Below are 226,738 nucleotides of genomic sequence, written 5' to 3'. Positions count from 1 at the left end.
ACAAGCAAGCAATCCGATCGGCAGCAGAGATCAGTGCAACCGCGGCCGGTGCCCCCGCGGAAGTGCACAGCTTCCACGCATCTGCTTCCTACCAGCACGATGCCCACACTGTCTGGTCCCTCATACGGCCAGCTGAGAGCGCTGTGTTGTTATCGGATGCCAAGCACGGATTCACTGTTCCGGGAACGCCAAAAGGTGTCGGGGAACAGCAGTGCTTCATCGGGCAGGACGGATCCGCCTCAATCATTGAGGTTATCGGGGAAGAAAGCCCTTGGTGGGCAACGACCAGGCCAATTAACCAGGACAGGATAAATCAGCGCTTCACCTATCGCCTTGAGCCGACACCGTCGGGATGTATTCTCACCATGGGAGCTGTCCTTGAACTTCCTGGCGGCGCTGCATTCGCATCCAGCCCACACGAGTGGTGGGAAAGCTATTCGCGGCCTTACCTGAACCGGATTCAGGAAGTGCTTTCGATGCGGCAACGCTAGGCGGCGGCAGGCACCGCATCAAATCGCTATTGGGGGAAAAATGACGCAGGACGTGGCAACTGCCCAGCCAGAATTAACGGCGGCATGGGATAAGCGGTGCAGAAGACTGGCCGGCAAGTGCTGGCTCTTTATGGCCCTTGGCTTTCCCTTGCCGGCAGCGTTGGGCGGGACGGTTGTCTGGCTCAAAGAGCTTGTCATGCCACTGGTGACGGGCGATCTGGTGTACGGGCAGGCGGGCTACCTGGAATACCAGGAAGGCAAGGATGTCCTCGTGGTCATTGTGGCTGTACTGCTTGTGCTGAACGTTGCCTTCATGGGCTTGCTGCACGTTTGGTACAAGAAACGAATACGCGCCCTGGGCCCCAGGCCGGGCGGAATGCCCGGCAAATGGAGGCGCTGGGCGTTTTCCCTCTAGCAGGGATCCCGCGACGGCGGCACCCAACCCGGGTGCCGCCGTCGTCCGTCCTGTTTGGGTAGCCGGCCCGGGACTACCGCCGGGTGCCCGCCGCAGTGACCGCTTCCTCGCCTGCGTGCGCACCCTGGACCGCATGCCCACCGCGGGTTTTGGCCAGGCTGGCCGCCGTGGCCGCGAGGATGGTGGCGCCGATGAAGACCAGGGAGAACCAGATGGGGATCTCCGGGACCCACAGGAGCGGCTGGCCGCCGTTGACGAACGGGAGCTCGTTGACGTGCAGTGCGTGGAAGACCAGCTTGACGCCGATGAACGCAAGGATGACGGCCAGTCCCTGCGCCAGGTAGACCAGGCGTTCCAGCAGGCCGCCGATCAGGAAGAACAGCTGCCGGAGGCCCATCAGGGCAAAGGCGTTGGCGGTGAAGACGATGTAGGCCTCGCTGGTCAGGCCGTAGATCGCGGGGATCGAGTCGACGGCGAAGACCAGGTCCACGAACCCGATGGCGATGATGGTGAGCAGCATGGGCGTCACGAACCGCTTGCCGTCCAGCTTCACGGTGAGCTGGTCACGGTGGTACTCAGGGGTGACCGGAAGGACCCGGCGCACCAGCTTCATGAAACGGCCGTCAGCGGGGTTGGAGTCGTGGCCGCCGAACGCCTGCCGGTACGCGAGGAAAAGCAGCAGGGCGCCGAAGATGTAGAACACCCAGGAGAAGTTTTCGATCAGCGTGGCGCCGACGGCGATGAACCCGCCGCGCAGGATGAGGGCGATGATGATGCCCACCATCAGCACCTTCTGCTGGTACATCTTGGGGACGGCGAACCCAGTCATCACAATGAGGAAGACAAAGAGGTTGTCCACCGACAGGGCCTTTTCGGTGAGGTAGCCGGCGAAGTACTCGCCACCGTACGTCCAGCCCGAGACCGTCCCGATCCCGACGCCGAACACCAGCGCAAGCCCGATGTAGAACGCCGACCAGCGTGCCGACTCGCCAATGGACGGTTCGTGAGGTTTGCGGACGTGCGCAAAGAACTCGTAAACGAAGAACAGGACCGTCACGGCAATGGTAATGATCCAGATGAGCGGTGTGACCTGCATGGGGTACTCCAAGGGGTTGGCGCTGACAGTTACGCCAAGGTCTCCTCCGCCCGGTTCTACCGGAGCCGGTGGCCCGGGATGCTTCGCTGCATCCGTATTGAAGGGCCACTCACAGACGGGAGTACTCCCCTTGATGGGTTAAATGGTAGCTGATTAACGGCCGACGGCGGCACCCGGGGTGGGTGCCGCCGTCGCCTGCTTCGGCGTCAGGTCATCCGGCGGGCCGTACGACGATCGCCGTTCCGCACTGGTTGATCACCGTGCCGGAGCTTGACGATGCGGTTGCCACCTTGGCGCCGGTGGCGGACGTATCGGTCAGGGCCAGTGAGTCCACTTCCAGGGCCGCGTTCGACTTCGACGCGATGTTCGACGTCGAGTCGCCCTGTTCACCCATTCCCGCTGGCGGCGAGAAGGACGTGGTCGCCGAGTTCGTGCCGTTCCGCACGCCGTGGGCTGTCAGCAGCAGCGCGCCGGGGGTCACCGGCGTGATGGACGGTGCCCGTACGCCCGGGTAGGCCACCCCGCTGTTGGTGTCCGTGGCGGGGGTGACGTCCAGAGGCGTGGTGGTGTTGGCGCCCTGCACGGCAACGGTCGACCATGCATACCTGGAGGCGGGCTCCGCCACGCTCGGTGCGGTATCGCCGGACTGCATCACCCGGTACCAGACGGCCTGGTGGGCGGACGTGGAGCTTGCGCTCGTGAAGTCACCGACCGCCCGCGTCCACCCTGCCGGGGCAGTGGTGTTCGCCGACGCGGAGACGGTGACCTGCGAGAACAGGAAGACCGTGTCGCCCGGTTGCCAGCCCGCCGGCAGGCCCGGCGTGTACGAGCCCGCCGTGGTCAACTCCCCCGCTCCGCTGGCCGTGGACCGGACCGCGATGGCGGACGGGGCCGGCGTCGTGGTGGTGGGAGTCGGTGTAGGAGTGGGAGTCGGCGTTGGGGTCGGTGTGGGGGTTGGGGTCGGTGTGGGGGTTGGGGTCGGTGTGGGGGTTGGGGTCGGTGTGGGGGTTGGGGTTGGGGTCGGTGTGGGGGTTGGGGTCGGTGTGGGGGTCGGCGTCGGCGTGGGCGTGGGGAAGGGCCCGGACCTGGTGACAGTGAAGCTATCTGTGTAGGTCCCACCGGAGGCGCGGACGAATGAACCGGTCAGCGTGGTACTGGTCACCGATACCTTCAGGAAGCCATAGGTGGGGTTGTTGTTGCTGCCCATGAAGCTTTGGAAGTACGGCGCAGTGGTGGTGTTGTTCTCGCTGTTGATCGACCTGCCGCCCGAACCAACCGTGGCCAGGATCGTCCCGGTACCGGCCGCGAACTGGCCATTCGGATCAGTGGACGCCACGCAGTCAGGGTTGAAGCTGCTGACTGGGATGGCGGTGCAGCTGCCCTTGAGCGCGAGCGGATAGCTGCGCGCGTACGCGTGGTCGTGGGCCTGCAGGTACAGATCTACCTTTTTGGAGACCAGCATGTTCATCAGATCCGGGCTGGCGGCGCAGGGATAGTTGACCATGGACAGGCAATACATGTGCATGCCCACCACAATGAACGGGATCCCGGCAGCGCGCGCTGAATCAATTGCCGACGTCACGAACTTGTAGCCCTGGGTGCCAGACTTGTAGGACCAGTCGAGGCCCGAACCGCTGTAGGTCAGCTTCGGGGAAACCATGATCATCCGAACCAAGGGGCTGCTTGCGGGGTAATCCGTGTAGAACTGCTGGGCATAGTTCCCCACCGAGCCGAGCTGGTCCGGCAGGCACGATGCGAAGTTGGTCCACACTCCATCAGGTCCGTCGTCCTCGTGGTTTCCAGTTATGAATTCATAAGGCATCGTCCCGGCGTGCTGCTTGACGAACGAGCACCAGGCCGATTCCGGAGTGATCTGGGAGTAGGACAGGTCTCCAAGGTTGAACATGGCTGCGACGCCGCCGTTGTGCGCGGCATCGATGACCTTGCCGGTCACCGTGTTTCCCCCGGTGTCACCAGCGAATCCAAGGCTCACGGTGGTAGCGGCGCTGGCTTCCGAGTCTCTCGAACCTGACAGGTAGTAGAAGTTGGCAAGAATCAGCGCAATGCCCAGGAGGAGGGCCAGCACCCATCTCAGCGGGTGGCTCACAAGCCGGGCGGCGTTCACTTGCAGCTCCATTCAGTGGCGCGGCGCAGGCCGTTGTCGGCTGCTGAGTAACCGATGACAACGGTGTTCGCTCCCTGGCGGGACACCGAGCTCGCAGATCCGGACACGCCGGTGAACTGTCCATCAGAGCCTGGCGGCAGGATCCGTGCGCTCTTGCCGATCCAGATCACCGCCTGGGGCCGCTCCCCGCGGAAGGACGGCGAGCTTCCCGCTCCCACGGTGACGCCCGCAATGCCTGACGATGCGCTCGATTTGGGACCGGCAGCGGCTGCGCCCACATCGGCTACTGCACCGGCAGCAGCCCACGTCACGGCATGCGTTCCGTCGGCCACCGAACTCTGTCCCAGCGCCTGCCCGGTCGAATCGATCCCCAGGACGACGCCGCCCTTCCCGCTTAGGGTGGGGAGTGCTTTCGGAGCGCCGTTTGGCGACCACAGGACCGGAGTTGCGTCGTCGGCAAGGGCCACCCCGCCGGCGGTCCCGTCTGGCCCGATCGCGAAGGCGTGTCCGCCCCGCGCTCCGGCAGGCAACGCGAGTTCGTGCGGCGTCGTGGTCACGGAGGGCCAGACGGCGGGGCGTTCGTCCTCGTCGGCGCCGGGGCCGTCCGAATGCTCTTCATCGGCCACCAGGGCCCCGGCCACGATGCCGCTGTCCGATATTGCCGACGGTATTGCGATGTCGCCGGGCTTCACTGGCAGCGGATGGTACTGCCCGTCCTGCCACCACCATCCGACCAAGACCTCGTTTGCGGCGTCATATCCCGTACCGACAACAACTCCGGACGCATTCACCGCGGCCGGGGCTACGGCGTCGAGCGGGATTGTCAGCTGCGTGGGCTGGCCGCCCCGCCACAGCACTGGTGCGGACCCGCCCACGGCGGTGTCGGCGATGCCGATGACCAGGCCGTTGCTGCTGGACCCTATCGCATTGCTGCCGGGGCCGCCAAGGCCCGGGAAGATCCGCACCGAGCAGTTCGTGGCCTGGGGCAGGTCGGGGCCGGCCGCCGTCGCGGCAACGGGAAGCATCACCATGCCGCCTTCCAGCGCCAGGAGGGCTGCTGTCAGCAGCGCCTGGGGCCGGATGTCCCGGGGCCTGTCGTGATGACGGACCGCCGGGCCGCCACCGCCCGTGTCCCCACGCAGGAAAGTCTTTCGGTTGCCGCCGCGGCCGCCGCTGCCAAAAAATCCGATATTTCGCAATGTCGCTCCCTGGAGTTGAGACTCCATGCCCCAGCAGCACGCGCAGCGCACCCGGCCCCTGCATGACCGCGCTGTCCTCGAAGACTAGGGGTACCCCCGGGTACATGTCACGAGTACCCGGTACCTGCTTCCGGGTAGGCACCGTACTTCCCTAACACGGCCGATTGGGAGGTCCCTCAACTCCCCAGCGGCCGGCGCGACGGCCGCACCCACCCGGGTGCCGCCGTCGGCCGTCCTTCCGGGACAAGCCTTACTTGAGCTTTGGCACCAGCACCGGGGTGGTCTTCTTGTACTCCTCGTAGTCGGCCTGGCCGCCCCACTTCTTGTCCGCCTTCTTCTCCAGGGGCGGTACGCCGCTGCCCTTGGTCAGCAGCAGCGCCACGAACACCGGGGAGACCAGGGCCGCCCACTGCCAGCCCTGCAGGACGGGCAGCGCGATGATGGCCACGCCCACCCACAGCGTGATCTCGCCGAAGTAGTTGGGGTGGCGGGACCGGGACCACAGGCCGGTGCTGATGAAGCGGCCCTTGTTGGCGGGATCATCCTTGAACCGGTTTTTCTGGACATCGGCAGCCGTCTCGATACTGATGCCCGCGAGCCACACCAGCAGGCCCACCCAGAAGAACCAGTCCAGGCCCACCTTCTTGTCCGATGTGATGGCCACCCATGCGAGCGCAGCGGTGAGCACCACCCAGAGGCCCTGGATGGTCCAGGTGTTCAGGAAGCGGAAGAAGTCCGGCTTGAGCTCATCGAAGCGGTCGTCCTTGCCGTGCTTGCTGATCCGAAGGAAGAGGAAGCTGCCCAGGCGTGCAGCCCAGAGCACCACCATGGCCGCCAGCAGCATGCCGCGGGCATCCACGCCCGGGGACGCCAGGACCAGGAACACCGTGATGGAGATATACGTCAGGGCGCCGGTAAGGTCATAGAACTTCTCTGTCTGCGCCTTGTAGGACGGGATGAACACCAGCCACTGGATCACGAAGGCGATGGCCACCCCCAGCGCGAACACCGGGAAGCCGCCAATCCTGGACCCGCCCTGGCTTCCGGCAAGGGCGATCAGCACGGCCACCACCACGGCAATGACGGTGCTGATGAGCGCCTTGCGACTCTTTTGGTTCACAGACAGCTTCCTTTCCCCTGGCCCGCCGCGCGCTGCTGCACAGCCGGTCCCGTCCGCACCCTGCGGACACCGTTGCATCCAACAACAACTCAGCCGTGGTGGCCTTGTCCACTGTTTGTTCGGAGCGGGCGCGGGATTGTATGGGTGGAGGTGTACTGCTTTCGGGTTCAGGCAGTCCACCCCCGGCCGCGGCTGCGAACCACTCCCGAACCGCACCCGAACGGCAGCCGATGCAAGGAGTCCCCCATGAGCCCCCGAACCAAGAACTGGTTGACTGCGTACGTTGTCAGCGCCCTGATTTTCGCCGTCCTGGACGTGGCGTGGATCCTGCTGGTGGCCAACCCGCTGTACCAGAGCCAGATCGGCCACCTGCTGGCACCCAAGGCCAACCTGCCCGGCGCGGTGCTGTTCTACGCCGTGTTCGTGGCTGGCATGGTGCACTACGGCGTCCGGCCCAACAACTCCGGGGCCTCGCTGCGGCAGCGGGTCTCCGGGGCGGCCCTCTTCGGCTTCTTCACCTATGCCACCTGGGCGCTGACCGGGTTCGCGGTACTGAAGGACTTCACCGCGCTGGTGGCCGTGACGGACATCCTCTGGGGAGCCGCTGCCTGCAGCCTGGTGACGTGGGTGACCGCAACCGTCCTGCGCCGACGGCTCATGAAACCGGCCGTGGCCTGAATCTGCGTGGCGCCCGGCGCACAGAGTGGCCCGGTTTTCGGGGCGGACCGGCGAGAACCCCACGGTTTCGCGGGCGTTGGTGCCTGAAAACTGGGCCAGTGTGGCGCTCAAGCCAAAGGTTCAGGAAATCAACCGAACAGCGCCGCCACCTGGGTGAGGGTCTGGAAAACGCCGTAAGCCAGCGGGATTCCCACCAGGACCCAGGCCAGGACCAGCCTGCCGGTGGACTTGTTGACCGGCTCCTGCGCGCCGTGGGTGTTTGCAGTGCTGCTCATTTCAGGCCTCCTTCGTGGACATGTGCTGCTCGGGACGGGATTCGTGGAACCGTGGGTCCACGGGTTTGACCAGCAGGTTGGCCACGAAACCAATCACCAGCAGCCCCACCATGGTCAGCAGCGCGGGCTGATAGGACGCGGCGTTCAGCTGGCCCGGCTTGCCCTGCGCGTCCAGGATGCTGTTGACGATCAACGGCCCGGCCACACCGGCAGCGGACCAGGCGGTGAGGAGCCGGCCATGGATGGCGCCCACCTGGTAGGTCCCGAACAGGTCCCGCAGGTACGCCGGGACGGTGGCAAAGCCGCCCCCATAGAACGAGATGATGATGAAGGCGAGCACCACGTAGAGGGCCGTGGCGCTCGACCCGGCCAGCGCCAGCACCGTGTACAGCACGGCACCCACGCCCAGGTACACCATGTAGATCCGCTTCCGGCCGGTGACGTCGGAGGTGGCGGACCAGGCGAAGCGGCCGGACATGTTGCCGATGGAGAGCAGCCCCACGAAGCCGGCGGCGACGCCGGCACTGACCAGGGACTTTCCGTCGGCCTGCCGGAAGAAGTCCTGGATCATGGGCGCTGCCTGCTCCAGGATGCCGATGCCCGCCGTGACGTTGCAGAACAGCGCCACCCACACGAGCCAGAACTGCCGGGTCTTGATGGCGTTCTTCGCCGAGACGTTCTCGCTGGTCACCAGTTTGGCCGCCTTGACCTTGGAGGGGTCGAACCCGGCGGGCCGCCACCCGTCGGCGGGCACCCTGACAGTAAAGGCACCGAACAGCATGTAGGCGAGATAGACGACGGCGAGGGTCAGGAAGAGCTTGCCCACGGCATCGCCGCTGGCAACCCAGCCCTGCGCGCCGGAGTTGGGGTCGTACGCCTTGAGCAGGGCCTGGGACACGGGGCTGGCGATCAGCGCGCCGCCGCCGAAGCCCATGATCGCCATGCCGGTGGCCAGGCCCGGCCGGTCCGGGAACCACTTGATCAGCGTGGACACGGGCGAGATGTAGCCGATGCCCAGCCCGATGCCGCCCACCACGCCGTAGCCCAGGTAGACCAGCCAGAGCTGGCGGGTGAAGATGCCCACCGAGCCAATGAGGAAGCCGCCGGCCCAGAACATGGCGGACGTGAACATCGCCTTGCGCGGGCCGTTGGTGTCCACCCAGGTCCCCATGACCGCGGCGGAAAGGCCCAGCATCACGATGGCGATGGAAAAGATGACGCCTACCTCGGTCAGGCTGGCGCCGAAATGCTTGACCAGTGCGGTCTTGTACACGCTGGTGGCATAGGCCTGCCCGATGCACAGGTGGACGGCGAGCGCCGCCGGCGGGACCAGCCAGCGGTTGAAGCCCGGCGGGGCGATGGAGTGGTCACGGTCCAGGAAGCCCATGGTTGTTTCCCTTTGCTTGTCGAAGACGTCGATGTCTGATCGATCCAGAGGCGAAAGACCTGAGTGAGCCCGGCCCCTTGCCTTGGGCAATCATCATGCAGATCATCAGCAAACGTACTGTTGGCGCGCCGAACGGCGTGGATTTCACGACGAGTGGCGCTCCGGCTTCGGCCAGCGACCCGCCGGACGGCTTCGGGAACGTTCCGTGAACTCTCCGTGAACGGACCCCGGTTTCCTCCCGGTCCGTATCCTCTGCGTGATCTACTGGTGAACGCAAAAACCTTACCGACCAGTAACTTACGGTCCGGCGACCGGCCCAGGGTGGGGGCGTGCCCGCATCGCCGTCCATCTGACCTGCAAGGAATCAGACGTGAATCTTTCAAGACGCCACTTCCTGGGGGCCGCGGGAACGGCTGCCGCCACCACCCTGGCCGCCGGCAGCACCTTCCGGCCGGCCTCAGCCGCAGCCCCCGCGCTTCCCGCGCCCGGCGACTCCGGCATTGAACACATCATCGTGGTGATGATGGAGAACCGTTCCTTCGACCACTTCCTGGGCTGGATGCCGGGGGCGGACGGGAAGCAGTCCGGGCTCAGCTACACCGACCGATACGGCATCCCGCACTCCACCTACCACCTGGCCGACTTCCAAGGCTGCGGCCACCCGGACCCGGACCACTCCTACGAGGGCGGCCGGATCCAGTACAACAACGGCAAGAACGACGGCTGGCTGCGGGCCGGCGAAAACGACGAGTTCGCGGTGGGCTACTACGGCGAAGCCGATCTGGACTTCTGGCGCCAGGCCGGGCCTGACTGGACCGTATGCGACCGCTACTTCGCCGCCACCATGGCCGAAACCTACCCGAACCGCTTCTACCAGCACGCTGCGGCCACGGACCGGATCCATAACTCCTCTGCCACCTCTGCCCTGCCCACCATCTGGGACCGGCTGGCCGCGGCAGGCGTTCCGGGCAAGTACTACTACGGGGACATCCCGTTCACGGCACTGTGGGGCACCAAGTACCAGGGCATCTCCCGCCCGTACGCGGAGTTCCTTTCGGACTGCTCCGCCGGGGCCCTGCCTGCCGTTTCCTTCGTGGATCCGCGGTTCACCGATGAGGGCTCCGGAACGTCCGGGGACGATCATCCCCACGCCGACATCCGTTCCGGCGAAACGTTCCTCGCCGAGGTCTACAACGCCGTCACGTCCGGCCCGGGCTGGGCCAACACCATGCTGGTGGTCAACTACGACGAGTGGGGCGGTTTCTATGACCACGTGGCACCCGCCACGGCGCCGGACAGCAGCCCCGAAACAGCACTCCGCGGGTTCCGGGTGCCGTCCCTGGTGGTCTCGCCCCGGGCACGCCGCCGCTACGTGGCCCACGACGTCTACGACCACACCTCGGTTCTGAAGGCCATCGAGTGGCGCTGGAACCTTGCTCCCCTGACCCCCCGCGACCAGGCGGCCCGCAACATCGCCGAGGTCCTGGACTTCGGAACGCCAGCCAACCTTGCAGCACCCACCTATCTGGTCCCGCCCTTCGTGGCCGGTCCCGCCTGTACACCGGTGGGACCGCCGCCGGCCGAGGAATGGTCCGGATTGAAAGAAAAAGCCCTCGCCGACGGATGGAAGCTCCCGTGAGAATGAAACTCCGCACCGCCCTGGCCGCCATGGCGGTGCTTGCCGCCGCCATCGGCGGGACCGCGGCCACCCTCAACCCGGCCGCCGCCACCAGCGCAGCCCCCGCCTCGTCCCCAAGCCAGGGCTACCTTCCCGGCGCCAACCACGTCTTCGTGATCAACCTCGAAAACAAGGGCTACGACGAAACCTGGGGCCCGGCGTCGGCCGCTCCCTACCTCTCCAAGACCCTGCGCAGCCAGGGCGTCCTGCTGAACCAGTACTACGGCACCGCCCACAATTCCCAGCCCAACTATGTTGCCCAGATCTCCGGGCAGGGACCCAACGCGCAGATGCAGGCTGACTGCCAGACCTATTCCCCGTTCGTGGGCACCGGCATGGCGAGCCCCGGCCAGGCTGTGGGCGACGGGTGCGTCTTCCCCGACACCGTCCCCACGGTCGCCGGCCAGCTGAAAGAAGCCGGCAAAACCTGGAAGGGCTACATGGAGGACATGGGCACTCCGTGCCGGCACCCTGCCCCGGGCGCTGTTGACGACACGCAGAAGGCACGGGTTGGTGACCAATACGCGGCGCGGCACAACCCGTTCGTGTACTTCGCCGGGATCACCGGATCGCCCGACTGTGCAGCGAATGACGTGGACCTGTCCGCCCTGAAGACTGATCTCGGTTCGGCGGCCACCACCCCCAACCTGTCGATGATCACCCCCAACCTGTGCCACGACGGCCACGACTCCCCCTGCGTTGACGGCCAGCCGGGCGGCCTGGCGAGCGCCGACGAATGGCTCAAGCAGTGGGTGCCGGCCATTACGTCCTCGCCCGCGTTCAAGCAGGACGGCGTCCTGGTCATTACCTTCGACGAGTCCGGCGGGCCGCAGTCCGATGCCAGCGCCTGCTGCGGCGAAGGTCCCGGACCCAACGCTGCGCTGCCCGGCATCACCGGGATGGGCGGCGGCAGGGTGGGAGCCCTGGTGCTGTCCCCGTTCACCAAGGGCGGCACCTGGTCCACCACCCCCTACAACCACTACAGCCTGCTGGCCAGCATCGAGGACACGTTTGGCCTGCCGTACCTGGGTTACGCCGGGACGCCCGGGCTTAACCGGTTTGGACTGGACGTGTACAACGCCGGCGTCTGAGCCCGTCGATCGCGCTCAACCGACGTGGATGGACCCGGCACCGGACCGCATTGCACCGGCCGCCGGGCCCATTGCCCTTCTGCGGCTGATGCGCCAGGGCAACGTTAGGAAAGAGTGGCGGCCGGGCGCATAGTTAGGAGATGACAAGCCCTTACACCCGCGGCGACTCCTTCAGCAGCGAAGCTTCCCGGAAACACATCAGGCAGGCGCTCACGGACTACGGGGCAACGGACATCCTGTTCACACAGCGGGGGGAGCGGAGCGCCGTGGCCTTCAGGGGCGGCGGAAGGCAATTCAGGATTGTCATGCCGTTGCTGCAGTCGGATGGCGCCCTGGCCATACGCGGGGACATCGCGGACAGCCGGATCCAGGAAGCCAACGCGAAAGTCCTCGAACGGGCCAACCGCAAATCCTGGCGAGCCCTTGCCATGGCCATCGACGGCAAGCTCGGTGCGGCGGCCGCGGGAATTGCAACCCTTGAATCGGAGTTCCTGGCCCATGTGGTCCTCCCCGGAAACCAAACAGTGCTCGACGAAATCGAATCCGTCATTGATTCCGCCTACCGTTCCGGCCAGCGCACTCCCTTCGGCGATCCGGTTCCCGATCCGGGCCCTGCGGACCCGCTTGTGGGCGTAGACTCAAAGTATCTCGGGACATCGTGACAGGACATCCGTTGCCCCGGAAATGAGCCCGATTCTCCGGCAGCCTTCACCGGCCGCCGGCGCACGCCGTACCGAGCATGTTCGACGCCGGCGCGGCAAGGAATCGGTACAACGAGGGCGGCCGCAAGTGATTCACGGGCCAGACCGGCATAACCCGCTCCCCTCCCCTGCAGACGATCCGGCCCCGGGTCCCCTGCGCAGCCACTCCGGCCCGCGTCCCGGGACCCGGCAGTGCACCCTCAGAAGGCTGGTAGACCCCCATGACCACCATTCAAGACTCTGCCGTTCGCGCCGACTCGGCGCTATCGGTCAGCGGCGTCCTCGCATCCGCGTTGCCCCACGACCTGGGCACCGCCCAGGGCCCCACGCGGTACACCGTGCCGGCTGTCTTTTCCCGCCGGCCCCAGCCCCGTGAGGTCGACCTGCTGCACGGATCCGGTACCCGGCAGCGCCTGGCCGATGCCGGGTACAGCGACGTGGGGCTCCGCGTCTCCGACCGCCGCCTCCTGATCACCAACACCAATTTGGTGGACCTCAAGGCGGGGTTGGCCCGTCTCGTGGGCATGATCCTTCGTGATATCTCGAACCAGGCGGCCCTGGAACGAACTGACCGCAGCGACGAGCTGGATGCGTTGGGCCTGGTCGAGGAAGAGCGCCTCGAATCCCTTCGCAGGGCCGCCGCCGAGGTCCACTTCGACTAAGCCATTCCGCCCTGTGCCGGCTGCGTCCACCGTGGCCGGCACCATGGCATCCCGGGCGTGGCAGCGTCCTGCATTCACCACGAAAGGCACCCCATGACAGACATCCGAATTCGAGACCAGTGGAACCGGCTTCCCGGCCCGGTGACGCAGTGGTTGCTGGCCAACCCCGGCTGCATGATCCTTCCGCGGACAATTTCCGCGGAAATCAGCGCAGCCACAGGCCAAGGCACCAACGACGATGCCCACGGCGAGACCACGCTTTGCCAGCAGGACGTGGATTTTATTCGCATGAAATCCCATGAAGCCGAGCTCGGCCGGCCGGACCCGGAATACAGATTCTTCGACTCCGTGCAGCCCTAGCCACGCTCCAGAACGGTCGGGCTCGTCATCGCCGCATTCCGGCGGCTGTCCGGGCGGCCAGAGGTTTCAGACAGTGGCCAGGGCGCCCGGTGCACTTTCAACCAGGACATGGGTTCCCGCCTCAACGTAGACCACCTCACCGTCGATCTGGCAGGGAACAGCCTCCCGGGTTGAGAAGGCGTAACTGCTGACGCTCGGCTGATGTCCAAGCCCAAGGGTGACTGCGCGGAGCGTCATCAACGCCATTTTCACCAGCCCGGCGTGTGGCAGCGTCACCACCTCGAACCGGCCGTCGTCCGGATAGTGCGACTCACTGACGGTCCCATACTTTGCCATGCGCGAAATGTTGGCCAGGATCAGGCTGTCGAACCGCGCTGTGGCCCCGTCGTCCCGCACAAGCTCAAAGGGCCTCAGGCCCGAGAGGGTGCGGGCAACGGAGATGAGCTCCAGGATCTTCCCTTTGCCGCCCTGTTCGATTCCGATGGCCATCAAGGGAGTCAGCCCGAACCCGACGTATGAGTGTGCGTACCGGACTTGCTCCCCCACCGGGGTGCTGAACGTGACCCGCAACAGGTCGATCCGCCGGACCCGGCCCGCTGACACGGCTTCTCGGAGGGTCCGCACCGGCATGCTCCGGTAGTGGTCGTTGGCGTTTCCCGCAGGAAGGACGGTGCAGACTGCCGCGCTGGCGGGCACGTCCATCACGCCGTTTACCACCTCGTTGTACCCGCCGTCCCCGCTGACCGAAACGATGAGCGGCGTACCGCCGCCCGCTTCGATTCTCGCAAGCTCACGGGCGTGCCCGGCGAAGTCCGTCGGCAGCAGGTCGACGTTCAGGCCCGGCAGGTCGATAGCAAAATCCCGCTGCAATTCTTCGAGCCGCTGGCCCATTCCGGGCCGGCCGGGGTTGAAAATCAGGACGGCACGGTCAAAAGGTGCGGTGGGTGCTCCGTCATCAGCCATGGCGTACGTGTTCTCCAGGTTCCTGGTGCGGGTGGCTCCAGCTTAACCCCAGGCGACCTCCCGCCCAATCACCCCTGCAGCCGCTGCCGGTAGTTCCGGGGCGTCACACCGGCGTCGTTGAGGAAGTGCCGGTTGAAGTTGGACAGGTTGGAGAAGCCCACCTCATAGCAGATCTCGGACACGGGCTTGTCGCTGCGTTCGAGCAGGCGCCGTGCGTGGGCCAGCCGCAGCTTGCGGACCAGGTCACTGAAATTCTGCCCTGTGGCCTGCTTGAAGTACTTCGAAAAAGTGGGCTCCGGCATCCCTACCAGTGCAGCGGCCTCGGACATCCGGATGCTGCCGGCGTGGTTGCTGAACACGTACTCCAGGACAAGGTCGACGACGGCGGCAACCTGGCCGTCCAGTTGCGGCCTGAACCAGGCTTCGGCGAGGTAGCGGCGGTCGCCTTCCGGCGCCCCGGCACGGAGCGCGAACATATCAAACAGGTGCTCCAGCCGTTGCAGGCCGGTGGTTTGACCCATGTCTTCGATGGCCGCTGCTGCCGAGACGGCGGTGTGGCCCAGGAATTCGATGCCCCTCGCCGACTGCTCCAGCAGGGGCTTCACCTCGGCCAGTTCCGGGACCAGGGCCGAGGCCTGCTCCACCCGCTTGCCGTCGAACTGGATCACCGTGGTTTATCCGGGCCGCTGACTACGGCACCACATCCCCACCAGCACCCTGCAAGGAAGCAGCCAGGCCAACATCCATCACCGCAACGGATTTCGCGGCCGGCGGTCCCCTGGTCACCGTGATCGGCGAGTCACTGGTAGACATCATCGATGACCCGCGGCCGGGGCGCCGGCCGCCATGCCCATCCCGGCGGCAGCCCTCTGGACGTTGCAGTGGCAACTGCACGGCTGGGCCTTCCGACAAGCCTGGTGACGCATTACGACGACGACGCCTACGGGCTGCTGGTTGAGCAGCACTTCCAGTCCAACGGCGTTGCCCCGGTCCGGGGCGGCGCGGCACCCACCTCCACGGCGACGGCAACACTCGGCCCGGACGGCGCCGCAACGTATGCCTTCGATATCACCTGGGACATTAACGGCGCGTCACTTCCTGCCCTTGCCGCCGTCGAGGCCTCCACGCATGTGCACACCGGGTCCATCGCCACGGTCCTTCCGCCCGGCAACCACGCCACCCGGGCCCTAGTGGATGCGGCCCGGCACCGTGCGACCGTCAGCTACGACCCCAATTGCAGGCCCGGCATCAGTCCTGACGTTGCCGCCGCCCGCGCCCAGGTCGAGGATTTCGTCGCCGCGAGCGACGTCGTTAAGGCAAGTGATGAGGACCTGCTGTGGCTCTATCCCGACCTGGCGCCGGAGGACTCCCTTGCGGCCTGGCTGAAGCTCGGCCCGGCAGTGGTGGCCCTGACCCGGGGCGCGGACGGGCCGGTGGTCATGAACCGGCAGGGCCGCGTGGAACTGCCGGGCGAAACCATCGACGTGGCGGATACCGTCGGGGCGGGTGACTCGTTCATGGCCGCCCTCATCGCCGGCCTGTCCCAGCTGGACCTCCTCGGGGCGGCCGCCAGGCCACGCCTGGCGGCGCTCACCGCCGCCAGGCCACGCCTGGCGGCGCTCACCGCCGCCAAGCTGCGTGTGTTGGCCGCCTACGCCAACAGGGCGGCGGCCATGACCTGCTCCCGCCCGGGCGCCAATCCACCCACGTCCGCAGAACTGGGCGCCCTGGCACCTCCCCTTCCAGTCTGACCTGCCCTGCTTTCGGCGCGCCGCGGCGGGTGGCAGAGTGGGACGATGAGTGAGCAACCAGCCGGCCTGGTCCTGAACCTCGAGTGCACGGTGCCGTCCGCGCCGGAGGCAACGTTCCGGCTGCTGACGGAGCCGGCCGGGCTTGCGAAATGGTGGGGCCCGCACGGCTTCAGCATCCCGGAAGTGGACGTCAACCTGGTGGTGGGCGGCCGCTACCGGTTCCGCATGGCCCCGCCGGAGGGCGAGCCGTTCCACCTCTCGGGCGAGTTCCTGGAGATCGATCCGCCCTGGCGCCTGGTCTACACCTTCGCCTGGGAGGAACCGGCGCCGGACGACCGGGAGACCGTGGTGGACCTCTCCTTGGCGAGTACCGGAACCGGGACCCGGGTGGTGCTCTCGCAGGGACCGTTCCTGACCGAGGAGCGGCTTGCCCTGCACCGGAACGGGTGGAGCGACTCGTTCGACAAGCTGGGTATGGCCGCCCGGGGCGCTGGCGTGGAGCCGCGTCATGCAGAGCAGACTTTGAACCCGCCCACGGTGACGAACCCCCGGAAACCCAAGGCTCGCCGTCGTCCGCTGCCGTGAAAGCATGCCCAGCGTGACGTCAGGAGGACAGACTGGCCCAGTTTTCACAGCGAAAGCTCGAAAATCCGCGGTCCCCACCGCCGTTTCTCCCTGAAACCTGGGCCAGTGTGACACGCGGCCGGACGCCCCATGCCGTGGCGGCTACGCGGCGGACACGGAAAACCGGATCACAAGCACAGGCGTGCGATAGCTTGGCCAGTATTCACAGCAGATTTCGAACCCGGGGCAGGTACGGCATGGACGCGGACGTCATCATCATCGGCGGTGGCCTGGCCGGGCTGGTGGCCAGCAACGAACTGGTCCGCGCCGGAAAACGCGTAGCCATCGTGGACCAGGAGAACGCCGCCAACCTGGGCGGCCAAGCGTTCTGGTCGCTGGGCGGCCTGTTCCTGGTGGATACCCCGATGCAGCGGCGGCTGGGCGTCAAGGACTCCTTTGAACTGGCGTGGCAGGACTGGCAGGGCTCGGCGCAGTGGGACCGGCTCTCCGGCCCCCACCCGGATGACGAGTGGGCACAGCAGTGGGGGCGCGCCTACGTGGAGTTCGCCGCCGGCAAGAAGCGCTCCTGGCTGCATGCGCAGGGCATCCGGTTCACCCCGCTGGTGGGCTGGGCCGAGCGCGGCGACGGCAGGGCCGGCGGCCACGGCAACTCGGTCCCCCGCTTCCACGTCCCGTGGGGCACCGGCACCGGGGTGTCCGAACCGTTCGCGGACAAGGCCCGCGACGCTGCTGCTGCGGGCAGCGTCAGGTTCTACTTCAGGCACCGGGTGGACGGTCTAACGTACGACGGCGGCACGGTCACCGGGGTGCGGGGCGCGGTGCTGGCACCCGATGCTTCCCCGCGCGGCGTATCGTCAACCCGGGACACCGTTGGGGAGTTCGTACTGCGGGCACAGGCCGTGGTGGTCGCGTCCGGCGGGATCGGCGGCAACCATGAACAGGTGCGGCGCTGGTGGCCGGACCGGCTGGGGACGCCGCCGTCGAAGCTGGTTACCGGGGTGCCGCAGCATGTGGACGGCCGGATGCTGGACATCGCGGAGCAGTCCGGCGTGCGGCTGGTGAACCGGGACCGCATGTGGCACTACACCGAGGGCATCCAGAACTGGAACCCCATCTGGCCTGGCCACGCCATCCGCATCCTTCCCGGGCCGTCCTCCCTGTGGTTCGATGCGCTGGGAAGACGGCTCCCCTCCCCCGGCCTGCCCGGCTACGACACCCTGGGTACCCTCCGCCACCTGCGGACCACGCCGGACATTCAGCAGTTCAGTCACTCCTGGTTCATCCTCAACCAGCGGATCATCGAGAAGGAGTTCGCCCTCTCCGGATCGGAGCAGAACCCGGACATCACCAACCGGGACCTCAAGCTGCTCCTGAAGACCCGGCTGGGCCGCGGCGCGTCCGGCCCCATCGAGGCGTTCAAGGAGCACGGCTCGGACTTCGTGGTGGCGGACAGCCTGGCGGACCTGGTCCGCGGGATGAACGCCTTGACGGACCAGCCACTGCTGGACCACGGCCAACTGCTGCGGCAGATCGAGGAGCGGGACGCGGAAATACGGAACCCCTATTCCAAGGACGCCCAGGTGACGGGCATCCGCAACAGCCGCCGTTTCCTGGGCGACCGGCTGTTCCGCACGGTGAAGCCGCACCGGATCCTGGACCCCGCCGCCGGCCCGCTGATCGCGGTGCGGCTGCATGTGGTGACGCGCAAAACGCTGGGCGGCATCCAGACCAACCTCTCGGGCCAGGCCCTGGGGCACAGCGGCTCCCCCATCCCCGGCCTCTACGCCGCGGGCGAGGCGGCCGGGTTCGGCGGCGGCGGCGCGCACGGGTACAACGCGCTCGAAGGCACCTTCCTGGGTGGCTGCATCTTTACCGGCCTGACCGTGGGACGGTCCCTGGCGCGGGCGCTGTAAGCCGCGCCCGCACCAGCCGGAATTCGGGCAGCGTCTCCCACTCGGGCGGCAGGGTGTTGCGCTTTCCGTCCGGCAGGAAGCCCTGCTTCCGGTAGAAGGCCAGGGCGCGGGGATTGTTTTCCAGCACCCACAGGTAGGCCGGGCCGGAGCCGACGGCGGCGTTCACCAGGGGTGCCCCCAGCCCTGTCCCGTAGGTGCGCCGGAACGTGTAAATGGAGTAGAGCTCCAGCGCTTCGGGGGCGTCGTCCTCCCGGCCGGGGCCGGCGTCCGCGTAGCCAACCAGCTGGTTCTCGGCGTCGAAGGCGAGGATCCGCGGGTCGCTGGTGTCCAGGAACGCCCGCCGCCGCGCCACCCGTTCCGAGATGCCGGCCCTGCGCCGCTCGAAGAAGTCGGCCGAGAGCAGGTGCGGGTAGCACTCCTCGTGCGCGAGCGTCTGCATGAGCACCACTGCCTCGGCGTCCTCCGGCGTGGCCTGGCGAAGTCGAAAGTCCATGGCGCCAGCCTAGCCAGCAGGCCGGCATTCACATGCCATCCCCCGCACTTAAGATGAGGCATGGACTTCGAAGGCGTGCTTTTCACAGCGGTGGGCGCAGCGCTGATCCTGCTGATGATCGCCGACGTCTTCCTGACGCTGCTGTACCCGCATGGCTCGGGTCCAGTGGGCCGGACCATCATGCGGGCGTTCTGGCGGATATCGAGGAAAGTCCAGGGCGGGGCGTCCTCCGTCGCCGCGCCGCTGGCCATGGCTGCCGTCATCGCCGCGTGGGCTGCCCTGGCTGCCGTGGGTTGGGCCCTGCTGTACCTTCCGCACCTGCCGGGCGGCTTCTCCTACTCCAATGGCATCCCCCGCCAGGCCGACTTCGCGGAGGCGCTGTACATCTCCCTGGTGGCACTCTCCACCGCAGGGTTTGGCGAGATCGTCGCCGTCCATCCGGTGCTTCGGCTGGTGATGGCTTTCCAGGCGGTCGCCGGTTTTGGCCTGCTCACGGCCACGGTTTCCTGGATCTTGCAGACCTACCCGGCACTGAGCCGGCGCCGCGCCCTGGCCCACCAGCTGAACCTGTTCCGGGAAGCAGCCGGACCCGCCGGCATCGCCTCCCTCGAAGCCCGCCACGCGGCGGCGCTGCTGGAATCGATGGCCGAAAACGTGGCCTCCGTGAGCATCGACCTGTTGTCCTTCAACGAGACCTACTACTTCCATGAGGTGGAGCAGCGCGGATCGCTGCCGGCCACCCTCGCCTACGCCCACCAACTGGCGTCAGACGCCAAGGGCAGCGACAACGCCGAACTTCGGTTTGCCGGACGGATGCTCTACGCGGCACTGGAGGACCTGGCCGGCGTGCTGCGCGGGAAGTTTGGCCATGTGGGAAACACGTCCTCCGACGTGTTCGACCACTACGAGCTCCACCACCGGCACCGGCGCCCGCCGGAACCGCGGGGGTGAGCGCCAGAAGTTACAGCACTTTGGAAAGGAACTCCTGGGTCCGTTGGTGGCGGGGATTACTGAGAACCTCCCGCGGCGGCCCGGCCTCCACCACCACGCCTTCATCCATGAAGACCAGCGTGTCCGCGACCTCACGGGCGAACCCCATCTCGTGGGTCACCACCACCATGGTCATGCCGCTCCTGGCCAGTTCCTTCATGACCTCGAGCACCTCCCCCACCAGCTCCGGATCGAGGGCACTCGTGGGCTCGTCAAAGAGCATCAGCTTGGGGTCCATGGCAAGGGCACGGGCGATGGCCACCCGTTGCTGCTGCCCGCCGGACAGGTGGGCCGGGTAGGCGTCCCCCTTGTCCCCCAGCCCCACACGCTCCAGAAGCTCCTTTGCCCGGGCGGTGGCTTTGGCCTTGGAAAGGCCTCTCACCCGGATGGGGGCCAGGGTGATGTTCTCCAGGGCCGTCAGGTGCGGAAAGAGATTGAAGCGCTGGAACACCATCCCGATTTCCCTGCGCTGGAAGGCCGCTTCCGAGAGCTTGAGTTCATACAGCTTGCCGCCCTTTTGACGGTAACCCACCAGCTCGCCGTCGATCGAAAGGCGCCCGCCGTCCACCCTCTCCAGGTGATTGATGCAGCGTAGGAACGTCGACTTGCCCGATCCGCTGGGCCCCACGATGCACAGCACCTGGCCGCGGCCCACCTCCAGGCTGATCCCGCGCAGGACCCTGTTCGTACCGAAGTTCTTGGAAACCTTCTCGGCAAGCACCATCGGCACGCCCGTCATCCCTTACCTCCAAAATCGTTGCCCAGCGGAGCCCCTGGCTCTCCCGGAAGCACTGCCCCGGGGGCCGCCGGGCCTGCCGGCGCTGCCGTGTCCGGCGTCGGCGATTGCCTGCCCGAATCCGCACGGCCGGTGCCGCGGGAGAACCGCTTTTCAATGAAGTGCTGGCCCACCATCAGGACCGAGGTGAAGAGCAGGTACCACAGGGACGCCACGATCAGCAGCGGAACGGGAGTGAATGTCACCGCCGAAATGCCGCGGGACACGCCGTACAGGTCGATGCTCAACGGGATCGCCGCCACCAGCGAGGTGGTCTTCAGCATCGAGATCACCTCGTTGCCCGTGGGCGGAATGATGATCTTCATGGCCTGCGGCACCACCACGAACCGCATGGTCTGGCCCCAGGACAGGGCCAGTGCCGTGGCGGCCTCCTCCTGGCCCCGGTCCACGGAGAGCAGCCCGGCGCGTACGATCTCGGACATGTAGGCGGCCTCGTTCAGGCCCAGCCCGATCACGGCGGTGATAAAGAGGTTGGTGAAGATCGAATTGGGGATCGTCACCCACGGCTGCATGAACGGGATGCCCAGCGTGAACACCGGATAGATCAGGGACACCAGGCCCCAGAAGACCAGCTGCACGTACACGGGGGTTCCCCGGAAGATCCAGATGTACAGCCAGGCGATGTTCTTCAGCACCGGATTGGGCGACAGGCGCATAATGGCCAGCACCAGGCCGATGACGATCGCGCCGATCATGGCGTAGATGGTCAGCGACAATGTCACCCACGCAGCCTGGCTGATCCGGCGGTCAAAGATGTATTTGCCCACCTCCGGCCAGCCGTAGTCCGGGCGCTGTGCGGCGTCCAGCACAAACACCGCCAGCCCGAGCACCAGGACAACGGCAATCAAGATCCGCCAGGGGTGGCGGAGCGGAATCGCGACGATGGCCTCGGGCGGAGCATCGTCCGCGGCGCGCCCGCTGCCGCTGCGCGGGCCTCTGCCGTGGCCCGCCTCAATCATTCCGTCGGATTCCGCCCTGCTCATGTTCTGCTACCCCTTGGATGCCACGTTGAGTGCAGCCGTCTTTACTCCACCGGCTTCCACTCCCCACTTGGACAGGATCTTGGTGTAGGTGCCGTCGTCGATCAGCGACTGGAGCGCCTTCTGGAGGACCGGAGTGAAGTCGCTGCCCCTGGCGACGGGGATGCCGTAAGGAGCCACCTCAAATGCGTCGCCGGCAGTCTGCAGCTTGTCCTTGGTCTTGGAGATCGCGTACAGGGTGACGGGTGAATCAGCGCTCATGGCGTCCACCTGCCCCACGGCCAGGGCGTTGGTCGCCTGGTCCTGCGCGTCGAACTTGAAGATCTGGATTGCCGGCTTGCCCGCGTCCGTGCACGCCTTTGACTTCTTGGGCACTTCGTCGGTGTCCTCGTAAGTCGTTGCCTGGACAGCCACCTTGAGCCCGCAGGCGTTATTGGGGTCCACTGTCTTGCCCTTGGGAGCCGCCCACTGGATGCCCGCCGAGTAGTAATTGAGGAAGTCCACCTGCTTTTCGCGTTCCTTGGTGTCGGTGAACGAGGACATGCCCATGTCGTCCTTGCCGCCTCGCACCGCGGGCAGGATGTTATCGAAGGTGCCGATATCGAAGTTGACCTTCAGGCCCATCACCTTGCCCAGTGCGTTGGTGAGGTCCACGGACCAGCCCGCCGGCGCTCCGTTGTCGTCCTTGAACTCGTTCGGCGGGTAGTTGTTGGCCATACCGACGTTCAGCACGCCGGCGCTCTTGATTTTGTCCGGCAGCGACGCCGCGATCGAGTCGTTCTTTTTGACGTCGACGGCAGCTGCACTGCCGCTCGCCGACGCCGGTCCCGTGGCGGCCGGCTGGCTGTTGTCCACGCATCCGGAGAGCGCGAGCGCGGCTACTGTAAGGACTGGGAGTATGTATCTGGTGCGCATGGCTTCCTTAGCTTTCACGGATTTTCTTTAGTTGTTGCCTGACTTCGTTGTCTCAAGAATTTCGCCGGAAGAACGGAGGTCACGGAGGATCTCCGCACCCCTGGATTTCAGCTCAGGGACGCTGGAAACGCCTACCAGCGTCATGGTACGCCTGAGTTCGTCCCCGAGGATGTCTATGATGCGGCCTACGCCAGGAGATCCGGCAGCGACCAGACCGTAGAGGTAGGCCCGGCCGATGGAGCAGGCGTCTGCTCCGAGCGCCAGCGCCTTGAGGATGTCGCTGCCCCGCCGGATTCCGGAGTCCACGTAGATCTCCAGCGAGTCACCTACCCGCTGCCGCGATTCCTGGAGGACGTCCATGGGGCTCAGCATGTGGTCCAGCTGGCGACCGCCGTGGTTGCTCAACTGCACGGCGTCCAGCCCGATCCGGGCTGCCTTGTCGACATCGGATGGGTTGACGCAGCCTTTGAGTACGATCTTGCCCTGCCAGGCCTGACGCAGTGCTTCGAGTTCCTTCCAGCCGCTGGATGCGTCCGAATGGCCCAGGATGTGCTGCCACATGGAGGGGGTGACCATCGAGGTGGCAGCGGCATTGTGTGGATCCAGATTGGGGAAGCTGATGCCCTCCGACTTCAGGAAGTTGACCCACCATGATGGGCGGCGGGCAATGTCAGCGATAGTCGAAAGCGTCAAGGCGGGCGGAGCGGTAAAGCCGTTGTGGAGGTCGCGTTCCCTTGCACCGAGTGCACGGGTGTCGACGCCGACAATCAGTGTGGTGAACCCCGCAGCTTTGCAGCGCGCCAGCTTGTCCTTCGCGGCCTGCGGGTCCGAGCCGAGCCCGAAGTTGAACCAGCGGTCCAAGCCGGGGTGGCTCCGGGCAATGGTCTCCATAGCCACTGTGCTTAGCCCTGCAAGTCCATAAGGGATGCGGGCGCGGTCGGCTGCCGCCGCGACGGCTACCTCCCCCTCGGGGTGGAACAACCGGGTGGCGCCGGTAGGGGTCAGTGTCAATGGCAGGGCGCTGGTCCTGCCAAGCAGGACTGTGCTGGCATCAGGTCCCTCGACAGGCCCCCAGCTGGGCATGAGGGCCCAGGAGTCGAAGACAGCCCGATTGCGACGTAGCGTCACCTCGTCCTCTGACCCGCCGTCGAGGTAGTCGAAGATTCCTGCGGGCAGGACTTTGCGCGCGGACTTCCGGTATTCCTCCACGTTGTACGCGTTGGCCAGCACACGGCGCCGCCGGGAGAATACGGGTGCTTTGACCTGGATGAGCTCCTTGGCTTCGCTGATCTTCAATGACGGCCTTCCCCTGCATACTTTTGCTTCGTTGACTTCAGCGTAGGAAGCCGCGGGCTGTGCGACTATGGAGAAACCCACAAGTCAGGAGTTTCCGAATTAGCGAAAACTACCAAAGTGCCGGTTTCGGCACTTCCGGGGTGCCCGCCGTCGAGCCCCTCTCCCTGCCCACCCTCTTGGATGTGGCACGCTCCACGGGTTCGGAGATCGTGAGCCTGGTCGAGGTGCCTGCCAATGGCCAGCAGGCGGTGGCTGGCTCGGTCCTGTACGACTCCATGGCGCCGCCTGCCAAGTATCCCGGTGCCGTTGCCCTGGCCGTCGGCCTCTCCTTGTCCGGGAAGCGTCTGCGGGCCAAGGTCCAGGACCTCGCGGATGCCGGCTATGTGGGAATCGTCTACAAGACCAATGGAAAACCGGACACCGCGCTCCGGGCGGCCGCCCGCGAAACAGGAATGGCGCTCTTTCGCGCCTCGGACTCAGTGCCGTGGAACCAGTTGGCAGAGATCATGGATGCGGCCGTCATACCGCACCGCCAGTCGGGACGCACGCTGGTGGACATCCGCCCCGGCGACCTGTTCGACCTCGCCAACACAGTGGCCGCGCAGGCCGGGGGCGCCGTGGCGATTGTTGATCCCGATCAAACCATCCTTGCCTACTCAACGCTCCCGGACCAGCCCATTGATGAGACCCGGCGCAGTTCCATCCTGCGCCTGCAGGTACCGCGGTCGGCGGAGACAGACAAGGACTACCGGCGCGTCCATGCTGCAACCGATGTAGTGGACGTGAAGACGGAAGACCCGGGGCTGCGCCGCACCGCCACATCCATCCGCGCGGGAGCGGGGGTGCTGGGGTCTCTCTGGCTCCTGGAACGGGCCGGTCACCAGAATAAGGAGGCAGACCGGATCCTGCGGGAAGCGGCGAACGTCGCCGCACTCCACATCCTGCACAAGCGCACCACTTATGTTTCGAACCTCACGCGGCAGCTGGACATGGTCCAGCCGCTGCTGTTCGAACCGAAACGCGCCGAGCTGGCGGCTATCCGGCTCGGTATCTCCGCGGACGCCATCCGGGTGGCGGCGCTCACGGCGTGGCCACCGGACGCCGTGGCTGCCCAAACCCTGCAGTCACGCCTCCGCCTCTTCGACACCATCAGAACCGCCTGTGCGATACGGCTGCCCTCTGCGGTCTGCGGACTTTCAGACAACATTGTGTATGTCGTACTGCCACAGTCAAACGATTCGGACTGGCATTTCCAGCGCGGCGCCATCCTGGCAATTGTTAGGAATGCGCGACGGGCCCTCGGCCGCCCTGTCCTGGCCGCACTGGGCACCGCGGTTACTGTAAACCGGCTTGCAGAGTCCCGGATCAATGCCGAGACGGTCCTGTCCGAATTGATCCGCACCGTTGCGGAAGGACAGATCGACCAAGACTCGGACCAAGTGGTGGCTGACGATGAATCGCTGGGCTCGCGCCTGCAGCTGCGCCGAATTGTGTCGTCGTTGACCGCGGCCGGGCAACTCCCCGGATTGCACGCCACGAGGATCGCAGACTACGACGAACAGCACAAGAAATCCTTTGAGGAGACCATCCGGGCGTACCTGAACTGCGGCGGCAACGCCATGGAAACGGCCAGTGCACTGAAAGTGCATGTCAACACGGTCCGCTACCGGTTGTCCAGGGTGAAGACGCTCTTCGGCATTGACCTTGACGATCCCGAGACGCGGCTGCTCCTGTGGCTGCAGCTATGGGCGAGGCATAACTAGCGTGCAGGCTAGTCGGTCGCCTGCACGATGGCAGAGTCCCGACAATCACGACGGCGGGGGTGACGGTCCGCTTGCTAGGGTCTGCGTATGGCCTCCCACTCCCACTCCATGGACGACGTCATCAACGAGCCTGAGCGCGTCCAGTTCGAGTTCTTCCTGGACGAGCACCGGGCCGCGCTGGACGCGTGCCTTGACGGACTGACCGAGGAGCAGGCACGGCGCCGGCTGGTCCCGTCCCGCACCACCCTGTTGGGCCTGGTGAAGCACGCCACCTTCGTGGAAAAGGTCTGGTTCGATGAGGCCTTCACGGGACGCCCGCGCCGCGACATCGGCATTCCCGCCACGCCGGACGAGTCATTCATCCTGGACGACAGCGATACCATCGGCTCAGTCCGGACAGCCCACCGGGATGCCTGCGCCGCTTCCCGTGCCGCGGCCGCTCCCCTCGGCCTCGATGACGTGGTGACCGGGAACCGGCGCGGACCCGTCCCGCTGCGCTGGCTGTACCTGCACATGCTGCGCGAACTGGCGCAGCACTGTGGCCACGCGGACATCCTGCGCGAACAGATCCTGGCGGACTAACCGCCGGACCCTGGGCGATCACCAGTCGGTGGGCGCAGCACTGGCGATCTCCTTTGCCACCTCGAGGACCACGTCAACGCGGCGCGGACGGCGTCCACCGGGCGGGACGGCTGCCACCACACCGTTGGAGGGCACGTCGTCCGCTACCGGAACCACGGAAACGCCGAACTCCGGGTAGAGGTGTTCCATGCCAGGCCAGACGTTGCTGATGCTGTAGGCCTGCCCGCTTGCAACGATGCCGCGGATCGTCTCAGACACCGCGCTCCTCCACCGGACGCGCGGCTCGACACCGGCGGACTGGAACATTGCCATCAGGCGCTCGGCGCTGGGCGGCACATTCAACAGGACAGCGTCCTGGTCCGCGAGGTCGGCGAAGTGCAACGACTCGCGGGCCGCAAAGGGGTGGTTGGCGGCAAGCAGGAAATGCAACCGGGACTTGGCAATGGGTATGAGGTCCACGCCGGCAACAGCCTGGAGCGAGTAAACAAAAGCCGCGTCCAGGGAACCACCCGCCGCGGCCTGCTGCAGTTCTTCTGCGGCGCCTTCGGTGAAGTCCACTTCGATGTCGGGCCACCGCCGGCCCACTTCGGCCAGAAGCCGCGGCATCAGCCGGGGGCTGATTGCCACCATGCATCCAATCGACACCCGTCCACGGGGTTCCTCCCAGCCAGAACGGACGGCATCCGGAATTTCGGCCGCCTCCCCCAGGACCCGCCGGGCCCGGGCACCGAGCGCTTCGCCGGCAGCAGTTGGCACAACGCGCTTGGAGCGGGTCCTCAGCAGGAGTTCAACACCGAGGGCACGTTCCAACTGCGCGATGGCCATCGACGCTGCGGCCTGGGTGATGTTGCTGTTCCTGGCCGCGTCGGTAACGGATCCCGCATCGAGCACCGCAACGAAGTATTGGAGCTGGCGCAGCGTGAATTCGGCTGGCATAAGTTTTCCTGATCATAGTTCTCAAATTGATTGATTATACAAATGAAGTGTGCCAGACCACACTTGAAACCAGCCTCGAACCAAAGGAGATTCATATGGCAACCCCACCCTTTGTCATCACGCTCGGCACTGCCGGAGGTCCCCGTTGGTGGGCCGCGGCTGACTCCGGCGAACGGACAGGGATCGCCACCGCCGTCGTGGTCGGCGACGCGTTCTACCTTGTCGACTGCGGCCAGGGAGCGGGCAGGCGGCTCGCGCAGGCCGGCCTGGACCTGAAAGACCTGCGGGCCCTGTTTATCACCCACCTCCACTCCGACCATGTCTATGACCTCGCAGGCCTGGGCATCTTCGGCCTTTACGCCCTCCAGCACCGCACCAGTGACCCCGTGCGCATCATCGGCCCCGGAGACCGCGGCGCGCTGCCCCCGGTGTCCCCGCGTGCCGCCGTCGCCCCCGCGCCCCTCGCCCCCTCAAATCCCACCCCGGGCACCCGGGACATGTTCAAAATGCTGATGGCTGCACACGCAACGGACCTCAACGACCGCATCCTCGACAGCCTCAAGCCCAGCCCCCTCGACGTCTTCCAGGCCGAGGACATCCGTATCCCGGACGGGACCGGATACCACCCCAACACCAACCCGTGCCCGCAGATGGACCCCTTCGAGGTCTACCGCGACGAACTCGTGACCGTGACCGCCATCCTCGTGGAGCACCCACCCGTGGCTCCCGCGTTCGCGTTCCGGTTCGACACCGCAGAAGGTTCGGTGACCATTTCCGGCGATACATGTTTCACGCAGAATCTGGTCACCCTTGCACAGGACACCGATCTTCTGCTGCACGAGGCAATCGACTTCGACTGGGTCGAGCAACTGTACGGCGACAAGACAGACAGCGCCTCGCGTGCTGCCCGCGACCACCACTACAAATCACATACGAGCGTGCGTGACGCCGCCAAGGCCGCGGAGGCCGCCGGCGCCGGCCAACTTGCCCTGCACCACCTCGTCCCCGGCCACGCACCCGATCGGGTCTGGCTGGAGGCAGGCGAACACTTCTCCGGCCGCTTCATCCTGCCCACCGACCTCGACACCATCCCTCTCCGCCCCAGCGCTGAGAACTAGACGTCAGGAACAGACATGGCCTCAACAACCCCTCTCATCAACGGCACGCAGGACGTCTCGCTCAATACAAGGGACATGCGCCGCATCCTCGGATCGTCCTTCATCGGCAGCGCGATCGAGTACTACGACTTCATGCTCTATGCGACGGCAGCGTCGCTGGTGTTCGACAAGGTGTTCTTTGCTGACCTGGGCCCGGGCTTTGCGCTCTTCGCCTCGTTCGCAACGCTCGCGGTGGGTTACCTGGCGCGGCCACTCGGCGGCGTTGTATTCGGTCACTTCGGTGACCTGCTCGGGCGCAAGAAAATGCTGGTGATCTCGATGCTGATCATGGGCTTCGGCACCGTCGCGATCGGCCTCCTTCCCACGGCGGAGCAGGCCGGCCTGGCAGGCCCGGTCGCCCTGGTGCTCCTGCGCTTGATCCAGGGCATCGCTGTCGGCGGCGAATGGGGAGGTGCCGCCCTCATGGCGATTGAGCACGCCCCGGCCAAGCACCGGGGATTCGCGGCGGCATTCGCCAACGCCGGCGGCCCCGCCGGCGCGATTCTTGGCACGCTTGCACTCTCATTGTTTGCGGCCGTGTCCGGTAAGGACTTCCTCGTTTGGGGTTGGCGCATCCCGTTCCTGCTAAGTGCTGCGCTCATCGTCATCGGGCTCGTGATCCGGCTCAAGGTGTCCGAAACTCCCGCATTCCAACGGCTTCAGCTGGAGGGGGAACAGCGGAGGGTGCCGCTGTTCGATGTCCTGCGCAACAACTCCCGCGCGGTAGTCCTGGGCCTCGCTGCCGCCACGGCCTTCTATGTCTGCCAGGCGATGACCACAGTCTGGGGTGTATCCGTCGCCGTAGGGAACGGCGCGGACAAGAACGGCGTACTGAACATCAAAGCTGCCGCCGCAGTCCTGACCCTCATCATCTGTTTCTACTCTGCCCGAATGAGCGACCGGATCGGCCGGAACCGTGTTCTTATCGGCGCCTCCGTCCTCGGCATCATCCTCGCCTACCCCGTCCTGATCCTGATGACCAACGGGACGCTTTGGGGCTTTGGCGTGGCGATAATCCTCGGGAATGGACTTGTCCAAGGGTTCCTCTATGGACCAATCGCCGCCTACGTTGCCGAACAGTTCCCCACCCGTAACCGCTACACCGGAGCCTCACTCGCCTACCAGGGAGCCTCGATGCTGGGGGCAGGCTTTACGCCCATGATCGTCACGGGCCTGAGCCTGGCCGGCGGCGGAAGCATCTGGCTTATCGGGGTTTTCTGGATTGCCGTCTTGGCGGCGGCCGTGGCCGCAGTCCGCCTCACCCCGGAGGGCACGCGCCAATCGATTCAGTGAGCCGCCGGCCTGGAGTGCCTCCGCCAGGGCACTCCAGGCCGTTGAAGCCGTGCGGGGCCGGGCGTAAACTCAGCCCACATCCATGCGGAGGCGGCAAGCCATGAAGACCATCCGGACACGGGCCCTCGAAGCTGAACACCACGCCACGCTCACCCCTGGAGACGACGAGCGGTTCTCCGGATACGGCGTGATGGGCCTGACCTTTAGCACCGGCCACGTCCTGGCCATGCGGCGGTTCCCCGTGACCAGCGTGGGGCCCGGCTACACCTCTGTCTGGCTGCGCCGGCCCTCCGGTTCCTGGAGCATCTACGCAACAGCAGCACCCGACGTTTCCTGCGCCCGCTATTTCAGCGCCGGACTCACCGAAGCCGTCCAGTCCGACGTCAGCGTCGAATGGACCGGCGACACGTCCTTCACCGTGACCGTCGGCCAGGACCTGGACCTCGCCTGGGACGTGGAACTGGTGTCAACGCCGGTCACCGCGGCCATGAGCGCTGTCATGTCGGTCCTGCCCAACAAGCTCCTGTCCAGCGCGGCATTCCTGAAAACCATGGGCTCCGCCGCCGGCCCCATGCTCAGCGCCGGACGCCTCGGGCTGGCGGGCAGCGTACCCAACAAGCAGGGTTTCCGGGCCAAACCCCGGAGGATGTGGTTCATCTCCCGCAGCACGGCAACCCTCGGCGGCGAGGACCTCGGCACCCCGCAGCCACTCACCGTCCAGACCCGCCTCGGTGACTTCTGGATCCCCCAGCGCGGCATCTTTGTGATCGGTGCGTCGTCGTTCGACCGGTTCGATCCCGCCCTGCATCTCCCGGCCACCGCCCGCAGGACGGCGTAGGAAACTACGCCACCAGCCGTGCCACCAGCTCGCCCCGGCTGCCGACCCCCACCTTCCCGAAGACCGATTTGAGGTGGTCATGGACGGTGTGCGGTGAAATAAACAGGTGCCGGGCGATTTCCGCCGTCGAACTGCCCGTCAGCACCTCGAGGCACACGTCGCGTTCCCGCGCTGTGACGCCGTACGCCATCAGCAGCAGGCTGGCGAGTTCATGGGTAGTGGCCGGTTCCACGGTAACCACCATCTGCTCGGGGTCATCTCCGGTGATCAGCCTGCAGGCCTGCAGCACCACCCAGTTGTTCCCGGCGTCCCGCATCCTTGCCCGGGCGGTCCCGGACACTGCCGCGTGGGCCTGTGCCACCACAGCATAGAGCGTCTGGCTGAACCGGCCCGGCGCCGCGTCCTCCACCGCGGCGAGCCAGGAAGCGGCCGCGGGAGTAGCCGCGCGCAGGTCGCCGTGCAGGCCGGCCAGCACAATGACGGGCCCGACGGCGGCCGGTCCGGCGGCCCGCGCCACGCGGACCACGGCGCGGGTCGCCGCAGCCAGGGTGGCGGTGATGGCGGAGAGGAACTCCACCTCCCGGTCGGAAAAATCCCGGCCCGCCTCCCGGAAGATGCTGCCCACTCCCCAGCACGCCTCATCCACCCGGAACGCTGCGCGGAGCTCGTGTTCCAGGCCCAGCGGCCTGAGCAGGTCGTTGATCCGTACGCTGCCGGCCACCTCACGGTGCGGCGCGTCCGAGATCCTGGCCACTGGCCGTGGACGCCGCAGGAGCTCCACGAACGTGTTTGGCTCCCGGCCCGTGTACTCCGACTGGGCAAACCGCAGGAAATACTCCTCGAACTGGTGGCTGGCCACCGGCCACCGCTGCCAGTTGGAAATGGAGGTCATCGCCATCGAATCGGGGTCGACGCCGGCCCAGCAGCCCTGCTCGAACGGCACCTCCCGCTGCACGACGGCGAGCGCCGACGCGTAGAGGTCGGCCAGGTCCATCCCGGCGGCGGCCATGGCCGCGATCTCCCGCCGGGCACGCTCCGCGCGCTCCTCCCACATACCTCCAGTATGGTCCCGGCGGCCAGCGCGGCAATCCCCCAATTTGGGGGTTCCGGTGTGCCCCGAAACCCCCGGCGAGGGGATCGCAACGGTGCGTTCCGGCGTCGTACGTTCCTTCTATGACGCCGGGCACCCGGGCCCGGCGCCGGCACTCAGCGGAGGCTCACATGGGACAGGCACGCGACGCCATGGACCGCCTGATGGCGGCCATGGACGCAAAGGACAGGGACGCCCTGGCCGGCTGCTACGCCGGGGACGCGGTCATCCGGACTCCGGACCAGGCCCGCCTTAGCGGACGGACGGCGATCGCGCACTATTACGCACACTTCTGGGAGGCGATGCCTGACGTCAGGTACGAACGGACAGCCACGCATGAGGCCGGGGACGTGGCCATTGCCGAAGGCTTTGTGGTGGGGACCAACACCGGGCAGCTGGGCCTGCCTGCCGGCGGTACGCTGCCGCCCACCGGAAGGCAGGTCCGGGTCAGGAGCTGCGATGTCACTGCGGTGGAGGACGGCGTAATCACCTCGCACCGCGCCTACTTTGACCAACTGGAACTCCTGGGCCAGCTCGGGCTGCTGCCCGAACCGGCCCAAGGGTAAGTGGCTGGGCGCTATACGCCGGCAGCCGCGGCAACGTTCGGCGTTTCCTCCGACGCGCCGGCGAGCCGGAGCCAGGTGTCCACGACGGTGTCCGGGTTCAGGGAGACGGAGTTGACGCCCTCCTTCACCAGCCACTCGGCGAAGTCAGCGTGGTCGCTGGGGCCCTGGCCGCAGATGCCCACGTACTTTCCGCGGGCGCGGCAGGCCTTGATGGCCATGCTGAGCAGCTTCTTCACGGCGGCGTCCCGCTCGTCGAAGCTGTTGGCAACGATGGCCGAGTCGCGGTCCAGCCCCAGGGTCAGCTGGGTCATGTCGTTGGAGCCGATGGAGAAGCCGTCGAAGTGTTCCAGGAACTCATCGGCCAGGAGCGCGTTGGAGGGCAGCTCGCACATCATGATCACTTCAAGGCCGTTTTCGCCGCGGCGCAGGCCGTTCTCGGCGAGCAGTTCGATGACGCCCTGTGCCTCGTCCAGGGTCCGCACGAACGGGATCATCAGCTTGACGTTGGTCAGGCCCATTTCGTTGCGGACGAAGGACAGGGCCTCGCACTCAAGGTCGAAGCAGTCCCGGAAGGACGGCTCCAGGTAGCGGGACGCGCCGCGGAACCCGATCATCGGGTTCTCTTCGTGCGGCTCATACGCCGGTCCGCCGATGAGGTTGGCGTACTCGTTGGACTTGAAGTCGGACATGCGCACGATCACCGGCTCCGGCGCGAAGGCCGCGGCGATGGTGGCCACGCCTTCGGCAAGCCGCTTGATGTAGTACTCGCGGGGGCTGTCGTAGGCGCTGATCCGCTGCCGGATTTCGGCGGCCACGTCCTCGGGCTGGCTGTCCAGGTTCAGCAGGGCCTTGGGGTGGATGCCGATCTGCCGGTTGATGATGAACTCGAGCCGGGCCAGGCCCACGCCGTGGTTGGGCAGCTGCGCAAACGTGAACGCCTGCTCCGGCGTGCCCACGTTCATCATGACCTTCACCGGCGCCTCGGGCAGTTGGGTGATGCCGGTTTCCTCAACACTGAAGTCCAGCAGGCCCTGGTAGATGGTGCCGGTCTCGCCGTCGGCGCAGGACACGGTGACTTCCTGGCCGTCGGACAGGGTGTCCGTTGCGTTGCCGGTGCCGACGACGGCGGGGATCCCGAGTTCGCGGGCGATGATGGCTGCGTGGCAGGTGCGTCCGCCGCGGTTGGTGACGATCGCGGAGGCCCGCTTCATGATGGGTTCCCAGTCGGGATCGGTCATATCCGCCACCAGGACGTCGCCGGTCTGGAAGGAGGCCATCTGGTCGATGGAGGTGAGGATCCGGACCTTGCCGGCGCCGATCCGCTGGCCGATGGCACGGCCCTCAACCAGCACGGAGCCGCTTTCGTTCAGGCGGAACCGGCTCATGCTGCCGGGCGCGCGGCGTGACTGCACGGTTTCCGGGCGTGCCTGCAGGATGTAGAGGCCGCCGTCGGTCCCGTCCTTGCCCCACTCAATGTCCATGGGACGGCCGTAGTGCTTCTCAATGGCGACGGCGTGCCGTGCAAGCTGCTCCACGTCGTCGTCCGTCAGGCTGAAGCGCGCACGCAGGGAGTCCTCCACCGGCACGAAATCGATGGTGCGGCCGATCTCGCTGCTGTTGGTGTACGTCATCTGCAGGGCCTTCTCGCCCAGGCCGCGCTTGAGGATCGCCGGGCGGCCGGCCTCCAGGGCGGGCTTGTACACGTAGAACTCATCCGGGTTCACGGCACCCTGCACCACGGCTTCGCCCAGCCCGTAGGAGGAGGTAACGAACACGGCGTCCTGGAAGCCGGACTCGGTGTCCATGGTGAACATGACGCCGGAAGCGCCGACGTCGGAACGCACCATGCGCTGGATGCCGGCGGAGAGCGCCACCTCAGCGTGCTCGAACTTGTGGTGCACGCGGTAGGCGATGGCGCGGTCGTTGTAGAGCGAGGCGAAGACGTCCTTGATGGCCTGCAGGATGTTACCGATTCCGCGGACGTTCAGGAAGGTTTCCTGCTGCCCGGCGAAGGAGGCATCGGGGAGGTCCTCCGCGGTGGCGCTGGACCGGACGGCCCAGGACAGGTCGGCGGAGCCGGCGTGCTTGTCCACCAGCTGCTGGTAGGCCTCGCGGACCTGCGCCTCGAAGTCCGGCAGGAAGGGCGTGTCACGGACCAGTGAGCGGATTTCCTGGCCGGCCGCGGCCAGGGCGGTCACGTCATCGGTGTCCAGCCCCACCAGGCGGTCGGCAATCTTCTGGTCCAGGCCGGAATCGGAGAGGAACCTGCGGTACGCGTCCGCGGTGGTTGCGAACCCGTCCGGAACCTGGACGCCGGCGGAGGTCAGGTTCTGGACCATCTCGCCCAGGGAGGCGTTCTTGCCGCCCACCTTGTCCAGGTCCTTGAGTCCAAGTTCAGAGAACCACAGAACGTCTGTCGTCATGATTGCTGCTCCTTTGCAGTGGGGTGGCGTAGGCAGGGCCGGCCACCCACGGTAGTGCCGGCCGGAAGAAAAACCCTGTCCACAGTTTCAGGTCTGCCGCTTAGTTTCCACATGATGTGCGACACACCACGTTTGTGAATATTTTCGTCAGTGCTTCAGGTTCATCCGTTGCAGGATGGTGGCTGCCATTTCCTCGACGGATACGGTGGCGGAGTTGAGGTACGGAATCCGGTGGGAGACATACAGTTGCTCGGCGCTGCGCAGCTCAAAACCGCATTGCCGCAGCGATGCATAGGGCGAACTGGGCCGCCGCTCGGTCCGGATCTGGCTGAGCCTCAGCGGGTTGGAGGACAGGCCGAAACACTTCGACACGAACGGCTGCAGCGGCTTGGGCAGACCGTCGCGCTGGAAGTCTTCGTCCACCAGCGGGAAGTTCGCGGCGAAGATCCCGTGCTGCAGCGCCAGGTACATGGTGGTGGGCGTCTTTCCGCACCGGGACGGGGCCACCAAAATCACCTGGGCCTTTTCCAGCGCCCGCAGGCTCTGGCCGTCGTCGTGCTCCATGGCATACTCCACCGCCGCCATCCGGGACTGGTAGCGCGCGGCGTTCCCCAGGCCGTGCGCCCTGCCCGGCTCCCCGCTGGCCGGCGCACCCAGGGCCTCTTCCAGGACGCCCACATGCGTGCCGATCAGGTCCACGATCACACCCTTGCAGCCAGCCAGGATTTGCCTGATCTCGCTGCTGACGGCGGTGGAAAAGACCAGCGGCTGCGGCCCGCTGGCAGCCAGGCCGTCGATGGTCCGCACCACGGACCGCGCCTGTTCCTCGGTGGTGATGAAAGGGATAGTGACGCGGTCGAAATTGTCCACGGGAAACTGCGTCAGCAGCGTATTCCCCAAGGTTTCCGCGGTGATGCCGGTGCTGTCCGAAAGAAAGTAGACAGGCCGTAGAGCAGCAGTGGTCATGCCATGACTTTAGCGTCCGGCGGAGTCCGGGAACGAAAGGGCCGGACCGCCTCGGTTCACGGGGCCGCGGCGTTGATTGTCCGTGCGCTGGTCAGGCCGCTTTGACAGGCGACTTGCTGCCGGAGGACGCCGACTGGCTTTCGCGGGCCAGGAAGGCGGACAGTTCACCGATGGTGCTCATGAGCGGAGCGGGGAAGACCACCGTGGTGTTCTTGTCCACGCCGATCTCCACCAGGGACTGCAGGTTGCGGAGCTGCAGCGCCAACGGATGGGCCATCATCGTGTCCGAGGCGTCGCCCAGGGCCGTTGCGGCGATGGCCTCACCTTCGGCGGCAATGATCTTCGCCCTCTTTTCCCGTTCCGCCTCGGCCTGCCGGGCCATGGCGCGCTTCATGCTTTCGGGCAGTTGGATGTCCTTCAGTTCGACCAGCGTGACTTCGACGCCCCACTCGACCGTGAGCACATCGAGGATTTCCCGGATATCGGCGTTGATCCGTGCAGTTTCGGACAGGGTCTGGTCCAGCGTGTGCTGGCCCACCACTTTGCGCAGAGTGGTCTGGGCGATCTGGTCGATGGCCGCGGCCACGTTCTCGATCGCGATGACGGACTTTACGGCGTCCACGACGCGGTAGTAGGCCACCGCCGACACATCGACGCTCACGTTGTCCTGCGTGATGATGCCCTGGGACTGGATGGGCATGGTAACGATCCGCAGGCTCACCAGCGGCAGCCGGTCAACCACCGGGATAATCAGCCGCAGCCCGGGCTCCCGCACTCCCATGACCCGGCCGAGCCGGAAGAGCACGCCCTTCTCGAACTGGCGCACGATCCGCACGGACATCCTTGCCACAATGAGGAGCAGGACGACGAGGACAATGACAACGACTGTGGTGGGGTCCATCAGGATCCCCTCCTGTTTTGCTGGGCGGGACCTGCCGTTGCCGGGCCGGCGCCGTGACAAGTGCCCTGCCTCTATTTTCCCACCAAAGGATGAAAAGGAGCCCTGGGGCCGTCATTTCCGGGAAGACCAGGCAGGGCCGGAGGCTAGACTGGCGCAGGTAAGGACGGATTGGGGGATCCAGGGTGGCCATTGCCGCCGTTCCGCTGGTCGGTCACCGCCAGCGCACCCAAGGACCGCTGATGACCTTTTTCCAGGACTTTCCCGTCCCTCCCCTGCCGCCCCGGCCGCGGTCAACCAGGCACGTCCCGCCCCCTTGGGTGGCTGCACCCGCCTATGAACTGCCTGCCGTTGTCCATCTGGGCAGGTTCGTGAGCCGGACACCGGGAATGGTGGTGGCGGTCAAAGGCGCCGAAGTCTTCTCTACCGGGTGCCTGTTCAGTCTGTCCTGGCTCTTCCGCCGGACCGATCAATCCGATAGGGACTGGGACGATTTGCAGCCGCTGTTCTTCCAGCCCGGCAGGGGCTTTCGCGGGCGCAGCGAACGGCAGACCGGGCTGATGTTCGGCGTCGAATTCCCTGACGGTTCAAAAGCGAGCACCGGCAGCCAAATTCCCTACGGGCTGGTGGAACCGGGCACCAACCCGGAGCCTCCGGTCCTCGCCCTGAACGGCGGCGGTGGCGGCGGGGGCGATGAGGAGTTCTCCGGCAGCGGCACCCTCTGGCTGTGGCCGCTTCCGCCTGCCGGTGACGTCCGGCTGGTTTGCCAATGGACCGACTTCGGGTTGGAGGAAACGTCCCTGATGCTCGACGGCGGGGCGTTGCGTCAGGCGGCGGCGTCCGTTCAGCAGTACTGGCCGGAGGAGGACAGCGCTGTTGGTTAACGGGACTGAATTTATCCTGCTTGTCCTCGCCGGAGCAGTCTTCTTCTACCTCCTGTACGGCGTGATCCGCGCGGGCGTCCGCGACGGGATCGGCCAGGCAGACGAGCGGCGCGACAGGCGTCGCGAGCAACGGGACCGACCCGTCCCCTGAGTGGCCCGCTCCGCCGCTGCCACGACAGAAGCGGCGCATACTGGTCATATGAACGCGACTGGTGCCACTTTGCTGCTGCCTTGGCTGGCGCTCATTCCGTGCCTTGCCATCTGGGGCTACAGCCTGGTCGACTTCAGCCAGACCGACGAGCGGGACATCCGGACCTTCAGCAGGGACACCTGGCTGGTATTTCTCGTTTTAGGAAGCGTGCTGGGCGGAGTTGCCTGGCTCGTGGCCGGACGTCCCCGGCCGCCCGGCGTCGGACCTAAACCGCGCTGACGATGCTTCCATAGCCCTGCAGGAACATCCGGCGGCCCTGGCCTTGGTCCGTCCAGATCCAGATGACGGAGTAATCCGATGTCACAGCGTCCACCACGCCAGTGCCTGCTACGGTTCCTTCGGCGAACCGGACACGGTCGCCAACGGCCAACCGGGGATGCCGGGTCCGCTTCCGCCGGGGCTTGAGCGTGATGACTTCCCCTGCTGCGGCGGAAACTGGCGGGCAGGTACCGTTCTGGTTGCGGTGCATCGGCTTTTCCTTGGGCTCGCGGGCGGTGGCCAGCTCATTACGACCCTGCCCGCTGCTCCCAGGTCACGCTCCACGCGCGGTGAGGAAAGACTAGCGCGCGGCACACCCCGGACGCACCACCGGAGCCTACCGCACAGATTGTGACTGTCGCCGGCGGCTTACACTCAAGGCATGAAACCGGGGTGGGGGATCCTGAACATGGAGGTGCTGCTGGTGGGGGCGGTGCCTGCCGCAGGATGCAGCACAGTCTGCCCGGCCGTGGGATACGCCAGCATCATTACCGTCACCGTTGCCGGGGATAATTCGGCCGTCGACGAGGTCCAACTGTGCAGCAACCTGGGGTGTTCCGAACGGCAGGCGGACTACGGACTGCCGGTGCCTATAAAGACCGTGGCGCCCGACACCCCGACTCCCACCGAAACTGCTCCAGGTTCTACCCACACCCCTGCCCCGTTCCTCGGCACCAGGACGGCTCCCGACACGTGGGCTTTCACTGTCTCGTCGGCTCCGCTTCCGCAGCACGTGGCACTCCGGGCCCTCAGCGCCGGCCGCACCCTACTGGCCCAGCAGGAGACTGACCTGGTGTGGACCAGGGTGGGTGGTTCCGAACAGTGCGGCGGGCCTGTGACCACGCCCCCGATCATCCTGCGCGTTCCGTGATGCGGGCGGCCGCGGCCCAGGCAGGTCAGTCCAGCGCCGTCACGGAGCCCAGCGCGTCCCAGGCGAAGCTGGCCAGCCAGTGCGTGGACATGAAGTCGCCGCTCTCCAGCCCGCGGAGCCCGGCCTTCAACAGCGGGTCCAGGGCCTCGTTGAGCACAGCTGCCGAGGCGGAGGCCTCCGATGTGGAGGATTCGCGGAGCGTGGCGATGATCCGGGCCACCTGCCCGGCGCGGGTCAGGTTGAGCCCGTGGAGGTGCACCAGGTAGCCGTCGGTTTCGTCCGTGACGCTGACAGGCTGCAGGATCCGCGACTCCGCGGAAAGGCCGGGGAGGAACGCCGCGAACCAGGCGGCGAACTCGTCGGCGGACAGGACACGGCGCATCAGGTCCGCCTCGCTCAGCCCGGCGGAGAGGAAGTCCTGGCCGCTGAGCTCCCAGTCGCCCGGCCAGCCCCGGTCATTGGCGAACCAGGTGCGGGCCGCTTCCTCGCATGCCGCGGCAGCATCGGCCCGGCCGAGTGACCGGAAGGCATCCAGCATGTAGCCGACGCCGAACGCGGCGTTGGTGTGCAGCCCGTGCCGCACCGGGTACTGGGCCTTGGCCATCCACGCCACACTGAGCTCCGCCACGGCGTCCACCAGCGGCTCCAGGGCCGCGCCCCATTCCCGGAGCTGCGCATCGGAGGAGCCAGCACATGTGGCGGCCAGCCGCATCAGCCACGCCCACCCGTAGGGCCGCTCCCAGGACGGGTTGGCCACCAGGTAGTCCCGTTCCACCGCCAGCTTGGCCTGCGTCAGGTTGGCGCCCAGCGCTGCCCGGAGCGACGCCTCGGTGGAGCTGTCCACCCAGGCCGCCGTGCCGCCGTCGGACGCTCCTTCCGAAGCAGCCGCAACAGCAGGCGAGCCCAGGAGGCTGGCGCCCAGCCAGTGCATGTGCACGCAGGAGTGCCAGTCGAAGGAGGTGTAGAAGGCGGGGTGGATCTGCTCCGGGGTGGGCCGGTCGTCAGCAGACGCCTGGGTGTGGTGCGCGGAGTGCGGGTAGGGCTCGGCGAGGTTGCCCAGCACCACGGCCGCGTAATCCGGTGCCGCCTGTGCGCGAAGATCGTTGTCCATGGTGCTCCTTTGCGAAGGGGTTTAGTGGAAGGCCAGGAAGTACATCAGTCCGATGTTGACCGCCAGCAGCGGGATGGCCGTGCCCACCTGGGCCGTGATGACGCCGTACTTGTTCTTCATTTCCAGCAGCGCGGACGGCACCAGGTTGAAGTTGGCGGCCATGGGGGTGCAGAGCGTGCCGCAGAAGCCGGCGAGCATGCCGATGGCGAAGACGATGGCGGGGTCGCCGTGGAAGGTCTGCACCAGCACGGGCCAGCCGATGGCCGCCGTCATGATCGGGAACGCCGCGAAGCCGTTGCCCATCAGCACAGTGAAGAGGAACATGCCCACGCAGTAAACGATCACGCCGGCGATCAGCGAGCCTTTGGGCAGCAGGCCCGATGCCAGCGTGCCCACGGCGGTGCCCACCCCGGCCTTGGTGAAGAGGATGCCCAGCGTGGTGAGCATCTGCGGCAGCAGCGCTGCCCAGCCGATGGATTCGAGGATGCGGCGGCTTTCGAAGATGGGGGTCGCCGGGTTTTTCGGCTTGAGGATGACGAGGGCGACGACGACGGCGGCCACGGCGCCGATGGCCAGGGCTACCAGCGTGGTGTTCTTGGGGTCCAGCAGCGGGGTGCCGCCGATGTTCAGCACAGGCGCTGCAAGGACCAGGATGACGGTGACCAGGGGCAGCGTCAGGGCCGGGATGAAGAGCTTGTTGCCGAAGCGCTTCGCGAAGGCTTCACGCTCCGGGCCGCTGGAGGTGCGGTGCTTCCCGTGGCCCAGCAGGCCGGTGGAGGCGAGGACCACCAGGACCAGGACCGCGACGCCCAGGATCCAGCCGGGTGCGGTTCCGGCCTGGACCCAGGTGCTGTAGAAGAAGCACAGGCCCAGGATGCCCCAGAAGGCGGAGCTGCCCCAGCGGCGGGGGTGGTTGGTATCGGCGGCAATCAGCGATGCCCAGGCGACGAACAGCAGTCCGATCAGCCAGTAGACGGCTTCAACGTTGATCATTTGGCTTCTCCTGCGGTTTCCTTCTGGGCGGTGAGCTCAAATTCGCGGTATTCCTTGTCCAGCTGCTTGTCCAGGCGCAGGAGCCGGAAACCGTGGATGAGGAAGGCTGCGATGGCGGTGGGGATGGCCCAGAGGGCCAGCTGGAGCGGTTCCAGGTGCAGGTGGTACGTGGTGTCCACGAACGTGGTGATCAGGAGGATGGAGCCCACGGCCACGAACACGTCTTCACCGAAGAACACGCCCACGTTGTCGGCGCCGGCGGAGTGCCCCTTGATCTTCTCGCTGATCTTTTCCGGAACGTGCCCGTAGCGGCGCAGCGCGGCGCCTTCGGCCATGGGGAACACCAGCGGGCGGACGGTCTGGGCGTGGCCGCCGATGCTGTTCAGGCCCACGGCGGCGGTGATCTGGCGGACGGCCAGGTAGCCGATCAGGACGCGGCCCGCCGTCAGCTTGGCCAGCCGGCCGATGAGGACCTTGGCCTGCTCCTGCAGCCCGAAGTACTCGATAATGCCCACCACCGGCAGCACCGCCACGAAGATGGTGACCGAACGGCTGCTGGCGAAGCCGGTGCCGAACGAGTCGAGGATCTGCGCGGGGTTCATCCCGCCCAGCAGCGCGGTGACGATGCCGGCGACGGTGACGACGATCAGGGGGTTCAGGCGGATGGCGAAACCAACGATCACCAGCAGCACCCCGATGAGTACAAGCATGATTATCCCTTCCCAGGGGACCCGTGACGGGTCTGCGAAAAGTGGGGGCCGGCGCGTCCGTGCCCCCGGTTGAATGGTTGGGCGGCGCCGGGGGGCGGGAGCCCCGGTTACGTCAGAGCTGCAGGATTTTGTGAGCTGCAGGACAACGGTGTGATCCACAGCATATCGTTTTGTTCAACAATCCTGCAACCCTCCCCGGGAAGGGTTTTTGGGTTAGCGTTCGACGGCGGCGAGCAACTGGGCCTCGGCGCGGTCCAGGTAGGTGGAGAGGAAGTCCGCTGCCGCGGCCCGGTCCCCGGCCTCCAGGAGTTCCACGATCCTGGCGTTGTCCTGCACGTACGGCTCATGGAAGGCAGGGTTGGCGGCCATCGAGTGGAATACCAGGCGCATCTCGGCCAAAACCTGCTCCATGAGGCTGTTGAGCCGCTCACTGCCTGCACGGTTTACCAGGGCGCGGTGGAAGTCCTGGTTGGCGCCGGCCATGCCGGGAATGTCCCCGTCCGCGGCGGCGGCCCGGGCCGTTTTCACGATCGCCGCCAGGGGCTCCAGCGGGGCCGCTCCGGCCCAAAGCACGGCTGCGGGTTCCAGGAACCGCCGGACGCGGTAGATTTCGCGGATGTCGTCCGCGGTGGGGTGTGCGACGAACACGCCCCGGTTGGGGATGCGGGTGACGATGTGCTCGGCATGGAGCGCGGTGAACGCCTCCCGCAGGGTATTGCGGGACACACCCAGGGCCTCGCGGAGGGCTTCCTCCGCGAGCTTGGAACCGGGCTTGAGCTTGCCGGCCTCGATGCGGCTGCGCAGCTGGGCGGCCACCCAAAGGCCCGTTTCGGCGTGCTTAGTGGTCCTGGCCTGGGCCTGGAGATCGGCCAGCACCTCGTCAAACGTCATGGCACCACGATATCGGCCCCTGCCCGCGCCACTGCGCCGGCATCCCGCCTACCCGATACTGGTAAGCACCTGGCCGGGCGCGACGGCCTCCCCCGCCGCAGCGAACTGCTCGCCGAGCGTGCCGGTACGGTGGGCGGCGACGGCCGTTTCCATCTTCATGGCCTCGAGCACCAGCACCGTCTCACCCTCCTCGACGCTGGACCCGGGCTCAGCCAGCCACTTGACCACGGTGCCGGCCATGGTGGCCAGCAGGTCGCCGTCGTTCCTTTCCGCTTCTTCCCCTGCCTTCTGCTGCGGAGCGTCCGCGTCATCCCGGCCGGCGGCTCCCCGGCGGCCGCCGTCCAGCAGCGAATCCAGGAGCGCCTTGGGCAGCCCCAGTTCCATGCGCTTGCCGTCCACCTCGATGCCGATGGTGCGGCGGGGCTCCTCCGGGGCGGCGGGGCTGAAGGCAGGGTCCGCCGCCAGTGCCGCGGCGAATTCGCTCTCGATCCAGGTGGTGTAGATGTCCAGCCCACCGTCGCGGGTGAAATCAGGGGCCTCCACCACGGCCCGGTGGAACGGCAGCACGGTGGCCAGACCGCCGATGCGGAACTCGCGCAGGGCGCGGCGGGCGCGGCGCAGGGCCTGCTGCCGGTCCGCGCCGGTGACCACCAGCTTGGCCAGCAGGGAGTCGAACTGCCCCGGCACCACGGAGCCGGCGCGGACACCGGTGTCCACGCGGATCCCGGACCCGGTCGGCACTTCGAACTCCGTGACGGCACCCGGGGACGGCAGGAAGCCGCGGCCCGGATCCTCGGCATTGATCCGGAACTCGAACGCGTGGCCCCGCGCTTCCGGGTCCTCCAGGATGGGCAGCTTCTCCCCCGCCGCGATGGCCAGCTGGGCTGCCACCAGGTCCACGCCCGAGGTCTCCTCCGTGATGGGATGCTCCACCTGCAGCCGGGTGTTCACCTCCAGGAAGCTCAGGAAGCCGCTGCCGTCCAGCAGGTACTCCACAGTGCCGGCGCCCACATAGCCGGCCTCGCGGCAAATGGCCTTGGCCGAGGCGTGGATGGCCGCCCGCTGGTCGGGGGTGAGGAACGGCGCGGGAGCCTCCTCGACGAGTTTCTGGTGCCGGCGCTGGAGCGAGCAGTCGCGGGTGCCCACCACCACCACGTTGCCGTGGGTATCGGCGATGACCTGGGCTTCCACGTGGCGGGGCCGGTCCAGGAATTTCTCCACGTAGCACTCGCTGCGGCCGAAGGCGGCCAGGGATTCACGGACGGCGGAGTCGAAGCTTTCCTCGATATCGGCCTGGTTCCGGACCACCTTCAGGCCGCGGCCGCCGCCGCCGAAGGCAGCCTTGATGGCGACGGGGAGCCCGACCTGCTCGGCGAACGCGCGGACCTCGGCGGCGCTGGCCACCGGGCCGTCGCTTCCCGGGGCAAGGGGGGCGCCGGCGCGGACGGCCACTTCGCGGGCGCTGACCTTGTCGCCCAGGAGCCGGATGGTTTCCGGGGACGGGCCGATCCAGGTCAGGCCGGCGTCGATGACTGCCTGGGCGAAGCCGGCGTTTTCGGACAGGAAGCCGTAGCCGGGGTGGACGGCGTCGGCGCCGCTTTTCACCGCAATGGCGAGGATTTTTTCAATGTCCAGGTAGGTGTCCTGGGGCCTGGAGCCGGGCAGCGCGTACGCCTCGGTGGCGGCGGAAACGTGCAGTGCATCGGCGTCGGGATCGGCGTAGACGGCCACGCTTTCCAGGCCTGCATCGTCGCAGGCCCGGGCGATCCGGACGGCAATCTCGCCGCGGTTGGCAATGAGGACTTTACGCATGGGGGCTTTCCTTAGGTGTTTCGGGCAGTTCTGCCGGGAGCATGGCGGCGAACCGCACGGTGGTGCCCGGGGGAAGTTGGGCGGCTTTGTCCAGGTCTGCGTGGACGACGACGGCAATCACCGGATACCCGCCGGTCACCGGGTGGTCGGAGAGGAACAGGACGGGCTGGCCTTCCGGGGGTACCTGCACGGCGCCGCGGACGGTTCCTTCGCTGGCCAGTTCGCCGTCCCGGCTGCGGGTGAGGGCGTGGCCGTTCAGCCTGAGTCCGATCCGGTTCGACTGTGGCGTGACGGTCCACTCCCGTCGAAGGAACTCCTGCAGGGTTTCGCCGCTGAACCAGTCCTGCCGGGGTCCGGGGACCACGCGCAGCACGGTGGCTTTTTCCCGGTCCGGGAGGGGCGAGACCTCGGGGTGGCCCACGATGCTCCCGGGCTTGGGAGTCCGTACGGGCAGGACGGCGCCCGCCTGAAGCGGTTCAGGGCCGATGCCGGACATGGTGTCGGTGGAACGGCTGCCGAGGGCTGCGGGTCCGCCGAGTCCGCCCCGGACCCCTACGTAGGAGCGCAGCCCTGCCGTGGGGGTGCCGACGGTCAGTCGCTCCCCTGCCAGGAGGGCAAAGGGGGCGTCGCACGCGGGGTGGCGTACTACCGTCGTCCGCTTTTCTTCCCCAGCCCTCTGCTCGTCTGGGGGCGTGATCTCCAGCGGAACGGCTGCGCCGGTGACGGCAAGGACCTGGTCGCTGCGGGCCACGAGTTCCAGTCCGCCGAAGAGGAGTTCGATGCCGGCGTCACCTTCGCCGTTGCCCACGAGGCGATTGGCGCGGCGGAGGGCTCCACGGTCCATGGCGCCGGCGCTGCTGACGCCAAGGGACGCGTAGCCGGGGCGGCCGAGGTCCTGGATGGTGGACTGAAGGCCGGGTTTGCGGACGACGAGGCCTTCGGTGGCGTGTTCTTCTGTTGATGTCGCGCCGGTAATGGATTGTTGGTGGTTCGTCACGGTCGCCTGGGCACGGATCGCGTTGAACCGGACGGTGTCCCCGGGCCGGACCAGCGCGGGCCTTTCCCGGCCCAGGTCCCACATGGCTGCAGCGGTCCGGCCGATCAGTTGCCAGCCGCCCGGGGACTGCCGGGGGTAGACGGCCGAGTAGGCGCCGCCCAGGGCAACGGCTCCCGCGGGGACGGCAGTGCGCGGCGAGCGGCGGCGGGGAACCTCCAGGGTGGAATCCTGGCCGGTGAGGTAGGCGAATCCCGGGGCGAAGCCGGCGAAAGCCGCGGTCCACAGCTGGCCCGTGTGCGCTGCCACCACTCCCCCACGGTCGAGCCCGGTGAGGGCTGCCACCTCATCCAGGTCCTCGCCGTCGTACACCACATCGATGGTGACCAGCGTGCTCTCGGCCTCCGCGGGCGCCTCCAGGTCCAGGCCGCGGACGTGCACGGCCAGGGCCTGCGCCGCTTGCGGCGAATCAGCGGTGACCATCACAGTTCCTGCGGCGGCAATGACGTCGATCTGGCCCGGCTGCGGATGTGCGGTGAGCTGCGCCTGGAGGCTGAGGACAGCGTCCAGGGACGGCAGCTCCACCAGAATGGCCCGGTCCCCTGCGGGGCGGATCCCGGTCAGGCCGGCATGTGGGGTTGATTGAGCCTCGTGCTGCTGAGCGGTCATGGCTAAGCGAAGCTCTGGATCTGGATGCCGGCGTCCACCAGTGCGGCGCGGACGGCAGCGGCTATGGCCACGGACCCGGGAGTGTCACCGTGCAGGCAGATGCTGTCGGCCTTGACGGGGACGAGGGATCCGTCGATGGCACGGACCACGCCGTCGGTTGCCAGGCGCAGGACGTGCTCGACGACGTCCGCCACCTCGTGCAGCACGGCGCCTGGTTCACGGCGGGAGACCAGGGTGCCGTCCGGATTGTAGGCCCGGTCGGCGAAGGCCTCGGCCACGGTCCGCAGTCCGGCAGCTTCGGCCTGGCGCTGGATCTCGGAGTTCGGGAGCACCATCAGGGGCAGCGTGGGGTCCACGGCGAGGATCGCTGCGACCACGGCGCCGGCCTGCTTGGGGTGGTTCACGATGGTGTTGTAGAGGGCGCCGTGGGGCTTGACGTAGCGGACGGCGGTTCCTGCTGCGAGGGCTACTGCCTGGACCGCGCCAATCTGGTAGACGACGTCAGCAGTCAGCTCTTCCGGGGTCATGTCCACGAAGCGGCGGCCGAATCCCGCCAGATCGCGGTAACCGGGGTGGGCGCCAACGGTGACGCCGGCCTTCACAGCAGCCTGGCAGGTGGCCATGATGCCGACGGGATCGCCCGCGTGGAAGCCGCAGGCGACGTTGGCGCTGGATACACTTTCGAAAATGGCGGCGTCATCGCCGAACGACCAGTTCCCAAAGGACTCGCCGACGTCGCTGTTCAGGTCGATGCTGGGCATTGTGATCTCCGTCTCGGATGGGTGTCCTTCAAGAATGCCCTAAAAAGACGGATTGTTCAACAATCCGTCATCGTCGTTACGAAACTCTCCGCGACGCGGCATCATGTCCTGCCCCTTTTCCCCCAACGCGGTATCACATCCTGCCCCTTTTCCCCCAACGCGGTATCACATCCTGCCCCTTTTCCCCCAACGCGGTATCACATCCTGCCCCTTCTCCCCGAACAGCATCACATGCTGTCGGGTAGTGGGCGGGAAGTGATGGCGGGTCCGAGGAATCCGGGCAGGATGTGATGGCGCGTTGGGGCACTGGCCTGAGGGTTTCCCTGGGACGGGGTTCCGCTCGCTGCGGCGTGGGGAGGGGTTAAATGTCGAAGGGCCCTGACGTTCCTTGTCAGGGCCCTTCTGTAATGATGTTCCGGCGGTGACCTACTCTCCCACACCCTCCCGGGTGCAGTACCATCGGCGCTGTGGGTCTTAGCTTCCGGGTTCGGAATGGGACCGGGCGTTTCCCCCACGCTATGACCGCCGTAACCCTTGTACCCGAACCCCGCAGGGTTGGGAAATCTTGTGGTTACAACGTCCCTGCCTGTGGGCAGGGGGTGGTGTTGTATTTAGTTGTTGGTTCCTGCCGTGCCCCGTGTGTTGACGGGGTTGTTGGTTGGGAACCACATAGTGGACGCAAGCAGAATGTTTTTCTGTGTGGTGTAAGTTGTTGGCCTATTAGTACCGGTCAGCTTCACGAGTCGTTAGTCCTCGCTTCCACATCCGGCCTATCAACCCAGTGGTCTGGCTGGGGGCCTCTCACACATAAATGTGTATGGAAATCTCATCTTGAAGCGAGCTTCCCGCTTAGATGCTTTCAGCGGTTATCCCATCCGAACGTAGCTAATCAGCGGTGCACTTGGCAGTACAACTGACACACCAGAGGTTCGTCCGTCCCGGTCCTCTCGTACTAAGGACAGCCCTTCTCAAATTTCCTGCGCGCGCAGCGGATAGGGACCGAACTGTCTCACGACGTTCTAAACCCAGCTCGCGTACCGCTTTAATGGGCGAACAGCCCAACCCTTGGGACCTACTCCAGCCCCAGGATGCGACGAGCCGACATCGAGGTGCCAAACCATGCCGTCGATATGGACTCTTGGGCAAGATCAGCCTGTTATCCCCGAGGTACCTTTTATCCGTTGAGCGACGGCCATTCCACAATGTACCGCCGGATCACTAGTCCCGACTTTCGTCCCTGCTCGAGATGTCTCTCTCACAGTCAAGCTCCCTTGTGCACTTACACTCGACACCTGATTGCCAACCAGGCTGAGGGAACCTTTGGGCGCCTCCGTTACTTTTTAGGAGGCAACCGCCCCAGTTAAACTACCCATCAGGCACTGTCCCTGACCCGGATTACGGGCCGAAGTTAGATGTCCAAAGTGACCAGAGTGGTATTTCAACGATGACTCCACCCGAACTGGCGTCCGGGCTTCAACGTCTCCCACCTATCCTACACAAGCCACTCCGAACACCAATACCAAACTATAGTAAAGGTCTCGGGGTCTTTCCGTCCTGCTGCGCGTAACGAGCATCTTTACTCGTACTGCAATTTCGCCGAGTTTATGGTTGAGACAGCGGGGAAGTCGTTACTCCATTCGTGCAGGTCGGAACTTACCCGACAAGGAATTTCGCTACCTTAGGATGGTTATAGTTACCACCGCCGTTTACTGGGGCTTAAATTCTCAGCTTCGCCGTGAGGCTAACCGGTCCTCTTAACCTTCCAGCACCGGGCAGGAGTCAGTCCGTATACATCGTCTTGCGACTTCGCACGGACCTGTGTTTTTAGTAAACAGTCGCTTCCCCCTGGTCTCTGCGGCCCCGATCCCCTCCCGGACGCGTAGTCCGTTCAAGGTTGGGGCCCCCCTTCTCCCGAAGTTACGGGGGCATTTTGCCGAGTTCCTTAACCATAATTCTCTCGATCGCCTTAGTATTCTCTACCTGATCACCTGTGTCGGTTTGGGGTACGGGCGGCTAAAACCTCGCGTCGATGCTTTTCTCGGCAGCATAGGATCACCAAATCCCCCCAAACGGGGGTCCCATCAGATCTCAGGCACCATGAGTGGCGGATTTGCCTACCACTCGCCCTACATCCTTAGACCGGGACAACCATCGCCCGGCTCGGCTACCTTCCTGCGTCACACCTGTTAATACGCTTGCCTCCCAGGATCAGGTCCCGCGCTCCACCAAAACCCTTCACCCACAAGGGGTGTCGGGCAGGTCTCGGGCGGTTAGTATCCCCTGTTCAACATGGACGGTTTTTCGCCGGTACGGGAATATCAACCCGTTGTCCATCGACTACGCCTGTCGGCCTCGCCTTAGGTCCCGACTTACCCAGGGCAGATTAGCTTGACCCTGGAACCCTTGATCATTCGGCGGACGGGTTTCTCACCCGTCTTTCGCTACTCATGCCTGCATTCTCACTCGTGTAGGCTCCACCACTGGTTTACACCGCAGCTTCACTGCCCACACGACGCTCCCCTACCCATCCACACTCCTGAACCACGAAGGCTAGGAACATATGTGAATGCCACAACTTCGGCGGTGTACTTGAGCCCCGCTACATTGTCGGCGCGGAATCACTTGACCAGTGAGCTATTACGCACTCTTTTAAGGGTGGCTGCTTCTAAGCCAACCTCCTGGTTGTCTGGGCAACTCCACATCCTTTCCCACTTAGCACACGCTTAGGGGCCTTAGTTGGTGGTCTGGGCTGTTTCCCTCTCGACTATGAAGCTTATCCCCCACAGTCTCACTGCTGCGCTCTCACTTACCGGCATTCGGAGTTTGGCTGACGTCAGTAACCTTGTAGGGCCCATTAGCCATCCAGTAGCTCTACCTCCAGCAAGAAACACGCAACGCTGCACCTAAATGCATTTCGGGGAGAACCAGCTATCACGAAGTTTGATTGGCCTTTCACCCCTACCCACAGCTCATCCCCTCCATTTTCAACTGAAGTGGGTTCGGTCCTCCACGACGTCTTACCGTCGCTTCAACCTGGCCATGGGTAGATCACTTCGCTTCGGGTCTAGATCACGCCACTCACACGCCCTATTCAGACTCGCTTTCGCTACGGCTGCCCCACACGGGTTAACCTCGCGACGTAACACTAACTCGCAGGCTCATTCTTCAAAAGGCACGCCGTCACCAGAATCAGACTGGCTCCGACGGATTGTAAGCACACGGTTTCAGGTACTGTTTCACTCCCCTCCCGGGGTACTTTTCACCTTTCCCTCACGGTACTGGTCCGCTATCGGTCATTAGGGAGTATTTAGGCTTATCAGGTGGTCCTGACAGATTCGCACGGGATTTCTCGGGCCCCGTACTACTTGGGATACTCTCACAGGCGGTACAAACACATTACGGTTACGGGACTAACACCCTCTCTGGCCGGCCTTTCAAAACCGTTCACCTATGCGCGCACATCACACCCCACCAGCCCGGCAGAACTGGTATGGAAAGTCCCACAACCCCGACCATGCAACGCCCGCCGGCTATCACACATGGAACGGTTTAGCCTGATCCGCGTTCGCTCGCCACTACTAACGGAATCACTATTGTTTTCTCTTCCTGCGGGTACTGAGATGTTTCACTTCCCCGCGTTCCCCCCACGCACCCTATGTGTTCAGGTACGGGTCACCAAGTCACTCGCGCGCTTGGCGGGGTTTCCCCATTCGGACACCCTGGGATCACAGTCCGGTTATCGACTCCCCCAGGCTTATCGCAGATTCCTACGTCCTTCTTCGGCTCCTAATGCCAAGGCATCCACCGTGTGCTCTTAAAAACTTGACCACAAAGATCAAAAACAAAAAACACTCGAGAGAACCACAGAAACTGCCCCGCACACCCAAAAGGCACACGAACCAGATCCAGGTTCATATTCTTGGAAATTGCTTCTTATACAAGATGCTCGCGTCCACTATGTAGTTCTCAAACAACAACCCCACACCACACACCCCACACACAAAACGCGCGCAGACCGTCATGACAGGGAAACCAGAAACAAACAAACCCGGGACCTAAACCCCGGCCCTGTTGCCTCAGGACCCAACAGTGTGCCAAACACTACCCGGAACACCAGACCACACAACGTTCCTGAACCCCCGAAGGAATCCGTACTGATCAATGGTCCGTGCCACCAGGCACCTATTTGTTGATATTCCACCCATGAGCACCCGCCGCAGGACAATCGCCTGCGCAACGGGCTTGCTTCCTGACAACACCACCACACAAACCATGCGGCTTGGCGGGGTTGTTGTAGGTGCTCCTTAGAAAGGAGGTGATCCAGCCGCACCTTCCGGTACGGCTACCTTGTTACGACTTAGTCCCAATCGCCAGTCCCACCTTCGACAGCTCCCTCCCACAAGGGGTTAGGCCACCGGCTTCGGGTGTTACCAACTTTCGTGACTTGACGGGCGGTGTGTACAAGGCCCGGGAACGTATTCACCGCAGCGTTGCTGATCTGCGATTACTAGCGACTCCGACTTCATGGGGTCGAGTTGCAGACCCCAATCCGAACTGAGACCGGCTTTTTGGGATTAGCTCCACCTCACAGTATCGCAACCCTTTGTACCGGCCATTGTAGCATGCGTGAAGCCCAAGACATAAGGGGCATGATGATTTGACGTCGTCCCCACCTTCCTCCGAGTTGACCCCGGCAGTCTCCTATGAGTCCCCACCATCACGTGCTGGCAACATAGAACGAGGGTTGCGCTCGTTGCGGGACTTAACCCAACATCTCACGACACGAGCTGACGACAACCATGCACCACCTGTAAACCGACCACAAGGGGGGGACCTGTTTCCAGATCTTTCCGGTTCATGTCAAGCCTTGGTAAGGTTCTTCGCGTTGCATCGAATTAATCCGCATGCTCCGCCGCTTGTGCGGGCCCCCGTCAATTCCTTTGAGTTTTAGCCTTGCGGCCGTACTCCCCAGGCGGGGCACTTAATGCGTTAGCTACGGCGCGGAAAACGTGGAATGTCCCCCACACCTAGTGCCCAACGTTTACGGCATGGACTACCAGGGTATCTAATCCTGTTCGCTCCCCATGCTTTCGCTCCTCAGCGTCAGTTAATGCCCAGAGACCTGCCTTCGCCATCGGTGTTCCTCCTGATATCTGCGCATTTCACCGCTACACCAGGAATTCCAGTCTCCCCTACATCACTCTAGTCTGCCCGTACCCACCGCAGATCCGGAGTTGAGCCCCGGACTTTCACGGCAGACGCGACAAACCGCCTACGAGCTCTTTACGCCCAATAATTCCGGATAACGCTTGCGCCCTACGTATTACCGCGGCTGCTGGCACGTAGTTAGCCGGCGCTTCTTCTGCAGGTACCGTCACCTTGCGGCTTCTTCCCTACTGAAAGAGGTTTACAACCCGAAGGCCGTCATCCCTCACGCGGCGTCGCTGCATCAGGCTTGCGCCCATTGTGCAATATTCCCCACTGCTGCCTCCCGTAGGAGTCTGGGCCGTGTCTCAGTCCCAGTGTGGCCGGTCACCCTCTCAGGCCGGCTACCCGTCGTCGCCTTGGTAGGCCATTACCCCACCAACAAGCTGATAGGCCGCGAGTCCATCCAAAACCACAAAAGCTTTCCACCAACCACCATGCGATGGAAGGTCATATCCGGTATTAGACCCAGTTTCCCAGGCTTATCCCAGAGTCAAGGGCAGGTTACTCACGTGTTACTCACCCGTTCGCCACTAATCCACCCACAAGTGGGCATCATCGTTCGACTTGCATGTGTTAAGCACGCCGCCAGCGTTCATCCTGAGCCAGGATCAAACTCTCCGTTGAAGTAAAACAGACACAACCAAAACCACCGGAAATAACGGCGACAAAGGCTGCACAAAATTTGAAACCAGCTAAAAACACCAAACCACACCACAGGGGCGGCACGATTCGGCACAATCAACCAATTACATACATAATCGGTATCAACAAACTTGGCACACTATTGAGTTCTCAAACAACAGACACACCCGGCACCACCCAAACACTCACGTTCAGGATCGCTCCGGAGCAACTTTTCAAACCTACCCGATCCCGCCCGGCTTTGCAAACCACGTTTCCGTGTCTCAAAACCTCCAGGATCAGCCCCCACCCACCAACAGCACGCACAAAAGGCGAACCATTTTCCAGGCCGTTCAAAAGGGGGTTGGTCGCTATTTTTCCGCTTCAGCGGCGGCGACTCAGAAAACAATACCCGCACACAACCCCCACCGCAAATCGGGTGGAAGGAGGTGGGGAACCCGCGGAATTCCGGGGCAAAACCGGCGTTCCGGGCACCCAGGCAGCCTGTCGGCGCCGTAATTCCGCTGTGTGTGCTGCCGCACACTGCGCCGCCGCGGCCATGACTGTCGCCGTACCCACTAACCGAACGAGCTGTGGACGCCTCCGCAAACGGGAAGCGTCCACAGCTCGCCTTAGTCCTGCCCGCGCCGGCTAACGCTCGCAGGCAACACCGTCGCCATCACGGTCAAGAGAGGAACTGTATCCGGGCTGACCTCTGTACAGCGGGGCGGCGCCAGCATTCTTCGCTGCGGTGCAGTTGGCGTAGTAGGCAGTGGCAGGTGCCTGGGCTGGAGCCGGGGCCGGAGCCTTGGCTGCCTGCTGCGCTGCTTGCTGCTCGGCGGCGGCCTTGGCAGCTGCGTCCCGCGCGGCCTGGTCTGCTGCAGCTTTTGCTGCAGCAGCCTGGTCGGCGGCGGCCTTGTCAGCCGCGGCTTTTTCAGCAGCTGCCTTCGCGGCTGCAGCCTGTTCGGCGGCAGCCTTGTCAGCCGCGGCCTTCTCGGCAGCCGCCTTCTCCGCAGCAATTTTGTCGAGCGACTTCACGCCGAGGCGAACGGTGGAACCCTTGGCCGCTGTGGCGCCGCCGGCAGGATCCTGCGTCATCACCTGCCAGTTCTTCTCCATCATGATGCTCTTGCCGTCCACGATGTCCTTGGCCTCAACCTTGAAGCCGAGACCTTTGAGCTTCTCCGTGGCCTTGTCCAGGGTCAGGCCCACCACACCTGGAACGGAGACAGACGCCTCAGCGGTGGCGGTGGCGGTGGCGGTGGACGTGGCGGCGGATGCCGGTTCGACGGATGCCTGTTTGCCGCCGCAGCCGGTCAACAACAGGCCGGCCAGGACGGCCAGCGCCAACGATTTTTTCAGCCGTCCGGTGCCCGGGTGGTCGGCGTACAGGTTGTTGTTCATGATTCCCCCTAGGAATGCGATGTGGTGGTGATGCAGTTGGGCCGAGGCCCGAGGAAAGACCCGGCGGCTACTCGCAGGCGACGCCGTCGGAATCACGGTCCAGTGCGGGCCGGTAACCGGCTTGCCCGGCGTAAAGCGGCGCGGCTCCTGCAGCCCTCGCCGCCGCGCAGTTGGCGTAGTAGGCAGCAGCAGGTGCCGGAGCGGCAGGCGCAGGTGCCACGGGCGCCGGTGCAGCAGGAGCAGGGGCGACGGCAGCAGGTGCCGGTGCGGGTGCTGCCGGAGCCGGCGCAGGTGCCGGCGCAACGGCGGCCGGTGCCGGGGCAACCGCCACGGGAGCCGGCGCCTGCTGGTTGGTCGGTGCCAGCTGCCCGGCGCAGTCGCCCAGGATCCGGGCAATTGCATCGTGTTCCGCCTGGGTGACCCACAGCCCGTATGTCGCCTTCAAGGAAACCTGCCGGGCAACGTAGTCACAGCGGAAGCCCTTGTTCGGCGGCAACCAGGTGGCCGCATCGCCGTCGCCCTTTTGCTGGTTGGTGGGCCCGTCCGTGGCCTGCAGGTTCAGCGGATCGTTGGCGAACGCCGTCCGCTGCTCGGCGGTCAGCTGCTGCGCGCCCTTCTGCCAGGCGTCGCTCAAGGCCACCACGTGGTCGATCTGGACGGCACTGCTGGTGGCCGAACCCCTGACAAAGCTGATGGTCTTGCCCGTGTAGGGGTCGGCCAGGGATCCCGACTGCACCTTGCACGGCACACTGTTCGTGTACGAAACGCCGGTGAGGTCGCGTTTGAGGATGTCGTTGCGCGTATCGCACCCGTTCCGGTCCACGTCTGCCCACGCCTGGCCGAACTGTGCGCGGTCATACCCCGTCTTCGGCGCCCGGCCCTTGATCGGCAGGGTTGCCAGTACGTCCAGCGCCTTGCTTGCGTACGCCGGCTGCGCATTGGGCGCAGCCGCGGTCGCACCGGCGGCAAGAACGCTTGGATTCTCCGGGTCCAGCGGCTCCCCGGTGTCCGTCGTCGTGGCAGTTGGGGTGGCCGACGGCGATGCCTCGGCTGTCGCCGTCGGGCTCGCTTTCGCCGTCGTCGCTTTGGCAGTGCTTTCCGAGGAGGCTGCCTCCAGGTCCGCGCCGGCAACGCGCGGCAGCGCGACAGCGCCACCGATGAACAGCGCCAGAGCGGCGGCGATTGCGACGGCGCCGGCCTTGCGTTTCGCGGGCAGCCAGGCCCAGGAGCGCCGTCCGGTGAGAAGAACGTAGAGACCTGTAAGGGCAGTTGAAATGCCCAGGATAATAAGTGCTCCCCCAATGCCGCCGCTCAGCGCTCCCAACAGCATGAAAAGCCCGGTAATTACGGCCACAACGAAAGTGGAAAAGCGCGGTTTCCGTGGCGGCTTCGGCGCCGGCGCGGAAGGAACAAACCCCAAAAGGGTGTCGTAGTCGGACATTCATTTCCCCACATACAGGGGGCCAGAGAAGGATGCCCCCGCAATCCCGGGCCTGCTGCATAGCCCGATAAACTCGTCACCGCCGAGCTTATTTGCCCTGCAGAGCCGTTTACGCGACCTTTAGCGATCCTCAGCCAACATTCAGGCAGTCTTGAGGGAACCTTGAGGAAAGCCCGTCGCAATACGCCTGACCGGCTTAATAAATGCAGGGCACTCGAAAGTAGTAAATCGATCTGCAAATGCCGTTCCCTGGCGTCGTGCCCAAGGCTAGAGTGGCCTCCATGCAAATGCGCCTTGAGGTTGTACAGGTCCCGGTTTCCGACGTCGACAGATCAAAAGCGTTTTACACGGACAAGCTGGGATTCGTCCTTGACCACGATGTGGAACATATTCCGGGCATGCGCGTCGTCCAGCTGACGCCCCCTGGCTCTGCCGCGTCGGTGGTCATCGGCACCGGAATGACCTCCATGACCCCAGGCAGCCTCGAGGGCCTGCAGCTGGTTGTCCCGGACATCGCCGGGGTCCGTAGCGAGCTGGTGGACCGCGGCGCGGATATCAGCGAGATCCAGGACCTGGGCGGTGTCCTGTTCGCCTACTTCAGCGACCCCGACGGCAACCGCTGGGTCATGCAGGGCCAGACCCAGGCCCACGTCCGGGACGCACACAAGGCGTAGGAAGGGCTGGCCCGACGCGAACGGGTGTCCGCAGCGGGAAAGCCGCTACCCGGACGCGGGCGCCGCATCACCCGGAGGGAGCTCCAGCACATCCTGGACCACCTCGTTGTGCCGCAGGAACCAGGGTTTGAAGGGTGGATCAAAGCGGGCGAACCTCGGCGCTCCCACAGGCGACAGGCCGGCCAGGGTGAGCGCAGCCTGCAGCCCGTTGTTGCGCCGCTCAAAGGCCGATGCCGAACCGCTGCCCGAGAAGCCCAGCACCGCGGCGAGGGAACCGGGCACCGCCCGCACTGTGACCCTGGGATCGGTGGGCACGGGAGCGGTGTCGGCACTCACGCCGGCCGGCAGGACAAAGGCCACTGCGAATTCCGCCTGTTCCCCGGACCCAGGCAGCAGTCCGCTCTGGAGTACCGGTGCGGTCATGGCGAGCTTCTGGCCTCCCGCTTCCTGGATCACGGGGGCGGTCATCGCCAGTTTCTGCCGGGCAGTGTTGTTGCCGCTGATGTAGTTGAAGAGGTACCGGAAGGCGGCATTGCCTGCGCGGTCAAAATCGGCCGTCACCTTTACCTCGGCGACCACATAATCGGGATACCGGCGCAGCTCGAAGTGAGGATAGCGCCGGACCAACTTAAAGGGCTGCTGTTCAGTCATGGTGCGCACAGCCTACGCCCGTCATGCTGGAGCGGACAGGCCAGCGCTCCGGTGTGATAGCACCGCCCCGGCTAGACCACCTGCTGCGTTCGGCGCCGCCGCGACTTGGCCCGCAGAACAGCACTGCCCACCAGAATGACGAACAGGAGGCCCAGAACGCCGAAGATGACCGTGAGGACAACCCCGGCGCCGCGCAGCCAGACGCCGTCGCTCTCATAGCCGGGCACAATGGCCCGCCCAGGATCATTTTCCGCATAAACGACGGTAACGCTGCTGCCGACCTCGGGATACTGATCGTGGTCCACGGCGGCGAAGGTCCGGTGGACCGCTCCGTCCGCGGCAGGGAATTCCACCTGCATCCTGCGTTCGGACGCCTTGGTGACATCGTCGAAGTGGACGATCGTTCCGGTCGCCTGGACACCTGAACGGGCGAGCTCCTCGTCGGCGTTGATCATAAAGCTGCCCACGCCGATCATAATGGGCCCCAGGAAGAGCACCAGCACCGTCACCGCCAGGTTCAATCTCCCCTTCCACGACAGCGGGGGTTTAGGGTTTCCGTCTGTTCTGCGCCCAATCACGGCTCCCATTGTGCCGGAGCTGTCAGCAAAACCACACCTCGATCCATTGCCTGCAGCAACCAATGCGGGCATAATAGTTAGCAGAACTAATTAGCAGTGCTAACAAACGCCAGCAGGAGGCGCTTACCTTTACATGACCCCCACCCAGACGACGCACCAGGCAACCGCAGACCCCACGACCCCCGACACTCTCGCCATCGATCTCCGCACCGCCGTGATGCGCACCTCGCGCCGGCTCCGCGTTGAGGCCACCGGCGACGCCATCACCCCGGGCCAGTACACCGTCCTGGCCCTGCTGAACGGCAGCGGCCCCAGCACCCTGCGGGATCTGGCCAGGAGTGAGCATGTCCAGGCACCGTCCATGACCAGGATCGTCAACGCCCTTGCGGACCAGGCGTTCGTCACCAGGAGCGCCGATCCCGACGACGGCCGGCAGGTCCGCGTGGACATCACCGACGCCGGAAGGACAGTGTTGGCGGAAGCCCGGAGCCAGCGGACGGCCTGGCTGGCGCAGCGCGTGGCCGGACTCAGCGAGGAAGACCGGCTGATCCTCAGCCGTGCGGCCCGCATCATGCAGGAAATGAGCGGCAAATGAGTGCGATGTTCCGGGCCCTCGAAAACCCCAATTACCGCATTTGGGCCAGCGGCGCGATCGTCTCCAACATTGGCACCTGGATGCAGCGCGTGGCCCAGGACTGGCTGGTCCTGACCGTCCTCACCGACCATTCGGGTGCAGCCGTCGGACTCACCACGGGCCTGCAGTTCCTGCCGATGCTGCTCTTCGGCCCCTACGGCGGGGTCCTGGCGGACCGATACCGCAAGCGCATCATCCTCATGTGGACGCAGCTGGCCATGGGCTTCACCGGACTGGCCATCGGCCTGCTGGTGGTCACCGGCACCGCGCAACTCTGGCACGCCTACGTGGCTGCCTTCTGCTTGGGCGTGGCCAGCGCGGTGGACGCGCCGGCGCGCCAGGCCTTCGTCTCGGAGCTGGTAGGCCAGGAGAACATTTCCAATGCGGTGGCACTGAACTCCGCGAGCTTCAACACCGCACGGCTCACCGGCCCTGCCATCGCCGGCGTGCTCATCGCCTGGGTGGGTACCGGGCCGGTGTTCCTGCTCAACGCCGCAAGCTTCGCCGCCGTCCTGGTCTCGCTGTTCCGAATCCGCACCACCCAGCCTGCCCCGATGGCCAGGGGCGAGCGGAACAAGCACCAGGTGGCCGAGGGCATCCGTTACGTGCGGCGCCGGCCTGACCTGATGCTGATCATGGTCCTGGTGGGCATCCTGGGTGCGTTCGGAATGAACTTCCCGGTGATCAACTCGCTGATGGCCACCACCGAGTTCAGCATGGGGCCCAGTGAATTCGGGCTTCTCGGCTCCATCATGGCCGTGGGGACGCTGGCCGGCGCCCTCCTCGCGGCGCGACGCTCGGGGCCGCGGCTGCGGTTCCTGCTGGGCGGGGCACTGGGACTGGGGGTCTTCACCATACTGGGCAGCATCGCCCCGACGTTCTGGGTCTACGCGGCAATCCTGATTCCCGTGGGCCTGGCGTCCATCACTTTCCTTAACAGCTGCAACACCAGCATCCAGCTCTCCGTGGAGCCACAGTTCCGGGGCCGCGTACTGGCCCTCTACCTGGCTATACTCCAAGGCGGAACAGCAATAGGGTCGCCGCTGGTGGGCTGGATCGGCAGCGAGTTCGGCGCGCGCTGGTCCGTGGCGGTGGGCGGCATTGTGGTCCTGCTCGCCGGCGTCGCCGCCGTCGTCGCCGTCACCAGGCGGAACCGGCTCACCCTGCGCGGCGCGGTCAGGATGGCCCTCGGCTGGCGTGAGCCCGCAGTCTGAGCTTCACTGTGGCGGGGCGGCCACGATGTCCACGGAGATTTCCACGGCCGGGACCGTTCCGCGGTTTTCCAGCCAATGCAGCGTGTTCCGGTCCTCCGGCCAACCCACGCCCGGTCCGTAGTCAGTGGCCACGCCGTCCCGGTGGTCTGTGATGGTTCCCTGCAGGATGTAGACCGTGCCGGGCCGGCCTACGTGGTCATGGAGCGGGCCGAAAACACCGCCGGGATCGATGGTCACCATCCTCGTCCGCAGCTGCCGGCCCTCCATGCCCTCGATCTCCCCGGCAAGGTCAACCGTGGCCAGCAACTGCACCGAGACGCCCCGCGTCTCCGGCACCTGTTCCGCGCCCATTGCCATCCTTTCCTTCCGTACCGCTGACGATCCGTAGCGCTGACGACGGCGGCGCCGGCCCGCCGCTGCCACGCACCCGGGTGCGGGTGCTTCGGGCGGCACGTGCCGGCGTCGTACTTTCTATTGCGGAGCCTGCGTCTGCGGGCCCTGGCCGTCAGGAAGGAATCGAGGAGATGTTGAGGATGTTGCCCTCGCTGTCCAGGAACCAGGCCGCCTGGCCGTAGCCCTCCATCGATGCGATGCCGTTCTCGGTCTTGAGTCCGGGCATGTCGTAGTCTTCGAAAACGACGCCGCGGGCACGGAGTTCGTCCACGTCGCGCTGGACGTCATCAGTGGCCCAGCCGATTTGCGTGTTCTTAGCCGAACCCGCGTTGTCCGTCTGGTAGATCAGGAACGAGGTCCCCTTCCCGCACCGGTAGACAAGGCCGCCATCGGCCATAGTCCGCTCTGGTTCAAACCCCAGCTTGTCCCGATAAAATTCCTTGGCCCGGTCGATATCCTTCGCAGGCAGCACAGCCATGACTTCCATATCTTTGAGCATGACAAACAACTTCCCTTGCTGTTGTGATGGCGTCGCTCTCCCCCGAAAATGGTCCGGCCGTCCCCCACCGGGCCCTCGTGGCCGTCCTTCCCGCCGAATGCCGGGGCGGCCAACCGAGACCCCAACGGAGCGGTGGCAGCAGCCAGCGCCGCGGGGTCCCCGAAGTCTACGAGGCCATTATGGAACTGAAATTCCCGCGGGGAAATAGGGGATTTTTAAGGGGTACCTTGCCTCTGGAATTATTTGCGGGCCGCCCTGACAGCCTTGCGGACTGCAGCCCCCGTTGCCGTCACCAAAGGCACCAGGCAAACCCGGGCGGCGATGGCATTAGGGCGGAAGACGGTCCTGCCGTTGACCGTGCGGTAGACACCGAGCGGCACCACGACGCCGCCGCCTCCCCCGCCGGAGGCGCCGTCCCCGGATTCCGTGCCGCCGCCGAAGCCGAAGGACACCAGCGCCACGGGCACCATCTCCTCCCCGTTGAGGTTTACGGGGGCGCCGTATGCGCGGGCAACGCCCATGTTCTTGAACGAGTCCGCAAGCAACGCAAGAGTGTCAGCCATGGCATTAAATTAGGCACCCCTGGAGTGCATCCGGAAGGACCATAAGTCCTGCGGGACGGCAGGGCCCTGATAGCCAGGTGGCCGTCCGTTCCGGTGGCGTGACAGCAGGTGGTGCGTGCCGTCGTCGTCCGTTGTGCTATCCCCGGATCTCCGCCATGCGCAGCCGGACAATGTCCTGCACGACGTCGTCCGGCACGGGGTGGCCCGCGGTGAAGCGGATGGTCCCCTTGGACAGCGAGTACCCTTCCAGCCGGTCCGCGACTGCCGCGACGACCGCGCCGGAGAAGGGGAAGATCGAGAGGTGTTTGGCTGCCTGGACGGCGGCGAACAGCGGTTTGCCGTCAAGCTTCAGGGCAGGCATGCCGTAGCTCATGCCCTCCGTGGTGTCCGGGGCGATGGACCGGGCGAGCTCCACCACATGCTGCAGGCAGGTGCGGTCCGGTTCATCCAGCGCGGCCAGCGCATCATCCACGGCGCCCACCCCGTGCTCAGCTCTTCCTGGCCAGGACAGTGGAGGCGAGCGCGGCGAGCCCACGCTCGTAGTCGGCGCCCACCATCTTGTCCATGTCCATGAAAAGCGCGAACACGCGGCCTAGGCCCTTGTTCTCCCCGGTCATGGACCACGTCACCTCGGTGCCGCCCGGAGCCGGCATGAACGTAAACGACGTGGGGTTCAGCGCTTTGAAGGGCTTGGTGAACTGGAGCCGGATCCGGATGAGGCTGGACGGCACGGACTCCACGATTTCCATGGTGCCGCTGCCGGCTTTCCGGTTACCGCTCCATTCGTAGCCCGCCCCTGTGCCGGACGGGCTGCCGAAGTAGCGTCGGCTCATGCCGGGATCGATCGTCTCCCATGGGGACCATGCGGTCCACTCATGAAAGTTGTCGACCAGCGGAAAGATCTCTTCTGCGGAAGCGGGTATGACGGCGCTGCGGCGGACTTCGAAAGTGGACATGGCCCCAGCATAGGGGCGGGGCCGACGCGGGTTAAGGGCTGGGGCTAAGGAAGGACAACGTTGACCGGGTCCTTGCCCTCCAGCAAGAGCCCGATCTGCTTCCGGAGCAGCCGGACCATCCGGGGGAACATGGCCGAGCTGGCGCCGCCGACGTGCGGGGTGATGAGCACCCCCGGCGTGGTCCACAGCGGGTGGTCCGCGGGCAGCGGCTCCGGGTCGGTCACGTCCAGGGCCGCACGGAGACGGCCGCTTGACGCCTCGGCGAGCAGGGCGTTGGTGTCCGCCACGGGTCCGCGGGCCACATTGACCAGCAGGGCTCCGTCGGGCATGGCTGCCAGGAACTTGGCGTCCACCAGCTGCTGGGTCTGCTCACCCAGCGGAACACTGACCACCACGATCTCGTGCAGCGGCAACTGCTCATAGAGCGAGTCGATTCCGTGGATGGTCCCGCGCTCGTCCTCGCGGGCGCGGCTGGCCATCCGGGTGACTTCGGTTTCAAACGGCAGGAGCCGGGCCTCGATGGCCTTGCCCACTCCCCCGTAGCCCACCAGCAGCACCCGCCGGTCGGCCAGGCTGGGCCGCGGGCTGTTGTCCCACGTTCCGGTCTCCTGGTTGCGGACAAAGTCCGGGATGCCGCGCTGGGAGGCCACCATCATGCCCACGGCGAGCTCCGCCGTCGACGTCTCATGGACTCCGGCCGCGTTCGCGAAGGGGACGCCTGACGGCAGAACTGCGGAGACGCCGTCGTACCCGATGGACTGGCTCTGCACCAGGCCGACGTCGACACCCTCCAGGGCTGCGAGCGCGGTCGGTTTGCCCATATACGGCGGCACCAGAAGGTCCAGCCGGCCCTCCGGTGCGGGTCCGGTGAGGTCCCACAGGACAAACTCGACGCCGTCAATGGGCGTGAGTGCGTCCAGCAGGTTCTGGGCGGGCAGGCAGACGCGCAGCGGTGCCGTCACGCGGCCACCATCAGCTTGTGCAGTTGGGCAGGACAGTGGGTGCTCATGGGGGTCTCCAGGGTTCCGGGCCCGGCGCAGCTGCAGCGGGCGTTGAAGTTCCACAACCAACCTATCCCCCGGTACCGCCCACGCCGATTTCTCGCTCCGCAACACGGTGCCGCCGGACCTCTGTCACGTCCATGACAGGCCCTCCAATCCTGTAAATTTAAGGGAGGAATTGTCCGGCCAGCGAGCCGCGTTCCAACCCCACCCTTTGAATGGACGCTCCCCCATGTCTTCCGCGATTTCCGCGCCGTCCCCTGCCCGTTTTCCCTACGCCGCAATGGTGGTCCTGGCAACCATTGCGTTCACCGCCATTACCACCGAGCTCCTCCCGTCCGGGCTGCTGCCGCAGATCAGCACCGGCCTTGGCGTCTCCGAGCCGGTGGCTGGTTACCTTGCCGCCGCCTACGCCGCCGTCATTGTTGTCACGGTGGTCCCGGCGGCACGGCTGTTGGGGAAGATCCCGCGGCATGCCTTGCTGGTTGCGTTGGTGCTGACCTTCGCGCTCAGCAATGCATTGGTGGGACTGGCACCGGACTTCACCTCAGCGATGATCGCCCGCCTGGTGGGCGGCCTGGCGCACGGGCTGCTCTGGACCACCATGGCGCCGTTCGTATCCCGCGTGGTGCCGGCAGACAAGGTGGGCAAAGCCCTGGCAATTGTGTTCAGCGGCAACAGCCTGGGCCTGGCCATCGGCGCACCGGTGGGCACGGCCCTGGGCGGATTCCTGGGCTGGCGCGCCGCGTTCCTGGTACTCGCGGGCTTCGGCGTGGTCCTGACGGTCCTTGCGTTCTGGCTGCTGCCCCGCGTCCAGCGCATTTCCGACGCCGCCCGGCCGTCCCTGCGCAAGGCGATCGGCCAGCCGGGCGTGAAGTCCGTGGCCATCGCGTGGCCGCTGCTGGTCCTGGCGCACTTCGCCCTGTTCACGTACATAGCGCCCTTCATCCGGGAAGCCAACCTGCCTGACTACGCTACGAGCCTCTCGCTGACGGTGCTGGGCGGGTCCGGCCTGCTGGGCATTTGGATCGCGGGCCTCACCGTGGATTCACGGCCCCGCCGTTCGCTGCTGATCACGACGGCGGCCATCGCCGCATCGATGTTCCTCCTGCCGCTTGCCGTGGGGAACCTGCCCGTTGCCCTGGTGCTGATGACCATCTGGGGTGCGGGCCTGGGCGCCATCGGCATCTACAACCAGTCGGCGATCCTCCGGGCCGGCGGGGAGTACAGCGAGGCCGCCAACGGGCTCACGGTCCTGACCATCCAACTGGGCATCACCATCGGCGCACTCTACGGCTCGGCGGCCCTGGTGGTCGGTGGCCCGCTGCTGGTCCCGGCCGCGGCGGCGATCCCGGTGGTTGCCGCGTTCGTGATCACGCTCGCCGGCAAGCGGTACGCCTACCCGCCGGGCCCGCGCGAACGCATCTGGCTGGAACCCCGGCCGGTCACCGACAAGGTCAAGGACCCCGCCTGATCCCCGCATCGATTGCTCCGTAAGCGCCGTTTTGAGCCGCCAAAACGGCCGGTACGGAGCAATCGATGCGGGGGCAGGGCAGAACCTGGCGTTAACCTCCCCTCCAACTGCGTGAACCTCGGGCGCAACCTGGCTGGCCTAGCGTTGGCGGGTCACCCGGCACCGCCGGAACCCGTCACCCAGGAGGAACCATCCCCATGCGCACAGTCCTGACCGCTGCGGCTACCGCCGCACTGCTCGCCGCCGCCATCGCTTCGCCGGGCGCCGCCTTCGCCGCCGAAATCTCCGGGGCCGGCACGCCGTCGTCGAACGCTGCCGGCACCGCCACCTCAGCCATCAAGGCGAACGAGCGCAACGGTTCCTTCGATCTCCAGGCGCACCGCGGCGGCCGCGGCGAGTGGACCGAGGAGTCGCTGGCGGCGTTCGGCAACTCCCTGAAGCTCGGCGTCAGCACCTTGGAACTGGACACCCACCTCACCGAGGACGGGAAGATCATCGTCTGGCATGACGACACCATCCAGGCCAACAAGTGCATCGACACCGCCCCGGCCACCGCCGGCGACCCTGAGTTCCCGTACGTCGGCCGCCGCGTGGCCGAGCTGTCCCTGGCCCAGGTCAAGACCCTCAACTGCGGCTTCACCCAGCTGCCCGGCTTCCCGGAGCAGGACGTGATCGAAGGGAACCGCATCGCCGAGCTCAAGGACGTCTACCAGCTGGCGGAGCAGTACAACGCCAAAAAGGTCCGCTTCAACGTGGAGACCAAGGTGGAGGACGGCAAGGCGGGCGGCGAGGGCATGGTGGCGCTGACCAAGGCCGTGGTGGCAGAAGTGCAGGCGTCCGGGGCTGCGGACCGCACCACCATCCAGTCCTTCGACTGGTCCTCGCTGAACCTCACCAAGAAGCTGGCACCGGAACTGACGCTCGTTGCGCTTTCCAGCGGGGATAAGTGGATGCAGGTGGGCCAGCCCGGTGCCGCGCCCGAGCTGGGCGGCATCGACATCGACACCTACGGCGGCTCCCTTGCCAAGGCCGCAGCCGCCCAGGGGTACAACGTCATCTCCCCCACGTTCAGCTCCGTCACCCCGCAGATGATCGCCGACGCGCACCAGCTGGGCCTCGCCGTCATCCCGTGGACCGTCAACAATGCCACGGACATGGAGCGGCTGATGGACCAGGGGGTGGACGGCATCATCACCGACTACCCCACCCGCCTGCGCACCCTCATGGATGAGCGCGGCCTGAAGCTGCCCAAGGCCTACGCCCCGCAGGCATAGTTCCGAGGATCAGGGCCATCCATCAAGGCACGACGGCGGCTGCCGGACTTCCGCTGGGGGAAGCCCGGCAGCCGCCGTCGTCCGTCCAGGCCACAGGGCTCAATCCCGGTATTTGGCCACGGTAAACAGGAACGTTGAGTCCTCCTCGGCGTGCAGGCTGTGCAGGCCGGCCGGGACGATCAGCAGGTCGCCGGCTTTGCCCTGCCACGACTCGCCGCCGGCCTTGAGGATGACGCAGCCCTGGATCACGAAGACCGTGGCGTCCCCAGGGTTCTGGTGCTCACTCAACTGGGTTCCGGCCTTCATGGCCATGACCGTCTGCCGGAGGACCTTCTCGTGGCCGCCATAGACCGTGTCAGCAGCGCGCCCATTGCTGGAATTGACCGCCGCCTCGAGCTGCTGCCGGGCCAGCGCGTCGATCGATATCTTCTGCATGCGCCCTAGGCTACCCGCGTTCACGGCCCCTCGGGACCGGTTTCTTCCAGTCGGCGCAGGCTGGAAATCCCCTTGGGAGGGGATGGAGCACGGGTGGGGCCGGGCCTACCCTTCGAGCATGAACACCGTGTCGCAGATCTTCGCGGTGATGGCCGCGGTCATCTATATCTTCGTCTTTCCGGTGGAGAGCTTCCTCCTCCGCCGCAACAGGTGGGCGCAGAACTTCCTGAGCACGCCGCCGGAGAATGTCCCCGCCGTGATGATGTGGGCCATCCCCACCGGGTACCGGAACCTGCTGGTTGCGCTGGGGGTACTCGCGGGCGTGGTCGCGGCCAACTCCGGCCAGTTGGTGGTGGGCTACACGCTGGTGGTCTACTGCTGCGCCAACATGGTCCTCACTGCGCCCACCATGCTGCTCGCAGACCTCCAGGGGCACTATCCCATGAAATGGGACAGTGTGCCGGGGACCCTCGCGGCAACGGTGCCTGCCCTGGTGGCCCTGCTCCTGCTGCCCTTCGGTCCGTAGCTTCTGCGGGGCACGGTCCACAGCGGCCGCTGCAGCCTTACAGCGGGCACACCCCGGGGGTACCCGATTTCGGAGCCCGGCAAAGGCTTGATAGACGTTAAAGGATGCTCGATGTCCTGAATCCCGCCCTGCCCTTCATCGCCATGGCCCTGGCGGTGGTGGCCGGACTCACCCTGTCCTGGCTGCTCCGCAAGATCGTCCTGAAGCTGAACCGGAAACGGCCGGAGCTGCAGGCCACCTCCCGGGTGGCCCGCCAGCCGCTGCGGCTGGCACTGTGCCTGGTGGGCGTCCGCGCCGCGCTGGGGCTGACGGCTGCCGGCGAAAGCTGGCACGCCGGCGTCGACCATCTCTTGCTTCTTGCCTTGATCGGCGCGTTCGCGTGGCTTGCCATCGCGGTCCTGCTGATCGTGGAAGCTGTGGTGCTGAACCGGCACAGCGTGGACGTGGCGGACAACCGGCGCGCCCGGCGGCTTCGCACCCAGATGATCCTGGCCCGGAGGATCGCCGTGGCGCTGGTGGTGGTACTCGCCGTCGGTACGGCCATGCTGACATTCCCCGCGATCCAGGCGCTCGGGGCCGGGTTGCTGGCGTCCGCGGGCGTGATCTCGATCGTGGCCGGCCTCGCCGCGCAGACCTCGCTGGTGAACGTCTTCGCCGGGATGCAGCTGACGTTCACCGACGCCATCCGCGTTGACGACGTGGTGGTGGTCCAGAAGGAGTGGGGCCGGATCGAGGAGATCACCCTCACGTATGTGGTGGTCCATCTCTGGGACGACCGCCGGCTGATCCTGCCCTCCACCTACTTCACCACCACCCCGTTCGAGAACTGGACCCGCCGCCAGTCCGAGGTGATGGGCACCGTGGAGTTCGACCTCGACTGGCGCGCCCCCGTGGAGGACATGCGGACCGAACTGCGCCGGGTCCTGGCCGGCACCGAACTGTGGGACGAGCGCGTGGGCGTCCTGCAGATCACCGATGCCACCGGAGGCTTTGTCCGCGTCCGCATCCTGGTCAGCGCCGCGGACAGTGCCGCGCTGTTCGACCTGCGCTGCCTGGTCCGCGAAACCATGGTCACGTTCCTGCAGCAGAACCACCCGCAGGCGCTGCCGCACCAGCGCTGGGAGCAGGCAGCGGACGACGCCGGCACGGCCGCCCGGCGTAAGGCACCGTTGCGGGGGCTGGGTGGGTCCGGGGCGGCAGGGGCGCACGCGCCGGCGGACCCGCACGAATCGCAGCTGTTCACCGGATCGGTGGAAGCGGTGGAGCGGTCAAGGGCGTTTACCGGCCCCGGCGACGAGGTGTTCGAGGAACGCGACCGCAGCCTGGCATCCCACAACTAAAACCCTTGATAGGTGACCATATGGTCACCTATCATTGGAGCCATGGACGACGTGTTCAAAGCACTCTCCGACCCCACCCGCCGGGACCTGCTTGACGAGCTGTTCCGCGAGGACGGCCAGACCCTGAGTGCGCTTGAGGCACGGTTCAGCATGAGCCGGTTCGGGATCGCCAAGCACCTCCGCATCCTGGAGGACGCAGGCCTGGTGGTGGCCCGCCGTCGGGGCCGGGAAAAGCTTCATTTCCTCAATCCCGTCCCCATCCGCCTGGTCCACGACCGCTGGGTCAGCAAATACGCAGAACCATGGGCCGCTGCCCTCAGCGACCTCAAATCCAGATTGGAAAGTCCCATGGAAAAGATCTTCGAAACTTACATCAAGACCACCCCCGAACGGCTCTGGGAAGCCATCACGGACAGTGACATCCGCAGCAAGTACCAGTTCGGCAACACGCTGCAGTCTGACTGGACGCCCGGCGGCCGCTTCGAAATGGGCAATCCCAAGGCAGGGCAGATCCTCGGCGACGGCGAAAACCTGGAAGTCGACCCGCCGCGGAGGCTGGTGCAGACCATGCGGGCCCTCTGGGGCGAGGACGTCAAGGCCGAGGGCACATCGAAGATCACCTGGGAGATCGAACCGGTGGGCGATTCCTGCCACCTCACTGTCACGCACAGCGACCTGCGGGAGGGCGCCAACGAACAGCTCTACGGTGGCTGGCCCATGATCCTCTCCGGCCTGAAGACCTGGCTGGAAACCGGTGAGAAGCTCACCACGCCCGGCTCCCTGATGTACACCTGAGTGCCGCCGCCCGGGCCGGGTGGGCTAGGCCTTTTGCTGCCGCCAGAATACGGAAATCCCGAACGTCACCACGCACAGCACCAGCATGGCCAGGACCATCCGCATCCAGCTGTCCTGGTGCACGCCGCCGGACGCGAAAACCCCGATCATCACGGTGGCGGTGATGGCACCCACGTAGCGGCAGGTCTGGTAGATGCCGGCCGCGACGCCCCGGTCCTGCGGCCGGGTGGAGACGAACATGCCCTGGTTGGAGGCGATGCCCACGGTCCCGTAGGGAATGCCCATCAGGGCTGTGAGGACCACCACGAAGGGAATGGCCAGGGTGCCGGTCAGTACCCACATGAGGGCCGCCACCACCGTCAAGAGGACGACGCCGGCCAGCAGCACCCGCCGGACACCGAACCGTCCCATCGCCGCAACTGCCCATGGGGTGGCTACAACGGACATCCCGGCGAGGGGCAGCATCAGCAGGCCCACCACACCGGGATCGTAGCCCCCGGCCTCCTGGAGCAGCTGTGGGAGGCCGAAGAAGACGAAGTAGTAAACGCTGCTGAACACGGCGAAGGCCAGGTACACCAGCATCAGCGGCCGGTTCCGGCCCAGCAGCCGCAGGTCCAGGAAGGGCTTGGCGAAGCGCAGCTCGCGCCAGGCAAACAGCGCCGCGAGTAAGGTTCCGCCGGCCAGCATCAGCCAGCGGTAGTCCGGCGCCACGTTCAGCGCCGCCATCATGACCAGCAACAGCGCGCCAATGAACCCTGCGATGCCCGGGAGATCCGAGTCGCGCACCAGCTCCGCCACGCTGCCGCGTTCCCTGGCCTTGTCCGGCGGGGCCGCTTTCGCGACGATCAGCAGCGCCGCCAGGGCCAATGGCACGTTGACCAGGAACAGCGACTCCCAGCCCACAAAACCCACCAGCAAACCGCCCACCACGGGACCCACCGCGGCCGCCGACGTGTTGGCCATCTGCAGCCGCCCGAGGGGGCGCGCCGCGTCCACGTTGGCCTGGTGTGCCAGTGCACCCACCATCACCACCGCACTGGGATACGCGGTAGCCGTACCGAGGGCCATCACCGCGCGCGCGACGCAGAGGAGCGCGAAGTTGGGGGCCAGCGGAGCCAGCGCACACGTGATGGCCACCAGGCCCATGCCCAGCAGGAACATCCGGCGCGGGCCGAACCGGTCGGCCAGCCTGCCCATGACGGGCTGGCCGGCCGCAGAGGCCAGATAGAAGGATGTGACCACCCAGGTGACGGCCGCGACGTCCAGCCCAAAGTCGGCGCGCAGCACCACCAGGGCCACGGCGATCATGGAGGAGTTCAGCGGGTTCAGTGCCGTGCCCAGGCTGAGGCCGGCGACGGCCAGGGGAGTCCGGGGGTTGTTGCTCACGGTAACAGTCTGGCCCACCGCAGGCGCCGGGGACGACTTGGCGGACACCCAGCGTGGTGTGGCGTTGGCTACTTGGCCGTCAATCCCACCGGGAACAACGCGTCCTCCACTGCCCTGGTGAGGTCCCGGATCACCTCGGCCTGCCCGTCATCGGGCACGCCTTCCGGGTTCTCGGTGTAGATGACCAGCGCAAAGGTGGAGCCGCGGTAGCTCAGCAGGGCTGCATCGTGCAGTTCCCCGCCCACCTCCCCGTACTTGTGGTAGACGTCCACTCCGGAACGCGATCCCGCGGGAATGAGGTCCTCGTTGTTGGTGTCCTGCATGTAGCCGAGCAGCTGCTCCGTGTTGTCCTTGTCCAGGAGCTCCCCCGCATACAGCTTCTTGAGGATCAGGGCCATGTCCGCCGCGGTCAGCATGTTTTGTTCGGGGTCGTACGTGACCCCGATGGACGCCGCGTAGGCAGTGAGCTGCGGGTAGCCGACGGCATCCATCAGGAGCAGCCAGGAATCGTTGTTGCTGTCGTTGACCATGGCCTTGAGCTGGAACGCCGCGTCGTAGTCGCCCATGGGATCGTCCAGGCTCGCCTGGCCGTTTTCCACCAAGTGGTAGTAGGCGGCGGCGGTCAGGATTTTGGCCGTACTGGCCGCCGTGAATGTGTCCGCGTCGCCAAAGGTCCGTTCAGCCCCGCCGGACACGTCGGCGAGCGCCAGCCCGATCCGGTATTGGTCCGCTTCGCTAAGGATGTTGTCCACGCTGTCCTGCAGCGACGGCGGGGCGGCCGCCACTGGTGAGGCGGGAACCGCGGGCTGGGTGGGAGCCACGGCACCCGTCGGAGGCTCGGACCGGGCCACGGCCAGGGTCACGGTGCCGATGATCACCAGCACCACGGCAATAGCCAGGATGAGCAGCCTCTTGTGGCCCTGCCGCCTGCCGGCCGACGGCTTGCCCGGAGCCGGCGGGTTGCCCGGCACCGGCGGCGGAGCACCGCGGCCGGGTTTGGGCACCATGGGGTGCATGGACATACGAGGGCTCCTGGTCCGCTTCGGCAATCTCAAACAACGTCAGCGCGGGGGTGTGCCGCGCTGACAGATGCTGATTAAATCATCGGATTTTGGGAGCTTCCTGAAGACTTGCCGAACGTTCCGCCGGGGCCTCTTTGCGACCCGCCAAACCGTTGCCGACGCGCATTTTCCCTGGCGCGGCCCGAATGCCTGCAGCGCCAGGGAGCCTCCGCAGCGGGGAGTAATTTCCGGGTCGAAATTTTCGAGTACAGGGTACTCGTGCGCTTCAAATCGGCGTGACGTCTACTGGTACGTGTACCAGGGCGGTACCCGCACGCCGCTGCGGGAACCAAAGTGATCACGTGGATGGGGGAACCAAAGGTGGACCAGCAGGACGACTTGAAAGTGGACGGTCGGCATGAACCCGCGTGAAGCGCAGGCTCCCGGCTCCCGCATCGCGAACGATGTCCACGAGCCGACAAAGTACGAAGCTACAGGGCGGCTGAGGCCACGCCCATGGCCGGTTGGACCGCGTGAGGGTTACGGAAAAGTCGACTTTGACGATGGGGACGGAAAGACCGTCCTCACCCTCTTCATCCAGCGCGATGCCGAAGGAGGCTACGTCCTGCATGTGGAGCATTTGGCGGCAACGCTGCGGATTGACGGTACGCTTCTTCGCCTGAGCCCGACGCCGCATAGTGATAAAAGCGCAGCAGACTTCCGCCGGATCACCGTTGCCCGGACGGTTGCCGAGAGGGCGGAGGCCGAGCTGGCCGCGGCAGGCCTTTGCCTGCCGAAACCTAGCCCCGGGTGCGGGCCGCGATCGCGGTCTCCAGGAACTCCAGGTGGGCCGGGGCCACGGCCACCGCGCTGCCCAGGTATTCGGGATGCTTGGCCAGGAACTTCTTGATGAAGGGGCACACCGGGACGATGCCGATGCCGTCCTCCACCGTGCTGTCCAGGGCAGCCGTGGCCAGGCGGCCGGCCAGGCCCTGGCCGCCGTATTCCTCGTTGATCACGGTGTGGTAGAAAATCCGCTGCGGCGACTCCCCGCCGTCGTACTCCTTGTACGCCGCCTTGCCGATCACATTGCCGGCATCAAGAATCTCGAAGCGTTCGCGCCCAGGGGTGTGGCGGACGGTGATGTCGCTCAAGGGAACTCCTTCAGTTGCGGGTGTGCTGACCGTGCAAAGCCTAACCCGGCCCGGTCCGCTCTTATTTCCGCAAGTGAAGGTTCCTTGGCGACATCCCCGCCCGCCGTCGCGTCAGCTGAGGTAGCCGTTCGGGTTGAGGACGTACTTGGTGGCTGCGCCGGCGTCGAACTCCGCGTAGCCCTTTGGTGCCTCCTCCAGCGGAATTGCCTTTGCGTTGACGTTCTTGGCGATGTTGACCCGGTCATTCAGGATGGCCATCATCAGCTGCCGGTTGTACTTCATCACCGGGCACTGGCCCGTGGTGAAGCTCAGCGACTTGGCCCAGCCGGTGCCAAGGCTCAGCGACAGCGCACCCTTCTTGGCGGCCTCGTCGATGCCGCCCGGGTCGCCCGTGACATACAGGCCGGGAATGCCCAGGGCACCGCCGGCAGTCGTGAGCTCCATGAGGGAATTCAGGACCGTCGCGGGCGCCTCCTTGGCGTCGTGCCCGTGGCCCTTCGCCTCGAACCCTACGGCGTCGACGCCGCAGTCCACCTCGGGGACACCGAGGATCTGCTCGATCTGATCCTTCGGATCGCCCTTGGACAAGTCCACGGTCTCGCAGCCAAAGCTGCGTGCCTGCGCCAACCGGCCCTCGTTCATGTCGCCCACAATCACGACGGCGGCACCCAGCAGGTGCGCGCTGGTGGCCGCTGCGAGGCCAACAGGACCGGCCCCTGCCACATAGACGGTTGAGCCGACACCCACACCGGCTGTGACCGCACCGTGGAACCCTGTGGGGAAGATGTCCGAGAGCATGGCCAGGTCCAGGATCTTCTCCATGGCCTTGTCCTTGTCCGGGAACTTCAGCAGGTTCCAGTCCGCATACGGGACCAGCACGTAGTTGGCCTGGCCGCCCACCCAGCCGCCCATGTCCACGTATCCGTAGGCGCTGCCGGGACGGTCCGGGTTCACGTTCAGGCAGATGCCGGTCTTGCGCTCCTTGCAGTTCCGGCAGCGGCCGCAGGCGATGTTGAACGGCACTGAGCAGAGGTCGCCCACCTTGATGAACTCGACGTCACGGCCCACTTCCACCACTTCGCCGGTGATTTCATGGCCCAGGACCAGGTTGGGCGGGGCGGTGGTGCGGCCGCGGACCATGTGCTGGTCAGATCCGCAAATGTTGGTGGCCACGGTCTTGAGGATCACCCCATGGTTGACCGGGCGCCCTACGTTGGCCGGGTTGACCCCTGGCCCATCCTTGAGCTCGAACGTTGGGTAGTCAATGTCAATTACTTCCACCTTGCCGGCTTCTTTATAGGCAACGGCTTTGTTCCCTGTCATCTATCGCTCCTGTAGTCAGGCGTCCGGTGGGACGGCCGTGATCTGGGTAGGTGAGACATCCCGCATGGGGGAACAGTCCTGGCCGGTTGGTACGTCCTGATGTTTGGCGTGGTCAGGTACCGGTTCCCGGGGTGGGGATCCGCCCAGTCTAGGCACGGCCCCCAGAGCGGTCTAGGGGTAAGCGCCCCTTGTTTAGCGGGGGCGTCCCGTGGGGAACTGTTATCCGCGGCGTACGCTGTACCAACCGGCTCCGCATGAAGGATGGCCGGCCCCAGGCAAGTTCTACCGTTGAGGAGAACGGCATGAAAACGCGCACTATTGGACAACTGACAGTCTCCGCCCTTGGCCTTGGCTGCATGGGCATGAGCGAGTTCTACGGCAGCGGCGACGAACAGGAGTCGGTGGCAACGATCCACGAGTTCCTGGACGCCGGCGGATCGCTGCTGGACACCGCCGACATGTACGGCCCCTTCACGAACGAGAAGCTTGTAGGCAGCGCCATAGCAGGACGCCGCGGAGACGTTGTGCTCGCTACTAAGTTCGGCAATGAACGCCGCGAGGACGGTTCCTGGGTGGGCATCAACGGCCGGCCCGACTACGTCCGGTCCGCCTGCGACGCCAGCCTGCAGCGGCTGGGGGTGGACCACATCGACCTCTACTACCAGCACCGGGTGGACAAAACGGTTCCCATCGAGGACACAGTGGGCGCCATGGCGGAACTGGTCCAGGCCGGCAAGGTCCGCTACCTGGGCCTCTCCGAGGCGTCCGCGGAAACCATCCGGCGGGCCCACGCCGTGCACCCCATCACCGCGCTGCAGACTGAATATTCCCTGTGGGAGCGCGAGCCCGAGACCAAAGTGTTCCCCGTGCTCGCGGAGCTGGGCATCGGTTTCGTGCCGTACAGCCCATTGGGCCGTGGCTTCCTCACCGGCCAGATCCGCAGCGTGGACGACTTCGCGGAGGACGATTTCCGCAGGCACTCCCCCCGGTTCCAGGGCGAGAACTTCACACGCAACCTGGAACTGGTGGACCGGGTCAAGGAGCTGGCGGACCGGAAACAGTGCACTCCCGGGCAGCTGGCGCTCGCGTGGCTGCTGGCACAGGGTGAGCACATCGTTCCGATCCCGGGCACCAAGAAACGCGAACGCCTGCGCGAGAACCTTGGCGCCGTGGACGTGGAGCTGGCCCAGGACGAGCTTCAGCTGCTGGACGAGCTGGCACCGGCGGGGTCCACTGCCGGCGCCCGCTACCCCAACATGTCCACCATCGACACCTAGCTGTATTGACCTGAGAGGTTGGTGACGCGGCTGGCCGGTGGCTGACCTTTGAGTGAGGTGTGACCTCGATGATGATTGTAGTGATGGAGCCAGCCAGCGAAAGCGGCAACACGCTCGGCCTCTGATCTGTAAGGACGGGCGTAGGCCCATTCGTCGAGCAGGGTGCGGTTGTAGCGCTCGACTTTGCCGTTGGTCTGAGGCCTGTAGGGACGGGTGCGTTTGTGCTTGATGTCCGGGCCCAAGGCGTCTTTGAACGCGTAGGAGCGGTAGCAGGAACCGTTATCGGTCAGGACCCGTTTGACCGTGATCCCGTGGGACTCGAAGTAGGCGTTGGCACGTTCCCAGAATCCGGCCGCGGTGTCCTTTTTCTCATCGGTCAGGATCTCCGTGTAGGCGAGCCGGGAGTGGTCATCGACGGCGTTGTGCAAGAAAGCGTGGCCCGGTCTCCTGTTCGCCGCGGTGCCGGTCTTGTTCCGGTTTCCGGCGGCCCTGCCGACACTGCGGTGGCCCCCGCCGTCGGGGATCCGTCCAAGTTTCTTAATGTCGACGTGGACCAGGTCCCCGGGTCTGTGGTGCTCGTAGCGGCGGATCACCCGGCCCGTGGCCCGGTCCAGCCACGACAGCCTCGCCAGCCCGAATCGGGACAGGACCCGGTGCACCGTGGAGGGGTGGATGCCCAGCAGATAGCCGATCCGTGCCGGGCCCCAGCGGCGGTTGACCCTGATCGCGACGATCCGCCGCTCCCGCCGCATGGAGGTCCGTCGCGGGGAGTTGATGGGCCGGCTGGAACGATCACCCATCCCGTGCTCACCGTGCTCCCGGTAACGGGCCGCCCACCGCGCTGCGGTCGTCACCGACACCTGGAACCGCTCAGCAGCACGGCGCAGCGGCCACCCGTCATCGACGATGCACCGGGCCAGCCGGAGCCGTCCCTTCGGCGTCAGAAGCGCGTTAGCATGGGACATTGAAGACCTCCTTGTGGATCGGACTCTTAGACAAGCCCCACTCCACTTGGAGGTCTTCTTTTTGTCACCTAACCACGCCGCATGTTCCTAACCTCCGTGGTCAATACACCTAGCCCCCGGGAACCACGCACCCACGGCCCTTCCCCGCATAAGCGTTGCCGGCCAGCGCCGCTTATGCGGGCCCGGGCCGTCCATGCCCCGGCCAGGGCAACGGTTTACGACGGCGGGGCGGGGCTGGCGTAGGGTGGTCCTACGGCTGAAGCAAGCGGCTGCTGTTTTCTTCTGTGCGGAGCCCAGTTCCATGTCCGACGAACCTGCCCTTCGGGCCCTTGCTGCTTCATCCTTCAACCTGCCGGACCTTCGGGACGGGCAGCTGGCCGGCATGGCCGCGCTCGCCGGAGGCCACGATGTCCTGGCCGTCATGCCCACCGGCTACGGCAAATCAGCCATCTACCAGGTCGCGGCCCTGGCCCTGCACCAGGCAACGGGACGTCCCGCCGTCGTGGTTTCACCCCTGATTGCCCTGCAGGAGGACCAGCTGGACGGCCTGTCCAGGCTCCTCGGACCGGACGCCGCCGTAGCCATCAACTCCTCGCACAGCGATGCCGAAATCGAGCAAGCCTGGCGTGCCGCCGAGGACGGCTCGGCCGTGTTCCTGTTCCTCGCCCCGGAACAGCTGGCCAAGCAGGCGACCGTTGACCGGATCAAGGCACTGGACATCACGCTGTTCGTCGTGGACGAGGCACACTGCGTCTCCTCCTGGGGACACGACTTCCGGCCGGACTACCTGGCGCTGGGACATGTCCGCGGGCAACTGGGGAACCCGCCCGTGGCCGCCCTGACAGCTACGGCTTCCCCTCCGGTCCGGGATGAGATCGTGGAGCGCCTTGGCATGAAGAAGCCCCTGGTGCTGGTGCATGGGTTCGACCGGCCCAATATCAGCCTCGACGTGGTCCGGCACCACGAAGACAAGGACAAGCGGAAAGCCGTGCTGGTGCAGGTTGCCGGCCTGGCACGCAGAGGGCATGGGCTCCTCTACGCCGCCACCCGGAAGGACACCGAGAAATACGCCGCCAAACTGGTTGCGGAGGGCCTGCGCGCCGAGGCGTACCATGCGGGCCGGTCCGCCGGAGACCGGGAACGCATCCACGAGCTGTTCCTGGACGACGAGCTGGACGTGGTGGTGGCCACCACCGCGTTCGGTATGGGCATCGACAAGCCCAACGTGCGCTTCGTGGTGCACGCTGACATCCCGGAATCGCTGGACTCCTACTACCAGGAGATCGGACGGGCAGGCAGGGACGGCGAACCGGCCTCCGCCGTGCTGCACTACAGGTCAGAGGACCTTGGCCTGCGGAAGTTCTTCGGCACCCACTCCCCCGATCCCGGCTCTCTCCTTGCGGTCCTGAAGGTCCTCAAGGCGGCCCACGCCTCCACCCCCAAGTCCTCCCTTGCCGAGTTGACGGGGTTCAAAGCCCGGCGCATCACCACCCTTGTGAACCAGCTGGAGGAAATCGATGCCGTCAGCACCGGCAAGCGCGGGGTCCGGCTCACCTCCAAAGCCAAGCTGCCCGCGTTGGTGGCCGACGCCGTCGAGCTGGCCGAAGCCCGGCAGCGGGTGGACCAGTCCCGGCTGACCATGATGCGCGCCTACGCCGAGACGGACGGCTGCCGCCGGCAGTTCCTGCTTGGCTACTTTGGCGAGGACCTGCCGGAGCCCTGCGGGAATTGTGATGGGTGTGCCGAAGCCGCCAACCAGGCGGAGATGAAAAAGTCCGACGGCGGCGCGGCGGCGTCCGCTGACGGCGAGCCTTTCCCGCTGCAGTCCACGGTGGTCCACAAGGACTGGGGCCCCGGCCTGGTGATGCGGCACGAGGACGATGTCATTACGGTGCTTTTCGAACAGGAAGGGTACAAAACGCTGTCCCGGGCAGCCGTCGTGGAGCACCAGCTGCTGAAACCCGCTTAGGTAGGCTGGGGGGGACACTCCAACGAAAGGGCCGCCGCGTGGAAGTACCTGCCTATGCCTGGACCCTGACCATTGCGGCGATCGTCGGACTGCTGGCCTTCGACTTTTTCTTCCACGTCCGCAAAGCCCACACTCCCTCCCTCAAGGAATCGGCCGCCTGGTCTGCCATCTACGTGAGCATCGCGGTGCTCTTTGGGCTGGTTGTGCTGCTGTTCGGCGGACCCGACATGGGCACGGAGTACTTCGCCGGCTACGTCACGGAGAAGGCGCTTTCCGTGGACAACCTCTTCGTGTTCCTGATCATCATGGCCAGCTTCAAGGTGCCACGGGCGGACCAGCAGAAGGTGCTGCTGTTCGGCATTGTGTTCTCCCTGATTGCCCGCACGGCCTTTATTTTCCTGGGGGCGGCACTGATCAACAGCTTCGCCTGGGTGTTCTACATCTTCGGGCTGATCCTGCTGGTTACGGCGGGAAACCTGCTCAAACCGGACGACCACGACGACGACTCCGACGGGCTGGTAGTCCGGCTCGCCAAGAAACTGCTGCCGGCCTCGGAACATTACGATGGCGACAAGCTGTTCACGGTGGAGAACGGCAAGCGGGTCCTGACGCCCATGCTGCTGGTCATGGCGGCCATCGGCGGTACGGACCTCCTGTTTGCCCTGGACTCCATCCCGGCAATTTTTGGGCTGACCCAGAACGTCTTCGTTGTCTTCACTGCCACGGCGTTCTCGCTGATGGGCCTGCGGCAGCTGTTCTTCCTGATTGACGGCCTGCTGGACCGGCTGATCTTCCTCTCCTACGGCCTTGCCGTCATCCTGGGTTTCATCGGCGTGAAGCTCATCCTGCACGCCCTGCACGAAAACACACTGCCCTTCATTAACGACGGCGGGCACGTCAACGTCGTGGAGGTCAGCACCGGCCTCTCACTCAGCGTGATCCTCGGGGTGCTGGTGCTGACCATCCTCGCTTCGGTCTTCAGCCCCAAGGGCAAGGCCAAGAACGCGGTCTCGGGGGCGAGGCGCCACGCCACCGAGTACGTGGACCTCAACTACGAAACAGACATGGCGGAGCGGGACAAGATCTTCGCCAAGATGGTCCGCGAGGAGGACCAGATCCGGAAGCTTCCCGAGAAGTACAAGCGGCTGGTCCGCAACGAAACCGAGTTCCTGGACCTGGTCCGGAAAGCCCATGACGAGCACGACAAGGCCCAGGTGCGGGCTGCCGCCAGCGAGGGCTGAGGCTACCTGGCCAGGGCCGCTGCCCCGCCGGCCAGGGCGGTGATGCGGGCCCAGTCCTTGGCGGCGACGGCGTCTGCCGGGGTGAGCCAGCTGCCGCCTACGCAGGCCACGTTGGGCAGTTTCAGGTAGTCCGGCGCCGTGGCCAGGCTGATGCCGCCCGTGGGGCAGAACCGCACGTCCGGAATCGGCGCTCCGATGGCGGCCAGGTACTTTGGACCGCCGGCGGGGCCGGCCGGGAAGAACTTCATGGCGTCCAACCCTTGTTCCAGGACGGCGAGCACCTCCCCCACGGTAGCGACACCGGGAAGCACCGGAACGTCGAGGGACAGCATGGCGGTGAGCAGGGCCGGGGTGACCCCCGGGCTGACCAGGAATTTGGCTCCGGCTGCCACGGCAGCACCGGCCTGCGCAGGGGTGAGGATGGTGCCGGCGCCCACCAGGATCTCCGGCACTTCCTCGGCGATGAGCTTGAGCGAGGTCAGCGCGGAGTCGGTCCGGAGCGTGAGCTCGATGATCTCCACGCCGCCGGCCACCAGGGCACGGGCAAGGGGCACCGCATCCTGGGGGTCGTCGATGGTGACCACCGGGATGACCGGTGAAACGCTGAGGACGCCGGATGCGTCAGCCATGGTTGATCTCATTTCCCAGGCTCAGGGGCCCGTTGTCGATGCTGCGGTACCAGTGCAGGAGCAGGTTCCGGAATTCTTCGTGCCCGGCCAGGTAGGGGTCGACGACAGGCCGGAACCCGAGGAGGGCAGGCACCACGGTGTCCGCGGTGCGGCGTTCGGGCAGGACGGCCTCGAGTTCCTTCGCCAGGGGATCGTTCAGGTCCGTTTCCGGTGTGGTGGCCACGTGGCGCATCCACGCCGCGACGGCGAGCGCGGCCCACTTGGGTGCGCGGCCGGCGTCGAACGTTCCCCGGACGGTGGCAAGCAGGCGGAGTCCGATTTTCTGCGACCCGTCGCTGCCCACTTTCGCGGTGGTGTGGCCCAGTGCGGGGTTGGCGAACCGGCGGAGCACCTCTGCGCAGTACCGTTCGCCGTCCAGTTTGGCCGGCAGAATGATGCTGGGCAGGGCTTCCTCGAGCATCATGCGGTGGCAGGCGATGCGGAATGCGTCTACGCCCACGGCATCGGCGATGGTCGCCTTGCCGGCGGCGAGGCCGAGGTAGGCCAGCATTGAGTGGCTGGCGTTGAGCAGCCGCAGCTTCGCGAATTCCCAGGCGGCGACGTCGGTGCTGAACAGCGCACCGGCGTCTTCCCAGCGCGGCCTCGCGGCAGCGAAGTTGTCCTCGATGACCCATTGCTTGAACGGCTCGGCGACCACGGCGGCCTCGTCGCGGAGGCCGAGTTCACGTTCGACGGCGGCCAGGTCGGCGTCGGTGGTGGCCGGCACCATGCGGTCCACCATGGTGGACGGGAACGTGGCGTTGCGGTCGATCCATGCCAGGAGTTCGTCGCTTTCCCCGGCCGGAAGGGCCGCGGCGAAGTTGCGGACCAGGGTGCCGGTCAGTTCACCGTTTCCGGGCAGGTTGTCGCAGGACACCACCGTGACGGGTCCGGCGCCGGTGCGGGCGCGGCGCTGGAGGCCGCGCGCAATCTGGCCGACGGCGGTGCGCGGCGACCTGCCGCCGAGGTCTGCGCTGGTCTCGGCGTCGTCCAGGTCGAGGGTGCGGGTTTGCGGGTTGAACCGGTAGCCCTTCTCAGTAATGGTGAGGGTGACGATCTTCGTTGCCGCGGCGCCGATTCGTTCCACTACTGACTCCGGTTTATCCCGTCCTGAAATTGCCTCAACGATGCTGGACACGACGCGTGCCGGAGCGGCGCCCCCGCCCCGTTCGGCCACGGCGAAGAGTCCGTCCTGCGGGGCCAGCTGCCGGGCCACGGCATCCGAACGCTGGGTGACGCCGACGACGAGCCCATTGCGGATCGCCTGCCGCAAGCATGGCGTCTTCCGTGAAGACAGCCGTGTGGGCACGGGCGAACGCACCCAGTCCAAGGTGGACGATCCCTGGCTGCAGGCCGTCCCGCTGCAGCGCAGCCTTATGGCCGTTCGCCGCCAGGGTGGAGTTACTCAGGCGTTCGATGGCACTGTTCCCTTCACCGTTTCCCCGGCGGCATGTGCACGGGTCTGCCCGAACGTGGGGATGAAGCCGGTGCCGCCCTTGCCGCCCACCACGAGGGAGGATGCGGCAGCACCGTAGCGGGCCGCCGTCGGGAAGTCATCGCCCAGCACAAGGCGGGCGGTGAGGGTACCCACGAACGCGTCGCCGGCACCGGTCTGGTCCACCACGGCGGGCGCCGGGATGGCGGGAACCCAGGCCGAGACCGCGCCGGCCGCGAGCTGGACGCCTCTTGCGCCGCAGGTGACGGCCACATTCTCCGTGCCCAGCGCGCGGAGCTTGGCGGCCGCTTCCTCAGCGGTCGCGGCGCCCAGCAGCGTCCTCGTCTCACCGGGGTAAGACGGCGTGACCAGGAACGCGTGCGGCGCCAGTTCGGTGAGGGCCGCCGTCGCATCCTCCACCGAGGTGAGGCGCGGGCGGAAGTTGGGGTCATACACGAAGCGCTTGGCCACCGAGGCGGCCTTCGCGACGGCGGAGTGGGACGTCGTCGAAATGGCGCAGGCAATGCCGCCCGCCACCACGGCGCCCGCCGCGGCGAAAACTGCCGGGTCGACGTCGTCCGGGCCAAGTGTGGACCCGACGCTGCCGCTGCGGGCGTAGGAGAACTCGCGTTCGCCGTCGGGATCGCTGTGGACCAGGTAGACGCCCTGCTGTCCCTTGCGGAACGTCAGGAGGGCGGTGGAAATGCCAAGCTTGGCGATCCGGGCGGCGATGGCCTGGCCCAGGTCGTCGTCGGTCAGGACGGACAGCAGGCCCACCGCGGCGCCGGCGGCGGCGGCTGCGGCGGCCACGTTGAGCGCATCGCCGGAAATGCCAAGCTGCGCCGGAACGCCGTGGCCGAAGGGCTGGTCCGTGGCCACTTCGACGAGGATCTCCCCCATCACCACCACGTCGAAGGGATTGTGGATGTCATTCACCAGTCATGCACCGATCCGTCGAGGCGCCGGTTCACCGGCAGGTATTTGGGGTCGAAGGGGAAGCGCGCGGCGGCCTCCTCGTCGAACTCTACGCCCAGGCCGGGTGCGTCCCCGGGGTGCATGTAGCCGTCTGCGAAGCTGTAGGAGGTCTTGAAGACCTCGCCGGCCGGATCGCGGTGGCCCATGTATTCCTGGACCCCGAAGTTGGGGATGCTCATGTCCACATGCAGCGCGGCGGCGAAGGAGGCCGGCGAGAGGTCCCCGGCGCCGTGCGAGCCGGAGCGGACGCCATAGAGGTCTGCGAGGGAGAAGATCCGGCGCAGGTGCGTGATGCCGCCGGCGTGCGAAACGGACGTGCGGATGTAGTCGATCAGGCGTTCGATGATGAGCTGCTGGCAGTCCCAGATCGAGTTGAAAACCTCGCCGACGGCGATAGGCGTGGTGGTGTGCTGGCGGATCAGCCGGAACGCGGACTGGTCTTCCGCCGGCGTGGGGTCCTCGATCCAGAACGGCCGGTACTGCTCCAGCGAGGCCCCGAGCCGTCCTGCCTCGATGGGCGTCAGTCGGTGGTGCACGTCGTGCAGGACGTGCACGCCATAACCGAACTCTTCACGGACGTGGGCCAGCATCTTCGGCGCGAAGTCCAGGTACGCGGAGGTTTCCCAGGTGTCTTCCTGCGGCACGTTGCTGCTGGCCGGCTCATAGAGCTTCCCATCCACGGGCGCGATGCCGTAGGTCTTGTCCAGCCCCGGCACCGCTGCTTGGGCCCGGATGGCCTTGTAGCCCAGATCCAGGTGGTGCTGGAAATCGACACTCAGGTCCTCCAGCGTGGTACCGCTGGCGTGGCCGTAGACCATGACTCCTTCACGTGCGGCGCCGCCCAGGAGTTCGTAGACGGGCATGCCGGCGGCCTTGCCCTTGATGTCCCAGAGCGCGACGTCGATCGCCGCGATCGCGGTCATGGTCACCGGGCCGCGGCGCCAGTAGGCGCCCTTGTAAAAGTACTGCCAGGCGTCCTCGATGCGGCGGGCATCGCGGCCGATCAGCAGCGGGCAGAGGTGCTCGGAGAGGTACGACGCCACGGCCAGCTCGCGGCCGTTCAGGGTGGCGTCGCCGATTCCGGTGATGCCGTCCTCGGTTTCAATAACGAGCGTCACGTAGTTCCGTCCGGGCGACGAAACCACAACCCGTGCGTCGGTGATCTTCACTGGGAGTCCTTCAGATGGTGGATGTGCAATGTAGGTCTGGGATGAGCTGTCAGTTTCCGCTGAGGCGGAGCATGACCTTGCTGCTGTTGGAGGCGGGATCCACGGCGGTCCGCATCGCTTCCTCGGCGTCGTCGATGCCGAATTTGTGGGTGATGACAGGTGAGACGTCCAGGCCGTTGGCCATTGCGCGGAGCGCGCCCGTGATCTCATCGACGAACCGGTAGGACCCGATCCAGGTGATTTCCCGGGTGACGAGGTCCCCCAGCGCCGAAGCCGCGGGCGCTCCGGGCAGGTTGCCCACCTGCACGATGGTCCCCCCGCGGGCCGTGGCCCGCAGGACGCCTCCGAGCACCGCCGGGATGCCAGTGGCCTCGAACACCAGCTCCACGTCTGCCGGAAGCGGGCTGTTGGAAACGTTGAGCACCTCATCGGCACCCATCGCACGGGCGATCCGCAGGGACGCGTCGCTGATATCGGTGGCGGTCACGGTTCGGGCACCTGCATATTTGGCGGCCGCGGTGACCAGCGACCCGATAGGTCCGGCACCGTTGACCAGAACGTCCCGGCCTTCAAGGCTTCCAGCGCGGGCCACCGCGTGCATGGCGACGGCGAGTGGTTCGGCGAGCGCCCCGCGCAGGGTGTCCACACCGTCGGGGAGGGGACGGACTTGAAATGCCTTGGCAAGCTTCCGTTCGCTGAAGCCACCGTCCGTGTGCGGATCGAACGCCGCAGAGCCGAAGTACCGGATCTGCGGGTAGAGATTGGTCCGGCCCCGCAGGCGTTCCGGCATGGTTCCGTCGCCCACAAGTTCGGCCGGGTGAACGGTCACGGGCTGGCCCACCTCGAGGTGTTCGACGCCGGCACCCAGTTTGGCGATCCGGCCAGCCACTTCATGCCCCAGGACGAGCGGCGACTTCAGCGCCGCCGTTCCCGACGCTCCGTGGCGCCAGTACGAAAGGTCACTTCCGCAGATGCCGCCCCATTCGACGTCGAGCACTACTTCCCCCGGCCCCGCAACTGGCTCAGGCCTGTCATCAATGCGGAGATCATTGGCGCCGTGGACTACAACGGCTTTCATACGGCGTCCTCGAGCCGGACCAGGTCGCGGCCACGGACCTCGGGGCCGACGGCGGCTGAGACCAGGGTGATCAGCGAGTAGCCAATGAGCATTGCGGCGAGCGGCCACCAGTGCCCGGTAACGGCGGTGAGGGTGGCTGCCAGCAGTGGGCCGATCGCGGTGGCCAGGATCCCGCCGATTTCCTTGGCGAGGGCGAGCTGGGTGAAGCGGGTGCGGCCTCCGAAGAACTCGGCCATGGTGACACTTTCCATGGCGAACAGGCTCAGGACACCGAGGTTCAGGCCGATGACCATGGCGATGGTGATGATGGCGGAGTTGCCACTGGTGATCATCAGCATCATCGGTACGGCGAAGACGGCAGTCAGGGCGCTGAGGGCCAGGTACAGCGGGCGGCGGCCGAAGCGGTCACCGAGGAGGCCGATCACCGGGATGGTGACGAAGCCCAGCAGTGAGCCGTACATGATGGCGTTGGTGCCTACCGTCTTGTCTGTGAGCAGGACCGTGGCAAGGTAGCCGACCAGGAGGTCTGGACGAGCCCGGAGTTGCCGGCCTGCCCGAAGCGAAGGCCAAGGGCAATGAGGAATGACTTGCCCTTTTTCTGGTGCAGTGCAGCTTCGATGGTGCTGGTTCCGGCGGGCTCCGGGGCATGGGCGGCGGTCTTGATCTTTGCCTTGGTCAGGGCGACACCGTCCACAACATCCGCGCGCTGTTCGAAGACGGGGCTTTCCCTGATGGAGCGCCGGATCCAGATGGCGAACAGCATGATCACGAAGCTGGCCAGGAAGGGGATCCGCCAGCCCCAGCTCAGAAGCTGGTCCTGGGAGAGCGAAGCCACCAGGATGGCCCACAGCGCGGAGGCACCCAGGGTTCCGGAGTTGGTGCCCAGGCAGACCAGGGACGAGATGATGCCGCGGCGGCGGGCCGATGCAAATTCCGCCAGCATCACGGTGGCGCCGGCGATTTCAGCACCGGCCCCGAACCCCTGGATGAGGCGCAGGGCCACCAGCAGGATGGGTGCCCAGATCCCCACCATGGCGTAGGTGGGGAGGACACCGATCAGGGTAGTGGAGGCTCCCATCAGGGCGATGGTGATGTAGAGGACCTTCTTGCGGCCGATCCGGTCACCCATGCGGCCGAAGTAGACGGCACCGAACAGGCGGGCAACGTAGCCCACGCCGTAGGTGGCCATCGCAGCGATCAGGCCGATAACGGGGCTGACGTCCGGAAAGAAGATTTTGTTGAAGACGATGGCCGCGGCCAGCGAATACAGCTGGAAGTCCATGAATTCCATGGCGGTGCCGAGCCAGCCGGAGACGGCAACCTTGGCGAGGTCGCGGGTGCTTCGGGCCTCGGCCTGCCCGGTGGTGGGCGGCGCAATGCTTTCGGTCATCAGTTGCTCCTTTGCAGGTGATGCGTTTCGAAGGGGATGGGTTACAGCTGCTGGCTGTCCGGGGGCGCCATTGGTGGGCAACAGTGACGGGCAGCACGTCGATTTCCACTACCATACAAGCACTACCATTCTAGTGTGTCAACAGGCTAGAATAAGGCCATGCCAACGGACAAAAGAGGGACTGCCCCCCGGCTCTCGGTGCGGGACCAAACCCTTGAAACGCTTCGCCGCCGGATCATCTCCCTGCAGCTGCCCCCGGGTGAACCGCTGTCCGAGAATGAACTGGCCCAGGAGTTGGGCGTCAGCCGGACGCCGGTGCGCGAGAGCCTGATCCTGCTCCGCGAGGAGGGCCTGGTGCAGGTCTTCCCGCAGATCGGCTCGTTCGTGTCGCTGGTGGACCTGGGGCGGGTTTCCGAAGCGCAGTTTGTCCGCGAGGCCATTGAATGTGCCTCCCTGCGGGATCTGGCGGTGGACGGCTCGGGCATCGCCGGACTGCGGGAGATCCTCAAGGCGCAGTCAGATGCGGACGCACACGGCGACGTGGAGGAATTTTTCCGGCTGGATGAGGATTTCCACCGGGAGCTGCTGCGGCTGGCAGGCCACGAGTCCGCGTGGACCGCCGTCAATTCAGCGAAGGCGCACCTGGACCGGGCCCGCCGGATGAGTCTTTTGGATACCCGGCCGATGTCCACCCTGATCGAGCAGCACACTGCCGTGGTGGACGCGCTTGAAGCCAACAACCTCTCCGGCGCTGACAGCTGCCTGCGCCTGCACTTGCGCGCCGTCTTCGAGGATGTCCAGCGAATCCAGGAGGCAACGCCGGAACTGTTCTCCGACGGCACTGCCCGGCGTCCGTCCCGGCGGAGCGTGGCGCGCCTCGTGTAGCAAGGCCCCCGGCCTGACACAGCTTCCCGCCTCGCGGGAGAGGGCGCACCTAAGAAACTCCTATTGTCAGCCCCTCTTGCTACGTTTGATTCAAGGCCGGGGGAACGCTCCTCCGGGCCACGAACAGTTGGGGAGGCCCCGTGTTTTTGCTCGATGCTGCCGGTGTGCACGCCGGAGACAGCACGCCCCAGGACCTGGTTTTCTCGGCCAGCGACCTGGTGGCCGCCAGCGAATGCGAGTACCGCACCCTCCGCATCCTGGACGAAAAACTGGGCCGCACCGCCAAGGCAGAGTTCCCCGCCGACGAAATGCAGAGGCGCGCCGGCGAGTTGGGCGACCAGCATGAGCAGACCGTGCTCGCCAGCCTGGTTGCCAGGTACGGTGAGTGGGACGCGAGCCGCGGCGCCGGGGTCTACTCCCTCGAACGTGGCCAGAACCTGCGCGGTGAGCTGCAGGCAAAGCACGCCGAAACCGAACTCGCCCTCCGTTCAGGGGCAGATGTGGTCTTCCAGGCGACGTTCTTCGACGGCGAGTTCCTGGGCTACGCCGACTTCCTGGTCAATGAGGCTGCCGGCACCGGCAACCCGGGCCGCTACGAGGTCTGGGACACCAAACTTGCCCGTCACGCCAAAGTTGGGGCGCTACTGCAGCTGGCCGCCTACGGTGACCAGCTCCTGGGGATGGGGTTTGATCCCTCCCCCGTCGTCACGCTGGTACTGGGAACGCGGGTGGGAGAGGACTGGCTGCGGAGCAGCCATTCGCTGCCGGACCTGCTGCCCGTTTTCCGGGAACGACGCCGGCGCTTCCGCCACCTCACGGCCAGCCACCGCGCCGGTGACGGCGCAGTGGAGTGGCAACAGCCCGGCGTCGTCCACTGCGGGCGCTGCGACTACTGCGCGGAGCAGGTGCAGCTCCACCGGGATCTCCTGATGGTGGCGGGCATGTCCGTGGTCCAGCGGCGGAAGCTGCACGGGGCAGGCATCACCACCATCGACGAGCTGGCAGCGATGCCCGCCGGCGAGGCAAGGAACTCGGTGGCCAGGCTCCGCGCCCAGGCGCGGATGCAGCTTGGCCTGGATCGAACTGCAGGTTCCCGGACGTTCACGAAGGATGGACAGCCGCATACAGTGTCGTTCAGCGTGCTGCCGGACAATGCCATCGGCTCGCTTCCTTCCCCCAGCGCCGGTGACATCTTCTTCGACTTCGAGGGCGACCCGCTGTGGCAGGATCCGGCCACCGGCGCGTGGGGCATCGAGTACCTCTTTGGCGTCGTCGAGGCACCGGTACCGGGTGCCGCCGGTGATCCGGTGTTCCGGCCGTTCTGGGCGCACTCCCGGTCCGGGGAACGCCGTGCCTTCCTCGATTTCCTGGATTACGTCGAGCAACGCCGTGCCGTGTACCCGGACATGCATGTTTACCACTACGCCGCGTACGAAAAGACTGCGCTGCGGAATCTGTCCCTGGCCCACCAGGCCGGCGAGGACACGGTGGACGACTGGCTGAGGCAGGGGCTGCTGGTGGACCTGTATGCCACCGTCCGGCACTCCATCCGCATCTCCGAGGCCTCGTATTCCATCAAGAAGCTTGAACCGCTGTACATGGGAGACAACCTGAGGTCCGGGGACGTCAAGGATGCCGGCGCCTCCGTGGTGGCGTACGCAGCCTACTGCGCAGCGCGCGACGCCGGACGGCAGGACGAAGCCGCCACAATCCTGGCGTCCATCTCCGACTACAACCAGTACGATTGCCTGTCCACCCTCCGGCTCCGGGACTGGCTGCTGGAGATCGCACCGCAGGCGCAGGAAAACGAAACCGTTGGCGGAGCGGCTGACTCCAACGGGTCGCCCATGGCAATGGCGCCCGCTGGGCGGGAGGACAGCGACGGCAGTACGCGGGACTCCGACGAAACCCCGGAAGAGACGCGGTTGCGCGAGTACTTGGCCGGCCTTCCGGATGACCGGCCCTGGACCGATGATGAGAGGGCCCTCGCCATGGTGGCAGCCGCCACTGGATACCACCGGCGGGAGCGCAAGCAGTTTTGGTGGCAACACTTCGACCGGGTCGAAGCGCCACTGGACACCTGGGCCGACCAACGGAACGTGTTCGTAGTGTCCTCCGCTGAAGTGGTCTCAGACTGGGCGCTGGCCAAGCCCCGGGAACGGATGCGCACACGCGTCCTGAAGCTCCGGGGCACCATGGCGGAGGGCTCCGACTTCCGCCCCGGCTCCGGCTGGTGCCGGCTGTATGACGGCCCCGGGCCTGATGGGATGGCTGATCCGCAGGCGGCGCCGGGAAGAAGGGCCTTCACCTTCGGGACCAGGATCAGTGAGCTGGAGGAGGCGCCGGACGGCCCGGAACACCTGGTCACCATTACGGAGCGGGAGACCGGAAAGGTGGGCGCCTACCCGCACCTGCCCGTGGCCCTGACCGAGGACCAGCCCTTGGCCACCGCCAGTATCGAAGCAGCCATCGCGGAGATAGCCCGGACGGTTGGGGCCTCTGCGCCCTTCCTTCCAGCCCAACCGGGCCTGGACATCCTGCGCAAGCTGCCACCGCGTTTCCGTTCCAGGCCGGGTCCCGCCGAAGTCCTGCACGGCGGGGACGGCGCTGCCGACTACGCCGGGGCCATTACCGAATCCTTGCAGGACCTGGACCACTCCTACCTGGCCGTCCAGGGCCCGCCGGGGACCGGCAAGACCTTCGTCGGCGCCCACGTTATCGCCAGGCTCGTGGCCCGGGGATGGAAGATTGGCGTGGTGGCGCAGTCGCACAACGTGGTGGAAAACCTGCTCTGCCGGGCCATCGACACCGGCGGAGTGGATCCCCGGGCTGTGGCCAAGAAATTGGCCGCGCCACACCACGTTCCCTGGCGCCTCACTTCGGAAGGCGACGTGGGCCGCCTGCTTGCCTCGCCTGGCGGCTACCTGGTCGGCGGCACCGCCTGGACCATGACGGGCAAGGAAGTCCCGGCCGGGTCACTGGATCTGCTGGTCATCGACGAGGCCGGCCAGTTCTCCCTCGCCAACACCCTGGCGGTCTCTCTGGCAGCCAGGCGGCTGCTCCTGCTGGGCGACCCGCAACAGCTTCCGCAGGTAACCCAGGGCACGCATCCCGAACCGGTGGATGAGTCAGCGCTGGGCTGGCTGGCCGCCGGCCACGCCACCCTGCCTTCAAGCCTGGGGTATTTCCTGGCAGACACATGGCGGATGCATCCGGATCTGTGCCGGGCGGTATCCGACCTCAGCTACGAGGGAAAGCTGCACTCTGCCCCTGCCGCATCGCTTCGCGAGCTCGAGGGGCTGCCGCCCGGAGTGGAAACGGTCTTCGTGGATCACAGCGGCAATGCCACTGCCTCGAGGGAAGAAGCAGAGGAAGTGGTCCGGCAGGCGCGCCGCCATCTCGGCCTGAAGTGGACGCCGGACCTGGACGCTGAGTCACGCCCGCTTGAGCAGCAGGACCTGCTGGTGGTTGCTGCCTACAACGCCCAGGTCCATCTGATCCGCAAACATTTGGCAGAGGCCGGCCTGCCGGAGGTCCGCGTGGGCACGGTGGACAAGTTCCAGGGCCAGGAAGCTCCAGTGGTGCTGGTTTCCATGGCGTGTTCGGCAGTGGCTGAGGCTCCGCGCGGAGCGGAGTTCCTGCTGAACCGGAACCGCATCAATGTGGCCGTGTCGCGCGGACAATGGCGTGCCGTGATTGTCCGCTCCCCCGAGCTCACCAGCTACATGCCGCACAAGCCAGCGGCGCTGGAGGAACTCGGTGCCTTCATCGGGCTCAGCCCGCGGGAGTAGCCGCACCCGGCAAGCGCTGGTCAGTGGGCCCGGAACCCGCGGAAAGTCCCCTGGGCAGCGGAAAATTCGGACTCGACCCGCTCCACCCGGCCCGGAGTCCGGTCCGATTTGAGCCAGTCCAGCAGTTTCCGGAGCTGCGGTTCGGCGCCTTCGGCAGTCACCGAGACCGAACCGTCGTCGAGGTTGCCCACCTCGCCGGACAATCCGAGCTCCTCCGCTGTGCCCATGGTCCAGTAGCGAAAGCCCACACCCTGGACCATCCCGAACACCCGGGCGTCCAGCCTGACGGCGTCCTGGGCAGAACTGCCCTGCGCTGGATCGTGCGCCGGGCCTGCATGCCTGCCCATGGTGCTCCTCCCCTAAACCTTGCTGCCCCCATCGGGTCGCAGTGGCCGCCGCCGTGCTGCCCATGGGACGGTCCCTGCGACCCGATGAAGGGTTGCGGGCCGGTTAGTTGATGGTGATGTCGCGGGTGGCGTGGTTGTAACGGATGGTTACGGTGCCACCGGCGTGGTGAAGCTCGTGGTTGGGTCCGTCGAACGCGCCGAAAGCGCCGTAGTTCTCGGTCCAGGAGCGGTTCAGGGCGATCTTGAACGTGTAGTAGCCGGCCGGCAGTTCGGCACTCTTCTTCCACAGCTGGTCCAGGAAGTCGAATTCCATCTGTGCTTCGTCGTACTGCGGTGCCCAGTTTTCCGGTGCACCCAGGATGGTGTTGAAGTCACCGGCCAGTGCCACGGCCTCGGGCTGCGGCAGCGTTTCGACATCGGGGCCCTCGAGCGGCTCGGCGGCGGCCGTTCCGGCCTTGTCCTTGGCGGGGGCCTTCTTGCGGACGGCTGCCACCACGGGCTCAACGGCGTCCTCAAGTGCCTTGGCTGCCTTGCCCACAACGGAGGCCGCCTTCTTGGCGGGGGCCTTGCGGGTGGCCTTCTTCGGAGCCTCAGCCTTGGCCGGAACCTCCAGTGTTGCCGCAGCGGCGGAGACCGGCCGGACGAAGCCTGCGGGAGCCGTGGGAACCGGGGTGTCGGCAGGGACGGGAGTGCCGGCGTCGAGCGCGGCCGCGAAGGAATCCGCATCCGGGAAGGCGACGGTGGCACGCATGCCGTCCTCGGTGATGGTCCAGCCCGAACGGCCCTTGATCAGCCAGCCGGCCTTGACCAGCTTGGCGGTGGCCGAGGTGAGGGTCTTGTGGCCGCGCGGGATCCCGCCGCTGAGGAGCTCGGCCTCATGGTCGTTGAACGGCACCCGGGCGGTTGCTTCCGCCAGGACCTGGCCCGCATTCAGTGCATCGCCGGACCACACGCCTTCGGTCAGGACATCCAGGACGGTCTTGAGTCGAAGGTAAGTGTTTTCTGCGGTGGACTTGGCCATGATTCCCCTTATATAAAAGCGATCGGTCTTAGGCATCTTGCCAACTGCCCATTAAATCGCGCGACTTTAATTGGTTAACTCTGCGTGTCGTGACCGACTATGAAGCGGATGGTGCCGCAAGTGAGGCGGAGGTCTCGGGTAAGGGCTGTTTGCATAACCCTCAAGCGCTGACATGGGTGCTGCACTGCACTCCCCAGACACGCCTGCGGCACCCAGTTTACCGGGCGGAAAGACCACCTGTTGCGCCCGGCATGTCAGCGGTCAGTCGGCTACTTCCCTGCCGTTCAATTCCGCTACCAGCTCCGCCTTCCGCTCCTCCGTCGCGAAGGAGGAATGGATGGAGTTTGCCGCCAGCCGTGCCTTGTCAAAATCAGACAGCTCGAACACCGCGGCGAGCTGGGCAAAGTTGTCATCCACGTAGCCCCCAAAGTAGGCGGGATCGTCCGAGTTAACTGAGACATTCAGTCCCGCAGCCAGCATCGCGGGCAACGGATGGTCAGCGAGGGTGTCAACGGCACGGAGCCTGACGTTGGACAGTGGGCACACCGTCAGCGGAATGCGCGCGTCCACGAGGCGTTCCACCAGGTCCGGATCATCCATGCAGCGGATGCCATGGTCGATCCGCTCCACACCTAGGATGTCCAGGGCCTCGTAAATGTACGACGCCGGGCCCTCCTCGCCGGCGTGGGCCGTCAGCCGCAGGCCTGCTTCACGCGCTTTCGCGTACAGCCGCTCGAACTTGGAGGGCGGGTTTCCCACCTCGGCCGAGTCCAGCCCGATGGCACCGATGGGGGCATCCATGACCAGCAGCTGGTCCAGGACTTCCAGCGCCGAGTCCTCCGGCAGGTCGCGCAGGAATGCTGCAATCAGGATGGTGGAGATGCCGAACTCCTCCTCCGAGGTTGCCAGCACCGAGGCGACCCCGGTGACGCACGCCTCCAGGGGGATCCCGCGGGAGAGGTGTGCCTGCGGGTCCATCATGATCTCCGCATGCCGGACGCCCGCGGCCGCAGCCCGCTCAAGGTATGCCCGGGTCATGTCCGCGAAGTCCTGCTCGGTGCGCAGCACGGCCATGTTGGCGTAGTAGAGGTCCAGGAATGACTGCAGGTCGGTGAACTCATACTTCTCGCGGAGCTCGTCCAGGCCCGAATAGGGCAGTTCAATGCCGTTGCGTTCAGCCAGGGCAAAGATGAGTTCGGGCTGCAGCGTGCCTTCGATGTGCAGGTGCAGTTCAGCCACTGGAAGGGGCTTGGCAGGCACCGCGGGTTCCGCGGAGTCCGTCTCGGTTTCGGGCATGGCGCTGCCGCCGGAAAAGTTGTCCATCGGGACAGAATAATGCCCCTACGGGTTTCGCGCCTGCCCGCGCTTTCGGAGGCAGCGGCGCCAAGGCCGTTATCTATGCCAGGGCCCATCCCCATCGCGCCGGCGGAATCTCGATTTGATAACACCCAAACGATGTCTTAGCGTGAAATACATGCCCGTTCGGCGGGCGACTTGATTGCCCGGTGCTGCCTTCACCAGAACTGCCCAGCGGCAGCCACCGACAGTGACCTCTATTCGTCAGGGGTGGGCAGTGGCGCGACGATCTCCGGGGACGGAACCAGCGCTGGTGGCCTTCAGGAGCATCACCATCATGAAAAACACCAAATTCCGTACTGCCGCGCGCCGCGGAGTCACCCTGGCCGCCGTCTCCGCGGCAGGTTTGGCCCTTTCCGCCACGGCGGCCAACGCAGCTGCCCCCACGTCCACGTGGGACGCCCTCGCGCAGTGCGAGAGCGGCGGCAACTGGTCCACCAACACGGGCAACGGCTTCTCCGGTGGGCTGCAGTTCACCTCCAGCACCTGGTCCGCGTACGGCGGCACCGGCTCCCCTGAAAACGCCAGCCGTGAACAGCAGATCGCCGTAGCCGAGAGGGTCCAGGCTTCCCAGGGCTGGGGTGCCTGGCCGTCCTGCTCGTCGCAACTGGGACTCAGCGGCGGCGGCGGAGCACCGGTCCAGAGTGCCCCCGTCCAGAGCGCACCGGTGCAGAGCACCCAGGTTCAGAGCGCGCCGGTCCAAAGCGCTCCGGTCAAGCAGGCCCCCGCGCCGCGGCACGCAACCTCGGTCCCGCTCAGCGGCGAGACCTACACCCTCCAGGCCGGCGACACCCTGAGCATCGTTGCCCAGAAGCTGGGCATCCAGGGCGGCTGGCAGCACCTGGCCGACGCCAACCTGGACACCATCCCGGATCCGAACCTCGTGTTCGAGGGACAGGTCATCCAGCTCCCCGCGTAGCACCAGCGGACGCTTCACCCGCGGCTGTGGCCGCACCGCCTTCCAAGGCGACACAGGCAGGTCGGCGATAGACAAATTCCGTTGACCAAAGAACGACGCCGGCACACCCCCACGAGGGATGTGCCGGCGTCGTACTTTAACGGGTCAGCCCCTGCCGCCGCGGGCGGCAGGGGCAGGATGGTCAGCTGGCGGGGAGCTCGCGGACGATCCGAACCTTCCAGGCGGATTCGTCGCTGGTGTCCAGCAAGGCGACGGTGCCATGCGCAAGGTTCAGTGCCACCCGCTTCACCGCCAGCAGCTCCAGGTAAAGGTGCTCGTTCATGCGGCTGGGGGTGTCGATCATGTACTTCACGGCGTCGCGCAGCTGGCGGTAGTTGGCGCTGCGTTCGCGGTGCATATGCAGTTCCAGGGCGGACCGCTGCTTGAGCCGCGGCTCGTGCCGGTTGAGCAGCGTCACCGCGGCGTGCACGGCAACCACAAGGGTCAGCGAGACGCCATAGATCCACCAGCCACTGGAGAGCAGGAAGAGGGGCAGGTTCCCGATGGCCACGAGGGCGATGACCACCCGGAGGGCAGCAATGCGGCGGACCGTCCTGGCAACGGCGGCCATGCCGTCGCGGAACCGGTGCTGATCCTTGCGCGCCGTGGCGGGATCGATAATGAACTCGTCGAGAACCAGGATTCCCTGGGCTTCCGGGCCCAGCATCTGCCCGTAGCGGGGCAGTGCGGCGCGGGCGTGGTCGACGGCTTTGTCAGGTGTAGATGTCATGAGAGAGCTTCCAAAACGCGGGGGTGGTTGCGGTGATCTTAGTGGGTCAAACTGGAAGCCGTATGCAGGTGTCCATTATTTGGACATGCCGCCATGCCCCAAGTGGTCCTGCGCACTGTAATTGGAACATCCGCCGCATGCCGTCAGACTGAATAGATGCAAACCTTCCTCCCGTACCCTGACTTCCGCGAAAGCGCCAAAGCCCTGGACACCGCACGGCTGGGCAAGCAGCGGGTCGAAGCCCTGCAAACCCTCCGCGCCCTGGTGATTCCTGAGTACGGCTGGCAGACCCACCCCGCCATCCGGATGTGGATGGGCCACGTTCCCGCGCTCACCATGTACGGACTGGCCATGGTGGACGAATGGCTCGAACGCGGCCACCCGGACAACACGCGAGCAAACATTGCAGAATTCGCGCCGCAGGCGGGGCACCCCGACTACGCCGCCAAAATCGTGATGCCGCCCTGGCTCGGGGACCCGGACTTCCACCTGAGCCACCGCTCGAAGCTGGTGCACAAGGAACCCAAGTTCTATGCCCCCATCTTCCCGGATGCGATTCCCGAAATGGACTACCTTTGGCCCGAACCCCGGCACGAATTCCTGCCGCAGGAGCCGGAAGGGGACCTGTTGTGGATCCTTCGCGAACCGCATGACGACGTCGACCCCCAGTCCCTTTCCACGGTGGCGCTCCCGCCCGTGAACCGGAGCGCTGCTGCCGCCGCGGCGATGTCCGCCGGGGACGACGGCTACACGCCCGTCTACGTCGAGGACGGCTCCCGGCGGCCGTCGCGCGCGCCCAGGAAAGCGCCGCCGAAGCCCCAGGTGAAGAAGCCCACCCGCAAGCGCCAGGCGCAGGAGGAGGCGTTCCGCACCCTTCCGGGCAAGACTCCTGTTGCTGTTCCCTTCGAGAACGGGGCCAGGTTCGCCGTGGGACAGGTAGTGGGGCGTCCCATTACCCTGGGCGACGGCCGTTTTGGCAGGAACTTCGAAGTCACCGAAATCATCGACCGCTCGGCATTCGCCTATCCTGCGCTGCTGCAGGATCCCCGCGTGTTCTTCCCGGTGGAGGCACCCTAGGCGATGACGGTTCTTTTGGCTGGGTGCGGGGACCTGGGCACCGAGGCAGGGCTGCGGTTTGCTGCCCTGGGCCACCGGGTGGTGGGCTGGCGCCGCTCCCCCGCGAAACTGCCGGCAGCCATTGAAGGCGCCGCGGCCGACCTGGGATCGACGGACCTGCCGCCCGTCCCCGCAGGCACCACCGCCGTCGTCATCGCTGTTGCTGCAGACGCCCCGACGGAGGAGGCATACCGGTCTGCGTATGTACGCGGGGTGGCAAACGTCCTCGATGCGCTGGACCGGGACAAGGTGACGCCGGAGCGGATCATCTTTGTCTCCTCCACTGCCGTCTACGGGGATGCGGGTGGCGGCTGGGTGGACGAAAACACCGCACCGGAGCCCGGTGGGTTTTCCGGGAGGGTCTTGTTGGAAGCCGAGGCGCTCCTGCGCGCCAGGTTGTCGGGGACCCGCACGGCCGGCATTTCGCTCAGGCTGGGAGGCATATACGGGCCGGGCCGGACACGCCTGATCGACCAGGTGAAGACGGGCTCTGCCGTGGTCCCTGAGGACGTGCGCTACACCAACCGGATCCACCGCGACGACGCCGCAGCCGCTATCGTGCACCTCGCCACAATGGATGCCGCGCCCGCGCCGGCATACGTCGGCGTTGACAACGAGCCGGCCGACCTGGGAAGCGTGCTGCATTTCCTGTCAGCTGAACTGGGCCTTCCTTCACCCCGCGTTGGCGATGCCGGGCCAGCCCGTGGGGGCAACAAACGGTGCCGGAACGAGCTGCTCCGCGGCACCGGATTCACCTTCACGTTTCCGACATTCCGGGAAGGGTACAAGGACGTTATAGCCGGGAACGGCGCCCGCCATCCGTGAGTGCGTCCGCCGTCCCCTAACCACTGCCACGGCTCGCTGAGCGGGCCTTGGCCTGAGTTGAGGCAGGGCATGGAATTTCGGCAGATCATTGAGACGGTTGGGCAGCTGGTCGACTTCGCCGGAGTTGCTGTGATGGTGATTGGCGCGGTGGCCTCCCTCCCGCTGGCGATCCGCGGTCATCAGCCCCGGCGGCTTCCGCCAGGTGCTGAAAAGCTGAGTTTCTACCGCTCCTACCGGCAACTGCTGGGCAGATCCATTCTGCTGGGGCTGGAACTGCTCGTAGCTGCCGACATCATCCGTACTGTGGCCGTCACGCCCACGTTCGCCAGCGTCGGGGTGCTGGCCATCATCGTGCTGATCAGGACGTTCCTTAGCTTTTCCCTGGAGCTGGAAATCACCGGGCGCTGGCCGTGGCAGAAGGAACCCTCGGCTGCCCGTGCCGGGTCAACCGCCGCGGCGGGCTGAGGGCCGCTGCCCACGTTTTCCACATAGGGGTCTTTGGGTCTCTTCATTGTCAGTGGTGGCTGGCAGAGTGTGGTTATGGAGGCTATTGGGGAGCATCTAGGTGCGGCGTACGGCGGGAAGGCATACGACGCCGGCAGCTTTCTGCCGCGCCCGGCCCACCTTCATGCGGTCCCCGGGGAGACTTCGCAGCAGCGTGCCACAGTTCCTGCCCACCAGGACCCCATGGCTGGCCTGGCGGCCCGGATCGCGGCCGTTGCCGTGGCCGCCCCGGACGTGCTGGCGTCTGCCTCCCATCGCGAAGCCACCGAGTTCGCCGCCCGCACCGAGGAGCTCGCCCGGAGCGTGGAGTACCTGCAGCTCCTGGGAGCCGGGGCGCTGGACCGGACCCGCACCCAAGCCATCACCGACGCCGCAGCCATGACCCGTGCCGCCCGGTCCGGAGATTGGACCAACCGGTGGGACGCCAAGGGTGTCGAAGCCCTGAACACCTCCCGCACGAATGCTACGGACCGGTCCGCCGCCGTGGTTGAGACCGACGCGAAATGGCCCGGCCTGCCCGCCGGTCCCGGCCGCCCTGTGCTGTCACCGGCCGATGACGGGTGCCGGAACACTGCAGAGTTCCTCCGCCTGCGCCTGCACATCCCCATCCGCGAAGCCCGCCGCCGCCTCACCCTCGCCCACCAAGTCATCCCGGCCACCAGCCTCACCGGCGAACCACTCCCACCAGCCCGGCCCCACCTCGCCGCCGCACTCACCCCCACCACCGACTCCGACGCCGGGATCACGTCCCCGGCCGGGTACGGACCTGCCGTGTCCTCGCATGCTGCGACCATCATCACGGCAACTCTCGACCGGCTCCAACACCACACCACCGCCGAGACCCTGGAAACGATCGAACATCACCTCACCACAACCGCCACCGCCACCGACCCTGACTTCCTGACCCGCGCCGCCCAACGCTGGACCGACACCATCGACGCCGACGGGAGCGAACCCACCGAAGAAGCCCTCCGCCAAACCCAGGGCGCCTTCATCCGCAAGCCCCGCCACGGCCTCCACCACCTCGAGATTTTTGCCACCACCGACCAATACGAACACCTCCTCACTGTCATGAACACCGCCACCAACCCCCGCACCACCGGGGACAAGGCAGCAGGATGCCAACCCGGCGGTATTGACCTGGACCGGCGCACCCGCGCCCAAAAAAAACTCGACGGACTCATCACCGCCGCCAAAACGGCCCTCGCCACCAACACCCTGCCCATAACCGGCGGCAACCGACCCCAAATCGTCGCCACCATCAACTACCAAGACCTCTTCCCCACCGGCCCCGCCACACCCACAGTAAAAGGCCACAGCGCGGAAACAGGGACCGGGACCTTCGCCTTCACCGGACCCGTTCCCGCGGCCACGCTCCGCAAAATCGCCTGCGACGCCGACATCATCCCCGCCCTCCTGGGCACCACCGGCGAAATCCTCGACCTCGGCCGCAAAACCCGTCTCTTCACCCCCGCCCAACGCACCGCCCTGACCACCCGCGACCAAGGCTGCGCCTTCCCCAACTGCACCATCCCCGCACCCTGGTGCGAAGCCCACCACATCACCTACTGGTCACGCGGCGGGCCCACCACCACCGACAATGGAGTCCTGCTTTGCAGCCACCACCACCACCTCGTCCACAAAGAACAATGGACCATCACCACCACCCCCGGCACACCAGCCTTCATCCCCCACCCCACATCGACCCCACCCAAACACCCCAACAAAACCACTACTTCAAACCACCCCCGCCACCCCACCCACCACGCGAAGTGTGTCCAAAGACAGTCCGTTAGGCTTCACCCATGACCGAAAACAGCAGCGCAAAAGCATCCGAACTTCTCCGCCTCCACCAGGCCCCTGAGATCCTGCAGGTGGTCAACGTTTGGGATGCCATCACGGCCAAAGTCATCACGGACATTCCTGGAACCACAGCCTTGGCGACGGCAAGCCACTCGATCGCCGCGACGCTTGGCTACGAGGACGGAGAGAACATTCCCGTCGACGAGGTGGTCAGCTTTGTGGGCCGCATCGCGGCTGCCACCCACCTGCCGGTCAGCGCTGACCTTGAGTCCGGCTACGGGAACCCCGGGGAGACAACCCGCAAGGCCATCGGAGTCGGCATCGTTGGCGCCAATATCGAGGACCAGATGCGGCCGCTCGAGGACGCGGTGGACCAGATGGCAGCCGTTGTGCATGCCGGCGCTGCAGAGGGAATCGACTTCGTCCTGAACGCGCGGACCGACGCCTTCCTCAAGGGCAAGGACCGGGACCCCGAAGACGTTCTTGCGGATGCCATCGCCCGCGGCAAGGCCTTCCTGGACGTCGGTGCCACCACGGTCTTCGTCCCCGGCCTTTTGGACGAGCCCACGGTTACTGCCCTGGTGGAAGGCATCGGCTGGAACAAAGTCTCGGTCATCAACGTTCCCGGGTCCCTGGCGCCGGCGAGACTGCAGGAGCTGGGCGTGGCCCGCATCTCTTACGGTCCCTGGACCCAGAGGGTGGCGTTGACTGCCCTGGCTGACACAGCGGCCAAACTTCTTGCCGGTGGCCAGCTTCCCGAAGACACACGCCCGCTGAACTAGTTTCCGGCGCGCTGGTAACCGGAAGCCCCGCCACGTGAACCAAACGAAGGATTGGAAGACTTTGACCGGAAACCCCAGTGCCCCAGCTTTGTGGCCGCTGCCACCGGAGCTTCCCGGACCCGTGTTTTTTGACCAGCGGTGGCTTGATGCCGTCTTCCTGCACTGGCGCATTCCGGCGGCAACAGCGGCCCCTTTCATGCCCGAAGGCGTTGAGCCGGATGTGTTCGATGGCAGTTCCTGGGTGGGCCTGATCGGCTTCCGCATGGAGCAGGCAGCGCTTGGGCGAGGCCCCGGCATCCCGTATCTGGGGAGCTTCAACGAGGTGAACGTCCGGCTTTACTCCCGCGAGCCGGACGGCACCTGCGGAGTGGTGTTCCTGAGCCTGGACGCCAACAGGCTGCCGGTGGTTATGGCCACGCGGGCTGCCGGAATCCCCTATGTGTGGTCGCGGATCCGGCAATGGCCGCCCTTTCCCGGCGGCGACGCACGGCAGCACGCCATCAGGGCGGCCGGTACGCCTGGGGGTGCGAATCAATCCACGGTCGGCTACTCGGTGCGCCGGCTCGGCGCCACCGGCGCACGCAGCCACTTCGGGGTCATCCCTAACCTGCACACCGCGGCCACCGACCCCTTATCCATCTTCCTGACGGCCAGGTACGGCATGCACGGGCGCTTCCACGGCAGGAGCATCTACGTCCCGAACACCCATCACGAATGGCCGCTCTTCAGCGCCACGGTCCATCGGCTCAGTGACGGGCTGGTGGGAGCTGCCGGCATCAGCGTCAGTGGCCCGCCAGAGTCCGCGCTTTACTCCCCCGGCGTCCGGACAAGGTTCGGCCGGCCACGCGTGCTGGAAACTACCGGCTAGAGACCTCGGTACCGCCAAAGCCCCCGCGGACTACTTACCCAGGCCGGCCTGCCGAAGTGCCTCGGCCATGGCCGTGTTGGCAGGCTGTGGCTTGGGGCTGGACCGGACGCTCCCACCGGACGTGCCTGATCCCTGCTTCCCCTGCTGCTGGCGGTCCGGACGTCCGGGCCGCTCAGTCTTTCGGTTCCCAGAATCGCGCCGGCCGGAACCTGCGCCGCCGCCGGCGGGTTCGTCGTCGAGCCTCAACGTCAGCGAAATCCGCTTCCGCTCCGGGTCAGCCTCCAGTACCTTCACCCGGACCACCTGGCCGGACTTCACCACCTCGCGCGGATCGGACACAAAGCGGTTGGACAGGGCGGATACATGGACAAGGCCGTCCTGGTGGACTCCAATGTCCACGAACGCCCCAAATGCCGCAACGTTGGTCACTGTTCCTTCGAGGATCATGCCCGGCACCAGATCCGAGATCTTCTCGATGCCTTCCGAGAACGTGGCGGCGGCAAAGGCGGGCCGGGGGTCGCGCCCGGGTTTGTCCAGTTCCGCGAGGATGTCCTTGACGGTGGGCAGGCCGAACGTACCGTCGACGAACTTCTGCGGGTCGAGGGAGGAGGCTGGGGCGGAACCGGCGGCCACGAGGATCTTCCTCGCCACCGCATACGATTCGGGGTGCACACTGGATGCGTCCAGCGGCTCCGCTCCCCCGGTGATCCTCAGGAAGCCTGCGCACTGTTCGAACGCCTTGGCGCCCAACCGCGGCACTTTCTTGAGGTCGGTCCGCTTGCTGAAGGGGCCGTGTTCGTTCCGGTAGGCCACGATGTTCTCGCTCAGCAGGGGACCGACGCCGGCAACCCGGCTCAGCAGCGCCGGGGAAGCAGTGTTGACGTCGACACCTACGGCATTCACGCAGTCCTCCACCACGGCATCCAGGCTCCGGTCGAGCTTCGAAGCCGTCACATCATGCTGATACTGGCCAACACCGATGGACTTGGGATCGATCTTGACGAGTTCAGCGAGCGGATCCTGCAGCCGGCGGGCGATGGAAACTGCGCCGCGCAGCGATACATCCATCCCGGGGAGCTCAGCGGCGGCGAGCGCCGAGGCGGAGTAGACCGATGCGCCTGCCTCGGACACCACAATTTTCTGGGGTTTCCGGTCCACCTCCGGAAGCAGCTTGATCAGTTCAGCAGCCAGTTTGTCCGTCTCCCGCGACGCGGTCCCGTTGCCGATGGCCACGAGTTCGACGGCGTGCTGCCGCGCCAAACGCACCAAAGTGGCCAACGATTCGTCCCATTTCCGCGCCGGGGCGTGCGGGTAGACCGTGTCAGTGGCAACCACTTTTCCGGTGCCGTCCACCACGGCGACCTTCACCCCGGTCCGAAGCCCCGGGTCGAGGCCCAGCGTGGCACGGTTGCCGGCCGGGGCGGCCAGCAGGACGTCCCTGAGGTTGGCGGCGAAGACCCGGACCGCCTCATCCTCAGCTGCGGCGAACAACCTGGCGCGGAGGTCGGAGGTGAGGCGGGCCAGCACACGTGAACGCCAGGCCACCTGGGCAGTCTGCATCAGCCATGCGTCGGCGGGACGGCCACGGTCGGCCACCCCGAGGAACCTGGCCACCGCAGACTCGTAGCGGGCGCGTGCGGCGGTGAAGGCGGCGTCGTCGTTCGGGTCTGCTTCGGCGAGGTCCAGCTCAAGGATGCCGTCCTTCTCGCCGCGGAACAGTGCGAGCACCCGGTGGGACGGCATCCGGTCCGGTGCCTGCGCGAACTCGAAGTAATCGGCGAACTTCTGGCCTTCGGCTTCCTTGCCTTTCTTCACGCGGGAAACCATCCGGCCCTGGGTCCACATCCTGTCCCGCAGGGTGGCGGCGAGGTCAGGATCCTGGGCCACCCGCTCCACCAGGATGGCCCGTGCACCTGCGAGCGCGGCGGCAGGTTCACCGATGGCGTGGTCGCCGTTGAGGTACTTAGCGGCCTCACGCTCCGGGTCCAGGTCCGGCCTCTTCAACAGCGTGTCCGCGAGGGGCTCCAGGCCAGCCTCCCGGGCAATCTGGGCCTTGGTCCGGCGCTTGGACTTGAACGGCAGGTAGATGTCTTCGAGCCGCGACTTGGTGTCCGCTGCCAGGACCGCTTTGCGCAACTCCGGTGTCAGCTGGCCCTGCGCCTCTATCGCTTCGAGGACTGCACGACGGCGGTCCGCGAGCTCGCGGAGGTAGCGGAGCCGTTCGTCGAGGTCGCGGAGCTGGGTATCGTCCAGCGTGCCGGTGGCTTCCTTGCGGTACCGGGCGACGAACGGAACCGTCGCACCGCCGTCGAGCAGTCCAACAGCGGCCTTGACCTGCCAGTCCTTTACCCCCAGTTCGGCGGCGATCTGGGCGAAGATCGCGTCGTCCTCCGAAACGCGGGAAGGGGCGGACGTGGTGGTGGGTGCAGGCAGTTGAGTCACCCCAACATCTTGCCTTACCGGCCTGCCCGGCTCCACCGTTCGTTGCGGTCAGGGGGATGCAGTAGGGAACGTGAGGGTATTCCGCTGGGCCCGGCAAAGTGCTGTAGTGGACATGCCGTTACTGGCACCGATGCTCGAGGAAGAGGCCATCATGCGGGAACTGCTTGTGGTGTTTCAGGACGGGTTCGACGAGGCCAACATCACCGTGACCGTCAACGGCAAGGAGGTGCGCCGGGACGTTGGGGTCTCCACCAATCCTTTGCTGGGCATCGCGTCAGAGGTTTCTGTGGAACTGCCGGCGAAGGGTGCGCAGGTGGGAGTCGAAGTCACTAATCGGGGGCTGAAGGCCATCACCAAGGTCAGCGGGAAACCAAAAAGCGTGCTGGTCTCCATCGAGGACGGGCGCCTCAGGATGAAGGAGGGCACGGGCCGGGAGGCTGTTCTGTAGCCACTTTGCGGGGCGGCGAAACTGGCTCTGGTAAGAGTCCATTCGTTGGAGTAGCATCTGATCACCGCCGGCTTCCGCTGGAGTCCGGCGGGCCACACAAGTCTTCTGCCGGAGGTCGTCGGATGGCCTCCGGCACCGCTGCCCGGGACCAGCACCCCTGACAGCCAACGACGGCGGCACCCACGTTGGGTGCCGCCGTCGTCGTCTTATTCGGATGGGCCGGTGAGCCGCTTACCCCTGGTACATCGGGTAGTCGGTGTATCCGGTGGCGCCGTCTGCGTAGAAAGTGGAGGCGTCAGGTTCGTTGAGCGGGAGGCTTTCCTTCCAGCGCCGGGCCAAGTCCGGGTTGGCGATTGCCGGGCGTCCCACCACCACTGCGTCGGCGTGTCCTTCGGCCACCAGGTTTACGGCTTCTTCCCGGGTGGTGATGACACCGAAACCGGTGTTGACCAGGAACGTGCCGCCGAAGCGTGCACGAAGGTCCTGGACCAGTTCGCCGGTGGGTTCGTGGTGCAGGATGCTCAGGTATGCCAGGTTGAGCGGTGCAATGCTGTCCACGAGGACCTCGTAGGTGGCGCGCACGTCCGCTGCGTCGGTTTCGGCGATGCCCTGCACGTTGTGTTCCGGGGAAATCCGCAGGCCCACCCGGTTCGCGCCGAGGGCTGCCACGACGGCGTTGATGGTCTCGATGACGAAGCGGGCCCTGTTTTCGGGTGATCCGCCGTAGCTGTCCGTCCGGACGTTCGAGTTCGGAGCGAGGAACTCGTGCAGGAGGTAACCGTTGGCCGCGTGCAGTTCCACGCCGTCGAATCCTGCCTCGATCGCGTTCAGCGATGCGTTCACGAATTCCTGGATGACCATGGGGAGTTCGTCCGTGGTGAGGGCGTGCGGCACGGGATATGGCTGCTTGCCGGCCGGTGTCCGGACCACGCCGTCAATGGCTACTGCGCTGGGGGCGACGATGGGGAGTCCGCCGGTGATATCTGAGTGGGAGACCCGTCCGCCGTGCATGATCTGGGCGAACATCCGGCCGCCTTCGGCGTGGACGGCGTCGGTAACCTTCTTCCACCCGGCAACCTGCTCCTCGGTAACGATGCCGGGCTGGCCCGGGTAAGCCTGGCCGACGGGCGCGGGGTACGTGCCCTCGCTGACGATCAGGCCCAGGGAGGCCCGCTGGCGGTAGTGCTCGGCGAGGAGCGGGCCGGGTATGCCTTTCTCACCCGCACGAAGGCGGGTCAGGGGCGCCATCACCAAGCGGTTGGGAAGTTCCAGTTCGCCGAGGGTGAGCGGGGAAAACAGCATGCGCAGTTCCTTTCGAAGGCTGAAGACGTACTGTCCTTGCCAACTGTGGGGCGCATGCAACTATTCCGTGCCGTTGGTGGGTGGGACAGGGATCACAGGTTCACCTCGGTGTCCGCGCTATCCCGCCACGCCTGGGCAGCCTTGGCCGTGCGGATTGGCGTTGCAGTCATCGGCATAGTTGCGGGTGAGGGACCGCCACACGCTGATCGTTTGCGGCGGCGCGTTGAACTGGCCCTGGCCGGGGATCGGCAGCGGCGGGCCAGAGTTCACCGAGTAGGTGCCCTGGAACGAGGTGGTCAGGACAACCTGGAAATCACCTGTCGACGCGTATGCGTGGCTGGTCCGGGTCTTCTCGCCCCACCGGTCCTGCGGCAACGGGCCGCCCATGGACGGTTGCGGACCGAAGACTGTGCCGTCCCCGTAGTTCCACGTGTACTGGACCGGTGTGGCGATCACGTGAACCTTCTGTCCGAACATGGTGATGTCGAACTGCTGTTCGGTGGATTCCGCGTAGAAGTTCGTCTCGGCGCCGCGCAGCGTGTTGGGGCTTGGCTGGGCCACGACCGCGCCCGCGCTGACCGGCAGGTTCTGGAACTGCCGCTGGATGTCGGCAGCGATCCGGGGCAGAAGGTCTTCGGGCTTCGGATCGTAGAGGCAGGTGGGGCCGGAGTGGTGCGCCCACACGGCTCCCGGCACACCCCGCGGCCGCGACAGCCACATGACCGGAATGCCCTTGGCGCCGTCCTCCCGGTCCTTGCAATCGAGTTGGCGGGCAAGGCAGGGAGTGTCAAAGTCGCCTCCCCCGAGGTGGCATTGCAGTTCGTATTTGTACTCGTTCGGGTCGGTGCTTGGGGCGTTGGGGTTTGCCGGGACGAATTCTTTCAGTTCCGAATCCCAGATATGGCCGCCCATCGTCAGGCCCGGATTCCAAGCACCACCAAATTCTGGGTCGTCAGCACCCTCCGCCTGCGCTGGGAAGGCAGTAACCAAAGTACTCATTGCCGCAACGAGGAGGAGTGAGAGCAGTCTCAGAGAAGACACGTCTAGCCAACGATGTTTCCGAGCTCAACCACTGTCCACTTACCTTCGCTGAAGGAAAGGACGAGTAGATTTCCCTGGTCAGGCGCCTGAGGGTCTGTCCGAGCAACGCTTCCGTCGGCCCTCATATACGACAAAGGGTCCTGGTGAACCTGGGCTGCAACTTGGTATGTGCCGTCCGGGCCTTTCGCGAACGTCGTATTTGCGACTGGCGTTGATAACTTTCCTCCCACCAACCAGCGCCCCTCTGAATGCCAATCCTTGGTCACCTTGCTAACCTTCTGGCACGCTTCGCAGGGGTTAGGAGCAATACTCTCGAATAGGGCCGTGTCACCAGTCTCGTAGGCGTAGCTCAGAACCGAAAACCAATGCTTAGTGAACGCTTCTGCACCTTCCTTCGTCTCTGTCTTAGCTACCTCGGGCAGCACAGGCACGGGAACGTTCTGGGCTGGGCCGGAAGCGTCGGCCGGTTTGTAGACAGCAGTCGGCGTTGGGGTGGGGGTGGCCGTGGCGCTGGCTGTTGGAGTCTCGTCAGCCATCTGGGACGAGGTACCTCCCGGCCCAGGAGAACCTCCGGAGTTACAGCCGGACAAAACCAGCGCCAAACCGACAAAAAGTGCTGCCACGCCGGATTGTGCAGAACGTGACGAAACAAATGCGCGGGACGCAAAGAAGTTCTGTGATGTCATGGGCCGCTAATCCCCCAGTAGTTTCAAGACGGCTTGCTCCGGACAGTGCCTTAAGGGTAGCCCACGTCACAATTCAAAGGCATAGTTATCCACAGGCCTGAAGCCCCTGCATTGTCGACCACCCGGAATCCGACAAACGAAGTCACAAAGAAAGCCGGCGCACCGATGTGCACCGACTTCCTCATCAACAACCCTACTTTTGCGCGGGCAGCACCAACTCCCCTGTTTTGTCCGTGGACAAGGCGAGCGATGAAACGTACTGCGGGCCGCCGTCGGACGCATCCTGCGCGGACCGCACCATGTCGGGCCGTTCGAACTCCAACCCCGTCACGTGGCACAGGAGCTTGGCGTCGCTGGGGTTCCCGTCGGCGTCGAACATGGGCAGTTCGATCCCGTCGTCAAACCGGCGCAGGTAGAACTTGCCACGGGTCAGAACGGCCAGTACCGGCGGCAGGACCAGCGCCAGGCCGACAGCGAAAATAGGTGAGTACGGCTGGATCGCCGCACCAAAAGCCCCGAAGAACACGGCAATCGAAACCCCGGCGGACACCAGCATGGACACGAAGCCAACAGGGTTCACGGCGTACAGCATACCGCGGCGGAACTCAGGCACCTTGGGGGAAATCTTGAGCAGGTACTTGTTGATCGCAATATCGGACGCCACCGTGACAACCCAGGCCATGGCGCAGTTCGCGTAGAACCCGAGGATGGTGTTGAGGAAATCGAACATGTTCGCTTCCATCAGGACCAGCGCAATCAGCAGGTTGACCACCACGAACACCATGCGGCCGGGGTAGGTCTTGGTGATGCGCGTAAAGGAATTGGTCCACGCCAGCGAACCGGAGTACGCGTTGGTGACGTTGATCTTGATCTGCGAAATGACCACCAGCACGACGGCCAGCGTCATGGCCAGCCATGCCGGCATCATCTCCTGGTACACCCCAAGGAACTGGTGCACGGGCTCATTCGCGGTGGCGGAGGCGGCGGGATCCAGCGTGGCAATCAGGTAGATGGCGATGAACAGGCCCACGATCTGCTTGATCGCCCCGAAAATCACCCAGCCCGGCCCGGCCAGGATCACTGCCCGCCACCAGGCGGCCCGGTTGGCGTCGGTGCGCGGCGGCATGAACCGGAGGTAGTCGATCTGCTCGGCAATCTGCGCCATCAGGGACAGGCATACGCCGGCGGCGAGCATCACGGATGCAAGGTTCGGCCCGCCGTCGCCCGTTGCACCGGTGTAGGCGAAGAAGCTGTCGATGCTCTCCGGGTGCGAGACCAGAAGGTAACCCACAGGAACGACCATCAGGAGCAGCCACAGCGGAGTGGTCCACACCTGGAGCTTGGCCAGCGTGTTCATGCCGTAGATGACCAGCGGAATGATGAGCACAGTGGACGCGGCATATCCCAGCCACTGCGGGATGCCGAGCCCCAGCTCCAGCCCCTGCGCCATGATGGAGCCCTCCAGCGCGAAGAAGATGAAGGTAAAGGTGGCAAAGATGACGTTGGTGACCACTGAACCGTAGTAGCCGAAGCCCGAGCCACGGGTGATCAGGTCCAGGTCGATGTTGTAGCGGGCCGCGTAGTAGGCCAGGGGGAAGCCCGTGGCGAAGATGACCACGGCCGCCACCAGGATTCCCAGGATCGCGTTGACCGTCCCGTAGGAGATGCCGATGTTCGCCCCGATCGAGAAGTCCGCCAGGTAGGCGATGCCGCCCAGCGCGCTGGTTGCCACCACTCCCGCGCTCCACTTTCGGTAGGACCGCGGCGCGAACCGCAGCGTGTAGTCCTCCAGGCTTTCCTTGGTGGCGTTGAGGGCGGCAGTGTTGCCTGCCGTGGGGGTCGCCGGAGAGCGTCCGACGACGGCGGAACCGGCAGGTGCCGCGGGTTCCAACAGTTGGGTTGTGTCTGTGTCGTTGCCCATTGGGTGCGTCGCTTTCGTTTGCAGTCAGCCGTCATGGCCCTGCGTGCGACGCTATCCAGCCGGAAATACAGTCCGGTCACAGCCCTGTTTCCGGACTGTTAAGCCTTGACGGTGTTGTCAAAAAGACAGGGAAATGAGGGCACAAAGCCTCTGGCGCATTTCTACCCCACGTAGAAGAATGGCCGCATGATGTTTGAACACGCGGACGGCAATCCTGTCCTTGAACTCGATGATGAGCAGTCGTGGCGGCTCTTGGCGGCAACGCAGCACGGCCGGCTGGTGGTCTCGGTCGCCGGAGAGCCTGACATATTCCCGGTCAATTATGTAACTTCCAACCGGAAGCTTTACCTGCGCACGGCGCCTGGAAACAAACTGGCGCAGCTGACCATCAACGCCAAGGTACTGTTCGAAACCGACGGCATCCTCTCGCAGGAGGCCTGGTCCGTTGTCCTCCGGGGGACGGCGCGGGTGCTCAGTAATTCGGACGAACTCGCCGCCATCGAAGAACTCGGCCTGAAAACCTGGGTTCCCACGCTCAAGGACTTCTACGTGGAGATTGACCCCAAGTCCGTCAGCGGCCGCCACTTCGTGTTCGGCGAACAGCCGGAACGGGAGATCTAGGCACTCCTAGACTGGAAGAATGCCGGACACTTCCAGCGCTGACAAGGCCTCTGCTGACAAGCTCACGCCCGAGCAGCGCAGCTGGAACATGTCCCGGATCCGCGGCAAGAACACCAAGCCTGAGCTGCTGGTGCGCCGGCTGCTGCACGCCAGAGGCTACCGGTACCGCTTGCACGGCAGGTCCGGCGGCACCAGGCTGCCGGGGAATCCCGACCTCGTCTTTGCCGCCAGGCACAAGGTGATCTTCGTCAACGGCTGCTTCTGGCATTTCCACGACTGCAGGGTGGGCCTGCATGCCCCGAAGGCCAACGCCGAGTTCTGGGCCGCGAAACGTACCCGGACCCGTGAGCGCGATGCAGGCCAGCGCCGGCAGCTGGAAGACGCCGGCTGGGAAGTGCTGACGGTCTGGGAGTGCGAGCTGAAGGACCACTCAGCCCTTGAGGACCAGTTGGTGCACTTCCTCGAAGCCGGCGCCCCAGGCAAGTAATCAAGGAAGTCTTGAGGCAATCTTTAGCCGCTGCCGCCGCTGTCCTTGATCCCGGCACGCCAAGATGAACGGGTTGCCGGCGATCATGCCGCCGCACTGACAGTTTCGGAGCAGCTATCCCCTATCCCCTAGCTTCTCCGTGCCAACAGTGCGGACTTGAAAGCCGTAGCAGACGAGTCACTGCTGTTAATGCGCCAGTCTGTTTCCTTTTGCATGTGGAACCAGACGAAGCCCATCACGTCCGGCTGGGCAGCCAGGTAGGACACCAGGTCCGTGTTCCAGGCCGCCTTGGAACCCCCCAGTTCACTGGACGCCGTTTCCGCTATCAGCACGGGTTTCCCGGGGGCCAGGGTGCGGAGCTGGGAGATGCCGGGGCCGAGGAGGTCCACCGGGGAAACCCAGCTGCTCCAAGTTTGCGAGGTGCCCCAGTTGTAGCCGTCCAGGGCCACGATGTCCGCATAGCCCGGGCCCGGGTACAGACCTGCCAGGTCGGTGGAGCCCCAGTACGGCTCGTTCGGCGACCAGACCCACTGGACGTTGGCAGCGCCAGTTGCGGCGACGACGTCGTGGACGTGCCGCCAGGCGGCCACGTAATCCCCGGCCTGGTTTCCGTTGACGCCTTCGGCCCAGGGATACCAGTTGCCGTTCATCTCGTGGGCGAAGCGCAGCATGACCGGCTTGCCCCAGGCGGCAAGGGACTGGCCCCACTGACTGATATACCCGTCGAAGTCCCCGGCAGTGATGCGGTCCAGCGAATATGCCGGCTGGTTCACGCCTCCTCCCCAGGCCCAGGGCTCCCAAGTAACCAGGGGTGTGGCTCCGCGGGAGCGGACGGCGTCCAGCTCAGTAATGGGCGGGGCCTGCAGGAAATCCTTGTAGCTCATCACGATGGACGGGACCTCCCCGGCCACTGTGGCCACCTCGTCCAGTTCACTGCTGGCCAGGGGTCCCCCCGGAGTGGCCGCTCCAAAACGCAAGGGAGCAGAACTGATTGTTGGAGCCGGCGCCGGCGCCGGAGCGGGAGCTGCCTGCACCACGAATATGGCGGATGCCTTGATGGACGACGTCTTGGCGGTAATGGTGAGGTTCCCGGTGGCGGCTGCCGGAATAGTAATGCCTGTGCTGAATGCCCCCGCCGAGGTGGTTTGGAACGAGAAGGTTGTGGTCCCCACAATCACGGACCCTGTGGTGGAGGCCTTGAACCCGGTTCCGGTGACCGTCACGGCGGAACCGGCCGGCCCGGAGGTGGGATTGAGCAAAACTTGCGGTGACGTGGTTGCTGCGCTGGCCGGCTGGATGACTGACACCGCCAATCCAACCCCGATTATGAGCGCGACAAATAACGACCTAAGTATTCGGAACACGGCAATCTATCCCCAGATTGAAAGGCGGCAACGGCTGCCGCCGGTGACGTCAATGCGGAAAGCATTGGCCTTGATCTTATGGGCAGAAAACCGCACTCCCATCAAGAAAACCACAATTCTTGCCGAGTCTTCTGCTAGGTCAGGGGAACAGTCCTAACCTGAAAAAGAGCAAGCAACCCGGGCTTACCGCCCCGTTTCCGGAGTCCGCAAACCAGCAGAAAGGAGTGTCATGAGCACGTCAGATGATGCGCCCAGGCCGCTGGTAGACCAGTCCGTCCTGGACCGGCTGAGGGACGAACTCGAGGAGGAGGAGGGCTACAGCCGGGTCTTCGTGGGGAACTTCATCGACTTCCTGCCGCAACGGTTGGGGCGGTTGCGGCTGGCCTTGACCACCGGCGACCTGGAGGGCTCCATGGACGCGGTCCTGAGCCTGAAAACCTCAAGCCAGATGGTGGGCGCCGAACGCTTGGCCGGACTGGCTCTGGAACTGGAGAACGAGATCCGCGCCGAAGCCCGCCACGCTGACATGGCGGTGGCGCTCCCCCGGCTGGCCGCCACGTACTTGCGGCCCATCACCCAGTGCAGCAGGCAGACCATGCACCGGCTGCAGGCTCAGTGCTGCCCCGGCGCCAAGCGGTAACCCACCCCGCGAACCGTCTGCAGCCACCGTGGCTGCTGCGGTGAGTCGCCCAGCTTCTTGCGCAGGTTCCCCATGTGGACTTCCACAGAACGTTCGTCTGCCTCGCTGATGTAACTGCCGACGTCGTAATCCTCGTCGCGGAGCCGCCGCACCAGGTCGGATTTGGTCCTGACCGTGCGCCCGGCTTCCAGCAGCGCATAGAGGAGTTCGAACTCGGTGCGGGTCAGGTTCATCTCCTTGCCGTCCACAGTGACGGTGCGGGAGGCGTAGCTCAGTTCCAGGCCGTTGTGGCTGAAGTTCCCGCGCTCCGGGTGGGCAGCGCTGTCCGCGGCGGCATCCACCGAAAGTTCCTGCGGGTCAGGAGCAGTCCGCGGCCGGCGCATCATGGCCGCGACCCGGGCACGCAGTTCGCGCGGACGGAACGGCTTGGTGAGGTAGTCATCGGCGCCCGATTCGAGCCCGATCAGGGTGTCCAGTTCCTCCGTGCGCGCCGTCAGCATCACGATGTAGGCATCCGAGAACTCACGGATCTGCCGCGAAACCTCGAAGCCATCGATGTCCGGCAACCCCAGGTCCAGGGTAATGACATCGGGATTCAGGCTCTTCGCCATCAGGACGCCCTCAGCGCCCCCGCTGGCGACGGTCACGTCAAATCCAGCCTGGGTCAGCACAGTGCGAACCAGTTCCCGAATGTCGTGGTCATCCTCGATGACCAGACCCACACGTGCCTCACTCATAGAGCCCCCTCAGTGCCAACGTCTGAAGTATAGCTGGCTGCGGATATCCTGCTGGTATGGTCCCGCACAGCCCCGCGTCCGCGTCCTCCGCCGCATGAGCAACCCCACCGCCTGGTCCTCGGGACGGCTCCGGTTTTTTCGGCGTCCTTTTCATGAATACCGGCTGACGGACCGGGTGGCGCTGAGCCAGATGCCGTTGTTCGTGACCACCATCCTGACGGCGCTGCTGATGTGGGGATTTTTCCCCGACACGATGGACAACCCGCTGTTCGTCACGTTCCTCGTCTCCCAGTTGGCCATCATGGCGCTCTGCTATGTCATCCCTTGGGAGCGGCTGCCGTACACCAGTTTCCTGGCAATCCCGCTGCTGGACTTTGTCTCCATCGCCGCAGGCAGGGAAGGCGGCCAGGAAAGCCTGACGGGAATCAGCCTGCTGGCAGTGTTCCCCGTCATTTGGCTTTGCGCGTCGGGCTACTACCCGCGGGCTGCACTGTGGTTCTCTTTCCTTGGTCCGCTGGCCATCATCTGGGTGCCGCTGCTCCTGAAGGGGAACTTCACGCCGCAGGACTTCGCCCGTTCCCTGCTGTTGCCCGTCATGATGCTTGGCATCGGCGTGTCGGTGAGCGTCCTGACCTTGAGCATGATGCGCCAGCAGACGCAGCTGGAAGAGAAGGATGAGCTGCTGCGGGCCAGCCTGCGGACCAGCAAGCGCCAGGAATCGCTGCTCAACACTGTGCTGGATACCGTCCACCTGGGGGTGCTGGCTGTCGATGCGGACGGCCACGACATCCTGATGAACCGGAAACAGCGGGCCAACCATGAACTGGCCCGGCCAAAGAACATCGCGGATCCCAACGAATCGCAGCTGCTGGTCTACGGCCCGGACCGGAAGACCCTGGTGCCTGTCCAGGAACGTCCGGTCCGCCGAGCCGTGCTGGGGGAAACCTTCACCGACTACCTGGTCTGGCTGGGCGACGGGAAGGACCAGCGTGCGCTCGTGACCACGGCACGTGCCATGAAGGACTCCGACGGCAACTTCACTGGCTCGGTGGTCGTCTTCAGCGACGTCACGGACCTGGTAAACGCACTCACTGCCAAGGACGACTTCGTTTCCAGTGTCTCGCACGAATTCCGTACCCCGCTGACGTCCATCCTGGGCTATGTGGAAATCCTCCTGGCTGATGACCCGGACGAGCCCGAGCGGGAAATGCTGGAGATCATCCACCGCAACGCCGAGCGGCTCCTGACACTGGTGTCCGACCTGCTGGCCAGCCGGAACGGCCAGCTGATCGTTTCGCCGGACGCCGTGGATGTTGCCGAACTGGTGCGCAGCAGCGTGTCCTCGGCATTGCCGCGCGCGGCCTCCGCCGGCGTGGAGCTGCGGGCGGACACCCCGGAGCGGCTGGAGGCCCGCGTGGACAGCGCCAGGATCTCCCAGGTCCTGGACAACCTGGTGTCCAACGCCATCAAATACTCGCCCGACGGCGGCGAGGTTGTGGTGTCGCTGGCACGGGAAAACGGCCATCTCGCCTGCCGGGTCAGGGACACGGGGATGGGCATGAGCCCGGAGGACGCCTCCGAGGTGTTCGCCAAGTTCTTCCGGACCAGCAACGTCCGGCGCACCGCCATCCCGGGCGTGGGCCTGGGGCTGCCCATCAGCAAGGCGATCGTGGAGGCCCACGGCGGGACCATCGACGTGGAGAGCACGCTGGGCGAGGGGACGACGTTTACGTTCCGGGTTCCGGTGCAGCGGTCCTGAGCACCTCGCCCCAGGCTTGCGAGGCCAGTTCCCGGATGGACGCCAGGATGGCCGACGGCGGCTGGCTGAGGTCCAGGGGAAATTCGACGATGTCGATGTCGGTGTTGAGGATGCGGCGGAGCTTCATCTCGCCCTTGCCGGCGTAGACCAGCCATGCGGTGGGCACGGCGAGCGCGGTGCAGTGGGCCAGCATTTGGTAGTGGTCGGCAGTCAACGATGCGCCGGCATCCGACGCCGCCCGGTACTTGGCGTTGTAGGCCACCACCGGGCGTCCGCCGAGCATGTGGACGGCATCCGGGCGCACGGACAGCCGGTCGGAATCGCGTACTGCCTCGCTCAGGAGGGCGTTGTACCGCAGCCGCAGCTCTCCCGGATAGGACGCCAGGGCGCTGCGCAGGGCCGTACCCACGAAGTCCTCGAAGACCTGCGCCATGTCCACCACGAACGACGCCGTCTGCTGTTTCCCCTCACCGGCTTCGGCGGACGCGTTGCGGAGGACCAGTTCCGCCAGGCGCAGCACTGCGTGGTAGCGCAGGTTCATCCTGGTGGGCTTCCACGGCGGCACCGGGGCTCCAGCTGGCAGGCGGGTGACGGCGTCGAGCTTTCCCTTCAGCTGGCGCAGCCGGCCCAGCACCTCGGGCCGGACTCCTGGCACCTGGCCCATCCGTTCGAGGGCAGCGCGCAGGATCCGGTTCTCGGCGATGTCCTCGGTGAATTCGTCGTAGGAGACCTCCAGCGGAACCAGCATGCCGAGGCGGCGCGAGATCTGGTCCGATATCCGGATCCGGCCCTTGACCGTTCGCAGGGATTCGTCAACGGTGAGGTAGCCCTGCAGGACCCCGCGGCCCAGGGCGCGCTCAGCCAGCTTCGCCAGGGATTCCGCCAGCGCGCTCCACAGCTCGCGGTCCTCGTCCGCCGCCACGAGCTCGGGGCGGAACCCCTGCTCCCCCGCGTAGCTGAGGAGGAACAGGAGCCGGCTGAGCCCGAGGCGGTCCTTGGGCCGGACGTCCAGCTGGACCATGGAGGTGCGTACCGAACCCACCTTGCCCACCGGCTCGATCCGGTACAGCCCCATACCCAGGGGCGAGGCCTTGGCCAGTCCGCTGGAATTCAGGAAGGAAGCAGTGGGTGCATCCAGCCGCTCCACCAGCCCGCTGGACAGCTCGTCAAGGACCAGGTGCCGCACGGACGCCCTTGGGTCAGCGCGCTGCAATGCGTCCCAGCAGCTGGTCCAGCCCGAACCGCTCCTCCAGCTGGGCCCGCGTCAGCTGGCCGTGGTAGTGCTCCTCCAGCAGCGGCATGAGCTCGTACTTCCAGATCCGGCGCAGACCGGCAGGGGTCTGGGCGGCCGGCTTCATGAAGTAGGACGGGCCGATCATCAGGTCCCGGTCCCATTCGTCAATGGCCCCGTTGAGGGCGTCCAGCAGCAGCGCCGGCGTGGTATCCAGTTGGCGGGCCTCCAGGCACCGGAGCAGGGAACCCTTGACCGGCTCCGTCTGCGGGTGCAGCTCGATAAAAGAGAAGCGCCGGCGGATGGCCGCGTCCATCATGGCGATGGACCGGTCGGCGGTGTTCATGGTGCCGATGATGTAGAGGTTGTCCGGCAGCGTGAACGGCTCGTTGGGGCTGTACTGCAGGTAGATCCGGTCATCGCGGTACTCCAGCAGGAAGTACAGCTCGCCGAACACCTTGGCCAGGTTGGCGCGGTTCATCTCATCGATGATCAGGAAGTACGGCTTTTTCTCGTTGCCGGGCTTGGCGGCTTCCTCGGCGAGGCGGCGCAGCGGACCGGCCACCAGCTTGAAGGACACCTGGCCTTCATCCGTCTTGTCCGGCCGGTAGCCCTCGAAGAAGTCCTCGTAGGCGTAGGACGGGTGGAACTGGACCAGCTTGACGCGTTCGTCCGTGGTGTCGTCCGCCAGTTCCGCGGCGAGGTGCTTGGCCAGGTAGGTCTTGCCCGTGCCGGGAGGGCCGTAGAGGACCAGCTGGCGGTTTTCCTCCAGCAGGTCGGCGATCTCCTGGAGGGGCTCCAGTTCCATGTGCAGCGAGGCTGCGAATTCCTGCGTCAGAGGGCGGAAGCCCTCCTGGACAGGGGGGACGACGGCGGCGCCGTCAGTATCGCCGTCGGGCTCGGTTTCCGCCTCCGCCGGAAGCAGCGCCTGCAGCGCCTGGACCACGCGGGTCACGTCCACCACGATGCCGGGGGTGGCGAGCTGGCGCTGGACGTGCCGGGGAAGGCTGGTGGCGGTATGGCCGTCGTCGAACCAGCGCACCTTGCGGCGCAGGCGCCGGTTGTCGTCGTTGTACTGGGGCTCCCCCAGCACGCCGCCCAGCCGTACGGTTCCGGCGTGCTGGTACAGCACCAGGTCCCCGGGCTTCATGACGGTCAGGAAGGCAAAGACCGCGGTTTTGGTGTCTTCGCGTTCCACGTAGCCGAGGTGCTTGTAGTCCTCGTCCACGGCGTGCTGCACCAGGCCGGCGGTGACGCCGGGGTCCAGCGTGCGGAGATGCTCGACGTCGAGGGTCACCTTCTCCTCGCCGTGCCAGGCGGTGAGCAGCTCGGCATGGTCGCTGTGGGTCCGGAGCAGCCAGGCGCGCCGGCCGGGGTCACCCACCTTGCGCCACTGGCTGACCAGCTGACGGGAGTACCAGTCGATCCGCTGGCCGGCCTGCTCGTCCAGGTGCAGCCGGATGCGGTGGATGTCCGCGGTGATGTCCTCTTCCCCGTCGCCCTTCGCGCCGCCCACCAGGGAGGCGAAGGCGTCGCGGATCTCCTGCCGCTCCACGTCCGCCACGACTGGCTCGAAGTAGCTGGGCCACGCCAGGAATTCGATGCTCCGGCGGATGGCGGGCTGGTCGTCGGGGGTGGATGCGGCGAGGCGGTGGAACTGGAGGGGGTCCTTGATGGCCGCCTGCACCACGGCAGCCGGCCGCTGGGCAACGTTCCGCACGAACCGGCACAGCCACTTCAGGTGGTCCCAGATGGTCCAGTTGAATTCGGCGGTCCGGTCCCGGATTACGCCGTGGTCGGTCATCCCGGCGTACAGCTCCTCTGGCAGTTCCAGCGGCGGTTCCAGCCAGCCGGCGGCTTCGGCCACGCGGGCGCGCTTGACCTTTAGGGACTTCACTTCGTGGGCCAGCGGAAGGGACTGGAGGAAGAGCAGCTCCACGGCCAGCTGTTTTGCTCCGCGCGTGGCACCCTCCAGGTTTTCGCGGAGGTTCGTCATCATCGGGGCTTTGGGGTCAGCGATGCCGCGGTCCAGCCGGTCGAGCAGCTCCGCGGCTGCCGGAACGGACCATGTCCTGGTGCGGCCGTCCAGGGGCGAGGCCTTGCCTTGGAGGCCGGGACCCAACACGAACCATGCCGCGTCCTCGATCTCCCTGGAGATGCCGAGGGCGCGGGTCATGGCAACAGTGGCAGTGGGGGTCATGCCCTCAAATTTACAGGGTCAAGCTGGGCGGCCGCTCCACGGGTGCCGGCCGCCCTCCTGCCAGCGGGGACTACTTGCCGGTGGCGGAGTGCTTCCGGCCGAAGATGAAGTAGCCCATGGGGCCAATGAAATTGACGAAGGACGCCGCCCGCCACGCGGCCTTGGGCCCGTTGATGAGTTCTGCCGGCCGCCGGGAGATGTCGAGCTGGGCGGCAACCAGCAGGGACACCTGAACCAGGCCCGTCACAATGGCGCCCATCTTGGCACCCGGTGACATTTCCTTCCAGGTCTTCTTTTTCCGGGCGGTGCGGTTCTTGTTGCCGGCCATGAGCGCTTCCTTTCGGTGTACAACGTGGTTCCAGTCCAGTAGGTCCGGTGCCGGCTGTCCAGAGTCTTAGTGCCTGTAGGGGGCCATCCGGTCTTTCTGTTCCTGGCTGAGCCTCTGTACCCGGCCCGTGGCTTCATCCACGAACGCCAGATGGCTGCTCGCCTTCACGCAGTCCTCCCGGGTAACGGGGTCCTGGAGCAGGTAGTGGATGTCGAAGCTGGCGCCCTTGACGGCACCGATCCATACCTGGACCACCGCAGGAACGTTGCGGTACTCCAGTGTCCGGACGTAACGGATCTTGTGGTCCACCACCAGGGCAAGAGTCCCGGCCGGGACGTCGTTGAACAGCGACACCGGGGGCTCAATGCCCGGAAGGCCCGCACCCCGGGGCGGTCCGAAGGCTGCGATCCGGGCCTCCTCCAGCATCCGCACGATCTGGACGTTGTTGATGTGGCCATAGGCGTCCATGTCGCCCCAGCGCATCGGCACCAGCACCTCGATCCGCTGGCCGCCGTGCGCGCTCAGCTGCGCACCGCCGTCGAATCGTCGACCGGGAAGTCCCCGGCGTCCGCCCCGGCAAACTGCGACTTGTAGAGGCGGTGGTAGGCCCCGCCGGCAGCGAGCAGCACCTGATGGTTGCCCTGTTCCACGATTCGTCCGTTCTCCATAACCAGGATCGTATCCGCATCACGGATGGTGGAGAGACGGTGCGCGATGACGAAGCTGGTCCGGTCTGAGCGCAGCGCCGCCATGGCCTTCTGCACCAGGAGCTCGGTGCGGGTGTCCACGGAACTGGTGGCTTCGTCCAGGATCAGCAGCGACGGGTCGGCCACAAATGCGCGGGCAATGGTGATCAGCTGTTTCTCGCCGGCACTGACGTTGTTGCCCTCTTCGTCGATCACGGTGTTGTAGCCCTCGGGGAGCGCCCGGACGAACCGGTCCACAAAGGTGGCCTTGGCGGCCGCCATGACCTGCTCCTCTGTGGCGTCGAGGTTGCCGTACCGGATGTTGTCGTAGATGGATCCGCCGAACAGCCAGGCGTCCTGCAGCACCATGCCCACCTTGGAGCGCAGTTCGGAGCGGCTGAGGTGGGTGACGTCCACACCATCCAGCATGATGGAGCCCGAGTTGAGCTCGTAAAAGCGCATCACCAGGTTCACCAGGGTGGTCTTGCCGGCTCCCGTGGGCCCGACGATGGCCACGGTGTTGCCAGGCTCCGCCGTGAAGGACAGGTTCTCGATGAGCGGCTTGTCCGGGGTGTAGCTGAAGGTGACGCCCCTGAAGTCCACGTGCCCGTCGGTTTTGGCCGGCAGGTGTTCGGTGGCGGTTTCGGCATCCTGTTCGTCGGCGTCCAGGAATTCGAAAACGCGTTCCGAGGACGCTACGCCGGACTGGAGCATATTGGCCATTCCGGCCATCTGGCCCAACGGCTGGGTGAACTCGCGGGAGTACTGGATAAACGCGGTGGCATCGCCCAGGGACATGGCGCCGGAGGCCACCCGGAGTCCGCCCACCACGGCGATGCCCACGTAGCTCAGGTAGGACACGAACTGCATGACGGGGAAGATGATCCCGGAGACGAACTGCGCCCCGAAGCTTGCCTTGTACAGGGCCTCGTTGCGTTCCTCGAACCGGGCCAGCATGTCAGCGTCCCGGCCGAAAACGCGGACCAGGTCGTGGCCGGAAAAGGATTCCTCGATCTGGCCATTCAGCGACCCGGTGTTTTTCCACTGGGCTGCGAACAGCTTCTGGCTCCGGGCCCCGATCAACCCGGCCGCCACCCCGGACAGCGGGAGCGCCACCAGGGCGATCAGCGCCAGTTGCCAGGAGACGATGAACATCATGATCACAATGCCCACCACGGTCAGCACGGAGTTCACCAGCTGCGCGAACGCCTGCTGGAGCGCCTGTTGGATGTTGTCGACGTCATTGGTCACGCGGGACAGCACGTCGCCGCGCTGCCGGGTGTCGAAGTAGTTCAGCGGCAGGCGGTTCAGCTTGCTTTCGGTATCGTCGCGGAGCCGCCGGATCACTTTCATGACGATGCGGTTCAGCACGTACCCCTGCAGCCACATGAAGATGTTGGCCACGAAGTACATGAGCAGGACGATGGCGATGAGCATGCTGAGCCTGCTGAAGTTGATGCCGGTGCCCGGTACCAGTTCCATCCTGGAAACCATGTCCGCGAAGTTGTCCTGGCCCTGCTGGCGCAGGCCTGCCACGAACTGCTCCTTGCTGGCGCCGGCCGGCAGCTGCCTGCCGACTACCCCGGCGAAGATGACGTCCATGGCCTGGCCCAGGATCTTGGGAGCTATGACGTTCAGGACCACGGAGATGACCACCAGGCCCACCACCGCGTAGATGCCCATGGCCTCGGGCTTCAGGAGGCCCATGAGGCGTTTCGCGGAAGGCCAGAAGTGCTGGGCCTTCTTGGCGGGCATGCCACCGAACATGTCCCCGTCGGCTTCGGAAGGGGTGAATTCCTCCTCGAAGTAGTCGTCGTCCTGCGGCGGGGTGGGCTGTGTGGCCTGTTCCACGGAATCGGCATCCTTCCTGCGGGGACTCATGCCACTTCCTCCACGCTCAGCTGGGATTCAACAATTTCCTGGTAGGTGGGCGAGGTTTCCAGGAGTTCCTCGTGCGTGCCGCGGTCCACGATCCGCCCGTTGTCCAGCACCAGGATCTGGTCGGCCTCGGTGATGGTGGAGATCCGTTGGGCCACGATGATGACGGTGGCGTCCGACGTGGTGCGCTTGAGGGCTGCGCGGAGCCGGGCGTCAGTGGCGACGTCAAGGGCGGAGAAGGAGTCGTCGAACAGATAGACCCGCGGCTTGGTCACCAGGGCGCGTGCGATGCAGAGGCGCTGGCGCTGTCCGCCGGAGACGTTGGTGCCGCCCTGGGAGATCCGGGAGTCCAGGCCGTTCTTCTTCTCGCGGACGAACGACTCGCCCTGTGCGACGAGGAGGGCGTCCCACAGTTCCTGGTCTGTGGCCTCGGTCTTGCCGAACCGGAGATTGTGCCCGATGGTGCCGGAGAACAGGTAGGGGCGCTGCGGTACCAGGGCCACGCGCCGAGTGATCTCTGCACGGTCCAGCCTGTCCACGGGGACCCCGTCCAGCAGCACCTGGCCTTCCGCGGGGTCATACAGCCGCGGCAGGAGGGACAGGAGGGAGGTCTTGCCGGCGCCTGTGGAGCCGATGATGGCGATGGTCTGACCGGGCCGGGCGGTGAAGCTGATGTTGCTCAATACGGGCGACTCGGCTCCGGGGTAGGCGAAGGTCACGTTGCGGTACTCCACCACCCCGGCAAGGGCGGCCGGGGCCTCGGGGTTTAGGGGGTCGTGGATGGAGGGCTCGACGTCGAGCACCTCGCCGATGCGGTCGGCGCAGACGGAGGCGCGCGGGATCATCATGGCCATGAAGGTTCCCATCATGACGGCCATCAGGATCTGCAGCAGGTACTGCAGGAACGCGGTCAGGGACCCCACCTGCATGGCACCGGCGTCCACGCGCTGGCCGCCAAACCAGAGCACGGCGGCGGTGGACAGGTGCAGGATCATGCTGATGGCCGGGAACATGAGGACGAACAGGGCACCGATGCGGAGCGAGACGTCCGTGAGTTCCTTGTTGGCGCCGCCAAAGCGGTCCGTCTCATAAGGTTCCCGCACGAAGGCCCGGACCACCCGGATGCCGATGATCTGTTCGCGCAGCACGGCGTTGATCCGGTCGATTTTCCGTTGCATGGAGCGGAACAGCGGCATGAGCCGGACCACCAGGTATCCCACCACCACGGCCAGCAGCGGGACGGACACCCAGACCAGCCAGGACAGATTCAGGTCCTCGCGCAGCGCCATGATGATGCCGCCAATGCACATGATGGGCGTGGCCACCATGAAGTTCAGTCCCATCAGGAGGAGCATCTGCACCTGCTGGACATCATTGGTGCCCCGGGTGATCAGCGTGGGCGCGCCAAACGCGTTGACGTCCTTGGCGGAGAAGCTGGTGACCTTGCCGAACACGGCGCGGCGCAGGTCCCGGCCAACGGCCATGGCTGTCCTGGAGCCGAAATAGACGCCGGCGATGGCCGCAGCCACCTGGGCGAAAGCCACAAGGAGCATCAGCGCACCGGTTCGCCAGATGAAATCGGTGTCTCCGCGCGCCACGCCCTGGTCGATGATCTGGGCGTTCAGGCTGGGCAGGTAGAGCGCGGCGATGGTGGCGGCAAGCTGGAAAATGACCACGGCGGCGATATACGGCAAATACGGTTTGGAGTAGCGCCGTATGAGGGTGAGGAGCATGGACTCAACTCTAGTAATGCCCACCGACATTTGGGTCCCGGCGGAAGCATAATTCCCCGCTGCAAAGTCTCAATTGAAACGTCGTTTCCAGCGGACGGGGATTCCCACCCACGCAGGAACGCCGCAGCCCGCACCCGGAGGGTTCCCCAGGTGCGGGCTGCGGCGTTGATGCGGTGCCGTCCAGGGCGCGGCAGCCCCAAACGGGCTGGCTTACTGTCCCGTTACCGGGGCAGAACCTTCCCCGCCGGACGGGGAGGGTGCTGCGGCGCTGTGCTTGCCGTGCCCGGCCAGGTACAGGGCAGCTGCTGCCTGGATCTTGCGTTCTTTCAGGAGCTTGCGCTGCAGCCGGCTGAGCTCTGCCGCCGTGGCTGCCTGCCCGGCCGCCACTTCCTGCTGGGAGCGCAGCTGCTGCTGGATGTCCAGCACCAGTGTCCCGAGCTCGGCCTGCTGCCGCGCCAGCAGGTGCTGGGTGTCCTGCAGCTTCTGCAGGGTGGCCGCGGCACTGGCGATCGCATCGGCAGCCTTGTCCACGCTGCCGGCGGACCTCAGGTCCAGCTCCTCGGAGCGGAAGCTCCGTGCGAAGACTTCCTCGAAGTCCTCCGTGGCAACCCTGCCGGATGCCGCCGCCGCTGCGGCAGCACCGCCGTCGTACACCTTGGCAGGCGCTGCGGCAGGACGGAGGGAGCTCCGTGCACTGGTGGGCTGAGCGGCCGTCCCGTCCGGCACGTCGCTGGAAACCATGGGCAGTTGCCCCGTCATGGTGGCGGTCATGCCGGCCTCACCGGCTGCGTTGGCCTCAAGCGCCTTCTCCGGCGTGATGTCAACGGTCTTGCGCAGCGGTACTTCCTTGACGAAGATGACGGCGATGAGGGCCACGACTGCAACGATGGCGGAGATCATGAAGATTCCGGCCGTGGCATCACCGTAGGCCGCACGCATGACCTCGGCGATGGGCGCCGGCAGGTCCTTCAGGTCCAGCGTGGCACCGCTGTTGCCCCCGGCCTGGATGCCCAGCTTTGCCAGCCCATCCGTAGCCAGGTCCTTGACGTGGTTGGCCATGACGGCGCCCAGGACGGACACGCCGATGGCGCCACCCACGGAACGGAAGAATGCGACGGAGGCGCTGGCGGAGCCGATGTCAGAGGCGCGGACCGTGTTCTGGACGGCCAGGACCAGGTTCTGCATGAGCATGCCCAAACCGATGCCGAAGATGCCGGTGTACAGGCCGGTCAGCCACAGTTCGGTGGTGTGGTCCATGGTTCCGGCGAGTGCCAGGCCGCCGATCAGCAGGACGGTGCCGCCGATCAGGAAGCGCTTCCATTTACCGTAGCGGCTGATCAGCTGGCCGGAGACGACCGAACCGATCAGGTTGCCGGCGATCATGGGCAGGGTCAACAGGCCGGCTTCGGTGGGTGTGGCACCGCGGGCCACCTGGTAGTACTGACCCAGGAAGGTGGAGGAACCGAACATGGCAACGCCCACGGCGACAGAGGCGACAATGGCCAGCGCGGTGGTGCGCTCCGAGATGATCTTCAGCGGGATGATCGGCTGGGACACCTTGGACTCCACCAGCACCAGCAGCGCGAGCAGCAGGACGCCGCCGCCTACCATGACGGCTGACTGCCAGGACCACCAGTCGTAGTAGTCGGCCTTGCCGGCGAAGGAAACCCAGATCAGGAGCAGGCTGACACCGGAGGTCAGCAGGATGGCACCGAACCAGTCGATCTTGGCGGGGCGCTTCACGTGCGGGATCTTCAGCGTGACCTGAAGCAGGATCAGGGCGACGACGGCGAGCGGCACGCAGACAAAGAAGGTCCAGCGCCAGCCCAGCGAGCTGTCCACGATGAAGCCGCCCAGCAGAGGACCGCCGGCAGTGCCCACGGCCATGACGGCACCCATGTAGCCGGAGTACTTTCCGCGTTCGCGGGGCGGGATGATGGAGCCGATGATTGCCTGCGCCAGGGCGGTCAGGCCACCCATGGCGATGCCCTGGATTACGCGGGCCGTGAGCAGGAACGGGATGTTTTCCGAGAAACCTGCCATGACCGAGCCGGCAACGAAGATCACGATGCTGAGCTGGACCAGGACCTTTTTATCGAAGAGGTCGGCGAGCTTGCCCCAAATGGGGGTGGTGGCCGCGTTGGCCAGCAGTGCGGCTGTGATAACCCAGGCGAAGTCCGTCTGGGTGCCCTTGAGCTCGGACATGATGGTGGGCAGCGCGTTGGCAACGATGGTGCTGCTGAGGATGGCGGTGAAGAAGGCGGCGAGGAGGCCGGTCAGGGCTTCCATGATCTGCCGGTGGTTCATGGGGGCGCCGGGCTCGTGGCGCTTGGATTGCCGCGACTCCTGTCTGGCGGTGCGTTCGCGCTGGCGCTCCTGCTCCTGGTCCGCGGCGGCGGTGACGTTAGCCATTAATGGACTCCTGCGTTTTCTGTTCGGTGGTTGTTCCGGCCGCCCTTGCCCGGATGGAATTCTTCAGGGATGCCGTGAGCTTGTTCAACATCGCGGCTGTTGCAACGGCGTCGTCCTCGTTCCAGTCGGACAGGTACGCCTGGAGCGTTTCCGCCCGGTGCCGCACCAGCTCCGCCAGCTTCTCCTTGCCCCGCGGGGAAAGTGCCAGCAGCTGGGCCCGGCCATCGTCCGGGTCCGGGGTGCGGAGCACCAGTCCCGCGTCCGCCAGTTCGGCCACATGCCGGCTGAGCACCGGCGGGCTGACCCCCAGCCGCTCGGCCAGGTGCGCTGCGCGGGTCTCCCCTTCGCCGATGAACTTGAGCACGCCTTGAAGGGCGATGCCGGTGTCCTGGCCTTTGACGTTCATCATGGTGACGCAGCGCAGTGCACGCTGGAGGTCATAGATGTGGCTGACGAGGTCGGCTGCGGTGGCCGGTGCGACAGACATGATGCTCCCTAAGAATTAGTTGCTGCAAGCAACTGTATCAGAAAAAGGTTGCTTAGGGAAACGAAGTTGTTCCTGGCGGCGCCTTAAATGACCAGCTCCCCCACGTCCGGCGGACGGTGTCCAGGACATGGGGGAGCTCGCGGTTGGTGGCTGCGTCAGGGCGCCAGATGTGTAGGCCCGAACATCTTCAGGAGGGTTTCAACCACGACGACGCTGGGCCCGTCGGCAGCGAACCCCGCCCGGAGCGCGTCCCCCACGTCTTCCGGGGCCACCCGGGTGGCCGGCACGCCAAAGGATTCGGCGAGCGCCACGAAGTCGGGACGGGCCAGTTCGGTGGCGGTGGCCTTGCCGAACGCACCCACCATGTATTCGCGCAGGATGCCGTAGCCGCCGTCGTCCACAATCAGCCAGGTGACCGGCACGTTGTGCTGCCTGGCGGTGGCCAGTTCCGCAATGGAGTACATGGACGAACCGTCGCCGGAGACGGCCAGCACCCGGCCGGGCCTGCCCATGGTCTCCAATCCAACCGCTGCGCCGATGGCCCCGGGAAACGCATAACCCAGGCCGCCGGCACCCTGGGCTGAATGGAACTGCCCTCCGCGGGCGTCCCAGCAGGACCATCCCCAGTAGGCGGCGATGGTCATGTCCCAGAACGTCTGCATATCCGCCGGAACGGCCTCCCGGATGGCCGCCATGAACTTCAGTTCTTTGGCAAGATCCTGCGATTCCAGCCTGGCGCGGACCTTGGCAAGCGACTCCTTGACCAGCTCTTCCGGGGTGCTGCCGTGCCAGTCCGGCATGGTTGCCCGCCCGGATTCAAGAGCTGCGTCCAGGGCCGCCAGCGCCTGGCTCGCGTCGGCGCGGATCCCCAGGCCTGGCCGGTTGGACTCCAGCACCCGGGGCTCGGCGTCGATCTGGATGATCCTGCCGCGCGGCTCGAAGGTGAAGTAGTTGGAGGTGACCTCGCCCAGGGATGACCCGATGACCACCAGGACGTCGGCGTCCTCGAGGAGGTCGGTCATGTACCGGTCCTCGATCCAGGACTGCAGCGACAGCCCGTGGTTCCAGGGGAACGCACCATTGCCGCCCGGGGTGCAGATAACCGGCGCATGCAGCTTCTCGGCAAGGGACAACAGGGATTTCTCCGCTTTGCCCCGCCGGGTTCCACCGCCGGCGATGATGGCCGGGCGCTTGGCTGATTCCAGCCATTTCACAGCCTCCCGCACCAGTTCGATCCGCGGCGGATTGTCCGCGGCCTCGGCCAAAGCATCCTCCACCGGCGGGACCATGATCGGATCCAGCAGGACGTTCTGCGGGATCTCGAGCCACACCGGGCCCTGCGGGGAGGAGATGGCCTCGGTCCAGGCGTCCTGGATGGCGGAGGGGATGCCGGAGGCGTGCTGGATCAGCCGCTGGCTCTTGGTGACGTTGGCCGCGGAGGCCTTCTGGTCATCGAGTTGGTGCAGCATGCCCTTGCGCCGGGCCCCGAGCCCCTCCAACGGAATCTGGCTGGCCACCACCACCATGGGTACGCCCGTGGCGTAGGCCTCCTGCAGCCCGGCGAGGGATGTCAGCGCGCCGGGGCCGGTGGACAGGAACAGCACACCCACTTCGCCCGTGGCGCGGGAGTACCCGTCCGCGGCAAAGGCGCTGTTGTTCTCCACCCGGGAGGAGACAAAGTGCAGGTTGCCCCGGCCCATGGCGTCGAACAGGCCCAGGGCGTGCTGGCCCGGGATGCCAAACACGGTCTTGGCCCCCAGCGCCTCGAGGGTTTCGACGACGAGGTCCCCGCCGTTGCGGACGCTGCTTCCCAAGGCCGGGGCCGGCGGGGCAATTTCCGTCACGGCGCTACTCCTTGGCGGCGGCCGCGAAGCCCGCGGGCCGGCGGGCTTCCTGACCGAGCGCCTGGGCCTGGTACCCGGTCTCCGCTCCGAACCTGCTGCCCGGCACTGCATTGTCCGCCATGAGGGTCACCAGTTCATACGCGACGTGGCTCGCGGCCACACCTGTGATCTCAGCGTGGTCATAGGCAGGCGCGACTTCGACGACGTCGGCGCCCACCAGGTTCATGCCGCGGAAGCCCCGGATGATCTCCAGGAGTTCGCGGCTGGTGATGCCGCCGGCCTCGGGGGTGCCGGTGCCTGGGGCGTGGGCCGGGTCCAGGACGTCGATGTCCACGGAAATGTACAGCGGGCGGTTGCCGATCCGGTCCCGGACCTTGGCCACGGTTTCCAGCACGCCCTGGTAGTAGACGTCCGCGGAGGTGACGATGCCGAACCCAAAGCGGTGGTCGTCGTCGAGGTCCTTCTTCCCGTACAGCGGGCCGCGGGTCCCGATATGGCTGATGGCCTCGGTGTCCAGGATGCCTTCCTCCACTGCGCGGCGGAAGGGCGTGCCGTGGGTGTACTCGGCGCCGAAGTAGGTGTCCCAGGTGTCCAGGTGGGCGTCGAAGTGCAGCATGGCGATGGGTCCGCCGGCGCGTTCGGCGGCGGCGCGCAGCAGCGGCAGGGCGATGGTGTGGTCGCCACCCAGGGTCAGCAGCTTGCTCCCGGCCGCCGTGAGGTCCAGTGCGTTCTGCTGGATGGTCTCAATGGCTTCGTTGATGTTGAACGGGTTCACCGCCATGTCCCCGGCATCGGCCACCTGGATGTTCTCGAACGGGCTGACGTCCCAGGCGGGGTTGTAGGGGCGCAGCAGGCGACTGGCCTCGCGAACGTGGTTCGCGCCGAAGCGGGCGCCGGGGCGGTAGGAGACCCCCGAGTCGAAAGGCACTCCCACCACTGTCACATCAGCCTTGGCCACCTGGTCCAGCCGCGGAAGGCGGGCATAGGTGGCAGCTCCGGCATAGCGGGGGATCCGGGATGAATCGATGGGGCCAAGGTTGCCGTTGGCTTCAATGCGCAGCTCTTCCAATGGAGGCCTCTCCTTCGAGGAGTTGGGGACTTCTGTGACTGCCATCATACACCGTAGTTTTCCAATGGGCATCGGTTGTTTACCAATTGATCCTCCCCGGCCGGGACACCGCGTCAGACCAGGCACGTTTTAGGCAGCCGGAAACGGCAGGAAGCCAGTGTTCCCGAGGGAAGCCTGGCAGGCAACCGGCAAAAGAGTGCTCCACGTGACGCGAAACCGAAGCCGGCGGGAATGCACGGCGCAGGCGCTACCGGCTCGCGGCGGGCACCAGGACCCAGAGCACCTCGACCGGCCTGTCCGTCGGATTGACCCAGGTGTGGGGTTCGCGGCCCGGGAAGGTCACGGTGTCGCCTGTATCGAGGTCGTATTCCTCGTTGGTGAGGATCAGCTTGATGGACCCCTTGATGACATGCAGGACGTCCACGTCGCAATCCACCGCGTACAACTCGGACTCCCCGCGGCCATGCGGCTCGATCACGGCCTGGATGATTTGGACCCGGCGCTCCGAGCGGGCCGTCAGGAGCCGCTCCACGATGCCCTGGCCGCCGAGCGATATCCGGGGACCGTCGTTGCGTTTGGTCAGGTGGGTTTCGGGTGCCACGAAAAGGTCGCCGATGGAGATGGAGAGCACCTGGCACAGCGTCACCAGGGACGCAACCGACGGTGATGTCAGGTCCCGCTCCACCCGGCTGAGGAAACCTTTGGTCAGCCCGGTGGCATCCGCGACCTGCTCGATGGTGAGCCGCTGGGACTGCCTGGCGGCCCGGATCCTGGAGCCGATGGCAACAGGGACATTGCTCGGCTCAACTGGCAGTGCCTTCATCTACGAACCTTTCATGGCCGGCAGTCCGGCTCCACTCTCGAGCCATCCTAATGGGCGGCGCTTTTGTGACGCGCAGACGCCACACGCCCCGGGTTCTCTCCGTCAATTCCTTGACTGTCAGCCACATCACACCCTAGTCTTTGGAAACTCCTGTTGCCTATAAGGCAATTACAGGTCCTCACCGTATTCGTCCGCGGCGGTTCCCGGCGTCCCGCCCCGGGTCCTCACACCCGGCCCCGACAGCTCCAAGGAGCCATTCATGGATGCAAGTGCCATCAACATCGCCATCGTGGTGGTGTACCTCCTCGCAATGCTGGCTTTCGGCTGGTGGGGCAAGTCCCGCACCAGGAACAACAGCGACTTCCTGGTGGCCGGCCGCCGCCTGGGCCCGTTCCTTTACACCGGCACCATGGCCGCCGTCGTCCTGGGCGGAGCGTCCACGGTGGGCGGCGTGGGGCTGGGCTACAAGTTCGGCATCTCGGGAATGTGGCTGGTGGTGGCCATCGGCGCGGGCGTGCTGCTCCTGAGCCTTCTCTTTGCCGGAACCATCCAGAAGCTGAAGATCTACACGGTGTCCCAGATGCTCACCCTCCGTTACGGCAGCAGGGCCACCGAGGCGTCCGGCATCGTCATGCTCGCCTACACCCTGATGCTCTGCGCCACCTCCACCGGGGCTTACGCCACCATCTTCGTCGTCCTCTTCGGCTGGGACCGGGCACTGGCCATCGCGGTGGGCGGCGCCATCGTGCTGGTGTACTCCACGATCGGCGGCATGTGGTCCATCACCCTGGCGGACCAGGTCCAGTTCGTCATCAAAACGGTGGGCATCTTCTTCCTGATGCTGCCCTTCACGCTGAATGCCGCCGGCGGTCTTGACGGGATCCGCAGCCGGGTTGATGCCAGCTTCTTCCAGATCGACGGCATCGGCATCCAGACGATCATCACCTACTTCGTGGTCTACACCCTGGGCCTGCTGATCGGCCAGGACATCTGGCAGCGCGTGTTCACCGCCAAAACACCCAAGGTGGCCAGGTGGGGCGGTTCAACAGCCGGCCTCTACTGCATCCTCTACGGTGCCGCCGGCGCGATGATCGGCCTGGGAGCCCGCGTGGCCCTGCCCGCCATCGACGTGAAGGCCCTGGGCAAGGACGTGGTCTACGCGGAGGTTGCCACCAACCTGCTGCCCATCGGCATCGGCGGCCTGGTGCTCGCCGCCGCCGTTGCCGCCATGATGTCCACCGCTTCCGGCGCGCTGATTGCCGCCGCTACGGTGGCCCGCGCCGACGTCGTGCCCTTCGTCGCCGGCTGGTTTGGCAAGACCATCAACACCGACGACTCCGACAACCCCGAGCACGACGTCAAGGCCAACCGCGTGTGGGTCCTTGGCCTGGGGGTTGTGGCGATCGTCATCGCCATCGTCACCAAGGACGTTGTTGCGGCGCTGACCATTGCCTACGACATCCTGGTGGGCGGGCTGCTGGTCGCGATCCTCGGCGGCCTGGTCTGGAAGCGCGGAACCGGCATCGCCGCCGCTGCCTCGATGGCCGTCGGCTCCGTCATCACCCTTGGCACCATGATCATCCTTGAGATCAACGCCGAGGTCCCGCTGGACGGCATCTACGCCAACGAACCGATCTACTACGGCCTGCTGGCCTCCGCCGCGGTATACGTCGCCGCCTCGCTGCTTACGCGCCCCACCGATCCCGCGGTCATGCGCGCCTGGCACCGCCGCGTCGCAAGCCAGGAGCAGGAAGGGACGCCCGAGGAAGTCCTGGCCGGCCGCTGACCTGCAGGGATTAAACGCACGACGGCGGCACTTCCTTTCGCCCTGCAGCGAAAGGAGGTGCCGCCGTCGTCAGTCCTACTCCCCCGTGTCGCGCCCGTCGTCATCCAGCGGGACCTCACGGTCCTCGGCGTCGATGACTACCGGGGCCGGCTGGACCACCGGTTCTTCCTGGTCGATGAACTCGTCCTCGGCGTCCCAGTCCGCGTCGTCTACCGGTGCATCCTCGGCGTAATCGTAGGCGGGGTCCGCTTCGACGGCGTCCAGGTGCGGCATGTCCGGGTGCTGTCCGGTGGTGCTCATGATTCAACCTCCGTGTGTTCGCCTGACGTGCTCTTTCAGGTAGGGCGCAGCCTGCGCCACACCTTCATCAGAGCACCGGCCGGGCGGACGGGTCAATAGCCGCAGCGGACCCGGAGAAGAGCCTGTAACCGGGGCGCGGGCACCGGCTGATTTTAAGGTCTACCGAAACTTTCGAGCGAGGTTTGCCAGCCAAAAAACCGCGGAAATCCGCAGTAGGCTTGCAGGGCAAAGGCGCGAGTTCATGCCCTTTCCAGCCCAGGAGTTTCAGTGTCGCAGCACGCCCGGTCCCATTCCCACGCAACGCCCCCGGAAGCCGGCGGCGTTGGCCAGCCCTCGCCGTCGAACATCAAGCGGTGGCGCCAGTACCTGGCCGACGAGCGTGCGGAAGCCGCCGTCTACCGTGACCTGGCCCAGAACCGCGAAGGTGAGGAACGGTCCATCCTCCTGGCCCTGGCCGAAGCCGAAGGCCGGCACGAAGCCCACTGGCTCGCACTGCTGGGCGAGCACGCCGGCAAGCCGAAGAGGGCCTCGGCCCGCAGCCGGTTCCTCGGCTTCCTGGCCCGGCATTTCGGCTCCGTATTCGTCCTGGCCCTGGCCCAGCGCGCCGAGGGCCGCTCCCCCTACGCCAAGGACCCGAACGCCACCGCTGCGATGGCCGCCGATGAACAGATCCATGAGGAAGTAGTGCGGGGCCTGGCCACCCGCGGTCGCAACCGCCTGGCCGGCACCTTCCGCGCCGCAGTGTTCGGCGCGAACGATGGCCTGGTCAGCAACCTCTCCCTGGTGATGGGCATGGCCGCCTCCGGTGTGGCCTCCAGCGTAGTGCTGCTCAGCGGCATCGCCGGGCTCCTGGCGGGCGCCATGTCCATGGGCGCGGGCGAATTCATTTCCGTCCGCTCCCAGCGCGAGCTGCTGGCCGCCACCCGCCCGACGCAGGTCACGCTGGCGGCCGCGCCGCAGCTCGACCTCGAACACAACGAACTGCTGCTGGTGTACCTGGCCCGCGGGATGTCCCGGGAAGCGGCCGAACACCGGGTGGCCGAGCGCATGGGCCTGCTGCCCTGCGACTGCGATCCGAGCCTGTCCCTGCAGCCTGACCTGCCCGAGGAAGAGGACCAGCACGAGGCAGTGGGCACGGCCTGGGGTGCGGCACTGTCCAGCTTCTGCTTCTTTGCCTCCGGTGCCATCGTTCCCATCCTGCCGTTCCTGTTCGGGCTGACCGGCGTGGCTGCCCTCGTGGTGGCCGGCGCCCTGGTGGGCGTCGCACTCCTGGCCACCGGTGCCGCCGTCGGCCTGCTGTCCGGCACGTCCCCGCTGACCCGCGGCCTGCGGCAGCTTGCCATTGGCCTGGGCGCGGCAGCCATCACCTACCTGCTGGGCCTGCTCTTCGGCACGGCCGTCGGCTAGCACCAGGCAGGATAGTTCGCGGAGGTCCTCTGGCAGCGTTCAGCGCTGCCGGAGGACCTCCACTGCTTCCTCCACCGTGTCCACGAGGTGGATGTAGTTCGCCATGGCACGGCCCGCGGCGAGGCTCCTGAGCATGGGCCAGGCCGGGTACTCCTGCTCCCAGTGCCGGCGGCCCACCAGCACCATGGGGGCCACCTTCTCGCGGGCTCCGTAGTAGTTTTCGCAGGCGTCCTGGAAGATCTCCTGGACGGTGCCGGCCGCTCCCGGCAGGAAGACGATTCCGCCGTGGCACAGTTCCAGCAGGATGGCCTCGCGGATGGCGTTGGCGAAGTACTTGGCGATGTGCGTGGCGAAGAAATTGGGCGGTTCGTGTCCGTAGAACCAAGTGGGGATCCCCAGCGACGGCGTCCCGTCCGGATGGCGTCCGACGACGCCTGCCGCCGCACGTGCCCACGCCGACACCGAGGGACGGAAGCCGGGAACAGCGGCGAGGGCGGCAAGCGCTGCCTGCACGTCGCCGTCGGACGCCTGGCTGAGGTACGCCCCGAGATTTGCTGCCTCCATGGCCCCGGGCCCGCCACCGGTGGCCACGGAGTGGCCGTCGAGGGCCAGGAGCCTGCCCAGCCGTGCCGCGTTAGCAAATTCCCGGCTGCCGCGGGGCGCTGCGTGGCCGCCCATCACGCCCACGATCGAGCGGCGGGGCCACGCGCCGGACCGGATCAGCTCATCCAGCGCGTCGCCGATTGCGTGGTCATGCAGGGCCGAGGCCAGCGTTGAATCCACCCGGTGGCGCTGGCCGGGCTGGATGCTCCAGTGGTAGATCCGGGCATCCGGCAGCTCCTCGTAGGGCGAGCTTTCCAGGCCGGCGTACAGTTCGGCCGGGGAATACAGCGACGCGCGGTAGGGGTCGAAGGGGACACCCTCCAGGCGCGGGAAGATCAGGGCGCCGCGGCTGCGGAGGGTGGCTTCCATGCCGTCATCGAAGATGCAGCCCAGGAACATTGCGCCCTCGACGCTGACGTTCCTGAGTGCCGCCGACCGGCCCCGCAGGTCAAGGGACTGGGCGTGCCAGCCGTGCAGGTTGACCGCACCGCCGGCCACCAGGCTGTCGAAGCTGGCCAGGTCCTGGACTTCGAGGTTGCGGGGGCGGGGACCAAGGCTTCCGGCGAAATTCATGGTTTCCCCGCGGTGCAGGTCGGCGCAGTCCGGATCATGGGGCCAGCCTAGGCCACCACACGCACGAACGGGGGCCGGACCGCGCCTGTCCGGTTGATCCCGGAAGGACTGGGTCCGACCCCCGCTGCTGTTGGCGTGCGGTGCCGTGGTGAGGCCTCGCTAAGCGGAGACCCGTGCCGGAACTTCGCCGTCGCGGAAGTGCGCTTCGAGGTCCTCGAGCGAGTGGCCCTTGGTCTCCGGCACGAACTTGATGACGAACGCCAGGGACGCCAGGTTGACCAGGACGAACAGGCCGAAGGTACCCGTGGATCCCAGCGCGTTGACCACGATGGGGAAGAGGAAGGAGATGGCGGCGTTCACGGTCCACAGTGCGAAGACCGCGATGCCCATGGCGAAGCCGCGGATGGCCAGCGGGAACATTTCGGACAACAGGAGCCAGACGCAGGTGCCGATGAAGCACTGCACGAAGGCAACGAACAGCATCATCGCGGCCAGGATGGTGTAGCTGGCAAGGTCGGACTGCGGCAGGAGGAAGACGATGGCAAGCAGGGCCTGGGAACCGACAACTCCGGAGAATCCGATGACCAGCATCCGGCGGCGGCCAACAAAGCCGAGCAGCCAGATGCCCAGGATGGTCATGAGCACTGAGGTAACGCCCACGCCGATGGTGGCCACGAGCGAGGCACTGACGCCAAGCCCGCTCTTTTCCAGGATGGTGGGGGCGTAGTAGTTCACGGTGTTGATGCCCGTTGCCTGCTGGACGGTGGCCAGGCCAATGCCGATCCAGAGCAGCCGGCGCATCCAGGGGTTGTTGCGAAGGTCGCGGAGGGCGTGGCCGCGTTCTTCCTTGGCGGTGCGTGCCGCCAAGGCGATCTCTTCGAATTCGGCCGCTGCCTCTTCCGGGCTGCGGCTCAGGTTCAGGACGCGGCGGCTGTCCTCCAGGCGGCCGCGGATGGCGTACCAGCGCGGGGATTCTGGAAGCAACAGCATGCCGGCGAGCAGTGCGAGTGCAGGGATGGACGCGATGCCCAGCATGCTGCGCCAGACCTCGTTGTCGTGGATCAGGGCGTCGAGAAGGGCGTTGATGGCGAAGGCGAGCATCTGGCCGGTGACGATCATGAGTTCGTTGATGGTGACCATCCGGCCACGAAGATGGGCGGGAGCCATCTCCGCCAGGTACAGCGGGCAGGTTACGGCGGCGGCGCCCACCCCGAGGCCCAGCACGATGCGGGCGGCAATCATGAAGGTCACGGTGGGCGCAAGGGCGCAGCCCATGGCACCGAGCAGGAAGAGCAGTGCGCAGACCAGCAGCGAGCCGCGGCGGCCCAGCTTGTCAGCCATGCGGCCGCCGGTGAGGGCGCCGACGGCGGCACCGGGGAACAGCAGTGCGCTCACCACGGTTGCTTCCTCGACGGCGCTCATGTTGAGGGAGTCGTTCATGTACAGCAGGGCGCCGGAGATCACGCCGGTGTCGTACCCAAAGAGCAGGCCGCCCAGGGTGGAGATGACGGTCAGCCGGGCGAGGTATCCGCGGCGCTTGCTGCCGGTGGCGCCCATGGTTTGTTTCTGCAACAGCATTGTTGCCTCTCAAATTCTCTCGGGGACCGGAAGACCGGTCAGGAATGTGATGCGTGCCACTAACGTTAGAGCGCTCTAATTGTCCTCGTCAAGAAAAAGTCTTAATGTCAGCACAATTTAATTTCTTAGCCCTTCCCTCTTCCTGGCTGGGACCCCTCTTGACCCCTCTACACCGCCTGCTACGATCGAGAAGGAAAGTATGTCCTATCAAGCGAACATATAGCGGCAAAGTGTCCGCTGGCGCAGTCTCCCAAGACGGGGAGGCGCAGACACCGAAGACAAGGGAACGCACCGTGGCGAACAACCTGGGACTCAACATCGACCGCTCCTCCCCCGTGCCCCTGTACCACCAGGTGGTCCAGGGCATTGAGGCGGCGATTTACAGCGGGGTGCTGGAGCCCGGCAGCAGGCTGGACAACGAGATCGACCTTGCCGCCCAGCTGAACCTTTCCCGGCCCACCATGCGCAAGGCGATGGATGAACTGGTCCGGTCCGGCCTGCTGGTCCGCAAGCGGGGCGTAGGAACCCAGGTGGTCTCCAGCCAGGTCCGCCGGCCGTTGGAGCTGTCCAGCCTCTACGACGACCTGACCAACAACGGCAAGAAGCCCACCACCGAGGTGTTGAGTTTCTCGCACCTGGAGGCGGACGACGCCACGATCAGCACGCTGCAGCTTCCCGCGGGCTCGAAGGTGTACCACTTCACCCGGCTGCGGAGGGTGGGCGGCAAGCCCCTGGCCCTCATGGAGAACTGGGTGCGTGATGACATCGCGGAGATGGGTGAGGCCATGCTCAAGGCTGAAGGCCTCTATTCGATCCTTCGCCGCGGCGGCGTGAACTTCCGGCTGGCCACCCAGCGCATCGGTGCCATGACCGCCAATGACTACCAGGCTTCCATGCTGGATACCCCGGCCGGCTCGGCACTGGTCACGATGGAACGCACCGCCGTGGACGATACCGGCCGCCGGGTTGAAACCGGCCACCACGTGTACCGCGCGGATTCCTACAGCTTTGAAATGACACTCGTACAGCGCTAATCAAGGAGCCAACTCCATGACCAATTGGGTCTATCCCCTGGGCACCGCCACCGACGGTGCCTGGGATGTGTCGATCGGAACTTCCGATTCCTCCCTTGCCGTGGACGGCTGGGCGCACACCGGACTGAAGGTGGCCACCCTGCCGGCGGGCGCCGCCGTCGAACTTCCCGCCGCGGATGAGGAACGGATCGTGGTGCCGCTCAACGGGTCTTTCACGGTGACCGTGGACGGCACGGACTACCCGTTGGCGGGGCGCCGGTCGGTGTTCGCCGGCCCGACGGATGTGCTGTACTCCGGTACCGGCCGCGCCGTCAGCATCAGCTCGGCCGACGGCGGCAGGGTGGCGGTTGCCACCGCGCCGGCCCAGGCGTCCCACCCCACCCGCCTGGTGTCCGCGGCGGAAACCCCGGTGGAGCTGCGCGGGGCGGGCAACTGCTCGCGCCAGGTCCACAACTTCGGCACCCCCGCCGCACTTGAGGCGGACCGCTTCATCGTGTGCGAGGTCCTCACCCCGGCCGGCAACTGGTCCTCCTACCCGCCGCACAAGCATGACGAGGAAAAGGACGGCGAGACCTCCCTCGAGGAGATCTACTACTTCGAAACCCAGGTGGGAGCTGGATCCGGCGCACCTGCCGACGCCGATGCCATCGGCTACCAGCGTGTCTACGCCTCCGATGAGCGCCCCATCGACGTTTCCGCGGAAGTACGGACCGGGGATGTTGTGCTGGTCCCTTACGGCTGGCACGGCCCGGCCATGGCCGCTCCCGGCTATGACCTCTACTACCTCAACGTCATGGCCGGCCCCGGGCCGGTGCGGGAGTGGCTGATCAGCGACGACCCGCACCACGGCTGGGTCCGGCAGACGTGGGAGAGCCAGAACATCGACCCCCGGCTGCCGTTCGGCGCGTAGCCGCCCGGGCAGGCCGCCATGGACTGGCATAGTGGAGTTCTGTGAAACAGAACTCTCCTTCGCCGCGGTCGGTGACCATGGAGGACGTAGCGCGCGAGGCCGGCGTGAGCCGCGCCCTGGTGTCGCTGGTGATGCGCGATTCCCCCAAGGTTTCGCCCGCAAAGCGCACGGCGGTACTGGAAAGCGCCGCTGCCCTGGGCTACTCCCCCAACAGGCTGGCCAGCCGCCTGGCAAGCCACCGCACCAACACCCTGGGTGTCCTGTTCCTTGACCTGCACAACTCCGTCTTCGCCGATATCTATGACGGCATCACCGACGGGCTGGCCGGCAGCGGCAACCAGGTGATGGTCGCCGTCGGCTCCGCCGATCCCGGAACGGAACTGGAGGCCGTCCGGTCCTTCGTGGACCTTCGCGTGGACGGCGTGCTGCTGGCCGGCTACACCGGCAGCTCGGAGGAGCTGGCCGGGGCCCTGCGCGGGACGCCCGCCGTCGTCATCACCCGGGAGCTGGAGGCCGACGGCGTGGATTCCGTCCTGACCGACGACTTCCGTTCCGGGTCGCTCGCCGTGGAGCACCTGTACCACCTGGGACACCGGCGGATTGCGCACGTGGACATCTCTGACTGGCTCCCCTACACGGCCCGGCGGGAGGGCTACCTGCACGCCATGAGGCAGTTCGGACTGGAGCCGCACCTGGTCCACAGCGACATGACCGAACGCGGCGGCCGGGCCGTGATGGAGCAGTTCCTGGACTCGGGTGCCACGCCTCCCACGGCAGTCTTTGCGCACAACGACCTCACCGCCATTGGCATCATGGAGGCCCTGGCTTCCCGGGGACTGTCCGTCCCGGGCGACATGGCGATCGTGGGCTGCGACAACATCGAAGTGGGCGCCTCGCCGCTGATTGGCCTGACGTCCATTGACCAGCACGCCGGGCAGCTCGGCCGGCTGGCGGCGCAGGCCATCCTGGAGCGGGTTGCCGGGACGGCCGGACCAGCCGTGACCCGGAAGCTTGAACCCGCTCTGATGGTGCGCCGCTCGTCCGACCCCTCCGCCTAGCGGCTGACCAACTCCTCCGCGGCCTGGACCGTGCCGCGGCCACCGCGGCGCTGTTCGCTCCGCCTGGCGCCTGCCGCGGCGAACGCCATGACGGCAACGCCCGCAAGGGTGATGAGGGCGCCGGCCCAGATGGGCGACGTGTAGCCGAACCCGGCGGTGATGGTGACGCCGCCCAGCCAGGCGCCCAGGGCGTTGCCCACGTTGAAGGCTCCGATGTTGGCGCCGGAGGCAAGGGTGGGAGCACCGGAGGCGTACTTCATGACCCGCATCTGCAGGCCCGGTACGGTGGCAAACCCGAAGCCGCCCATCAGGACCAGCGAGATGACCGTCAGGACGGGATTGGCCGCCGTCAGGGCAAAGGCCACCATGACCACGGTCAGCGCGGCGAGCACCACGAGCAGCGTCCGGTCCACGTTGCGGTCGGCGGCCTTACCGCCGAGGGTGTTGCCCACGAAGAGGCCCACGCCGAAGACGACCAGCAGCCACGGCACCGCGGAGGCCGCGAATCCTGATACCTCCGTGAGGGTGTAGGCGATGTAGGTGAACGCTCCAAACATGCCGCCGAAGCCCAGGACGGTCACCACGATGGACAGCCATACCTGCCCGGAGCGGAAGGCACGGAGTTCGGAACGGAGGCTGCCTGCCTCGTCCGATGCGCCGGCCGATGCCGGGACGAGTGCAAGGATGCCGGCGAGCGCGGCTACGCCAATAACGGTGATGGCCCAGAAGGTGGCACGCCACCCGGCGGTCTGGCCCAGCAGGGTTCCGAACGGTACGCCCAGGACATTGGCCGCCGTCAGGCCCGTGAACGTGAGCGCGATGGCCCCTGCCTTCTTGCTGGCCGGAACCATGCCGGCCGCCACTACGGCTCCGATTCCGAAGAAGGCGCCATGCGAAAGGGCTGCGATGATGCGCCCCAGCATCATGGCCCAGTAACCGTCAGCGGTGGCGGAGAGCAGGTTGCCGGCAATGAACAGGACCAGCAATGCAGCCAGCACGGGTTTGCGCGGGAAGCGGGTCACGGCCGCGGTCAGGCCCAGCGCTCCCACCACCACGGAGAGTGCGTAGCCGGAGATGAACCAGCCCGCGGACGCTTCACTGACTGCAAAGTCCGCGGCCACCTGCGGAAGGAGGCCGGCGATCACGAATTCCGTGAGTCCAATGCCAAACCCGCCCAGGGCGAGTGCTATCAGGCCAACAGGCATGAGGATGCTCCTTTGAGCTGTTCGTGGTTGTTCCCGAGGCGGGAAGGCGCCTAAGATAGTTGCAGACGCGGTATTTATTGTTGCACATGCAGATATGCCGCGCAAGCAACTATCTATGACCGGAGCAATGGATGGCGTCCTACGCCATCTTCGAAGGAGCAACCATGGGCATCAAGGACGACGCCGTTGAGGTCCGTGCCCAGGGCTGGCGCACCCTCGCAGCCCTGCACGGGCTGATCGAAAACGAACTGGAACGCAGCCTGCAGGCGGAGTCGAAGCTCTCCGTGGTGGAGTACACGGTGCTGGATGCCCTCAGCCGGCAGGACGGGTGGCACATGCGGATGCAGCAGCTGGCGCGCGCCACGGCGCTGAGCCCCAGCGCCACCACCCGGCTGGTCAACCGGCTGGAGGACCGTGGCCTGCTGACCAGGATCCTGTGCGACGACGACCGCCGCGGCATCTACACCGAGCTCACCGCCAGTGGAAGCAGCCTGCTCGCGGCAGCGCGGCCGGTCCACGACGCCACGCTGGAACGTGCCCTGGACGGGGCCCTGGCCATTCCGGAACTGGCACCGCTGGTGGATGCGCTGCCGCGGCTGCACGCGCGCGCCTAGGACCCGGCCACTCCAAGGCACCAACAACGCCCCCGTGAGGATCCTCATGGGGGCGTTGCTGTGGGGAACAGGGAGTGCTGGTTCCGGTCAGGAAACCTCTGCGGCTGGCGCCTCGGCTTTGCCGCCTGCAACGTTCTTGAAGTAGTGCTCCAGGTCCTCAAGGCTCTTGTCCTTGGTCTCGGGAATGTATTTCGCGGCGAAGGCAATGGCCCCCACGCCAAGGACTGCGAACACAAAGAACGTGTTGGAGATGCCGATGGCGGCCAGCAGCTGCGGGAACCCGAACCCGATCAGGAAGTTCACGATCCACAGCAGGAAGGCCGACGCCCCCATGCCCAGGCCGCGGATCTTCAGCGGGAAGATTTCCGAGAGCATCAGCCACGTCACCGGGGAAATGGCACCCTGCTGGAACGCCAGGAACGTCACGGTCAAAGCCAGGATGACGAAGCCCCGGGCGGAGCCTTCCGGCAGGATCAGCGAGAAGAAGCCGATCAGCAGCAGCGCCGTGGTGGTTCCCACCTGCCCGGTGATCAGCATCCGGCGCCGCCCCACCTTGCCCAGCAGCCAGATCCCGACGAACGTGGCCAGTACCGAAATGACCCCGTTGGCGATGTTGGCCGTCAAGGCAGCCTCCCGGCCGAAACCGGACTGCGAGAGGATCTGGGTGCCGTAGTACATGATCGAGTTCACGCCCGTGATTTGCTGGATCACCGCGAGGCCCAGGCCCACCACGAAGATCCTGCGGAGCCACGGGATGCCCAGGTCCTTCCATGAACCCATTTTGGACTTATAGTCCTCCACGGCCATGGCCTTGACTTCCTCAAACTCCCTGCGGGCTTCCTCCTGCGACCGGATCCGCTGCAGCACGCTGAGCGTCTCGCCGAAGCTGCCGATGGAGGCCAGCCAGCGTGGACTCTCGGGCATGAAGTTCATCCCGATCCACAGCGCGATGGCCGGCAGGGTGGCGATGACCAGCATCCAGCGCCAGATGCCGTGCGATTCACCGAAGGAGTTGCCCAGGTAGGCGTTGAAGATGAACGCCAGCAGTTGCCCGGTGACGATCATGAGTTCGTTCTGGGTGACGATCCGGCCGCGCCGGTGGCTCGGCGAGACCTCCGCCAGGTACACGGGCACTGTCACCGATGCCCCGCCCACGGCGAGTCCCAGGATGAACCGGGCGGCGATCATTACCTCGGTATTGGGCGAGAACGTGCAGCCGATGGTGCCCGCGAGGAAGATGACCGCCAGCACCATGATCATTTTGCGCCGGCCGTTGCGGTCGGCCAGGCGTCCGCCGAACAGGGCGCCGAAGGCGGCGCCGAACAGCAGGGATGAGGTGACCAGGCCTTCGGTCAGCGGAGTGAGGCCCAGGTCCTCCTGCATATACGGCAGGGCGCCGTTGATCACGCCGGTGTCGTAGCCGAACAGCAGGCCGCCGAAGGTGGAGATGATGGTGACGGTCCGCAGGGCCCGCTGATGGTTGCCGGGCTGCTTGACCGCTGCCTTTCCGGAAACAGGCGAACTCATAGGCTTACCTTTTGGACGTACTGCTCCATGGTCTCCAGCTGGTAGCGGGACACTTCTTCGGCGTTCTCGTCCTCAGCGAAGACGCTGGACACCATCACGGTGTCCTCCCGGTCGAGGAAGCCGATTTCCTTCAGGCCGCCGAAGAACTCGTCCCAATTGACGTCGCCGTCGCCGATCTTCAGGTGCTGGTGGACGCGGACCGGGTTGCCCGGCGGGTTGGTGATGTAGCGCAGGCCGTGCGAGGCGTGGTGGTCCATGGTGTCGGCCACGTGGACCAGGCGCAGCTTGTCCCCCGCGGCCCGCATGATGTCCAGCGGAGAGTTCTTCATGTGGAAGCTGTGCGAGGCCACGTAGACCATGCCCACGTTCTTCGAGTTCACGCCCCTGATCACGCGGATGGCGGCCAGGCCTTCCTCCACGAAGTCGTCGGGGTGGGGGTCGATCAGCAGCTCGATGCCTTCACGCTCAATGATGGGCAGCAGCTCTTCCATGGAACGGTAGAACGCCCGCTCTGACTCCTCCGCCTTCTCGGGACGGCCGCTGAACTCGGTGTTCATGGTGCTCACTCCCAGGTCCACGGCGATCTGGATGGCGCGCTTCCAGTAGCGGACGGCGGCTTCGCGGGCGTCCTCGTCGGGCCCGGACCAGCGGAGCACGGGGAGGATGGAGGCGATTTCAATGCCGGCGTCCCTGCAGGCCTTGCCCAGCTGGCCCACCAGTTCGTCGTCCGCTTTGGGGTGGTTGTAGAACGGGATGAAGTCCGCGTGCGGGGTCAGCTGCATGTACTTGTAGCCAAGGTCCGCCACCACCTTGGGGAACTCCAGCAGGCTGTGCGAGTGGTGGAACGGGGTGGGGTCAAGTGCGATTTTCACGTAAACACTCCATTGTGGATCAGGAAGGGTGGAGACACGAAAGGGGACGGATGGCTCCGCCCCCTTTTCCGGTCCTGGTTACTTGTAGAGGTCGGGTTTCGGAGCCAGCTTCACGGCGACCTTTTCGCCGTTCTTCTGCGCTTCCACGCCTGCCTCGCAGCAGGCGGCGGTGGCGTACCCGTCCCAGGCGGAGGGGCCGCCGATTCCGCCCTTAAGTGCCGCGTCCACCCATGACTGGATTTCGACGTCGTACGCCGCGCCGAAACGCTCCTCGAAGCCGGGGGTGACGTTGCCGCCCCAGCGGCCCGAGCTGCGGGTGTAGGGTCCCTTATCGCCGCCGATGCTGACGATGCCGTCCTCGAAGGAGGCCTGGGTGGCCACCTCGTAGCCGAACTTGGCGTTGACGTAGATTTCGACGTCGGCCAGGACGCCTGATTCGGTCTCCAGCAGGACGTGCTGGGGGTCGTGCTGGCCGGAGGGCGCGTTCTTGGTGGCCTTGCCCAGGCGGACCTGGACGCTGGTGATTTCCTCGCCGGTGAAGAAGCGGATGGCGTCGAACTCGTGGACCACGGAGTCGTTGATGAGCATCTCGTTGGTGAAGCCTTCGGGGGTGCTCGGGTTGCGGTGCTGGTGGTGCAGCATCAGCAGCTCGCCGAGTTCGTGGTTGCGGATGATCGAACCCAGTGTGGCGTACTCGGCGTCGAAGCGGCGCATGAAGCCCACCTGGATCCGCTGGTGGCCCAGCGCCACCTCGGCTTCGACGATCTTCCAGGAAGATGCGGCGTCGGGCGTGAGCGGCTTTTCGCAGAGGATCGGGATGTCCCTGGCGAGGGCCTTGAGCAGGATGTCCTCGTGCAGGAATCCGGGGGTGGCGATCAGGACGGCGTTGACGTCGCCGTTGTTCAGGGCCTCGTCAGCGTCCGCCAGGGCCACGGCGCCCGGGATGCCTTCAATAGCGGCCTGGGCGCGGGCAAGATCCACGTCCACGACGGCGGCAACTTCGGCTCCGTGGATGCGCTTGCTGAGGCGCTGGATGTGGTCGGCGCCCATGCGGCCGGCGCCGATGACGGCGACGCGGAGGGTTTCAGTCATTGTTCTGTCCTTCTGGTATTGGTGGCGGTTAGCTGACGGCGGTGCGGGAACCGCAGGACAGCAGGTAGTTGCGGGTGCGCTTGGCGATGGGCATCGGTACGTCGAAGGCCACGGGGTACATGTCCTGTTCCACGATGCCGAAGATGGGCCGGTCCAGCGCCTCCACGGCTTCGATGACAGCGCGCAGGTCAGGGAGGCCGTTGGGCGGTTCGGTCATGACGCCGGCCAGGTTGGCAGCTGCCCAGGTCATGTTCTCCTCATTGACCTTCCTGAGGATGTCCGGGTTGATCTGCTTCAGGTGCAGGTAGCCGATCCGGTCCGGATAGTTCTTGATCAGTTCCAGGCTGGAGGCGCCACAGTATTCGGCGTGTCCCGTGTCCAGGCAGAGGTTCAGGTACCGCGGGTCCGTGGCACCGAGCAGCGTCTCGATGTCCGCCTGCGCGCCAACGTGGGAGTCGGCGTGGGAGTGGAACTGCTGCTTCAGGCCGAAGTCCTCCAGCAGGGTCTTGCCCAGGCGGTTATGGCCGGTGAATAGGTCGTCCCAGGCCTTCTCGCTCAGCGTGCCGCTTTCCACGGCTTCGCCGGTGACGTCGTCCCGCCACATGGCCGGGATCACCACGATGTGCTCGCCGCCCATGGCCGCGGTGAGTTCGGCGACCTTGCGGGCCGGCTCCCAGGCGGTTTCCCACTGGTCCACGCCGCGGTGGAAGGCGGTAAACACCGTGCCGGCCGAGATCTGCAGGTCGCGCTGCTTCAGCTCCTCCGCCAGGCGGGCGGGGTCGGTGGGCAGGTAGCCGTAAGGGCCCAGTTCGATCCACTTGTACCCGGATTCGGCCACCTCGTCGAGGAAGCGTTCCCACGGGGTCTGCTTCGGATCGTCCGCGAACCAGACGCCCCAGGAGTCCGGCGCCGTGCCGATGATCAGCTTGTTTTCAGTCATGACAGCGTTGTCCTTTTCTTCGATTGCTCCGTAACCGCCCTTTTGGACGCTCATAACGGCGGTTACGGAGCAATCGACGGGGGTGTCCTAGTTGGAGGGGAAGTTGTAGGAGGCGCCGGAGGCGTGGTGGGTTTCGGGCCAGCGGGAAGTGACCACCTTGCCGCGGGTGTAGAAGCTGACGCCTTCGGGGCCGTAGATGTGCTTGTCGCCGAAGAGGGAGGCCTTCCAGCCGCCGAAGGAGTGGTAGGCCACCGGCACCGGCAGGGGCACGTTGATGCCGATCATGCCCACCGTCACGGAGCGCTGGAACTTACGGGCGGCCGCGCCGGAGGAGGTGAAGATGGCGGTGCCGTTGCCGTAGGGGTTGGCGTTGATCAGCGTGATGCCGTCCTCAAGGGTGTCGACGCGGACCACCACCAGGACGGGTCCGAAGATTTCTTCTTTGTAGGCGGTCATTTCGGTCTTGACGTGGTCCAGGACGGTGGGGCCCACCCAGAAGCCGTTTTCGTGGCCGGGCACCACCAGGTCGCGGCCGTCCACCACCATGGCGGCGCCGGCAGTTTCTGCTTCGGTGACGATCCGGAGGATGCGTTCCTTGGAGGCGGGGGTGATGACCGGGCCCATTTCGGCGCCGGGTTCGGTGCCGTTGTTGACCTGGACGGCTTCGGCGCGTTCCTGGACCTTGGCGACCAGGGCGTCAGCGGCGTCTCCGACGGAGACGGCGACCGAGATGGCCATGCAGCGTTCCCCGGCGGAGCCGAACGCGGCGGCCGCGAGGTGGTCGGCGGCGTTGTCCAGGTCGGCGTCTGGCAGGATGATCGCGTGGTTCTTCGCACCGCCCAGGGCCTGGACGCGCTTGCCGTGCTTGGTGGCGGTTTCGTGGACGTACTGCGCGATCGGGGTGGACCCAACAAAACTGATGCCGTCCACGTCCGGGTGGGTCAGCAGCCCGTCAACGGTTTCCTTGTCGCCGTGCAGGACCTGGAACACACCGTCCGGCAGCCCGGCTTCCTTCCACAGCTTGGCCAGCAGCAGCGAGGCGGAGGGGTCGCGTTCGGAGGGCTTGAGGATGAAGGCGTTGCCGGTGGCGATCGCCATCGGGGCCATCCACAGGGGCACCATGACCGGGAAGTTGAACGGCGTGATGCCGGCGACGACGCCGAGGGGCTCGCGGAAGGAGAAGACGTCGATGCCGGTGGAGACCTGGTCCGAGTAGTCGCCCTTGAGCAGGGTGGGGATGCCGCAGGCGTACTCGACCACTTCCAGGCCGCGACCGATCTCGCCCTTGGCGTCGGAGAGGACCTTCCCGTGCTCGGCTGTGACCAGCTGGGCGAGCTCGTCCACGTGGGCGGCGACGAGTTCGCGGAACTTGAACAGCACGGCGGTGCGCTTGGCCAGGGAAATGTCACCCCAGGTGTCGGCGGCCTTGCGGGCGGCGGCGACGGCGGTGTCCAGGTCGGCGCGGTTGGCCAGGCGCAGTTCGCCGGTCACGGCGCCGGTGGCCGGGTTGTACACGTTCGTGGTGCGGTCGCCTTCGCCGGCGGTTTCGGCGCCGTTGATGAAATGGTTGATGACCGTTGTTTCGGTGGTGGTGGCAGTCATGGGACTCTTCCTTGAGTAGTGAGAAAGCGTGGTTAGCCGAGCAGTTTGCGCTGGCGTGACTTGTGATCGACGTAGGTCTGGAAGGCCTGTTTGGTGGAGTCCAGTTCGGAGACCTGGGAGACAGGGACGTCCCACCAGGATTCGGAGGACGGTGCGTCCAGGAGGGGGTCGGATTCGACGTGGATCAGGATCGGGCCACTGTTCTCGGGGGCGGCCTTCGCGTCGCGGATGGCCTGTTCGAGTTCCGAGATGACCTTCTCCCCCGGCTCGATCCGGATGACCTTCACGCCGAGGGACTCGGCGTTCAGGGCCAGGTCCACGGGCAGGGTCTCGCCCTCGTCGAAGCTGTGCTGCTCCTCGTTCAGGGCCCGGTACTGGGTACCGAACCGCTGCGAACCGAGCATCTCGGACAGCGAGCCGATGGAGGCATAACCGTGGTTCTGGATCAGGACCACGATCAGCTTGATGCGTTCGGCGACGGCGGTGACCAGTTCGGTGTGCATCATCAGGTAGGAGCCGTCCCCCACCATCACGACGACGTCCCGCACCTGGCCACCCGGCCCGCTTGCCGCCGTCGTACTGGCTGCTTCGGCGATTGCTGCACGCTTGACGCCCAAGCCGCCGGGGATCTCGTAGCCCATGCAGGAGTAGGCGTATTCGACGTGGTAGCCGAACGGGTCCCGGACCCGCCACATCTTGTGCAGGTCACCAGGCAGGGACCCGGCGGCGCAGATGACCACGTCGCGGGCGTCCATGGCCCGGTTGGTGGCGCCGATGATCTCGTTCTGTGCCGGCAGCGGGGTGTAGCGGGTGTCGAAGGCTTCGTCCACTGTGGCGTTCCAGCGCTTCTTCTCCGCAGCGATCTTCTGTTCCAGGTCCGCCCCGACGCGGTAGCCGCCCAGGGCGGCGTTGAGCTTGACCAGGGCCTTGCGGGCGTCGGCGACGATCGGCAGCGCAGTGCCGTGCTTGTAGGCGTCGATCGGGGCGACGTTGATGTTCACGAACCTCACGTCGGGGTTCTGGAACGCGGTCCGGGACGCGGTGGTGAAGTCCTCGTAGCGGGTGCCGATGCCGATGATCAGGTCCGCCTCGGCAGCGATGGCGTTGGCCGCCGTCGTGCCGGTGGAGCCGATGGCACCGAGGGAGAACTGGTGGTCCCACGGCAGGACGCCGACGCCCGCCTGGGTGTTGCCCACCGGAATCCCGGTCAGCTCGGCGAACTTCGCCAGTTCCTCGTTGGCGTAGGCGTAGAGGACGCCGCCGCCGGCGATGATGAGCGGGCGCTTCGCGGCCCGGATGGCCGCGGCGGCGCGGGCGATGTCCTCGTCGTCGGCGTCGGGGCGGCGGATCCGCCACTCACGCTCGGCCAGGAACTCGGCCGGGACGTCGAAGGCCTCGGCCTGGACGTCCTGCGGCAGGGAAATCGTGACAGCGCCGGTCTCGGCCGGGTCCGTGAGGACGCGCAGTCCGTGGTGGAACGCGGAGAACAGCTGCTCGGGCCGGTTTACCCGGTCGAAGAACTTGGACAGCGGCCGGAACGCGTCGTTGACGGTGATGTCGTAGGCGTACGGCTGCTCGAGCTGCTGCAGGACAGGGTCGGCGGCGCGGGTGGCGAACGTGTCGGATGGCAGCAGCAGCACCGGGAGCCGGTTGGTGGTGGCCAGCGCGGCACCGGTGAGCAGGTTGGAGGAACCCGGGCCGATGGAGGTGCTGATGGCGTAGGTCTGGCGGCGGCGGGTGTGCCGGGCGTAGCCCACGGCCTGGTGGACCTGGGCCTGTTCGTTCCGGCCCTGGTAGTACGGCATCAGGGCCGGGTCCAGTTGCTGGTACTGCTTCAGCGCCTGGCCCACGCCGGCCACGTTGCCGTGCCCAAAGATCCCGAACGTGCCCGGGATGAGCCGCTCACGGTAGTCAACGCCGCCCACCGTGTCCACGGTGTACTGCCGGGAAAGGTATTCGACGACGGCCTGCGCCACCGTCATTCTGCGCGTTCCTGTTGGTGTGCCCATGGCTAGTTCTCCGGAAGTTCTGTGGTGTGGTGCAGGAGGGAGGCTGCCGCGGCAACGGCACCGGCGACGTCCCCGTCCGCGGGGTAGAGCAGCGTCCGGCCCACCGTCAGGCCCTGGACAGCGGGGAGGGCCAGCGCGGCACCCCAGGTGGCGAAGACCTCGTCCTGGGACCCGTCCGGGTCCCCGCCCAGCAGCACGGTCGGCATGGTGGTGGCGGCCATGACGCGTTCCATCTCCGCCACCACGGGAAGCTTCATCCAGGTGTAGGCGCTGGTGGAGCCCAGGCCCTCGGCGATGGCGATGGACTTGATGACGGCATTGGGAGAAAGGTCGTTGCGGACCCGGCCGTTCTCGCGGACCGACAGGAACGGCTCCACCATGGCGATCAGCTTCCGTTCCGCCAGCGAGTCGATGGCCCTGGCGGTCGCTTCCAGGGTCACTACGGTGTCCGGGTCGCCCAGGCAGATACGGGTCAGCATCTTGCCGCCGTCCGCACCAAGGGCCGCCAAAGCGGCGGCGGTGTGGCCGGTGAACCGGTCATCGAGCTCGTTGACCAGGCCGGACAGCCCGCCGCGGTTCATCGATCCGAACACCAGCTTCCCGTCCAGGGCGCCCAGCAGGAGCAGGTCGTCCATGATGTCCGGGGAGGCCAGGACACCGTCGACGGCCGGGTTGGCCAGGGCGATCTGCAGCCGGTCCAGCAGCTGGCGCCGGTCCGCCATGGCCACCGGATCGCTGCCGACAGCCAGGGCGCCGCGGGCGGGGTGGTCGGCGGCGACGATGAAGTTCTGCCGGCCGGCCTTCACGCCCGGGTGGCGGCGGCGGGACTTCGCCGCGCGGGCCACGGCGTCCGGGTCTTCGAGGCGGATGGTGCTCAGGTGCTCATAGCGGCGCGGATCATCATCCACGGCGTGGTTCGAGGCGAGGGGCGTGAGGGTCACAGTGCTGCTCCTTCGGGAATGGAAGCGCCGGAGACCGTACCGGGCACGGTACGTCCGCGTTCGGCCAGCAGCGAGGTGACCTCGCCGGGCGTCGGCATCGCGTCGGCGCAGGACAGGCGGGAGGCCACAATGGCACCGGCGGCGTTGGCGTAGTCCAGGACCTGCTCCAGCGGCCAGCCGGACAGCAGCCCGTGGCAGAACGCGCCACCGAACGAATCCCCGGCGCCGAGGCCGTTAAGGGTTTCAACCGGGACGGGGGCGGAGACCACGCGCTCGGTGCGCGTCTTGGCCATCACGCCTTCAGCGCCAAGCTTGACGACGGCGATTTCCACGCCGGCGGCCAGCAGCCGGTCCGCCTGCTCGTCAGGGGTTCCTTCCCCTACGGCGACGGCGCATTCCTTGTCATTGCCGATCGCGACGGTGACGTGCGGGAGGATCCTGGCCACTTCTGCGCGGGCTTCCTCTTCGGACGCCCAGAACATGGGACGGTAGTCCAGGTCCAGGACAGTGAACTGCCCCTCGGCCAGTTCGGTGCGGGGCCGGGCCTGGTGCGCGGCGATGTGCGCGGACCGGGAAGGTTCCTGGCACAGGCCGGTCACCGTGGACCAGAAGATGCCGGCCCCGCGGATGGCATCCAGGTCCAGCTCTTCAGACTTGATCTGCAGGTCCGGAGCGGTGGGGAAACGGCCGTAGAAGTACAGCGGGAACTCGTCCGTGGCGGGCTTGATCGCGCAGAATGTCACCGGTGTCTGCAGGCCGGCGACCGGCGTGACGAAGGTGTCGTCGACGTTGAACTTGTGCAGTTCCCGGTGGAGGTAGGTGCCGAATGCATCGTCCCCGGTGCGGGTAATGACGCCGGCCCGGCGGCCGTGCCGGGCAGCGGCGACGGCGACGTTGGACGGTGAACCGCCAAGGTATTTGCCGAAGGAGCTGACGTCCTCCAGGCCAACCCCGATGTCGTTCGGGTAGATATCAACGCTGATGCGCCCGATCGTAAGAAGCTCGTGGGTCACGGGAATCGTGGACCTTTCTGGTGTGGAACTCGGATCCTTTGAGGAGCAGGAGTTCCGGGACTGGCAGGCCGTGGCGTGGGCCACAGGGACTACTTTGCCCTAGATCGAATGTCCTGTCAAAGGTTTGTACTGACATACTTACAACAAGCGTTTAGAAAGGCCCCGACCCCAGCAGGGCACGCCCGCGCTACCTTCGGGGAACTGCCAACTCCCCGGTCACGTACTGGGCGCGGCCAAACCCGAAGGACCAGTCGCCGGCAGTGTTCTCGACATAGCCAATGAAGACGTCCTCGCCGGCGACCCCCACTTCGGCAAGCTTTTCGGCCACCGCGGCAAAGAGCCGCTGCTTGGCCTCCTGGGATCGGCCGCCCTGGGTGAAAATCTGGATCATCACCACTCCCCCGGTGCGTTCGAAGCCCAGCCCCGCGTCCTGGGCGAAGATCTGGCCCTGCGGGTGTTCGGTGAGGATGTGGAAGTAGTCCCGCTCCGGGATGCCATACTCCGCGAGAATCGCATCGTGGATGCCGCGGCTCAGCTGCTGCAGCTCATCGGCGGTGCGGCCTTCGTTGACGTCAATGCGAACCAGTGGCATGAAGCTTCTCCTCTAATAGTTTGTACTGACATACTAACAAGGACAATTTTGGCTACGCAAGATCCCCTTGCGCAGGCAATAAGAGCGGTCTTAGTATTAGTCAACTAATAGGTTGATAAAGGCAGAGGTTGATTATGCGAAAGGCGGGAATGGTGGCGGATGACGACGCGGCTTTGGATGTGGCTTTCCTTGCCCTGGCTGACCCCGTCCGTCGACGCATCATTGCCCGGCTGAGCCGTGGTCCGGCCACCGTCAATGACTTGGCCGAACCCTTCGAGATTTCCAAGCAGGCAGTTTCGAAGCACATCCAGGTACTCGAGCAGGCGAATCTGGTTACCCGCAGCAGGGACGCCCAGCGCCGGCCCGTCCACCTGAACCCCGCACGGCTGGAGGCTCTCACCGCCTGGATCGACCAGTACAGGCTGGTCCGGGAAGGGCAGTTCCGCGGCCTCGATGCGGTGCTTGAATCCAGCGCCGGGCACACGGCGCCTAAGGCTAAGGACAGGAAATGACCAACCAACTGAAGATCACGGCCCCCGAGGGACTCCCCTACATCGACTTCGAGCGGGAGTTCGACTTTCCGGTGGCGGACGTGTTCCGGGCCCACAAGGACCCTGAACTGGTGGCCCAATGGCTGGGTCCGCGGGGCATGAAGATGGAAATGGACCACTACGACTTCCGTACCGGCGGAAGTTACCGGTACATCCATACGGGTCCGGAGGGGGTGCCGTACGAGTTCCGTGGCATTTTCCACACGGTGCGCGAGAACGAGTTCGCCCTGCAGACCTTCGAGTTCGGCGGTTATCCGGACTCGGTCAGCCTGGAGTCCATGACATTTGAGGAGCTCGACGGCGGCCGGTGCAGGCTGCGGGGCCACGCCATGTACCAGAGCATGGAGGCGCGTGACGGCATGCTGCACTCAGGCATGGAGGGCGGCATGTCCGAAGGCTACGAGCGGCTGGACGAACTGTTGGCGGGCGTCTCTGTCTGACGCAGGTCGAGGGCCTCGTCCAGTACGCGGCCAAGATTGGCGGCATCATGGGCGAAGCGGCCCAGGAAGAGTCCGTCCGCGGCCGGCAGCCGGGGAAGCAGCCCGGGCCCGGCGCTGCCGCCGTAGATCAGCGGGCAGGTCGGGCCAAGCTCCGCACGGATCTGCGCCAGGACGGCGTTGACGTGCTGCGGCGGGGCGGGCTCTTGCGCACCGATGGCCCAGACCGGTTCGTAGGCCAGGACCAGGCGGTTCAGCAGGGTGGGGTCACCGTCCGTGGCGGCACGGACCTGCTCCACGCAGAAGGCGGCGGCAGCCCCGGCGTCCAGCCTGTCCGGTTCGCCGATGCAGAGCAGCGGGGTGAGGGAATGTTCGACGGCGGCACGCACCTTGCGTGCCACCACGGCGTCATCCTCGCCAAACAGCCGGCGGCGTTCGGCATGGCCGATCTCGACGAGTGAGACGCCAAGTTCGGCCAGCATGCCGGGGCTGACTTCACCGGTCAACGGCCCGTTGCCCCAGGCACAGTTCTGCGCGCCGAGGAGTACCGGCGACCCCGCCAGGATTCGCGCGGCGGGCTCCAGGACCGGGAAGGACGGAATGACGAAGACCCGGACCGGGGACTCCCCGGCGGAATCCATGCCCAGTCCGGGCCTGTCATCGACGATGGAACGCACCTCCGACAGCCAGCGCAGGCTTTCCTGGTAGCCCAGGTACATCTTGGTGCTGACACCAATGTAGAGGGGGCCCGTGCCTGTGCTGCTGCCGGAGGTGCTCATGGTTTCCTTGCGTGGATGGTGTGGTGCGCTCAGTCGAGCAGGTCGTCGGCCTTGTTCTTGAACCGCCTCGTGGCGAACATCATTGCGGCCGCCACGAACGGCAGGACGCCCAGGGCATAGACGCCCATGGAGCCCGTTGGTGACTGGGTGGCCTCGTTTACTGCGGTCCGCAGGATGGGTGCCACGAAGCCGCCCAGGTTGCCCAGGGAGTTGATCAGTCCGATGCCTGCGGCGGCAGCAGACCCGGCGAGGAACGCGGTGGGGTACGACCACACCACGGGGCCAACGGCCAGGAAGCTGCAGACTGCCAGGGTAATGAAGATCATGCCCAGCACCGGCTGGTGGTTGGTCCCCGCCCACGCCGAGCCAAAGATGCACAGGCCGGTGGAGATGAACAGGATGGTGCCGAACTTCCGGCGCTTGGCCACGGTATCTGCCGCCTTGCCGATGAAGTAGCAGGAGAAGATGCCGAAGAACCATGGGACGGCGATCAGCAGGCCGACGGCGAGTCCCACCTTCTGCCCGGTCAGCGAGGATACCTGCTGCGGCAGGAAGAACGTCACGCCGTATACGGCGATCTGCAGGCAGAAGTAGATGACGGTGAAGTACCAGACGCGGCCATTGCGCATGGCGGCGAGAATGCCGCGGGGCCCGGTCTCGTCCTTGATGGTGTCCTCCAGCGCCATGACCTCCTTCAGGGCGTACTTTTCCTCAGGGTTGAGGAACTTGGCCTTCTCCGGGCCGTTGATCAGGAAGAAGAAGGCAGCAATGCCCGCCAGGACAGCCAGCATGCCCTCGACGAAGAACATGACCTGCCAGCCGCTCAGGCCCGGCACCTGGTCGCCAATGTTGATCAGCCAGCCGGACAACGGGTTGCCGATCATCTGGGAGAACGGCTGGGCCAGGTAGAAGATGGCGAACATCTGGACCCGCACCTTGTTGGGGAACCATTCGGCAAGGTACATGATGACGCCGGGGAACAGCCCGGCCTCGGTAACGCCCAGGAGGAAACGCAGGATCACGAACGAGGTCTCGCCCTGCACGAACGCGAAGCAGGCGGAGACGATGCCCCAGGTGATGGCGATGCGCGCCAGCCAGATCTTGGCACCGACCTTCTTGAGGAGAAGGTTGCTGGGGATTTCGAAGATGGCGTAGCCAATGAAGAAGATACCGGCGCCGAGGGCGAAGGCCGCGGCGGACACCCCCTTGTCCGCCCCCAGGGCCGCCTCGGCGAAGCCGACGTTGGTGCGGTCCAGGAAGGAAACGACGTAGAGGATGACAAGCATCGGCATGAGCCGGCGGGCCGCCTTGGAAATCGCGGACTTCAGGACCGGACGGGCCAGGAGTTCCTTGGATGTTGCGGTGGTTTCTGACACAACACTCTCCTTCGAGTGGTGACGTTGGTGGTCCCCCGCAGGCCGGCGGCCTGCGGGGCTTGTGGCATCCGGGGCGGATGCCGTCAATGCATGTACAGGCCGCCGTCGACGTTCAGCGTCTGGCCGGAAATGTAGCCGGCGTCCTCACCGATGAGGAAGGAAATGGCCGCCGCGATGTCGCGGGTGGTGCCCACCCGGTTCACTACCAGGTCCTTGACGAGTTCATCCTTGCGTTCCTCGCTGAGGGTGCCGCCCATGATGTCGGTGTCGATCGGACCGGGTGAGATGGCATTGACCGTGATGTCGTACCCGCCCAGTTCGCGGGCGGTGGCGCGGGTCAGGCCGATGACGCCGGCCTTCGCCACGGAGTACGGGGTTTTGCTGAAGGTTCCGCCGCCGCGCTGCGCGGAAACGGAGGAGATGTTGACGATCCGTCCCACCCGGTTCCTGGCCATCGATTCGGCCGCGCGGCGGGTGGCGTAGTGGACGCCGTTCATGTTGATGTTCACTACGCGGTCCCACTCGGCGCTGTCCAGCTCCAGGTAGGGAACCGGGGAGCTGACGCCCGCGATGTTTGCCAGTGCCACCAGCTGGGGAAGCTCGGCTTCGATCTCGTCGATGGCGGCGCGCACCGAGGCTTCGTCGCCGATGTTGGCGCCGGCGCCGTGGGCTTTGACGCCGTGCTTTTCGGCCAGCTCCCTGGCCAGGTCCTTGCTGGCGGCGTCGTCAAGGTCGATCACGCCGATGTTCCAGCCGCGCTCGGCAAGGTAGTCGGCGGTGGCGCGGCCGATGCCGCGTTCAGAGACCGCGCCGGTGACGATCACCGTGCGCTCTGCGGGGAAAACTGTCATGGAAGGTTCCTTCTGGTTGAGGGAAAGCAGGGCTAGGACAGCGGGGCCGGACCCAGGTCCTCGATGAGCTTCTGCATGGCGACGTAGGCCTTGTTCCGGTAGGCAACCAGGGCGGCGGTGCGCTCTGCCGGGACATCAAGGAAGCCGGAGCCGGTCTTGGTGCCCAGCTGGCCGGCGTCGACCTTTTCCTGGAGGATCTGCGGGGTGGCGAACCGCTCCGGGAAGCCGGTCTGCAGTGACTTGTAGCAGAAGGCGTACACATCCAGGCCTGCCATGTCGGCGATGGCGAAGGGGCCGAAGAACGGCAGGCGGAAGCCGAAGGTGGTGCGGACCAGGGTGTCCACGTCCTCGGCGGTGGCGATGCCTTCCTCCACCACCTGCGCGGCTTCGTGGAAGAGGGCGTACTGGAGCCGGTTCAGCACGAAGCCGGTGACGTCCTTGACGGTGGCGGTTTCCTTGCCGGTCTCCCCCACGATGGTGCGGGCGGCCTGGACGGTTGCCCCGGAGGTCCCCTCGTGCGGGATGACTTCCACGCCGGGGATGAAGGGCGCCGGGTTGGAGAAGTGGACGCCCAGGAAGCGCTCCGGGTTGTCCACCACTTCGGCGAGCTTGGCGATGGAGATGGTGGAGGTGTTGGAGCCGATGATGGCGTCCGGCCGGGCGGCGGCGCTGATCCGGCCGAGGGTGGCGTGCTTGATCTCGAGGACTTCCGGCACGGCCTCCTCGATGTATTCGGCGTCTGCTACGGCTTCTTCGATGTCCTTGGCTGCCCAGAGGTTTTCCTTGAGCAGGTCCGTGGCGTTGGCCGGGAAGAGCCCGGCCGCCACGAATTCGTCGGATTCCTTCAGCAGCCGTTCGTAGTTGCTGTGGGCGATTTCGGCGGAGACGTCAGCGAGTGCTACGCGGGCTCCGGCAAGTGCCAGGACCTGGGCGATTCCGCCGCCCATGTAGCCGGAGCCGATGACGGCGATGTTACGGGTGCTCATGTGGTTTCAAGTCCTTCCGACGCGCCCTCATAGGAGCAGATGGCGTCTACTTTGGCCGCGGATGCGGAGTTTTCATCGAAGCGGTAGTTGAGCCACTCGCCCACCAGCTTCTTGGCCAGTTCCAGGCCGATGACGCGTTGGCCCAGGGTGAGGACCTGGGCGTTGTTGGACAGCACGGAGCGTTCCACGGAGTAGCTGTCGTGCGCGGTGACGGCCCGGATGCCCGGTACCTTGTTGGCGGAGATGGCGACCCCCAGGCCGGTTCCGCAGATCAGCAGGGCGCGGTCCGCTTCGCCGGCGGCCACCTTGCGGGCGGCGGCGACGGCCAGGTGGGGGTAGGCGGTGGTGTCGTCGGCGCCGACTCCCACGTCCTCCACCGAGGCGACGCGGGGGTCCGCCTCGAGCAGTTCGCGCAGGGCATTCTTGTATTCGACGCCGGCTTCGTCATTGCCGACGACGATGCGCCAGCCTGGCTGGGATTGCTCAGTCATAAGGGTTCTCCTTTAGTGGCTTTCGATGGTGGCGGCGTAATCGGCGATCCTGCGGGCGATGAGGCCGAAGGACACAGCCCCGGGGTCGGGGTGGCCCAGGCTTTTTTCGGCCAGGGGGCGGGCGCGGCCCTTCTTCGGGCTGAGCCCGGCAGTCTCGTCAGCGGCTTTTGCTGCCGCCTCCGCTGCTGCACGGAGGCTCCCGGCCAGGCTGCCGCCGTCGTCTATTGCCCGGTTGAAGGTCTCGGCGAACGGAAGCAGCGCGTCCACCATGGTCTTGTCCCCGGCTTCGGCCTTGCCCAGGGTGATGATGGCGTCGCGGAGTGCGTTGACCGCGGCGGCTGCGTCTGCCGCGGTGTAGGAGTCCTTGCTGCCAAGGGTCCTGCCGACGGCGGTGACGGCAGCGCCCCAGAGGGCCCCGGAAGTTCCGCCGGCGCGTTCGGCCCACTGCTCCCCCGCTGCGGTGAGGAGTTCCTCGAGCCCCGCGCCTGCCGCGTGGGACTTCTCGGCGGCGGCCACGGCGGCATCGACGCCGCGGCGCATGCCGATGCCGTGGTCGCCGTCCCCGGCGATGGCGTCCAGTTTCCCAAGCGCGTCCTCATGTTCGACGACGACGGACCGGGCTTCCTTCAGCGCGCCCACCGCCGTGGCGGCCAGGGCAGTCGACGCCGGGGTGGCGGCCAGCGCCGGCGCCGTTCCCGCCTCGGCGAGGGACTCCACGGACCGGGCACGGCGCGGGGCCAGGTTGCCTTTGCGGAAGGCGGGGGTGTCGGCCGGCGCGGCCCAGAATTTCTCCAGTTCCGCGTCCAGCCAGAACAGCGTCAGGGACAGTCCGGACATGTCCAGGCTGGTTACCAGTTCGCCGCACTCCGGCTCCACGATCTCCAGTCCGGCCCCTGTCAGCAGCGCCTCGATCTTGCCGAACAGCAGGAAGAGTTCGTCGTACTTGACCGTTCCCAGGCCGTTCAGGATCGGCACCACCCTGGTGCCCGCGGGGTCCGGCTTGTCCTTGAGCAGCCCGTCCACCAGGAGCCGGGCAAGTTCGCTGGCGGTGGGCAGGGGCTGCTCGGAGATGCCGGGTTCACCGTGGATGCCGAGCCCCACGGACATCATGCCGTCGGGCACGGTGAACAGAGGTTCGGCTGCTCCGGGCAGGGTGCAGCCGGCAAAGGCAACGCCGAGCGAGCGGGTGTGGTAATTGGCTTTGATGGCGAGGCGCTCCACCTCGTCCAGGTCCAGGCCGGCGTCCGCTGCCGCGCCGGCCACCTTGAAGACTGTCAGGTCCCCGGCGATGCCGCGGCGCTTGGCGATTTCTTCCAGCGGAGCGCTGGCGATGTCATCGGTGACCAGGACGGTCCGGGTTTCGATGCCTTCGGCGTTCAGTTTGTCCTGGGCCTGGCCGAAGTGGAGGACGTCGCCGGCGTAGTTTCCGTAGCTGAGCAGGACTCCCCCGCCGGCTTGGGATGCCTTGGCCACGCGGTACACCTGTCCCGCTGAGGGGGAGGCAAACATGTTGCCGCAGGCGCTGCCGGCCGCCAGCCCGGCCCCCACCAGGCCGGCGAAGGCCGGGTAGTGGCCCGATCCCCCGCCGATGACCAGTGCCACCTGGCCGGCGGGTGATTCGGTGGAGCGGACAACGCCGCCGTCAACGCGCGCAACGTACTGGCGGTTGGCGGCCACGAAGCCGTCGAGGGCGTCGTCTGCGAACTGCGCTGGATCGTCAAATATCTTTGTCATGATTCCTCGTTGAACCGGTTGTCTCGGTTGGGGTGCCTGCCGGCTAGCGTGCGGGGACTGCCGCCGGAGTTTGCCGGCCCTGGGCCACCAGGCTGGTGCCCAGGGCGTAGCCGTCCCGCTTGGGCAGGACCTGGCGGCGCAGGTAGTCCTGGTTGGCGGCGGTGACGCTCAGTCCGTCGCCACCGTAGTGCTCGGTGCAGATGATGCCCTGGAAGCCGACGGAGATGGCGAACTGGAAGGCCTCGCGGTAGCTGATGAGGCCCGATTCCATGGGGGCCGGCATGGCGACGTACTGGTTCCGGGCCTGGTTTTCATCGCGGATGTAGTTCTTGACGTGCCAGTAGTTGGAGTACGGCAGGGTCTTGTGCACCAGTTCGCGCCAGTCCTCGATGGGGCGGTGCAGCCGGATCAGGTTGCCCAGGTCCGGGTTCAGCCCCACGTTGGGCAGGTCGATGTCCTGGACCAGCTGCACGGAGGAATCGCCGGTGCCCAGGTAGGTGTCCTCGTACATTTCCAGGGACACCAGGAGGCCAAGTTCGGCGGCGTGCTTGCCCACTTCGCGGATGCGGGTGACGGCGTTGTTCCAGCTTTCCTTGTCACCCACCGGGTCTTTGTGGCCCTCGACGGTCCAGAACCACAGCTGCTTCCGCTGCTCGGGGGTGATGGCCTGGTGGAGCCCGATCGAGACAACCTCGCAGCCAAGTTGTGCCGCGGCTTCGAGGGTGCGGTGGGTGTAGGCCAGGTTGTCTTCCCAGTTGCCTTCCTCGATCACGCTGCGGCGGATGGCGGAGATGGAGGGAAGTCCAAGGCCGGCAGCCGTGGCGGCGGCCTTCAGTTCGTCCAGCCGGGCGCTGGAGAGGTCGCCGGGGCGGACCCAGCTGTCGGTGAGGTCGGCGTTGGTGAAACCGGCGTCGGCCACTTCCTCGAAGACCTGCTGCCAGTCGCTGGCGGGGGCATCCTGGACGGTGGTTCCGTCGGGCTTGGTTCCGGGGAACTGCAGCAGGGCGGCGGCGATGGGCCAATTTTCAGCGGTGTACGGCATTGTCACTCCAGATCATGAATCGCATTTCCTATAGGATCTACGCTGCTTGTGGATCCTGTCAAGGGTTTATTGGTGGACTCCCCGGGGTGGAGTCGAGGATGAGGGGCCCTGCCGGCCCCTGGGCGTGCTGCTAGCTGCGCACTTCGCTATCGTGCTGCGAGCGCTGCTTGACGCCCTCGATGTGGTCGATCATTTTTTGCCGGGCGAGTTCGGCGTCGCCGGCTTCAAAGGCTTTGAGAATCTCGGTATGTTCGGCGATGGCGTAGTCGGCGTCGGTGACGCCGAGGCCCCCAAAGAAGCGGAATCGCTGCACCTGGCCGCCCAGGGCATTGTAGGCGGACAGCAGGAACTGGTTGTCCGCCGACTCGGCAATGAGCCGGTGGAAGCGTTCGTCCGCTTCCCAGTAGGCCCGGAACTCGGCAAAGGACGGGCCGCGCGGCGCGGCCTTCAGGTCCTCGATGGCCTGCTGGAGCTGCCCGGTCAGTTCCTGGTCCGCATGTTTGCAGGCCATGAAGGCGTTGGCCGGTTCGATCACCAGCCGGGCGTCCATCAGGTCCGCCAGCTCCTCCGGAGAAAACAGCGGGGCTACCCGGTAGCCCCGCAGCGCCATCCGCCGGACCATGCCGGTGGCTTCCAGCCGGGCAAGCGCCTCCCTCACCGGCGTCGGCGAGACATCCAGCTCCCTGGCCATCCCGTCAATGCTGACCGGCGTGCCTGCTTCCAGCCGGCCGTCCATGAGGGCAACCAAAAGCGCCTCGTAGACGTGGTCCGCGAGGACCTGCCTGCTCACCCCGCCGGTGGCCTGGTTCTTGGTTGCCATGTAGAAATCCTATAGCCGCTGCAGGGGCGGGACGTTGCGGATGAGGCGCCCCGGCCTCGGCGCCGTGCGGCCGGCGGGCCGTACGGCACCGTGCGCCGGGTGCCAGGAAAAGAGGAGCGTCAGGAAACCTGCAGGCCGCCGTTGATGTCATAGGTCGCGGCCGTGATGTAGCCGGCATCCTCGCTGAGGAGGAACGCGATCAGGGCAGCCACTTCCTCACGGGTTCCTACCCGGCCCATCATGATCCCTTCAGACATCTGGGCCTTGCGCTCGTCACTCAGCGTTCCACCCATGATGTCCGTGTCGATCGGGCCGGGCGCGATGGCGTTCACCGTGACGTTGTGCCCGCCCACTTCGCGGGCCAGCGCACGTGTGAACCCGAGGATGCCGGCCTTGGAAGCACTGTAGGCGACCTTGGAGTAGGTACCTCCGCCGCGCTGGGCGGAGATGGAGGAGATGCTGACGATCCGCCCGAGTTCCCGCTCAATCATGCCCTTGAGGACGCGCTGGGACACCACGAAGGTGCCACGCACGTTGATGGCGAAGACCTTGTCCCATTCCTCCACGGTGGTTTCCATGAAGGGCGTGGGGGAACTGATTCCGGCCAGGTTGACCAGCCCCACGATGGGCGGCAAGGACTGCTCGATTTCCGTGATGGCCCGGTCCACCGAAGCCTCGTCCGAGACGTCGGCGCCCACGCCGATCGCCTTGACGGCACGGCTGGAGCCGATTTCCGCCGCTGCCGCCCTGGCGTCCTCGGCGTTGATGTCCAGGATGGCGATGGACCAGCCCTGGCTGGCCAGCCGGTCTGCGGTGGCCCGGCCAATGCCCCGGGCCGATGCTGCCCCGGTCAGGACCGCGGTGCGTTCTGCGGGGAATGCGTGCTCTGTAGTCATTGCTGTTTCCTAGTGGGTCTTGGTGGCAGGAACGGTGGCTCCGGGCGCGGAGACACCTTCCGGCCGGTTGCGTGCGTAAAGGTAGGTGGCGACGGCGGTCACGGCGAGGCAGGCGGCCAGGAACACCAGGCCAGTCTGGGAGTTTCCGGTGGCGTCCTTGAGGATGCCCACGATGTAGGGGGCCACGAAGCCGCCCAGGTTGCCGAGCGAGTTGACCATGGCCAGCCCGGCTGCTGCCGCGGCGCCGGTGAGGGCGGCGGACGGCATGGCCAGGAAGGGCGCGATCGCGGAGTAGATGCCCATGGCTGCCAGGGTCAGGAAGACCATGGCGAGTACGGCGTTGACGGGGAGCAGGAAGCCGGCGCCCAGGAGGCCGACGGCGGCAAGCACCATGCTGACGCTGGCGTGCCAGACGCGGTTGCCTGTACGGTCCGACCTCTTGCTCCAGAAGTAGACGAACACCGCTGCGATGGCGTACGGGATGAAGACAATGAACCCCACCTGCGTGGAGTCGAACTTGCCCAGCGCCTTGACGATGGTGGGCAGCCAGAGTCCCAGGCCGTAGATGCCGCAGACCAGGCCGAAATACAGGGCCGAGTAGGCAATGGTGCGGGGGTCCTTCAGGCCGGCGAGGAAGTTGTGGTTTCCGGCTTTCTGCTTGTCCGCGAGCTCCGCAGCCATGGTGGTGGAGAGCCATTCACGCTCTTCAGGCTTGAGCCACTTGGCGTGTTCGGGGCGGTCCGTCATGACGAACGGCGTGATGATGCCCAGGATGATGGCCGGGATGCCTTCGAGGATGTAGAGCCACTGCCAGCCGTGCAGGCCGGCCACGCCTTCCAGGTTCAGGAGCATGCCGGACACCGGGGCGCCGAGGGCGTTGGAGATGGGCTGGGCGAGGATGAAGATGCCCAGCACGGTCACGCGCTGCGCGGCCGGGAACCACAGCGTCAGGTAGAACAGGATCGCCGGGAAGAAGCCGGCCTCGGCCGCACCGAGGAGGAAGCGGATGACGTAGAAGGTCGCTTCACCGTTCACCAGGAACATGGCGGTGGCGAAGATGCCCCAGCTGATCAGGATGCGGGCGATCCATTTGCGGGCGCCGAAGCGGTACATGCCGCCGTTCGATGGGATCTCCAGCAGGGCGTAGCCCAGGAAGAAGATGCCGGCGCCCAGGCCGTAGGCAGCCTCGGTCAGGCCGATGTCGCCCTGCATGCCGAGCTTGGCGAAGCCCACATTGTTCCGGTCCAGGTAGGCGATGAAGTAAAGAAGGACGATCAGGGGCATCAGCCGCCGGCGGACCTTGCGGAGGGTGGTCTCGCCCAGTTGGCTGAGTGCGGGGGCAGTGGCACGGGAGGTCATCGCAGGCCTCCGGTGGTGGTGTGGGGACCCTCAAAAGGGGAATGCGCGCGCATGAAGACTCCTTTGGCTGGCGGCATTTTCGGGGGTGACATCAGATGTCTGATGTCTGACTGAGATTCTAGTCACAGGTAAATGTGGCCGTCAACACCAGGCGCGTGTCAGTCCGGTCCGTGGATCTGAATCGAGTGTTGCCCCGGCAGGGGCTGCGCCGGAGGGGTCCTAGCGGGCCGTCGTTCCGGTCCGGCTGGACATGGCAAGGAACTGCTCGTAGTCCTCAAAGGTCTGGGTGATGTGGGCATCCATGGTGGAGCGGGCCGTGGCGGGGTCGCCGGCAGCGATGGCGGCAAGGACCATCTTGTGGTGGTGGATGGCGTGGCGCTGCACGTCCGGGAAGGCTGAAGTTTCCCTGCGCATGGCGTACAGCAGGGTGGAGAGCTGCCCCAGCAGGGCGGGCACGAACGGGTTTCCGGAGGCGCGCAGCACGGTGTCGTGGAAGGCGATGTCGGCTACGGTCAGCGCGTCCACGTCCCCGGCCTGGTGTGCCGCTTCCATTTGCTCCACGCTGTCCTGCAAGGCGGTAAGATCGGCAGGCCGGTGGCGGGAGGCAGCGAGCTCGGCCGCTCCGGTCTCCACCATGCGGCGCACTTCCAGCAGGCGCAGTGCCACCTGGTCGGAGGCCACTCCCCTGGACGCTGCGCGCATGATGGCGTCCAGCCCGGTCCAGCGCTCCGGCGGGTTGACGAAGGTGCCCAGGCCACGCTTGACGTAGACAACGTCCTGCGCTTTGAGCACCTTCATGGCTTCCCGGGCCGTCAGCCTGCTGACACCGGATTCCTTGGCAATGTCGGCCTCAGGCGGCAGGGCTTCGTCGGCCTTTATTTCCCCGCTGATGATGTGCTCGAGGACCTTGTCCACGACGGCGTCGACCAGGGTGGGTCGTTTTTCTGCCATCGGTAATCCCCTGCCTGCGCGCCCGGGGCGCCCTGTTTTTCCTGTCCCAACATTACTCGACGGGGTTGGGCACGCGCCGCCCGCCGCCGTCGCCATTCGTTAAACAACGAACGCGGGGCCACCCGCAGGTCCGTTCCATGACTGGAAACGGACCGGGGTGGCCCCGCGTTCTGAAGTGCTGCCTACAGGGCGGCGTAGACCTCGCGGAGCAGCTTGGCGGTCTCAGACGGCGTCTTGCCGACCTTCACGCCGGCAGCCTCGAGGGCTTCCTTCTTGGCCTGTGCGGTGCCTGCGGAGCCGGAGACGATGGCGCCGGCGTGGCCCATGGTCTTGCCTTCGGGGGCGGTGAAGCCGGCAACGTAGCCGACGACCGGCTTGGTGACGTTGGCCTTGATGAAGTCGGCTGCGCGCTCTTCGGCGTCGCCGCCGATCTCGCCGATCATGACGATGGCCTTGGTCTCGGGGTCAGCCTCGAACGCGGCCAGGGCGTCGATGTGCGTGGTGCCGATGATGGGGTCGCCGCCGATGCCGATGGCGGTGGAGAAGCCCAGGTCGCGCAGTTCGTACATCATCTGGTAGGTCAGCGTGCCGGACTTGGAAACCAGGCCGATGGGGCCCTTGCCGGTGATGTTGGCCGGGGTGATGCCAACCAGCGCTTCGCCGGGGGTGATGATGCCGGGGCAGTTCGGGCCGATGATGCGGGTGACCTGGTTGCCGTCGGCGTCCACCTTGGACTGGGCCAGGGCCCAGAATTCGGCGGAGTCCTGGACGGGAACGCCCTCGGTGATGACGACGACCAGGCCGATGCCGGCCTCGATGGCTTCGACGACGGCGTTCTTGGTGAATGCCGGCGGAACGAAGACGATGGAGACGTCGGCGCCGGTTTCAGCCATGGCTTCCTTGACGGTGCCGTAGACGTTGATTTCCTTCTCGCCGTGCAGGACCGTGGTGCCGGCCTTGCGGGCGTTGACGCCGCCAACAATGTTGGTGCCGGCCTTGAGCATCAGGGCGGTGTGCTTGGTGCCTTCGCCGCCGGTGATGCCCTGGACGATGACCTTGGAGTCTTTGTTCAGATAGATAGACATGGTGCGTCCCTTTACTTCGCTGCGTTGGCGAGCTCGGCGGCCTTGTCGGCGCCCTCGTCCATGGTGGCGGCCAGGGTAACCAGCGGGTGGTTGGCCTCGTTGAGGATGCGGCGGCCTTCCTCGACGTTGTTGCCGTCGAGGCGGACTACCAGCGGCTTGTTGGCAGTGTGGCCCAGTTCGGCCAGTGCGCCGACGATGCCCTTGGCGACGGCGTCGCATGCGGTGATGCCGCCGAAGACGTTGACGAACACGGACTTTACCTGCTCGTCGCCCAGGATGACGTCCAGGCCGGCGGCCATGACCTCGGCCGAGGCTCCACCGCCGATGTCCAGGAAGTTGGCGGGCTTGACGTTGCCGTGGTTTTCACCGGCGTAGGCAACGACGTCCAGGGTGGACATGACCAGGCCTGCACCGTTGCCGATGATGCCAACTTCGCCGTCGAGCTTGACGTAGTTGAGGTCCTGCGCCTTTGCCTTGGCCTCCAGCGGGTCGGCAGCGTCCTTGTCCTCGAGCTGCGCGTGCTTCGCGTGGCGGAAGTCGGCGTTCTCGTCCAGCGAGACCTTGCCATCCAGTGCCACGATGTCGCCGGCGCCGGTCTTGACCAGCGGGTTGACCTCCACCAGGGTGGCGTCTTCCTTCTTGAAGACATCCCAGAGCTTGAGGATCACGGCGGCGACCTTGCCGCGCAGTTCCTCGGCGAAGCCTGCGGCTGCGACGATTTCGTCGGCCTTGGCCTGGTCGATGCCCACAGCGGGATCGATGGCGATCTTGGCCAGCGCTTCGGGACGTTCGACGGCGAGCTGTTCGATCTCCATGCCGCCTTCAACCGAGCACATGGCAAGGTAGTTGCGGTTGGCGCGGTCCAGCAGGACGGAGAAGTAGAACTCCTCGGCGATGTCTGCACCCTGGGCGATCATCACCTTTTTGACGGTGTGGCCCTTGATGTCCATGCCCAGGATGTTGGTGGCGTGCTCAAACGCCTCATCAGCGGACTTTGCGACCTTGACGCCGCCGGCCTTTCCGCGGCCGCCTACCTTGACCTGTGCCTTGACAACGGTAACGCCGCCGATCTTTTCGGCAGCTGCCTTTGCTTCTTCTGGGGTGTACGCCACGATGCCGGCAAGCACGGGTACACCGTGCGCCTCGAACATATCGCGCGCCTGGTATTCAAACAGGTCCACGGTTTAGTGTCCTTCTACGTCGAAGTAGTTTCTGTACAGTCGGACACCATCTGTACGACGATGACCGGGCTGCGGATTGCACGCACCGGCGGCCTGTCTGGAAACGAGCCACGCGGCGTAATGCTCCACTGGGAACTCTAGTCCTTTGGAGGGACCGGGCCGTCCCAGACTACCCCTTATGTGAGTAAGCACACTATTCTATGGACGGTAGAAAAACCGCGGATTTACGGGGTTTTTTGGCCCTCGGGCTGCGGCGGCTGGCTGGTTTTGGCCGGCCCCTGAATCAGCTCGTAACGTTTGGGCGAAACGAAGAATCCGACGCCGGCAGAGACGTTTCCGCATGCCACACCGCCGTTGTACGCGGAGCAGCGCAGCCCGTTGCGTTCCAGGTTCTGCCCGTCCGCCAGTACAGGCAGCTGGGCCAGGGGCCCTGCCTTGCTCCCCTTGGGTCCGAAGGCGGCTTCCATGGATGTGACGCCGGAGCGGCATTCGCCGTAGCGGGCGGTGTCCGGCGTGAGGAGGGCCACCCCGCCCAGGTAGCCCAAATGGGTTCCGGCGCAGTCGCCCTTGGAGTCGCCCGGCTGGAGCGCCGGATAGGTGGCGAGCTCGCAGTGGGCTACCGGCACAATGGGCAGCTTGTTGTTGGCGGCGTCGCTGAAGCGGTTCTGCTCGTAGGGCAGGTTCAGGTGTTCCCCGCGGGCGGACGTGAGCGAGCACGCGACCGTCCGGTCGGCGGTGATGAAAGAGAGGACGTCGTCGCCGCTGGAGAATGTCTTCGCATCAGCCAGCGGTGCCTTTTCCAGCTGCTCCATGGGTTGCAGCGGAGCCGGCGGAACGTAGGCAGGGTCTTTGGTGGTCACCGTGCAGCCTGTGGCAATGATAAGGAAAAGGGCGGCGAGCATCCCCCATACAGTCCGTCGCATGGCCTCCATTATGCCCGGGCTGGGGCGCTCATCAGGCGTCGAGTTTGGTGAGCGGGGCGTAGCGCAGGAGCAGGCGCTTTTCGCCGACGTCGAACTTTACCTTCGCCACGGTCTTGTCTCCGGCTCCTTCAAGGGCCAAGACCGTTCCGTTGCCGAAGCTGGTGTGGTTGACCTTGTCCCCCACGCTGACGGCAATGATCTCTTTTTGCGGCTGCACCCTGTTCTTGGCGATGAAAGCCGGGACGTCGGCGTTGAAGCCGGCCGATGAGTCTGCGGCGGCTCCCCGGGAGGTGCCGGCCCCCCAGAAGGACCCGCTGTACCGGCCCGAACCAATCGAACCGCCGCCCGCCCACGACTGCCGGCTGGTTCCCTCCCGTTTCCATTCCAGGAGCTCTGCGGGGATTTCCTCGAGGAACTGGCTGGCGGGGTTGTACTGGCTCTGGCCCCACATGCTGCGTACCTCGGACCGGGTCACGTACAGCCGCTTCCGGGCACGGGTGAGCCCCACGTAGGCCAGCCGGCGTTCCTCGGCGAGCTCCTTGGGGTCGGTGGCTGAGCGCTGGTGCGGGAAGAGCCCGTGTTCCATGCCGGTCAGGAATACCACCGGGAACTCCAGGCCCTTGGCCGTGTGCAGGGTCATCAGCGTCACCACGCCCAGCCGTTTGGCCTCGGCCACGGCGGCGTCAATGTCCGCGCCGGGGGCATCCGGAATCTGGTCGGCGTCTGCCACGAGGGACACCTGTTCCAGGAAGGCGCCCAGGCTGCCCTCCGGATTCTCCTGTTCGTACTCGCGCACCACGGCCACGAGTTCGGCGAGGTTTTCCACGCGGGACTCGTCCTGCGGATCGGTGCTGGAGCGCAGCGCGGCGAGGTAGCGGGTCTGTTCGAGGACCGCTTCGAGTGCCGCGGCAGCCCCGGACCCGGCGGCCACCTCAGCGAGGTCGTCCAGCATTTTCACGAAGCCCAGGACCGCGTTGACAGAACGGGTGGCCATGCCCGGAGCCTGGTCCGCCCGGCGGGCGGCCGCCATGAAGGACGTGCGTTCGCGGCTGGCGAGGGCCGCCACGGCGCCTTCGGCACGGTCGCCGATGCCCCGCTTGGGTTCGTTCAGCACCCGGCGGAGGTTGACGTCGTCGTCCGGGTTTACCAGGACGCGCAGGTAGGCCAGGGCGTCCTTGATTTCCTTGCGCTCGTAGAAGCGGGTGCCGCCCACCACCTTGTAGGGCAGGCCCACGCGCACCAGCACGTCCTCGATGGAGCGGGACTGGGCGTTGGTGCGGTAGAAGATGGCGACGTCGCCCGGGCGGAGGTTCTCCTCGTCCTGGAGCCGGTCGATCTCCTTGGCGATGAACTGCGCTTCGTCGTGTTCATTTTCGCCAACGTAGCCGATGATTTTGTGGCCTTCGCCTTCGGCGGTCCACAGCCGTTTCTCCGGCCTGTTGGGGTTGCGCGAGATCACCGAGTTGGCAGCGCTCAGGATGTTCTGGGTGGAGCGGTAGTTCTGCTCCAGCTTGATGGTTCGCGCCTCGGGGTAGTCCTTTTCGAACTCCACGATGTTCCGGATGTCTGCGCCGCGGAAGGCGTAGATGGACTGGTCCGAGTCGCCCACAACGGTAAGCTCCGACGCGCCGGGGCCCTCGCCCACGATCTCCCTGACCAGCGCGTACTGGGCGTGGTTGGTGTCCTGGTACTCGTCCACCAGGACGTGGCGGAACCGGCGGCGGTAGGACTCTGCCAAGGCGGGGAAGGCGCGGAACATGTAGACGGTCTCGGCGATGAGGTCGTCGAAGTCCATGGCATTGGCCTGCCTGAGGCGCTGCGTGTAGCCCTTGTAGACGTCCGCCACCGCGTGTTCGAAGGGGTCGTTGTAGTTGGCTTCCGAGGCAAAGGAGTCGGCGTCGATGAGCTCATTCTTCAGCGCGGATATCTTGTGCTGGATGGCCTTGGGCGCAAACTTCTTGGGGTCCAGGTCAAGGGATTTGGAAACCTGGGTTACCAGGCGAAGGGAGTCGGCGGAGTCGTAGATGGAGAAGTTGGATTTCAGGCCGACGTTCGCCGCTTCCTGCCGCAGGATCCGGACGCAGGACGAGTGGAACGTGGAGATCCACATGATCTTGGCGCGTCCGCCCACCAGCGCCTCAATGCGCTCCCGCATTTCCGCGGCCGCCTTGTTGGTGAACGTAATGGCCAGGATTTCGCCGTGGTGCGCGCGGCCGGTGGCGATCAGGTAGGCAATCCGGTTACTGAGCACGCGGGTCTTGCCCGAGCCCGCTCCGGCGACGATCAGCAGCGCCGATCCGCCGTGCTTGACCGCTTCCTCCTGCTGCGGGTTCAGCCCTTCCAGCAATTGGGCAGCATCCGGGCGGCGCCTGCCATGGTGGCCGTCGTCGTGCCGGTCCCCGGCGTTCCCGTTGGACTGTTGCCAGCCGCCTGGGCGGTGAAACCCGCCCTCCTGCAGACCCGGCGTTCCGCCCGGCCCTGCCGTGGTGGCAACGCCCTCAGGCTCCGTCCTTGTGCGGGCGGTGGAGGCGGGAGCGGCCTTGAACGGTCCGTCAGAGTACGGGTCAAACAACATATCCATGGTGCCTACAAGTCTAGGCGGTGGGACCGACAACGCCTTCCAGGCTGTGGATTACTCCCGCGGCGCGGGCGATTGCTTCAGGCCACCGAGCCTGACTCGAGGGCCGCACGCAACTCGCGGACCGCCGTCGTTCCTCCTGCGATGAACCACTCAAGCCCGTTGACCCGGACGGTGTCCACGGCCCCGCCGGCCGCAAGGACGATCGCCTTGCCCGGCAGCCAGTCCCATTCCGGGCAGCTGTGCTGGAACCAGCACCCCAGCTGCCCGTCGGCTACCCGGCCCAGGTCGCAGGAACCGGATCCGAGCATGCGGAGGGATGCCGCGGAGGTGGCCGCGGCGTGCCACGGCATGGCACACATCGGATCCATCAACCAGGTGGGGTGGATGTAGGTGGCTGCGCCGAGTTCGGCAACGCCGGTGGTGTTGCGCCTGCCTCCGTCCTCCGTGAATGCAGCCAGCAGATCGCCGTTGAGCGTCGCCCGCCGGTCATGCCCGCCAAGCCACAGCTTGTCCTCTTCAGGCTGGAAGACGGCGCCCAGCAGCACATCGCGGCGGTCCTTGAGCGCGATGGCGGAGCACCAGTAGGTGGAGCCGTGCAGGAAGTTGTAGGTGCCGTCCACTGGGTCGATCACCCAGGTGCGGCCACTGGTTCCCTGGACGGAGGCGCCTTCCTCGCCCAGGATGCCGTCCTCCGGCCGGCAGCGCTGGAGCTGTTCCAGCACGTAAGCCTCCGCGGCGCGGTCCGCCGCGGTCACCACATCGGAGACGGAGGTCTTTTGTTCAGACTGCAGGCCGGCCATGCGCATGAGGAGCGCCAGCTGTCCGGCTTCACGGACCAGCGCCGAGGCCAGTTCGTAGTCGTCCAATGAGGGGTCAAGAACAGCTGCGCTGTGTCGGCCTGTGGTCATGGGTTCAGTTTATGGGGCGGGATAATGGTGGCATGGCCAAAACCCCTGCCCAGCGGATCAAGAAGCACGGCGCCAACGCGGCGGTGCCGCAACACCACCTGCCACCGGTGGTCAACCCCACCACTGCGCGCACGCCGGAAAAGGCGCAGGGAAACAGCAACCTGATCGTCATTGCCGGCGTGGTGGCCAGCCTGTTCCTGTTCTGGTACCTGCACCTGCTGACCCTGACCCAGCTCACGCAGCTCTCCGAGGACATGGCCATGCCCGATTCGTTGGTTGGCGGTTTTGACGCCGGCTACATCGGCCGGCTGCAGGGGGTCATGAACAGCGACGCCCTGGGCCAGCTGAACTACGTCCACAAGACCGCGGGCACCCTCTTCCCGCTGATCTTTGGATTCACCTGGCTGCTGCTCATCGGGACCAACGTGGCACGGAAGGCGGTGCGCTGGGCGCTCTGGGCGTTGCCCATGCTGTTCGTGGTGGTGCGGCTGTGGGGCAATGTGGCCATTGACGCCATGATGGGCACGGAAGGCCCCGACGCCGGCCAGGTGGCTTTGGCATCCGGCCTCACCATTGCGGGCTGGGTGCTTCTGGTGCTGAGCCTGCTGGCCGGGGGCGCGGCAGTGTTCCTCAACAGCCGGAAGCGGAAAGAGGGCTAGGCAGCCGTCGCCCGGACGGCACTGCTAGCGCGTTGATCCCCATGTCCGCTGCGAGCCGTTTCGCTTCCAGCGTGCTTTTCGTTCCGGTTTTGGCTCCCGCCACCCGCAGCACGGCGGCCACAAACTCCGCTGGAACATTTTCCGGTGTCCTCTGCGCGCGTGGAATTGCTGCCCACAATTCAGTACAGGTGGCCAACAGGCCGTCCGTACCGGCAGGCAGCCGTGGCCGTGCGACGGCAGCCGCCACCAAGGCAGTCAGTACCGGCCAGACCCTGTCCAGATGCCCTTCGTATGCCACCAATGCAAGATTGCGGGTAAGGCGCCCTATGGCCAGCCCGCCTGCATCCAACTGGTTTCGGGCCGCCTGGGCCAACTGGTCCGGGAGCAGCAGTCCCCTCCTTGCCAGCTCCAGCACCGTGTCAACGGTGTCCTTGGGCTCGGTGGCAGCGAGTTGTGTAATCAGCCACTCGTGGGTCAAGAGACCGAGTCCACCAGCGGTTGCACCTGCCAACTCTCCCTGGCGCCGACACACCAGGTCTTCGTAAGTCGCCCGGTCATGATGCCAGACAGCCCCCAAGTCGGGCCAAAAGGGCACCACAGTCGCAGCCGCCAGCCAACCACCCCGCTGCCACTCCTTACCGCCCGTCCACATCTCCGCTGACAGCAAGCCGCGCGAGAGGGAAGGGAACCGGTCCAGCGAAACAGGCAATACAACGGCCTCACCCACGGCGGGCTGCGCAAAGCCGCCTCCGGCAACCCAGTCCCGCAGTATTCGTCCCGCCTGCCGCTCCAGGTCGTCGGAACCATTCAGGGGGCCAACGGGAATTTCGGGGACTTCGGACGCCAGCTCCCTGCCCACTGGCCCCAGGCGCAACAGTGCCTGGAAGAAGTCCGCTTCTCCGTATTCCCAGCCTTCTTTGGCATATAAATTGAGCACCGGCACCAACCGCTGCAGATCCACACGGAAATCTGAGTGGCTGGGGGTAGCGAGCGAATATGCGACCGTTCCGGCGTGGACTGCCAGCTCGCTGTAGCGGCAGACGCGGACAGCATCGAGGGCGTTCAGGCGGCAGAACCAGTCAAACGCATCGAAAGGTCCAGACACTGCAGCCAGGACCTTGGCCGTGAGGAGCTTGTGGCCGGCCAAATCCCATCCACCTGATGCCCACAGCCTCACAACTGACTCTGGATCGGGATACGCCAGGCGATCCGACAGCGGGCCTTCGAAGTAATCATGACGGAGGCGGTGCCGCCAGGCGTACCAATCCCGCACCTCCCGGGGAGCGTGAAACGTGGACCGAAGGAACAGGTCCAGGTACTGCTCCTCGGCCACCGTATGCTGTGAATTCCTGTCCCAGAACGGTAGCGGGCGCTCGGTGTCCACTTCAGGCACCACATATGGTGGAACACGCGGCTGCTCGGAGGTACCGGCGGCCCACAGCGACTGCACTGAAAATCGGTCGTACCTGATGGCAGGGGCAGGAGCGCCCACCACCGATTCGGCCATAGACCGGATTTTGAGGTCAGCGGATCCAGCAGCGGCCTGCCAGCACTTCTGGAGTGCGGCGTCGTCATCACGCCCGGCGGCCTGGAGTGACTTCAGGTGCCGGATCAACAGAACCTGCGGCTTCTTCTCGCTCCTTGCAAACACGGCGCTGCTGAGTTCCTGCAGGTCACTCCCGCTCAGCGGGGCCGCCAAGAGCAGCTCCAACGCCAGGAAAGACAAGAATCCGGGAGACGTTGCCACCACCGAGAGCAGGAGAGGAAGGATCCCGGCTGTTTCTTCCGGCGTCGGTTTCACGGCCGCCAGGACCTCGGCCAGCAGGCGTTGGTTCGGGCTTCCATCGCAGCGGGACAAAGCGCGCTCTACGCGTTCGAGTACGTCTGCGCGTTTCAAGGTTCCCCGCCGGAGGTAGCTGCACAGGACCGCACCAACTCCTGAACCCTTCAAGGGTGCCAGCGCATCCGGAACGTCGAAACATCGCATCAGCGCGTCGGGTGCAGTGTCATCGAGGTCGAAGACGTCCAAGAGCTGTGTCTGGGTACGTGGGAGAACCTCGCAGCATCCTGCCGGACCGATACGGAATTGGAGCCCTCCCCAGCTGGGATACACGTATGTCCGGGCAGCCTCCTCGTCCCAAACCTCGTGGACCTGCCGGAGGCCGCCATAGTAGAAGGCCCACAGGCGGGGATATGCCTCCAAATCCGTGGTCGGAATTTTGAAATGGAGAATGAGCGGCAGGCAGTGGCGGATGAGGGCAGCGGCCGTGTCCCGTTCCGCTTTTACATTCCGGATGATCGCCGCTCGGACAAATTCCCGGCACCAATCTTCGCCCTTCGCCACCATGGCATCCACCAGCAGCAGCACTTCCTGGTTCCGGCTCGAGATGAGATTCCTCCAAGGCAGCAGCCGCGCAGCATTTCGCGGAGAACTGGCCATAACGGTGACCACGTCCCTGACACTGATGCTGGCGTAAAGGTTTTCCATGGTCACGGTGCCCGCGGAGCGGTAGTCCGTATCATCCCGAAGGAGGTTGCGGCCGCTTTTTGCAAACCAGGCGGTGGTTTCCTTCAGATCGGACGAGGGAAGGTTCCTGATGTACTCCGGCACCGCTTTCCGGCCACCCTCCGTGACAAGACGCCGGATGACCTGCACTGCTGTCGGATCGGCGCGCTCCTCAATCGCCATACGGGCCGCCCTCCCGGTTTCCGCCGGCCTCCAACAAGAGCAGCCCGACGGCCAACACATGCTTGCAGGGTCCCCTGGACCCCCGATTGTCGGTCCACCATGGACAGTTACACCGGAAGGACCCGACGGTCCCGCTGATCCGGTACGCATAGGTTCCAGCGGCACTGCAGACTTCCCACCAGTGCTCCCTGCGTACAACGCCCCCGGCAGCAACAATGCTGCGGGCGGCCGCAAGCCTTGGGTAGTCCTTCACAGTGCGTTGGGGGTCGAGCGGAAGCTCCCGATGGAAATACTCCCCCTCAAGCAGATCGAATCCGACTTTGCCGGAGGCGCCCAGATACGCAAGTCCCTGGGTAATTCGGGGCACCGCCAACTTGGTCTTCGCACGGAGCTCCCGGGCGGATACGACGGACTGCCATGACAGAAACTGCAGCACGGCCTCCCCGACAGCCTCCGCTCCAGGTACCGCAAGTGACTCGAGGATCCCGCCTTCCCCGGAAAAGCCCCGCGTGGGGGCAGGTGAAAGCAGCAACGTGAAGTGGGCTCCGGGCAGTTGGAACGCCCAGGCACTGGAGCCGCCGCCATGCTTGAATATGTCCACGCGGGTGGCAAACCGGGCGACACGGCGTGCCGCAGCCAGCCGTCCTGTTCCGGCCAGGGTTACTGAGTGCGGCCTCGCCGTTGTCACTTCACGGAATCCTCGTGCTGATGGCAGCAATACAAGCGTGCGGCCAGGCCGTGCCGATGGAAGCGACGACAGGAACTGGGCAGTGGCGGCTCCGGTGAGGGTGGCCACGTGTGACATTTCCGCAGCGATGCCGGGGGTCTCGGCGAAGCCCCTTACCCACCGGTCCGGAAGTTCGACTTTCCGTTCAAAGTGGCTTTCTGCCTGCGTGGAGACCAGCAGTCCATCGCGGCCAACGGCCAAATGCAGCAGTTCGTTGCGGTGGACATTCGCCAGCGCAGACCGCAGGGCAGCGTTGATGTCCACGTTGGTGGTCCCGAACCCAATCTCGCCGCCGTCAAGGCCTGACGCCAGGAGGTCGAGCCGCGCATAGACACCGTTGCAGGCAGAGAACGACTCGCACCGCAACCGGTCTCCGCTGGCTGTCATGACGGGGTCCAGGACGTCGCTGAGGCGGAACGTCGCATCGAAGTATCTCGACGCCGCGACATCTGCCACGGCAAGGAGGGCGTTGGCCATCACGTCCGGGCGGACAGCGAATCCCCGGAAGAAATTGGGATTCTGCACCAGGCCGCGGGGAGTGGCTCCCAGTGCGGATTCGAGCAGAAGCCAACTCCCCCGGTCGGCCGCCCGAAGCGTTGATTCCGCCAGGTAGGAGCTCATGGACGCGGCCCCGGGCGTCCGGGGATCACAGGTGTGGAGCCAGCCAAACGACGGTGCTGGGACCGGTCCCCCACCGGCGAGGCCGCAGACGGCATCGACATGGCGCAAGCCTAGGCCTCAACCCAGCCGGCCGAGGCTGAAAAGGGCTCAATTTATGGTCAAGAACCGCGAAGCCATCCAACCGGCGACCATTGGGGCCTATGAGCGGGAAGCTCCATTGTGGACGGCCAGGGCCGCAGCGCGTGCCGCAGCCCGCCGCTGCTTCCGGTGCCGGTGCACCCGCTGGGCGATGACCAGCCCCGCAGCGGCCATCCCCACGGTGACCGGATAGCCCATCAGCCGCTCCAACGTGCCGGGCTCGGGAACCTTCATGCGGGTCAGTCCACCAGTGGCCGTGGCCGCCAGCGACACGCCTCCGCACACCAGCAGGAACCACGCCATCCCGGTCTTCCGAAGCCACAGGATGCCCAGCACCAGCAATGCCAGCCCACCGGAGACGAAATACGTGATGGCGCCGGCGTAGTGCCAGGGTGAGCCGGCATCCTCCGGGACCAGCCCCACCACCACGGTTCCGGCGCCGGCGGCGCCGGTGAGCAGCCGGACGGCGGAGGCTGCGAACCAGGGCTCCCGGCGCCGCCAGTCCACCCGCGTGCCGGGCCGGGCGGCCACGCGCAGCAGGCCCGAGGTCAGCAGTACCGCCCCCGCCAGCAGCCCCAAGCCCTGGACCACGAACGAGGCATTCATGAGCCAGTTCAAGGGCGAGCAGACATCCCGGCCGGAATATATTCCGCAGTGAAGCGCCCCCAGGTCGCTGATGTACCCCGTCCGCAGGTCGTACGGGCGCGGTCCCGCCCACGCCATGGCCACGGCAGCCTCGGCAGCGAAATACTGCAGCACGCTCAACACCGCCCACGCCCCGATGTACTGCCGGGTGGACGCCACGTTCGGAGTGACGGCAGTGGCGGGAGCGGCAGTGGGGGCTGGACTCATGCCTTGAGCGTAGTACGGCCCGGCACCTTGTATGCTTGTAACCGTGTCCGGACGGACCGGCCCCGCCGAACCCCCGGATGCGCGCCCTCGTAGCTCAGTGGATAGAGCACGGCTCTCCTAAAGCCGGTGTCGTTGGTTCGATTCCAATCGAGGGCACTTGAATTCTCCTTCCCCGGAGCCAACCCTCCGCGCCTACCTCCTGGGCCGCCGCCCGTCAGGCCATCCTGGACCGCCGGGCCGGTGGCGGCTGGAGCGGGACCTGCTGGACAGGTCGGACGGCACCCGCGGAACCTTTTCCGGCGTCGCGGTTTTCACCCCCACGGACGACGGCGGCCTGGCCCTGCGCGAAGGAGGCACCATGCGCTGGCCTTCCTTCACCGGCCCCGCCTCCCGCGAGTACGTCCTGAAACCCCTGCCGCAGCCCGATGCGCTGGACGTGTTCTTTCCCGACGGCAGGCCGTTCCACCGCATGGGCTTCACCCCCGGTTCCAGACAGGACAGCCACTGGTGTGATCCGGACACGTACCGTGTTTCCTACACCTGCCAGGGCCCGGACGCCTTCAGTTACAGCTGGGACGTGACCGGTCCCCGCAAGGATTTGCTGCTCGTCTCGCGCCTCGAAAGGATCGCCACATGAACGACCGCATCGTGGTCTCCGCCGTCTGTGTCTTTGACGACGCCGGGCGCCTCCTGACAGTACGGAAGCGCGGGACCGGCATGTTCATGCACCCCGGAGGCAAGCCGGAGCCGGGCGAAACCGCTGTGCAGGCGGCTGCGCGGGAACTCGCCGAGGAGGTGGGCATTGTGGTGCGCCCGCAGGACCTGGACCTCATGGGCGTGTGGATCGCCGACGCCGCGAACGAGGCCGCCACGGATATCGAAGCGACAGTCTTCATCGCCCCGGGCACATGGCAGGCCACTCCCGCGGCCGAAATCGCGGAGATCCGGTGGCTGGACATCAGCGTGCCGGCGGGCGCAGCCCTCCCCCAAGACCTCGCGCCCCTCCTGACGGACCACATCCTGCCCCTGCTGGCCGCACGGGCAGTCTGAGAACCGGCCGCGGGACAGGAACCCGCTAGAACTCGGGGACGGACTCCTGCGCCACCGCCGTGGCCTCGGCAAACTGCGTCCGGTACAGCTCGGCGTAGCGGCCGCCCGCCGCCAGCAGTTCGGTGTGGGTTCCGCGTTCCACAATTTGGCCGCCCTCCACCACCAGGATGGCGTCCGCCGCGCGGACGGTGGAGAGCCGGTGCGCAATCACGACGGCGGTCCGGCCCTCGAGTGCGGCGCCCAGGGCTGCCTGCACGGCGGCTTCGTTCGTGGAGTCGAGCGCGGCAGTGGCCTCATCGAGGATGACGACACGGGGCTGGGCGATCAGGAGCCGGGCGATGGTGAGCCGTTGGCGTTCACCGCCCGAAAGCCGGTACCCGCGCTCCCCCACCACCGTCTCCAGGCCGTCCGGCAGGGACCTGATCATGGTCTCGAGACGGGCCTGCCGCAGGACGTCCCACATGTCTTCGTCCGTGGCGTCGGGCCGGGCCAGCCGGAGGTTGGAGGCGATGGTTTCGTGGAACAGGTGGCCGTCCTGGGTGACCATGCCCAGGGTGTCCCGCAGCGAATCGAAGGTGGTGTCCCGGACGTCCAGCCCCGTCCCCGGTGCGGTGCCGCCAAGACGCACGGCGCCCGAGTCGACGTCGTAAAGCCTCGACAGCAGCTGGGCGATGGTGGACTTGCCGGCGCCGGAGGAGCCCACCAGGGCCACTGTCTGGCCTGGTTCCACCCGGAAGCTGACGCCGTGCAGCACTTCCTCCCCGCCCCGGGTATCAAGGGTCGAGACTTCCTCCAACGAGGCCAGGGAGACCTTGTCCGCGGAGGGGTAGGCGAAGCGGACGTTGTCGAACTCCACGGACACGGGCCCGGCAGGAACGGGCACGGCGTCCGGCTTCTGCTGGATCAGTGGTTCCAGGTCCAGGATCTCAAAGACCCGTTCAAAACTGACCAGCGCGCTCATGACTTCGACGCGGGCATTGGACAGCGCCGTGAGCGGGGCATAGAGCCGCGTCAGCAGCAGCGCCAGGACCACCACGTCCCCGGGCGCGAGCTGGCCGCCCAAGGCGAGCCAGCCGCCCAGTCCGTAGACCAGTGCGAGCGCGAGCGCGGACACCAGGGTCAGGGCCGTGACGAACGTGAACTGCAGCATGGCCATGCGGACGCCGATGTCGCGGACGCGGCCCGCGCGGGCGGCGAACTCGCGGGACTCTTCATCCGGGCGTCCGAACAGCTTCACCAGTGTGGCGCCGGGCGCGGAGAACCGCTCCGTCATCTGGGTGCCCATGGCGGCGTTGTGCGCAGCGGCTTCGCGGCGCAGGTCCGCCAGTTTGGAGCCCATTCGCCGGGCCGGGATCAGGAAGATCGGCAGCAGGACCATGGCGAGCACGGTAACCAGCCAGGACTTGTTGAGCATCACGATCAGGGTCAGGGCCAGCGCCACGGAGTTGCTCACCACGCCGGAGAGCGTGCCGGCAAAGGCGGACTGCGCTCCGATGACGTCGTTGTTGAGGCGGCTGACCAGCGCCCCTGTGCGGGTGCGGGTGAAGAAGGCGATGGGCATGCGCTGCACATGGTCGAACACCCGGGTGCGCAGGTCCACGATGACGCCTTCGCCGATGGTCGAGGACAGCCAGCGGGTCAACAGCCCCACCCCCGCTTCGCCCACCGCCACGATGGCGATCAGCACGGCCAGCCAGATCACCGTACCGGCATCCGTCTTGGCGATGATGGCGTCAACCACCTGGCCGGCGAGCACCGGGGTGGCGACGGCCAGGAAGGCCGCCGCGATGGAAGAGAGCACGAAGGCGATGAGCTTGCCCCGATGGGGCGCGGCGAAGGCCAGCACCCGCTTCAGGGTTTCCTTGGAGAACGGCTTGGAGCCGCTCTTGGCGGTGCTGATGTTGTAGAGCGAGCTCCACGCCACGCGGTCCATGCTCATGGTTATTTCTCCTGGCTTGCAGTGTGGTGGAGCTCCTGGACCGTGCCGTTTTCCAGGTGCCACCGGTAGTCGAGTCGGACATTTTCGAGCAGCCGGCGGTCGTGGGTGACCAGCAGCAGGGCTCCGTCGTAGCTTTCGAGGGCCTCTTCCAGCTGCTCGATGGCCGGCAGGTCGAGGTGGTTGGTGGGTTCGTCAAGCACCAGCAGGTTCACCCCGCGCGCCTGGAGCAGCGCCAGTGCTGCCCGCGTCCGCTCCCCCGGGGACAGGGAATCCACGGTCCGCGACGTGTGGTCCGCCTTGAGGCCGAACTTGGCCAGGAGGGTACGGACATCGGCGCTGTTCCAGTCGGCCAGCACGGCTTCGACGGCGTCGCCCAGCGGCTGGGCACCGTCCAGCAGGCCGCGGGCCTGGTCGATCTCGCCGACGGCGACGGTGGCACCCATGGAGGCGTCGCCGTCGTCCGGTACCTGGGTTCCCAGCAGCAGGCGCAGCAGGGTGGACTTCCCCGCGCCGTTCGGGCCCGTGATCCCGATCCGCTCACCACCGTTGAGCTGCAGGTTCACCGGTCCCAGCGTGAAGCTGCCCTGGCGTGCCACGGCATTGCGCAGGGTGGCGACGACGGCGCTGGAGCGCGGCGCCTGCCCGATGCTGAACTGGAGCTGCCATTCCTTCCGGGGCTCCTCCACCACGTCCAGCCTGGCGATGCGAGATTCCATCTGCCGGACCTTTTGGGCCTGTTTCTCGGAGGACTCGGTGCTGGCGGCGCGCCGGATCTTGTCGTTGTCCGGGTTCTTCTTCATGGCGTTCCGGACGCCCTGCGAACTCCACTCACGCTGGGTCCGGGCCCGGGATACCAGGTCTGCCTTGGTGGCGGCGAAGTCCTCGTACTTCTCGCGGGCGTGCCGCCGCGCCACGGCGCGTTCCTCGAGGAAGGCGTCGTAGCCGCCGTCGTAGACCCCCACGCTGTTCTGGGCCAGGTCCAGCTCAACCACCCTGGTCACGCAGCGGGCCAGGAACTCCCGGTCATGGCTGACCAGCACCACCCCGCCGCGCAACCCCGTCACGAAGTTCTCGAGCGTGGCCAGGCCGGCGAGGTCCAGGTCATTGGTGGGCTCGTCCAGCAGCACCACGTCGAAACGGCTCAGCAGCAGGGTTGCGAGCGCCACCCGCGCCGCCTGGCCGCCGGAAAGCCCGGTCATCAGCGCTTCGGGGCCAGCATCCAGGCCCAGCTCTGCGAGCACGGCAGGGATGCGGTCATCAAGGTCGGCGGCCCCGGAGGCCATCCAGCGGTCAAAGGCGCGGGCATACGCATCGTCTGCCCCGGGAGCACCGGAACCCAGGCCCTCTGCCGTGGACTCCATTTCGCGGGTGGCTTCCGCGCAGCCGGTCCGGCGGGCAATGTAGCCTGCCACTGTTTCACCCGGAACGCGTTCATGTTCCTGGGGCAGCCAGCCAACGAACGCATCGGCCGGGGCGAGGCTGACAGAGCCTCCCTGTGGCTGGTCAACACCGGCCAGGAGGCGCAGCAGCGTGGACTTTCCGGCGCCGTTGGCGCCCACCACGCCGACCACGTCGCCGGGGGCTACGGTCAGCGAGAGCCCGGAAAAAAGGGTGCGGTGGCCGTGGCCGCCGGAGATGTCCTTGGCAACAAGCGTTGCAGTCATGGTGGTCCTTTCGCCGCTGCCCGGACAGCCGTTGAGGGCCGGCAGAGGCGGCACAAACAGGCCGCGGCGCCGCTGGGGCTGCAGGACATAGAAGAACCCGCTGGTCCGGACTTGGGGGGTGTACGGACCAACGGGCTCGACCATCAACTATAGACGACTGTGGGCCGCGGACAAAATCAGCGGCACGGAGCGCACGGCCGGGCACGGTAAAATCGTCAGCACCACCCGTTCTGCAGAGAGCCATCCATGACCCTTTCCGCCAAGGCGTTCCAGCGCTGGCTGCAAGGCATCGCACCGGATGCCAGCACTGCCGACGTCTGCCGGGTCTCAGGAATCAAGCGGACAACCCTCGCCCAGCAACTGGTCCGGGGCAAAGTCTCCGTGACCACGGTGGTAAGGATCAGCCGGGCCTACAAAATCAACCCGGTGTCCGCGCTGGCGGGCTTTGATGATTACAGCGCCCTGGCCGGGCCGCCCCGTCCGCCCACCAGGAACGAACTGGTGAGCCAGATTTCGAGCGCGGACCTGCTCCGGACACTCCTCTCCCGGCCGGCCATGGATGCCCCCCGGGGAGCCGCCGCCCCTGAGCTGAGCCCGGCCCCGCACGCAACTTCCGTGAAGAACTGGGTGGACGCCATTGACGACGGCGAGGTCCGGCACCGCGTGTCGGCCGCCACCGGGGTGGCTCCGCAGAACTATTCCGCGCAGTTGACCGCAAACCGGCTGTCCCCCGAGCTCGCCATGGCCACCGCGGATGCCGCCGGGGTGGGACCGGCCGGAGGGCTGGTGGCCACAGGAGTCATTACGGAGGAGGAGGCGGGCTGGCCGCCCGGAGCCCGGCAGGCAGCATTGGCCAGCCTCTCCGACGGAGAACTTACCGCGCTTGCCGGAGACCGGCTCCAGGCACTGGGCAAAGTATTGCGCCGCCAGGAGCAGGACCAGGCGCAGACAGAAAAGATTTGGGAGAACCTGGGATGATCGAGACCCTTCAATGGACCACGCTGGCGATTTGCGCCCTCGTTGCAGTGGCCCGCATTCCCAGCACCGTCCGCGGCGAGAACCGCTCCCTGTTTGGCATCTTCGCCATGATGACGCTGGCCATCCTGTTGAGCATCCAGGGTCCTTACCTGGTGATCGACCAGGCTCTGGGAGGGGTCAACCTGGCCAACCTGCTGCTGCGGTTCGTGATCTTTGCGGCCATCTTCTTTATGGGCATCCGCATTTCCCGGGGGTTTGGTGCAGAGAGCGCATACCGGCTCATCACGGGGCGGGTCGGCGTTGTGGTCCTGCTGATCATTTCGGCGGCCATGGTGGCGCTCTTCTTCTCCATGGACACCGCCGGTTCCTCGGCCGGGCTAAGCGCCATCTCCGGGAAGGACGCCCGCCATTTCGCGCTGGTTGAGTACTACGGCGCAGCGGGCCGGGCCTACCCCGCCTACGTCGCCCTGGCCTTGGTTCCGGCGTTGGCGCGGGCGGCCGGGGACCGGCTCCCCGCCCTGGTGCGGATCGGAGCCGGACTGCTTGCCCTGGGCGGAGTGGCAGTTGCCCTCACGCTGCTCTTTCCCGTGATTCCGCCCTCCCTTGGCCAAATCGAGTTCATCATCAACTACACGGCAGTGCTGTGCTTCGTTGTTGGACTGGCCCTTATCTGGGCTGCCCGGGTGGTTAACGGGCGCAGCGCGGCACGCCAAAAGACATCTACCGAAACGTAACCTTCGCCCACTTTCACAAAATCATTAGACTGTGACACAATCATGAATGTGTGAAGGCGGGGCCGCCACGTGTTTTCGAACGGGGATAAATTCCAAAGCGCCGGCAGCCCCGGGGGCCTTTGCACACATTGGGGGGATGAGTGGTGGCGGATCGTTGGGGACCGCCCCCACTCAGCCTGCTTAAGGCCTCTTTCACCGGATCTCCAGTCCGGGCACGGACCCCCTACTTCCGGGCAAACCTCAGCGTCACCAGCTGGAACGGCCGGAGCTGAAGCGCAGCCCCGTTGCCGCCGGGCTCTACCCCCGGGGCTCCGGCAAGTCGTTCCAGGAGATCCGTGGGCATAACGTCCCGCACCGGGAAGTTCGCCGTAATGTTCCCCGCCGAACGCTGCCCCAGTGACTCATACAACCGGACCACGACGTCCCCGGATCCGTCCTGCGCCAGTTTCACCGCTTCGACGACCAGTGCCGGATTGCTGACGGAGAACAGCGGCTCCACTTCGTTGGCGCCGGTGACCAGCCGGGGTGCCAGGTTTGTCCGGTACCCTTCCTGGACGGCATCGGCAATGCCGGCTCCCGGGCGGATGGCCACGGTCAGTTCGTGACGTCCCCGGTCTGCGTCGGGGTCGGGAAACTTGGGCGCCCGCAGCAGGGACAGGCGCACCGTGGTGGTGGTTCCGCCGTCGGCCTCCCTGATATTCCTGGCCACGTCATGGCCGTACGTGGATGAGTTGGACACGGCCACGCCGTAGCCGGGTTCGCCGACGTGGATCCACCGGTGGGCGCAGATTTCGAACTTCGCGGCCTCCCACGAGGTGTTGGTGTGCGTGGGCCGGAAGACGTGGCCAAACTGCGTTTCGGCAGCGGACCGGTCCGCCCGCACATCCAGGGCGAAGCCGAGCTTCAGCAGCTTTTCACGTTCCTGCCAGTCCACGGAGGTGGTGATCTCCAGGGACGGACTGCCGGGGGCAAGCGTGATGCGCTGGGTGAGCGGCGAGGTGCCGGCCAGCCGCTCCACCACCACGACGGCGCTGCCGCCTTCGCCGTCAAGCCGGACCGATTCTGCGTGGACCAGCGGGGTGACGTTGCGCCGGTAGAACTCGTCGATGTCCCAGGCGTCCCACTCGTTGGGGGTGTCACGGTGCAGTTCGAGCAGGTTGCCGCGCTGGCCGGGGGCGATCGCTTCGCGGCCGCTGGCATGGTCGCGCAGGGAGGAAAGCAGTCCGTCCGCATCCACCACGGCCCGGATGACCCCATTGTCCAGGACGTAGCCGCCGTCGAGGGGTGTTGCCTGCACTGGTTCCGGGTTCAACGCCGGTTCGGCCGCCCCGAGCGCGGGGACGCCATCCCTGGAATGCGGGGCTGCGTTCAACAGGAACCGGCGGCCACCGGTGCCGAGCATTGCCCCGGCGGCGCGGCTGATCAACGCCTCAAGGGCGGTTTCGATGGCCTGGTAATTCCGCTCCGCGTCCTGGTGGACCCAGGCAATGGAGCTGCCGGGAAGGATGTCGTGGAACTGCTGGAGCAGCACCAGTTGCCAGAGTCGCTGAAGCTCGGCGCCGGGGTAGTCGTAGGCGCCGCCGGCGCGTACGGCAGCCGTGGCACACCACAATTCGGCTTCGCGCAGGAGGTGCTCGCTGCGCCGGTTGCCCTTCTTGGTCCGCGCCTGGCTGGTGTAGGTACCGCGGTGAAGTTCAAGGTACATCTCGCCCACCCAGACCGGCAGCGCGGAGTAGTCTTCCTCGGCCTGCCGGAAGAAGCTTTCCGCGGATCCGATCCGGACCCTCGGCGAGCCTTCCAGGTCCGCTGTGCGCGCAGCTGCGGCGAGCATTTCGCGGGTGGGCCCGCCGCCGCCGTCGCCGTACCCGAACGGGACCAGGGATACGGTGCCGCGGCCATGGTCCCGGTAGTTGCGCTCGGCGTGCGCCAGGTCCCTGGCGCTCAGATCCGAGTTGTAGGTGTCCACCGGGGGGAAGTGGGTAAACAGCCGGGTGCCGTCGATTCCCTCCCAGTTGAACGTGTGGTGGGGCATCCTGTTGGTCTGGTTCCAGGAGATCTTCTGCGTGAGGAACCAGCGGCTGCCCGCGGACTTCACAATCTGGGGAAGGGCTGCGCTGTAGCCGAACGAATCCGGGAGCCACGCTTCCCTGCACTCGATGCCAAACTCGGCCAGGAAGAAGCCCTTGCCCTCCACGAACTGCCGGGCCATGGCTTCGCCGCCGGGCATGTTGGTGTCCGATTCCACCCACATGCCGCCCACCGGGACGAACTGGCCCGCCTGTACCTTTTCCCGGATCCGGCTGAAGAGGTCCGGGTACAGCTCTTTGATCCAGGCGAGCTGCTGCGCAGAGGAGCAGGAGAAAACAAAGCCAGGGTCCTCATCCATCAGTGCCACCACGTTGGAGAACGTCCGTGCGCATTTGCGGATCGTTTCCCGGACCGGCCAGAGCCAGGCGGAGTCGATGTGGGCGTGCCCGGTGGCAACCAGTTGGTGCGCGGAGGCGTAGGCGGGCCGGGTCAGGACGTCGGCGAGCGCCCGGCGCCCGGCTGCCGCGGTCCCGGCAACGTCCTCGGGGTCCATCACGTCCATCATGTGTTCGAGGGCTCGGAGGATTTCGTGGCGGCGCGGAAGCTCCAGTGGAAGCTGCTCCATGAGGCCGGCGAGGGTCCAGACGTCCTGCTGGAGTTCCCACACGGTCTGGTTCAGCTCGGCGAGGGCAATGGTTCCCAGCCGATACTGGGGGGCGTCTCCTGCGGTCGCCTTGTCCCCCAAGGGCGTAGCGGCAAAGGTCCAGCCCTGCGCCATGTCCGGGTTCGCGGCCGCCTCTACATAGAAGTCCACGGCCATGCCGCTGCCCAGCAGCTTGAGCGGGATGTACTGGTTGCGCGGTGAGATGGCCTTGATGATGCTGCCGTCCGACCGCCAGGCGATGCCCTCGCACTGGAACCCGGGCGCTTCGGTGGTGAATCCCAGGTCCACCACCACTTCCACGGCGGTGTCAGGGCTGCCGCCCCAGGATTCGGGCACTTCCCCCTGCAGCCGAAGCCAGGTGGTGCCCCACGGCCGCCCCCAGCGGGCGCCATGCTCCTGCGGCTGGAAGTCCTGCCGCATCGCGTCCAGCGCAGGGACCGGCTCACCGGGCACTTCCCAGCTGCTCAGGGTAAGCGGGACCGTCCTGCTGTAAACGGCAGGGGCAATGCGCTCCCGCACAAATCTTGCCAGGCGGACTTCCGTGATCCTGCGGTCGTCATGCAATATAGGTCCTCTTTAAGCTGGGAACTGGATCATCGAGTCCATTCGATGGACAAATCTACCTGCTGGCAGCACTGCATCCAACCCCTTGGGCTGGTGGTACGGGACGGGCCCAGGCGTTGCCTGCGCTAAGACCTTGGCACGGCGGGCTGCGGTCCCAGGATCCTGGAGTCCCCGGCGTAGACGTTGAAACTGCTGCCCCGGCTGAACCCCGCCAGGGTCAGTCCGTTGGCCTCTGCCAGTTCCACGGCAAGGCTGGAAGGAGCACTCACGGCGGCCAGGACGGGGATCCCGGCAAGCGAGGCTTTCTGGACCAGTTCGAAGGACGCCCTGCCGGAGACCTGGAGGACAGTCCCGGCCAGCGGCAGGAGGCCTTCACGCAGCGCCCAGCCCACCACTTTGTCCACGGCGTTGTGGCGCCCCACGTCCTCGCGCAGGCACAGGAGCCGGGGGCCGCCGTCGTCGTCAATCCTGAACAGGCCCGCCGCGTGCACGCCGCCGGTGTCGTCGAAGACGCGCTGGGACTCCCGCAACAGGTCCGGCAGGGAGGCCAGGACCCTGGCATCCACGGTCAGTGGGTCCGCCTGGGGACTGTGGTGCGAGGACTTCTGGACGGCCTCAATGGAATCGGTTCCGCAGATGCCGCAGGAGCTGGACGTGTAGACCCGCCGGCCTGTGTCCGGGAGCGGGACGTCCGGCCGCAGCTGGGCCTCCACCACGTTGAATGTCTGAACGCCATTTTCGTCCTCGCCGGCGCAGAACCGGAGCGAAACCAGCTGTTCAGGCGCCCAGATGACGCCCTCGGACACCAGGAAGCCGGCCACCAGGTCGAAATCGTCGCCGGGTGTGCGCATGGTTACGGAGTAGGACAGGCCGCCGAGCCGGATTTCCAGCGGTTCCTCCACGGCGAGGACATCTTCGCGGTGGCGGACCGGGTACTCCAGGGCACTCGGGGAACCATCCAGGACATACTTGTGCACCTTCCGGCGCTGGGTTACTCGTCCCATATTCCACCCTGCCTGTTCATTACTCCATCATGGCACCAATAAAGGGCGCCCTGTCCCAAGGACCGGGGAGCGCCTTCCCGGGCACTGGCCCTGACATGCATCAGCCCAGGAGCGCACTCCAGTCGACGGGCCCGCCGGCTGCCGGCTTGGCCTTGGGCTGGCCGGTGCGGACGCCCGTTCGGGGCTTGGCCTTGGCATCACTTTCACCGGGCCGCGGAATGGGCGTCCCCCAAGGCAGCGCAAAGGCAGGCACCAGTTCACCCAGCTGCACCCCGTGCGGCGGCACCACCAGCACGCCGTCAGCGGCTGCCAGCCCACGCATCATGCCAGGCCCCGTGTGCTGCGCCGGGGATGCCATGCCATACAGCAGCCGGAAGGGCATCAGCCGGGTACGGCCGGGGTCGGGCTCGATCATCGTCCCGCACGGCACGTCCTCCACCGGCGGCATGGGATGGTGCCCCAAGGCAGCCAGCAGCGGGGCACCCACGGTGGAGAGGGCCATCATGGCCGCCAGCGGGTTGCCCGGAAGTCCCAGGACAAAACGTCCGTCGGGTAGTTCGGCAAGGACCGCGGGATGTCCCGGCCTCATTGCCACGCCGTCGATGATGAGCCGGCCGCCGAGTTCGGCCACTGCCCGGCGAAGGTGGTCCGTCCCCGACCGCCCGGTACCTCCGGTGGTGATGACGACGTCGGCAGGCAGGTCCGGCGCGCCGGGCACCTCCGGCAGCACGTCTTCGAGCGCCGCAAGCCATTCCGTGTACGAGTCGCCGATCCGCTGCTGGCCGGCGGCGATACCGCCCAGCATGGCCACGACGTCAGGCAGTTGCGGGCCGAAGGTATCGCGCACCTGGCCGGGTGCGGGCGTGCCCTGTTCCACCACCTCCGATCCGGTCAGCACCAGGCGGACCACGGGCTTCCCCTGGACCGGCACTTCGTCATAGCCGGCCAGGGCAGCAAGGGCCAGGTGGGCGGGGTTGAGCGTGACCCCGGCCTTGACCAGGATGTCCCCTTCCAGGGCTTCCTCCCCGGCTTTCCTGATGTGCTCTCCCGCGCGGGGCTCCCCCGGACGGGCCTTGCCGCCGGTCATCAGGACGGGCAGCCCCTCGTCATCCTGCCCCAGGACCGCGTTCTCGCTGCGAAGCACTGCCTTGGCACCGGGCGGGATGAGGCCACCGGTGGCGATGGGGCTTGCCTGGTGCGGCGCCAGCCGGGTGCCGGCCTCCACCGGGATCCACGGGCCGCTTCCATTGACTGCCCAGCCGTCCATGGCTGAGGAGGCATAGTGGGGCATGTCCTGGAGGGCAACGATGTCCTGGTCAAGCTTGCGGCCGAGGGCTATCCGCAGCCCAACGGGGCCGGGCGGAATGGGCGTTGCTGCGTCGAAGGCAGCCTCGCGCGCTTCCTGCCAGGTGTGCGCTGCGTGATGATGGTCCGCACGCGTGTGTTCACTTCCACCCCCGCGCGCCTCAGCCTCTGCTCCCGGCGGCGCGCCAGGACCGTCAAGGGGTTCTGCGGTCATTCGCCGGGAGTCCCGGCGGCTTCAGCGTCGTAGTCGGCCGCCAGGGAACGGGCAACGGCCAGTGCCGCGTCCATCGATGCCGCATCCATCTCCCTGCCGGGTGCGGCAGCCAGTCCCGCGGCGAAGCCTGCGATGAAGGTGGTCAACGGCGCCGCGGGCCGCACAACCGAGTGGGCGGCGACGCCCGCGAGGGCCAGCACGGCGTTGACATCCACCTGGACGTCCTCAAGTTTGTATGCCTGGAGGAGCGCGCGGCACCACTCTTCCAGCGTCTCGTCCTGGCTTTTCACGACTTGCCTCCCACGTTGTCTCCGGCTGTGCGCCGGTACTGTCCTGCGTGCTGGTTCCCGGCGGCAACACCCAGCGCGGCAGCATCGTCCCAGGTGTCCACATCGGCGGTGGACCCGGCGGGGACTGTGACAAGCTGCACGTCCAGACTAGCAAGGAGAGCCCTGACCGAGCCGTTGACCAGGGCGTTGCGTGAAGCCAGGGCGGCGCAGGAGCTTTTTAACCCAGCCGTGCTGTAAAAGCCTGCCAGCGGCTGGACCCTGCCGTCTTCGGAACAGGCCACCACCCCGCCCGGGCCGACACCGGCATCGGACTGCAACAGTGCGTCCCGCAGCACTGCCACCGCCTGGTAGGCCAACGGCATGTCGCACGCCAGCACCAGGGAGTAGGGGGCTCCTCCACCGTTCCTCGCCAAGGTATCCAGGCCTGCGGCAATCGCAGCCGCGGGACCAGAAAAGGCCGGCTCCTCCCGGCATGCCAGCAGGCCGGCGGGGCGGATCGACAGGGGCAGCGGGTGGCTCTCCCCGGCTTCAGCCGGCAGGCCTCCCGCATCGCCGACAACCACGGTCAGCCGGGCACCGGCCGCCGCGGCAACGGCGCGCTCCAGGAGGGTTTGGCCACGGAAGACCAACGACTGCTTGGGTATGCCGCCCAGGCGGGATGATCGTCCCCCGGCAAGGATCAGGGCATCAAAAGCCAAGCTGTTCTTGTCCACTCCCCCAGCCTAGCGACCAGCACCTGTTCCGGTGCCGGGAGGCGCCGGGAAACAGTCAGGCAGCGCGCTCCGGCAGCAGGAAGGGATCCCATGCGGGGGTCGGCTTCTCCAGTTCCTTGATCTGCCAGATCGTCCCGTGGGGGGGCTCGGGGACAAACCGAAGGGTCCACCCCATCTCGGCGGGAGTGTGGTCACCCTTGACGTTGTTGCACCGCAGGCAGGCGGCCACCAGGTTCTCCCAGGAATCGGCACCCCCACGCGACTTTGGGTGAACGTGGTCGATTGTGTGCGCGGCCTTGCCGCAGTACGCACATTTGTGGCCGTCCCGCCGGAGTACGCCCCTGCGGCTGACTGCCGTTGAGTGGTTGTACCGGGGCCGGATGTAACGGTTGAGGAGGATCACGGACGGGCGGCCCAGGACGTCGGTGGGTCCCACCACCGGGTCGTCCCCCTCGGCAACCACGCTTGCCTTGCCCGTGAGCACAAGCACCAGCGCCCGGCGGAAAGTGATAACCGCCAGCGGTTCATATCCAGCATTCAGAACGAGAGTGCGCATGCACTTACCTCTTCACGGCCGCACCCGTCAGGGGCACGAGGGCCGGCTGCCCTCGGCATGTCCGGGCTATGGATCGACATCACAAGAGTAAACAAAGAAGTGCAAAATCAGGTAATCGCCGCCCCGGAGGCCCATTCCGTCCCCGGGACAGGGAAAAGGCGGGGACTGCGGCGGCAACCCCAGTAAGCGCAAAGGACCCCCGCCTTGCTGGCGGGGGTCCTTTGGCAAGCAGTACACTGGCCGGCGCTGGTTCAGGCCGGCACGGGAATGCCTAACGTACGCGGATGGCTACCGGTCCGGAGCCAACATTGGCGCTGAAGACCACGGTGTCGTTGCCGTTGAAGCCGCCGTGGACGGCCATGCCGTTACCGGCGTAAACGGCGATGTGGGCCATGCCGCCGCCACCGTCGGCGTAGTACAGCAGGTCGCCGGGCTGGGCCTGCGACATGGGCACGGTGTCACCCAGCGACAGGTAGCCTGCCGGCCAGTCGTGGAAGTGGATGCCGACGGCGGCCAGTGCGTTGGTCACCAGCATGGTGCAGTCCTGGTGCACGCCGAGCTGGGCGTAAGCGGCGGAGAGGATGGCTGCACCCTTCCCGCTTGCGGAAACCTGGGGGGCGGGAGCGGTGGGAGCAGAGGCCGTAACAACCTTGGCCGTGGCCTTGGGAGCAGCAACAGGCTGCGCCACCGGAGCGGGAGCAGCTTCCTGCACCTGGACCTGGGGCTCAGGCTCTGCGACGGGAGCCGGCGTGGTGGTGACGGCAGGCTTCTCGTAGCTGATGGCAATGGTGGAAGCTGCGGAAATCGGGGCGTCGACGGCGGATTCGACTTCCAGCTGGGACGCCGGAGCGGAATCGCGCTTGACGTTGGCGTCGGCAGCGTTGGCTGCGAGGCCGCTGGTCAGGACCAGGCCGGAAGCCGCAGCGATAACAGCAGCCTGGCGGCCCATGCCACCGGCGTTGTCGCTGACAGCTTTGGCAATGATGGCGATCGAGTTGGTTTTGGTGACCTCGGCGCGGTGCCGTGCGGTAGCACGAGTCGTCATGAGTTCTCTCTTTCGTTTTTCCTTCGGACCGCGTGTAGGCAGGCAAAGGGGGCTGGACGCGCCGGCATCTTGGGGGTACGCCGGCGCATCCCGAACGGGGATCTGGTTTCTAGCGGAAAAGCTGTGGGCAAAGAAATAGCCCTTGGAGCGCTAAGCCCAAGAACTACTTGTTGAGGTGGTAGTACGAAGAGGTACCGGTGGCTGCGGGCGAGTGCAGCAGCGTGCCCTGGGAGGGGTTAAGCGCGCTGATCATCATGCCGTTGCCGACGTAGATGCCTACGTGCGCGCCACCATTCTGGACAACGAGGTCGCCCGGCTGCGGGGTGGAGGTGGGGGTCATGATGCTCCACGCGTTGGTGCGGGGGATGCTGATCCCGGCCTGCGCGTAGACCCACTGGACGAACCCGGAGCAGTCCCAGCCGGTGACCGGGCTGGTGCCGCCCCACACGTAGGCGTGGCCGATGCCGGTGTAGGCGATGGCTGCAATGCCGGAGGTTGCGGCGGACACAGTCTCGGCGGCCTTGGCGGCGGGAGCGGCGTCCTGGCCTGCGGTCGCGGTGGCGGCGCGCTCGGCTGGTGCGGTGGACTGGGGACGCACCGCTTCGACCTTCGGAGCGGCGGTGGTCTTGACGACCGGGCGCTCGAAGGAAACCGTCGCCGTGGGGGCAGCGGTGACGGCCAGTGCAGTCTGTGCCGAGCCGGACTCGGTGGATGCAGAGACACCGGCGGTGGTGTCAGCTGCGTTTGCCGGCAGGCCCATGCTCAGGATGAGGCCCGATGCGGCTGCCACTACGGCAGCCTGGCGGCCTACGGTCCCGGCATTTGCACTCACGGCCCTGGACACGGCGTCCAAGGGGCTGGTGCGAACCGTTTGCGCACGGTGGCGCGCAGAATGATGGCGTGAAGACACGAAGGTAGCCTCTCCCAATGCCTGCGAGGTGAGCTGTCGGATTCGGATGGGAGTCACCCGGCCACACTGCTTCCTGGGAAGCTCGTGACTTAACCCCAAGGCCTTCTGGAGAGAAGGCCAAAATTGGTTCCCCCGCCCCTGCCAGACGATGAAATGCGAACGGACCTTGAGCGGTGGCAGAGTTAGGCAATCCACTCAAGAGCGTCAACTTCGGAAAAGTTGACGCGAGTTAGACGGTACAGCAGTTTTGTTTCAATGTCACATTCAGGTCACGGCAGGTCACTGCGATCTGAGAGTGAGCAATCATTCGGTTACAGCCAGCCCATGGGATCGACCACTTCGCCGTTGACCTGCACCTCGAAGTGCAGGTGGCAGCCGGTGGAGGCACCCGTAGTGCCGCTGAGTGCCACGACTTCTCCACGGGAGACCGTCTGGCCCACCTTGACGTTGAAGGACGACAGGTGGTTGTACGTGGTTTCCAGCCCGTTGCCATGGTCGATGACCACCCGGTTTCCGCCGCCGAACTGGTGCCAGCCCGCGAAGGTAACGGTGCCGGTCGCAGCGGCCAGGACGGACGTCCCGCATTGCGCCACGAAGTCCTGGCCTCGGTGGAAGTCGCCGGAGCCGCCGGTAATCGGGCTCACCCGGTATCCGAACGGTGAGGCGGTGGTGAGGGTGGCAAGTGGTGCAGCCAGGGTGCCGGCCGACGCGGCCCGGGTGACCGAGCCCGCTGACTGGGCGCTCAGGAGCTGCTTGAGCTTCCCGTCGGGGTCAGCCTGGGTCACCACGGCCGAGCGGCTGAAGTCGATCTGGGCGCCAATATCGGCGGAAATCTGCGGCTGCGGACTGACGGAGGATGCCGCCAGGGGCGCGTTGCCGGACGCATCAGTGGCCATGACCGGGCTGGTGGCGGGCACTGTGACCGTCAGCACCAGGCCGGTGGCGGCCAGGGCGATTCCGGCCTTCTGGCCGATCCCGCTTGCGGCGGCGAATTCCGTTACCTGCCGCAGGGGCCCCCGGCGGCGGCGCGCGTCGCGATGCAGATCGCGGGGGCGCTCCGCTGCTGCGTCTTCGACAACCCGGGGTGCCGAAGGGGGGCTGGCTGCGCGGCGGCGCCCCCTGGAGGTCTGCGTGGTCAAGAAGGGTTCCTCTCTGGAAAAGCCTGCGGAGTTAGCTGTCGGATTCGGGTCAGAGAGATCAAGGACCCGGCCCGTCACGGCAAGCTTCTGCACAGGGGTATTCCCGGAAGAATCCTTCACTGGAGAGGCTTGCTGCTGACGGACTTCACCCCAAGGCAGTCCCCCGCTGCCGCTTGTGGTTCCCCCGCCTCTGCCAGTAACGACTCGTGCACCCGATCCGCTGGCAGAGCTCGGCTCCGGATCGGGTAACGCTTAAGTATCAACGAATGGTTCCACTATAGGGCCTTAAGACCCTAGGTAACAATTCCGTTATCTTTGCTTGGAAGTGCCTCGTCGGGGTAAAAAGCCGGGCGTCAGGCCTGGGCCACGGCAACGAAAACGTGGGCGGCGACCTCGGGCGGCAGCTCCAGTGCGCCCTCGATGCCAGGGACCCGCACGGAGATGTAATCACCCACGCGTTCCAGCGCCACTGCGGCACCGGGCCGGATTCCGCCTTCGTCAAGTTGCGCCAGCAGTTCCGGCTCCACCTGGATTGGTTCAGCGAGCCGGCTGATGGTGACAACAGAGGCCGGAGCGTAGCCCTTCATGGCCTCGACCAGGCTGATGGCCCCGTCGGCGCCACCGCGGGCAGGCTGTCCACCCAAAGCGGCGAGCCCGGGGATGGGGTTGCCGTAGGGCGATTCGGTGGGGTGGTCCAGCATTTCGTAAATGCGCCGCTCGACCCGCTCGCTCATGACATGTTCCCAGCGGCAGGCTTCGTCATGCACGTAGGCCCAGTCCAGGCCGATGACGTCGGCCAGCAGGCGTTCGGCCAGCCGGTGCTTGCGCATGACCTCGGTGGCCCGCTTGCGGCCTGTGTCCGTAAGTTCCAGGTGCCGGTCACCGGAGACGACCACGAGCCCGTCGCGTTCCATCCTGCCGATGGTCTGGGACACGGTGGGGCCGGAGTGGCGCAGGCGCTCGGCAATACGGGCCCGGAGGGCGACGATGTTTTCTTCCTCAAGCTCCAGGATGGTCCTGAGGTACATCTCCGTAGTGTCGATCAGATCCGTCATCCAGCTCAGCTCCTCGAGCGCAGTACCTTGCGTTGTCCCACCGTATCGCCTCTTCCCGCGAGGTAGTTCGGGGGCCAGCTTAGCCTATTTTGAGTTTGTCCGAATAGCCGCGCTTCCTGCGGTACCGCACGGGCGGCCCGTCTCAATGTCTGGACTTTGGGCCCGCCGGCTCCCGCCGCCCCTGCCATTCAGGCAGAATGGTGAAGGCCCGCTGCGCAGCCATCGCCTGCTGCCGGCCGAGCCATGACCCGCCCGTCCGGACCAAACTTTCGTCCCCGCCGAATTGGAGCACCTGTGAGCGACACCAGCATCACGATCCCCGCCGACCTCCTGCCGAAGGATGGGCGGTTCGGCGCCGGCCCGTCCAAGGTCCGCCAGGAACAGATCGATGCGTTGGCAGCAGCGTCCAAGACCATCCTCGGCACCTCGCACCGGCAGGCGCCGGTCAAGAACCTGGTGGGATCTGTCCGCGAAGGGCTGAGCCAGTTCTTCCGCGCCCCGGAGGGCTATGAAGTGGTCCTCGGCGTGGGCGGCTCCACCGCTTTCTGGGACGTCGCCAGCTTCGGCCTCGTGGAGAAGAAGGCCCAGCACCTGTCCTTCGGCGAGTTCGGATCCAAGTTCGCCGCCGCTACCAACAAGGCGCCCTTCCTGGAGGCGTCCTCGATCATCAAGTCCGAGCCGGGCACGCGGCCGGCGGCCCAGGCCGAGGCCGGCGTTGATGTCTATGCCTGGCCCCAAAACGAGACCTCCACCGGTGTGGCTGCCCCCGTCACGCGCGTTTCCGGAGCCGACGAGGGATCGCTGGTCCTGGTGGACGCCACCTCCGCGGCCGGCGGCCTGGACGTGGACGTTGCCCATAGCGACGTCTACTACTTCGCCCCGCAGAAGAACTTCGCCTCCGACGGCGGCCTGTGGCTGGGCCTGTTCTCCCCCGCCGCGATCGAGCGTGCCGCACGGATCAAGGCCGCCAACCGTTGGATCCCGGACTTCCTGGATCTCCAGACCGCGATCGACAACTCCCGCCTGAACCAGACGTACAACACGCCGTCGCTGTCCACGCTGGTCACCCTGGACGCCCAGGTCCAGTGGCTGAACGCCAACGGCGGCCTGGATTTCGCGGCCGCACGCACCGCCGACTCCGCCGGACGCATCTACAGCTGGGCGGATGCCTCCGAGTTCGCCACCCCGTTTGTGGCCAAGGCGGAGGAACGCTCCAACGTCATTGCCACCATCGACTTCGACGAGTCGGTTGATGCGGCGGCTGTAGCCAAGGTCCTGCGCGCCAACGGCATCGTGGACACTGAGCCCTACCGGAAGCTGGGCCGCAACCAGCTGCGCATTGCCACCTTCGTGGCCATCGAGCCAAGCGATGTCTCCGCCCTGCTGTCCAGCATTGACTACGTGGTGGGCGAGCTGCGGAAGTAGGCGCGGAGGACAGTCAGGACAACATACGACGGCGCCGCCCGGGTTCATCCCGGACGGCGCCGTTTTCGTTTGTCCCCGGCGGGGGTGGCCGGCTTCCCGGCGACGGGTGCGGTCAGGCTTCCGCCTGGGTGCCGGCGTCGCCCGTTGGATCCTCCGCCGCTGTTTCCTCGCTTGCGGATTCCGGGGCCGTTTCCTGGCTGCCTGCTTCGGACTCCTGCTGCTGGTCCTCGGGGCGGACACGCTCGGCCCAGGGCACCCACTCCGGGGCCAGGATCGAATCTTCCGACGGCAGGAGGCCCAGCTCATTGACCGTGACCACTTTCGAGCGGGAGTTGCGCGTCAGCACCGCGTACCACTGCCACCCCGCGTATCCGGGCAGCCTGGACTCAAACAGGTGCGTGACCAGCCGGTCGCCCTCGCTCTTGGCGGCCAGGTGCGGCCCGATGGTGGCCGCAGGCGTGATGCCCTCCACGGCGGTCCGGGCCGTGTCCACGGCGGCGGCCAGGAATGCGTCCGGCTTGCCGGTGCGCCACACGGGAACGCCTGCCTTGCGCTTGGGCGGAGTCTTGGCAGCCTGCTCCTGCACCGGCGTGCCCGGCTGTTCAGAATCGGGAGTCATGGGCGCCTAAACGTCGAGCTCGTCGGCGACCTTGCGGAGGGCGGCAGCAATGGCCTTGCCCTTGTTGCCGTCCGGGTACTTGCCCTTGGACAAGGTCCCTGACAGGTTGTCCAGGACCGTTACCAGGTCCTGGACCAGCGGGGCAAGGTCCTTGGCGCTCGGGCGCTTGGCCTTGGCAATCGAGGGAGTCTTGTCCAGGACGCGCAGGCCCAGCGCCTGGGCGCCCTTGCGCCCGTCGGCTACGCCGAACTCCACCCGGGTGCCGGCTTTGAGCTCGCTGACGCCTTCGGGCAGCGACGACTTGGGCAGGAAGACCTCCTGGCCATCCTCGCCCGCGAGGAACCCAAAGCCCTTATCCTTGTCATACCACTTGACCTTGCCGGTAGGCACGTAATCAACCTTCTTCGTTCTGCTGTCATGAGACACGGCCGGCCTCCACCGCATCCGCATGGTTGTGCGGGTTCAGGGTATGGCGAACCGGGACCGTGTTGGTCTGTATGCTTCAAGGTTATCCTGCCGCATGGCCTATCGACGCTTTGGGCGGCACTGTTCCGCCGCAGGCGCAAGGCCCTGCTTTACCCGCACCGCGCCGGGCGCGGTAGCGTTGCGTCCATGACTCCCTCGCGTTACCGGCGGCCGCTGATGGTCCTCGCCGCAGTTGTTGCCGTGCTGTCCCTGATAGCCGTGGCAGCTGTCATGGCCCTGGCCTTCGCCGGTTCGGTAGCCCCCACCTGGATCACCTACACCGCGCTGTACGGCCTTCCCGTAGCTTTCATCCTGATGCTCCTGCTGGTCCTGGACGGAGTTGCCGCCCGGCGGCGGGCGGGAAGGGCCCAGCAGCGGTAACGTTGGACTGATGTCCCTCATTCGCGCGCTTGGCAAGGACCTGGAGGCACGCAGCGACGATTCGTTGCGGGCGTTGTTCGCCGCGCGGCCGGACCTCATGACCCCTTCCGTTCCTGACTTCGCTGCCCTGGCAGCCCGCGCAAGCTCCCGGGTCAGCGTCCAACGCGCCCTGGAGCGGCTCAACCGTCCCCACATGCAGGTCCTCGAGACCCTGCACCTGTGCACCAACACCGACACCGGGCACAGCGCCTCCGCCGAAGCCGTGCACAAACTGATCCACGGTTCCACACTGGCCACTGTCGACCGAATCCTGGCCGGCCTGCAGGAGCTCGGCCTGGTGCACCCCGCCGCTCCCCCACACGGCACCCCGTCACCGGCGGCCAGCCAGCCGTACTACCTCCCCGTGGGCTCGCTCAAGGATGTGGTGGGAATCTATCCGGCCGGCCTGGGGCGCAGCTATACCGAACTGGTCCGCCTGCAGCCGGCTTTCGCCCAGCGGGCGGTGCAACTGGTCTCCGAACTGCACCGCAGCGGCTTCGCGATCCACGATGCCACCACGCCCATGGAAGCAGCCCTGGCCCTTCAGCACTGGACGTCCTCACCGGAGGCCCTGCAGGACATCCTCGCCGGCGCCCCGGAACGGACGACGGCGCTGCTCGCCAGGTTCCGGAACTGGGCCATGGGTGCCGTCCCCCAGGCGCAGCGGAAAGCGTCGGTCACGACGGAAGGGGCCGACGTCGGGCCTGTTGACTGGCTCCTTGCCCGCGGGCTGCTGGTTCCGCTGGACGCAGCCCACGTGGAACTGCCCCACAGCGTGGGACTGGCCTTGCGCGGCGGTGCGATCATCAATGACTTCACATTGTCGCCGCCGGTCCCGGAGCTTGGCCGGACCACGGCGGCGCTGCGCAGGAACGCGGCCCTGAGCGCCATCTCCGAAACCCTGCGGCTGGTCTCCGAGCTGCTGCACGCCGTCCGGGAACACCCCCTTGCCACACTGCGCAGTGGTGGCGTAGGCGTCCGCGAAGTGCGCCGACTGGCCGAACACCTGCGGATAGACCAAAGCGCGGTCGGCCTGCTCCTGGAGCTGTGCGGGCTGTCCGGCCTGATCCGCCTCGACGTCGACTCCTCCTCGTGGGTACAGCCGCCCGAACTGGAATGGCTGGTCCTTCCCCGGCAGGAACAATGGCTGTGGCTGGTGAACGCCTGGCTGGCCAGCGAACGCGTGCCGTCCATGGTGGGCCAGCCCGTGAACTCAGCCCCGGGCGCAGCGGCGGTCCGGTCAGCGGCCGGAGCCACCATCGCCGCACTGTCCGCCGGGGCGCAGCGGCCTGACGCTCCGGTGGTCCGCAAACGGATCCTGGAAATCCTGCATGAGCTCACCCGGGAGGTGTCCGCGTCCGACGGTGCCGCGCCCGTGCTGGACGCCGCCGCTGTCCTGCAGCGCGCCGAGTGGTCTCAGCCGCGGATGGCCAGGCGGTTCAGCTCGCTGATCCGCGGCGTGCTGGCCGAAGCGGAGCTGCTGGGCCTGGTGGGCTCGGGGGCGCTGAGCCAGTTGGGGAGTGCTTTCGCCGAAGACAACCCCGATGCCGCCCTCGCCATCCTGGGCGAACACCTGCCGGCGGCCCTCAACCATGTGCTGCTTCAGGCCGACCTCACCGCGGTTGCGCCCGGCTACCTCACTCCCGCGCTGACCGAAAAGCTCCTGGCCATGGCCGACGCCGAGGGGCAGGGACCGGCCACGATCTACCGGTTTTCCGGGGCATCCATCAAGCGGGCACTGGACCACGGCTACGACGTCGCAGGCCTGCTGGGCTTCCTGCGTGAACACTCCGCGACGGCGGTGCCCCAGCCGCTGGAGTACCTCGTGGAAGATACGGCCTCCCGGCATGGCAGGCTCCGCGTGGGCCAGGCCGCCAGCTTCATCCAAAGCGATGACGAAGCTGCCCTGCACGAGCTGCTGGCAGGGCCCAAGGCCGCCCAGCTGGGCCTGGCCAGGTTGTCACCAACCGTTGTCACGTCGTCGTCGCCGCCGCGTGAACTCGCCGCCGCCCTCCGGAGCCTCGGGCTGTCCCCGTCCGTGGACGGCGCTGAACCCGCCCACCTGCGCCGTGCCGCCCCGGCGCAGGAAAGCACCCGCCCCGTCTACACCGCACCCAGGATGGCGCCGCCGGCGGAGGACGTTGAAGCCCAGCTGGCGGTGCTGCGGAAGGCGGGTCCCGGCGTCGGACATCTTTCCGGCACCGCTGCCGGCAGTGAGGCAGCCACCCAGCTGGGGCTTGAGGCACTCCAAAGGGCCATCCGGCTGAAGCAGCGGATCCACATGAACGTGGTGGACAGCCTGGGGAATGCCAGCCTGGAAATCGTTGTTCCGCTCTCTGTGAGCGGGGGCAGGGTCCGGGTGTTCGATCCCGCAAAGGACACAGAGCGGGTCCTGTCCGTGCACCGCATCATCGACATCGAGGCTGCAGAGGAACTGCGCCAGTAAAGGATTCCCCGCGTGACCGACGGACCCCTGATCGTCCAAAGCGACAAGACCATCCTCCTCGAGGTGGACCACGAACTGGCCACCGAGGCCCGGCACGCCATCGCGCCTTTCGCCGAGCTGGAACGGGCACCCGAGCACATGCACAGCTACCGGCTGACCCCGCTGGGGCTGTGGAACGCCCGCGCCGCCGGGCTGGACGCGGAAAAGGTCCTGGACGTCCTGCTGAAGTATTCCCGCTTCCCGGTCCCGCATTCCCTGCTGATCGACGTCGAGGAAACCATGTCCCGGTACGGCCGGCTGCGCCTCGAAAAGGATCCCCGCCACGGCCTGGTCATGCGCACGGATGACTACCCGGTCCTGGAGGAAGTGATCCGCGCCAAGAAGATCGCACCGCTGCTGGGGCCCAGGATCGACGGCGAGACGGTAGTGGTGCACGCCTCCCAACGCGGCCAGCTCAAGCAGCTGCTGCTGAAGATCGGCTGGCCTGCGGAGGACCTTGCCGGCTATGTGGACGGCACCCCGCACCTTATTTCCCTCAACCAGGACGGTTGGGAGCTCCGCCCCTACCAGCGCCTGGCCAGCGAGAACTTCTGGGCGGGCGGCAGCGGAGTGGTGGTACTTCCCTGCGGCGCGGGCAAGACCCTGGTGGGAGCTGCCGCGATGGCCACCGGCTCCACCACCACGCTGATCCTGGTAACCAACACCGTGGCAGCCCGGCAGTGGAAGGACGAACTGCTCCGGCGCACGTCCCTCACCGAGGAGGAGGTGGGTGAGTACTCGGGCGCGCTCAAGGAGGTGCGGCCGGTGACCATCGCCACCTACCAGGTGCTCACCACCAAGCGTGGCGGCATCTACCCGCACCTGGAACTCGTGGACGGACACGACTGGGGACTGATCATCTATGACGAGGTCCACCTCCTGCCGGCACCGATCTTCCGGATGACCGCAGACCTGCAGGCCCGGCGGCGCCTTGGGCTCACCGCGACGTTGGTCCGGGAGGACGGGCGCGAGGGCGAGGTCTTCAGCCTGATCGGGCCCAAGCGCTACGACGCGCCGTGGAAGGACATCGAGTCGCAGGGCTATATTGCACCGGCGGACTGCGTGGAGGTCCGCGTGGACCTGCCCAAGGATGAGCGGGTTGCCTATGCAATGGCCGACGACGCGGACAAGTACCGGCTCTGCGCCACGTCCGAGTCCAAGACGCTGGTGGTGGAACAGCTGGTGGCCCGGCACGCCGGAGAGCAGTTGCTGGTCATCGGCCAGTACATCGACCAGCTGGACGAGCTCGGCGGGCGCCTGGAGGCACCCGTCATCAAGGGTGACACCCCGGTGAAGGTCCGGCAGAAGCTCTTTGACGCCTTCCGTGCCGGGGAGCTGCAGACCCTGGTGGTCTCCAAGGTGGCCAACTTCTCCATCGACCTGCCGGAGGCCTCCGTGGCCATCCAGGTTTCCGGCTCCTTCGGTTCACGGCAGGAGGAGGCCCAGCGGCTGGGCCGGCTGCTGCGGCCCAAGAAGGACGGCCGCGCCGCCCGCTTCTACTCCCTGGTGGCCCGGGACACCCTGGACCAGGAGTTCGCCGCCAAGCGCCAACGGTTCCTTGCCGAGCAGGGCTACGCCTACCGGATCATGGACGCCAAGGACGTGCACGCCGCGGAGTAGTCCGCAGCGTGCACCACTCCTAGCGGATGTATTCGGAGCTGTCCCGCTCTATGGTTCCCGTCCGGGGATCAAGCTGCGGACGTTCATACGCCAGCTCACCGCCGCTCCTGCCACCATAGGGGCGGCCGTGATCGGCAAACTCCTCGCGGAAGAAGGCCAGGCACCACTGCCCCATCTGGATCCTCGCTCCGGTCCGCAGGACCGAGGGACCGGTCATGGACACACTGCCGCTGACCGGCCCGTGCGGCACCAGGACGTATTCATCCTGCCCGTCGTGCCTGATCTCGGCGTGGAGTTCTTCCAGGCCCTCAAGCTCGACATCGGATCCGGGACCGCTGCCAATCGTGGTGACGTCCTCCGACAGGGCAACCTCCCGGGGGATCTGGCCGGTCCAGGTCGCGGCATCCTGGACAAAGATCAGCCGCGGCCGGCCGCCGCCCCGGGCGTAGTGGGTGGTGGTGATGCGCCGGATGATCTTCCGCTGGACAGTGGGGACCAGCGGAAACGGTGTGGACGGGGGCAGCAGGGGCACGCCCCTGGGCCGCCGCCTGCCTTGCCGGAGCAGCGGAAGCAGTGAGCCGAGGTTGCCCAGCTTGATATGCGGCGAGCGCGTCACCAACCGCTGTGATGCCGGTGCGTCCACCTTGCCAAGGCTGACAATGTTTCCATCCGGACCTGCCACCGTGACGCTGACCCCCTTGCGGGCCAGCAGGTCCGCCAGCGGCCGGATCTCCTCCAGGGGCGGCAGTCCAGCGCCTGCCAATGGCGCCAGTCGGTCCAGGGACACGGTTACCTCAGTACCGGCAGCGGTGGCACGCCCGTTGCTGACCGCCCCGGACTCGTCCGTGTACGAGAAATCCAAATCGATGTCCAGGCGGTTCTCCGTCATGTCCGTCAACCGCGGTTCGAATCCGATCCTGCCGCGTCCCGGTCGCTGGTGGTGACGCGCAGGCTTCCGTTGAGTTTCCAGGTGGCACGCGGTGCGTCCGGTCCGATGTCACGCGGAACTTCCACGGTCATGTCAACGAACTGGTAATTGATTGCCGCGCCTTTGCCGGTGAGATACGACCACATCTCCTCGGCAAGGTCCGCCCAGTCCCGGATGCTGCGTTCACTGGCAGCGGGTTTTTCAGTGGCACTCAGGTCAGTCATGATGGTCGATCCCCTTCGATGGGCCAGGAGCTATCGGATAACTACCGCTATTGGAAGGAGCCACCGGGGCGGCAGGGAGCAGCTGCCGGTGGTCCTGTGGAGCGCTGGTGCCGGGCTTGACCGTCCGGCAAGCATCACTGTATTCCCGCACTACGGGCTGGGGAAGATGCCGGAAGCGGAACGTTCTCGACGCGGATTGGGTTCCCGCGTGCGGAACGCCGCACGCGGACGCACACTGGAACCATGACTACAAGAATCGTTCCGGCCGTCCCCGGGCCCGGGCAGGAGTCCGTATGGGACTATCCCAGGCCGCCGCGGATTGAACCCAGCAGCGAACGGATACGCATCGTCCTGGGCGGGGAGCTGATCCTGGACACCACCGATTCCCTGCGGGTTCTCGAGACCAGCCATCCGCCGGTGTACTACGTCCCCAGGTCGGCATTCGCCGAGGACGCGCTGGAGCCTGCGTCGGGCAGCAGCTTCTGCGAGTTCAAGGGCTCGGCGAAGTACCTCACCGTTCGCGGCGGCGGGAAGGAAGCGGAGGGCGCCGCCTGGTCCTACCCCGAGCCGGCGTCCGGGTTCGAGGCCCTCGCCGACCGGGTGGCCGTCTACCCCGGCCGGATGGACTACTGCGAGGTGGACGGGGAACGGGTCCAGGCGCAGCCCGGCCGCTTCTATGGCGGCTGGATCACCAGCCGGGTGGTGGGCCCGTTCAAGGGCGAACCGGGAACCATGGACTGGTAACCGCAAGCCCACCTCCATCATGCTCACAACGAATATCCAGACAACTCCCAGAGACTGGGAGCATGATGGGAACATGAACAAGAACGGTCCAGAAGCCCGGCTGCTCGTCGTCGATGATGAACCCAACATCCGCGAGCTCCTCTCCACGTCGCTGCGGTTTGCCGGTTTTGAAGTGGTCTCCGCCGCCAACGGCCGCGATGCCCTTGCCGCTGCCGATACCCACGCCCCTGACCTGGCCGTGCTGGATGTCATGCTCCCCGACATGGACGGCTTCACCGTGACCCGCCGGCTCCGTGCCTCCGGCAAGCACTTCCCTGTCCTCTTCCTGACCGCCAAGGACGACACCGAGGACAAGGTCACCGGCCTGACGGTCGGCGGTGACGACTATGTCACCAAACCCTTCAGCCTGGACGAAGTGGTGGCCAGGATCCGGGCCGTGCTCCGCCGCACCCAGCCCCTGCTGGACGACGACGCCGTCATCCGGGTGGACGACCTGGAGCTCGACGACGACGCCCACGAGGTGCGGCGCGGCGGAACTGTCATCGAACTGTCCCCCACCGAGTTCAAGCTGCTGCGCTACCTCATGCTCAACCCCAACCGGGTCCTGTCCAAGTCGCAGATCCTGGACCACGTCTGGGAGTACAACTTCAACGGCGACGCGTCCATTGTGGAGTCCTACATTTCCTACCTGCGGCGGAAGGTGGACATCGACCCGGAGGCGCCGGCCCTGATCCAGACCAAGCGCGGCGTGGGCTACGTCCTGCGGACGGCTGAAAAGCGCTGACCTTGCTGAAGCGGTGGAAGTCGGCCTCCCTCAGGTCGCAGCTGGTGGCCATGATCATGGCCCTGCTGATCGTGGCCCTGACGGTGACCGGCGCGGTCACCCTGACGCTGCTGCACAGCTACCTCCAGGGCCAGGTGGATGACAAACTGAACGCCGCCGTCGACTCTGCCCGGAAACAGCGCTCCTTCACCCAGCTGCAGGCACCCAGCCCGATTCCCACGGATTACTCGCTGATGTTCTTCGCCCCCGGAGAGCAGCCGTATACCTTCGGCGGCGACCCCGACGACCACCCGGACATCAGCGCCATCACGGTCGACCAGGCCCAGGCCAGGGATCTTGCCCCCTTCCAGGTCCGCGGGACGGACGGGGAGAACTGGCGCGTAGTGGCGGTGACGGTCCAGAACGGGCAAACCACTGCCGTCGTGGTCATTGGGCTGCCCCTGGAGAGCGTGGACGACGTCCTGAAGCATGCCACCTTGGTGGTTACCGGGGTAGGCCTGCTGACGCTGCTGCTGGCTTCGCTCATTGCCAGCTGGACCGTGTCCCGCTCCTTCCGCCCGCTGGCCAGGGTGGAGAAGACGGCGGCCGCCATTGCCGCCGGGGACCTCTCCCGCCGCGTCGAAGTGGAGAACCCGACCACCGAACTGGGCCGCCTCAGCAGCTCCCTGAACGCCATGCTTGCGCATATCGAGACTGCGTTCGCCGCCCGGACTGCCTCGGAGGCACGGATGCGCCGCTTCGCCGCGGACGCGTCCCACGAGCTCCGCACGCCGCTGGTCACCATCCGGGGGTTCTCCGAGCTGTACCGCCACGGCGCCCTGGCCACGGACGAAGACGTGGCCACCGCCATGGGCCGGATCGAAAGCGAAGCCAAGCGCATGGGGTCCATGGTGGAGGACCTGCTCCTGCTGGCCCGCCTCGACGAGCAGCGCCCGCTGCAGCAAAAGCCGGTTGACCTGCAGCTGATTGCGCACGATGCCGTAGTGGACACCCAGGCAAGCGACCGTTCCCGGGCGATCTCCCTGACCGGGCTCGACGGCGGCCCGGCGGGACCGGCGCCCGTGCTCGGTGATGAGGCCAAGCTGCGCCAGGTGGTGGGAAACCTCGTGGGCAACGCCCTGCGCTACACCCCGGAGGGGAGCCCGATCGAACTTGCTGTCGGGGTCCGGGGAACCGGTGGCGGGGAGCGGTCCGTGATCGAGGTACGGGACCATGGGCCCGGCATTTCGGAAGAGGACGCAGCCAAGGTCTTCGAGCGCTTCTACCGGGCTGACACGTCCCGCACCAGGGAGACCGGCGGCAGTGGCCTGGGCCTGGCCATCGTGGCGGCAATCGTGGGCTCCCACGGCGGGACGGTGCGGGTGGAAAAGACCGACGGCGGCGGCGCCACCCTGGTGGTCAGCCTGCCGCGTCGGGACGACGCACCCCGCGATGGTGGAGGAGACGGCCAGGAAGAAGCGGACGGCAGCACTGCCGGTTCCAGGGGCGGCGACGGATCGGTTATCCACATATAGCCGGCCGGCCATGGCCCGCGCCTGCCACGGCTCCATAGGCTCGTCCCAGTAGCCCGGAACCGCCGGGCACGGGGGCAGCCCCGCCGTATCCGAGAGGCAGAGCCATGAGCATCATTTCCGTCGATACAGACCTGCTGCAGCTAAAGTCCGCCAACGTGCAGGCCACCGTGGACCGGATCAGCGCCGATGTCCACGCCATGAAGCGCGGGCTGGACGAACTGCAGGGTTCCTGGCGGGGTTCCGCAGCCACCAACTTCCAGGCGCTCGTGACCGAGTGGACCATCACCCAGGGCCGGGTGGAGGCGTCGTTGGCATCCATCAATGCCGCCCTTGCCTCTGCCGCCGCCACCTACGCCCAGGCCGAACAGGGCAACGCCCAGCGGTTCAGCTGACTTGGCGGTCAGGCCTCAGGGGTTCCCTGGTGGAAGCGCAGCCGCCAGCGTCCCCCGTCAAGGACCCACAGCGAGCTGCGGAGCGTCGTGCCGGAGCGCGCAAAGCTTCGGTAGGTTAGCAGGACCGCGGCGGCGCCGATGCGCTCTGCACCCAGGATTTCAATATCGGTCCGTTCCCCCGGGTCCTCTTCCAGGGCCATCATCATGGCATCCCGGGTCCACACCCTTCCCGAACTGCCGATTTCCATGAAGTCCGGGTGGAGAAGGACGGCGGTCCGCCCGATATCGCCCCGCACCAGCGGGCCCAGCAGCTCACGTTCGAGCTCTTCCACCAGTGCTTCGGGCCGAATCGAGCCCGCCTGCTGGGTTGCTTCCGCCACTTCAAGGGCTTCATTGTCCAGCTCACTGAACAGGTCGGGTTCCTCGTAGGCTGGCACCGGCGCCGCGGAACGGGCCGGCGCGGGAGCCGGGATATCCAGCGTCGCCGGCGGGACGCCGACGCCTGACGCCGCCTGCGCCGCCGCCGGACGTTCGGCGGCCCCCGGGTGGTGCCCGCCGGGGAACCCTGGGCCTGACCGTGCCGCCACTCCCTGCTGGTACGCCGTGGCCGCGGCCCTGGCCCGTTCATCGGCAGCTTCATTGAGGTCGTGCCCGGCGTGGCCCTTGACCCATTCGAACGTGTAGGTGCGTCCGGCCAGTTCGCGGTCGAGTTCCTTCAGCAGTTCCACGTTGAGGACGGGCTTGCCATCGGCCTTGCGCCATCCTTTGCGTTTCCATCCCGGCATCCATTTGGTAATGGAATTGATCACGTACTGGCTGTCGCAGAGGATGCGCAGGTCTTCCCCCGGCAGGTGCGCGGTAGCGCGCAGGAGATCCAGGACGGCCATCAGCTCCCCCTGGTTGTTGGTCCCATGGGGCCAGCCGCCGGCTCGCCAGCAATCGTCGTTCACATACCAGGCCCAGCCGGCCGGGCCGGGGTTTCCCAAGGCCGAACCATCAGCCGCTGCAGTAATCGTCACTGGTCCATCCTGCCAGAAGCGGCCGACACCCGGCCCCGCTCCCTCGCAAGAGTGTCCACCGGATGCCGTCCCGGCCCTCATCGGCTCCCCTGCCATAACGAAAATGCGGCCCCCTCCGAAGAGGGAGCCGCATTCTGCGGTTTGGCGGGCAGGGTCCCGGCCGGGGAGGCTTAGAAGCCGCCCATGCCGCCCATGCCACCCATGTCGTCGCCACCGGCGGGGGCTGCAGCCTTCTCCGGCTTGTCAGCAACCACTGCTTCGGTGGTGAGGAACAGGCCGGCGATGGACGCCGCGTTCTGCAGGGCAGAGCGGGTTACCTTGACCGGGTCGTTGACGCCGGCTGCCAGCAGGTCGGTGTATTCACCGGTTGCTGCGTTCAGGCCGTGGCCGGCGGGCAGGCCGCGGACCTTGTCGACAACCACGCCCGGCTCCATGCCGGCGTTGAAGGCAATCTGCTTCAGCGGCGCGTCGATGGCAACACGGACGATGTTGGCGCCCGTTGCTTCGTCGCCGGAGAGCTGAAGGTTGGCAAATGCCTTGGCGCCGGCCTGGATCAGGGCCACGCCGCCACCGGCAACGATGCCTTCTTCAACGGCAGCCTTCGCGTTGCGCACTGCGTCTTCGATGCGGTGCTTGCGCTCCTTGAGCTCAACCTCGGTTGCGGCTCCGGCCTTGATGACTGCAACGCCGCCGGCCAGCTTGGCCAGGCGCTCCTGCAGCTTCTCGCGGTCGTAGTCGGAGTCGGAGTTCTCGATCTCGGCGCGGATCTGGGAAACGCGGCCGGCGATCTGGTCGGCGTCGCCGGCACCTTCGACGATGGTGGTCTCGTCCTTGGTGACAACAACCTTGCGGGCCTGGCCCAGGAGCTCCAGGCCGGCAGTCTCCAGCTTGAGGCCAACTTCTTCGGAGATGACCTGGCCGCCGGTGAGGACGGCGATGTCGGCGAGCTGGGCCTTGCGGCGGTCGCCGAAGCCCGGAGCCTTGACGGCGACGGACTTGAAGGTGCCGCGGATCTTGTTCACGATCAGCGTGGCCAGGGCCTCACCCTCGATGTCCTCGGCAATGATCAGCAGCGGCTTGTTGGACTGCATGACCTTTTCCAGGACAGCAACCAGTTCCTTGACGTTGGAGATCTTGGAGTTGACGATCAGGATGTACGGATCCTCGAGGACCGTTTCCTGACGCTCAGCGTCGGTGACAAAGTAGGCGGAGATGTAGCCCTTGTCGAAGCGCATGCCTTCGGTGAGTTCCAGCTCCAGGCCGAAGGTGTTGGACTCCTCGACCGTGATGACGCCTTCCTTGCCCACCTTGTCCAGGGCTTCGGCGATGAGGGCACCGATCTCGTCGTCACCGGCGGAGATGGAGGCGGTGGCCGCGATCTCTTCCTTGGTTTCGATTTCCTTGGCGGAGTTCAGCAGTTCGGCGGTGACGGCCTCAACAGCCTTCTCGATGCCGCGCTTGAGGGACAGCGGGTCGGCGCCGGCAGCAACGTTGCGCAGGCCTTCCTTGACCAGGGCCTGGGCCAGGACGGTTGCCGTGGTGGTGCCGTCGCCTGCAACGTCGTCGGTCTTCTTGGCAACTTCCTTGACCAGCTCGGCGCCGATCTTCTCGTAAGGATCGTCCAGCTCGATCTCCTTGGCGATGGAAACACCATCGTTGGTGATCGTGGGGGCGCCCCACTTCTTTTCGAGGACGACGTTGCGTCCACGCGGGCCGAGGGTGACCTTAACGGCGTCGGCGAGGGTGTTCAGGCCACGCTCAAGGCCGCGGCGTGCCTCTTCATCAAATGCAATGATCTTGGCCATAACGGCAATAGTCCTTTCGGGACAGTCGTTAAGAATGAACCTTCGCTGCAGTGCCCGCGACGGACGATCCTTTGCCGGCGGCCTCTGTATGCCTCCGGGCGGGGATCTCACTGAAGTGAGGTGTTTCTTTCGCTCGTCGACCGCTGCCGTGCGCTGCCGGCCGGAACCAGGCGTTGCTTTAGCAGTCGGTGCGTCAGAGTGCTAAGTCAATAATTAGCACTCCCCAGGTGAGAGTGCAAGCGAAAAGACGCGTAACGCGCCGCAGGACGGGGCCGCTTCGCCCAGGGCGATCAGCCGGAGTGGCCCGACGTCTCCCGGCCGGACAGCGAGGGGTTGTTGTCAGCCCCGAAGGTGTACACGGAGAAAGCGGCTGAGGTGATGTCCCCGTTGGAATCGAAGGCAACCGGGCCCGATTCGCCGTCGTAATTGATGTCCGGGCTGCCCGCAAGGCCGCCGAGGCACTCCTTGTAGCTCAGGCAGGGAGCGGCCGGCGTGCCGGCACCGGCACCGGCACCGGAAGAAGCCGTTCCCCCGGAGACCGGGACCAGGTTCGCGGCAATGGAGCGTCCGGCGTCATCCTGGGCACGGGCCGCGGCGAGGGCCGCCAGCGTGACGGCGTCGTAGGTTTCAGCGGCGAAGGAGACATCCTTGAGTGCCGGGTCGACGGCCAGCAGTTTCGCCTGGAACGCAGCGCTGGGCAGCTGTCCGGGAACCACGGCGCGGGCGCCTTCGAGTGTCCTGGGTGCGAGCCCGGACCCGTAGCGGGCAAACGCGCCGTCGCTGAGGATGATCCGGGAGCCGGCAAGGCCTGCATTGTTCAGTTCCACCAGCGCGCCCTGTGCACCCTCGCGGGCAATCAGGACGACGGCGTCCGGTTTGGCCTTGGAGGCGGAGCGGGCGGCTTCCGCGGCGGCACCGGCCTTGAAACCGGCGCCCGGCAGGACCGTGAGTCCGGACCCTTTGGCTGCATCCGTGACGGCTGCCGAGAGGTCCTTGCCGTAGGTGCCTTCCTGGTACAGCACGCTGATCGTGGCGGCGCCGGCGTCCTTGGCAAGTTTGGCCAGCACGGGCCCTTGCGCGACGTCGGCTGCTGCGGTCCGGAAGTAGTAGCCGCCGCTGGCCAGCCCGGAAAGAGCGGCAGCGGTATTGGCCGGAGAGATCAGGGGGATGCGTGCACGGGACAGGATATCCGCCGCTGCCGGGGCATGGCTGGAGTCGGTGGGCCCGATCACCACGTCCGCTTTGGCGGCCGCCGCGTCGCTTGCCTGCTTGGCAGCGTCCTCGTCCGGGTGCACCGGAAGGAGCTCCACCGGCCGGCCTTTATGCCCGCCGGCGGCGTTGATGTCCTGGATGGCAAGCTTGGCGGCAGCCAGTTGCGGGGCGTTGAGGAAGGCGTTCTCACCGGCGTTGTCCAGGACCACGCCCACCCGGAGCACACCGTCGCCGGACGCCTCGGCCGGTTCCACCCTGGCGTTCCCGCCGGTGCCGGCGCATGCACCCAGCGAAAGGACAACTCCCAGGGAGAGCGCGAGGACCGGCATGACACGGCTTCCGGGACGCAAGGCGGGCATCACTGCGCGGGCCGGACGTTTTCCGCCTGCGGACCTTTTTCACCCTCGCCGACGTCGAGTTGGACCCGCTGTCCCTCGGCCAGGGCACGGTACCCCTCCCCCTGGATGGCGGACCAGTGGACAAAGATGTCGTCACCGGAGCCGTCAACGGTGATGAAGCCGTAGCCCTTTTCAGCGTTGAACCATTTGACGGTTCCCAGTGCCATGATCAACAACTCTTTCCATCGGGGGCCGGGTGGAGACCAGACCGGCGTAACGGGACGGTGTGCGGCTACCGGTAACCCGGGCCAAGGACCACGACGAGCGGTGCCTGGAACTCGGTGCTGCTCACAACGGTGGGGATATTCAGCAGCCCGGCGAGTTCCTGGGCGCTTGCCAGTTGCTGCGGGCCGGCATAGAAGATCACGGAGGACTTTTGCGGGGCGCCGGACCAGTTGCCCACCGGGCCGAGCCGCCAGCCGTCCGCCTGGACCGTCCCGCCTACCCGGCTGGCCAGCCCGGCCGTGCCGGCGGCGTTGTAGACAGCCACTGCCTGCGTCCTGTCGACCACGGCCTGCTGGGTGGCCGAGGACGTGGGCTCTGGCTCACTGCCCTGGGTTGGCCCGGCAGCGGCGGACGGCGTGGGCGTCCCCGTTGCGGCGGAGCCGGCAGCCTGCGTGGCCGTGGGCGTGGATCCGGTGCCGGGCAGCGGGGCTGACTCCACGCTTGCGGAGGCCTGGCTCGCGGTGGCGTTGAAGCCGAGTTTGGGAAGGATCAGGAAGGACACCAGCCCAATGGCAAGGGCTGCCATTCCTACCGCCAGGATGGGCCAAAGCCGTACCCGGGACGGGGCCGAAGCCGTCCGGTGGACACCTTGTCGCGACGCGGCCTCGGGGACCTTGTCGAATTCATCGCGGGCGTATCTGGTCATGGTGGAAGGACATCCTTGTTGATTGCGGCTGTTGTCCCGGCCTGGGGCGTTCTTAAGCGTCGGATCCCAGGCGCCGGGCAGTACGCGCACGGTGGCGCGACGTACGTAGTCTACGCAATCTCTTGACCAGCATGGGATCGTGGGCCACGGCGTCCTCGCGGTCGATCAGTGCGTTGAGGAGCTGGTAGTAGTGGGTTGCGGAGAGGTCAAAGAGGTCGCGAATGGCCTGTTCCTTGGCTCCCGCGTACTTCCACCACTGCCGTTCCAGGGCCAGCATCTGCTGTTCGCGCTCTGACAAGGAGGACTCGCGGAGGATGAAGTCCGCCAGGAGGGACTTCCGCGGGTCCTGCTCCGGCAGGTGTTCCCGGGCCGGTTCCGCCACGGCGCACTCCTTCGCTGGTTACGGTCAATGTCTTACCCCTATGCTAGCCGCCGAATAACAGCGGTGTCATTCGGCTGCGGCCGCCGCCACCGCATGATGCCCGGCTCCACATGTCCCTGCGACAATGGAACGATGGTTGAATCGGATGCGCTGTTTGAGCTCCAGCAGGACCCGGCGGACACGCTCAGCTTTGCCGGCCTGGCAAAGCTGCCGCTCGCGGAGCTCATGGCACCGGACTGGGCCTCGGCGCTGCAGGGCGTGGAAGCCCAGCTGCGGAAGGTGCTGGCCTTCCTGGCAGGCGAGGAGGCGGCCGGGCACCAGCTCCTGCCGCCGCCGTCGAACGTCCTGCGCGCATTCCGCCAGCCGCTCGCCGGCGTGAAGGTCCTCATCGTGGGCCAGGACCCCTACCCCACGCCGGGACACGCCGTCGGCCTGTCGTTTTCCGTCGACCCACGCACGCGCCCCCTCCCCCGCAGCCTGATGAACATCTACCGGGAGCTGGAATCCGATCTGGGCATTCCCCCGCGCATCCATGGCGACCTGTCGGCGTGGACGGACCAGGGCGTGCTGCTCCTGAACCGGGTCCTTACCGTCAGGGCGGGCGCGGCCGGCTCACACCGGGGCAAGGGCTGGGAGGAAATTACGACGGCGGCAGTCACCGCGCTGGCCGCACGCAAGGCGCCGGACGGGTCGGGGTTGCCCTTGGTGGCCCTGTTGTGGGGCAAGGAGGCTGAGGCGGTCCGGCCACTCCTTGCCGGCACGCCGGCCGTCACCAGCGCCCACCCCAGTCCGTTGTCCGCGTCCCGCGGGTTTTTTGGCTCGAAGCCGTTCAGCCGCGTGAACCAACTGCTCCGGGACCAAGGGGCAGCGGACGTAACCTGGGAACTCCCGCCGCTGCCCTAGCTAGGCTTGCCCTATGAGCAATGTCCCCGCCGCCACCAGCGCAACCAAGAAGAGCCGTCCGCAGGTCAACCTCACCGTGCTGCGCAAGGAGCAGCTGTCCCCGCACATGGTCCGGGTGGTGGCCGGTGGAGAGGGTTTTGGCGATTTCGTCAACAACGGGTTCGTTGACCGGTACGTCAAAATCATCTTCCCGCAGCCGGATGTGGAATACCCCTCCCCCTTGGATCTGGAGGTCGTCCGGGAAACGATGCCGCGCGACCAGTGGCCCTTCACCCGCACGTATACGGTGCGCTGGGTGGACCCGGAAACCCGGGAACTGGCCATCGACTTCGTGGTCCATGGCGACGAAGGGCTCGCCGGTCCCTGGGCGGCCAAGGCCCAGCCTGGCGAGACCCTGACGTTCACCGGTCCGGGCGGTGCGTACAACCCCAATCCCGGGGCAGACTGGTATCTCTTTGCCGGTGACGAAGCGGCGCTGCCCGCCATCGCCGCCAGCATCGAGGCCCTCCCGGCGGGGGCAACCGGCCTTGCTTTCCTGGAGGTCGGCTCCGAAGCCGACATCCAGCCCCTTTCGGCGCCTGCGGGACTGCAGGTGACCTGGCTGCCCCGCAACGGCACGCCGGCCGGTTCCAGCGACCTGCTGGTCAACGCCCTGGCGGACGCGGAATGGCCCAGCGGCACCGTGGACGTCTTTGCGCACGGTGAACGCGGCTACATGAAGGCGCTGCGGGAGGTCCTGTTCAAGCAGCGCGGCCTGGAACGCCGCCAGGTGTCCCTCTCCGGCTACTGGGCCCAGGGCCGGGTGGAGGACGTGTTCCAGGCTGAGAAGAAACTTCCGGTCGGGCAGATTTAGCTTGTTGCTAGCGGCGGCGCGCCCGGCGCCGCTCGTTGCTGGCAAGGCTGCGGGTCAGCGGACGCGCCAGCACGTCGCCCAGGACGATGCCCCCTGCCGTGCCCAGCACAATGGCGCCGGCACTGAGCATCCCGCCGGCGCCCGCCAGGACCTCGGATTCCTCAACGGTGAGCACATACATTGACCGGAATATCGTGAGGCCAGGCAGCAGGATCAGCGCCGCGGGCACTGCCACCACGAGCTGCGGTGCACCCATGCGCAGTGCCACCACCCGGGCCAGCAGGCCAATGATGACGGCGGCGATGGCAGGGGCGAACCGGTCACCGATACCCAACAGCCCGCAGCCGAGCAGCACCAGGTAACCGGCGACACCCACCGCTGCCGTGGGCAGCAGCAGCTTCCAGGTGGTCTGTTCCGTGATGCCGATAGCCATCACGGCTGCCGCCACGAAGAGAATGAGGACCCAGAGGTCGTAGGCGGGCGGGAAAGTCTGGGTGACGTCGATGCGCTGCAGCCCGGTCAGCTCCCCCACGACAAAGGCAACGGCAATTCCTGCCACGATGGCGCCGAAGGTCAGGAGGGTGGACAGGAACCGGCCCGCCGCGGTGACGGGGAAGCCGTTGATGGCGTCCTGCACGGAGGACACCAGGCGGCCGGTAGGCAGGAGCAGAAGGATGCCGCCCACCACCACGATTGATGGTGACGTGGTGAGCCCCAGCTGCCATAGCAGCAGCGCCAGGATGGTGACCACAAAGGAGCAGCTGGCGGTGATGAAGAAGTCAGGGACCCGCCAGCGTCCCAGCTGCCGGGCCAGCAGGCTGATCCCGATATTTGCCGCGAACGCGATCGCCGATGACACCAGGCCGCCGCCCAGCACTCCCACGAAGACCGCCGCGAAAATGCCGAACGCCACGGTCACCATCCACCGGGGGTACGGCTTGGGGCTGGTGATGGCCTCGTTGAGCCTGCGGATCGCCTCGTCACGGCCCACGCCGCCGGCGACGATGTCGGTGACCAGCTGGTGCACCTTGGCCAGGCCTGCGTAGTTATTGGTCCATGACCGCACCACGCGCAGCAGGGCGATGGGGGTCTGGTCCTTGGGTGCGTAGTTGATGCCTACGGACTGGTTGGTGATGTCCACCTCGATGTTCTTCAGCCCCAGGGCCGCCGTGACGGCGATGATGCTGGTTTCGACTTCGAGGGCTCCGGCGCCGTAACGGAACATGGTTTCCGCAAGGTGCAGGGCGAAGTCCAGGGTTTTGCGCGCTGAGGTGTCCACGCCGCCCACCTGGATGGTGGGGTTGGCGTACGGGCTGCCAGCCAACCGGTCCACAATGCTTAACGGGGCCGTGGGAGGGTTTTCGCCCTGGACCAGGCGGCGCAGCATCCGCTTGGCCGCAGCATCCTGCCGGAGCTGCGCAGGGGTCAGCGGCTCAGTCTTGGGCAGGCCGTCAGTTGTCGGCCTGGACCCTGGCCGTTCGGGCCGGTTGGTCATGCCCGTTTCCTCCCTGTGCGCGGTTGATGGACTGTCAGGATGCGCGCTTCAGCGGCAGTTTGCCCAGCAGTGTGCGGGCGGCCGCCGCGGCGGACCTGGCGAGCTTGTTGGCATGGAAGACGGCCGGGCGCACCGGCAGGACGAAGTCGCCCACCAGCTGGACCACCTCACCGCCGAAGCCCTTCTTGAACTCGTAGCCGCCGTGGCCTTCCTCGTCCTGCCCGGAGATGCCGAACGTGCCGTAGAAGTTGTAGCGCGGGTAGCCCTTCTCCAGGGCGTGCAGCATCATTCCCCAGTAGAGGGAGGTTGCGCCGTTGAAGTAGATGTAGTCCTGGACGGTGCCGCCGATGACGCACACCACCTCGTCGCCGTAGCAAACGAAGTGGATGGCTGCCACGGTTGCCGTTCCAACCGAGTCGGGGAACCGCTCGATGTCCTTCAGGCTCCGCTCGTAGCTGTCCACCAGGTCCTGGACCACCTTGAGCCGGTTGGCCTTCTTCTTGCTGCCGGTCTCCTCAACCTCGCGGCGGAGTTCGGCTGCCGTGGCTGACTCCGCGGCCAGGCGTTCGGTGATGGACTTGCGGTAGGCAGGGATGTCGATCTTGGCCATCATCAGCTTGGTGAATTCCGCGGAGGTGGTGCGGAGCAGGTTCTCGTAGTAGGCGCGTTCGCGGTACACGAAGCCCTTTTCGTCGCCGGCGCGGCTTAGGGCGCCGTAAAAATCGTCAAGGGTTTCCAGGGTGGCCTGTTCGAGGAACACGCCGTTTTTCTCCGCCTTGCGGATGGCTTTCCGCGTCCGGTAGCTGGTGCCCATGATCAGTTCTTCGGCGTCCTGGATCCCCACCAGGTTCTTGATGAACATCCAGTTGACGTTGACGAAGTTCATGTCCAGGCCCTGGTGCTGGAATCCCAGTCGCTCCAGGTCTGCCACCAGCGGCCGGTTGTCTTCGACGTCCGGCTGCTCCGCGCCGTCGGCGTCCCGTGCGATGTACCGGATGTTGGGAGAGATCCGCAGCTCGGCGGCTTTGCGGGCGGCCGCGTGCTTGCGGAGGAGTCCGACGACGGCGCCCACCAGTTCGCGGTCCGTGTAGTCCATGAGGGGGCCCTTGGCGCATTCGCAGACGGTGTAGCCCAGCCGGGTGGTGGTGAAGTTGAGCTTTCCGACGGCGACAAGTTCGCCGTCGCGCCGCACCCCGAAGAGTTCCACCTGCTGGCCGCGGGCGCGCTGGAAGCGGGCAAAGTCGATGGACTGCAGGAAACTGTTCTGCGGGTGCTTCAGGGCGAAGGCCTCGAAGTCGGCGTCGCTGAGGTTGGCGTATTCTAGCCCGGTAGCGGCGGAAACTGTGTTCAAGGGGTGACCTTCTTCTCGACTCTTCGCGGCCGGGGGGCTCGCGGGGCGGACGGTGTTCGGGGCAGGCTGCACAGGTGCGTGCGGCCCGGCGGATGCTTGGGTGTTGGCGCTGGGGGGAGCTGGTCAGTAGAACTGCTGGCCGGTGCGTGCGGTTTCGATCCGGCGGAACACCTTTTCCCCGCCGTTGACCCAGAGCCGGTGCCGGAGTGGGGACAGGACGTAGTCGTGGCAGCCCACAAAGTCGGTGACGGTCTTGGTGAAGCTGGTCTTGAACATCCCCATGCCGTAGAGGTTGTGGGTCTTGTCCTTGATGCGCGCAGCCGGCGGGGTTCCACAGAAGTCGTATTCCGTGCAGCCCAGTTCCTGCATCCGCTTTATGGCGGTCCACTGCACCAGGTGCGAATCCCCGTACTGCTTGCGGTTCTGCGTGGAGCCGCCGTCCTTGTAAGTGGCCTTGGCACCGTAGTTGATGACGAAGGCGCCCACGCTGGGTTTCCCATCCTCGTAGGTGAAGAAAAAGTTGCCCTGGCCGCGGTTGCAGAATTCGTCCCAGAACTGGGCGTAGTAGTCGTAGCTGCGGAGCGGCATGGACCCCTTTGCGCTGACGGTGTTGGCCATCAGGTCGTACAACGCCCGGTAGGTTTCCGGCCCGTGCTCCTGCCGGACCACCTGGCAGCCCTCACGCTCTGCACGCCGGATGGCGTTCCGGGCGCGGGAGGAGATGGCCTTGAAGACTTCCTCTTCCGTGCCGGCGATGTCCAGCAGGGCGGTGGAGTCGTTGGACTGGATGTTGGGGGCCTTGGCCAGGTGGGCCGCTGCGAGCTCCCGCCGCGCATCGTCGGAGTCGATGATGTCCGGTTCCACCTTGATGGTGAAGACGTTCAGCTTCCTGCTGCGGACCAACCGGGCGCACGCTTTGAGGGCAGCTCCCAGGTCTGCTGCGCCTGCCAGGTCCGGGCCCTTAATGAGGTACCAGAGCCGGCCCAGGACGGGAAAGCTCTTTTCCAGGACCAGGTTGTAGCTGGAGTTCCCTCCGCTTTCCAGCACCAGGAACCGGACTTTCCAGCCGCTTCCGTTCTTGACCGATGCGTAGGCGGCTGACTGCAGCATGTTGCCGCCGTTCGGGTTGGCCGTGACGTGCTTGTCCCAGTTCTCAATTTCCTCGGCTGTGGCAAAACGTGCGGTGAATTCTCGCAAGGGGGCCGTGTCCAATCGGGTTTGTGCGCGGTTTCGGTACTTCTGGATGCGTGCGGACATGCAGCCTCAAGTCTAAAGCCTCGGGCGGCTCCGGCTTTTCTTGAGCATTCCCAGGGCGACGTCACCCGGGTTGTGGCGTGCCACCTTGACGGAGCTCAGCAGGGTCAACAAGGGTTGGGGTATGAAGCCGGACGGGGAACAAAGCATGGCTGCCGCGGGAGGCGGAAGCCGGCCGTACAGCGCAGCCGTGCAGGCGGCCGGGCTTGCCGGTTTCCTGCTGGCCTCACTGCTCGTGGCGGCGCTGGGCGGTTTCGCCTCGGCGGCAAACGTCACTGGCTGGTACGCCGGCGCGGACAAGGCCCCGTGGTCCCCGCCCAACGGCGTGTTCGGCCCCGTGGACCATCCTCTATGCAGCAATGGCCCTGGCAGCGTGGCTGGTATGGCGCCAACGTTCCGAGGGGACACGGCAGGCCATGGTGGTTTACGGCATTCAGCTGGCCCTCAACCTGGCCTGGACCCCGGCGTTCTTCGCCCTCTATCCCGCCCTCGGGACGCCGGCGTTGTGGCTGGGCCTGGCAATCATCCTGGCCCTGATTGCTGCCGTTACGGTGACGGTGCTGCATTTCGGTCCCATCAGCCGGATGGCAGGGTTACTCCTGCTGCCGTACATCTCATGGCTGGTGTTCGCGGCCAGCCTCAACTGGTGGGCGGCAGTGCATAACTAGGCACCCTGGGTCAGCATTCGACGACGTTGACGGCGAGGCCGCCCATGGCGGTTTCTTTGTATTTGTCGGACATGTCTTTGCCGGTTTCGCGCATGGTGATGATGACTTCGTCGAGGGAGACGCGGTGGGTGCCGTCGCCCCAGAGCGCCATTTTCGCGGCGTTGATCGCTTTCGCGGCGGCGATCGCGTTCCGCTCGATGCAGGGGACCTGGACCAGCCCGCCGATCGGGTCACAGGTCAGGCCCAGGTTGTGTTCCATCGCGATTTCCGCGGCGTTCTCCACCTGCGCGGGCGTGCCGCCCATGACCTCGGCCAGGCCCGCGGCGGCCATCGACGACGCCGAGCCGACCTCGCCCTGGCAACCGACCTCGGCCCCGGAAATCGAGGCCTGTTCCTTGTAGAGCACCCCGACCGCGCCGGCGGCGAGCAGGAACCGCACCACCACACCGTCCCGGTCGGCCTGGGTTGCCTGGTCCATGCCCGGGGCGAAATGCAGGGCATAGAACAGCACCGCCGGGATGATCCCGGCCGCCCCGTTCGTCGGCGCGGTGACCACCCGGCCACCGGAGGCGTTCTCCTCGTTCACGGCCAACGCCACCAAGTTAACCCACTCCTGCCAATACCGTGGGTCGTGATGGTCCTGCCCGTCATGGCCGGCGTCTTCGGGACGGGCGGTTTCCTTCTTCAACCGCTCATACCAGTCCGGGGCGCGGCGGCGGACCTTCAACCCGCCCGGCAGCACCCCCTCGCGTTTAAGCGAGGTCTGCACGCAGTTCTCCATCACGGACCAGATATGCAGCAGCCCGGCACGGATCTCCTCCTCCGAGCGGGAGGCCAACTCATTCCTGAACATCACATCGGCGATCCCCAGCCCGGTCACCGCGCAGTGCTCCAGCAACTCCGCCGCGGTCCGGAACGGCAGCGGCAACACCTCCTTGGACGCGTCCAGTTCCTGCTGCGCCGCGTCCTCTTCCCCCTCCCGGACGATGAACCCGCCACCGACCGAGAAAAACGTCGCCGCATGCACCACATCCCCGGCAGCGTCGCTGACCGTGAACGTCATCCCGTTCGTATGCCGCGGCAGCACCGTCAACGGCCGCAACACCATGTCCTTGACGCCATACGGCAGCGACACCGACCCGGCCAGGTTCAGGACCCCGGTCTCCGCGATCGAGGCCAACCGCTCCTCCACCTCATCAGGCAGGATCAACTCCGGATGGAACCCCTCCAACCCCAACAGGACCGCCGTCATCGTCCCATGCCCATGCCCCGTCGCGGCCAACGACCCATACAAGTCAACCCGCAGCGATACGACCTCAGCGAGCCTGCCGGAGGCCTTCAGCTCCTCAGCGAACACAGCAGCAGCCCGCATCGGCCCCACCGTATGCGAAGACGACGGGCCAATCCCGATCGAAAAAAGATCAAAGACACCAACAGCCATGACGGTTCCTAACTAAGTGCTAATAAGTAGGTTTCGACGGGCTCAACCACCGAAAAGGCGACATGCGCACGCCCCAGCGGATGTGGCCTCCGGCAGCATGCGTCTAAGGGAGCGTCACGTCCGCTTAGCGGGCGTCTACGCGACCGAGCATGCAGAGGAGGCCACATCCGAAGGGCCAAGGTGACCACGGAGGGGCACCAAAAGCTACTTGGCGCGGCGGTAGAACGGGAGGTCGACCACTTCGAAGGGTACTGCCTTGCCGCGGAGATCGATGTCCAGGGCTGTGCCGGGTGCCGAGTGTTCGACGTCGACGTAGGCCATGGCGATCGGGTAGCCGAGGGTGGGTGAGGGCTGGCCGGAGGTGACTTCACCGACCGTGTCCCCGTCCTTGAGTACGGGGTAGTGCGCCCGGCCGGCGCGGCGGCCCTTGCCTTTGAGCCCCACGAGGCGGCGGCCGGAGGTGCTGCCTGCGCCGGCTTCCTTCTTTGCTGCCAGCGCGGCCTTGCCAACGAAGTCGCCTTCCTTGGAGAGTGCGACGACGGGGCCAAGCCCGGCAGCGAACGGGTCGCCCTGCAGCGACAGTTCGTTCCCGTACAGCGGCATTCCCGCTTCCAGGCGGAGAGAGTCGCGGGAGGCAAGGCCGGAGGGGGTCAGTTCCCCGTCGTCGGCGATGGCGACCAGTGCCTGCCATAGGGCCGGGGCGTCATCGTTGGCCACGAAGATCTCGAACCCGTCCTCACCGGTGTACCCGGTGCGCGCGAGCAGGAGTTCCTTGCCGGCCCCGCCCACCAGGAACGGAACCTCCACGGCGGCGTAGTACTTCAGCTCCGTCACCAGCGAGTGCTGTGCGGCCGGGACCAGGCGAAGCAGGAGTTCCTGGGCCCTGGGGCCCTGCACTGCGATCAGCGATGTCCGGGCCGAGGCGTCCTCCACCAGCACGTCGAACCCTGCGGCCCGTTCGTGCAGGGCCGCCGCCACCACCGCGGCGTTGCCCGCATTGGGCACCACCAGGAAGACATCTGTTCCGTCTTCAGCAGCGGGACGGCGGTAGGTGATGAGGTCGTCGATGATGCCGCCGTCGGCGTTGCAGATCAGCGAGTACTTGGCCTTGCCCACGGCCATGGCGGAGATCTTGCCCGCCAGGGCGTAGTCGAGGAAAGCGGCAGCCTGCGGTCCGGTGACCCACACTTCGCCCATGTGGGAGAGGTCGAACAGGCCGGCGGTGTTGCGGACGGCGTGGTGTTCAGCCAGTTCGGAGCTGTACTTCAATGGCATCTGCCAGCCGCCGAAGTCGGTGAAGGAGGCGCCCAGCTTTTTATGTTCGTCGTACAGGGCGGTGTATTTCTCGGTCACGGTGCCGGTCCTTTAGTTTTCGAACTCTTCGAGCGGCGGGCAGGAGCAGATGAGGTTCCGGTCTCCGGCGGCGCCGTCGATCCGGCCCACCGGCGGGAAGTACTTGTCCTGCTTGTGGTGGGCAGGGAACGCGGCCTGCTCGCGCGGGTAGGCACGGTCCCAGTCGGAGCTGACGACGGCGGCTGCCGTGTGGGGTGCGCGGCGCAGGGGTGAGTCCGCCACGGCGAAGTCGCCGTTGGCCACCTGGTCGATTTCCTTGCGGATGGTGATCATGGCCTCGATGAAGCGGTCGATCTCGGCCAGGTCCTCGGACTCGGTGGGCTCCACCATCAGGGTTCCTGCCACCGGGAATGCCAGGGTGGGGGCGTGGAAGCCGAAGTCGATGAGGCGCTTGGCCACGTCCTCGGCCGTGACACCGGTCTTGGCGGTCAGTTCGCGCAGGTCCAGGATGCATTCGTGCGCCACCAGGCCGCCTTCGCCGGTGTAGAGCACTGGGAAATACTCGTTCAGCCGGGCAGCGACGTAATTGGCTGCGAGCAGCGCGGACTTGGTGGCCTCGGTCAGGCCTTCGCCGCCCATGAGCTTCACGTACGCCCAGGAGATCGGCAGGACGCCGGCCGAACCGAAGCGGGAAGCCGAGATCGCGACCCCGTGGCCTTCCTCATGCGCTGCCTTGTTGGCGTCGCCGGGCATGAACGGTGCCAGGTGGGCCTTGGCTGCCACGGGTCCGACGCCGGGTCCGCCGCCGCCGTGGGGGATGCAGAAGGTCTTGTGCAGGTTCAGGTGGGAGACGTCGCCGCCGAACTTGCCGGGCTGGGCCAGGCCCACCAGGGCGTTCAGGTTGGCGCCGTCGATGTAGACCTGGCCGCCGGCCGCGTGCACGGCGTCGCAGACCTCACGGACGTCCCCGTCGTAGACGCCGTGGGTGGACGGGTACGTGATCATGATGCAGGACAGGACATCCTTGTGGGCCTCGATCTTGGCCGTCAGGTCATCGTGGTTGATGGTGCCGTCCGCTGCGGTGGCGACGACGACGACCTTCATGCCGGCCAGGACTGCCGAGGCGGCGTTGGTGCCGTGGGCGGAGGCGGGAATGAGGCAGACGTTGCGCTGCTCTTCCCCGCGGGAGTGGTGGTAGCCGCGGATGGCCAGCAGGCCGGCGAGCTCGCCCTGGGATCCGGCATTGGGCTGGATGGACACCTGGTCGTACCCGGTGATCGCGGTCAGGTCCGCCTCCAGGTCGGCAATCAGTTCACGCCAGCCTTCGGTCTGGGAGTCCGGGGCGAAGGGGTGGATGGAGGCGAACTCCGGCCAGGAGATGGCTTCCATCTCGGCGGTGGCATTCAGCTTCATGGTGCACGAGCCCAGCGGGATCATGGTGCGGTCCAGCGCCAGGTCCCGGTCCGACAGCTTCCGGATGTAGCGCAGCAGCTGGGTTTCAGACCGGTGCGTGTTGAACACCGGGTGCTGCAGGTAGTCGGAGGAACGTCCGACGGCGGCCTCCAGTCCGAAGCCTTCAGCCGCGGCAACGGAGGCCCCAAAGACGTCCGCGACGTCGGCGACGATGGCCGCCGTCGTGGTTTCGTCGAGCGAGATGCCCACGGTATCGGCGTCGATGGAACGCAGGTTGATGCCGCGCGCTTCGGCATCGGCGACAAGCGCGGCAGCGCGTCCGGGGACGCGGACGGTAAGGGTGTCGAAGAAGCTCGTGTGCAGCACCTCCACACCGGCAGCTGCCAGCGAGGCCGCCAGCACCCGGGCGTGGCCGTGCGTCGTTTCCGCGATCGCCTTCAGCCCGTCGGGGCCGTGGTAGACGGCGTACATCGAGGAGACGATGGCCAGCAGGGCCTGCGCGGTGCAGATGTTGGATGTGGCCTTTTCGCGGCGGATGTGCTGCTCGCGGGTCTGCAGCGCCAGGCGGTACGCGGGCACCCCTGCGTCGTCCTTGGACACCCCCACCAGGCGGCCGGGCAGCGACCGCTCCAGGCCCTTGCGGACAGCCATGTAGGCGGCGTGCGGGCCACCGAAGAACAACGGGACCCCGAAGCGCTGGGTGGAGCCGACGGCGATGTCGGCGCCCTGCTCGCCCGGAGGGGTGATCAGGGTCAGGGCCAGCAGGTCAGCGGCCACGGTGACCAGCGCGCCGCGTTCCTTCGCCGCCGCAATAGTGGCGGACTGGTCCCAGACCCGGCCGGAGGCGCCGGGCTGCTGGAGCACGATCCCGTTGATGTCGCCGTCGGGCAGGCCGTTGGACAGGTCGGCGACCTCAACCTCGAAGCCGAGCGCCTCGGCGCGGCCCTTGACGATGGCGATGGTCTGCGGCAGCACGTCGATGTCCAGGACAGTCTTGCCGTCCGCTGCAGGCTTGGCCTTGTTGGAGCGGCGCATCAGCAGCACGGCCTCGGCCACGGCGGTGGCTTCATCGAGCAGGGACGCGTTGGCGATGGGCAGGCCCACCAGGTCCTGGACCATGGTCTGGAAGTTCAGCAGCGCCTCGAGCCGGCCCTGGGAAATCTCGGGCTGGTACGGCGTGTAGGCGGTGTACCAGGCCGGGGCTTCCAGCACGTTCCGGCGGATCACTGCAGGCGTGACGGTGTCGTAGTAGCCCTGGCCGATCAGCTGCACGGCCGTTTTGTTCTTGGCGGCGAGCCGGCGGAGTTCTGCAAGCACCTCAACTTCACTGAGTGCGTCCTGCAGGCGGAGTGCGGTTTCCTGGCGGATGACCTTGGGGACGGCGGTATCGACCAGTGCGTCGACCGTGCCGTAGCCAACGGCCTTGAGCATGGTGTCGATGTCATCCTGGCGGCGTGCACCAATGTGGCGGTCGACGAAAGTGGTGGGGGCTGGGGTAACCGACACGAAGGAACTCCATTTTGTTCAGGCGGCGCAGGGTACGCCACAGCTATCCGGGTCCCTCCCCGCTCTGTATTGGACCTGAGAGTTTCCGCGTTGCCTGCCTGGGCAGGAACCGCTTGCACCGTCGGTGAGCACAACAGTCATGCCGGCCCCTTCACAGGGGAACGGAAGCTGCCTGCTGCTTTCCAGAGGTGCCTCGCCGCGGCGGTACAGGGGCCTGTGAGATTCCCGGGGAGGATTTGCTCCTACGGCGCCTGCCTGTGCTTCGGGCAGGACTCTCCCGCCGCAGATCAAAGGCTATTCATTTGTTGCGATCATGACGGCCGATGACAGCCCTCACAACTCTCCATTGTCCTACGCCCCAACCCCTCCGGGCAAATGGTCGGGGCTACCTGCGGAGCCGCTCCAGGGCGGCCAGGAGCTCCTCCACATCGGAACCGGCGCCCGCCTCCGGGGCAGGCCCCACGGACAGCATGGCGTTGAAGTACAGCCCGTCCCCCATGTACAGGACAGCCTTGGCCAGGCCGGGTCCAACATCCGCCGCAATCTCATCCAGCCACCGTCGCTGGATGGCGGCGAACCGGCGCCGCGTCTCTTCATGCGCCACCTCCGCCAGGCGGGTGGCCGCCACGATGACACGGTCCAGCGGAGTGTCTGCCCACACCGAAGAACGGATGAAGTAGGCCGCAGCCCCTTCATCGGCCGAAGCCATCGCGTCGGCGTCTGCCCGGGCCAGGCCCTCCAACCGGTCCAGCAGCACGGCAATCAATGCTTCCTTGTTGGGAAAGTGGTAGAGCAGGCCGCCCTTGGACACGCCGGCCTTGCGGGCCACGGCGTCAAGGGTGGCGGCGCGCTCCCCCACGTCGATCAGCAGGGACTCGAAGGCGTCGAGGACCGCATCACGGGCGACAGGCTTTCGGGGCATGCCTCCCATCATGCCCTCAGGCGGGTCCGAATCGGGAATATGCCAGTTTCAAACTATACCGTCCAGACGGTACAGTTATGGAATGACGACCTCCATCAGCCCCACAGCAGTCCACGGGGACGGCACCCCCACACGCCGCCCATGGCGCGACTGGCTTGCGCTCGGCCTGCTGATGTTTCCCGTCCTGCTGGTGGCGGTGGACAACACGGCACTGACCTTCGCACTTCCCGCCATCTCCCAGGCCCTGGAACCCGGCGGCGTGCAACTGCTGTGGATCGTTGACGCCTATCCGCTGGTCCTGGCCGGCCTGTTGGTGTCGATGGGCAGCCTCGGCGACCGGATCGGGCGGCGGCGCCTGCTGGTCATCGGCAGCCTGGGCTTCGCCGGACTGTCCGCCGCCACGGCCTTTGCGCCCACGCCTGAGTGGCTGATCGCCGGCCGGGCCGCGCTGGGGTTCTTCGGCGCCATGCTGATGCCGTCCACGTTGTCGCTGATCCGCAACATTTTCCCGGAGCCCAACCGCCGGCGACTGGCCGTGGCCATCTGGGCCGCGGGCTTTTCCGGCGGCGCCGCCCTGGGGCCGATACTGGGCGGATGGCTGGTGGAGCACTTCTGGTGGGGCGCCGTCTTCCTGGTATCGGTGCCGCTCATGCTCCCCCTGCTGGCGCTGGGTCCGGCCCTCATCCCGGAATCGAAGGACCCCGCGCCGGGCAGGGTGGATGTCGCCAGCATCGCGCTCTCCATGCTGGTCATGGTGCCCGTGGTCTACGGCATCAAAACAGTGGCCACCGAGGGTCCGGGCGCTGCCGGGCTGGGCAGCATTGCCTTCGGCCTGGCCATGGGCGTTGTGTTCGTGCGGCGCCAGCACCGGCTGGAGCACCCGCTGCTGGACATGTCCCTGTTCCGGAACAAGGTATTCAGCATGGCCATCAGCGCCAATATCCTGGCCCTGTTTTCCTTCAACGGCTTCATCCTTTTCCTTGCCCAGCACCTCCAGCTCATCGGAGGCATGACCCCGTCCGCGGCAGGCGTCGCAATGCTCCCCGCGCTGGCGGCCACGGTGGTGGCAGGCCTGGTGGTGGTGCCGCTGGTCCGCAAGGTCCGCCCGGGGTTTGTCGTGGCCGCGGGGCTGTCCTTCAGCGCCATTGGCTACAGCATGGTGGCCTTCGGAAGCCATGGCGGCGGATCCGCGATGCTGCTGGCCGCACTGCTGGTCCTGGCGCTGGGCGTGGGCACGGCGGAAACCATCTCGAACGACCTCATCCTCGACTCGGCCCCGCCGGCGAAATCAGGCGCTGCGGCGGCGATTTCCGAGACGGGCTACGAGGTGGGCTCGCTGCTGGGGACTGCGGTACTGGGCTCCATCCTGACGGCGTCCTACCAGCAGCACCTGCGGTTGCCGGCAGGGCTGAAGGAAATGCTGCCCGGCAATTCGCTGCACAACGCCAGCGAAACGCTGGCCGGCGCGGTGGACGCAGCCAACCTGCTGCCGGCGCCGCTCGCCGGAGCCCTCAAGGACGCCGCGGCGGCCGCCTTCGATTCCGGAGTGCACGTCACGGCGGCAATCGGGCTGGTGCTCATGGCGACGGCGGCAGTGCTCGCCGGCGTCATCCTCCGCAAAGTGCCCAAAGCGGTTTAGCGGAACATCCGCAGTATTGCCCGGACAGCAGGCAGGCGTCCGGCACCGCGGGATCCCTCGGCGCCGGACGCCCGTGTGGACCGTCCGCTACTTGGAGTCGGCCGCGGTGACCTTGGCAGTGGGCTTCATGTTTTCCGCCTGCACCATCCAGGCAAACTGCTCCAGCCGGGCGATGAACTCGTGCAGGAGGTCCGCCGAGGTGGGGTCTTCCTCATCCACCTCATCGTGGACTTTGCGCATGGTTCCCACGGCCGCTTCCATGGCGGCTACGATCCGCTCGATGGCGTCCGCGGTGCTGATCAGCCCTTCCGGGAACTGGGCCAGGCTGGTGGTCTTGGCCACGGTGGAGCTGCGGCCGTCGGGAAGCGCGTGCAGGGCGCGCATGCGCTCGGCGGTGTCGTCGGCGAACTGGCGGGCAGCGTCCACGATCTCGTCAAGCTGCAGGTGGAGGTCGCGGAAGTTGGTGCCCACGATGTTCCAGTGCGCCTGCTTGCCCTGAACGTGAAGCTCGATCAGGTCCGCCAGGACGGCCTGCAGGTTATTGGTCAGTGTCGGTGAAGCTTTCATGCATCCTCCTCTATTGGTCCAGTACGGCAGACGCTACCAGCCGCGAACGGCGCGGCGGCAGGGCAAAAGGCAATTTCTCAGTGAGCTTACTAATTTCGAAAACCGGTCATAAACGAATGTTATTCATATTGCGTCTTGCATCACAGCCGGGCTGCCCCCATACTAAATGAACGCCATTCATATAGTGACTTCCGTCTCACAGCCTTCCAGAAAGTGGTGCCATGACAGAGACAATCCGCACCAGTACTGCCAAACCCGGCCCGCACGCGCACGCCCCCTCAGCGGACGGCGTCAGCGCCAAGGGACTCAAGGGCGGCCAGCTCGGGCTCCTGGCCGTCGTCGTCCTGGGCATCTCCACCATCGCCCCCGCCTATACCCTCACCAGCGCACTTGGTCCCACCGTCAATGAAGCCGGCCTCCAGCTGCCCGTCATCTTCCTCATCGGGTTCATTCCCATGATCCTGGTGTCGCTCGCCTACCGGGAACTCAACGCCGACTCCCCGGACAGCGGCACCACCTTCACCTGGGTGACCAAGGCCTTTGGCCCGTGGGTGGGCTGGATGGGCGGGTGGGGCCTGCTGGCCGCCAACATCATCGTGCTGTCCAACCTGGCCGGCGTCGCTGTCGACTTCTTCTACCTCTTCCTCTCCCAGCTCACCGGCTCCCCCGAACTGGCGGACCTCGCGGACAATAAGGCGTTGAACGTCATCACCTGCTTTGTTTTCGTGGCGCTGGCCGTCTGGGTGAGCTACCGCGGCCTGCACACCACCAAGCTGGTGCAGTACAGCCTGGTTGGCTTCCAGCTGCTGGTGCTGGGCCTGTTCGTGGCCATGGCCTTCGCCAACTGGTCCACCTCGGAAACGGCCATCCCGTTCAGCTGGGACTGGTTCGACGTCACCAAGATCGAGACGTTCGGACAGATCGCGGCCGGCATCTCCCTCTCGATCTTCGTGTACTGGGGCTGGGACGTCTGCCTGACGGTCAACGAGGAAACGGCCAACGGCAAGAAGACCGCCGGTGTGGCAGGCACCCTGACCGCCGTCATCGTCCTGGCCATCTACCTGCTGGTCAGCATCGCCACCATGATGTTCGCCGGCGTCGGCGACACCGGGAACGGGCTGAACAACGCCGAGAACCACGAGAACATCTTCACGGCGCTGGCCTCCCCCATCATGGGACCGTTTGCCATCCTGATGTCCCTCGCCGTGCTTTCCAGCTCCGCCGCGTCCCTGCAGTCGACCTTCATGTCGCCCTCGCGCAGCCTGCTGGCCATGGCCCACTACGGCGCGCTGCCCGAACCCTTCAGCCGCATCAGCAGGAAGTTCTCCACACCGGGCTTTGCCACCATCGCCGCCGGCGTCATGTCTGCGGGGTTCTACGCCGTCATGCATGTGGTCAGCGAGAACGTCCTGAACGACACCATCCTGGCCCTGGGCCTGATGATCTGCTTCTACTACGGCCTCACCGCCCTGGCCTGCACGTGGTACTTCCGCCACAGCCTGTTCAA

General features: G+C 66.2%; 203 protein-coding genes, 1 tRNA gene, 3 rRNA genes, 2 pseudogenes and 3 riboswitches (2 of these 212 cut by a window edge). Of the genes and pseudogenes, 74 read left to right on the top strand and 135 right to left on the bottom strand.

The genetic code is table 11. The features are described 5' to 3' along the window. Together ACZ9J7_RS12165 and ACZ9J7_RS12160 are read left to right on the top strand one after the other, a co-directional pair. A protein-coding gene (locus ACZ9J7_RS12165) for a hypothetical protein (protein ID WP_476209690.1) crosses the window boundary here: on the top strand, window positions 1-491 show its 3' portion. It extends 181 nt beyond the left edge of the window; the window shows 491 of its 672 coding nt (coding positions 182-672); its start codon lies off the left edge, out of view; the stop codon is at window positions 489-491. A 40-nt stretch (window positions 492-531) separates the two neighbouring features. Next, the gene (locus tag ACZ9J7_RS12160) at window positions 532-906 is read left to right on the top strand and encodes a hypothetical protein (protein ID WP_476209688.1); all 375 of its coding nucleotides are present in this window, start codon (window positions 532-534) and stop codon (window positions 904-906) included. A 73-nt stretch (window positions 907-979) separates the two neighbouring features. Here ACZ9J7_RS12160 and ACZ9J7_RS12155 read toward each other — a convergent pair whose 3' ends face one another. The 4 genes from ACZ9J7_RS12155 to ACZ9J7_RS12140 all read right to left on the bottom strand — a co-directional run bounded on the left by ACZ9J7_RS12155 (window position 980) and on the right by ACZ9J7_RS12140 (window position 6,446). Then, complete coding sequence (locus ACZ9J7_RS12155) at window positions 980-2,002, bottom strand: TerC family protein (RefSeq protein ID WP_476209686.1); 1,023 nt, start codon at window positions 2,000-2,002, stop codon at window positions 980-982. Window positions 2,003-2,213: 211 nt separating this feature from the next. After that, entirely contained in the window at window positions 2,214-4,127 is a 1,914-nt protein-coding gene (locus tag ACZ9J7_RS12150; protein WP_476209684.1) for a metallophosphoesterase family protein, read from the bottom strand. Next, on the bottom strand, window positions 4,124-5,326 hold the full coding sequence (locus ACZ9J7_RS12145) for a hypothetical protein (RefSeq protein WP_476209682.1): 1,203 nt from the start codon (window positions 5,324-5,326) through the stop codon (window positions 4,124-4,126). Before ACZ9J7_RS12145 ends, ACZ9J7_RS12150 begins: the two co-directional genes overlap by 4 nt. A 250-nt stretch (window positions 5,327-5,576) precedes the next feature. After that, window positions 5,577-6,446 carry a DUF1295 domain-containing protein gene (locus ACZ9J7_RS12140; protein WP_476209680.1) on the bottom strand — a complete coding sequence of 290 codons (870 nt, stop codon included), beginning with the start codon at window positions 6,444-6,446 and terminating at the stop codon, window positions 5,577-5,579. A gap of 246 nt (window positions 6,447-6,692) precedes the next feature. Here ACZ9J7_RS12140 and ACZ9J7_RS12135 point away from each other — a divergent pair, with 246 nt between their 5' ends. Then, entirely contained in the window at window positions 6,693-7,124 is a 432-nt protein-coding gene (locus ACZ9J7_RS12135) for a DUF2177 family protein (RefSeq protein ID WP_476209678.1), read from the top strand. Between the two features lie 128 nt (window positions 7,125-7,252). Here the strand turns inward: ACZ9J7_RS12135 and ACZ9J7_RS12130 are convergent, their stop codons facing one another. Continuing rightward, a complete protein-coding gene (locus tag ACZ9J7_RS12130) occupies window positions 7,253-7,399 on the bottom strand; it encodes an MFS transporter small subunit (protein WP_476209677.1) in 147 nt (48 codons plus the stop codon). A 1-nt stretch (window position 7,400) separates the two neighbouring features. After that, window positions 7,401-8,786 (bottom strand): OFA family MFS transporter, encoded by a 1,386-nt coding sequence (locus ACZ9J7_RS12125; RefSeq protein ID WP_476209675.1) that lies wholly within the window; start codon window positions 8,784-8,786, stop codon window positions 7,401-7,403. A gap of 370 nt (window positions 8,787-9,156) precedes the next feature. Between ACZ9J7_RS12125 and ACZ9J7_RS12120 the strand changes: the two genes are divergently transcribed. The 5 genes from ACZ9J7_RS12120 to ACZ9J7_RS12100 all read left to right on the top strand — a co-directional run bounded on the left by ACZ9J7_RS12120 (window position 9,157) and on the right by ACZ9J7_RS12100 (window position 13,278). Next, window positions 9,157-10,425 (top strand): alkaline phosphatase family protein, encoded by a 1,269-nt coding sequence (locus ACZ9J7_RS12120; RefSeq protein WP_476209673.1) that lies wholly within the window; start codon window positions 9,157-9,159, stop codon window positions 10,423-10,425. A gap of 2 nt (window positions 10,426-10,427) precedes the next feature. After that, window positions 10,428-11,555 (top strand): alkaline phosphatase family protein, encoded by a 1,128-nt coding sequence (locus ACZ9J7_RS12115; protein ID WP_476211847.1) that lies wholly within the window; start codon window positions 10,428-10,430, stop codon window positions 11,553-11,555. Window positions 11,556-11,695: 140 nt separating this feature from the next. Continuing rightward, window positions 11,696-12,217 (top strand): hypothetical protein, encoded by a 522-nt coding sequence (locus tag ACZ9J7_RS12110; RefSeq protein ID WP_476209671.1) that lies wholly within the window; start codon window positions 11,696-11,698, stop codon window positions 12,215-12,217. 260 nt (window positions 12,218-12,477) lie between these two features. Beyond that, a complete protein-coding gene (locus tag ACZ9J7_RS12105; protein WP_476209670.1) occupies window positions 12,478-12,918 on the top strand; it encodes a hypothetical protein in 441 nt (146 codons plus the stop codon). A gap of 93 nt (window positions 12,919-13,011) precedes the next feature. Further along, a complete protein-coding gene (locus ACZ9J7_RS12100) occupies window positions 13,012-13,278 on the top strand; it encodes a hypothetical protein (RefSeq protein WP_476209669.1) in 267 nt (88 codons plus the stop codon). 66 nt (window positions 13,279-13,344) lie between these two features. On the opposite strand, the gene ACZ9J7_RS12095 is transcribed toward ACZ9J7_RS12100, so the two are convergent. Then, window positions 13,345-14,241 carry a diacylglycerol/lipid kinase family protein gene (locus ACZ9J7_RS12095; RefSeq protein WP_476209667.1) on the bottom strand — a complete coding sequence of 299 codons (897 nt, stop codon included), beginning with the start codon at window positions 14,239-14,241 and terminating at the stop codon, window positions 13,345-13,347. A gap of 68 nt (window positions 14,242-14,309) precedes the next feature. Beyond that, window positions 14,310-14,909 carry a helix-turn-helix domain-containing protein gene (locus ACZ9J7_RS12090; protein WP_476209666.1) on the bottom strand — a complete coding sequence of 200 codons (600 nt, stop codon included), beginning with the start codon at window positions 14,907-14,909 and terminating at the stop codon, window positions 14,310-14,312. Between the two features lie 150 nt (window positions 14,910-15,059). On the opposite strand from ACZ9J7_RS12090, the gene ACZ9J7_RS12085 reads away from it, so the two are divergent. From ACZ9J7_RS12085 to ACZ9J7_RS12075, 3 genes are all read left to right on the top strand, one after another. Continuing rightward, window positions 15,060-15,992 carry a PfkB family carbohydrate kinase gene (locus tag ACZ9J7_RS12085; protein ID WP_476209664.1) on the top strand — a complete coding sequence of 311 codons (933 nt, stop codon included), beginning with the start codon at window positions 15,060-15,062 and terminating at the stop codon, window positions 15,990-15,992. A gap of 45 nt (window positions 15,993-16,037) precedes the next feature. Continuing rightward, window positions 16,038-16,577 carry an SRPBCC family protein gene (locus ACZ9J7_RS12080; RefSeq protein WP_476209662.1) on the top strand — a complete coding sequence of 180 codons (540 nt, stop codon included), beginning with the start codon at window positions 16,038-16,040 and terminating at the stop codon, window positions 16,575-16,577. A gap of 236 nt (window positions 16,578-16,813) precedes the next feature. Next, window positions 16,814-18,490, top strand: coding sequence for an FAD-binding dehydrogenase (locus ACZ9J7_RS12075; protein ID WP_476209660.1), 1,677 nt, complete (start codon window positions 16,814-16,816; stop codon window positions 18,488-18,490). Here the strand turns inward: ACZ9J7_RS12075 and ACZ9J7_RS12070 are convergent. Further along, on the bottom strand, window positions 18,447-18,983 hold the full coding sequence (locus tag ACZ9J7_RS12070; protein ID WP_476209659.1) for an N-acetyltransferase family protein: 537 nt from the start codon (window positions 18,981-18,983) through the stop codon (window positions 18,447-18,449). The genes ACZ9J7_RS12075 and ACZ9J7_RS12070 overlap by 44 nt on opposite strands. A gap of 60 nt (window positions 18,984-19,043) precedes the next feature. Here ACZ9J7_RS12070 and ACZ9J7_RS12065 point away from each other — a divergent pair, with 60 nt between their 5' ends. Further along, the gene (locus tag ACZ9J7_RS12065) at window positions 19,044-19,934 is read left to right on the top strand and encodes a potassium channel family protein (protein WP_476209657.1); all 891 of its coding nucleotides are present in this window, start codon (window positions 19,044-19,046) and stop codon (window positions 19,932-19,934) included. Between the two features lie 10 nt (window positions 19,935-19,944). Here the strand turns inward: ACZ9J7_RS12065 and ACZ9J7_RS12060 are convergent, their stop codons facing one another. The 4 genes from ACZ9J7_RS12060 to ACZ9J7_RS12045 are packed head-to-tail and all read right to left on the bottom strand — an operon-like array spanning window position 19,945 to window position 23,960. Beyond that, window positions 19,945-20,712: an amino acid ABC transporter ATP-binding protein gene (locus ACZ9J7_RS12060; RefSeq protein ID WP_476209655.1), complete on the bottom strand. Its 768-nt coding sequence runs from the start codon at window positions 20,710-20,712 to the stop codon at window positions 19,945-19,947. Beyond that, window positions 20,709-21,752 (bottom strand): amino acid ABC transporter permease, encoded by a 1,044-nt coding sequence (locus tag ACZ9J7_RS12055; protein ID WP_476209653.1) that lies wholly within the window; start codon window positions 21,750-21,752, stop codon window positions 20,709-20,711. The genes ACZ9J7_RS12060 and ACZ9J7_RS12055 overlap by 4 nt, the downstream gene beginning before the upstream one ends. 6 nt (window positions 21,753-21,758) lie before the next feature. Then, window positions 21,759-22,664 carry an ABC transporter substrate-binding protein gene (locus tag ACZ9J7_RS12050; protein WP_476209651.1) on the bottom strand — a complete coding sequence of 302 codons (906 nt, stop codon included), beginning with the start codon at window positions 22,662-22,664 and terminating at the stop codon, window positions 21,759-21,761. 27 nt (window positions 22,665-22,691) lie between these two features. Then, window positions 22,692-23,960: an alpha-hydroxy acid oxidase gene (locus ACZ9J7_RS12045; protein WP_476209650.1), complete on the bottom strand. Its 1,269-nt coding sequence runs from the start codon at window positions 23,958-23,960 to the stop codon at window positions 22,692-22,694. 140 nt (window positions 23,961-24,100) lie between these two features. Here ACZ9J7_RS12045 and ACZ9J7_RS12040 point away from each other — a divergent pair, with 140 nt between their 5' ends. Both ACZ9J7_RS12040 and ACZ9J7_RS12035 read left to right on the top strand, forming a co-directional pair. Then, window positions 24,101-25,723, top strand: coding sequence for a PucR family transcriptional regulator (locus ACZ9J7_RS12040; RefSeq protein ID WP_476209648.1), 1,623 nt, complete (start codon window positions 24,101-24,103; stop codon window positions 25,721-25,723). Window positions 25,724-25,810: 87 nt separating this feature from the next. Further along, window positions 25,811-26,305, top strand: a complete 495-nt coding sequence (locus tag ACZ9J7_RS12035) for a DinB family protein (RefSeq protein ID WP_476209646.1) — start codon at window positions 25,811-25,813, stop codon at window positions 26,303-26,305. Between the two features lie 18 nt (window positions 26,306-26,323). Here ACZ9J7_RS12035 and ACZ9J7_RS12030 read toward each other — a convergent pair whose 3' ends face one another. Beyond that, on the bottom strand, window positions 26,324-27,241 hold the full coding sequence (locus ACZ9J7_RS12030; protein WP_476209644.1) for a LysR family transcriptional regulator: 918 nt from the start codon (window positions 27,239-27,241) through the stop codon (window positions 26,324-26,326). Between the two features lie 95 nt (window positions 27,242-27,336). Between ACZ9J7_RS12030 and ACZ9J7_RS12025 the strand changes: the two genes are divergently transcribed. The 3 genes from ACZ9J7_RS12025 to ACZ9J7_RS12015 all read left to right on the top strand — a co-directional run bounded on the left by ACZ9J7_RS12025 (window position 27,337) and on the right by ACZ9J7_RS12015 (window position 30,529). Continuing rightward, the gene (locus ACZ9J7_RS12025; protein ID WP_476209642.1) at window positions 27,337-28,359 is read left to right on the top strand and encodes an MBL fold metallo-hydrolase; all 1,023 of its coding nucleotides are present in this window, start codon (window positions 27,337-27,339) and stop codon (window positions 28,357-28,359) included. A gap of 15 nt (window positions 28,360-28,374) precedes the next feature. Further along, window positions 28,375-29,691, top strand: a complete 1,317-nt coding sequence (locus ACZ9J7_RS12020; RefSeq protein ID WP_476209641.1) for an MFS transporter — start codon at window positions 28,375-28,377, stop codon at window positions 29,689-29,691. Between the two features lie 100 nt (window positions 29,692-29,791). Further along, window positions 29,792-30,529: a hypothetical protein gene (locus ACZ9J7_RS12015; RefSeq protein ID WP_476209640.1), complete on the top strand. Its 738-nt coding sequence runs from the start codon at window positions 29,792-29,794 to the stop codon at window positions 30,527-30,529. Window positions 30,530-30,533: 4 nt separating this feature from the next. On the opposite strand, the gene ACZ9J7_RS12010 is transcribed toward ACZ9J7_RS12015, so the two are convergent. After that, on the bottom strand, window positions 30,534-31,583 hold the full coding sequence (locus tag ACZ9J7_RS12010) for a helix-turn-helix transcriptional regulator (protein ID WP_476209639.1): 1,050 nt from the start codon (window positions 31,581-31,583) through the stop codon (window positions 30,534-30,536). 167 nt (window positions 31,584-31,750) lie between these two features. Here ACZ9J7_RS12010 and ACZ9J7_RS12005 point away from each other — a divergent pair, with 167 nt between their 5' ends. Next, a complete protein-coding gene (locus ACZ9J7_RS12005) occupies window positions 31,751-32,185 on the top strand; it encodes a nuclear transport factor 2 family protein (RefSeq protein WP_476209638.1) in 435 nt (144 codons plus the stop codon). 11 nt (window positions 32,186-32,196) lie between these two features. Here the strand turns inward: ACZ9J7_RS12005 and ppsA are convergent, their stop codons facing one another. The 3 genes from ppsA to ACZ9J7_RS11990 all read right to left on the bottom strand — a co-directional run bounded on the left by ppsA (window position 32,197) and on the right by ACZ9J7_RS11990 (window position 36,475). Next, complete coding sequence (gene ppsA, locus ACZ9J7_RS12000; protein ID WP_476209636.1) at window positions 32,197-34,608, bottom strand: phosphoenolpyruvate synthase; 2,412 nt, start codon at window positions 34,606-34,608, stop codon at window positions 32,197-32,199. Between the two features lie 147 nt (window positions 34,609-34,755). After that, a complete protein-coding gene (locus ACZ9J7_RS11995) occupies window positions 34,756-35,574 on the bottom strand; it encodes a pyruvate, water dikinase regulatory protein (protein ID WP_476209635.1) in 819 nt (272 codons plus the stop codon). A gap of 91 nt (window positions 35,575-35,665) precedes the next feature. Continuing rightward, window positions 35,666-36,475: a slipin family protein gene (locus ACZ9J7_RS11990; RefSeq protein WP_476209633.1), complete on the bottom strand. Its 810-nt coding sequence runs from the start codon at window positions 36,473-36,475 to the stop codon at window positions 35,666-35,668. 239 nt (window positions 36,476-36,714) lie between these two features. On the opposite strand from ACZ9J7_RS11990, the gene ACZ9J7_RS11985 reads away from it, so the two are divergent. From ACZ9J7_RS11985 to ACZ9J7_RS11975, 3 genes are read left to right on the top strand one after another with little or no spacing between them, the layout of a single operon-like run. Next, the gene (locus tag ACZ9J7_RS11985) at window positions 36,715-37,356 is read left to right on the top strand and encodes a hypothetical protein (RefSeq protein ID WP_476209631.1); all 642 of its coding nucleotides are present in this window, start codon (window positions 36,715-36,717) and stop codon (window positions 37,354-37,356) included. Beyond that, the gene (locus ACZ9J7_RS11980; protein WP_476209629.1) at window positions 37,349-37,507 is read left to right on the top strand and encodes a hypothetical protein; all 159 of its coding nucleotides are present in this window, start codon (window positions 37,349-37,351) and stop codon (window positions 37,505-37,507) included. The genes ACZ9J7_RS11985 and ACZ9J7_RS11980 overlap by 8 nt, the downstream gene beginning before the upstream one ends. A 48-nt stretch (window positions 37,508-37,555) precedes the next feature. Continuing rightward, the gene (locus ACZ9J7_RS11975; protein WP_476209627.1) at window positions 37,556-37,786 is read left to right on the top strand and encodes a hypothetical protein; all 231 of its coding nucleotides are present in this window, start codon (window positions 37,556-37,558) and stop codon (window positions 37,784-37,786) included. Here the strand turns inward: ACZ9J7_RS11975 and ACZ9J7_RS11970 are convergent. Next, window positions 37,773-38,036, bottom strand: a complete 264-nt coding sequence (locus tag ACZ9J7_RS11970) for a hypothetical protein (RefSeq protein ID WP_476209626.1) — start codon at window positions 38,034-38,036, stop codon at window positions 37,773-37,775. The two genes, ACZ9J7_RS11975 and ACZ9J7_RS11970, sit on opposite strands and share 14 nt — an antisense overlap. A gap of 171 nt (window positions 38,037-38,207) precedes the next feature. Between ACZ9J7_RS11970 and ACZ9J7_RS11965 the strand changes: the two genes are divergently transcribed. After that, on the top strand, window positions 38,208-38,696 hold the full coding sequence (locus tag ACZ9J7_RS11965; RefSeq protein WP_476209624.1) for a hypothetical protein: 489 nt from the start codon (window positions 38,208-38,210) through the stop codon (window positions 38,694-38,696). 25 nt (window positions 38,697-38,721) lie between these two features. On the opposite strand, the gene ACZ9J7_RS11960 is transcribed toward ACZ9J7_RS11965, so the two are convergent. From ACZ9J7_RS11960 to ACZ9J7_RS11905, 12 genes are all read right to left on the bottom strand, one after another. Then, on the bottom strand, window positions 38,722-39,807 hold the full coding sequence (locus tag ACZ9J7_RS11960; RefSeq protein ID WP_476209622.1) for a DUF2891 family protein: 1,086 nt from the start codon (window positions 39,805-39,807) through the stop codon (window positions 38,722-38,724). Between the two features lie 21 nt (window positions 39,808-39,828). Further along, window positions 39,829-40,800 carry a DUF979 domain-containing protein gene (locus ACZ9J7_RS11955; protein WP_476209620.1) on the bottom strand — a complete coding sequence of 324 codons (972 nt, stop codon included), beginning with the start codon at window positions 40,798-40,800 and terminating at the stop codon, window positions 39,829-39,831. Next, window positions 40,797-41,510, bottom strand: coding sequence for a DUF969 domain-containing protein (locus ACZ9J7_RS11950; protein WP_476209619.1), 714 nt, complete (start codon window positions 41,508-41,510; stop codon window positions 40,797-40,799). The genes ACZ9J7_RS11955 and ACZ9J7_RS11950 overlap by 4 nt, the downstream gene beginning before the upstream one ends. A 213-nt stretch (window positions 41,511-41,723) precedes the next feature. After that, a complete protein-coding gene (locus ACZ9J7_RS11945) occupies window positions 41,724-42,401 on the bottom strand; it encodes a GntR family transcriptional regulator (RefSeq protein WP_476209617.1) in 678 nt (225 codons plus the stop codon). A 48-nt stretch (window positions 42,402-42,449) separates the two neighbouring features. Further along, complete coding sequence (locus ACZ9J7_RS11940) at window positions 42,450-44,213, bottom strand: acetyl/propionyl/methylcrotonyl-CoA carboxylase subunit alpha (protein WP_476209616.1); 1,764 nt, start codon at window positions 44,211-44,213, stop codon at window positions 42,450-42,452. Next, window positions 44,206-45,876: a 5-oxoprolinase subunit B/C family protein gene (locus tag ACZ9J7_RS11935; RefSeq protein ID WP_476209614.1), complete on the bottom strand. Its 1,671-nt coding sequence runs from the start codon at window positions 45,874-45,876 to the stop codon at window positions 44,206-44,208. The genes ACZ9J7_RS11940 and ACZ9J7_RS11935 overlap by 8 nt, the downstream gene beginning before the upstream one ends. Before the next feature lie 2 nt (window positions 45,877-45,878). Next, window positions 45,879-46,637: a LamB/YcsF family protein gene (locus ACZ9J7_RS11930; RefSeq protein WP_476209612.1), complete on the bottom strand. Its 759-nt coding sequence runs from the start codon at window positions 46,635-46,637 to the stop codon at window positions 45,879-45,881. Window positions 46,638-47,050: 413 nt separating this feature from the next. After that, window positions 47,051-47,167, bottom strand: a 5S ribosomal RNA gene (gene rrf, locus ACZ9J7_RS11925). A 169-nt stretch (window positions 47,168-47,336) separates the two neighbouring features. Further along, window positions 47,337-50,465, bottom strand: a 23S ribosomal RNA gene (locus ACZ9J7_RS11920). 480 nt (window positions 50,466-50,945) lie between these two features. Next, window positions 50,946-52,469: ribosomal RNA gene (locus tag ACZ9J7_RS11915) — 16S ribosomal RNA — on the bottom strand. Together the 16S, 23S and 5S rRNA genes form the textbook arrangement of a ribosomal RNA operon. A gap of 648 nt (window positions 52,470-53,117) precedes the next feature. Continuing rightward, window positions 53,118-53,870 (bottom strand): excalibur calcium-binding domain-containing protein, encoded by a 753-nt coding sequence (locus ACZ9J7_RS11910; protein WP_476209610.1) that lies wholly within the window; start codon window positions 53,868-53,870, stop codon window positions 53,118-53,120. Between the two features lie 67 nt (window positions 53,871-53,937). After that, on the bottom strand, window positions 53,938-55,311 hold the full coding sequence (locus tag ACZ9J7_RS11905; protein ID WP_476209608.1) for a GmrSD restriction endonuclease domain-containing protein: 1,374 nt from the start codon (window positions 55,309-55,311) through the stop codon (window positions 53,938-53,940). Between the two features lie 281 nt (window positions 55,312-55,592). On the opposite strand from ACZ9J7_RS11905, the gene ACZ9J7_RS11900 reads away from it, so the two are divergent. Beyond that, a complete protein-coding gene (locus ACZ9J7_RS11900; protein WP_476209606.1) occupies window positions 55,593-55,985 on the top strand; it encodes a VOC family protein in 393 nt (130 codons plus the stop codon). A 45-nt stretch (window positions 55,986-56,030) separates the two neighbouring features. On the opposite strand, the gene ACZ9J7_RS11895 is transcribed toward ACZ9J7_RS11900, so the two are convergent. Then, entirely contained in the window at window positions 56,031-56,636 is a 606-nt protein-coding gene (locus tag ACZ9J7_RS11895) for an SOUL family heme-binding protein (RefSeq protein ID WP_476209604.1), read from the bottom strand. Between the two features lie 71 nt (window positions 56,637-56,707). Beyond that, window positions 56,708-57,157 (bottom strand): DUF3592 domain-containing protein, encoded by a 450-nt coding sequence (locus ACZ9J7_RS11890; protein ID WP_476209602.1) that lies wholly within the window; start codon window positions 57,155-57,157, stop codon window positions 56,708-56,710. Window positions 57,158-57,347: 190 nt separating this feature from the next. Between ACZ9J7_RS11890 and ACZ9J7_RS11885 the strand changes: the two genes are divergently transcribed. Both ACZ9J7_RS11885 and ACZ9J7_RS11880 read left to right on the top strand, forming a co-directional pair. Then, window positions 57,348-57,809: a MarR family winged helix-turn-helix transcriptional regulator gene (locus ACZ9J7_RS11885; protein WP_476209600.1), complete on the top strand. Its 462-nt coding sequence runs from the start codon at window positions 57,348-57,350 to the stop codon at window positions 57,807-57,809. Next, entirely contained in the window at window positions 57,806-59,062 is a 1,257-nt protein-coding gene (locus ACZ9J7_RS11880; RefSeq protein WP_476209598.1) for an MFS transporter, read from the top strand. Before ACZ9J7_RS11885 ends, ACZ9J7_RS11880 begins: the two co-directional genes overlap by 4 nt. 3 nt (window positions 59,063-59,065) lie before the next feature. Here the strand turns inward: ACZ9J7_RS11880 and ACZ9J7_RS11875 are convergent, their stop codons facing one another. From ACZ9J7_RS11875 to ACZ9J7_RS11850, 6 genes are all read right to left on the bottom strand, one after another. After that, a complete protein-coding gene (locus ACZ9J7_RS11875; RefSeq protein WP_476209596.1) occupies window positions 59,066-59,413 on the bottom strand; it encodes a cupin domain-containing protein in 348 nt (115 codons plus the stop codon). A gap of 154 nt (window positions 59,414-59,567) precedes the next feature. Then, window positions 59,568-59,954 carry a VOC family protein gene (locus tag ACZ9J7_RS11870; protein ID WP_387566872.1) on the bottom strand — a complete coding sequence of 129 codons (387 nt, stop codon included), beginning with the start codon at window positions 59,952-59,954 and terminating at the stop codon, window positions 59,568-59,570. A gap of 239 nt (window positions 59,955-60,193) precedes the next feature. Then, window positions 60,194-60,517, bottom strand: coding sequence for a hypothetical protein (locus ACZ9J7_RS11865; RefSeq protein ID WP_476209594.1), 324 nt, complete (start codon window positions 60,515-60,517; stop codon window positions 60,194-60,196). Between the two features lie 136 nt (window positions 60,518-60,653). Further along, entirely contained in the window at window positions 60,654-60,998 is a 345-nt protein-coding gene (locus tag ACZ9J7_RS11860) for an iron chaperone (protein WP_476209592.1), read from the bottom strand. Between the two features lie 7 nt (window positions 60,999-61,005). Further along, window positions 61,006-61,473: an SRPBCC family protein gene (locus ACZ9J7_RS11855; RefSeq protein ID WP_476209591.1), complete on the bottom strand. Its 468-nt coding sequence runs from the start codon at window positions 61,471-61,473 to the stop codon at window positions 61,006-61,008. 44 nt (window positions 61,474-61,517) lie between these two features. After that, the gene (locus ACZ9J7_RS11850) at window positions 61,518-62,435 is read right to left on the bottom strand and encodes a 2-hydroxyacid dehydrogenase (RefSeq protein WP_476209589.1); all 918 of its coding nucleotides are present in this window, start codon (window positions 62,433-62,435) and stop codon (window positions 61,518-61,520) included. A gap of 271 nt (window positions 62,436-62,706) precedes the next feature. On the opposite strand from ACZ9J7_RS11850, the gene ACZ9J7_RS11845 reads away from it, so the two are divergent. Further along, the gene (locus ACZ9J7_RS11845; RefSeq protein ID WP_476209588.1) at window positions 62,707-63,948 is read left to right on the top strand and encodes an MFS transporter; all 1,242 of its coding nucleotides are present in this window, start codon (window positions 62,707-62,709) and stop codon (window positions 63,946-63,948) included. 197 nt (window positions 63,949-64,145) lie between these two features. Continuing rightward, the gene (locus ACZ9J7_RS11840) at window positions 64,146-65,222 is read left to right on the top strand and encodes a glycerophosphodiester phosphodiesterase family protein (RefSeq protein WP_476209587.1); all 1,077 of its coding nucleotides are present in this window, start codon (window positions 64,146-64,148) and stop codon (window positions 65,220-65,222) included. 99 nt (window positions 65,223-65,321) lie between these two features. On the opposite strand, the gene ACZ9J7_RS11835 is transcribed toward ACZ9J7_RS11840, so the two are convergent. Beyond that, on the bottom strand, window positions 65,322-65,657 hold the full coding sequence (locus tag ACZ9J7_RS11835) for a cupin domain-containing protein (protein WP_476209585.1): 336 nt from the start codon (window positions 65,655-65,657) through the stop codon (window positions 65,322-65,324). A gap of 118 nt (window positions 65,658-65,775) precedes the next feature. Between ACZ9J7_RS11835 and ACZ9J7_RS11830 the strand changes: the two genes are divergently transcribed. From ACZ9J7_RS11830 to ACZ9J7_RS11820, 3 genes are all read left to right on the top strand, one after another. Next, a complete protein-coding gene (locus ACZ9J7_RS11830) occupies window positions 65,776-66,183 on the top strand; it encodes a DUF1304 family protein (protein ID WP_476209583.1) in 408 nt (135 codons plus the stop codon). A 104-nt stretch (window positions 66,184-66,287) separates the two neighbouring features. Next, on the top strand, window positions 66,288-67,523 hold the full coding sequence (locus tag ACZ9J7_RS11825; RefSeq protein ID WP_476209582.1) for a mechanosensitive ion channel family protein: 1,236 nt from the start codon (window positions 66,288-66,290) through the stop codon (window positions 67,521-67,523). Window positions 67,524-67,565: 42 nt separating this feature from the next. Beyond that, window positions 67,566-68,318, top strand: coding sequence for an ArsR/SmtB family transcription factor (locus ACZ9J7_RS11820; RefSeq protein ID WP_476209580.1), 753 nt, complete (start codon window positions 67,566-67,568; stop codon window positions 68,316-68,318). 24 nt (window positions 68,319-68,342) lie between these two features. On the opposite strand, the gene ACZ9J7_RS11815 is transcribed toward ACZ9J7_RS11820, so the two are convergent. The 4 genes from ACZ9J7_RS11815 to fdhA form a co-directional block, all read right to left on the bottom strand. Continuing rightward, window positions 68,343-69,704 (bottom strand): MFS transporter, encoded by a 1,362-nt coding sequence (locus ACZ9J7_RS11815; protein ID WP_476209579.1) that lies wholly within the window; start codon window positions 69,702-69,704, stop codon window positions 68,343-68,345. 68 nt (window positions 69,705-69,772) lie between these two features. After that, a complete protein-coding gene (locus tag ACZ9J7_RS11810; protein ID WP_476209578.1) occupies window positions 69,773-70,726 on the bottom strand; it encodes a serine hydrolase in 954 nt (317 codons plus the stop codon). Between the two features lie 779 nt (window positions 70,727-71,505). Beyond that, the gene (locus ACZ9J7_RS11805; protein WP_476209577.1) at window positions 71,506-71,859 is read right to left on the bottom strand and encodes a GNAT family N-acetyltransferase; all 354 of its coding nucleotides are present in this window, start codon (window positions 71,857-71,859) and stop codon (window positions 71,506-71,508) included. A 111-nt stretch (window positions 71,860-71,970) separates the two neighbouring features. Next, window positions 71,971-73,182 carry a formaldehyde dehydrogenase, glutathione-independent gene (fdhA, locus tag ACZ9J7_RS11800; RefSeq protein WP_476209576.1) on the bottom strand — a complete coding sequence of 404 codons (1,212 nt, stop codon included), beginning with the start codon at window positions 73,180-73,182 and terminating at the stop codon, window positions 71,971-71,973. A gap of 302 nt (window positions 73,183-73,484) precedes the next feature. Here fdhA and ACZ9J7_RS11795 point away from each other — a divergent pair, with 302 nt between their 5' ends. After that, window positions 73,485-74,459 carry an aldo/keto reductase gene (locus ACZ9J7_RS11795; RefSeq protein WP_476209574.1) on the top strand — a complete coding sequence of 325 codons (975 nt, stop codon included), beginning with the start codon at window positions 73,485-73,487 and terminating at the stop codon, window positions 74,457-74,459. Here ACZ9J7_RS11795 and ACZ9J7_RS11790 read toward each other — a convergent pair. Then, window positions 74,456-75,424 carry an IS481 family transposase gene (locus ACZ9J7_RS11790; protein ID WP_476209137.1) on the bottom strand — a complete coding sequence of 323 codons (969 nt, stop codon included), beginning with the start codon at window positions 75,422-75,424 and terminating at the stop codon, window positions 74,456-74,458. The two genes, ACZ9J7_RS11795 and ACZ9J7_RS11790, sit on opposite strands and share 4 nt — an antisense overlap. A 301-nt stretch (window positions 75,425-75,725) precedes the next feature. On the opposite strand from ACZ9J7_RS11790, the gene ACZ9J7_RS11785 reads away from it, so the two are divergent. Next, complete coding sequence (locus tag ACZ9J7_RS11785; protein ID WP_476209572.1) at window positions 75,726-77,393, top strand: RecQ family ATP-dependent DNA helicase; 1,668 nt, start codon at window positions 75,726-75,728, stop codon at window positions 77,391-77,393. A 38-nt stretch (window positions 77,394-77,431) separates the two neighbouring features. Continuing rightward, entirely contained in the window at window positions 77,432-78,634 is a 1,203-nt protein-coding gene (locus ACZ9J7_RS11780; RefSeq protein WP_476209570.1) for a TerC family protein, read from the top strand. A gap of 2 nt (window positions 78,635-78,636) precedes the next feature. Here ACZ9J7_RS11780 and eda read toward each other — a convergent pair whose 3' ends face one another. From eda to ACZ9J7_RS11750, 6 genes and pseudogenes are all read right to left on the bottom strand, one after another. Then, window positions 78,637-79,263, bottom strand: coding sequence for a bifunctional 4-hydroxy-2-oxoglutarate aldolase/2-dehydro-3-deoxy-phosphogluconate aldolase (gene eda / locus ACZ9J7_RS11775; protein ID WP_476209568.1), 627 nt, complete (start codon window positions 79,261-79,263; stop codon window positions 78,637-78,639). Continuing rightward, window positions 79,256-80,575 (bottom strand): mannitol dehydrogenase family protein, encoded by a 1,320-nt coding sequence (locus ACZ9J7_RS11770; RefSeq protein ID WP_476209566.1) that lies wholly within the window; start codon window positions 80,573-80,575, stop codon window positions 79,256-79,258. The genes eda and ACZ9J7_RS11770 overlap by 8 nt, the downstream gene beginning before the upstream one ends. Window positions 80,576-80,707: 132 nt before the next feature. Continuing rightward, window positions 80,708-81,637 (bottom strand): PfkB family carbohydrate kinase, encoded by a 930-nt coding sequence (locus ACZ9J7_RS11765; protein ID WP_476211846.1) that lies wholly within the window; start codon window positions 81,635-81,637, stop codon window positions 80,708-80,710. Between the two features lie 32 nt (window positions 81,638-81,669). Further along, window positions 81,670-82,881 carry a D-mannonate dehydratase ManD gene (gene manD / locus ACZ9J7_RS11760; RefSeq protein WP_476209564.1) on the bottom strand — a complete coding sequence of 404 codons (1,212 nt, stop codon included), beginning with the start codon at window positions 82,879-82,881 and terminating at the stop codon, window positions 81,670-81,672. Window positions 82,882-82,930: 49 nt separating this feature from the next. After that, entirely contained in the window at window positions 82,931-83,959 is a 1,029-nt protein-coding gene (locus ACZ9J7_RS11755; RefSeq protein WP_476209562.1) for an L-idonate 5-dehydrogenase, read from the bottom strand. Continuing rightward, window positions 83,956-85,349: pseudogene (locus ACZ9J7_RS11750) on the bottom strand (MFS transporter). The gene ACZ9J7_RS11755 and the pseudogene ACZ9J7_RS11750 overlap by 4 nt, the downstream one beginning before the upstream one ends. Window positions 85,350-85,508: 159 nt before the next feature. Here ACZ9J7_RS11750 and ACZ9J7_RS11745 point away from each other — a divergent pair. Beyond that, entirely contained in the window at window positions 85,509-86,234 is a 726-nt protein-coding gene (locus tag ACZ9J7_RS11745; RefSeq protein ID WP_476209561.1) for a GntR family transcriptional regulator, read from the top strand. Between the two features lie 140 nt (window positions 86,235-86,374). Then, window positions 86,375-90,025, top strand: coding sequence for a TM0106 family RecB-like putative nuclease (locus ACZ9J7_RS11740; protein WP_476209559.1), 3,651 nt, complete (start codon window positions 86,375-86,377; stop codon window positions 90,023-90,025). Window positions 90,026-90,045: 20 nt separating this feature from the next. Here ACZ9J7_RS11740 and ACZ9J7_RS11735 read toward each other — a convergent pair whose 3' ends face one another. From ACZ9J7_RS11735 to ACZ9J7_RS11725, 3 genes are all read right to left on the bottom strand, one after another. Next, window positions 90,046-90,372, bottom strand: a complete 327-nt coding sequence (locus tag ACZ9J7_RS11735; protein WP_476209557.1) for an acylphosphatase — start codon at window positions 90,370-90,372, stop codon at window positions 90,046-90,048. A 103-nt stretch (window positions 90,373-90,475) separates the two neighbouring features. Then, window positions 90,476-91,393: a pullulanase X25 domain-containing protein gene (locus tag ACZ9J7_RS11730; protein WP_476209556.1), complete on the bottom strand. Its 918-nt coding sequence runs from the start codon at window positions 91,391-91,393 to the stop codon at window positions 90,476-90,478. A gap of 261 nt (window positions 91,394-91,654) precedes the next feature. Continuing rightward, window positions 91,655-92,716 (bottom strand): adenosine deaminase, encoded by a 1,062-nt coding sequence (locus tag ACZ9J7_RS11725; protein WP_476209554.1) that lies wholly within the window; start codon window positions 92,714-92,716, stop codon window positions 91,655-91,657. A gap of 310 nt (window positions 92,717-93,026) precedes the next feature. Here ACZ9J7_RS11725 and ACZ9J7_RS11720 point away from each other — a divergent pair, with 310 nt between their 5' ends. Next, window positions 93,027-93,668 (top strand): transglycosylase family protein, encoded by a 642-nt coding sequence (locus ACZ9J7_RS11720; protein ID WP_476209552.1) that lies wholly within the window; start codon window positions 93,027-93,029, stop codon window positions 93,666-93,668. A 181-nt stretch (window positions 93,669-93,849) separates the two neighbouring features. On the opposite strand, the gene ACZ9J7_RS11715 is transcribed toward ACZ9J7_RS11720, so the two are convergent. Then, window positions 93,850-94,437 (bottom strand): hypothetical protein, encoded by a 588-nt coding sequence (locus tag ACZ9J7_RS11715; RefSeq protein WP_476209550.1) that lies wholly within the window; start codon window positions 94,435-94,437, stop codon window positions 93,850-93,852. A gap of 156 nt (window positions 94,438-94,593) precedes the next feature. On the opposite strand from ACZ9J7_RS11715, the gene ACZ9J7_RS11710 reads away from it, so the two are divergent. From ACZ9J7_RS11710 to ACZ9J7_RS11685, 6 genes are all read left to right on the top strand, one after another. Further along, a complete protein-coding gene (locus tag ACZ9J7_RS11710; protein ID WP_476209548.1) occupies window positions 94,594-95,514 on the top strand; it encodes an MSMEG_6728 family protein in 921 nt (306 codons plus the stop codon). 3 nt (window positions 95,515-95,517) lie between these two features. Continuing rightward, window positions 95,518-96,378, top strand: coding sequence for an NAD-dependent epimerase/dehydratase family protein (locus ACZ9J7_RS11705; RefSeq protein ID WP_476209547.1), 861 nt, complete (start codon window positions 95,518-95,520; stop codon window positions 96,376-96,378). Between the two features lie 69 nt (window positions 96,379-96,447). Continuing rightward, window positions 96,448-96,843 carry a DUF1622 domain-containing protein gene (locus tag ACZ9J7_RS11700; RefSeq protein ID WP_476209546.1) on the top strand — a complete coding sequence of 132 codons (396 nt, stop codon included), beginning with the start codon at window positions 96,448-96,450 and terminating at the stop codon, window positions 96,841-96,843. A gap of 75 nt (window positions 96,844-96,918) precedes the next feature. Beyond that, window positions 96,919-98,691, top strand: a complete 1,773-nt coding sequence (locus ACZ9J7_RS11695; RefSeq protein WP_476209544.1) for an HNH endonuclease signature motif containing protein — start codon at window positions 96,919-96,921, stop codon at window positions 98,689-98,691. Beyond that, window positions 98,688-99,467, top strand: a complete 780-nt coding sequence (locus tag ACZ9J7_RS11690) for an isocitrate lyase/PEP mutase family protein (RefSeq protein ID WP_476209542.1) — start codon at window positions 98,688-98,690, stop codon at window positions 99,465-99,467. The genes ACZ9J7_RS11695 and ACZ9J7_RS11690 overlap by 4 nt, the downstream gene beginning before the upstream one ends. A gap of 61 nt (window positions 99,468-99,528) precedes the next feature. Then, window positions 99,529-100,335, top strand: a complete 807-nt coding sequence (locus ACZ9J7_RS11685) for a YqjF family protein (protein ID WP_476209540.1) — start codon at window positions 99,529-99,531, stop codon at window positions 100,333-100,335. Between the two features lie 30 nt (window positions 100,336-100,365). Here ACZ9J7_RS11685 and ACZ9J7_RS11680 read toward each other — a convergent pair whose 3' ends face one another. Next, window positions 100,366-102,768 carry a Tex family protein gene (locus ACZ9J7_RS11680; protein ID WP_476211845.1) on the bottom strand — a complete coding sequence of 801 codons (2,403 nt, stop codon included), beginning with the start codon at window positions 102,766-102,768 and terminating at the stop codon, window positions 100,366-100,368. A 139-nt stretch (window positions 102,769-102,907) separates the two neighbouring features. On the opposite strand from ACZ9J7_RS11680, the gene ACZ9J7_RS11675 reads away from it, so the two are divergent. Then, window positions 102,908-103,225, top strand: a complete 318-nt coding sequence (locus tag ACZ9J7_RS11675; RefSeq protein WP_476211844.1) for a hypothetical protein — start codon at window positions 102,908-102,910, stop codon at window positions 103,223-103,225. 231 nt (window positions 103,226-103,456) lie between these two features. Here ACZ9J7_RS11675 and ACZ9J7_RS11670 read toward each other — a convergent pair whose 3' ends face one another. The 4 genes from ACZ9J7_RS11670 to ACZ9J7_RS11655 form a co-directional block, all read right to left on the bottom strand. After that, entirely contained in the window at window positions 103,457-104,527 is a 1,071-nt protein-coding gene (locus tag ACZ9J7_RS11670) for an alkene reductase (RefSeq protein WP_476209538.1), read from the bottom strand. Between the two features lie 117 nt (window positions 104,528-104,644). Continuing rightward, entirely contained in the window at window positions 104,645-105,439 is a 795-nt protein-coding gene (locus ACZ9J7_RS11665) for a PKD domain-containing protein (RefSeq protein ID WP_476209536.1), read from the bottom strand. 131 nt (window positions 105,440-105,570) lie between these two features. Further along, window positions 105,571-106,104, bottom strand: a complete 534-nt coding sequence (locus ACZ9J7_RS11660; protein ID WP_476209535.1) for a DUF6318 family protein — start codon at window positions 106,102-106,104, stop codon at window positions 105,571-105,573. Window positions 106,105-106,447: 343 nt separating this feature from the next. Further along, window positions 106,448-108,175, bottom strand: coding sequence for a purine-cytosine permease family protein (locus ACZ9J7_RS11655; protein WP_476209533.1), 1,728 nt, complete (start codon window positions 108,173-108,175; stop codon window positions 106,448-106,450). 186 nt (window positions 108,176-108,361) lie between these two features. Here ACZ9J7_RS11655 and ACZ9J7_RS11650 point away from each other — a divergent pair, with 186 nt between their 5' ends. Next, complete coding sequence (locus tag ACZ9J7_RS11650; protein ID WP_141157963.1) at window positions 108,362-108,796, top strand: pyridoxamine 5'-phosphate oxidase family protein; 435 nt, start codon at window positions 108,362-108,364, stop codon at window positions 108,794-108,796. A 19-nt stretch (window positions 108,797-108,815) separates the two neighbouring features. After that, the gene (locus ACZ9J7_RS11645; RefSeq protein WP_476209531.1) at window positions 108,816-109,283 is read left to right on the top strand and encodes a very short patch repair endonuclease; all 468 of its coding nucleotides are present in this window, start codon (window positions 108,816-108,818) and stop codon (window positions 109,281-109,283) included. A 128-nt stretch (window positions 109,284-109,411) separates the two neighbouring features. On the opposite strand, the gene ACZ9J7_RS11640 is transcribed toward ACZ9J7_RS11645, so the two are convergent. Beyond that, window positions 109,412-110,596 carry a glycosyl hydrolase gene (locus ACZ9J7_RS11640; protein WP_476209529.1) on the bottom strand — a complete coding sequence of 395 codons (1,185 nt, stop codon included), beginning with the start codon at window positions 110,594-110,596 and terminating at the stop codon, window positions 109,412-109,414. Window positions 110,597-110,876: 280 nt separating this feature from the next. On the opposite strand from ACZ9J7_RS11640, the gene ACZ9J7_RS11635 reads away from it, so the two are divergent. After that, window positions 110,877-111,287: an Hpt domain-containing protein gene (locus ACZ9J7_RS11635; protein WP_476209527.1), complete on the top strand. Its 411-nt coding sequence runs from the start codon at window positions 110,877-110,879 to the stop codon at window positions 111,285-111,287. Here ACZ9J7_RS11635 and ACZ9J7_RS11630 read toward each other — a convergent pair. Then, on the bottom strand, window positions 111,260-112,024 hold the full coding sequence (locus ACZ9J7_RS11630) for a response regulator transcription factor (RefSeq protein ID WP_476209525.1): 765 nt from the start codon (window positions 112,022-112,024) through the stop codon (window positions 111,260-111,262). The two genes, ACZ9J7_RS11635 and ACZ9J7_RS11630, sit on opposite strands and share 28 nt — an antisense overlap. Before the next feature lie 94 nt (window positions 112,025-112,118). Between ACZ9J7_RS11630 and ACZ9J7_RS11625 the strand changes: the two genes are divergently transcribed. Further along, window positions 112,119-113,783 (top strand): sensor histidine kinase, encoded by a 1,665-nt coding sequence (locus tag ACZ9J7_RS11625; RefSeq protein WP_476209523.1) that lies wholly within the window; start codon window positions 112,119-112,121, stop codon window positions 113,781-113,783. Here ACZ9J7_RS11625 and ACZ9J7_RS11620 read toward each other — a convergent pair. The 11 genes from ACZ9J7_RS11620 to ACZ9J7_RS11570 form a co-directional block, all read right to left on the bottom strand. Then, complete coding sequence (locus ACZ9J7_RS11620; RefSeq protein ID WP_476209521.1) at window positions 113,752-114,996, bottom strand: 5-methylcytosine restriction system specificity protein McrC; 1,245 nt, start codon at window positions 114,994-114,996, stop codon at window positions 113,752-113,754. The two genes, ACZ9J7_RS11625 and ACZ9J7_RS11620, sit on opposite strands and share 32 nt — an antisense overlap. After that, window positions 114,983-117,214, bottom strand: coding sequence for an McrB family protein (locus ACZ9J7_RS11615; protein WP_476209520.1), 2,232 nt, complete (start codon window positions 117,212-117,214; stop codon window positions 114,983-114,985). The genes ACZ9J7_RS11620 and ACZ9J7_RS11615 overlap by 14 nt, the downstream gene beginning before the upstream one ends. A 70-nt stretch (window positions 117,215-117,284) precedes the next feature. Then, window positions 117,285-117,542: a PLD nuclease N-terminal domain-containing protein gene (locus ACZ9J7_RS11610; RefSeq protein WP_476209518.1), complete on the bottom strand. Its 258-nt coding sequence runs from the start codon at window positions 117,540-117,542 to the stop codon at window positions 117,285-117,287. A gap of 66 nt (window positions 117,543-117,608) precedes the next feature. Next, the gene (locus tag ACZ9J7_RS11605; protein WP_224025132.1) at window positions 117,609-118,025 is read right to left on the bottom strand and encodes an acyl-CoA thioesterase; all 417 of its coding nucleotides are present in this window, start codon (window positions 118,023-118,025) and stop codon (window positions 117,609-117,611) included. Window positions 118,026-118,063: 38 nt separating this feature from the next. Continuing rightward, on the bottom strand, window positions 118,064-120,109 hold the full coding sequence (locus ACZ9J7_RS11600) for an ABC transporter ATP-binding protein (protein ID WP_476209517.1): 2,046 nt from the start codon (window positions 120,107-120,109) through the stop codon (window positions 118,064-118,066). Then, on the bottom strand, window positions 120,106-121,839 hold the full coding sequence (locus tag ACZ9J7_RS11595; protein ID WP_307492158.1) for an ABC transporter ATP-binding protein: 1,734 nt from the start codon (window positions 121,837-121,839) through the stop codon (window positions 120,106-120,108). Before ACZ9J7_RS11595 ends, ACZ9J7_RS11600 begins: the two co-directional genes overlap by 4 nt. Window positions 121,840-122,049: 210 nt before the next feature. After that, complete coding sequence (locus tag ACZ9J7_RS11590) at window positions 122,050-124,251, bottom strand: MDR family MFS transporter (RefSeq protein ID WP_476209514.1); 2,202 nt, start codon at window positions 124,249-124,251, stop codon at window positions 122,050-122,052. Continuing rightward, window positions 124,244-124,738 (bottom strand): MarR family winged helix-turn-helix transcriptional regulator, encoded by a 495-nt coding sequence (locus ACZ9J7_RS11585; protein WP_476209512.1) that lies wholly within the window; start codon window positions 124,736-124,738, stop codon window positions 124,244-124,246. Before ACZ9J7_RS11585 ends, ACZ9J7_RS11590 begins: the two co-directional genes overlap by 8 nt. Before the next feature lie 155 nt (window positions 124,739-124,893). Beyond that, window positions 124,894-126,582 carry a thiamine pyrophosphate-binding protein gene (locus ACZ9J7_RS11580; protein WP_476209510.1) on the bottom strand — a complete coding sequence of 563 codons (1,689 nt, stop codon included), beginning with the start codon at window positions 126,580-126,582 and terminating at the stop codon, window positions 124,894-124,896. A gap of 4 nt (window positions 126,583-126,586) precedes the next feature. Continuing rightward, the gene (gene speB / locus ACZ9J7_RS11575; RefSeq protein WP_476211843.1) at window positions 126,587-127,651 is read right to left on the bottom strand and encodes an agmatinase; all 1,065 of its coding nucleotides are present in this window, start codon (window positions 127,649-127,651) and stop codon (window positions 126,587-126,589) included. A gap of 247 nt (window positions 127,652-127,898) precedes the next feature. Continuing rightward, window positions 127,899-128,474 carry a helix-turn-helix domain-containing protein gene (locus ACZ9J7_RS11570; RefSeq protein WP_476209508.1) on the bottom strand — a complete coding sequence of 192 codons (576 nt, stop codon included), beginning with the start codon at window positions 128,472-128,474 and terminating at the stop codon, window positions 127,899-127,901. Window positions 128,475-128,733: 259 nt separating this feature from the next. On the opposite strand from ACZ9J7_RS11570, the gene ACZ9J7_RS11565 reads away from it, so the two are divergent. Further along, window positions 128,734-130,260, top strand: a complete 1,527-nt coding sequence (locus tag ACZ9J7_RS11565; RefSeq protein WP_476209506.1) for a sodium:solute symporter family protein — start codon at window positions 128,734-128,736, stop codon at window positions 130,258-130,260. 75 nt (window positions 130,261-130,335) lie between these two features. On the opposite strand, the gene ACZ9J7_RS11560 is transcribed toward ACZ9J7_RS11565, so the two are convergent. Beyond that, on the bottom strand, window positions 130,336-130,560 hold the full coding sequence (locus tag ACZ9J7_RS11560) for a hypothetical protein (protein ID WP_476209504.1): 225 nt from the start codon (window positions 130,558-130,560) through the stop codon (window positions 130,336-130,338). A 267-nt stretch (window positions 130,561-130,827) separates the two neighbouring features. Here ACZ9J7_RS11560 and ACZ9J7_RS11555 point away from each other — a divergent pair, with 267 nt between their 5' ends. Beyond that, window positions 130,828-131,967: a VIT1/CCC1 transporter family protein gene (locus ACZ9J7_RS11555; RefSeq protein ID WP_476209502.1), complete on the top strand. Its 1,140-nt coding sequence runs from the start codon at window positions 130,828-130,830 to the stop codon at window positions 131,965-131,967. A gap of 39 nt (window positions 131,968-132,006) precedes the next feature. On the opposite strand, the gene ACZ9J7_RS11550 is transcribed toward ACZ9J7_RS11555, so the two are convergent. Together ACZ9J7_RS11550 and ACZ9J7_RS11545 are read right to left on the bottom strand one after the other, a co-directional pair. Further along, window positions 132,007-133,143 (bottom strand): LOG family protein, encoded by a 1,137-nt coding sequence (locus ACZ9J7_RS11550; RefSeq protein WP_476209501.1) that lies wholly within the window; start codon window positions 133,141-133,143, stop codon window positions 132,007-132,009. Window positions 133,144-133,302: 159 nt separating this feature from the next. Next, entirely contained in the window at window positions 133,303-134,700 is a 1,398-nt protein-coding gene (locus ACZ9J7_RS11545; RefSeq protein WP_476209499.1) for a sugar porter family MFS transporter, read from the bottom strand. 314 nt (window positions 134,701-135,014) lie between these two features. On the opposite strand from ACZ9J7_RS11545, the gene ACZ9J7_RS11540 reads away from it, so the two are divergent. From ACZ9J7_RS11540 to ACZ9J7_RS11530, 3 genes are read left to right on the top strand one after another with little or no spacing between them, the layout of a single operon-like run. Then, on the top strand, window positions 135,015-135,755 hold the full coding sequence (locus ACZ9J7_RS11540) for a GntR family transcriptional regulator (protein WP_476209498.1): 741 nt from the start codon (window positions 135,015-135,017) through the stop codon (window positions 135,753-135,755). Window positions 135,756-135,771: 16 nt separating this feature from the next. Then, complete coding sequence (gene iolB, locus ACZ9J7_RS11535; RefSeq protein ID WP_476209496.1) at window positions 135,772-136,665, top strand: 5-deoxy-glucuronate isomerase; 894 nt, start codon at window positions 135,772-135,774, stop codon at window positions 136,663-136,665. Window positions 136,666-136,706: 41 nt separating this feature from the next. After that, window positions 136,707-137,723: a LacI family DNA-binding transcriptional regulator gene (locus ACZ9J7_RS11530; protein ID WP_476209494.1), complete on the top strand. Its 1,017-nt coding sequence runs from the start codon at window positions 136,707-136,709 to the stop codon at window positions 137,721-137,723. Here ACZ9J7_RS11530 and ACZ9J7_RS11525 read toward each other — a convergent pair. Beyond that, window positions 137,720-138,928 (bottom strand): MFS transporter, encoded by a 1,209-nt coding sequence (locus tag ACZ9J7_RS11525; protein ID WP_476209492.1) that lies wholly within the window; start codon window positions 138,926-138,928, stop codon window positions 137,720-137,722. The two genes, ACZ9J7_RS11530 and ACZ9J7_RS11525, sit on opposite strands and share 4 nt — an antisense overlap. A 164-nt stretch (window positions 138,929-139,092) precedes the next feature. On the opposite strand from ACZ9J7_RS11525, the gene ACZ9J7_RS11520 reads away from it, so the two are divergent. After that, window positions 139,093-139,542, top strand: coding sequence for a MarR family winged helix-turn-helix transcriptional regulator (locus tag ACZ9J7_RS11520; RefSeq protein ID WP_476211842.1), 450 nt, complete (start codon window positions 139,093-139,095; stop codon window positions 139,540-139,542). Window positions 139,543-139,629: 87 nt separating this feature from the next. Here ACZ9J7_RS11520 and ACZ9J7_RS11515 read toward each other — a convergent pair whose 3' ends face one another. From ACZ9J7_RS11515 to ACZ9J7_RS11475, 9 genes are all read right to left on the bottom strand, one after another. Beyond that, a complete protein-coding gene (locus ACZ9J7_RS11515; protein WP_476209490.1) occupies window positions 139,630-141,069 on the bottom strand; it encodes a sugar porter family MFS transporter in 1,440 nt (479 codons plus the stop codon). Next, a complete protein-coding gene (locus ACZ9J7_RS11510) occupies window positions 141,066-141,941 on the bottom strand; it encodes a sugar phosphate isomerase/epimerase family protein (protein ID WP_476209488.1) in 876 nt (291 codons plus the stop codon). The genes ACZ9J7_RS11515 and ACZ9J7_RS11510 overlap by 4 nt, the downstream gene beginning before the upstream one ends. A gap of 78 nt (window positions 141,942-142,019) precedes the next feature. Further along, window positions 142,020-143,033, bottom strand: a complete 1,014-nt coding sequence (locus ACZ9J7_RS11505) for a Gfo/Idh/MocA family protein (RefSeq protein ID WP_476209487.1) — start codon at window positions 143,031-143,033, stop codon at window positions 142,020-142,022. Window positions 143,034-143,061: 28 nt separating this feature from the next. Then, entirely contained in the window at window positions 143,062-143,973 is a 912-nt protein-coding gene (locus tag ACZ9J7_RS11500) for a sugar phosphate isomerase/epimerase family protein (RefSeq protein ID WP_476209485.1), read from the bottom strand. Between the two features lie 87 nt (window positions 143,974-144,060). Next, the gene (locus ACZ9J7_RS11495) at window positions 144,061-145,575 is read right to left on the bottom strand and encodes a CoA-acylating methylmalonate-semialdehyde dehydrogenase (RefSeq protein WP_476209483.1); all 1,515 of its coding nucleotides are present in this window, start codon (window positions 145,573-145,575) and stop codon (window positions 144,061-144,063) included. Between the two features lie 32 nt (window positions 145,576-145,607). Further along, window positions 145,608-147,557 (bottom strand): 3D-(3,5/4)-trihydroxycyclohexane-1,2-dione acylhydrolase (decyclizing), encoded by a 1,950-nt coding sequence (gene iolD / locus ACZ9J7_RS11490; RefSeq protein ID WP_476209482.1) that lies wholly within the window; start codon window positions 147,555-147,557, stop codon window positions 145,608-145,610. Window positions 147,558-147,586: 29 nt separating this feature from the next. Next, window positions 147,587-148,525 (bottom strand): Cgl0159 family (beta/alpha)8-fold protein, encoded by a 939-nt coding sequence (locus ACZ9J7_RS11485; protein ID WP_476209480.1) that lies wholly within the window; start codon window positions 148,523-148,525, stop codon window positions 147,587-147,589. After that, window positions 148,522-149,538 (bottom strand): 5-dehydro-2-deoxygluconokinase, encoded by a 1,017-nt coding sequence (gene iolC, locus ACZ9J7_RS11480; protein ID WP_476209479.1) that lies wholly within the window; start codon window positions 149,536-149,538, stop codon window positions 148,522-148,524. The genes ACZ9J7_RS11485 and iolC overlap by 4 nt, the downstream gene beginning before the upstream one ends. Before the next feature lie 187 nt (window positions 149,539-149,725). Further along, window positions 149,726-150,130 (bottom strand): tautomerase family protein, encoded by a 405-nt coding sequence (locus ACZ9J7_RS11475; RefSeq protein ID WP_476209477.1) that lies wholly within the window; start codon window positions 150,128-150,130, stop codon window positions 149,726-149,728. 149 nt (window positions 150,131-150,279) lie between these two features. Here ACZ9J7_RS11475 and ACZ9J7_RS11470 point away from each other — a divergent pair, with 149 nt between their 5' ends. Both ACZ9J7_RS11470 and ACZ9J7_RS11465 read left to right on the top strand, forming a co-directional pair. Then, window positions 150,280-150,642, top strand: coding sequence for an ArsR/SmtB family transcription factor (locus ACZ9J7_RS11470; protein WP_476211841.1), 363 nt, complete (start codon window positions 150,280-150,282; stop codon window positions 150,640-150,642). Continuing rightward, window positions 150,639-151,121: an SRPBCC family protein gene (locus tag ACZ9J7_RS11465; RefSeq protein WP_476209475.1), complete on the top strand. Its 483-nt coding sequence runs from the start codon at window positions 150,639-150,641 to the stop codon at window positions 151,119-151,121. The genes ACZ9J7_RS11470 and ACZ9J7_RS11465 overlap by 4 nt, the downstream gene beginning before the upstream one ends. Here ACZ9J7_RS11465 and ACZ9J7_RS11460 read toward each other — a convergent pair. From ACZ9J7_RS11460 to ACZ9J7_RS11385, 16 genes are all read right to left on the bottom strand, one after another. After that, on the bottom strand, window positions 151,079-151,897 hold the full coding sequence (locus ACZ9J7_RS11460) for a triose-phosphate isomerase family protein (RefSeq protein WP_476209473.1): 819 nt from the start codon (window positions 151,895-151,897) through the stop codon (window positions 151,079-151,081). The genes ACZ9J7_RS11465 and ACZ9J7_RS11460 overlap by 43 nt on opposite strands. A 29-nt stretch (window positions 151,898-151,926) precedes the next feature. After that, window positions 151,927-153,273 (bottom strand): MFS transporter, encoded by a 1,347-nt coding sequence (locus ACZ9J7_RS11455; RefSeq protein ID WP_476209471.1) that lies wholly within the window; start codon window positions 153,271-153,273, stop codon window positions 151,927-151,929. A gap of 83 nt (window positions 153,274-153,356) precedes the next feature. Continuing rightward, window positions 153,357-154,124 (bottom strand): SDR family NAD(P)-dependent oxidoreductase, encoded by a 768-nt coding sequence (locus tag ACZ9J7_RS11450; protein WP_476209469.1) that lies wholly within the window; start codon window positions 154,122-154,124, stop codon window positions 153,357-153,359. A 32-nt stretch (window positions 154,125-154,156) separates the two neighbouring features. Then, window positions 154,157-155,110, bottom strand: a complete 954-nt coding sequence (locus tag ACZ9J7_RS11445; protein WP_476209467.1) for a 3-hydroxyacyl-CoA dehydrogenase family protein — start codon at window positions 155,108-155,110, stop codon at window positions 154,157-154,159. Continuing rightward, a complete protein-coding gene (locus tag ACZ9J7_RS11440; protein WP_476209465.1) occupies window positions 155,107-155,601 on the bottom strand; it encodes a ribose-5-phosphate isomerase in 495 nt (164 codons plus the stop codon). The genes ACZ9J7_RS11445 and ACZ9J7_RS11440 overlap by 4 nt, the downstream gene beginning before the upstream one ends. 12 nt (window positions 155,602-155,613) lie before the next feature. Beyond that, complete coding sequence (locus ACZ9J7_RS11435; RefSeq protein ID WP_476209463.1) at window positions 155,614-157,335, bottom strand: dihydroxyacetone kinase family protein; 1,722 nt, start codon at window positions 157,333-157,335, stop codon at window positions 155,614-155,616. A 43-nt stretch (window positions 157,336-157,378) separates the two neighbouring features. Continuing rightward, window positions 157,379-158,377 carry a sugar phosphate isomerase/epimerase family protein gene (locus tag ACZ9J7_RS11430; protein WP_476209461.1) on the bottom strand — a complete coding sequence of 333 codons (999 nt, stop codon included), beginning with the start codon at window positions 158,375-158,377 and terminating at the stop codon, window positions 157,379-157,381. A 130-nt stretch (window positions 158,378-158,507) separates the two neighbouring features. Next, the gene (locus tag ACZ9J7_RS11425) at window positions 158,508-159,197 is read right to left on the bottom strand and encodes a GntR family transcriptional regulator (protein WP_255174540.1); all 690 of its coding nucleotides are present in this window, start codon (window positions 159,195-159,197) and stop codon (window positions 158,508-158,510) included. A 119-nt stretch (window positions 159,198-159,316) separates the two neighbouring features. Continuing rightward, window positions 159,317-160,093, bottom strand: coding sequence for an SDR family NAD(P)-dependent oxidoreductase (locus ACZ9J7_RS11420; protein ID WP_476209459.1), 777 nt, complete (start codon window positions 160,091-160,093; stop codon window positions 159,317-159,319). Between the two features lie 9 nt (window positions 160,094-160,102). Further along, on the bottom strand, window positions 160,103-161,452 hold the full coding sequence (locus ACZ9J7_RS11415) for an MFS transporter (protein ID WP_476209457.1): 1,350 nt from the start codon (window positions 161,450-161,452) through the stop codon (window positions 160,103-160,105). A 219-nt stretch (window positions 161,453-161,671) separates the two neighbouring features. After that, window positions 161,672-162,403, bottom strand: a complete 732-nt coding sequence (locus ACZ9J7_RS11410; RefSeq protein WP_476209455.1) for a FadR/GntR family transcriptional regulator — start codon at window positions 162,401-162,403, stop codon at window positions 161,672-161,674. Window positions 162,404-162,585: 182 nt separating this feature from the next. After that, window positions 162,586-163,488 carry a succinate--CoA ligase subunit alpha gene (gene sucD, locus ACZ9J7_RS11405; protein ID WP_104996906.1) on the bottom strand — a complete coding sequence of 301 codons (903 nt, stop codon included), beginning with the start codon at window positions 163,486-163,488 and terminating at the stop codon, window positions 162,586-162,588. Between the two features lie 11 nt (window positions 163,489-163,499). Next, window positions 163,500-164,669 carry an ADP-forming succinate--CoA ligase subunit beta gene (gene sucC, locus ACZ9J7_RS11400; protein ID WP_159632837.1) on the bottom strand — a complete coding sequence of 390 codons (1,170 nt, stop codon included), beginning with the start codon at window positions 164,667-164,669 and terminating at the stop codon, window positions 163,500-163,502. A gap of 224 nt (window positions 164,670-164,893) precedes the next feature. After that, a complete protein-coding gene (locus ACZ9J7_RS11395; protein ID WP_476209451.1) occupies window positions 164,894-165,601 on the bottom strand; it encodes a hypothetical protein in 708 nt (235 codons plus the stop codon). A 22-nt stretch (window positions 165,602-165,623) separates the two neighbouring features. Beyond that, window positions 165,624-168,167 carry a DNA helicase PcrA gene (gene pcrA / locus ACZ9J7_RS11390; RefSeq protein ID WP_476211840.1) on the bottom strand — a complete coding sequence of 848 codons (2,544 nt, stop codon included), beginning with the start codon at window positions 168,165-168,167 and terminating at the stop codon, window positions 165,624-165,626. 83 nt (window positions 168,168-168,250) lie between these two features. Beyond that, entirely contained in the window at window positions 168,251-169,081 is an 831-nt protein-coding gene (locus tag ACZ9J7_RS11385; RefSeq protein WP_476209449.1) for an inositol monophosphatase family protein, read from the bottom strand. 32 nt (window positions 169,082-169,113) lie between these two features. On the opposite strand from ACZ9J7_RS11385, the gene ACZ9J7_RS11380 reads away from it, so the two are divergent. Next, the gene (locus tag ACZ9J7_RS11380) at window positions 169,114-169,740 is read left to right on the top strand and encodes a hypothetical protein (protein WP_476209447.1); all 627 of its coding nucleotides are present in this window, start codon (window positions 169,114-169,116) and stop codon (window positions 169,738-169,740) included. On the opposite strand, the gene ACZ9J7_RS11375 is transcribed toward ACZ9J7_RS11380, so the two are convergent. From ACZ9J7_RS11375 to ACZ9J7_RS11365, 3 genes are all read right to left on the bottom strand, one after another. Then, complete coding sequence (locus ACZ9J7_RS11375; RefSeq protein ID WP_476209445.1) at window positions 169,712-172,429, bottom strand: hypothetical protein; 2,718 nt, start codon at window positions 172,427-172,429, stop codon at window positions 169,712-169,714. The two genes, ACZ9J7_RS11380 and ACZ9J7_RS11375, sit on opposite strands and share 29 nt — an antisense overlap. Next, complete coding sequence (locus ACZ9J7_RS11370) at window positions 172,419-173,885, bottom strand: SWIM zinc finger family protein (protein ID WP_476209443.1); 1,467 nt, start codon at window positions 173,883-173,885, stop codon at window positions 172,419-172,421. Before ACZ9J7_RS11370 ends, ACZ9J7_RS11375 begins: the two co-directional genes overlap by 11 nt. A 90-nt stretch (window positions 173,886-173,975) precedes the next feature. Further along, window positions 173,976-174,767, bottom strand: coding sequence for a DUF998 domain-containing protein (locus tag ACZ9J7_RS11365; RefSeq protein WP_476209442.1), 792 nt, complete (start codon window positions 174,765-174,767; stop codon window positions 173,976-173,978). A gap of 83 nt (window positions 174,768-174,850) precedes the next feature. Between ACZ9J7_RS11365 and ACZ9J7_RS11360 the strand changes: the two genes are divergently transcribed. From ACZ9J7_RS11360 to ACZ9J7_RS11350, 3 genes are all read left to right on the top strand, one after another. After that, window positions 174,851-174,923, top strand: a tRNA-Arg gene (locus ACZ9J7_RS11360). A 1-nt stretch (window position 174,924) separates the two neighbouring features. Continuing rightward, window positions 174,925-175,404, top strand: a complete 480-nt coding sequence (locus ACZ9J7_RS11355) for a DUF6314 family protein (protein ID WP_476209440.1) — start codon at window positions 174,925-174,927, stop codon at window positions 175,402-175,404. Then, window positions 175,401-175,817 carry an NUDIX hydrolase gene (locus tag ACZ9J7_RS11350; protein ID WP_476209438.1) on the top strand — a complete coding sequence of 139 codons (417 nt, stop codon included), beginning with the start codon at window positions 175,401-175,403 and terminating at the stop codon, window positions 175,815-175,817. Before ACZ9J7_RS11355 ends, ACZ9J7_RS11350 begins: the two co-directional genes overlap by 4 nt. Window positions 175,818-175,842: 25 nt before the next feature. On the opposite strand, the gene ACZ9J7_RS11345 is transcribed toward ACZ9J7_RS11350, so the two are convergent. Beyond that, window positions 175,843-177,756, bottom strand: coding sequence for an ABC transporter ATP-binding protein (locus tag ACZ9J7_RS11345; protein ID WP_476209437.1), 1,914 nt, complete (start codon window positions 177,754-177,756; stop codon window positions 175,843-175,845). Window positions 177,757-177,758: 2 nt separating this feature from the next. Further along, complete coding sequence (locus ACZ9J7_RS11340) at window positions 177,759-179,420, bottom strand: ABC-F family ATP-binding cassette domain-containing protein (protein ID WP_476209435.1); 1,662 nt, start codon at window positions 179,418-179,420, stop codon at window positions 177,759-177,761. Between the two features lie 246 nt (window positions 179,421-179,666). On the opposite strand from ACZ9J7_RS11340, the gene ACZ9J7_RS11335 reads away from it, so the two are divergent. Both ACZ9J7_RS11335 and ACZ9J7_RS11330 read left to right on the top strand, forming a co-directional pair. Beyond that, window positions 179,667-180,398, top strand: a complete 732-nt coding sequence (locus ACZ9J7_RS11335) for a hypothetical protein (protein ID WP_476209433.1) — start codon at window positions 179,667-179,669, stop codon at window positions 180,396-180,398. Continuing rightward, window positions 180,395-181,132 (top strand): hypothetical protein, encoded by a 738-nt coding sequence (locus ACZ9J7_RS11330; RefSeq protein ID WP_476209431.1) that lies wholly within the window; start codon window positions 180,395-180,397, stop codon window positions 181,130-181,132. Before ACZ9J7_RS11335 ends, ACZ9J7_RS11330 begins: the two co-directional genes overlap by 4 nt. Window positions 181,133-181,355: 223 nt before the next feature. Here ACZ9J7_RS11330 and ACZ9J7_RS11325 read toward each other — a convergent pair whose 3' ends face one another. The 10 genes from ACZ9J7_RS11325 to ACZ9J7_RS11280 form a co-directional block, all read right to left on the bottom strand. Next, window positions 181,356-184,388, bottom strand: a complete 3,033-nt coding sequence (locus ACZ9J7_RS11325; protein WP_476209429.1) for an alpha-mannosidase — start codon at window positions 184,386-184,388, stop codon at window positions 181,356-181,358. A 125-nt stretch (window positions 184,389-184,513) separates the two neighbouring features. Beyond that, window positions 184,514-185,392 (bottom strand): formate dehydrogenase accessory sulfurtransferase FdhD, encoded by an 879-nt coding sequence (gene fdhD / locus ACZ9J7_RS11320; RefSeq protein WP_476209427.1) that lies wholly within the window; start codon window positions 185,390-185,392, stop codon window positions 184,514-184,516. 100 nt (window positions 185,393-185,492) lie between these two features. Continuing rightward, the gene (locus ACZ9J7_RS11315; RefSeq protein WP_476209426.1) at window positions 185,493-186,911 is read right to left on the bottom strand and encodes a molybdopterin molybdotransferase MoeA; all 1,419 of its coding nucleotides are present in this window, start codon (window positions 186,909-186,911) and stop codon (window positions 185,493-185,495) included. Continuing rightward, window positions 186,908-187,201 carry a DUF6457 domain-containing protein gene (locus tag ACZ9J7_RS11310; RefSeq protein WP_476209424.1) on the bottom strand — a complete coding sequence of 98 codons (294 nt, stop codon included), beginning with the start codon at window positions 187,199-187,201 and terminating at the stop codon, window positions 186,908-186,910. The genes ACZ9J7_RS11315 and ACZ9J7_RS11310 overlap by 4 nt, the downstream gene beginning before the upstream one ends. Continuing rightward, a complete protein-coding gene (gene mobA, locus ACZ9J7_RS11305; RefSeq protein WP_476209422.1) occupies window positions 187,198-187,914 on the bottom strand; it encodes a molybdenum cofactor guanylyltransferase in 717 nt (238 codons plus the stop codon). Before mobA ends, ACZ9J7_RS11310 begins: the two co-directional genes overlap by 4 nt. Before the next feature lie 55 nt (window positions 187,915-187,969). Next, the gene (locus ACZ9J7_RS11300) at window positions 187,970-188,470 is read right to left on the bottom strand and encodes an HNH endonuclease (RefSeq protein ID WP_056331149.1); all 501 of its coding nucleotides are present in this window, start codon (window positions 188,468-188,470) and stop codon (window positions 187,970-187,972) included. 271 nt (window positions 188,471-188,741) lie between these two features. Further along, window positions 188,742-189,515 (bottom strand): C40 family peptidase, encoded by a 774-nt coding sequence (locus ACZ9J7_RS11295; RefSeq protein WP_476209419.1) that lies wholly within the window; start codon window positions 189,513-189,515, stop codon window positions 188,742-188,744. Window positions 189,516-189,678: 163 nt separating this feature from the next. Next, window positions 189,679-190,359, bottom strand: coding sequence for a C40 family peptidase (locus ACZ9J7_RS11290; RefSeq protein ID WP_476209418.1), 681 nt, complete (start codon window positions 190,357-190,359; stop codon window positions 189,679-189,681). Between the two features lie 70 nt (window positions 190,360-190,429). Then, a riboswitch (cyclic di-AMP (ydaO/yuaA leader) is annotated at window positions 190,430-190,608 on the bottom strand. A gap of 128 nt (window positions 190,609-190,736) precedes the next feature. Next, on the bottom strand, window positions 190,737-191,564 hold the full coding sequence (locus ACZ9J7_RS11285) for a M23 family metallopeptidase (protein ID WP_476209416.1): 828 nt from the start codon (window positions 191,562-191,564) through the stop codon (window positions 190,737-190,739). A gap of 4 nt (window positions 191,565-191,568) precedes the next feature. Continuing rightward, window positions 191,569-191,779, bottom strand: a riboswitch (cyclic di-AMP (ydaO/yuaA leader). Between the two features lie 138 nt (window positions 191,780-191,917). Then, on the bottom strand, window positions 191,918-192,619 hold the full coding sequence (locus tag ACZ9J7_RS11280; protein ID WP_476209414.1) for an iron-dependent transcriptional repressor DtxR: 702 nt from the start codon (window positions 192,617-192,619) through the stop codon (window positions 191,918-191,920). A gap of 294 nt (window positions 192,620-192,913) precedes the next feature. Here ACZ9J7_RS11280 and serC point away from each other — a divergent pair, with 294 nt between their 5' ends. Continuing rightward, window positions 192,914-194,044, top strand: a complete 1,131-nt coding sequence (serC, locus tag ACZ9J7_RS11275; protein WP_476209412.1) for a phosphoserine transaminase — start codon at window positions 192,914-192,916, stop codon at window positions 194,042-194,044. 112 nt (window positions 194,045-194,156) lie between these two features. Here serC and ACZ9J7_RS11270 read toward each other — a convergent pair whose 3' ends face one another. Both ACZ9J7_RS11270 and ACZ9J7_RS11265 read right to left on the bottom strand, forming a co-directional pair. Next, entirely contained in the window at window positions 194,157-194,663 is a 507-nt protein-coding gene (locus ACZ9J7_RS11270) for a DUF3027 domain-containing protein (protein ID WP_476209410.1), read from the bottom strand. 6 nt (window positions 194,664-194,669) lie between these two features. Further along, window positions 194,670-195,053, bottom strand: coding sequence for a cold-shock protein (locus ACZ9J7_RS11265; RefSeq protein WP_476209408.1), 384 nt, complete (start codon window positions 195,051-195,053; stop codon window positions 194,670-194,672). Window positions 195,054-195,275: 222 nt separating this feature from the next. Between ACZ9J7_RS11265 and ACZ9J7_RS11260 the strand changes: the two genes are divergently transcribed. Genes ACZ9J7_RS11260 through ACZ9J7_RS11250 form a run of 3 tightly spaced genes read left to right on the top strand, consistent with a single transcriptional unit; the run spans window position 195,276 to window position 199,653 of the window. Beyond that, window positions 195,276-195,509 (top strand): hypothetical protein, encoded by a 234-nt coding sequence (locus ACZ9J7_RS11260; RefSeq protein ID WP_476209406.1) that lies wholly within the window; start codon window positions 195,276-195,278, stop codon window positions 195,507-195,509. Between the two features lie 10 nt (window positions 195,510-195,519). Continuing rightward, entirely contained in the window at window positions 195,520-197,994 is a 2,475-nt protein-coding gene (locus ACZ9J7_RS11255; protein ID WP_476209404.1) for a helicase-associated domain-containing protein, read from the top strand. 12 nt (window positions 197,995-198,006) lie between these two features. Next, on the top strand, window positions 198,007-199,653 hold the full coding sequence (locus tag ACZ9J7_RS11250) for a DNA repair helicase XPB (RefSeq protein ID WP_476209403.1): 1,647 nt from the start codon (window positions 198,007-198,009) through the stop codon (window positions 199,651-199,653). A gap of 19 nt (window positions 199,654-199,672) precedes the next feature. Here ACZ9J7_RS11250 and ACZ9J7_RS11245 read toward each other — a convergent pair whose 3' ends face one another. Both ACZ9J7_RS11245 and ACZ9J7_RS11240 read right to left on the bottom strand, forming a co-directional pair. After that, entirely contained in the window at window positions 199,673-200,542 is an 870-nt protein-coding gene (locus tag ACZ9J7_RS11245) for an FHA domain-containing protein (RefSeq protein ID WP_476209401.1), read from the bottom strand. A 5-nt stretch (window positions 200,543-200,547) separates the two neighbouring features. Then, on the bottom strand, window positions 200,548-200,805 hold the full coding sequence (locus ACZ9J7_RS11240; RefSeq protein WP_141158041.1) for a hypothetical protein: 258 nt from the start codon (window positions 200,803-200,805) through the stop codon (window positions 200,548-200,550). A 243-nt stretch (window positions 200,806-201,048) separates the two neighbouring features. Between ACZ9J7_RS11240 and ACZ9J7_RS11235 the strand changes: the two genes are divergently transcribed. The 4 genes from ACZ9J7_RS11235 to ACZ9J7_RS11220 all read left to right on the top strand — a co-directional run bounded on the left by ACZ9J7_RS11235 (window position 201,049) and on the right by ACZ9J7_RS11220 (window position 204,239). After that, on the top strand, window positions 201,049-201,549 hold the full coding sequence (locus tag ACZ9J7_RS11235) for a DUF427 domain-containing protein (RefSeq protein WP_476209399.1): 501 nt from the start codon (window positions 201,049-201,051) through the stop codon (window positions 201,547-201,549). Window positions 201,550-201,622: 73 nt separating this feature from the next. After that, window positions 201,623-202,333 (top strand): response regulator transcription factor, encoded by a 711-nt coding sequence (locus ACZ9J7_RS11230; RefSeq protein WP_056331118.1) that lies wholly within the window; start codon window positions 201,623-201,625, stop codon window positions 202,331-202,333. Window positions 202,334-202,335: 2 nt separating this feature from the next. After that, entirely contained in the window at window positions 202,336-203,847 is a 1,512-nt protein-coding gene (locus ACZ9J7_RS11225; protein ID WP_476209396.1) for a sensor histidine kinase, read from the top strand. A gap of 104 nt (window positions 203,848-203,951) precedes the next feature. Beyond that, window positions 203,952-204,239, top strand: a complete 288-nt coding sequence (locus ACZ9J7_RS11220) for a WXG100 family type VII secretion target (protein ID WP_387566527.1) — start codon at window positions 203,952-203,954, stop codon at window positions 204,237-204,239. An 8-nt stretch (window positions 204,240-204,247) separates the two neighbouring features. On the opposite strand, the gene ACZ9J7_RS11215 is transcribed toward ACZ9J7_RS11220, so the two are convergent. The 6 genes from ACZ9J7_RS11215 to ACZ9J7_RS11190 form a co-directional block, all read right to left on the bottom strand. Then, window positions 204,248-205,258, bottom strand: a complete 1,011-nt coding sequence (locus tag ACZ9J7_RS11215) for an RNase H family protein (protein ID WP_476209394.1) — start codon at window positions 205,256-205,258, stop codon at window positions 204,248-204,250. A gap of 170 nt (window positions 205,259-205,428) precedes the next feature. Then, window positions 205,429-207,063 (bottom strand): chaperonin GroEL, encoded by a 1,635-nt coding sequence (gene groL / locus ACZ9J7_RS11210; protein WP_476209392.1) that lies wholly within the window; start codon window positions 207,061-207,063, stop codon window positions 205,429-205,431. A gap of 290 nt (window positions 207,064-207,353) precedes the next feature. After that, window positions 207,354-208,604 (bottom strand): ABC transporter substrate-binding protein, encoded by a 1,251-nt coding sequence (locus ACZ9J7_RS11205; protein WP_476209391.1) that lies wholly within the window; start codon window positions 208,602-208,604, stop codon window positions 207,354-207,356. 29 nt (window positions 208,605-208,633) lie between these two features. After that, window positions 208,634-208,840: a cold-shock protein gene (locus ACZ9J7_RS11200; protein WP_141180812.1), complete on the bottom strand. Its 207-nt coding sequence runs from the start codon at window positions 208,838-208,840 to the stop codon at window positions 208,634-208,636. A gap of 65 nt (window positions 208,841-208,905) precedes the next feature. Beyond that, window positions 208,906-209,544, bottom strand: coding sequence for a LytR C-terminal domain-containing protein (locus ACZ9J7_RS11195; protein WP_476209389.1), 639 nt, complete (start codon window positions 209,542-209,544; stop codon window positions 208,906-208,908). Between the two features lie 52 nt (window positions 209,545-209,596). Beyond that, window positions 209,597-209,926, bottom strand: a complete 330-nt coding sequence (locus ACZ9J7_RS11190) for a DUF3263 domain-containing protein (protein WP_476209387.1) — start codon at window positions 209,924-209,926, stop codon at window positions 209,597-209,599. A gap of 132 nt (window positions 209,927-210,058) precedes the next feature. On the opposite strand from ACZ9J7_RS11190, the gene ACZ9J7_RS11185 reads away from it, so the two are divergent. After that, complete coding sequence (locus tag ACZ9J7_RS11185; RefSeq protein ID WP_476209385.1) at window positions 210,059-210,829, top strand: uracil-DNA glycosylase; 771 nt, start codon at window positions 210,059-210,061, stop codon at window positions 210,827-210,829. A 13-nt stretch (window positions 210,830-210,842) separates the two neighbouring features. Then, window positions 210,843-211,682, top strand: coding sequence for a siderophore-interacting protein (locus tag ACZ9J7_RS11180; protein ID WP_476209383.1), 840 nt, complete (start codon window positions 210,843-210,845; stop codon window positions 211,680-211,682). Window positions 211,683-211,689: 7 nt separating this feature from the next. Here ACZ9J7_RS11180 and ACZ9J7_RS11175 read toward each other — a convergent pair whose 3' ends face one another. The 3 genes from ACZ9J7_RS11175 to ACZ9J7_RS11165 form a co-directional block, all read right to left on the bottom strand. Continuing rightward, window positions 211,690-213,177, bottom strand: coding sequence for a threonine/serine exporter family protein (locus tag ACZ9J7_RS11175; RefSeq protein WP_476209381.1), 1,488 nt, complete (start codon window positions 213,175-213,177; stop codon window positions 211,690-211,692). Between the two features lie 34 nt (window positions 213,178-213,211). Continuing rightward, complete coding sequence (locus tag ACZ9J7_RS11170; RefSeq protein WP_476209379.1) at window positions 213,212-214,528, bottom strand: peptidoglycan bridge formation glycyltransferase FemA/FemB family protein; 1,317 nt, start codon at window positions 214,526-214,528, stop codon at window positions 213,212-213,214. Between the two features lie 123 nt (window positions 214,529-214,651). Beyond that, the gene (locus ACZ9J7_RS11165) at window positions 214,652-215,785 is read right to left on the bottom strand and encodes a lipid II:glycine glycyltransferase FemX (RefSeq protein ID WP_476209378.1); all 1,134 of its coding nucleotides are present in this window, start codon (window positions 215,783-215,785) and stop codon (window positions 214,652-214,654) included. 121 nt (window positions 215,786-215,906) lie between these two features. Between ACZ9J7_RS11165 and ACZ9J7_RS11160 the strand changes: the two are divergent. Continuing rightward, window positions 215,907-216,450 (top strand): annotated as a pseudogene (locus ACZ9J7_RS11160) (TspO/MBR family protein). A 10-nt stretch (window positions 216,451-216,460) separates the two neighbouring features. Here ACZ9J7_RS11160 and ACZ9J7_RS11155 read toward each other — a convergent pair. The 4 genes from ACZ9J7_RS11155 to ACZ9J7_RS11140 form a co-directional block, all read right to left on the bottom strand. Then, on the bottom strand, window positions 216,461-217,891 hold the full coding sequence (locus ACZ9J7_RS11155) for an L-serine ammonia-lyase (protein WP_476208829.1): 1,431 nt from the start codon (window positions 217,889-217,891) through the stop codon (window positions 216,461-216,463). A 204-nt stretch (window positions 217,892-218,095) separates the two neighbouring features. Then, window positions 218,096-219,244 carry a glycine cleavage system aminomethyltransferase GcvT gene (gcvT, locus tag ACZ9J7_RS11150; protein WP_476209376.1) on the bottom strand — a complete coding sequence of 383 codons (1,149 nt, stop codon included), beginning with the start codon at window positions 219,242-219,244 and terminating at the stop codon, window positions 218,096-218,098. A gap of 12 nt (window positions 219,245-219,256) precedes the next feature. Continuing rightward, on the bottom strand, window positions 219,257-222,103 hold the full coding sequence (gene gcvP, locus ACZ9J7_RS11145) for an aminomethyl-transferring glycine dehydrogenase (protein ID WP_476209374.1): 2,847 nt from the start codon (window positions 222,101-222,103) through the stop codon (window positions 219,257-219,259). Between the two features lie 192 nt (window positions 222,104-222,295). Beyond that, window positions 222,296-222,393: riboswitch (glycine riboswitch) on the bottom strand. Between the two features lie 95 nt (window positions 222,394-222,488). Beyond that, the gene (locus tag ACZ9J7_RS11140; protein ID WP_476209373.1) at window positions 222,489-223,025 is read right to left on the bottom strand and encodes a TetR/AcrR family transcriptional regulator; all 537 of its coding nucleotides are present in this window, start codon (window positions 223,023-223,025) and stop codon (window positions 222,489-222,491) included. 82 nt (window positions 223,026-223,107) lie between these two features. Between ACZ9J7_RS11140 and ACZ9J7_RS11135 the strand changes: the two genes are divergently transcribed. After that, window positions 223,108-224,664: an MFS transporter gene (locus ACZ9J7_RS11135; protein ID WP_476209371.1), complete on the top strand. Its 1,557-nt coding sequence runs from the start codon at window positions 223,108-223,110 to the stop codon at window positions 224,662-224,664. Between the two features lie 87 nt (window positions 224,665-224,751). Here the strand turns inward: ACZ9J7_RS11135 and ACZ9J7_RS11130 are convergent, their stop codons facing one another. Then, on the bottom strand, window positions 224,752-225,231 hold the full coding sequence (locus ACZ9J7_RS11130) for a Dps family protein (RefSeq protein ID WP_476209369.1): 480 nt from the start codon (window positions 225,229-225,231) through the stop codon (window positions 224,752-224,754). Between the two features lie 221 nt (window positions 225,232-225,452). On the opposite strand from ACZ9J7_RS11130, the gene ACZ9J7_RS11125 reads away from it, so the two are divergent. Continuing rightward, window positions 225,453-226,738: the 5' portion of an APC family permease gene (locus ACZ9J7_RS11125; RefSeq protein ID WP_476209367.1), read on the top strand. Its footprint extends 271 nt past the window's final position; 1,286 of the gene's 1,557 nt are visible here — the first part of the coding sequence; its start codon is at window positions 225,453-225,455; its stop codon lies beyond the right edge, outside the window.

The organism is Pseudarthrobacter sp. TE9888, assembly GCF_056279345.1.
This window is presented reverse-complemented; position numbering and strand designations above follow the sequence as displayed.

Bases quoted from the DNA above. Each gene is read 5' to 3' on its own strand.
- ACZ9J7_RS12160 (WP_476209688.1), top strand. From the start codon at position 532: ATGACGCAGGACGTGGCAACTGCCCAGCCAGAATTAACGGCGGCATGG.
- ACZ9J7_RS12155 (WP_476209686.1), bottom strand. From the start codon at position 2,002: ATGCAGGTCACACCGCTCATCTGGATCATTACCATTGCCGTGACGGTC.
- ACZ9J7_RS12135 (WP_476209678.1), top strand. From the start codon at position 6,693: ATGAGCCCCCGAACCAAGAACTGGTTGACTGCGTACGTTGTCAGCGCC.
- ACZ9J7_RS12130 (WP_476209677.1), bottom strand. From the start codon at position 7,399: ATGAGCAGCACTGCAAACACCCACGGCGCGCAGGAGCCGGTCAACAAG.
- ACZ9J7_RS12125 (WP_476209675.1), bottom strand. From the start codon at position 8,786: ATGGGCTTCCTGGACCGTGACCACTCCATCGCCCCGCCGGGCTTCAAC.
- ACZ9J7_RS12115 (WP_476211847.1), top strand. From the start codon at position 10,428: ATGAAACTCCGCACCGCCCTGGCCGCCATGGCGGTGCTTGCCGCCGCC.
- ACZ9J7_RS12110 (WP_476209671.1), top strand. From the start codon at position 11,696: ATGACAAGCCCTTACACCCGCGGCGACTCCTTCAGCAGCGAAGCTTCC.
- ACZ9J7_RS12105 (WP_476209670.1), top strand. From the start codon at position 12,478: ATGACCACCATTCAAGACTCTGCCGTTCGCGCCGACTCGGCGCTATCG.
- ACZ9J7_RS12100 (WP_476209669.1), top strand. From the start codon at position 13,012: ATGACAGACATCCGAATTCGAGACCAGTGGAACCGGCTTCCCGGCCCG.
- ACZ9J7_RS12095 (WP_476209667.1), bottom strand. From the start codon at position 14,241: ATGGCTGATGACGGAGCACCCACCGCACCTTTTGACCGTGCCGTCCTG.
- ACZ9J7_RS12085 (WP_476209664.1), top strand. From the start codon at position 15,060: ATGACCCGCGGCCGGGGCGCCGGCCGCCATGCCCATCCCGGCGGCAGC.
- ACZ9J7_RS12080 (WP_476209662.1), top strand. From the start codon at position 16,038: ATGAGTGAGCAACCAGCCGGCCTGGTCCTGAACCTCGAGTGCACGGTG.
- ACZ9J7_RS12075 (WP_476209660.1), top strand. From the start codon at position 16,814: ATGGACGCGGACGTCATCATCATCGGCGGTGGCCTGGCCGGGCTGGTG.
- ACZ9J7_RS12070 (WP_476209659.1), bottom strand. From the start codon at position 18,983: ATGGACTTTCGACTTCGCCAGGCCACGCCGGAGGACGCCGAGGCAGTG.
- ACZ9J7_RS12065 (WP_476209657.1), top strand. From the start codon at position 19,044: ATGGACTTCGAAGGCGTGCTTTTCACAGCGGTGGGCGCAGCGCTGATC.
- ACZ9J7_RS12060 (WP_476209655.1), bottom strand. From the start codon at position 20,712: ATGACGGGCGTGCCGATGGTGCTTGCCGAGAAGGTTTCCAAGAACTTC.
- ACZ9J7_RS12055 (WP_476209653.1), bottom strand. From the start codon at position 21,752: ATGAGCAGGGCGGAATCCGACGGAATGATTGAGGCGGGCCACGGCAGA.
- ACZ9J7_RS12050 (WP_476209651.1), bottom strand. From the start codon at position 22,664: ATGCGCACCAGATACATACTCCCAGTCCTTACAGTAGCCGCGCTCGCG.
- ACZ9J7_RS12035 (WP_476209646.1), top strand. From the start codon at position 25,811: ATGGCCTCCCACTCCCACTCCATGGACGACGTCATCAACGAGCCTGAG.
- ACZ9J7_RS12030 (WP_476209644.1), bottom strand. From the start codon at position 27,241: ATGCCAGCCGAATTCACGCTGCGCCAGCTCCAATACTTCGTTGCGGTG.
- ACZ9J7_RS12025 (WP_476209642.1), top strand. From the start codon at position 27,337: ATGGCAACCCCACCCTTTGTCATCACGCTCGGCACTGCCGGAGGTCCC.
- ACZ9J7_RS12020 (WP_476209641.1), top strand. From the start codon at position 28,375: ATGGCCTCAACAACCCCTCTCATCAACGGCACGCAGGACGTCTCGCTC.
- ACZ9J7_RS12015 (WP_476209640.1), top strand. From the start codon at position 29,792: ATGAAGACCATCCGGACACGGGCCCTCGAAGCTGAACACCACGCCACG.
- ACZ9J7_RS12010 (WP_476209639.1), bottom strand. From the start codon at position 31,583: ATGTGGGAGGAGCGCGCGGAGCGTGCCCGGCGGGAGATCGCGGCCATG.
- ACZ9J7_RS12005 (WP_476209638.1), top strand. From the start codon at position 31,751: ATGGGACAGGCACGCGACGCCATGGACCGCCTGATGGCGGCCATGGAC.
- ppsA (WP_476209636.1), bottom strand. From the start codon at position 34,608: ATGACGACAGACGTTCTGTGGTTCTCTGAACTTGGACTCAAGGACCTG.
- ACZ9J7_RS11995 (WP_476209635.1), bottom strand. From the start codon at position 35,574: ATGACCACTGCTGCTCTACGGCCTGTCTACTTTCTTTCGGACAGCACC.
- ACZ9J7_RS11990 (WP_476209633.1), bottom strand. From the start codon at position 36,475: ATGGACCCCACCACAGTCGTTGTCATTGTCCTCGTCGTCCTGCTCCTC.
- ACZ9J7_RS11985 (WP_476209631.1), top strand. From the start codon at position 36,715: ATGACCTTTTTCCAGGACTTTCCCGTCCCTCCCCTGCCGCCCCGGCCG.
- ACZ9J7_RS11975 (WP_476209627.1), top strand. From the start codon at position 37,556: ATGAACGCGACTGGTGCCACTTTGCTGCTGCCTTGGCTGGCGCTCATT.
- ACZ9J7_RS11970 (WP_476209626.1), bottom strand. From the start codon at position 38,036: ATGCACCGCAACCAGAACGGTACCTGCCCGCCAGTTTCCGCCGCAGCA.
- ACZ9J7_RS11965 (WP_476209624.1), top strand. From the start codon at position 38,208: ATGAAACCGGGGTGGGGGATCCTGAACATGGAGGTGCTGCTGGTGGGG.
- ACZ9J7_RS11960 (WP_476209622.1), bottom strand. From the start codon at position 39,807: ATGGACAACGATCTTCGCGCACAGGCGGCACCGGATTACGCGGCCGTG.
- ACZ9J7_RS11955 (WP_476209620.1), bottom strand. From the start codon at position 40,800: ATGATCAACGTTGAAGCCGTCTACTGGCTGATCGGACTGCTGTTCGTC.
- ACZ9J7_RS11950 (WP_476209619.1), bottom strand. From the start codon at position 41,510: ATGCTTGTACTCATCGGGGTGCTGCTGGTGATCGTTGGTTTCGCCATC.
- ACZ9J7_RS11945 (WP_476209617.1), bottom strand. From the start codon at position 42,401: ATGACGTTTGACGAGGTGCTGGCCGATCTCCAGGCCCAGGCCAGGACC.
- ACZ9J7_RS11940 (WP_476209616.1), bottom strand. From the start codon at position 44,213: ATGCGTAAAGTCCTCATTGCCAACCGCGGCGAGATTGCCGTCCGGATC.
- ACZ9J7_RS11935 (WP_476209614.1), bottom strand. From the start codon at position 45,876: ATGACCGCTCAGCAGCACGAGGCTCAATCAACCCCACATGCCGGCCTG.
- ACZ9J7_RS11930 (WP_476209612.1), bottom strand. From the start codon at position 46,637: ATGCCCAGCATCGACCTGAACAGCGACGTCGGCGAGTCCTTTGGGAAC.
- ACZ9J7_RS11910 (WP_476209610.1), bottom strand. From the start codon at position 53,870: ATGAACAACAACCTGTACGCCGACCACCCGGGCACCGGACGGCTGAAA.
- ACZ9J7_RS11905 (WP_476209608.1), bottom strand. From the start codon at position 55,311: ATGTCCGACTACGACACCCTTTTGGGGTTTGTTCCTTCCGCGCCGGCG.
- ACZ9J7_RS11900 (WP_476209606.1), top strand. From the start codon at position 55,593: ATGCAAATGCGCCTTGAGGTTGTACAGGTCCCGGTTTCCGACGTCGAC.
- ACZ9J7_RS11895 (WP_476209604.1), bottom strand. From the start codon at position 56,636: ATGACTGAACAGCAGCCCTTTAAGTTGGTCCGGCGCTATCCTCACTTC.
- ACZ9J7_RS11885 (WP_476209600.1), top strand. From the start codon at position 57,348: ATGACCCCCACCCAGACGACGCACCAGGCAACCGCAGACCCCACGACC.
- ACZ9J7_RS11880 (WP_476209598.1), top strand. From the start codon at position 57,806: ATGAGTGCGATGTTCCGGGCCCTCGAAAACCCCAATTACCGCATTTGG.
- ACZ9J7_RS11875 (WP_476209596.1), bottom strand. From the start codon at position 59,413: ATGGGCGCGGAACAGGTGCCGGAGACGCGGGGCGTCTCGGTGCAGTTG.
- ACZ9J7_RS11870 (WP_387566872.1), bottom strand. From the start codon at position 59,954: ATGCTCAAAGATATGGAAGTCATGGCTGTGCTGCCTGCGAAGGATATC.
- ACZ9J7_RS11865 (WP_476209594.1), bottom strand. From the start codon at position 60,517: ATGGCTGACACTCTTGCGTTGCTTGCGGACTCGTTCAAGAACATGGGC.
- ACZ9J7_RS11855 (WP_476209591.1), bottom strand. From the start codon at position 61,473: ATGTCCACTTTCGAAGTCCGCCGCAGCGCCGTCATACCCGCTTCCGCA.
- ACZ9J7_RS11845 (WP_476209588.1), top strand. From the start codon at position 62,707: ATGTCTTCCGCGATTTCCGCGCCGTCCCCTGCCCGTTTTCCCTACGCC.
- ACZ9J7_RS11840 (WP_476209587.1), top strand. From the start codon at position 64,146: ATGCGCACAGTCCTGACCGCTGCGGCTACCGCCGCACTGCTCGCCGCC.
- ACZ9J7_RS11835 (WP_476209585.1), bottom strand. From the start codon at position 65,657: ATGCAGAAGATATCGATCGACGCGCTGGCCCGGCAGCAGCTCGAGGCG.
- ACZ9J7_RS11830 (WP_476209583.1), top strand. From the start codon at position 65,776: ATGAACACCGTGTCGCAGATCTTCGCGGTGATGGCCGCGGTCATCTAT.
- ACZ9J7_RS11825 (WP_476209582.1), top strand. From the start codon at position 66,288: ATGCTCGATGTCCTGAATCCCGCCCTGCCCTTCATCGCCATGGCCCTG.
- ACZ9J7_RS11820 (WP_476209580.1), top strand. From the start codon at position 67,566: ATGGACGACGTGTTCAAAGCACTCTCCGACCCCACCCGCCGGGACCTG.
- ACZ9J7_RS11810 (WP_476209578.1), bottom strand. From the start codon at position 70,726: ATGTCCATGCACCCCATGGTGCCCAAACCCGGCCGCGGTGCTCCGCCG.
- fdhA (WP_476209576.1), bottom strand. From the start codon at position 73,182: ATGACAGGGAACAAAGCCGTTGCCTATAAAGAAGCCGGCAAGGTGGAA.
- ACZ9J7_RS11795 (WP_476209574.1), top strand. From the start codon at position 73,485: ATGAAAACGCGCACTATTGGACAACTGACAGTCTCCGCCCTTGGCCTT.
- ACZ9J7_RS11790 (WP_476209137.1), bottom strand. From the start codon at position 75,424: ATGTCCCATGCTAACGCGCTTCTGACGCCGAAGGGACGGCTCCGGCTG.
- ACZ9J7_RS11785 (WP_476209572.1), top strand. From the start codon at position 75,726: ATGTCCGACGAACCTGCCCTTCGGGCCCTTGCTGCTTCATCCTTCAAC.
- eda (WP_476209568.1), bottom strand. From the start codon at position 79,263: ATGGCTGACGCATCCGGCGTCCTCAGCGTTTCACCGGTCATCCCGGTG.
- ACZ9J7_RS11765 (WP_476211846.1), bottom strand. From the start codon at position 81,637: ATGGGGGAGATCCTCGTCGAAGTGGCCACGGACCAGCCCTTCGGCCAC.
- ACZ9J7_RS11755 (WP_476209562.1), bottom strand. From the start codon at position 83,959: ATGAAAGCCGTTGTAGTCCACGGCGCCAATGATCTCCGCATTGATGAC.
- ACZ9J7_RS11745 (WP_476209561.1), top strand. From the start codon at position 85,509: ATGCCAACGGACAAAAGAGGGACTGCCCCCCGGCTCTCGGTGCGGGAC.
- ACZ9J7_RS11735 (WP_476209557.1), bottom strand. From the start codon at position 90,372: ATGGGCAGGCATGCAGGCCCGGCGCACGATCCAGCGCAGGGCAGTTCT.
- ACZ9J7_RS11730 (WP_476209556.1), bottom strand. From the start codon at position 91,393: ATGGCCAAGTCCACCGCAGAAAACACTTACCTTCGACTCAAGACCGTC.
- ACZ9J7_RS11725 (WP_476209554.1), bottom strand. From the start codon at position 92,716: ATGGACAACTTTTCCGGCGGCAGCGCCATGCCCGAAACCGAGACGGAC.
- ACZ9J7_RS11720 (WP_476209552.1), top strand. From the start codon at position 93,027: ATGAAAAACACCAAATTCCGTACTGCCGCGCGCCGCGGAGTCACCCTG.
- ACZ9J7_RS11715 (WP_476209550.1), bottom strand. From the start codon at position 94,437: ATGACATCTACACCTGACAAAGCCGTCGACCACGCCCGCGCCGCACTG.
- ACZ9J7_RS11710 (WP_476209548.1), top strand. From the start codon at position 94,594: ATGCAAACCTTCCTCCCGTACCCTGACTTCCGCGAAAGCGCCAAAGCC.
- ACZ9J7_RS11705 (WP_476209547.1), top strand. From the start codon at position 95,518: ATGACGGTTCTTTTGGCTGGGTGCGGGGACCTGGGCACCGAGGCAGGG.
- ACZ9J7_RS11700 (WP_476209546.1), top strand. From the start codon at position 96,448: ATGGAATTTCGGCAGATCATTGAGACGGTTGGGCAGCTGGTCGACTTC.
- ACZ9J7_RS11695 (WP_476209544.1), top strand. From the start codon at position 96,919: ATGGAGGCTATTGGGGAGCATCTAGGTGCGGCGTACGGCGGGAAGGCA.
- ACZ9J7_RS11690 (WP_476209542.1), top strand. From the start codon at position 98,688: ATGACCGAAAACAGCAGCGCAAAAGCATCCGAACTTCTCCGCCTCCAC.
- ACZ9J7_RS11675 (WP_476211844.1), top strand. From the start codon at position 102,908: ATGCTCGAGGAAGAGGCCATCATGCGGGAACTGCTTGTGGTGTTTCAG.
- ACZ9J7_RS11670 (WP_476209538.1), bottom strand. From the start codon at position 104,527: ATGCTGTTTTCCCCGCTCACCCTCGGCGAACTGGAACTTCCCAACCGC.
- ACZ9J7_RS11665 (WP_476209536.1), bottom strand. From the start codon at position 105,439: ATGGGCGGCCATATCTGGGATTCGGAACTGAAAGAATTCGTCCCGGCA.
- ACZ9J7_RS11660 (WP_476209535.1), bottom strand. From the start codon at position 106,104: ATGGCTGACGAGACTCCAACAGCCAGCGCCACGGCCACCCCCACCCCA.
- ACZ9J7_RS11655 (WP_476209533.1), bottom strand. From the start codon at position 108,175: ATGGGCAACGACACAGACACAACCCAACTGTTGGAACCCGCGGCACCT.
- ACZ9J7_RS11650 (WP_141157963.1), top strand. From the start codon at position 108,362: ATGATGTTTGAACACGCGGACGGCAATCCTGTCCTTGAACTCGATGAT.
- ACZ9J7_RS11645 (WP_476209531.1), top strand. From the start codon at position 108,816: ATGCCGGACACTTCCAGCGCTGACAAGGCCTCTGCTGACAAGCTCACG.
- ACZ9J7_RS11635 (WP_476209527.1), top strand. From the start codon at position 110,877: ATGAGCACGTCAGATGATGCGCCCAGGCCGCTGGTAGACCAGTCCGTC.
- ACZ9J7_RS11630 (WP_476209525.1), bottom strand. From the start codon at position 112,024: ATGAGTGAGGCACGTGTGGGTCTGGTCATCGAGGATGACCACGACATT.
- ACZ9J7_RS11625 (WP_476209523.1), top strand. From the start codon at position 112,119: ATGAGCAACCCCACCGCCTGGTCCTCGGGACGGCTCCGGTTTTTTCGG.
- ACZ9J7_RS11615 (WP_476209520.1), bottom strand. From the start codon at position 117,214: ATGACCCCCACTGCCACTGTTGCCATGACCCGCGCCCTCGGCATCTCC.
- ACZ9J7_RS11610 (WP_476209518.1), bottom strand. From the start codon at position 117,542: ATGGCCGGCAACAAGAACCGCACCGCCCGGAAAAAGAAGACCTGGAAG.
- ACZ9J7_RS11605 (WP_224025132.1), bottom strand. From the start codon at position 118,025: ATGCGCTGGGGCGACATGGACGCCTATGGCCACATCAACAACGTCCAG.
- ACZ9J7_RS11600 (WP_476209517.1), bottom strand. From the start codon at position 120,109: ATGAGTCCCCGCAGGAAGGATGCCGATTCCGTGGAACAGGCCACACAG.
- ACZ9J7_RS11595 (WP_307492158.1), bottom strand. From the start codon at position 121,839: ATGCTCCTCACCCTCATACGGCGCTACTCCAAACCGTATTTGCCGTAT.
- ACZ9J7_RS11590 (WP_476209514.1), bottom strand. From the start codon at position 124,251: ATGGCTAACGTCACCGCCGCCGCGGACCAGGAGCAGGAGCGCCAGCGC.
- ACZ9J7_RS11585 (WP_476209512.1), bottom strand. From the start codon at position 124,738: ATGTCTGTCGCACCGGCCACCGCAGCCGACCTCGTCAGCCACATCTAT.
- ACZ9J7_RS11570 (WP_476209508.1), bottom strand. From the start codon at position 128,474: ATGAAGGCACTGCCAGTTGAGCCGAGCAATGTCCCTGTTGCCATCGGC.
- ACZ9J7_RS11565 (WP_476209506.1), top strand. From the start codon at position 128,734: ATGGATGCAAGTGCCATCAACATCGCCATCGTGGTGGTGTACCTCCTC.
- ACZ9J7_RS11560 (WP_476209504.1), bottom strand. From the start codon at position 130,560: ATGAGCACCACCGGACAGCACCCGGACATGCCGCACCTGGACGCCGTC.
- ACZ9J7_RS11550 (WP_476209501.1), bottom strand. From the start codon at position 133,143: ATGAATTTCGCCGGAAGCCTTGGTCCCCGCCCCCGCAACCTCGAAGTC.
- ACZ9J7_RS11545 (WP_476209499.1), bottom strand. From the start codon at position 134,700: ATGGGCGCCACCGGCAGCAAGCGCCGCGGATACCTCGCCCGGCTGACC.
- iolB (WP_476209496.1), top strand. From the start codon at position 135,772: ATGACCAATTGGGTCTATCCCCTGGGCACCGCCACCGACGGTGCCTGG.
- ACZ9J7_RS11525 (WP_476209492.1), bottom strand. From the start codon at position 138,928: ATGCCTGTTGGCCTGATAGCACTCGCCCTGGGCGGGTTTGGCATTGGA.
- ACZ9J7_RS11520 (WP_476211842.1), top strand. From the start codon at position 139,093: ATGGGCATCAAGGACGACGCCGTTGAGGTCCGTGCCCAGGGCTGGCGC.
- ACZ9J7_RS11515 (WP_476209490.1), bottom strand. From the start codon at position 141,069: ATGAGTTCGCCTGTTTCCGGAAAGGCAGCGGTCAAGCAGCCCGGCAAC.
- ACZ9J7_RS11505 (WP_476209487.1), bottom strand. From the start codon at position 143,033: ATGACTGAAACCCTCCGCGTCGCCGTCATCGGCGCCGGCCGCATGGGC.
- ACZ9J7_RS11500 (WP_476209485.1), bottom strand. From the start codon at position 143,973: ATGACTGAAAACAAGCTGATCATCGGCACGGCGCCGGACTCCTGGGGC.
- ACZ9J7_RS11495 (WP_476209483.1), bottom strand. From the start codon at position 145,575: ATGACTGCCACCACCACCGAAACAACGGTCATCAACCATTTCATCAAC.
- iolD (WP_476209482.1), bottom strand. From the start codon at position 147,557: ATGACGGTGGCGCAGGCCGTCGTCGAATACCTTTCCCGGCAGTACACC.
- ACZ9J7_RS11475 (WP_476209477.1), bottom strand. From the start codon at position 150,130: ATGCCACTGGTTCGCATTGACGTCAACGAAGGCCGCACCGCCGATGAG.
- ACZ9J7_RS11470 (WP_476211841.1), top strand. From the start codon at position 150,280: ATGGTGGCGGATGACGACGCGGCTTTGGATGTGGCTTTCCTTGCCCTG.
- ACZ9J7_RS11465 (WP_476209475.1), top strand. From the start codon at position 150,639: ATGACCAACCAACTGAAGATCACGGCCCCCGAGGGACTCCCCTACATC.
- ACZ9J7_RS11460 (WP_476209473.1), bottom strand. From the start codon at position 151,897: ATGAGCACCTCCGGCAGCAGCACAGGCACGGGCCCCCTCTACATTGGT.
- ACZ9J7_RS11450 (WP_476209469.1), bottom strand. From the start codon at position 154,124: ATGACAGTTTTCCCCGCAGAGCGCACGGTGATCGTCACCGGCGCGGTC.
- ACZ9J7_RS11445 (WP_476209467.1), bottom strand. From the start codon at position 155,110: ATGAGCACCCGTAACATCGCCGTCATCGGCTCCGGCTACATGGGCGGC.
- ACZ9J7_RS11440 (WP_476209465.1), bottom strand. From the start codon at position 155,601: ATGACTGAGCAATCCCAGCCAGGCTGGCGCATCGTCGTCGGCAATGAC.
- ACZ9J7_RS11435 (WP_476209463.1), bottom strand. From the start codon at position 157,335: ATGACAAAGATATTTGACGATCCAGCGCAGTTCGCAGACGACGCCCTC.
- ACZ9J7_RS11430 (WP_476209461.1), bottom strand. From the start codon at position 158,377: ATGCCGTACACCGCTGAAAATTGGCCCATCGCCGCCGCCCTGCTGCAG.
- ACZ9J7_RS11425 (WP_255174540.1), bottom strand. From the start codon at position 159,197: ATGGCAACCAAGAACCAGGCCACCGGCGGGGTGAGCAGGCAGGTCCTC.
- ACZ9J7_RS11420 (WP_476209459.1), bottom strand. From the start codon at position 160,093: ATGACTACAGAGCACGCATTCCCCGCAGAACGCACCGCGGTCCTGACC.
- ACZ9J7_RS11415 (WP_476209457.1), bottom strand. From the start codon at position 161,452: ATGACCTCCCGTGCCACTGCCCCCGCACTCAGCCAACTGGGCGAGACC.
- ACZ9J7_RS11410 (WP_476209455.1), bottom strand. From the start codon at position 162,403: ATGGCAGAAAAACGACCCACCCTGGTCGACGCCGTCGTGGACAAGGTC.
- sucD (WP_104996906.1), bottom strand. From the start codon at position 163,488: ATGTCTATCTATCTGAACAAAGACTCCAAGGTCATCGTCCAGGGCATC.
- ACZ9J7_RS11395 (WP_476209451.1), bottom strand. From the start codon at position 165,601: ATGGAGGCCATGCGACGGACTGTATGGGGGATGCTCGCCGCCCTTTTC.
- pcrA (WP_476211840.1), bottom strand. From the start codon at position 168,167: ATGTTGTTTGACCCGTACTCTGACGGACCGTTCAAGGCCGCTCCCGCC.
- ACZ9J7_RS11385 (WP_476209449.1), bottom strand. From the start codon at position 169,081: ATGACCACAGGCCGACACAGCGCAGCTGTTCTTGACCCCTCATTGGAC.
- ACZ9J7_RS11380 (WP_476209447.1), top strand. From the start codon at position 169,114: ATGGCCAAAACCCCTGCCCAGCGGATCAAGAAGCACGGCGCCAACGCG.
- ACZ9J7_RS11375 (WP_476209445.1), bottom strand. From the start codon at position 172,429: ATGGCGATTGAGGAGCGCGCCGATCCGACAGCAGTGCAGGTCATCCGG.
- ACZ9J7_RS11365 (WP_476209442.1), bottom strand. From the start codon at position 174,767: ATGAGTCCAGCCCCCACTGCCGCTCCCGCCACTGCCGTCACTCCGAAC.
- ACZ9J7_RS11350 (WP_476209438.1), top strand. From the start codon at position 175,401: ATGAACGACCGCATCGTGGTCTCCGCCGTCTGTGTCTTTGACGACGCC.
- ACZ9J7_RS11345 (WP_476209437.1), bottom strand. From the start codon at position 177,756: ATGAGCATGGACCGCGTGGCGTGGAGCTCGCTCTACAACATCAGCACC.
- ACZ9J7_RS11340 (WP_476209435.1), bottom strand. From the start codon at position 179,420: ATGACTGCAACGCTTGTTGCCAAGGACATCTCCGGCGGCCACGGCCAC.
- ACZ9J7_RS11335 (WP_476209433.1), top strand. From the start codon at position 179,667: ATGACCCTTTCCGCCAAGGCGTTCCAGCGCTGGCTGCAAGGCATCGCA.
- ACZ9J7_RS11330 (WP_476209431.1), top strand. From the start codon at position 180,395: ATGATCGAGACCCTTCAATGGACCACGCTGGCGATTTGCGCCCTCGTT.
- fdhD (WP_476209427.1), bottom strand. From the start codon at position 185,392: ATGGGACGAGTAACCCAGCGCCGGAAGGTGCACAAGTATGTCCTGGAT.
- ACZ9J7_RS11315 (WP_476209426.1), bottom strand. From the start codon at position 186,911: ATGACCGCAGAACCCCTTGACGGTCCTGGCGCGCCGCCGGGAGCAGAG.
- ACZ9J7_RS11300 (WP_056331149.1), bottom strand. From the start codon at position 188,470: ATGCGCACTCTCGTTCTGAATGCTGGATATGAACCGCTGGCGGTTATC.
- ACZ9J7_RS11295 (WP_476209419.1), bottom strand. From the start codon at position 189,515: ATGACGACTCGTGCTACCGCACGGCACCGCGCCGAGGTCACCAAAACC.
- ACZ9J7_RS11280 (WP_476209414.1), bottom strand. From the start codon at position 192,619: ATGACGGATCTGATCGACACTACGGAGATGTACCTCAGGACCATCCTG.
- ACZ9J7_RS11270 (WP_476209410.1), bottom strand. From the start codon at position 194,663: ATGACTCCCGATTCTGAACAGCCGGGCACGCCGGTGCAGGAGCAGGCT.
- ACZ9J7_RS11260 (WP_476209406.1), top strand. From the start codon at position 195,276: ATGACTCCCTCGCGTTACCGGCGGCCGCTGATGGTCCTCGCCGCAGTT.
- ACZ9J7_RS11255 (WP_476209404.1), top strand. From the start codon at position 195,520: ATGTCCCTCATTCGCGCGCTTGGCAAGGACCTGGAGGCACGCAGCGAC.
- ACZ9J7_RS11245 (WP_476209401.1), bottom strand. From the start codon at position 200,542: ATGACGGAGAACCGCCTGGACATCGATTTGGATTTCTCGTACACGGAC.
- ACZ9J7_RS11240 (WP_141158041.1), bottom strand. From the start codon at position 200,805: ATGACTGACCTGAGTGCCACTGAAAAACCCGCTGCCAGTGAACGCAGC.
- ACZ9J7_RS11235 (WP_476209399.1), top strand. From the start codon at position 201,049: ATGACTACAAGAATCGTTCCGGCCGTCCCCGGGCCCGGGCAGGAGTCC.
- ACZ9J7_RS11230 (WP_056331118.1), top strand. From the start codon at position 201,623: ATGAACAAGAACGGTCCAGAAGCCCGGCTGCTCGTCGTCGATGATGAA.
- ACZ9J7_RS11220 (WP_387566527.1), top strand. From the start codon at position 203,952: ATGAGCATCATTTCCGTCGATACAGACCTGCTGCAGCTAAAGTCCGCC.
- groL (WP_476209392.1), bottom strand. From the start codon at position 207,063: ATGGCCAAGATCATTGCATTTGATGAAGAGGCACGCCGCGGCCTTGAG.
- ACZ9J7_RS11205 (WP_476209391.1), bottom strand. From the start codon at position 208,604: ATGCCGGTCCTCGCGCTCTCCCTGGGAGTTGTCCTTTCGCTGGGTGCA.
- ACZ9J7_RS11200 (WP_141180812.1), bottom strand. From the start codon at position 208,840: ATGGCACTGGGAACCGTCAAATGGTTCAACGCTGAAAAGGGCTACGGC.
- ACZ9J7_RS11195 (WP_476209389.1), bottom strand. From the start codon at position 209,544: ATGACCAGATACGCCCGCGATGAATTCGACAAGGTCCCCGAGGCCGCG.
- ACZ9J7_RS11185 (WP_476209385.1), top strand. From the start codon at position 210,059: ATGGTTGAATCGGATGCGCTGTTTGAGCTCCAGCAGGACCCGGCGGAC.
- ACZ9J7_RS11180 (WP_476209383.1), top strand. From the start codon at position 210,843: ATGAGCAATGTCCCCGCCGCCACCAGCGCAACCAAGAAGAGCCGTCCG.
- ACZ9J7_RS11175 (WP_476209381.1), bottom strand. From the start codon at position 213,177: ATGACCAACCGGCCCGAACGGCCAGGGTCCAGGCCGACAACTGACGGC.
- ACZ9J7_RS11165 (WP_476209378.1), bottom strand. From the start codon at position 215,785: ATGTCCGCACGCATCCAGAAGTACCGAAACCGCGCACAAACCCGATTG.
- ACZ9J7_RS11155 (WP_476208829.1), bottom strand. From the start codon at position 217,891: ATGGCTGTTGGTGTCTTTGATCTTTTTTCGATCGGGATTGGCCCGTCG.
- ACZ9J7_RS11140 (WP_476209373.1), bottom strand. From the start codon at position 223,025: ATGCCCCGAAAGCCTGTCGCCCGTGATGCGGTCCTCGACGCCTTCGAG.
- ACZ9J7_RS11135 (WP_476209371.1), top strand. From the start codon at position 223,108: ATGACGACCTCCATCAGCCCCACAGCAGTCCACGGGGACGGCACCCCC.
- ACZ9J7_RS11130 (WP_476209369.1), bottom strand. From the start codon at position 225,231: ATGAAAGCTTCACCGACACTGACCAATAACCTGCAGGCCGTCCTGGCG.